The sequence below is a fragment of the Nocardioides secundeburneus genome, from assembly GCF_039939255.1.
Classification (GTDB): Bacteria; Actinomycetota; Actinomycetes; order Propionibacteriales; family Nocardioidaceae; genus Nocardioides.
In genome coordinates, this window is the sequence record NZ_JBDUUE010000001.1 from 168707 (window position 1) to 361964 (window position 193258).

At 73.0% G+C, this 193258-nt stretch carries 170 protein-coding genes, 3 tRNA genes, 1 other RNA gene and 1 riboswitch; of the genes, 83 read left to right on the top strand and 91 right to left on the bottom strand.

The genetic code is table 11. The features are described from left to right. The first annotated feature begins 49 nt into the window (after positions 1 to 49). Positions 50 to 2224 carry a transglycosylase domain-containing protein gene (locus ABFT23_RS00800; protein WP_347891859.1) on the top strand — a complete coding sequence of 725 codons (2175 nt, stop codon included), beginning with the start codon at positions 50 to 52 and terminating at the stop codon, positions 2222 to 2224. Here the strand turns inward: ABFT23_RS00800 and ABFT23_RS00805 are convergent. Further along, complete coding sequence (locus tag ABFT23_RS00805; RefSeq protein ID WP_347891860.1) at positions 2221 to 2691, bottom strand: GatB/YqeY domain-containing protein; 471 nt, start codon at positions 2689 to 2691, stop codon at positions 2221 to 2223. The two genes, ABFT23_RS00800 and ABFT23_RS00805, sit on opposite strands and share 4 nt — an antisense overlap. A gap of 17 nt (positions 2692 to 2708) precedes the next feature. Here ABFT23_RS00805 and ABFT23_RS00810 point away from each other — a divergent pair, with 17 nt between their 5' ends. The 3 genes from ABFT23_RS00810 (at position 2709) to ABFT23_RS00820 (ending at position 4558) form a co-directional block, all read left to right on the top strand. Beyond that, the gene (locus ABFT23_RS00810) at positions 2709 to 3641 is read left to right on the top strand and encodes a metallophosphoesterase (protein ID WP_347891862.1); all 933 of its coding nucleotides are present in this window, start codon (positions 2709 to 2711) and stop codon (positions 3639 to 3641) included. A 72-nt stretch (positions 3642 to 3713) separates the two neighbouring features. Continuing rightward, positions 3714 to 3787 (top strand) — tRNA-Pro (locus ABFT23_RS00815). A gap of 81 nt (positions 3788 to 3868) precedes the next feature. Then, positions 3869 to 4558, top strand: coding sequence for a hypothetical protein (locus ABFT23_RS00820; RefSeq protein WP_347891863.1), 690 nt, complete (start codon positions 3869 to 3871; stop codon positions 4556 to 4558). A gap of 6 nt (positions 4559 to 4564) precedes the next feature. Here ABFT23_RS00820 and ABFT23_RS00825 read toward each other — a convergent pair whose 3' ends face one another. The 7 genes from ABFT23_RS00825 to ffs form a co-directional block, all read right to left on the bottom strand. Next, entirely contained in the window at positions 4565 to 5602 is a 1038-nt protein-coding gene (locus ABFT23_RS00825) for an aspartate-semialdehyde dehydrogenase (RefSeq protein ID WP_347891865.1), read from the bottom strand. Positions 5603 to 5788: 186 nt separating this feature from the next. Further along, entirely contained in the window at positions 5789 to 7066 is a 1278-nt protein-coding gene (locus tag ABFT23_RS00830) for an aspartate kinase (RefSeq protein WP_347891866.1), read from the bottom strand. A gap of 59 nt (positions 7067 to 7125) precedes the next feature. Next, on the bottom strand, positions 7126 to 7752 hold the full coding sequence (locus ABFT23_RS00835) for a DUF5063 domain-containing protein (RefSeq protein ID WP_347891867.1): 627 nt from the start codon (positions 7750 to 7752) through the stop codon (positions 7126 to 7128). Then, positions 7749 to 8345, bottom strand: coding sequence for a recombination mediator RecR (recR, locus tag ABFT23_RS00840; protein ID WP_347891868.1), 597 nt, complete (start codon positions 8343 to 8345; stop codon positions 7749 to 7751). Before recR ends, ABFT23_RS00835 begins: the two co-directional genes overlap by 4 nt. Before the next feature lie 21 nt (positions 8346 to 8366). After that, on the bottom strand, positions 8367 to 8744 hold the full coding sequence (locus tag ABFT23_RS00845) for a YbaB/EbfC family nucleoid-associated protein (protein ID WP_347891870.1): 378 nt from the start codon (positions 8742 to 8744) through the stop codon (positions 8367 to 8369). 52 nt (positions 8745 to 8796) lie between these two features. Further along, entirely contained in the window at positions 8797 to 10953 is a 2157-nt protein-coding gene (locus ABFT23_RS00850) for a DNA polymerase III subunit gamma and tau (protein WP_347891872.1), read from the bottom strand. A 69-nt stretch (positions 10954 to 11022) separates the two neighbouring features. Beyond that, an RNA gene (gene ffs, locus ABFT23_RS00855) (signal recognition particle sRNA small type) lies at positions 11023 to 11113 on the bottom strand. 55 nt (positions 11114 to 11168) lie between these two features. Here ffs and ABFT23_RS00860 point away from each other — a divergent pair. Next, positions 11169 to 11257: transfer RNA gene (locus ABFT23_RS00860), tRNA-Ser, on the top strand. Positions 11258 to 11380: 123 nt separating this feature from the next. On the opposite strand, the gene ABFT23_RS00865 is transcribed toward ABFT23_RS00860, so the two are convergent. Next, a complete protein-coding gene (locus tag ABFT23_RS00865; RefSeq protein ID WP_347893033.1) occupies positions 11381 to 12244 on the bottom strand; it encodes a 3-hydroxybutyryl-CoA dehydrogenase in 864 nt (287 codons plus the stop codon). A gap of 252 nt (positions 12245 to 12496) precedes the next feature. Here ABFT23_RS00865 and ABFT23_RS00870 point away from each other — a divergent pair, with 252 nt between their 5' ends. After that, positions 12497 to 12775, top strand: a complete 279-nt coding sequence (locus ABFT23_RS00870) for a hypothetical protein (protein ID WP_347891874.1) — start codon at positions 12497 to 12499, stop codon at positions 12773 to 12775. Positions 12776 to 12782: 7 nt separating this feature from the next. Here ABFT23_RS00870 and ABFT23_RS00875 read toward each other — a convergent pair whose 3' ends face one another. The 6 genes from ABFT23_RS00875 to ABFT23_RS00900 form a co-directional block, all read right to left on the bottom strand. After that, positions 12783 to 14093, bottom strand: a complete 1311-nt coding sequence (locus ABFT23_RS00875; RefSeq protein WP_347891876.1) for a S8 family serine peptidase — start codon at positions 14091 to 14093, stop codon at positions 12783 to 12785. Then, positions 14081 to 15544 (bottom strand): type VII secretion protein EccB, encoded by a 1464-nt coding sequence (locus tag ABFT23_RS00880; protein ID WP_347891877.1) that lies wholly within the window; start codon positions 15542 to 15544, stop codon positions 14081 to 14083. The genes ABFT23_RS00875 and ABFT23_RS00880 overlap by 13 nt, the downstream gene beginning before the upstream one ends. Further along, the gene (gene eccD / locus ABFT23_RS00885) at positions 15544 to 16887 is read right to left on the bottom strand and encodes a type VII secretion integral membrane protein EccD (RefSeq protein ID WP_347891878.1); all 1344 of its coding nucleotides are present in this window, start codon (positions 16885 to 16887) and stop codon (positions 15544 to 15546) included. The genes ABFT23_RS00880 and eccD overlap by 1 nt, the downstream gene beginning before the upstream one ends. Before the next feature lie 127 nt (positions 16888 to 17014). Beyond that, the gene (locus tag ABFT23_RS00890; RefSeq protein ID WP_347891879.1) at positions 17015 to 17332 is read right to left on the bottom strand and encodes a WXG100 family type VII secretion target; all 318 of its coding nucleotides are present in this window, start codon (positions 17330 to 17332) and stop codon (positions 17015 to 17017) included. 44 nt (positions 17333 to 17376) lie between these two features. Further along, positions 17377 to 17727 (bottom strand): WXG100 family type VII secretion target, encoded by a 351-nt coding sequence (locus ABFT23_RS00895; protein ID WP_347891880.1) that lies wholly within the window; start codon positions 17725 to 17727, stop codon positions 17377 to 17379. A gap of 110 nt (positions 17728 to 17837) precedes the next feature. Next, positions 17838 to 19169, bottom strand: coding sequence for a hypothetical protein (locus ABFT23_RS00900; protein WP_347891881.1), 1332 nt, complete (start codon positions 19167 to 19169; stop codon positions 17838 to 17840). 280 nt (positions 19170 to 19449) lie between these two features. Between ABFT23_RS00900 and eccCa the strand changes: the two genes are divergently transcribed. Together eccCa and ABFT23_RS00910 are read left to right on the top strand one after the other, a co-directional pair. Then, entirely contained in the window at positions 19450 to 23490 is a 4041-nt protein-coding gene (gene eccCa, locus ABFT23_RS00905; protein WP_347891882.1) for a type VII secretion protein EccCa, read from the top strand. A gap of 238 nt (positions 23491 to 23728) precedes the next feature. Beyond that, entirely contained in the window at positions 23729 to 23905 is a 177-nt protein-coding gene (locus tag ABFT23_RS00910; protein ID WP_347891883.1) for a hypothetical protein, read from the top strand. A gap of 100 nt (positions 23906 to 24005) precedes the next feature. Here ABFT23_RS00910 and ABFT23_RS00915 read toward each other — a convergent pair whose 3' ends face one another. Beyond that, positions 24006 to 25718 carry a helicase HerA-like domain-containing protein gene (locus tag ABFT23_RS00915; RefSeq protein WP_347891884.1) on the bottom strand — a complete coding sequence of 571 codons (1713 nt, stop codon included), beginning with the start codon at positions 25716 to 25718 and terminating at the stop codon, positions 24006 to 24008. 48 nt (positions 25719 to 25766) lie between these two features. Between ABFT23_RS00915 and ABFT23_RS00920 the strand changes: the two genes are divergently transcribed. Both ABFT23_RS00920 and ABFT23_RS00925 read left to right on the top strand, forming a co-directional pair. Next, a complete protein-coding gene (locus ABFT23_RS00920; protein WP_347891885.1) occupies positions 25767 to 26069 on the top strand; it encodes a type II toxin-antitoxin system VapB family antitoxin in 303 nt (100 codons plus the stop codon). Next, entirely contained in the window at positions 26066 to 26596 is a 531-nt protein-coding gene (locus ABFT23_RS00925) for a LytR C-terminal domain-containing protein (RefSeq protein ID WP_347891886.1), read from the top strand. The genes ABFT23_RS00920 and ABFT23_RS00925 overlap by 4 nt, the downstream gene beginning before the upstream one ends. Positions 26597 to 26599: 3 nt before the next feature. Here ABFT23_RS00925 and ABFT23_RS00930 read toward each other — a convergent pair whose 3' ends face one another. Both ABFT23_RS00930 and ABFT23_RS00935 read right to left on the bottom strand, forming a co-directional pair. Further along, positions 26600 to 28102 (bottom strand): potassium/proton antiporter, encoded by a 1503-nt coding sequence (locus tag ABFT23_RS00930; RefSeq protein WP_347891888.1) that lies wholly within the window; start codon positions 28100 to 28102, stop codon positions 26600 to 26602. Between the two features lie 38 nt (positions 28103 to 28140). Then, the gene (locus tag ABFT23_RS00935; RefSeq protein ID WP_347891889.1) at positions 28141 to 28611 is read right to left on the bottom strand and encodes an NUDIX hydrolase; all 471 of its coding nucleotides are present in this window, start codon (positions 28609 to 28611) and stop codon (positions 28141 to 28143) included. A 90-nt stretch (positions 28612 to 28701) separates the two neighbouring features. Here ABFT23_RS00935 and ABFT23_RS00940 point away from each other — a divergent pair, with 90 nt between their 5' ends. The 4 genes from ABFT23_RS00940 to ABFT23_RS00955 all read left to right on the top strand — a co-directional run bounded on the left by ABFT23_RS00940 (position 28702) and on the right by ABFT23_RS00955 (position 32738). Further along, positions 28702 to 29874 (top strand): pyridoxal phosphate-dependent aminotransferase, encoded by a 1173-nt coding sequence (locus ABFT23_RS00940; protein ID WP_457622813.1) that lies wholly within the window; start codon positions 28702 to 28704, stop codon positions 29872 to 29874. 73 nt (positions 29875 to 29947) lie between these two features. Then, positions 29948 to 30406 (top strand): hypothetical protein, encoded by a 459-nt coding sequence (locus tag ABFT23_RS00945; RefSeq protein WP_347891892.1) that lies wholly within the window; start codon positions 29948 to 29950, stop codon positions 30404 to 30406. A gap of 8 nt (positions 30407 to 30414) precedes the next feature. Next, the gene (locus tag ABFT23_RS00950; protein ID WP_347891893.1) at positions 30415 to 31341 is read left to right on the top strand and encodes a hypothetical protein; all 927 of its coding nucleotides are present in this window, start codon (positions 30415 to 30417) and stop codon (positions 31339 to 31341) included. Then, complete coding sequence (locus ABFT23_RS00955) at positions 31338 to 32738, top strand: hypothetical protein (protein ID WP_347891894.1); 1401 nt, start codon at positions 31338 to 31340, stop codon at positions 32736 to 32738. The genes ABFT23_RS00950 and ABFT23_RS00955 overlap by 4 nt, the downstream gene beginning before the upstream one ends. Before the next feature lie 13 nt (positions 32739 to 32751). Here ABFT23_RS00955 and ABFT23_RS00960 read toward each other — a convergent pair whose 3' ends face one another. Together ABFT23_RS00960 and ABFT23_RS00965 are read right to left on the bottom strand one after the other, a co-directional pair. Next, on the bottom strand, positions 32752 to 34158 hold the full coding sequence (locus tag ABFT23_RS00960; RefSeq protein WP_347891895.1) for a vWA domain-containing protein: 1407 nt from the start codon (positions 34156 to 34158) through the stop codon (positions 32752 to 32754). After that, entirely contained in the window at positions 34158 to 35024 is an 867-nt protein-coding gene (locus ABFT23_RS00965; protein ID WP_347891896.1) for an AAA family ATPase, read from the bottom strand. Before ABFT23_RS00965 ends, ABFT23_RS00960 begins: the two co-directional genes overlap by 1 nt. Positions 35025 to 35235: 211 nt before the next feature. Between ABFT23_RS00965 and ABFT23_RS00970 the strand changes: the two genes are divergently transcribed. Next, positions 35236 to 35592, top strand: a complete 357-nt coding sequence (locus ABFT23_RS00970; RefSeq protein ID WP_347891897.1) for a hypothetical protein — start codon at positions 35236 to 35238, stop codon at positions 35590 to 35592. An 83-nt stretch (positions 35593 to 35675) separates the two neighbouring features. On the opposite strand, the gene ABFT23_RS00975 is transcribed toward ABFT23_RS00970, so the two are convergent. From ABFT23_RS00975 to ABFT23_RS01000, 6 genes are all read right to left on the bottom strand, one after another. Further along, on the bottom strand, positions 35676 to 37058 hold the full coding sequence (locus tag ABFT23_RS00975; RefSeq protein WP_347891898.1) for a YncE family protein: 1383 nt from the start codon (positions 37056 to 37058) through the stop codon (positions 35676 to 35678). A gap of 39 nt (positions 37059 to 37097) precedes the next feature. After that, positions 37098 to 37661 (bottom strand): hypothetical protein, encoded by a 564-nt coding sequence (locus ABFT23_RS00980; RefSeq protein ID WP_347891899.1) that lies wholly within the window; start codon positions 37659 to 37661, stop codon positions 37098 to 37100. 40 nt (positions 37662 to 37701) lie between these two features. Further along, positions 37702 to 38016, bottom strand: coding sequence for a DMT family transporter (locus ABFT23_RS00985; RefSeq protein ID WP_347891901.1), 315 nt, complete (start codon positions 38014 to 38016; stop codon positions 37702 to 37704). A 12-nt stretch (positions 38017 to 38028) separates the two neighbouring features. Next, a riboswitch (guanidine-III (ykkC-III) riboswitch) is annotated at positions 38029 to 38092 on the bottom strand. A gap of 17 nt (positions 38093 to 38109) precedes the next feature. Continuing rightward, positions 38110 to 39012 carry a LysR substrate-binding domain-containing protein gene (locus ABFT23_RS00990; RefSeq protein ID WP_347891902.1) on the bottom strand — a complete coding sequence of 301 codons (903 nt, stop codon included), beginning with the start codon at positions 39010 to 39012 and terminating at the stop codon, positions 38110 to 38112. A gap of 5 nt (positions 39013 to 39017) precedes the next feature. Next, complete coding sequence (gene crcB, locus ABFT23_RS00995) at positions 39018 to 39380, bottom strand: fluoride efflux transporter CrcB (protein WP_347891904.1); 363 nt, start codon at positions 39378 to 39380, stop codon at positions 39018 to 39020. Further along, the gene (locus ABFT23_RS01000; RefSeq protein WP_347891905.1) at positions 39377 to 39793 is read right to left on the bottom strand and encodes a fluoride efflux transporter FluC; all 417 of its coding nucleotides are present in this window, start codon (positions 39791 to 39793) and stop codon (positions 39377 to 39379) included. The genes crcB and ABFT23_RS01000 overlap by 4 nt, the downstream gene beginning before the upstream one ends. A gap of 177 nt (positions 39794 to 39970) precedes the next feature. On the opposite strand from ABFT23_RS01000, the gene ABFT23_RS01005 reads away from it, so the two are divergent. Genes ABFT23_RS01005 through ABFT23_RS01050 form a run of 10 tightly spaced genes read left to right on the top strand, consistent with a single transcriptional unit; the run spans position 39971 to position 54963 of the window. Next, entirely contained in the window at positions 39971 to 41359 is a 1389-nt protein-coding gene (locus ABFT23_RS01005; protein ID WP_347891906.1) for a serine hydrolase domain-containing protein, read from the top strand. Between the two features lie 56 nt (positions 41360 to 41415). Further along, entirely contained in the window at positions 41416 to 43005 is a 1590-nt protein-coding gene (locus tag ABFT23_RS01010) for an ABC transporter substrate-binding protein (protein WP_347891907.1), read from the top strand. 3 nt (positions 43006 to 43008) lie between these two features. Next, positions 43009 to 44022, top strand: coding sequence for an ABC transporter permease (locus ABFT23_RS01015; protein ID WP_347891909.1), 1014 nt, complete (start codon positions 43009 to 43011; stop codon positions 44020 to 44022). A 19-nt stretch (positions 44023 to 44041) separates the two neighbouring features. Continuing rightward, positions 44042 to 45973, top strand: a complete 1932-nt coding sequence (locus tag ABFT23_RS01020) for a dipeptide/oligopeptide/nickel ABC transporter permease/ATP-binding protein (RefSeq protein WP_347891911.1) — start codon at positions 44042 to 44044, stop codon at positions 45971 to 45973. Continuing rightward, positions 45970 to 46731 (top strand): ABC transporter ATP-binding protein, encoded by a 762-nt coding sequence (locus ABFT23_RS01025; RefSeq protein WP_347891912.1) that lies wholly within the window; start codon positions 45970 to 45972, stop codon positions 46729 to 46731. The genes ABFT23_RS01020 and ABFT23_RS01025 overlap by 4 nt, the downstream gene beginning before the upstream one ends. After that, on the top strand, positions 46728 to 50108 hold the full coding sequence (locus tag ABFT23_RS01030; RefSeq protein ID WP_347891914.1) for a serine hydrolase: 3381 nt from the start codon (positions 46728 to 46730) through the stop codon (positions 50106 to 50108). The genes ABFT23_RS01025 and ABFT23_RS01030 overlap by 4 nt, the downstream gene beginning before the upstream one ends. Next, the gene (locus ABFT23_RS01035) at positions 50108 to 51262 is read left to right on the top strand and encodes a M20 family metallopeptidase (RefSeq protein ID WP_347891916.1); all 1155 of its coding nucleotides are present in this window, start codon (positions 50108 to 50110) and stop codon (positions 51260 to 51262) included. Before ABFT23_RS01030 ends, ABFT23_RS01035 begins: the two co-directional genes overlap by 1 nt. After that, positions 51259 to 52167, top strand: a complete 909-nt coding sequence (locus ABFT23_RS01040; protein WP_347891918.1) for a GNAT family N-acetyltransferase — start codon at positions 51259 to 51261, stop codon at positions 52165 to 52167. Before ABFT23_RS01035 ends, ABFT23_RS01040 begins: the two co-directional genes overlap by 4 nt. Then, on the top strand, positions 52164 to 53270 hold the full coding sequence (gene menC, locus ABFT23_RS01045) for an o-succinylbenzoate synthase (protein ID WP_347891920.1): 1107 nt from the start codon (positions 52164 to 52166) through the stop codon (positions 53268 to 53270). Before ABFT23_RS01040 ends, menC begins: the two co-directional genes overlap by 4 nt. A gap of 46 nt (positions 53271 to 53316) precedes the next feature. Next, entirely contained in the window at positions 53317 to 54963 is a 1647-nt protein-coding gene (locus ABFT23_RS01050; protein ID WP_347891921.1) for a PucR family transcriptional regulator, read from the top strand. A gap of 80 nt (positions 54964 to 55043) precedes the next feature. Here the strand turns inward: ABFT23_RS01050 and ABFT23_RS01055 are convergent. After that, positions 55044 to 55133, bottom strand: a tRNA-Ser gene (locus ABFT23_RS01055). A 105-nt stretch (positions 55134 to 55238) separates the two neighbouring features. Here ABFT23_RS01055 and ABFT23_RS01060 point away from each other — a divergent pair. Next, a complete protein-coding gene (locus tag ABFT23_RS01060; RefSeq protein ID WP_347891922.1) occupies positions 55239 to 55484 on the top strand; it encodes a VOC family protein in 246 nt (81 codons plus the stop codon). Between the two features lie 14 nt (positions 55485 to 55498). Here the strand turns inward: ABFT23_RS01060 and ABFT23_RS01065 are convergent, their stop codons facing one another. From ABFT23_RS01065 to ABFT23_RS01075, 3 genes are read right to left on the bottom strand one after another with little or no spacing between them, the layout of a single operon-like run. Continuing rightward, positions 55499 to 56086: a TIGR03086 family metal-binding protein gene (locus ABFT23_RS01065; RefSeq protein ID WP_347891924.1), complete on the bottom strand. Its 588-nt coding sequence runs from the start codon at positions 56084 to 56086 to the stop codon at positions 55499 to 55501. Positions 56087 to 56117: 31 nt separating this feature from the next. After that, on the bottom strand, positions 56118 to 56579 hold the full coding sequence (locus tag ABFT23_RS01070) for a nucleoside deaminase (protein WP_347891926.1): 462 nt from the start codon (positions 56577 to 56579) through the stop codon (positions 56118 to 56120). Next, complete coding sequence (locus ABFT23_RS01075) at positions 56576 to 57061, bottom strand: tRNA adenosine deaminase-associated protein (RefSeq protein ID WP_347891927.1); 486 nt, start codon at positions 57059 to 57061, stop codon at positions 56576 to 56578. The genes ABFT23_RS01070 and ABFT23_RS01075 overlap by 4 nt, the downstream gene beginning before the upstream one ends. Before the next feature lie 74 nt (positions 57062 to 57135). On the opposite strand from ABFT23_RS01075, the gene upp reads away from it, so the two are divergent. The 3 genes from upp to ABFT23_RS01090 all read left to right on the top strand — a co-directional run bounded on the left by upp (position 57136) and on the right by ABFT23_RS01090 (position 59912). Then, positions 57136 to 57777, top strand: coding sequence for a uracil phosphoribosyltransferase (gene upp / locus ABFT23_RS01080; protein ID WP_347891929.1), 642 nt, complete (start codon positions 57136 to 57138; stop codon positions 57775 to 57777). Positions 57778 to 57858: 81 nt separating this feature from the next. After that, on the top strand, positions 57859 to 58737 hold the full coding sequence (locus tag ABFT23_RS01085; RefSeq protein WP_347891931.1) for an ABC transporter ATP-binding protein: 879 nt from the start codon (positions 57859 to 57861) through the stop codon (positions 58735 to 58737). After that, positions 58734 to 59912 carry an ABC transporter permease gene (locus ABFT23_RS01090; RefSeq protein ID WP_347891932.1) on the top strand — a complete coding sequence of 393 codons (1179 nt, stop codon included), beginning with the start codon at positions 58734 to 58736 and terminating at the stop codon, positions 59910 to 59912. The genes ABFT23_RS01085 and ABFT23_RS01090 overlap by 4 nt, the downstream gene beginning before the upstream one ends. On the opposite strand, the gene ABFT23_RS01095 is transcribed toward ABFT23_RS01090, so the two are convergent. The 5 genes from ABFT23_RS01095 to ABFT23_RS01115 all read right to left on the bottom strand — a co-directional run bounded on the left by ABFT23_RS01095 (position 59890) and on the right by ABFT23_RS01115 (position 63866). Then, entirely contained in the window at positions 59890 to 60381 is a 492-nt protein-coding gene (locus tag ABFT23_RS01095; RefSeq protein ID WP_347891934.1) for an NAD(P)(+) transhydrogenase (Re/Si-specific) subunit beta, read from the bottom strand. The two genes, ABFT23_RS01090 and ABFT23_RS01095, sit on opposite strands and share 23 nt — an antisense overlap. Then, positions 60378 to 61388, bottom strand: coding sequence for a Rossmann-fold NAD(P)-binding domain-containing protein (locus tag ABFT23_RS01100; protein WP_347891935.1), 1011 nt, complete (start codon positions 61386 to 61388; stop codon positions 60378 to 60380). Before ABFT23_RS01100 ends, ABFT23_RS01095 begins: the two co-directional genes overlap by 4 nt. Beyond that, the gene (gene thpR, locus ABFT23_RS01105; protein ID WP_347893035.1) at positions 61385 to 61960 is read right to left on the bottom strand and encodes an RNA 2',3'-cyclic phosphodiesterase; all 576 of its coding nucleotides are present in this window, start codon (positions 61958 to 61960) and stop codon (positions 61385 to 61387) included. The genes ABFT23_RS01100 and thpR overlap by 4 nt, the downstream gene beginning before the upstream one ends. Before the next feature lie 11 nt (positions 61961 to 61971). Then, a complete protein-coding gene (locus ABFT23_RS01110) occupies positions 61972 to 63357 on the bottom strand; it encodes a VWA domain-containing protein (protein WP_347891937.1) in 1386 nt (461 codons plus the stop codon). A gap of 62 nt (positions 63358 to 63419) precedes the next feature. Next, the gene (locus ABFT23_RS01115) at positions 63420 to 63866 is read right to left on the bottom strand and encodes a winged helix-turn-helix transcriptional regulator (protein WP_347891938.1); all 447 of its coding nucleotides are present in this window, start codon (positions 63864 to 63866) and stop codon (positions 63420 to 63422) included. 107 nt (positions 63867 to 63973) lie between these two features. Here ABFT23_RS01115 and ABFT23_RS01120 point away from each other — a divergent pair, with 107 nt between their 5' ends. Next, entirely contained in the window at positions 63974 to 64894 is a 921-nt protein-coding gene (locus ABFT23_RS01120; RefSeq protein WP_347891940.1) for a zinc-binding dehydrogenase, read from the top strand. Here ABFT23_RS01120 and ABFT23_RS01125 read toward each other — a convergent pair. The 6 genes from ABFT23_RS01125 to ABFT23_RS01150 form a co-directional block, all read right to left on the bottom strand. After that, the gene (locus ABFT23_RS01125) at positions 64883 to 65617 is read right to left on the bottom strand and encodes a VIT1/CCC1 transporter family protein (RefSeq protein ID WP_347891941.1); all 735 of its coding nucleotides are present in this window, start codon (positions 65615 to 65617) and stop codon (positions 64883 to 64885) included. The genes ABFT23_RS01120 and ABFT23_RS01125 overlap by 12 nt on opposite strands. A gap of 60 nt (positions 65618 to 65677) precedes the next feature. Further along, positions 65678 to 66823, bottom strand: a complete 1146-nt coding sequence (locus ABFT23_RS01130; RefSeq protein ID WP_347891942.1) for an acyl-CoA dehydrogenase family protein — start codon at positions 66821 to 66823, stop codon at positions 65678 to 65680. A 46-nt stretch (positions 66824 to 66869) separates the two neighbouring features. Next, entirely contained in the window at positions 66870 to 68741 is a 1872-nt protein-coding gene (locus ABFT23_RS01135; protein ID WP_347891944.1) for a serine/threonine protein kinase, read from the bottom strand. 80 nt (positions 68742 to 68821) lie between these two features. Next, positions 68822 to 69727 (bottom strand): hypothetical protein, encoded by a 906-nt coding sequence (locus tag ABFT23_RS01140; protein WP_347891946.1) that lies wholly within the window; start codon positions 69725 to 69727, stop codon positions 68822 to 68824. Next, complete coding sequence (locus ABFT23_RS01145; RefSeq protein WP_347891947.1) at positions 69717 to 71567, bottom strand: serine/threonine-protein kinase; 1851 nt, start codon at positions 71565 to 71567, stop codon at positions 69717 to 69719. Before ABFT23_RS01145 ends, ABFT23_RS01140 begins: the two co-directional genes overlap by 11 nt. A gap of 34 nt (positions 71568 to 71601) precedes the next feature. Then, complete coding sequence (locus tag ABFT23_RS01150; RefSeq protein ID WP_347891949.1) at positions 71602 to 73416, bottom strand: serine/threonine-protein kinase; 1815 nt, start codon at positions 73414 to 73416, stop codon at positions 71602 to 71604. 132 nt (positions 73417 to 73548) lie between these two features. Here ABFT23_RS01150 and glgX point away from each other — a divergent pair, with 132 nt between their 5' ends. From glgX to ABFT23_RS01170, 4 genes are all read left to right on the top strand, one after another. Then, entirely contained in the window at positions 73549 to 75732 is a 2184-nt protein-coding gene (gene glgX, locus ABFT23_RS01155) for a glycogen debranching protein GlgX (RefSeq protein WP_347893036.1), read from the top strand. Position 75733: 1 nt separating this feature from the next. Next, positions 75734 to 78040, top strand: coding sequence for a malto-oligosyltrehalose synthase (treY, locus tag ABFT23_RS01160; protein ID WP_347891950.1), 2307 nt, complete (start codon positions 75734 to 75736; stop codon positions 78038 to 78040). A gap of 1 nt (position 78041) precedes the next feature. Then, a complete protein-coding gene (treZ, locus tag ABFT23_RS01165) occupies positions 78042 to 79793 on the top strand; it encodes a malto-oligosyltrehalose trehalohydrolase (protein WP_347891952.1) in 1752 nt (583 codons plus the stop codon). 106 nt (positions 79794 to 79899) lie between these two features. Then, on the top strand, positions 79900 to 81408 hold the full coding sequence (locus tag ABFT23_RS01170; RefSeq protein ID WP_347891953.1) for a sulfatase-like hydrolase/transferase: 1509 nt from the start codon (positions 79900 to 79902) through the stop codon (positions 81406 to 81408). A 69-nt stretch (positions 81409 to 81477) separates the two neighbouring features. Here ABFT23_RS01170 and ABFT23_RS01175 read toward each other — a convergent pair whose 3' ends face one another. From ABFT23_RS01175 to ABFT23_RS01185, 3 genes are read right to left on the bottom strand one after another with little or no spacing between them, the layout of a single operon-like run. Further along, positions 81478 to 82185 (bottom strand): NAD-dependent deacylase, encoded by a 708-nt coding sequence (locus ABFT23_RS01175; protein ID WP_347891954.1) that lies wholly within the window; start codon positions 82183 to 82185, stop codon positions 81478 to 81480. Positions 82186 to 82189: 4 nt separating this feature from the next. Continuing rightward, entirely contained in the window at positions 82190 to 82804 is a 615-nt protein-coding gene (locus ABFT23_RS01180; protein WP_347891956.1) for a class I SAM-dependent methyltransferase, read from the bottom strand. After that, positions 82801 to 83340: a hypothetical protein gene (locus ABFT23_RS01185; protein WP_347891958.1), complete on the bottom strand. Its 540-nt coding sequence runs from the start codon at positions 83338 to 83340 to the stop codon at positions 82801 to 82803. The genes ABFT23_RS01180 and ABFT23_RS01185 overlap by 4 nt, the downstream gene beginning before the upstream one ends. Before the next feature lie 1482 nt (positions 83341 to 84822). On the opposite strand from ABFT23_RS01185, the gene ABFT23_RS01190 reads away from it, so the two are divergent. Next, complete coding sequence (locus ABFT23_RS01190) at positions 84823 to 85260, top strand: SRPBCC family protein (RefSeq protein WP_347891959.1); 438 nt, start codon at positions 84823 to 84825, stop codon at positions 85258 to 85260. On the opposite strand, the gene ABFT23_RS01195 is transcribed toward ABFT23_RS01190, so the two are convergent. Continuing rightward, complete coding sequence (locus ABFT23_RS01195) at positions 85250 to 85858, bottom strand: TetR family transcriptional regulator (protein WP_347891960.1); 609 nt, start codon at positions 85856 to 85858, stop codon at positions 85250 to 85252. The two genes, ABFT23_RS01190 and ABFT23_RS01195, sit on opposite strands and share 11 nt — an antisense overlap. A gap of 91 nt (positions 85859 to 85949) precedes the next feature. On the opposite strand from ABFT23_RS01195, the gene ABFT23_RS01200 reads away from it, so the two are divergent. From ABFT23_RS01200 to ABFT23_RS01225, 6 genes are all read left to right on the top strand, one after another. Further along, on the top strand, positions 85950 to 87419 hold the full coding sequence (locus ABFT23_RS01200) for a DHA2 family efflux MFS transporter permease subunit (RefSeq protein WP_347891961.1): 1470 nt from the start codon (positions 85950 to 85952) through the stop codon (positions 87417 to 87419). A gap of 26 nt (positions 87420 to 87445) precedes the next feature. Then, on the top strand, positions 87446 to 88459 hold the full coding sequence (locus tag ABFT23_RS01205; RefSeq protein WP_347891962.1) for an SLAC1 family transporter: 1014 nt from the start codon (positions 87446 to 87448) through the stop codon (positions 88457 to 88459). A gap of 15 nt (positions 88460 to 88474) precedes the next feature. Further along, positions 88475 to 88696, top strand: coding sequence for a hypothetical protein (locus ABFT23_RS01210; RefSeq protein WP_347891963.1), 222 nt, complete (start codon positions 88475 to 88477; stop codon positions 88694 to 88696). Between the two features lie 93 nt (positions 88697 to 88789). Next, entirely contained in the window at positions 88790 to 89665 is an 876-nt protein-coding gene (locus ABFT23_RS01215; RefSeq protein WP_347891965.1) for a DUF3152 domain-containing protein, read from the top strand. A 69-nt stretch (positions 89666 to 89734) separates the two neighbouring features. Continuing rightward, the gene (locus ABFT23_RS01220) at positions 89735 to 90154 is read left to right on the top strand and encodes a hypothetical protein (RefSeq protein WP_347891966.1); all 420 of its coding nucleotides are present in this window, start codon (positions 89735 to 89737) and stop codon (positions 90152 to 90154) included. Between the two features lie 20 nt (positions 90155 to 90174). Beyond that, a complete protein-coding gene (locus ABFT23_RS01225; protein ID WP_347891968.1) occupies positions 90175 to 90507 on the top strand; it encodes a hypothetical protein in 333 nt (110 codons plus the stop codon). Positions 90508 to 91040: 533 nt separating this feature from the next. On the opposite strand, the gene ABFT23_RS01230 is transcribed toward ABFT23_RS01225, so the two are convergent. The 3 genes from ABFT23_RS01230 to ABFT23_RS01240 form a co-directional block, all read right to left on the bottom strand. Further along, entirely contained in the window at positions 91041 to 91514 is a 474-nt protein-coding gene (locus ABFT23_RS01230) for a hypothetical protein (RefSeq protein ID WP_347891969.1), read from the bottom strand. Positions 91515 to 91820: 306 nt separating this feature from the next. Further along, on the bottom strand, positions 91821 to 92546 hold the full coding sequence (locus tag ABFT23_RS01235; RefSeq protein ID WP_347891970.1) for a helix-turn-helix domain-containing protein: 726 nt from the start codon (positions 92544 to 92546) through the stop codon (positions 91821 to 91823). A 65-nt stretch (positions 92547 to 92611) separates the two neighbouring features. Beyond that, positions 92612 to 93769, bottom strand: coding sequence for a PDDEXK family nuclease (locus ABFT23_RS01240; RefSeq protein ID WP_347891971.1), 1158 nt, complete (start codon positions 93767 to 93769; stop codon positions 92612 to 92614). 212 nt (positions 93770 to 93981) lie between these two features. Here ABFT23_RS01240 and ABFT23_RS22570 point away from each other — a divergent pair, with 212 nt between their 5' ends. After that, entirely contained in the window at positions 93982 to 94425 is a 444-nt protein-coding gene (locus tag ABFT23_RS22570) for an MGMT family protein (RefSeq protein WP_457622814.1), read from the top strand. 347 nt (positions 94426 to 94772) lie between these two features. Here ABFT23_RS22570 and ABFT23_RS01245 read toward each other — a convergent pair whose 3' ends face one another. The 3 genes from ABFT23_RS01245 to ABFT23_RS01255 form a co-directional block, all read right to left on the bottom strand. Further along, positions 94773 to 95663, bottom strand: a complete 891-nt coding sequence (locus tag ABFT23_RS01245; protein ID WP_347891972.1) for a hypothetical protein — start codon at positions 95661 to 95663, stop codon at positions 94773 to 94775. A 48-nt stretch (positions 95664 to 95711) separates the two neighbouring features. Then, entirely contained in the window at positions 95712 to 96119 is a 408-nt protein-coding gene (locus ABFT23_RS01250) for a hypothetical protein (RefSeq protein WP_347891974.1), read from the bottom strand. A 129-nt stretch (positions 96120 to 96248) separates the two neighbouring features. Next, positions 96249 to 97121: a nuclease-related domain-containing protein gene (locus ABFT23_RS01255; RefSeq protein ID WP_347891976.1), complete on the bottom strand. Its 873-nt coding sequence runs from the start codon at positions 97119 to 97121 to the stop codon at positions 96249 to 96251. 267 nt (positions 97122 to 97388) lie between these two features. On the opposite strand from ABFT23_RS01255, the gene mobF reads away from it, so the two are divergent. The 6 genes from mobF (at position 97389) to ABFT23_RS01285 (ending at position 106515) form a co-directional block, all read left to right on the top strand. Beyond that, positions 97389 to 100073 (top strand): MobF family relaxase, encoded by a 2685-nt coding sequence (mobF, locus tag ABFT23_RS01260; protein ID WP_347891977.1) that lies wholly within the window; start codon positions 97389 to 97391, stop codon positions 100071 to 100073. A gap of 295 nt (positions 100074 to 100368) precedes the next feature. Next, a complete protein-coding gene (locus tag ABFT23_RS01265; RefSeq protein ID WP_347891979.1) occupies positions 100369 to 100611 on the top strand; it encodes a hypothetical protein in 243 nt (80 codons plus the stop codon). Next, complete coding sequence (locus ABFT23_RS01270) at positions 100604 to 100804, top strand: helix-turn-helix transcriptional regulator (protein WP_347891981.1); 201 nt, start codon at positions 100604 to 100606, stop codon at positions 100802 to 100804. The genes ABFT23_RS01265 and ABFT23_RS01270 overlap by 8 nt, the downstream gene beginning before the upstream one ends. Positions 100805 to 100914: 110 nt before the next feature. Continuing rightward, a complete protein-coding gene (locus ABFT23_RS01275; protein WP_347891982.1) occupies positions 100915 to 102021 on the top strand; it encodes a tyrosine-type recombinase/integrase in 1107 nt (368 codons plus the stop codon). 1691 nt (positions 102022 to 103712) lie between these two features. Continuing rightward, a complete protein-coding gene (locus tag ABFT23_RS01280; RefSeq protein ID WP_347891983.1) occupies positions 103713 to 104987 on the top strand; it encodes a hypothetical protein in 1275 nt (424 codons plus the stop codon). A gap of 841 nt (positions 104988 to 105828) precedes the next feature. Then, positions 105829 to 106515 (top strand): hypothetical protein, encoded by a 687-nt coding sequence (locus ABFT23_RS01285; RefSeq protein ID WP_347891985.1) that lies wholly within the window; start codon positions 105829 to 105831, stop codon positions 106513 to 106515. A 653-nt stretch (positions 106516 to 107168) separates the two neighbouring features. On the opposite strand, the gene ABFT23_RS01290 is transcribed toward ABFT23_RS01285, so the two are convergent. Then, positions 107169 to 108104 (bottom strand): 1,4-dihydroxy-2-naphthoyl-CoA synthase, encoded by a 936-nt coding sequence (locus ABFT23_RS01290; protein ID WP_347891987.1) that lies wholly within the window; start codon positions 108102 to 108104, stop codon positions 107169 to 107171. A gap of 56 nt (positions 108105 to 108160) precedes the next feature. Here ABFT23_RS01290 and ABFT23_RS01295 point away from each other — a divergent pair, with 56 nt between their 5' ends. Beyond that, on the top strand, positions 108161 to 108604 hold the full coding sequence (locus ABFT23_RS01295) for a nitroreductase family deazaflavin-dependent oxidoreductase (RefSeq protein ID WP_347891988.1): 444 nt from the start codon (positions 108161 to 108163) through the stop codon (positions 108602 to 108604). 23 nt (positions 108605 to 108627) lie between these two features. Here the strand turns inward: ABFT23_RS01295 and ABFT23_RS01300 are convergent, their stop codons facing one another. The 4 genes from ABFT23_RS01300 to recC are packed head-to-tail and all read right to left on the bottom strand — an operon-like array spanning position 108628 to position 117745. Next, positions 108628 to 109242 (bottom strand): ACT domain-containing protein, encoded by a 615-nt coding sequence (locus ABFT23_RS01300; RefSeq protein WP_347891990.1) that lies wholly within the window; start codon positions 109240 to 109242, stop codon positions 108628 to 108630. 9 nt (positions 109243 to 109251) lie between these two features. Continuing rightward, positions 109252 to 111069 (bottom strand): exodeoxyribonuclease V subunit alpha, encoded by a 1818-nt coding sequence (recD, locus tag ABFT23_RS01305; protein WP_347891992.1) that lies wholly within the window; start codon positions 111067 to 111069, stop codon positions 109252 to 109254. Beyond that, positions 111066 to 114410 (bottom strand): UvrD-helicase domain-containing protein, encoded by a 3345-nt coding sequence (locus ABFT23_RS01310; RefSeq protein WP_347891993.1) that lies wholly within the window; start codon positions 114408 to 114410, stop codon positions 111066 to 111068. The genes recD and ABFT23_RS01310 overlap by 4 nt, the downstream gene beginning before the upstream one ends. A gap of 8 nt (positions 114411 to 114418) precedes the next feature. Continuing rightward, the gene (gene recC / locus ABFT23_RS01315; protein WP_347891995.1) at positions 114419 to 117745 is read right to left on the bottom strand and encodes an exodeoxyribonuclease V subunit gamma; all 3327 of its coding nucleotides are present in this window, start codon (positions 117743 to 117745) and stop codon (positions 114419 to 114421) included. Positions 117746 to 117873: 128 nt separating this feature from the next. Here recC and ABFT23_RS01320 point away from each other — a divergent pair, with 128 nt between their 5' ends. Then, complete coding sequence (locus ABFT23_RS01320) at positions 117874 to 118989, top strand: DNA glycosylase AlkZ-like family protein (RefSeq protein WP_347891996.1); 1116 nt, start codon at positions 117874 to 117876, stop codon at positions 118987 to 118989. 78 nt (positions 118990 to 119067) lie between these two features. Here ABFT23_RS01320 and ABFT23_RS01325 read toward each other — a convergent pair whose 3' ends face one another. The 5 genes from ABFT23_RS01325 to ABFT23_RS01345 all read right to left on the bottom strand — a co-directional run bounded on the left by ABFT23_RS01325 (position 119068) and on the right by ABFT23_RS01345 (position 124209). Continuing rightward, positions 119068 to 119553 (bottom strand): PGPGW domain-containing protein, encoded by a 486-nt coding sequence (locus ABFT23_RS01325; protein ID WP_347891998.1) that lies wholly within the window; start codon positions 119551 to 119553, stop codon positions 119068 to 119070. Positions 119554 to 119608: 55 nt separating this feature from the next. Then, positions 119609 to 120049, bottom strand: coding sequence for a PGPGW domain-containing protein (locus ABFT23_RS01330; RefSeq protein WP_347891999.1), 441 nt, complete (start codon positions 120047 to 120049; stop codon positions 119609 to 119611). Positions 120050 to 120142: 93 nt separating this feature from the next. Next, complete coding sequence (locus tag ABFT23_RS01335) at positions 120143 to 121084, bottom strand: SGNH hydrolase domain-containing protein (RefSeq protein ID WP_347892000.1); 942 nt, start codon at positions 121082 to 121084, stop codon at positions 120143 to 120145. A 70-nt stretch (positions 121085 to 121154) separates the two neighbouring features. Continuing rightward, a complete protein-coding gene (locus tag ABFT23_RS01340) occupies positions 121155 to 121919 on the bottom strand; it encodes a lytic murein transglycosylase (RefSeq protein ID WP_347892001.1) in 765 nt (254 codons plus the stop codon). Positions 121920 to 121944: 25 nt separating this feature from the next. Further along, on the bottom strand, positions 121945 to 124209 hold the full coding sequence (locus ABFT23_RS01345) for an acyltransferase family protein (RefSeq protein WP_347892003.1): 2265 nt from the start codon (positions 124207 to 124209) through the stop codon (positions 121945 to 121947). A 156-nt stretch (positions 124210 to 124365) separates the two neighbouring features. Here ABFT23_RS01345 and ABFT23_RS01350 point away from each other — a divergent pair, with 156 nt between their 5' ends. Next, entirely contained in the window at positions 124366 to 125928 is a 1563-nt protein-coding gene (locus ABFT23_RS01350) for an adenylate/guanylate cyclase domain-containing protein (protein ID WP_347892004.1), read from the top strand. Between the two features lie 37 nt (positions 125929 to 125965). Here the strand turns inward: ABFT23_RS01350 and tpx are convergent, their stop codons facing one another. From tpx to ABFT23_RS01370, 4 genes are all read right to left on the bottom strand, one after another. Beyond that, the gene (tpx, locus tag ABFT23_RS01355; RefSeq protein WP_347892006.1) at positions 125966 to 126457 is read right to left on the bottom strand and encodes a thiol peroxidase; all 492 of its coding nucleotides are present in this window, start codon (positions 126455 to 126457) and stop codon (positions 125966 to 125968) included. A gap of 42 nt (positions 126458 to 126499) precedes the next feature. After that, the gene (locus ABFT23_RS01360) at positions 126500 to 127873 is read right to left on the bottom strand and encodes a lytic murein transglycosylase (protein WP_347892007.1); all 1374 of its coding nucleotides are present in this window, start codon (positions 127871 to 127873) and stop codon (positions 126500 to 126502) included. Between the two features lie 254 nt (positions 127874 to 128127). Further along, complete coding sequence (locus ABFT23_RS01365) at positions 128128 to 129009, bottom strand: hypothetical protein (RefSeq protein ID WP_347892009.1); 882 nt, start codon at positions 129007 to 129009, stop codon at positions 128128 to 128130. 30 nt (positions 129010 to 129039) lie between these two features. After that, a complete protein-coding gene (locus ABFT23_RS01370; RefSeq protein WP_347892010.1) occupies positions 129040 to 130380 on the bottom strand; it encodes a D-arabinono-1,4-lactone oxidase in 1341 nt (446 codons plus the stop codon). On the opposite strand from ABFT23_RS01370, the gene ABFT23_RS01375 reads away from it, so the two are divergent. Genes ABFT23_RS01375 through egtD form a run of 3 tightly spaced genes read left to right on the top strand, consistent with a single transcriptional unit; the run spans position 130379 to position 133939 of the window. Continuing rightward, a complete protein-coding gene (locus ABFT23_RS01375) occupies positions 130379 to 131581 on the top strand; it encodes an amino acid deaminase/aldolase (protein WP_347892012.1) in 1203 nt (400 codons plus the stop codon). The genes ABFT23_RS01370 and ABFT23_RS01375 overlap by 2 nt on opposite strands. Positions 131582 to 131633: 52 nt before the next feature. Next, positions 131634 to 132962 (top strand): ergothioneine biosynthesis protein EgtB, encoded by a 1329-nt coding sequence (gene egtB / locus ABFT23_RS01380; RefSeq protein WP_347892013.1) that lies wholly within the window; start codon positions 131634 to 131636, stop codon positions 132960 to 132962. Next, positions 132959 to 133939 carry an L-histidine N(alpha)-methyltransferase gene (egtD, locus tag ABFT23_RS01385; protein WP_347892015.1) on the top strand — a complete coding sequence of 327 codons (981 nt, stop codon included), beginning with the start codon at positions 132959 to 132961 and terminating at the stop codon, positions 133937 to 133939. The genes egtB and egtD overlap by 4 nt, the downstream gene beginning before the upstream one ends. 110 nt (positions 133940 to 134049) lie before the next feature. Here egtD and ABFT23_RS01390 read toward each other — a convergent pair whose 3' ends face one another. Together ABFT23_RS01390 and ABFT23_RS01395 are read right to left on the bottom strand one after the other, a co-directional pair. Continuing rightward, positions 134050 to 135204 (bottom strand): cysteine desulfurase-like protein, encoded by a 1155-nt coding sequence (locus ABFT23_RS01390; protein WP_347892017.1) that lies wholly within the window; start codon positions 135202 to 135204, stop codon positions 134050 to 134052. Continuing rightward, positions 135201 to 136004 carry an HAD-IIA family hydrolase gene (locus tag ABFT23_RS01395; protein ID WP_347892018.1) on the bottom strand — a complete coding sequence of 268 codons (804 nt, stop codon included), beginning with the start codon at positions 136002 to 136004 and terminating at the stop codon, positions 135201 to 135203. Before ABFT23_RS01395 ends, ABFT23_RS01390 begins: the two co-directional genes overlap by 4 nt. A gap of 52 nt (positions 136005 to 136056) precedes the next feature. Here ABFT23_RS01395 and ABFT23_RS01400 point away from each other — a divergent pair, with 52 nt between their 5' ends. Continuing rightward, on the top strand, positions 136057 to 136404 hold the full coding sequence (locus ABFT23_RS01400) for an MmcQ/YjbR family DNA-binding protein (protein WP_347892019.1): 348 nt from the start codon (positions 136057 to 136059) through the stop codon (positions 136402 to 136404). 6 nt (positions 136405 to 136410) lie between these two features. On the opposite strand, the gene ABFT23_RS01405 is transcribed toward ABFT23_RS01400, so the two are convergent. After that, positions 136411 to 137280, bottom strand: coding sequence for an aldo/keto reductase (locus tag ABFT23_RS01405; protein WP_347892021.1), 870 nt, complete (start codon positions 137278 to 137280; stop codon positions 136411 to 136413). 43 nt (positions 137281 to 137323) lie between these two features. Further along, positions 137324 to 138577: a PucR family transcriptional regulator gene (locus ABFT23_RS01410; protein ID WP_347892022.1), complete on the bottom strand. Its 1254-nt coding sequence runs from the start codon at positions 138575 to 138577 to the stop codon at positions 137324 to 137326. Between the two features lie 172 nt (positions 138578 to 138749). On the opposite strand from ABFT23_RS01410, the gene ABFT23_RS01415 reads away from it, so the two are divergent. From ABFT23_RS01415 to ABFT23_RS01460, 10 genes are all read left to right on the top strand, one after another. After that, positions 138750 to 139541, top strand: coding sequence for an ABC transporter ATP-binding protein (locus tag ABFT23_RS01415; RefSeq protein ID WP_347892024.1), 792 nt, complete (start codon positions 138750 to 138752; stop codon positions 139539 to 139541). Beyond that, positions 139538 to 140338, top strand: a complete 801-nt coding sequence (locus ABFT23_RS01420) for an ABC transporter ATP-binding protein (RefSeq protein WP_347892025.1) — start codon at positions 139538 to 139540, stop codon at positions 140336 to 140338. Before ABFT23_RS01415 ends, ABFT23_RS01420 begins: the two co-directional genes overlap by 4 nt. Further along, positions 140335 to 142236, top strand: coding sequence for an AMP-dependent synthetase/ligase (locus ABFT23_RS01425; RefSeq protein ID WP_347892027.1), 1902 nt, complete (start codon positions 140335 to 140337; stop codon positions 142234 to 142236). The genes ABFT23_RS01420 and ABFT23_RS01425 overlap by 4 nt, the downstream gene beginning before the upstream one ends. Further along, the gene (locus tag ABFT23_RS01430; RefSeq protein WP_347892029.1) at positions 142233 to 143144 is read left to right on the top strand and encodes a branched-chain amino acid ABC transporter permease; all 912 of its coding nucleotides are present in this window, start codon (positions 142233 to 142235) and stop codon (positions 143142 to 143144) included. Before ABFT23_RS01425 ends, ABFT23_RS01430 begins: the two co-directional genes overlap by 4 nt. Positions 143145 to 143211: 67 nt before the next feature. Beyond that, a complete protein-coding gene (locus tag ABFT23_RS01435; protein WP_347892031.1) occupies positions 143212 to 144411 on the top strand; it encodes a branched-chain amino acid ABC transporter permease in 1200 nt (399 codons plus the stop codon). Between the two features lie 55 nt (positions 144412 to 144466). Then, positions 144467 to 145747: an ABC transporter substrate-binding protein gene (locus ABFT23_RS01440; RefSeq protein ID WP_347892033.1), complete on the top strand. Its 1281-nt coding sequence runs from the start codon at positions 144467 to 144469 to the stop codon at positions 145745 to 145747. Positions 145748 to 145878: 131 nt separating this feature from the next. Next, complete coding sequence (locus ABFT23_RS01445) at positions 145879 to 146907, top strand: glycosyltransferase family protein (protein WP_347892034.1); 1029 nt, start codon at positions 145879 to 145881, stop codon at positions 146905 to 146907. Continuing rightward, positions 146904 to 148166 carry a glycosyltransferase gene (locus ABFT23_RS01450; protein WP_347892036.1) on the top strand — a complete coding sequence of 421 codons (1263 nt, stop codon included), beginning with the start codon at positions 146904 to 146906 and terminating at the stop codon, positions 148164 to 148166. The genes ABFT23_RS01445 and ABFT23_RS01450 overlap by 4 nt, the downstream gene beginning before the upstream one ends. Continuing rightward, positions 148163 to 149029: a WcbI family polysaccharide biosynthesis putative acetyltransferase gene (locus ABFT23_RS01455; protein WP_347892038.1), complete on the top strand. Its 867-nt coding sequence runs from the start codon at positions 148163 to 148165 to the stop codon at positions 149027 to 149029. Before ABFT23_RS01450 ends, ABFT23_RS01455 begins: the two co-directional genes overlap by 4 nt. 49 nt (positions 149030 to 149078) lie before the next feature. After that, positions 149079 to 149756 carry a hypothetical protein gene (locus ABFT23_RS01460; RefSeq protein WP_347892040.1) on the top strand — a complete coding sequence of 226 codons (678 nt, stop codon included), beginning with the start codon at positions 149079 to 149081 and terminating at the stop codon, positions 149754 to 149756. 87 nt (positions 149757 to 149843) lie between these two features. On the opposite strand, the gene ABFT23_RS01465 is transcribed toward ABFT23_RS01460, so the two are convergent. Next, positions 149844 to 150623, bottom strand: coding sequence for an alpha/beta fold hydrolase (locus ABFT23_RS01465; RefSeq protein WP_347892041.1), 780 nt, complete (start codon positions 150621 to 150623; stop codon positions 149844 to 149846). An 80-nt stretch (positions 150624 to 150703) separates the two neighbouring features. Between ABFT23_RS01465 and ABFT23_RS01470 the strand changes: the two genes are divergently transcribed. Beyond that, complete coding sequence (locus ABFT23_RS01470) at positions 150704 to 151204, top strand: GNAT family N-acetyltransferase (RefSeq protein WP_347892042.1); 501 nt, start codon at positions 150704 to 150706, stop codon at positions 151202 to 151204. Between the two features lie 118 nt (positions 151205 to 151322). Here ABFT23_RS01470 and ABFT23_RS01475 read toward each other — a convergent pair whose 3' ends face one another. Then, positions 151323 to 152222, bottom strand: a complete 900-nt coding sequence (locus tag ABFT23_RS01475; protein ID WP_347892043.1) for a hypothetical protein — start codon at positions 152220 to 152222, stop codon at positions 151323 to 151325. Between the two features lie 23 nt (positions 152223 to 152245). Continuing rightward, a complete protein-coding gene (locus ABFT23_RS01480) occupies positions 152246 to 154075 on the bottom strand; it encodes a phosphoenolpyruvate carboxykinase (GTP) (protein ID WP_347892044.1) in 1830 nt (609 codons plus the stop codon). A 175-nt stretch (positions 154076 to 154250) separates the two neighbouring features. Between ABFT23_RS01480 and ABFT23_RS01485 the strand changes: the two genes are divergently transcribed. Further along, entirely contained in the window at positions 154251 to 154577 is a 327-nt protein-coding gene (locus ABFT23_RS01485; protein ID WP_347892046.1) for an antibiotic biosynthesis monooxygenase family protein, read from the top strand. Between the two features lie 72 nt (positions 154578 to 154649). Here ABFT23_RS01485 and ABFT23_RS01490 read toward each other — a convergent pair whose 3' ends face one another. The 5 genes from ABFT23_RS01490 to ABFT23_RS01510 form a co-directional block, all read right to left on the bottom strand. Further along, positions 154650 to 155681, bottom strand: a complete 1032-nt coding sequence (locus ABFT23_RS01490) for a hypothetical protein (protein WP_347892047.1) — start codon at positions 155679 to 155681, stop codon at positions 154650 to 154652. 11 nt (positions 155682 to 155692) lie between these two features. Then, positions 155693 to 156787 (bottom strand): pyridoxal-phosphate-dependent aminotransferase family protein, encoded by a 1095-nt coding sequence (locus tag ABFT23_RS01495; protein ID WP_347892048.1) that lies wholly within the window; start codon positions 156785 to 156787, stop codon positions 155693 to 155695. Positions 156788 to 156836: 49 nt separating this feature from the next. Then, the gene (locus ABFT23_RS01500) at positions 156837 to 157940 is read right to left on the bottom strand and encodes an alpha/beta hydrolase family protein (RefSeq protein WP_347892050.1); all 1104 of its coding nucleotides are present in this window, start codon (positions 157938 to 157940) and stop codon (positions 156837 to 156839) included. Positions 157941 to 157984: 44 nt separating this feature from the next. After that, positions 157985 to 159343 (bottom strand): FAD-binding oxidoreductase, encoded by a 1359-nt coding sequence (locus ABFT23_RS01505; RefSeq protein ID WP_347892051.1) that lies wholly within the window; start codon positions 159341 to 159343, stop codon positions 157985 to 157987. Between the two features lie 87 nt (positions 159344 to 159430). Then, positions 159431 to 160663, bottom strand: a complete 1233-nt coding sequence (locus ABFT23_RS01510) for a serine hydrolase domain-containing protein (RefSeq protein WP_347892052.1) — start codon at positions 160661 to 160663, stop codon at positions 159431 to 159433. Between the two features lie 133 nt (positions 160664 to 160796). Between ABFT23_RS01510 and ABFT23_RS01515 the strand changes: the two genes are divergently transcribed. Genes ABFT23_RS01515 through ABFT23_RS01525 form a run of 3 tightly spaced genes read left to right on the top strand, consistent with a single transcriptional unit; the run spans position 160797 to position 163338 of the window. Beyond that, positions 160797 to 161927 (top strand): sensor histidine kinase, encoded by a 1131-nt coding sequence (locus ABFT23_RS01515; RefSeq protein WP_347892054.1) that lies wholly within the window; start codon positions 160797 to 160799, stop codon positions 161925 to 161927. After that, on the top strand, positions 161924 to 162601 hold the full coding sequence (locus tag ABFT23_RS01520; protein ID WP_347892055.1) for a response regulator transcription factor: 678 nt from the start codon (positions 161924 to 161926) through the stop codon (positions 162599 to 162601). The genes ABFT23_RS01515 and ABFT23_RS01520 overlap by 4 nt, the downstream gene beginning before the upstream one ends. Continuing rightward, positions 162598 to 163338: a hypothetical protein gene (locus ABFT23_RS01525; protein WP_347892056.1), complete on the top strand. Its 741-nt coding sequence runs from the start codon at positions 162598 to 162600 to the stop codon at positions 163336 to 163338. The genes ABFT23_RS01520 and ABFT23_RS01525 overlap by 4 nt, the downstream gene beginning before the upstream one ends. Here ABFT23_RS01525 and ABFT23_RS01530 read toward each other — a convergent pair. Then, positions 163319 to 164548: an MFS transporter gene (locus ABFT23_RS01530; protein ID WP_347892057.1), complete on the bottom strand. Its 1230-nt coding sequence runs from the start codon at positions 164546 to 164548 to the stop codon at positions 163319 to 163321. The two genes, ABFT23_RS01525 and ABFT23_RS01530, sit on opposite strands and share 20 nt — an antisense overlap. Positions 164549 to 164656: 108 nt before the next feature. Here ABFT23_RS01530 and ABFT23_RS01535 point away from each other — a divergent pair, with 108 nt between their 5' ends. Both ABFT23_RS01535 and ABFT23_RS01540 read left to right on the top strand, forming a co-directional pair. Further along, complete coding sequence (locus ABFT23_RS01535) at positions 164657 to 165901, top strand: TerD family protein (RefSeq protein WP_347892058.1); 1245 nt, start codon at positions 164657 to 164659, stop codon at positions 165899 to 165901. Positions 165902 to 165906: 5 nt separating this feature from the next. Beyond that, complete coding sequence (locus ABFT23_RS01540) at positions 165907 to 166857, top strand: class II glutamine amidotransferase (protein ID WP_347892059.1); 951 nt, start codon at positions 165907 to 165909, stop codon at positions 166855 to 166857. Here the strand turns inward: ABFT23_RS01540 and mmuM are convergent. After that, positions 166854 to 167801, bottom strand: coding sequence for a homocysteine S-methyltransferase (gene mmuM / locus ABFT23_RS01545; RefSeq protein WP_347892061.1), 948 nt, complete (start codon positions 167799 to 167801; stop codon positions 166854 to 166856). The genes ABFT23_RS01540 and mmuM overlap by 4 nt on opposite strands. A 70-nt stretch (positions 167802 to 167871) precedes the next feature. Beyond that, entirely contained in the window at positions 167872 to 168225 is a 354-nt protein-coding gene (locus ABFT23_RS01550; protein WP_347892063.1) for a winged helix-turn-helix transcriptional regulator, read from the bottom strand. 97 nt (positions 168226 to 168322) lie between these two features. On the opposite strand from ABFT23_RS01550, the gene ABFT23_RS01555 reads away from it, so the two are divergent. From ABFT23_RS01555 to ABFT23_RS01575, 5 genes are all read left to right on the top strand, one after another. Then, positions 168323 to 168931, top strand: a complete 609-nt coding sequence (locus ABFT23_RS01555) for a malonic semialdehyde reductase (protein ID WP_347892065.1) — start codon at positions 168323 to 168325, stop codon at positions 168929 to 168931. 139 nt (positions 168932 to 169070) lie between these two features. Beyond that, positions 169071 to 169877 carry a GAF domain-containing protein gene (locus ABFT23_RS01560; protein ID WP_347892067.1) on the top strand — a complete coding sequence of 269 codons (807 nt, stop codon included), beginning with the start codon at positions 169071 to 169073 and terminating at the stop codon, positions 169875 to 169877. Between the two features lie 107 nt (positions 169878 to 169984). Continuing rightward, positions 169985 to 171130, top strand: a complete 1146-nt coding sequence (locus ABFT23_RS01565) for a glycerol dehydrogenase (RefSeq protein ID WP_347892069.1) — start codon at positions 169985 to 169987, stop codon at positions 171128 to 171130. An 80-nt stretch (positions 171131 to 171210) separates the two neighbouring features. Next, positions 171211 to 172407, top strand: coding sequence for an AI-2E family transporter (locus tag ABFT23_RS01570; RefSeq protein WP_347892071.1), 1197 nt, complete (start codon positions 171211 to 171213; stop codon positions 172405 to 172407). A gap of 10 nt (positions 172408 to 172417) precedes the next feature. Then, positions 172418 to 172912: a hypothetical protein gene (locus ABFT23_RS01575; protein WP_347892073.1), complete on the top strand. Its 495-nt coding sequence runs from the start codon at positions 172418 to 172420 to the stop codon at positions 172910 to 172912. Here the strand turns inward: ABFT23_RS01575 and ABFT23_RS01580 are convergent. Continuing rightward, complete coding sequence (locus ABFT23_RS01580) at positions 172899 to 174119, bottom strand: FAD-dependent monooxygenase (protein WP_347892075.1); 1221 nt, start codon at positions 174117 to 174119, stop codon at positions 172899 to 172901. The genes ABFT23_RS01575 and ABFT23_RS01580 overlap by 14 nt on opposite strands. Continuing rightward, positions 174116 to 176077: an MMPL family transporter gene (locus tag ABFT23_RS01585; protein WP_347892077.1), complete on the bottom strand. Its 1962-nt coding sequence runs from the start codon at positions 176075 to 176077 to the stop codon at positions 174116 to 174118. The genes ABFT23_RS01580 and ABFT23_RS01585 overlap by 4 nt, the downstream gene beginning before the upstream one ends. A gap of 118 nt (positions 176078 to 176195) precedes the next feature. On the opposite strand from ABFT23_RS01585, the gene ABFT23_RS01590 reads away from it, so the two are divergent. Further along, complete coding sequence (locus ABFT23_RS01590; RefSeq protein WP_347892079.1) at positions 176196 to 176645, top strand: MarR family winged helix-turn-helix transcriptional regulator; 450 nt, start codon at positions 176196 to 176198, stop codon at positions 176643 to 176645. A gap of 4 nt (positions 176646 to 176649) precedes the next feature. Here ABFT23_RS01590 and ABFT23_RS01595 read toward each other — a convergent pair whose 3' ends face one another. The 4 genes from ABFT23_RS01595 to ABFT23_RS01610 all read right to left on the bottom strand — a co-directional run bounded on the left by ABFT23_RS01595 (position 176650) and on the right by ABFT23_RS01610 (position 183485). Continuing rightward, entirely contained in the window at positions 176650 to 179286 is a 2637-nt protein-coding gene (locus ABFT23_RS01595; RefSeq protein WP_347892081.1) for a CARDB domain-containing protein, read from the bottom strand. A 52-nt stretch (positions 179287 to 179338) separates the two neighbouring features. Further along, positions 179339 to 179974, bottom strand: a complete 636-nt coding sequence (locus ABFT23_RS01600) for a hypothetical protein (protein WP_347892083.1) — start codon at positions 179972 to 179974, stop codon at positions 179339 to 179341. A gap of 243 nt (positions 179975 to 180217) precedes the next feature. After that, entirely contained in the window at positions 180218 to 181585 is a 1368-nt protein-coding gene (locus ABFT23_RS01605) for a lipase family protein (protein ID WP_347892085.1), read from the bottom strand. A gap of 55 nt (positions 181586 to 181640) precedes the next feature. Continuing rightward, positions 181641 to 183485 (bottom strand): flavin-containing monooxygenase, encoded by a 1845-nt coding sequence (locus tag ABFT23_RS01610; RefSeq protein WP_347892087.1) that lies wholly within the window; start codon positions 183483 to 183485, stop codon positions 181641 to 181643. Positions 183486 to 183595: 110 nt separating this feature from the next. Between ABFT23_RS01610 and ABFT23_RS01615 the strand changes: the two genes are divergently transcribed. After that, positions 183596 to 184468, top strand: coding sequence for an alpha/beta fold hydrolase (locus ABFT23_RS01615; protein WP_347892088.1), 873 nt, complete (start codon positions 183596 to 183598; stop codon positions 184466 to 184468). 113 nt (positions 184469 to 184581) lie between these two features. Further along, positions 184582 to 185754 carry a GAF domain-containing protein gene (locus tag ABFT23_RS01620; RefSeq protein WP_347892090.1) on the top strand — a complete coding sequence of 391 codons (1173 nt, stop codon included), beginning with the start codon at positions 184582 to 184584 and terminating at the stop codon, positions 185752 to 185754. Here the strand turns inward: ABFT23_RS01620 and ABFT23_RS01625 are convergent. From ABFT23_RS01625 to ABFT23_RS01640, 4 genes are read right to left on the bottom strand one after another with little or no spacing between them, the layout of a single operon-like run. Further along, positions 185741 to 186130 (bottom strand): universal stress protein, encoded by a 390-nt coding sequence (locus tag ABFT23_RS01625; RefSeq protein ID WP_347892092.1) that lies wholly within the window; start codon positions 186128 to 186130, stop codon positions 185741 to 185743. The two genes, ABFT23_RS01620 and ABFT23_RS01625, sit on opposite strands and share 14 nt — an antisense overlap. Continuing rightward, positions 186127 to 187641, bottom strand: a complete 1515-nt coding sequence (locus ABFT23_RS01630; protein WP_347892093.1) for a tripartite tricarboxylate transporter permease — start codon at positions 187639 to 187641, stop codon at positions 186127 to 186129. The genes ABFT23_RS01625 and ABFT23_RS01630 overlap by 4 nt, the downstream gene beginning before the upstream one ends. Then, entirely contained in the window at positions 187641 to 188192 is a 552-nt protein-coding gene (locus tag ABFT23_RS01635; RefSeq protein WP_347892095.1) for a tripartite tricarboxylate transporter TctB family protein, read from the bottom strand. The genes ABFT23_RS01630 and ABFT23_RS01635 overlap by 1 nt, the downstream gene beginning before the upstream one ends. Next, on the bottom strand, positions 188179 to 189198 hold the full coding sequence (locus ABFT23_RS01640; RefSeq protein WP_347892097.1) for a Bug family tripartite tricarboxylate transporter substrate binding protein: 1020 nt from the start codon (positions 189196 to 189198) through the stop codon (positions 188179 to 188181). Before ABFT23_RS01640 ends, ABFT23_RS01635 begins: the two co-directional genes overlap by 14 nt. Positions 189199 to 189278: 80 nt before the next feature. Here ABFT23_RS01640 and ABFT23_RS01645 point away from each other — a divergent pair, with 80 nt between their 5' ends. Further along, positions 189279 to 190892 carry a sensor histidine kinase gene (locus ABFT23_RS01645; RefSeq protein WP_347892099.1) on the top strand — a complete coding sequence of 538 codons (1614 nt, stop codon included), beginning with the start codon at positions 189279 to 189281 and terminating at the stop codon, positions 190890 to 190892. After that, on the top strand, positions 190889 to 191587 hold the full coding sequence (locus ABFT23_RS01650) for a response regulator (protein WP_347892100.1): 699 nt from the start codon (positions 190889 to 190891) through the stop codon (positions 191585 to 191587). Before ABFT23_RS01645 ends, ABFT23_RS01650 begins: the two co-directional genes overlap by 4 nt. On the opposite strand, the gene ABFT23_RS01655 is transcribed toward ABFT23_RS01650, so the two are convergent. Further along, positions 191575 to 192987 (bottom strand): sulfatase-like hydrolase/transferase, encoded by a 1413-nt coding sequence (locus ABFT23_RS01655; protein WP_347892102.1) that lies wholly within the window; start codon positions 192985 to 192987, stop codon positions 191575 to 191577. The genes ABFT23_RS01650 and ABFT23_RS01655 overlap by 13 nt on opposite strands. Before the next feature lie 68 nt (positions 192988 to 193055). On the opposite strand from ABFT23_RS01655, the gene ABFT23_RS01660 reads away from it, so the two are divergent. Continuing rightward, on the top strand, positions 193056 to 193258 hold a 203-nt coding region (locus tag ABFT23_RS01660; protein WP_347892103.1), incomplete at its 3' end, for a hypothetical protein.

Here is a 193258-nt window from a genome sequence, read left to right on the forward strand (position 1 = left end):
ACGGCTCGTGAATGCGTGAACGCTCACCACGCTCACGTACCCTGAATCGGTGTCTCGTCCCAGGTCCGAACGCCCTCGCCCGACGACGATCCTGTCCCACCTCGGGGTGATGGTGGTCGTCTCCGCCGTGCTCGGCGTCGTCGTGTCCGGTCTCGCGATCCCCTTCGCGGGCGTCATGGGCTTCGCCGCCCGCAACGTCGCCGACACCACCGACGACCTCCCGCAGGAGCTCGAGATCTCGGCCCTGCCGCAGCGCAGCACGGTCTTCGCCTCCGACGGCAGCGTGCTCGCCACGATCTACGACGAGGACCGCATCGAGGTGAAGCTGCCCAAGATCTCGCGCACGATGATCCAGGCGCTCGTCTCCATCGAGGACTACCGCTACTACCAGCACGGCGCCCTCGACGTGAAGGGCACCGTGCGTGCCCTCATGACCAACCTCGGCTCCGGGGGCGTCGTCCAAGGTGGCTCGTCGCTCACCCAGCAGCTGGTGAAGCAGACGCTGCTCAACTCCGCCCAGACCAAGGAGGAGCGGCTCGCGGTCACCGACGACACCTACGCCCGCAAGCTCAAGGAGCTGCGCTACGCGATCGCGCTGGAGAAGAAGCACTCGAAGGACTGGATCCTCGAGCGCTACCTCAACACCGTCTACTTCGGCGACGGCACCTACGGCATCCAGGCCGCCGCGCGGCACTACTTCGGCGTCAACGCCCGCAAGCTCAACCTCAACCAGTCGGCGCTGCTGGCCGGCCTCGTGCAGAACCCGAGCGCCTACGACCCGACCGACAACCGCGACCGGGCCATCGTGCGTCGCGACGTCGTCCTCGACCGGATGGCGCAGCTCAACGTGATCACGCAGGCCGAGGCCGACGCGACCAAGCAGAAGAAGCTGCAGCTCAACATCCAGCCCCGCAGCAACGGCTGCGTCAGCACCCAGGCCGAGTTCTTCTGCGACTACGTCATGGAGTACTTGCGCAACGACAAGTCGCTGGGCAGCAACAAGACCGAGCGCGACCGGCTGCTGCGCACCGGCGGCCTGAAGATCTACACCACCGTCGACCTCGCCGACCAGAGGGCCGCCGACGACTCGGTCACCAACAACGTCCGCGCGACCGACCAGGCGATCGGCGCGCTGGCGATGATCGAGCCCGGCACCGGCAACGTGAAGGCGCTCGCCCAGTCGCGCCCGATGGGCCGCAAGAAGAAGCAGGGCGAGACCTACCTCAACTACACCGTGCCCTCGCAGTACACCGAGTCCAACGGCTTCCAGGCCGGCTCGACGTTCAAGGCGTTCGTGCTGGCCGACGCCCTCGAGAAGGGCATCGCGCTCAGCGACACCTTCCCGGCCCCCAGCCAGGGCACGTTCAACTACGCCGACTACGAGAACTGTGCCGACGCCCCGACCTACGGCGGGGGCACGTTCGACTTCCCCAACTCGGTGTCGTCGTCCGGCGTCGAGAACCTCTACACCGGCACGCGCAAGTCGATCAACACCTTCTTCCTGAACCTCGAGAAGGAGACCGGCGTCTGCGACCCGTACAACCTGGCCCGCGACATGGGCGTCCGGCTGACCTGCCCCGAGACCGACAGCTGCCCCAACGTCTCCCCCGAGCGGGTCCCGAACTTCACGTTCGGCGTCGCCGACGTCAGCCCCCTCGAGATGGCCGAGGCCTACGCGACGTTCGCCGCCCGCGGCGAGCACTGCGCTGCCCGCCCGGTGCTCGAGATCAAGGACGCCTCCAACCGCTCGCTGAAGAAGTACCCCGAGCGGTGCAGCCAGGTCATGAAGGAGACGACGGCCGACGCCGTCAACGACGTCCTGCGCGGCGTCATCGAGGGCGGCTTCGCCAGCGCCCAGCAGCTCGGCGTCCCGGCGGCCGGCAAGACCGGCACCACCGGCAACTCCGGCGGCTACTCGCCGTCGGTGTGGTTCGTCGGCTACACCCCGGCCCTGGCCACCGCGTCGATGATCGCCGGCGCCAACGAGTTCGGCACCCCGATCACGCTCGACGGCCAGGTCATCAACGGCCGCTCGGTCTCGGCGTCCGGCTCGGGCCTCGCCGCGCCCATGTGGGGCGACGCCATGAAGGTCATCGACCTGCCCTACGAGGACTTCGTCGCCCCGACCACCGTGCCCGGCTACGGCGCGACCTCGGTCTACGTCCCCCGGGCCCCGAGCGGTGGCGGCGACGGGCGCGGCCGGGGCGGCCGCGGGCGCGGCTAGCCCTGACCCAGCTGCCGCCGCACCTCGGCGGCGACCGCGCCGCCGTCGGCGCGGCCCTTGACCTGCGGCTGGACGACGCCCATCACCTTGCCCATGGCACGCATGCCCTCGCCGGCCGCGCTGGTGGAGGCGATCGCCTCGGCGACGATGCGCTCGATGTCGTCGGCGCCGAGCTGCTCGGGCAGGTAGCGGGCGATCACGACGGCCTCGGCGCGCTCCTTCTCGGCACTGTCGGCCCGCCCGCCCTCGTCGAAGGCGACGGCCGCCTCGCGCCGGCGCTTGGCCTCGCTGCTGAGCACCCCGACGATCTCGTCGTCGGTCAGCTCACGGGCCTCCTTGCCGGCCACCTCGGCGTTGGTGATCGAGGTGAGCACCATGCGCAGGGTCGACGACGTCAGCTGGTCGCGGCTCTTCATCGCGGCGGTGAGGTCGGTACGCAGCTGCTCCTTGAGGGCCATGACGGTCATTGTGGCAGCCTGGGCGGATGCGGCCGACGGGATATCTGACGAGCGCGCTCGGCGCCTCGACGGCGGCCGGTGCGGCCGTGACGGCCTACGCCGCGTGGGAGGCCCGCCGGTACACCCTGCGCCGGGTCGAGGTCCCCCTCCTGCCCGCAGGCGCCCGGCCGCTGCGGGTGCTGCACCTGAGCGACATCCACCTCACGCCCGGACAGCGACGCAAGCAGGCCTGGCTGCGCGAGCTCGCCGCGCTCGAGCCCGACCTCGTCGTCGACACCGGCGACAACCTGGCCCACCGCCACGCCGTCGGCCCGCTCGTCGACGCGCTCGGGCCGCTGCTCGACGTGCCCGGCGTCTTCGTGCACGGCTCCAACGACTACTTCGAGCCCGGGCTGCGCAATCCCCTGCGCTACCTGCTCCCCGACGACGGGCGCCGGCACGTCTCCACGCCGCAGCTGCCGTGGCGCGAGCTGTCGCGCCGCTTCGTCGACGCCGGCTGGCTCGACCTGACCAACCGACGCGCCACCCTCGCCGTCGACGACCTGCGGTTCGCCTTCGCCGGCGTCGACGACCCTCACCTCGGCTACGACCGGCTCGACGACGTCGCCGGCGCGGCCGACGCCGCGGCCGACGTCCGGCTGGGCGTGGCCCACGCGCCCTACCTGCGGGTGCTCGACCAGTACGCCGCGGACGGCTACGACGCCGTCATCGCCGGGCACACCCACGGCGGCCAGGTGTGCCTGCCGTGGCCGGGGGGGGCACGCACCCTCACCACGAACTGCGACCTCGACCCCGCCCGGGCCAAGGGCCTGCACCGCCACCCGGCCGACTCGCGCCCGGGCGAGCCCGGCTCGACCTGGCTGCACGTCTCCGCCGGCCTCGGCACGAACCCCTACGTGCGGCTGCGGCTCGCGTGCCGGCCGGAGGCCACGCTGCTCACCCTCACGCCCCGCGCGTGATACCGATTGCGAGGACCCGCGACGGCTCGGGTATGGTCTTCATCGGTGAGTCGGCTTGCCGGCACACGAGTTCGGGCTGTGGCGCAGCTTGGTAGCGCGCTTCGTTCGGGACGAAGAGGCCGCAGGTTCAAATCCTGTCAGCCCGACAGAGTCCGGGCCCGGAAGCCCCTGGCTTCCGGGCCCGGAACCGACTTCGCACCCGCGCCCTCCGTGCCAGACTGGGCGCCATGCCGGACGACGAGACCGAGCGCCCCAGCCTCGAGGCGCCCCAGCTGTTCGGTCGTCGTCGTAGCGCGAGGAAGCCGGCCGCGCCGGCCCCCGCCCCGGCTCCCGCAGACGACGACACCGCCGTCTTCGACGACACCGGCCGCGACGTCCCGGTCCCGACGGTGCCCGTGCCCGACGACGCCCACGACGGCGCTGCCGTGCCGGTCGGTCACCGTCGCGGTCGCCGCACCGGCTCCCCTGCCGCGCCCGACGAGCCCGACCCGACACCGCCCGCGCGGGGCAGGCTCACGGTCCCGGCGCTCCCCACCCTGGCCCCGCCGGTCGCCGCCGCCGTCTGCGGGGCCCTGGCCGGCCTGTCGCTGGTCGTGTTCGTCTGGCTCGGCTTCCGGGGGTGCGAGGCGGTGCGCGGCACGTCGTCGTGCGGCACGGCGCCCGGCATGCTCGCGCTCACCGTCATCTTCGCCCTGGCCGTCGTCGTCGGCGCCGTGCTGCTGCGGGCCTTCCACCTGCCCGAGCCCGGCGCGTGCAGCTTCCTCGGCATCGGCGTCATGGCGGTGATCGCGCTCGTGGTGCTCATCGACGCGCTCGACCACTGGTCGATGGTGCTCGTCGTCCCGGCCATCTCGGCCGTGACGTTCGTCGGGTCGTGGTGGCTCACCACGACCTACGTCGACCCCTCGGCCGACTGACCCGGGTCAGCCGACGAGGAGCTCGGCGATCTGCACGGTGTTGAGGGCAGCACCCTTGCGCAGGTTGTCGCCGGAGACGAACAGCGCGAGGCCGCGGTCGCCGTCGACGCCCTCGTCCTGGCGCAGGCGCCCGACGTAGGACGGGTCGCGTCCGGCGGCCTGCAACGGCGTCGGGATGTCGCTCAGCTCGACGCCGGCAGCGGTCGCGAGCAGCTCGCGAGCGCGCTCGACGGGCAGGGCGCTCGAGAACTCGGCGTTGATGGCCAGCGAGTGCCCGGTGAAGACCGGCACGCGCACGCAGATGCCCGAGACCCGGAGGTCGGGGATGCCGAGGATCTTGCGCGACTCGTGGCGCAGCTTCTGCTCCTCGTCGGTCTCGTGCAGGCCGTCGTCGACGATCGAGCCGGCCATCGGCAGCACGTTGTAGGCGATGGTGCGCGCGTACTTCACCGGGTCGGGGAAGGCGACGGCCGAACCGTCGTAGGCGAGCTCGCGGGCCTTGGTGCCGGCCGCGTCGACCTGCGTGGCGAGCTCGTCGACGCCGGCCACGCCGGAGCCGGAGACGGCCTGGTAGGTCGAGACCACGAGCCGGACCAGGCCGGCCTCGTCGTGCAGCGGCTTGAGCACCGGCATCGCGGCCATGGTGGTGCAGTTGGGGTTAGCGATGATGCGGCGACCGCCGTCACGGGTGGCGAGCGCGATGTCGTCGGGGTTGACCTCCGAGACGACGAGCGGGATCGCGGGGTCGCGGCGGAAGGCCGAGGAGTTGTCGACCACGACGACGCCGGCCCCGGCGAACGTCGGCGCGAGCGCGCGCGACGTCGTCGCTCCGGCGCTGAACAGCGCGATGTCGAGGCCGCTCGGGTCGGCCGTGGCGGCATCCTCGACGACGACCTCGCGGCCGGCGAAGGGCAGCACCGTGCCCGCCGAGCGGGCCGAGGCGAAGAAACGGACCTCGTCGGCGGGGAACGCCCGCTGCTCGAGGATCTGGCGCATGGCGACGCCGACCTGACCGGTGGCACCCACGATGCCGATGCTCGTCATGACATCTCCTTGTAGGCGTGGGGTCCCCACGGCGTTGTTCGCGGGGGAGCGAAGCGGCGGAGCGAAGAACGTCGTGGGGTGCGATGTCCGGTGGCACCCACGATGCCGATGGACGTCATCGCGGGGTCCCCTCGGCGTTGTTCGCGGAGGAGCGGAGCGGGGGAGCGGAGAACGTCGTGGGGTGCATCATCGCCCGGTACCTCCGTAGACCACGGCCTCGACCTCGTCGGCGTCGAGGTCGAACGCGGTGTGCGCCGACTGCACGGCCGCGTCGACGTCGTCCTCGGCCACGACGACCGAGATGCGGATCTCGGAGGTGGAGATCATCTCGAGGTTGACGCCGGCGTCGGCGATGGAGGAGAAGAACTTCGCGGTGACGCCGGGGTGCGAGCGCATGCCGGCCCCGATGAGCGAGACCTTGCCGATCTTGTCGTTGTAGAGCAGCTGGTCGAAGCCGACCTCGGCCTGCAGGCCGGCGAGCGTCGCCATCGCCGTCTGGCCGTCGGTGCGCGGCAGCGTGAAGGAGATGTCGGTGAGGTTGGTGGCAGCGGCCGAGACGTTCTGCACGATCATGTCGAGGTTGATCTGCGCGTCGGCGAGCGCGGTGAAGATGCGTGCGGCCTCGCCGACCTTGTCGGGCACGCCGACGACGGTGACCTTCGCCTCGCTGCGGTCGTGGGCGATGCCCGCGATGATGGCTGCTTCCATGGTGTTCTCCTGGAGGTCCTCGATGCTGCCGGTGACCACCGTGCCCTCGAGGTTGCTGAACGACGAGCGGACGTGGATCGGGATGTCGTAGCGGCGGGCGTACTCGACGCACCGCAGGTGCAGGATCTTGCTGCCGCACGCGGCCAGCTCGAGCATCTCCTCGTAGGTGACGCGGTCGAGCTTGCGGGCCTTCGCGGCGACCCGCGGGTCGGCGGTGAAGACGCCGTCGACGTCGGTGTAGATCTCGCAGACGTCGGCCTTGAGCGCCGCGGCGAGCGCGACGGCCGTCGTGTCGGTGCCACCACGACCGAGCGTGGTGATCTCCTTGGTGTCCTGCGAGACACCCTGGAACCCGGCGACGATCACGATGTGACCGTCGGCGATGGCGGACTCGATGCGGCCCGGGGTGACGTCGATGATCTTGGCCTTGCCGTGCACCGAGTCGGTGATGACGCCGGCCTGCGAGCCGGTGAACGACTGGGCGCTGTAGCCGAGGTCGGAGATCGCCATGGCGACCAGGGCCATCGAGATCCGCTCCCCCGCCGTGAGCAGCATGTCGAGCTCGCGGGCCGGCGGCTGCGGGCTGACCGCGTTGGCCTTGTCGAGCAGCTCGTCGGTCGTGTCACCCATGGCCGAGACCGCGACGACGACGTCGTGACCGGCCTTCTTGGCCTCCACGATGCGACGCGCGACGCGCTTGATCGCGTCGGGGTCGGCGACGGACGAACCGCCGTACTTCTGCACGACAATGCCCACCGGGCTCACTCCTGCGTAGGGAACGTGTTTCCGGTGGTCGATCCTACTGCCGCGGGGCGTCAGCCCGTCGGGCTGTCCAGCACAGCCTCGGCGGCCTCGATCTGGTCGAGCTCGGCGTCGTTGTCGACGTCGAGGCGGTCGTGCGCCACGACCGAGAGCAGGGCGTTGAGGACGGCGCCGGCGAGGTTGCCCCACGACGAGACGTAGGAGAACTGCCACCACCACAGCGCCTCGGCGACGTTGCCCGAGCGGAAGTGCCGCAGGCCGTTCTCGAGGTCGGTGGCGATCGCGGTGATGTCGTCGGAGATCTGGCTCTCGGTCAGCTCGGGCACGTAGGGGTCGAAGACCAGGCCGTAGGTGTCGACGTCGCCGAGCATCTCGGCGAGCCGGATGCGGAGGTCGTCGACGTCGGCCTCGGGGCCCACGTCGGGCTGGTACTCGGCCCGCGGCTCGAAGTCGCGCTGGATGCCCAGCCGGGCGCCGGCCAGCGAGACCTGGCTGATCTCGAGCAGCAGCAGCGAGATCGCGCGCCCGCCGTCGGCCTCGCGGGCGATCTCGCGGAGCGCGAGCAGGAAGCTCGACACGCTGTCGGCGATGCTCTGGGCGAAGTCCTCGACGTCGCTCTCGATGTTGGCGGTGCTGCCGGTGCTGCCGGTGCTGCCGGTGCTGCCGTGGGCGTCGGTCATGGTGCGGCCTGCCTTCCTGCGAATGCTCGTCCGAGGGTCACTTCGTCGGCGTACTCGAGGTCCCCACCTACCGGCAGTCCACTCGCCAGGCGCGTCACGCGCAACCCCAGCGGGCGCAGCTGACGGGTGAGGTAGGTCGCCGTGGCCTCGCCCTCGAGGTTGGGGTCGGTGGCCAGGATGATCTCGCCGATGGCGTCGTCGGCCAGCCGGGCCATCAGCTCGCGGATGCGCAGCTGGTCGGGCCCGACGCCGTCGATCGGCGAGATCGCGCCGCCGAGCACGTGGTAGCGGCCCTTGAACTCGCGGGTGCGCTCGATCGCGACGACGTCCTTGTACTCCTCGACCACGCACAGCACCGAGCCGTCGCGACGGGGGTCGGCGCAGATGCGGCACTGCTCGGCCTCGGAGACGTTGAAGCACGTCGCGCAGAACCGCACCTTGATCTTGACCTCGACCAGGACGTCGGAGAGCCGCTTGACGTCGGCCGGGTCGGCCTGGAGGAGGTGGAACGCGATGCGCTGCGCGCTCTTGGGACCGACGCCGGGCAACCGACCGAGCTCGTCGATCAGGTCTTGGACGACGCCTTCGTACACAGCTGGAACCCTAGATCGGGATCAGAACCCGAGCGGACCCGGCGCGCCGCCGGGGGCACCGCCGAGGCCCGGGAGGCCACCACCGGCCAGCGGGCCGAGCGCCTCGGCCGTCGCGGCGTCGGCGCGCGCCTTGGCGTCGCGGTAAGCGGCGACCACGAGGTCGCCGAGGTCGGCGAGCGACTCGGCGTCGTCGCCGTCGACCGTGCCCGGCTCGATCTCGATCGCCAGCAGGTCGCCCACGCCGGACACCTTGACGGTGACGCCCGCGACGCTGCCCTCGACGACGGTGTCGGCGAGCCGCTCCTGGGCCTCCATGAGCTGGTTCTGCATGGCCTGGGCCTGCTCGAGCAGGGCGTTCATGTCGAAGCCACCGGCTCCGCCGAGCGGGTTGTCGGTCATCGGGTGGGCCTTCCGGTCGGGGTGGAGGGGCTGGTGGTGGTGCGGGTCGGGGTCATGAGTTCGGGATCTCCTCGATCAACCGCGCGCCGAGCTCGCGGGCGAGCAGCTCGTCGGCCCCGATGCTCTCGTGGTCGGCGTCGAGGTCGTCGGGGCTCGCGTCGGCGTCGCGCTCGGCGGACGACGGGCCGGACGGCGGCTGGTCGCCCGCCGGCCGGGTCTGGCGGATGGCGTCGCGGGCGGCCGCCTGGCCCACCGAGGACGGCGCGGGCGGCTCGGGCTCGTCGTCGACCCACGAGGGCGGCTCGTCGGGCGGGCGCTGGTCGGGCGCGGCGGTCGGTGCGGGCCGGGGCGGTTCGACGTCGCGGGCCACCGGCGGCGCCTGGCTCGCCGGCGGCGGCACGGAGGCGTCGGCCCCGGGGTCGATGATCGTCTCGATGCGGAAGTCGGCACCGATCGCGTCGATCACGGCCTGCCGGACGATCTCGGGGCTGCCGCCGGCGTCGAAGGAGTCGCGGGCGCCGGCGTTGGCGAAGCCGAGGGTGAGCGTCTTGTCGTCGACCGCGACGACCTGCGCGTTCTGCGACAGGTGGATCCAGGTGATCCGCCGGCGCTGCTTGGTGGCCTCGACGATGTCGGGCCACAGCCGTCGAACGTCGACCAGGGTCAGCCCACCCGACGGCGCGGACGGCGCGGACGGCGCGGTCGGCGTCGCCTCGGCCGGCGGGACCGCCGGCTCGGGGGACGGCGCCTGCGGGGCGGGCTGGGGGGCAGCCGCCACGGACGTGGGTCGCCCGGGCTCGGGCGTGGCCGGCTCGGGCGCCGGCGCGGCGGGCTCGCTCGAGAACGAGGGCGGCAGCGAGGAGATGCGGGCAGGCGGGGCGGACGACGCGGCCGGGGGCTCGGGCGCGGCGGCTGAGGCGGCCGGGGCGGCCGGAGCGGACGACACCGCAGGCTCGGGAGCCGGCACGGGCTCCGCGGCGGGCGCCGGGTCGACGGGGGCCGCCGCCGCGGACGGCACGGGGGCGGCGATCGTGCCGGGGGTGATCGAGACCCGCCGCTCGAGGCGGTCGAGGCGGGCCTGCACGCCGTGGGTGGAGTGGTCGGCGCCGGGCAGCAGCACCCGGGCGCAGATCAGCTCGAGCAGCAGCCGCGGCGCCGTGGCGCCCCGCATCTCGGTGAGCCCGACGGCGACGAGGTCGGCCGCGCGGCTGAGGTCGGCCCGTCCGAACCGGGAGGCCTGGGCGACGAGCCGCTCGCCCTGGTCGGCCGCGACATCGATGAGTCCGGTGGCGGGCGCCTCGGGGACGGCGGCGACGATGACGAGGTCGCGCAGGCGGCGCAGGAGGTCCTCGGTGAAGCGACGGGGGTCCTGCCCGGTCTCGATGACCTTGTCGACCACGCCGAACACGGCCGCGCCGTCGCCGGCGGCGAAGGCGTCGACGACCTCGTCGAGCAGGGTGTCGGGGGTGTAGCCGAGCAGGCCGCTGGCCAGCGCGTAGGTGACGCCCTCGGGGCCGGCCCCGCCGAGCAGCTGGTCGAGCACGGACAGGGTGTCGCGCGCCGAGCCGGCACCGGCGCGGACGACGAGCGGCAGCGCCGCCGGCTCGATGGCGACCCCCTCGCGCTCGCACAGCTCGGACAGGTAGGCCGACAGCGAGCGCGGCGGGATGAGCCGGAACGGGTAGTGGTGCGTGCGCGAGCGGATGGTCGGGATGACCTTCTCGGGCTCGGTGGTGGCGAAGATGAAGCGCAGGTGCGGCGGTGGCTCCTCGACGAGCTTGAGCAGGGCGTTGAAGCCCTGCGTGGTGACCATGTGGGCCTCGTCGATGATGTAGACCTTGTAGCGGTCGCGCACGGGCGCGAAGAACGCCTTCTCGCGCAGGTCGCGGGCGTCGTCGACACCACCGTGCGAGGCGGCGTCGATCTCGATGACGTCGATCGAGCCCGACCCTCCGCGTGCGAGGTCGCGACAGCTGTCGCACTCGCCGCACGGGTCGGCCACGGGCGCGAGCGCGCAGTTGAGCGCGCGCGCCAGGATGCGCGCCGACGTCGTCTTGCCGCACCCGCGCGGACCGGAGAACAGGTAGGCGTGGTTGACCCGGTTGTTGCTCAGCGCGGACCGCAGCGGCTCGGTGACGTGCTCCTGGCCGATGACCTCGGCGAAGGTCTCGGGCCGGTAGCGGCGGTAGAGAGCGAGCGGTGCGTCCACGTGCTCGACCCTAACCACGCCCACCGACAGCCGGTAGGCGGGCGAGCCCCGGAGACTCCCCGAAGACGAAGAGGCCCCCCGCGTACCCGACAGAGCTCACTTACCCTTGCTGCCTTCCGGCCCTGGGGGAGTTGGGCGAGATGCCGCCACGCGGGGGGTTGCCAGGAGCATAGGCGATTGGCTCGCCGAGGTCCCAGACGGGTAGTGTCCTCCGCGGAGCATTCGCCTAGTGGCCTATGGCGCTCGCTTGGAAAGCGGGTTGGGTTAATAGCCCTCGGGGGTTCGAATCCCCCATGCTCCGCCAGCTCGAACGGGCACCGAGAAGATCTCGGTGCCCGTTCGGCGTCCGGTGGTCATGTCCGCGCGATCGCTCGATCCCGACCACCGCCGGGCCCGACCCACGGCCGGGCCGGACGGCGGCGCGACCTCAGCGTGAGTAGGTGTAGAACCCCCGCCCGCTCTTGCGACCCAGCAGGCCGGCGTCGACCATGCGGGCGAGCAGCGGCGGCGGGGCGTACAGCGGCTCCTTGAACTCCTCGTAGAGCGACTCGGCGACGGCCTTGGTGGTGTCGAGGCCGATCAGGTCGGCGAGCGCGAGCGGGCCCTGCGGGTGCGCCGCGCCGAGCACGAGGCCGCGGTCGATGTCCTCGGCGGTGGCGAAGCCCGACTCGAACATCCGGATGGCGGAGAGGATGAACGGCACCAGCAGCGCGTTCACCACGAACCCCGCGCGGTCCTGGCAGTCGATCGCCTGCTTGCCCAGCGCCGTCTCGACCCAGGCGCGCGAGCGCGCCGTCGTGTCGTCGGAGGTGAGCAACGACGGCACCAGCTCGACCAGCTGCAGCACCGGCACCGGGTTGAAGAAGTGGATGCCGACGACCTGCTGCGGGCGGCTGGTGACGACGCCGAGCTTCATGATCGGGATCGAGGAGGTGTTGGAGGCCAGGATCGCGTCGGGCGAGGTGACGATCTCGTCGAGCCGGCGGAACAGGGCCGTCTTGGCCGCCTCGTCCTCGACGATGGCCTCGACGACGACGTCGCGGTCGGCCAGGGCCGTGAGGTCGGTGACGACCCGCACGTGCTCGAGGACGGCGGCCGCGGTCGTGCCGCCGGCGCCCTGCAGCTTGCCCTTCTCCTCGGCCCGCGCGAGCGAGCGCTCGAGACGCTCGAGGCACGCCTTCGCCGTCGCGTCGCTCGACTCCACCAGCACGACGTCGAGGCCGGCGCGCGCCGAGACCTCGGCGATGCCCGATCCCATGAGCCCGCCGCCGACCACCCCGACCTTGTCCATGTCCATGACCGTGTCCATGCCTCCACCTTGTCGGACGACGCCCGGCCGGTCACGGGCGCGTCGGGCCCACGTGCGTGAGACCCGTCACGCCGAGGCGTCGTCAAGTACCGGAAATGTCGTGTGACACGGCGACGGCGACCCGTCCGGTGTGGTCTGCTGCCTTCGGCACCCCCACTTCCTCGGAGCACCGTGAACACAGACGACGTCCGCTGCAGCCGGTCAGAGCTGCGACTGCTGCGACCACTCGAGGAGATGACGCCGTCCAGGCGGCTCGCCGTCACGCGCTGGCTCTGGCAGCACGACATCACCCCGAGCGCGGTGGCCGTCGGCCTCGGCATCGAGCGCGACGACGCCCAGAACCTGCTGGTCTGGCGCGAGCAGCAGCCCGACGGCGCGGTGGTCAAGCGGTGGCGCTACGCGCCGCACGACGGGCTCGACCTCTGGCCCACGCCGTTCCCGGCGGCGCTGCTCGACGCCGGGGCCCGGCACGAGTCCGCGGAGCACGTCGAGACGGCCCGCACCGGCCGCTGACGTCGTCTCAGCGGCCCCGTCGCCGCACCAGCACGGGCCGCAGCAGGAGTGCGACCACGAGCGCACCGCCGCCGAGCAGCCCCCACCAGACGGCGTTGCGGCGGGTGCTCGCGAGCACGTCGGGCGCGTCGGGGGGCAGGACGGCGGGCTGGGCCGGCGGGCGCGGCGGCGGGCCGCCGTTGACCACGCCCTCGCGGCCGACCTCCATGGGTCGGGTCAGCGCCTCGACCACCTGGACGGCGCCGTAGCCGACCGAGCGGTCGGGGCCGGCGGCCGTGGTCTTGTCGCCGCCGGTGGCGGTGGCCTCGAGCCGGGCGATGAGCTGGCGCGGGGTGTCGTCGGGGTAGGCGGTCATCATCAGCGCGAGGATGCCGGACACCTCGGCGGCGGCCACCGACGTCGAGGGGGGCGCGAAGACGCAGGCCGACTCGTTGATCGCGTAGGTGATCGCGCCGGCCGTCGGGACGACGAGGTCGATGCTGGAGTTGGGCAGCACCGGCCCCTCGGAGGGCAGGATGCCGGCCGAGACCACGAGCGGGTCGTCGTCGGAGTAGCCGGCCGGGAACCGGGCGTCGGCGTAGTCCTCGATGCTCTGCGGGGTCGGCGTCGCCGACGGGTTCTGCTGCTCGTCGTCGGACGACTCGCCCGGGTTGCCGGCCGACGCGACGACGATCGCGCCCGCGTCGGTGAGCGCGGTGACCGCGTTCTCGAGGTCGTCGTTGGACTCGCCGACCGAGATCGAGACGTTGACGATCTGCACCTGGCCACTGCGGACCAGGGGCAGCAGGTAGGTGAGCCCGGCGACGACGGTCTCGCGCGTGAGCTTGACGCCCTCGTCGTCGTCGCTGCCGTCCTCGCGGTCGTAGATACGGACGTCGAGGATGCCGGCTGCGGGGGCGATGCCCACCGGCCCGGCGTAGACGTCGTCGGCGCCGTCGGCCGGCGGGGGGACGTCGGCGCCGGCGATGATCCCGGCCATGGCCGTGCCGTGGTAGTGCAACGGCGGGCTGGGGCTCGGTTGCGGCGGCACGACCCGGATGGCGGCGTTGCGCACACCCGAGTCGACGACGGCCACGGTCACGCCCTCGCCGGCCGTGCGGCCGGTGCGACGCTCCACGATGGCCTGGGCCTCGGTGATGCGGAGCGCGTCGAACGACGAGTTGGGCCCCTCGGGCGGCTCACCACGCTCGGTCGGGTCGACGTCGTTGACGTCGACGCACTGCTGCCCCACACCGGGCGCGGCGACGGACGGCGGTGGCGCGACCACCAGCACCGAGCTCGCGGCGAGGGCCGCCGCCGCGACGCTCAGCTGGCGCATCCGCCCGCACCGGGCTGGGAGGACGGCGGGCACAGCGCGGCCGCGCGGCTCAGCTCGACGCCGCCGGTCAGGAGGTCGAGCCAGGAGTCGGGCACGACGACCCGCTCGACGTCGCCGTAGCCGAGCAGGCGCGCCTCGTCGGCCTGCTCGGCGACCGGGAAGCGGGTGCCCTGGTCGTCGACGAGCACGGGCGTCACCGGGCCGGGCTCCCAGTCGCCGGAGTAGACGAACGCCCCGGCGCCGGAGTCGACGACGACCGAGGTCTCGCCGCTCGGGGCCGGGTCCTCCGACGACGGCGCCGCGCGGGTGCCGAGGTTCACGCCCGGCTGACCCGGCTGCGGGTCGAGCACGGCACACAGACGCCCCTGCGGCCGGGGGCCGACCTCGTCGGACGACGGCCAGCTGAGCTGCTGCGGGAGGTTGTCGATCTCGTCGTAGTCGCCCGGGCCGCGCTCGATGTCGATCGGGTCGGGGTACTCCTTGCCCACCAGCCGCTGGTAGAGCTGGAGGGAGAACGCGTCGAGCCTGATCGCGCCCTTGCCGGTCTCGGTGAGCAGGTAGTTCTCCTCGGGGCCGACCCGGAGCAGTCCACCGACCTTGGCGCCGGCCGCCTTCGGGTTGTAGCCGGCGCCGGCCCACGACGCGCCCACCGTGCCGATGTCGAGCTCGTTGAGTGCGAGGGCCGCGCCCTGCGGGAACAGCGCCAGCCACTCGTCGGAGACCGGGACGGGTGTGCTCGTGCCGCCGAGCGCCGACAGGATGGCGTTGGTGGCCCCGGACTGCGGCACCCGGTAGCGGTAGGCACGCTGGCCGAGGGCGAAGTCGCGCGTGGCCGCCTCGGCGATGAGCCACGTGCCGCCGTCGGGGGCGCGGACGACGAACCGCCGGTCGGGGACGGGCACGACGTCGGTCTCGGCGGAGATGGTGAGGCTGGTGCCGGCGGGGTCGCCCTGGCTCACGGAGGCGTCGGTGGTGCACGCCGTCCACCCGGTCTGCACGAGGCGCGACGCCTCGGGCGGCGTGGCCGGGGCGCCCAGGATGCCGATGCCGGGTCCGCGCGGGCGCTCGGAGATGCGGTCGTGCGGCACGCGCTGTGCGTCGGCCTCGCCGTCGAAGATCAGGAGCGCCGAGGTGATGTTCTGCAGGGGTCGCAGCTGGAACCGGTCGTCGTCGCTGCCGGGCGGGGGCGGCATGTTGAGGTAGGCCGCGCCGGACTCCTTCTCGGTGATCAGCCCGGCGGTGTCCCAGTCGGGGGCCGACGGGTTGCGGAGGAAGCCGATGACGGCGCCGATCGCGACCATCAGGACGGCGAGCGCGACGCCGCCGACGATGCTGCGGCCGGGCCGGGCGGGCTCGACCTCGCGCCCGCCGGGCGCGCCGGACACGAACGCCGTGACGAGGCGCCGGCGGCTGAACGAGTAGGCCTCGACGAGGTCCTTCTTGGTCGCCATCAGAAGAGCGAGCCGACGTCGATCGCGAGCACGAGCATGGGCAGGAGGGCGACCAGGGCGATCGTCTCGACGACGTCGCCGAACCGGCCGCGCCGCAGCGAGGGTCCGCTGGGCAGCAGGGTCAGCGCCAGCAGCACGGCACCGGCCCCGGCCAGGACGACGGCGAGGGTCGGCTGCCACGACGGGTACTGCACGAGCACGGCGACCCCGAGCACGGCGAGGCCGAGGATGCCCGAGACGAGGCCGGTGAGCACCTCGGACCCGGTGCGGTACTGGCGCGTGCGGAACATGACGACGAGGCACGCGACCACGACCAGCAGCACGCCGTACAGGCCGAGGGTGGCGGCCAGCGGCGCGGTGATCACGAGGAGGATGCCGACGGTCGCGGTGATGGCGATGAGGATCTCGTGGGCGACCCGGGCGTCGGCGGCGACCCGGGCGGGGTCGATGTCGTCGGGGTCGGCGGTGATGTCGGCGGAGGTGTAGAGCTGGTCGACGGTGGTGCTGGTGACGCCGAGCGCGAGCCAGGGGAACACGCTGCCGAGCACGACCACGAAGGCGAGCACGCAGCTGAGCAGGATCGCGGGCTCGGCGTCGGTGTTCTCGACGAGGAGGCCGCTCGCGCCGAGCACGGCACCGACGACGCCGGCGGGGATGAGCAGGGTGCGCCCGGCACCGAGGCCGATGACGCACACGACGCCGACCGCGAGCAGCGCCCCGCCCACGGCGGCGAGCTGGAGCCCGAGCTGCTGCTCGCCGTCGGTGAACAAGATCGCGGCCGTGGCCGCGTAGCCCGCGGACATCCAGGAGACGGTGACGGCGGCCTCGGGCTCGCCCTGCGCCCGCGAGAGCACGATGGCGCCGGCGGCGAGGGCCACGGAGACCACGAGGGCGGCGTAGGTGGCGAGGTCGTCGCTCTGGGCGAGCAGCGAGATCGCCCCGAGGCCCATGAGTAGGCAGGCGGCCGCTAGCGCGGTGCGTCGTCCGGACTGGGCACCCCACGGCTTGAGCTCGTTCTCGACGACGTCGGTCATGGCCTCGACGACGTCGTCGTAGACCGGCGGCACGGGCTCGTCGACGCCGGCGGTGACGGTGAGGTGGGAGCCGTCCTCGACGCCTTGGAGGGTGAGGCCGGCGTCGGAGGCGAGCCGGCGGCCCTCGGCCGTGACGACCCGGTAGCCGCCGTAGACGGTGCCGGAGTCGAGCAGGCCGACGCTGCGGGCCAGCTCGGGCACCAGCTCGGCCACCGGGACGGCGCCCGGCAGCACCAGGTCGACGCGCCGGGTGCCCGAGGCGACCGTGACGCGCACCAGTCCGGACGCACTGGCCGGTGCTTGGCTCATCGTTGCTCCCTCTGCTGCTGGACCCCGCTCGGGGTGGGGTCATCCTGACATTGACGAAGGGGTCGACACCGTAGTGGTGTCGACCCCTAGGTCGTGTGCGACGTCATGTCGCGAGCCGCTCGGATGCCTACCCCTGGCCCGGGAAGTAACCGGCGTACTTCTTGTCGGCGCTCTGCATGTTGTCGCGGGCGTCGCGCAGGGCGACCTTGATGCGGTCGAGGGTGAGGCCCATGCCCTTGGCGGCCTCGTTCCAGTTGCGCTCGGCCACGTTGTAGGCCTCCTTGGGCGCGCCGACCCACTTCTCCTGCAGCGGCTTGAGGTCGCCCTCGAGCTTGTCGAGGATGTTGTTGATCTCCTTGTACGCCTTCTCCATGTCATCGATCGCGGACTCGACGCCCGCGTAGTTCATGAAGATGCCTTCGTTGCCGTATCCCGTGGTGCTCATGTTCGTGCTCCTGTGTCAGTGGTCTGTGGTGGAGGTGCTGGACGTCAGCTGTTGGGGCTGAGCCGGCCGAAGTCGACGTCGGACAGCGCCTCGTCGGTGATCTTGGTCATGCCCTGCGCCTCGATCTCGTTGGAGGCGTAGCTCTCGCGCTCGATCTGGGCGAGGGTGACGGCGAACTGGTCGAGGGCCTTGTTGAGCTGGCCCTGCTTCAGCTGCCACTGACCGTTGAGCTCCTGGAACTTCGCACCTGCCTGGCTGGCGTACGCGCGCTGGAGGTCGAGCATCGTCTGCTCGAGGAACTTGACCTGGGTCTCGAGCGAGCCGTGGGCCTCGTTGACGAAACCGGCCGCGGCGACCAGTGCGCCTTGCTCTTGTCCGGTGCTTCCTGCTGCCATGACAGTCCTTCTCTCGGTCTGAACGGCGGCGCCGCTCGGTGTGGGATTCCTCCGCCCCGGTTGGTGGGCGGGACGATGAGCCTGTTACCCGAGCGAAAACGGCATAAACCTCACGACGTCAAATCCCACAGCAGCGGGAACACCCCGGCCGCCAGCACGACACAGGCGAGGGCGAAGGCCCCGGCCAGCGCCTCGCCCACCTCGGCCCGCCGCGACCACCAGGCCGAGCGCCACCCGCGGCCGAGCGCCACCGCGGTGAGCACGAGCAGCGCCCCCAGGCCGATCGAGACCCACGCGGCCCACACCAGGCGCGCACCCGGACCGGCGGTGACCAGCACGACGACGAGGGTCGCCCAGCAGACCAGGCCGGACGCGCGCAGCAGGGCCCGCGCGGCCACGTGCCGGTAGCTGCGGGCGGCCAGGAGCAGGCCCGCGCCCGCGAAGAACACCTCGAGACGCGCCCCGAGGACGTCGATCCACACCGAGGTCGTCTGCAGCAGCAGCACGGCCGAGACCGTCGTGACGACGAGGATCGCGGTGCTGGCCGCCGTCATCGAGCGGGTGCCGCGACCGGCGACCTCGGCCACCGCGCGTCGCGGCACGATCGTGCGGTGGCGTCGTCCGGTGGGGCGCTCGCGGGCCGACCACGCCGTGACCGCGAGTCGCTCGACGTCGAGCAGGTAGTGGTCGGGCACGTCGATCGCGATCATCGGCACGAACCGCGCAGCCAGCATCGCCGCCACGAGCAGCACGGCCCACACCACCTGCGCCGGCGCGTCGACCAGGGCGGCCGACGTCGTGACGACGAAGACGGCCACGCCGGTCAGCATCCACACGCGCAGCCCCTCCTCGCCGGGGCGGTCGAGGGCCCGGGCTACGGCCGCGCAGATGGCCGCGGCGAGCGCCGCGACGCCGATGATGGTGGGTAGCCGCTCGGGTGCGGGGTCCCAGGCGATCGCGTAGCCGGCCGCGCCCGCGAAGGCCGGCACGGCCTGCACCCGGTGGGCGGCCAGCGGGCCCAGCGGGAGGACGCCGATCACGGCCGCTCCGACGAGCAGGCCGATCGTCACCTCGCGCAGGTCGGAGGAGCGCGGCAGCGTCGCCGCGACCCAGCCCGCCAAGAGGGCGACGACGACGGCCACGACGCACCACAGGGCCGAGAGGGCCCCGGGCTCGAGGACCCGCTCGCGTCGTCCGGGGTCGCGGAGGCGGCGGCGCTGCTGGGGTGCGGCGGTCCCGACGGTGGCCACGAGCACCGCGCCCGTGACGACGCCAGCGTCGGCCAGCGTGACGTCGGCGGCGAGCGGTGCGCCCCCGCGTGTGTAGAGCGCCGGGACGTGGGGGAGGTTGGCCTGACGTGAGTACTCCCGAGCGACGTCGGCCCCCGTGGCACCGGTCGGGACGTGCAGGTCGAGCACCCCGACCGGACCGTGGACGCTCACGGCCACGACGTCGGCCGGACGAGCCGATCGGGACACCGGGCCTCCCGCTGGATGGGGGTCGTCGGGGCTGCGGGACCGGGCGGTCCCTGGACGGGCACAGTAGTACGCGCCGCGTCGGCTTCGTATCATCGCCGCTAGCGCGGCCGACCGGCCAGCGTCCGCCGAGCACGACGGGACTCGCCCTGTGAGCACACCGACCCAGCGGCCGGCACGCCCGGCGATGCCACCGAGCCCGTCGGTGCCCCGTCCCGGCCGGCCCGGGCCGCCGGGACAGGAGCCGGTGCCCGCCCCGGCCCAGCCGACGCTGCGCGGCGGCCGCGTCGAGCAGCCGGAGATGCCGACCGGGCAGATCGTGCTGCAGCCGCCGCCGCAGATCCAGCAGGCCGAGGGTGCCGGCAGCGTCGCGATGAACGCCATCCCGATGCTCGGCAGCCTCGGCTCGATCGTCCTGGTCGCCACGATGAGCACCGGCGCCAACGCCAACCCCACCCGCAGCTTCCTCGCCGCCGGCATGTTCCTGTTCGCCACGCTCGGCTTCATCGTCGTCCAGATCGACCGGCAGCGGAAGCAGCGCACCCAGCAGGTCGTCGGCTCGCGCACCGAGTACCTGCGCTACCTGGCCAGCGTGCGCAAGACGGCGCGCAACGCCGCGGCCCAGCAGCGCCGGGCCCTGACCTGGCACCACCCCGACCCCGCCGCGCTCCCCTCGCTGGCCGAGGAGCGCACCCGGGTGTGGGAGCACGGCTCCACCGATCCCCGCTTCCTGCACATCCGCTACGGCCGCTGCGCCCAACCGCTCGCCCTCGAGCTCGTGCCGCCCGAGAGCGCGCCCATCGACGACGTCGACCCCGCCGCCGCCTCGGCCCTGCACCGCCTGCTCGTCGTGCACCGCACGCAACCCGACCTGCCGGCGTCCATCGACCTGCGCGCCTTCGACCGCATCGAGCTGTGCGGCGAGGAGGAGCAGGCGCGCTCGCTGGCGCGGGCGATCATCTGCTCCGCCACGGCCTTCCAGTCTCCCGACAACCTGGTGGTCGCGGTGCTGTCGTCCGACGAGCACCTGGCCCACTGGGACTGGGTGAAGTGGCTGCCGCACGCCCTCAGCCAGGAGCAGACCGACGCCGTCGGGCCGATGCGCATGGTCGCCACCACGCTCAGCGACCTCGCGGCCCTGCTGCCGCCCGACCTGAGCGAGCGCCCGCGCTTCGGCGCCGAGGAGCGCCCGCCGACGCCGCACATCCTGCTCGTGGTCGACGGGGTCGACCTCCCGCCGGGCAACCACGTGATCCCGCCCGACGGCCTGCACGGCGTGACCCTCCTCGACCTCCCGGCGCGCTGGCTCGAGCTCGAGGACGCCACGCGGCTGCGGCTGCAGCTGCGCGGCGACGTCGACGCCGACGGGTCGGTGGCCGTCGACGCCATCCGCCTGCGCGCCGAGCCGATCGGCGCCAAGGCCGACCAGTGCGACATCGCCACCGCCGAGGCGTTCGCCCGACGCCTCACGCCCCTGCACAACGTCACGGTCTCCGGCCCGTCCGACTCCTCCTCCTCGGGCGAGATCACCGGTCCGACCGACTTCATGGACCTCCTCGGCCTCGGCGACGTCCGCACCTTCGACACCACGGCCGCCTGGCGGCCCCGTCCGGCCCGCGACCGGCTGCGGGTGCCGATCGGCCTCGGCGAGAGCGGCTCGATGGTGCACCTCGACATCAAGGAGTCGGCCCAGCAGGGCATGGGCCCGCACGGGCTGGTCATCGGCGCCACCGGATCCGGCAAGTCGGAGTTCCTCCGCACGCTCGTGCTCGGGCTCGCGATGACCCACTCCCCCGAGCAGCTCAACATGGTGCTCGTCGACTTCAAGGGCGGCGCGACCTTCGCCGGCATGTCCGAGATGCCGCACGTCTCGGCCGTGATCACCAACCTGGCCAACGAGCTCACGCTCGTCGACCGTATGCAAGACGCGCTGTCCGGCGAAATGGTGCGTCGCCAGGAGCTGCTCCGCGAAGCGGGCAACTTCGCCTCGATCCGTGACTACGAGAAGGCCCGTGCCGCGGGCGAGGACCTCGCGCCGATGCCGTCGCTGTTCATCGTCGTCGACGAGTTCTCCGAGATGCTCACGGCCAAGCCCGAGTTCATCGACCTGTTCGTCGCCATCGGCCGCCTCGGCCGCTCGCTCGGCCTGCACCTGCTGCTCGCCTCGCAGCGACTCGAGGAGGGCCGGCTGCGCGGGCTGGAGTCGCACCTGTCCTACCGCGTCGGCCTGCGCACCTTCAGCGCGCAGGAGTCGCGCGCCGTGCTCGGCGTCCCCGACGCCTACGAGCTGCCGGCGGTGCCCGGCCTCGGCTACCTCAAGCCCGACCCGACCACGATGACCCGGTTCAAGGCCGCCTACGTGTCCGGCCCGCCGTCGGCCGCGCGTCGTCCGATGGTGCGCGACGCCGGCGGCCACGTGCGCGGCATCCTGCCCTTCACGATCTCCGAGGTGCTCTCGCTCGAGGCCGAGCCCGAGCCCGTCGCCGAGCCCGAGGTGCCCGCGCCCGCCCAGAACGAGTCGCTCGAGTCGCTGCTCGACATCGCCGTGGGGCACATGGAGGGTCGCGGCACGCCGGCCCACCAGGTCTGGCTGCCCCCGCTCGACGAGCCCGACACGCTCGACCAGCTGATGCCCGACCTCGCGGCCGACCCGCAGCTCGGCCTCGTCTCCCACGAGTGGCGGGCCCTCGGCGGCGGGCTCACGGTGCCGCTCGGCACCGTCGACCGCCCGCGCGAGCAGCGCCGCGACACCCTCACGCTCAACCTGGGCGGCGCGACCGGCCACGCTGCCGTCGTCGGCGGCCCCCGCAGCGGCAAGAGCACGCTGCTGCGCTCGCTGGTCACCAGCATCTCGCTGATGACCACCCCGATCGAGTCGCAGTTCTTCGTGCTCGACTTCGGCGGCGGCACGTTCACCCCGCTGTCGAAGCTGGCCCACGTCGCCGGCGTCGGCACGCGCAGCGAGCCCGACATCGTGCGCCGGGTCGTGGCCGAGGTGCAGGGCATCGTCGACCGTCGCGAGGCCTACTTCCGCACCAACGGCATCGACTCCATCGAGACCTACCGCCGCCGCCGCGCGGAGGGACGCGCCGACGACGGGTGGGGCGACGTCTACCTCGTGGTCGACGGCTGGGGCACGTTGCGCAGCGACTTCGACGACATCGAGATGCGCCTGCAGGTGCTGGCCGCACGGGCCCTGACCTTCGGCGTGCACCTCCTGGTCTCGGCGAGCCGCTGGAACGAGTTCCGGGCCGCGGTGCGCGACCTCATCGGCACGCGGCTCGAGCTCAAGCTCGGTGACCCCATGGACTCCGAGATCGACCGCAAGGTCGCCGTCCTGGTGCCGGGCAACCGGCCCGGACGCGGCCTGCTGCCCGGCAAGCTGCACTTCCTCGCCGCGCTGCCGCGCATCGACGGCGTCGCGAGCGCCGACTCGCTCGGCGACGGCGTCGACGACCTGATCGAGCGGGCGAACGCCGCCTGGACCGGCCCGGCCGGCCCCAAGCTGCGGCTGCTGCCGACCAAGATCGACCTCGACGACATCGTGGCGATGGCCGGCCTGGCCGAGATGGCCCCCGACGACCCGGCGCGACGCCGCATCTACCTCGGCATCACCGAGAAGGACCTCGCGCCGACGTCGCTCGACGTCGACGCCGAGCCGCACTTCCTCCTCCTCGGCGACGGCGGCTCGGGCAAGAGCGGCTTCCTGCGGGCGCAGATCCGCGAGATCATGCGGGCCCGCACCCCCAAGGAGGCGCAGTTCGTCGTCGTCGACTACCGCCGCTCGCTGCTCGGCGAGGTCCCCGACGAGTACCTGCTCAGCTACCTCACCTCGGCCACGCAGGCCCAGCCGACGTTCAAGGACATCGCCGCCTACCTCGAGAACCGGCTGCCGGGCAAGGACGTCACCCCCGACCAGCTGCGCAACCGCACCTGGTGGACCGGCGCCGAGGTGTACGTCATCGTCGACGACTACGACCTCGTGGCCACCCAGCAGAGCTCGCCGGTGGCCCAGCTGCAGCCGATGCTCGCCCAGTCGCGCGACGTCGGCCTGCACGTCACCGTGGCCCGGCGCACCGGTGGCGCCGGGCGCGCGATGTACGAGCCGGTGATGCAGTCGATCCGCGAGCTGGCGATGCCGCAGCTCCTGCTGTCCGGCTCCCCCGACGAGGGCGCCCTGCTCGGCAACCTCAAGGCGGTCCCGCTGCCGCCCGGTCGTGGCCGGCTGATCACCCGCAACCGTGGTGTCGAGGTCGTCCAGACGGCCTGGACCGAGCCAAGCCTGTAGCGACCCCGCGACGAAGGAGCGGGGTCGCGTCACAGGCGCAGGTCTCTCCCAGCGCAGCGACGGAGGAACGACGTCGCGAAGTGCGTCGAGACCACCGCAGCGACCGCTCGACGCCACCACGCACACCGATGATCACCGACGTGGTCGCCGCACGACGTAAGCCAGATCACGCCCACATGAGATGCGCTCGTAACGTCTGGTCAACCTCTCGGAGAACTCGGCACTTCACGCTTTTCCCATGACCGAGAAAGAGTTGAAGGAGGAGATGACGCTCGATCAGCGTCGCTCCGCCCGCGCTGCCCTCAAGACCCGCCACTCCCAGAGCGTGGTCCGACTCATGGACGAGCGGATCGACCTCCGCGGTGTCCATGCCCTCGCCGACTTCGTCGACGAGTCCGTTCGCTGGACGGCCTGATCGTCCAGCGCCCCCACTCAGGCAGCGGCTCGGTTCCGTCTTCCGCCTGAACCTCCAGGCCACGTCGTCACGCACGACGTGGCCTGAGTGTTTGTCGCCGTCAGCGGCGACGTCCGGTCTTGAACATGCCGCGCACGACCTCGCGGGTCGCGGTGCGCATGAAGTCCTTGAAGGCACTCGAGCCGACGACCTGCTCGACGACGCTCTCCTCCTTCTTCTTGCGCGGCTTGCTCGCGGGCGCCTTCTTCGCGGGGGCCTTCGCCGCGGCCTCGGCCTGCTGCTCGGCGCGCTCGGCCTCCTCGGCCTCCTTCGCGCCCTGCTCGAGGCGGGCGGCGAGCTTCTCGCGGGCCGACTCGCGGTCGACGGCTTCGGCGTACTTGGCGTGGCGGGGGCTCGCGGCGACCGTGGCCTGCATCGCGGCGGGGTCGCTGGGGCCCATGAGCGACTCGGGGGCGCGCAGCCGGGTCCAGGCGACCGGGGTCGGGGCACCGCGCTCGTTCATCACCGTGACGACGGCCTCACCGATGCCTAGGCCGGTGATGACGGCGCCGAGGTCGTCGTACTCGCCCTTGGGGTAGGTGTTGACGGTCGACTTGAGGGCCTTGGCGTCGTTGGGGGTGTGGGCCCGCAGCTGGTGCTGCACGCGCGAGCCGAGCTGGGCGAGGACGTCGTCGGGGACGTCGGTCGGGCTCTGGGTCACGAAGAACACCCCGACTCCCTTCGACCGGATCAGGCGCACGGTCTGGGCGACCTGGTCGAGGAACGCCTTGCTGGCGTCGTTGAAGAGCAGGTGGGCCTCGTCGAAGAAGAAGACCAGCTTGGGCTTGTCGATGTCGCCGACCTCGGGCAGGTCGTGGAACAGGTCGGCGAGCAGCCACATGAGGAACGTGGAGAAGATCGTCGGTCGGTCGGCGAGGTTGGGCAGCTCGACCAGTGAGATCAGGCCCTTGCCGTCGGCGGCGACCTGCAGCAGGTCGGCCGACTCGAACTCGGGCTCGCCGAAGAAGGCGTCGGCGCCCTGGTCCTGGAAGCCGATGAGCTCGCGCAGGATGACGCCCGCGGTGGCCGACGACAGGCCGCCGAGCGCCTTGAGCTCGGGCTTGCCCTCGTCGCTGGTCAGGTGGGCGACGACGGCGCGCAGGTCGGCGAGGTCGAGCAGCGGCAGGCCGGCCTTGTCGGCGTAGTGGAAGACGAGGCCGAGGCTGGACTCCTGGGTCTCGTTGAGGCCGAGCACCTTGCTCAGCAGCACCGGGCCGAACGCCGACATCGTGACCCGCAGCGGGATGCCGGTGCCCTCGCCCCCGAGCGCGTAGTACTCGACCGGGAACCCGGTCGCCGCCCAGGTCTGGCCGACCGACGCTGCCCGGGCGGTGATCTTCTCGCCGCCCTCGCCGGGGGTGGCCAGCCCGGACAGGTCGCCCTTGATGTCGGCGGCGAAGACCGGGACGCCGGCCGTGCTCAGCTGCTCGGCGAGCAGCTGCAGCGTCTTCGTCTTGCCGGTCCCGGTGGCGCCGGCGACGAGGCCGTGGCGGTTGACCATGCCGAGCGGGATGCGGACGTGGACCGTCGAGAGCGTGGCGGCGTCGAGCATGAGGCCGCCGAGCTCGAGCGCCGGGCCCTCGAAGGCGTAGCCGGCGGCCACCGTCTGCTCGAGCGGGGTCGGCGGGGCCGCCTCGACGGCGGGCGCCGCGTCCGGAGCCGCCACCTCGGCGGCCGGCACCTCGGCGGCCGGGACCTCGGCGGCCGGGACCTCAGCAGCCGGGGCCGGCTCGGTCGGGTCGGTCGGCACGGCGTCCCCGGGAGTGCTCGTCATGGGATGGAGGATAGGGGGCGCCGACGACCGCCGTTTACACTCGCCGACGTGATCTTCAAGCGCGTCGGCGACGGGCGCCCCTACCCGGCCCACGGACTCACGTCCGCGGCCTGGGCGACGGTGCCGCCCCGGCAGGTGCGCCTCGACGAGCTCGTCACCACCAAGGACACCCTGCAGCTCGCGGCCCTGCTCGACGAGGACTCCACGTTCTACGGCGACCTGTTCGCCCACGTCGTCGTCTGGCGCGGCGAGCTCTACCTCGAGGACGGCCTCCACCGCGCACTGCGGGCCGCCCTGCACCAGCGCAACGTGCTGCACGCGCGCGTCCACCAGCTGGTCGAGGCCCCGTGACCGCGATCCCCGGCTACGTCAGGACGGTCGCGACCCTCGGCGTCCTCGGTCTCCTGCTGCTCCTCGCCATCACGCAGGGGCTGGCGGCCGTCACCGAGCCCTTCCCCGAGAAGGCCGACCCGCCGATCTGCGTCGACACCGCGCTCGACGACGGTGACGTGCTGCGTCCGGCGTCGGTGACGGTGAGCGTCGTCAACGCCGGCACCCGCACCGGCCTGGCCGCGTCGACGCTCAACGACCTCGAGGACCAGGGCTTCGACCGCGGCACGCTGTCGAACCAGCGCGACGACCAGGTCGGCGGCGTGCAGCTGTGGGTCACGGGCGGGGCCCCGTCGCCGGTCGTGCAGATGCTGCGCAGCTACCTCAGCGGCGAGGTCGAGGTGCTCGACAAGGCCGGCTCGACGCCGGCCATCACCGTCGTCGTCGGCGACGACTTCGCCGGCGTCAAGAAGGGCCGCGAGCAGGTGGAGGTCTCCCGACCGGTCACGGTGTGCGGCCCGGTCGCCACGGCCGCCACGAACGGCTGAGACTCACCGCGGCTCGTCGCCCAGCCACTGGGCCAGCCGGCCCTTGTCGCTGACCTGGCGCAGGCGTTCCTCGGTGCGCTCGCGTTCCTTGCGGGGAGTGACGACGAGCAGGTCGTCGCCCTGTCGCAGCACCGTGCGCCGCTCGGGCACGAGGGTCTGCCCGGCCCGGATGACGAGCGACACCGAGGCGCCCCGGGGCAGCCGGAGCTCGCCGACCTCGACGCCGTGCAGACGCGAGACCGGGCTGATGGTGATCTGCAGCAGGTCGGCCTGCACCCGGTCGAGCGGCGCCGCCTCGAGGTCGAGGTCGCGCGGCTCGTTGCGCCGGGTGACGCGGAGCACCCGCGCCACGAGCGGCAACGACGGCGCGGTGATGATCGTGTAGACGACGACCAGCACGAACACGATGTCGAAGAGGCGTTCGGCGTCGTCGACGCCCTCGCTCAGCGGGATCGTGGCGAGCACGATCGGCACGGCACCGCGCAGCCCGGCCCACGACAGGAACGACAGCTCGCGCCAGGGCATCGGGCGGACGACGGTGCTGACGAGCACCGAGATCGGTCGCGCGACCACGGTGAGGAGCAGGCCCGCGGCGAGCGCGACGCCGACGACGCCGAGGTCGATGCGGTCGGGCGAGAGCAGCAGGCCGAGCATGATGAACAGCCCGATCTGGGCGAGCCAGGCGATGCCCTCGGCGAACGAGCGCGTCGTGCCGCGGTGCGGGAGGTCGGAGTTGCCGAGCACCAGCGCGGCGACGTAGATGGCCGCGAAGCCGCTGCCGTGCAACGCGGCGGAGGAGCCGTAGGCCAGGAAGGCCAGGCACACGACGGCGAGCGGGTACAGGCCCGACGACGGCAGGGCCACGCGGCGCATCACCCACGCGCCGCCGAAGCCGACACCCAGCCCCACGGCGACGCCGAGGACGAGCTCGAAGACGATGATGCCGGCCATGCCGAACGGGCCGTACTCGGCGACCGCGCCCGTGGAGACGAGCGAGACCAGGACGACGGTGGGGGCGTCGTTGAGGCCCGACTCGGCCTCGAGGGTGCCGATCAGGCGGTGCGGCAGCGGGACGACGCGCAGCACCGAGAACACCGCGGCGGCGTCGGTGGGCGAGCAGACGGCGCCGAGCAGCACCGCGAGCTCCCACGGCAGGCCGAGCAGGTAGTGGCTGCCGACGGCCATCACGGCGACCGACACCGCGATCCCGACCGTCGCGAGGGAGAGGCCCAGCCGCATCGACGGCCTGGCGTCGCGCCAGCTGGTGGTCAGCCCGCCCTCGGCCAGGATCACCGCGAGCGCGGCGAAGCCGAGGGCGTGCGCGACCTCGGCGTCCTCGAAGTGGATGCCGAGGCCGGACTCGCCGAGGGCGACGCCCATGAGCAGGTAGAGCAGCAGGCTCGGGAAGCCGGCCCGGCTCGAGATGCGCACGGCCAGGATGGCCGCCAGCGTGACCGCGGAGCCCACCAGCACGACGTCGTCGAGTTGGTGGACGTCGAACGACAAAGGGTCACCTCGGAGGCATGGGGTGGCGGGATCGGAGTCTAGCCGGACGAACCCCTGCGCCTGCGTCGATGTTCCAGCGCGACGTGCACGACCTGGGTGGTCTGGCCGGGCTCGTCGTCCAGGGTCGCGACCGGCACCCACGCCGCCCGGTCGGTGGAGCCGCCGACCTCGAGCGTGCCGAGCTCGCCGCCGACGATCCGGGCGTCGTAGAGCACCCGGACGGCCTTGAACGGCAGCGGGCGGTCGGGCCGCCCGTGCGGGTTGCTCCACGTGTGCACGGTGAAGGGGTCGCCGACCTCGACGTCGTAGCCGGTCTCCTCCTTGACCTCGCGCACGAGGCCCTCCGCGGGCTGCTCCTCGAACTCGACGCCGCCGCCCGGCAAGGTCCAGCCGGGCGTGCCGACGCCCTCGCCGTTCCACCACGCGAGCAGCACGTGGTCGCCGTCGGGGCGCTCGTCGACGATCAGGGCGTAGGCGGCCAGTCGCATCTGGTACTCGGAGAAGTGCACCGGGTGACCGTAGCGAGACCACCCGACGGCACGCCGCGGCCGGGACGGTGCGGACGTCGTCCTGCTACCCCTCCCAGCAGAATGGACGACGTGAACCGTCTCGAGGCCGCCCGCCGCGCGAACGTGCCCCCGTTCCACGTCATGGACCTGCTCGCCGCGACGGCGGAGCGCCGACGCACGCACGGCGACGTGCTCGACATGCTCGCCGGGCAGCCGATGACCGGTGCGCCGCGGGCGGTCGCCGACGAGGCGGTGCGGCTGCTGCAGAGCGGTGACCCGCTCGGCTACACCCCGGCGACCGGCATCCGCGAGCTGCGGGAGGCGATCGCGGGCCACCACCGCCGTACCCAGGGCATCGAGGTCGACGCCGACGACGTCGTCGTCACGACCGGCAGCAGCGGCGGGTTCCTGCTGGCGTTCCTCGCAGCGTTCGAGGCGGGCGACCGCGTGGCGATCGCCCGGCCCGGCTACCCGTGCTACCGCAACGTGCTCACGGCCCTGGGCTGCGAGGTCGTCGAGATCCCGACCGGGCCCGAGACGCGGTTCCAGCCGACGGTCGACCAGGTGGCCGCCGTCCCGGACCTGCGGGGCCTGGTGGTGGCCAGCCCGGCCAACCCCACCGGCACGATGCTGCTGCCGAGCGAGCTCGCCGCGCTCGCCGCCCACTGCGAGCAGGACGGCGTCCGGCTGATCAGCGACGAGATCTACCACGGCATCGAGTACGCCGGGCCCGGTGAGCACCTGGCGCGCAGTGCGTGGGAGACGAGCCGCGAGGCCGTGGTGTTCTGTTCGTTCTCGAAGTACTTCTCGATGACCGGGTGGCGCATCGGCTGGATGCTGGTGCCCGAGCGGCTGCGGCGCGCCGTCGACGTGCTCACCGGCAACTTCACGATCTGCCCGCCCGTGCTGGCCCAGCGCGCAGCTCTCGCGGCGTTCACCGACGACGCCTACGCCGAGCTCGACGGCCACGTGCGCCGCTACGCCGACAACCGCCGGCTGCTCCTCGACGGCCTCGCGCGACTCGGCGTCACCGGGCTCGCCCCGGCCGACGGCGCGTTCTACGCCTACGCCGACGTCGGCCACCTGACGACCGACTCGATGGCCTTCGCCCACGACGTGCTGGCCCGCACGGGCGTCGCGATCGCGACCGGCGTCGACTTCGACACCGTCGACGGCGGCCGGTTCGTCCGGTTCTCGTTCGCCGGACCGGGCCCCGACATCGAGGCGGCGCTGGTCCGCCTGGCCCCGGTGCTGGCAGGCTGAGCCGCACGGGTTTGCGCCACCCCGGTCGCGGGTAGGCGCCTGACGACGAGCGGCCGAGATCGGGAAGGACACCATGTACGGCGACACCGAGGTGCTGCGACGCCGCGTCGACCAGCTGCGCGAGCAGGCGGTCGACATCCGGGCGCTCGCCGACCAGCTGGTCGCGCAGACCGAGCTCACCGGCTGGACCGGCCGGGCGGCCGAGTCGATGTCGGTCCGGGTCGCCGAACGGGCCGCGCACCTACGCGTCGCGGCCACCCAGCACGACGTGGCCGCCGACAGCCTCGCCAAGCACCTGCACGACGTCGAGACCCTCCAGGAGGCGATCGCCGACACCGAGAAGCGGGTCGGCGTGCTGGTCGCCGAGGCGCGCACCCGGCTCGCCGACGTCGAGCGGCGCAACGAGACGGCCGAGGGCGGCGTCCGGGTCGAGCCCGACGCCGACGACGTCACGCTCGCCGCGTTCGACCCACCGCCGTCCGGTCACCGCGACTGGCTGACCATCGAGCTGCCCGGGCACAAGGCCGGCTAGGAGCCTCCGTGACTACCATCGACCTCAGCACCCCGACGCCGCCGCCGTCGTCGCTGCTCGACGCCCTGCCGCGGCGCGTCGCCCTCACGCTGCCCGAGCTGCAGCTCGTGGCCGAGCACGCCGGGGGCGCACCGCTGCCCTTCGACGTCGCCGAGGCCTCCGAGGCGCCCGCGTTCGAGGACCGGCTCGGCGCCAGCCGCGGCACCACCGCCGACGTCGCCTACCGCGACGCCGTGGCCGCGCTGCACGACCCCGCCGCGACCCTCGCCCGACGCGGCCTGCTCGTCGACGGCCGGCTCGACGACGGCCTGGCCGGCGCGGTCGGCCTGCTCGCCACCCCGACGTTCGCCGTCGAGATCGACGTCGTCGTCGACGACGTCCAGGTCAAGGCCTGGCACCGCACCAGCGACGACGCCGTCGCCGCGCTCGCCACCAGCGACGGCATCGTGTTCGAGCTCGGCTGGTTCCCCACGTCGGCCTGGCCGGGCGAGCTGGCCCGGGTGGGCGTGCTGCCGGAGGACCTCGCCAGCCGCACCTCGTCGGTGCCGCCGCTGGTCGACCTGCCCTACGAGCTGGCCGACGCCGCGATCGAGGCCGTCACCGACTCTCGCTCCGACCTCGTGCAGGTGCTCGCCGCCCAGCACGACGGTGCGGTGGTCGGCGCCGACGGCCGTCCGCTGTCGCTCGCCGAGGTGAGCACGCTCCTGCAGGCGCTGGCCTCCGAGGCGCAGGGCCGCCTGCGGGTGATGGTGGCCGACGTGTCGCAGGAGCAGACGACGGTGGTCGGCGTCCGGTCGTGGGTGCTGCTGGCCGACGGCTGGCGCTCGCTGCGCCCGCACTCCGACGACGGCACGAGCCGCGTCGAGCTGCGCGCGGTCGACGCCGCCGACCTCGCCGCCGACCTCGCGCCGGTGCTGACGGAGGTGGCCGGATGAGCGGGCAGCCGATCGAGCGCCTCGAGGCCGTCGACGACGCCGAGCCGACCGACCCGACCAGCCAGGCCTCCGTGGTCGCCGCCGCGGCCGCCGAGCAGCGCACGGCGCCGGTCAGCGAGGCCGAGGCGGCCGACCTGGCCGACAAGTACGACCGCATGATGCGCCTCGCGGCGCTCTTCGACGGCTCGGGCGAGGAGATGCGCCGGCGCGCCGCGCTCGGCACCGACATCGTCGCGTCGTCGGAGTTCACCGAGACCCAGCCGCTGTCGCCGTCCACCTTCACCGAGGCCGACGAGGAGGTCCGGGCCGCCACGACCGGCAAGAACGGCCTGCTGACCCGCTCGATCGAGCTCGACGCCGACGCGCTGGTGCTCCGCGCCACGGTGCTCACCTACCGCTGGATCGACGAGCTGCAGAGCGCGGCCTACAAGACGCTCGGCTCGATCGCCGGGCGCGCGATCGGCTACCTCGCCCCCGAGGTGGCGCTGGGCGGGGCGATCGTCTCGGCGGGCCTCATCGAGACCGACGCCCTCGACCGCGACGGCGTCGCGGCCTACCTCGACGAGCTCGCCGGTTCCAACCCCGAGCTCATGGAGCACGTCACCAGTGGTGGCGGCGGGCTGCTCGATGGGCTGCGCATGCGGTCGCTGCTCACCGCCGGCGTGCTGTCCGGCGACCAGGGCCGCCTCGCCGGCCAGGGCGGGCTGCGGGCCATCGGGGTCGAGCCCTTCAGCACGCACTTCGACGCCGCGCTGCGCGACGTCGCGGGCGGCATGGTCGAGGCGGTCGCCCCGGCCGAGGCGCCCGGCACGGCCGACTACGACAACGCGGTGCCGAGCTCGCTGGCCGGGCTGATGACGGCACTGTCGACCACCGAGTCGGCGGTCGAGGTGCGCCGCGTCGGCACGAGCCGCTACGTCGCCTACCTGACCGGCCCCCAGGGCGGCCCGCCCCGGCGCCTGCGCCTCGTGGGCGGCGACCAGGGCTCCTACACCGGCATCGTGCAACGGGCCATCGAGAAGGCCACCGAGGGCGACGACGAGGCCCGGGTCATGCTGGTCGGCACCGGCCAGGGCGGCGTCGCCGCGGCCGAGATCGCCGCGGCTCCCCCGCCGTCCTTCACCGTCGACCAGGTCGTCACGGCCAGTGCGCCGTCGGCCCACGTGCCGCGCATCCCCGAGCCCACCCGGGTGCTCGCCCTGGAGGACCGCTCCGACCCGGTCGCCCTGCTCGGCTCGCTCATCGGCTCCGGCGGCGCGAGCAACAAGATCACCGTCGTCTACGACGGCGGCTCCGAGGGCTACGTCGACGGCGGCCGCGCCGCCGACGGCTCCGACCACCCCGAGCTCGTGCAGGAGCTCACGCGGTTGCGCAAGCTCGGCTACCTCGCCGGTTGAGCGCGATCGGTCGTCACAGCGCCAGGTCGTGCACGAACTCCGCGAGCTGGGTGAGGTTGCGGCACTCGACCATGTCGACGATGTCGCCGTAGGTCGCGGCGGCGGAGTCGCCGGTGCCCCAGTGGCGGCGGTGCTCGGGGTTGAGCCACCAGGAGTGGCGGGCCGTGCCGGCGAGCTCCGCCAGCACCCCCTCGCTGAGGTCGGAGTAGTTCGAGCGCGCGTCACCCAGGATCAAGAGCGAGGTCTTGGGGCCGACGGCGTCGGGGTGCTGCTCGGCGAAGGTGGCGAGCGCGCGTCCGTAGCTGGTGCGCCCCCATCGTGAGGCGTGCGCGGTCGAGGCCGCCAGGTCGGACATCACGTCGACGACGTCGGCGCCCGGCCGGAAGTGGTGGGTCACCTCGTGCACGTGGTCGACGAAGGTGAACGCGCGGACCTTCTGGAACTGGTCGCGCAGGGCGAAGACGAGCAGCAGGGTGAACTGGGCGAAGCTGGCCACCGACCCGCTCACGTCGCACAGGACGACGAGCTCGGTGCGGTGCGGCCGCTTCGGCCGGTGGTAGGTGGTCAGCGGGACGCCGCCCGTCGACATCGACGCACGCACTGTCCGACGGAAGTCGAGCGGCCCACGCTGGCGCGAGTGCCGCTCCTTCGTGAGCCGGGTCGCCAGCCGACGGGCCAGCGGGTAGATCTCGCGGCGCATCTGCTCGAGGTCGGCGCGGCGGGCGGCGGTGAAGTCGAGCCGGTCGATGCTGGGGCGGAGCGCCACGTTGGCGACGTGATCGGCCCCCTTCTCCTCCGCGATCCGGCGGCGGGCGTCGGCCTCGACGGTGGCGGTGAACGCGCCCACGCGTCGTCCGGCACCACGCTCGGCCTCCTCGCGGGTCAGGCCACCGCCGAGCAGCGCCTCGACGATGCGGTCGACCAGCTCGGACGGCGCCACGCGCTGCAGCGCCGTGTAGGCCGACCACGACGACAGGCCGGGGCCGCGGCCGGGCATGGCACCGAAGCGTCCGACCATCTCGGCGGCGAGCGCCTGCAGCCGCTGCTCGTCGCCGGCCTCGAGCGCCTCGGCGAGCCGCTCGCGGAACTCGGCCAGCGCCTCGGCGTTGTCGCGCACCGGCGGGCCGTCGCCCGCGGCGTCGGCGTCGTCGTCCTGCAGCGCGGCGACCCCGCCGCCGACCAGGCGCGGCCAGTAGAGGTCGAACAGCGCCTCGAACGTCGGGCGCTGGGCCTGCTTCTTCACCAGGGTCGCCGCGTAGCCCTCGCGGACGACGTCACGGTCGGTCCAGTCGAGCGCGGTGAGGGCGGCGACGGCGTCGAGGTCCTCGGCGAGCGAGACCGAGAGGCCCGCGGCGCGGAGCGCCTCGAGGAAGGCGATGTGCCGGTCGACGAGCCCGCTGCGGTCGCGCTGGTCGGGCATCAGCGGGCCAGCTTCAGTTCCTTGACCGCCCGCTGGTGGTCGGAGTGGTGCTTGAGGACGACGCCCAGGGTGTCGGCGATCGCCTTCTCGTCGAGGTCGCCGATCTCGAGCGCCACGAGCGTGCGCGCCCAGTCCACCGACTCGGCGATCGAGGGCGCCTTCTTGAGCTCGAGCTCGCGCAGGCGGTGGATCGTCGCGACGAGCTGGCCGGTCACGCGGTCGTCGAGGTCGTCGACCTGGGAGGCGACGATCTCGCGCTCACGCTCGGCGTCGGGGTAGTCGAGGTGCAGGTAGAGGCAGCGCCGCTTCACCGCCTCGGACAGCTCGCGGCTGGCGTTGCTGGTGAGGACGACGAACGGTCGGCGCGTCGACTCGATCGTGCCGAGCTCGGGGATGGTGACCTGGAAGTCGGAGAGCACCTCGAGCAGCAGGCCCTCGACCTCGATGTCGGCCTTGTCGACCTCGTCGATGAGCAGCACCGTGGGCTCGTCGCGCCGGATCGCGGTCAGCAGCGGCCGGGTGAGCAGGAACTCGTCGGTGAAGATGTCGTCGTGGGTGGCGTCCCACGTGTCGTCGGAGCCTTGCGAGGCCTGGATGCGCAGCAGCTGCTTCTTGTAGTTCCACTCGTAGAGCGCCCGGGCCTCGTCGAGCCCCTCGTAGCACTGCAGACGCACCAGCTCGGCCCCCGTGGCCCGGGCGACCGCCTTGGCCAGCTCGGTCTTGCCGACGCCGGCGGGACCCTCGACCAGCAGCGGCTTCTCGAGCGCGCCGGCGAGGTAGGACGTCGTGGCGGTGGCCGGGTCGGCGAGGTAGCCGACGGAGCCGAGGCGCTGCGCGGCGTCCGCGGGCGAGGCGAACCAGGTCATACGTTTCATCCTCGCACCCGGCTCGCCGGAGCCGACAGGGAGTGACCAGCGCCACTCGGACTCTCACGCTCGCCTCCGTCTGCGGTGGTCCAGACCGCTGGCGCTCGTCACGGCCCGGCCGTGACCTCGGCCCCGGAGCGTCGTTGGAGGGGTATCTCGGTGCACGACCCCCCCACCTCCCACGAACACTCCCCCCTCCCGGAGCACCGTCATGCCTCGTCAGCCGAGCAGCACACAGCGCGCCGCCGTCCACGGCGTCAAGCTCGTGGTCGCCGCCGCCGTGGCCGTGCTCGCAGTGGCCCCGACGGTGGGCCCGACGGTGGGCCCGACGGCGACCGCCGACGTGCGGGTGCCGAGCGCCGCCGAGATCGCCGCGCAGGCCCGGCTCGACGACCTGATGCAGCGCCACGACTGCTCGGCCACCGGCTTCGGGCCCGACGTGATCCCGGGCTCGGCGCTGGTCGAGCGTGACGACCGCATCGAGCGGGTCAGCTTCGACGAGGGCTGGGCCATCTACACGGGCGATCGCAACGGATCACTCCTCGCGGTCTGCCGCAGCATCCTCTAGCGCGCAGACCCGCACCGACCCGACGGGGCCGGCCGACTCATGGGGTGTCGGCCGGCCCCGCCGAACGTCCGGCAGGAGACGCGCTACCCGGCGGGTCGCTCCCAGGCCGTCGTGGACGTCGTCCGGCGGGGCGCTGAGGACGACGCGACGCCGAGCCCGGCCACGAGCTCCCTGCGGATGAAGCCGTTGCGGATGCGTTGGGGGTGGTCGCCGACCTTGACCGTCGTGCGGATACGGGCGGTCTTGTAGGAGATGCGGGAGACGGTGTCGGAGCCGGACCAGGAGATGTAGCAGTCCTTGCCGTCGGCGCTCGGCGTCACCCAGTAGGGCTTGAGGCCGCCCTTGATCAGCCGGGTGTGCTTCCAGGTGCGGGTGCTGACCAGCGTCGCGTAGTCGCTCATGGTGCCGGCGACGCAGATGCGCTGCCCGTGGGGCCCGGCCGCGATGCCGTGGTGGGCGGAGTCGAGCAGGTAGAAGGGGCGCGGCAGGTCAGGCACGAGGTTCGGCAGGCGCTTGACCCGCGTGATCCGGCCGCTGCGCCGGTCGAGCTCGACGAAGCCGTGGAAGAACGAGAGCTGGAAGTAGAGCTTCTGCTCGTCGGGCGAGAGCGTCATCGGCCGCACCGAGATGCTGACGTCGTCCAGGCCGCGCGCGTCGAGCGCCTTGCGCAGGTCGTAGCGGCGCTCGACCTTCAGCGTCTTCGCGTTGACGACCTGCAGAACCCGCTCGCCCTCGAGCGGGTCGGGGATGCCGGGCTCGTCGAGCGGGCTGTAGACCGTGCCGATGCTGGCGTGCAGGATGCGCTTGCCGCCGTCGATGAACACCGACTCGTGGGGCGAGCCGCCCGAGGCGAACCGGCCGACCTCCGTGCCGTCGGCGACGCGCAGCACGTGCACGACGTTGCCGGTGGAGGCGCTGACGACGACGCGCCGGCCGTCGGGCGAGACCGCCATGTGGTCGGAGCGGACGCCGTCGACCTGGAAGCGCCAGACGATCTTCTTCGTCTTGAGGCTGATCGCGACGACGTCGGCGAACGACGGGCGGGAGATGACGACGAGGCGGCCGTCGTTGGAGGAGTACATGTCGTCGACGAACTGGTCGTTGCCCTCGCCGATCAGCGCGCGGATCGCGAGGAAGTAGGCCAACCGGTAGGGGTTGGTGGCGATCTCCTGCATGCGCTGTGCGTAGTCGGGGACGACGTCGAGCACGCCGATGCGCCGGAAGCTCCGCGGGTCGAGCAGCGTGGCGGTGCCCTCCCAGTTGTTGCCGACGAAGACTGCGGGCCGCTTGCCGCGGGGGGTCTTGCCGGGCTTGGCGGGCTCGCCGCGCTCGGCCGGATCGACGACGTCGGGTGCCGCGACCCGTGCGGGCGCGGCGCTGGCCGTCGTGGTCACCGGTGCGACCAGAGCACCGGTGAGGGCGAGCACTCCCGCGAGGGCGCCGACGATGTTCCTGGTGGACCCCATGTCCCTCACTCCTTCGTGATCTCGCCGATCGTAGACCGGCTAGTCGGGGGGCGACGCCGATCGGGCACAGTCGGCCTGCGCCCGGCCGAGGGCGGCCACGGCCTCGGTGTCGAACGCGCCGGTGAGGGTGTCGACGAGCGCGGCGTCGACCTCCGCGCCGGTGAGCGCCGCCCGGAGACAGTCGGCATAGGCTCCGGCGGCCACCCGGCCCTTGCTCTGCGCGCCGAGCGCACGGGTCGAGACCTCCACGAAGTCGATGCACTCGTGCTGGGCCTGGACCCACTGCGTGGCGGTGTCGGCGTCGAGGACCGGGAGCGCGGTGACGACGGCGCCGTCGACGACGATGCCGGCCGCCTCCAGGTCGGTCCCGCCCAGCCGGTCGAGCAATGCGTCGCCGAAGCAGTCGCTCTCGTCCGCCTCCTCCGGGCTCGGGGCGTTGCCGGCGTAGAGCGCGGCGATTCCGGGCGCGAGGTCGACGGACGAGGCGTCCGGCGAAGCGCTGGACGACACCGAGGCATCGTCCGGCCGGCCGCCGTCGCAGGCCACGAGGGTCAGGACGACGACCGCGAGAGCAGGAACCAGGCGTCGGTGCACGTCAGGCACGATCGCACGTCTGCGGCACTCGCGACGTCGACCGGGAAGATCAGTGCGCGAGCTTGAGCCCGACGATGCAGCCCACGAGGCCGACGAGCAGCAGCACCTTGACCAGGCTGACGGTCTCGTCGCCGGCCACCATGCCGTAGGTGACGGTCAGCGAGGCGCCGACGCCGACCCACACGGCGTAGGAGGTGCCGAGCGGCAGCGTGCGCATCGCGTAGGCGAGCCCGCCCATGCTCAGCACCAGGCCGACCGCGAAGACGAGCGAGGGCACCAGCCGGCTGAAGCCTTCGGACCGGCCGAGCGCGACCGCCCAGACCGACTCGAGGACGCCGGAGAGAACGAGGACCACCCATGCCATGACGAGCTCCTGGATGGCCGTCTTGTCGCGTTCCGGGTACGGCTCCCTCGTCCGGTGAGCCGTGCTGGCTCGCGACCACCCTAGCAAAGATTTTCAGCGGACAGCGCGTCCGGCAATACCCAAGAGGTCGCGCAGCGGCCCCGCGGGCGGCCGGCTGCTGCCGACCCACACGGCGGTGAACCGCCGGCGCAGGTCGAGGTCGGCGGTCGGCACCTCGACGAGACGCCCCGACCCGGTGTCGCCCACCACCACCCGCTCGCTGAGGAAGGCCGGCGGGCTGCCGGCGCGCACCGCGGCCAGCACGGCGGACGTCGTCGTCAGCTCGACCTCGGGCTCGGCCGGCTCGTGCCCCAGGGCACGGAAGGCGTCCTCGACGACGCGGCGGGTGCCGGACCCGGCCTCGCGGCTGGTCAACGGGCGCCGGGCGATCTCGTCGGCGCCGAGCGGCTTGCGGCGACGGGCCCACGGGTCGCCGGGCTCGGCGACGAGCACGAGCCGGTCGTCGCCGACGACGCGGGAGGCGAGCCCGGCGAGGTCGGCCGGCCCCTCGATGAAGCCGATGTCGGCCTGGCCGGCGCGGACGGCGTCGACGACGGCCTCGGAGTTGGTGGCGTGCAGGCTCGCCGCCGTCCCGCGGTCGCGTCGCAGGCGCACCAGCCAGCCGGGGAGGAGGTACTCGGCCGTCGTCATGCTCGCGTGCACGTGCAGCCCACGCGTCCGCTCCTCCTGGAGCGTGCGCAGCGCCGCCTCGACCTCGGCCGCCTGGTCGAGGAGCCCGCGGCTCCACTCGACCAGCAACCGCCCGGCCGACGTCAGCGACGAACCGGTCGTGGCCCGCTGCACCAGCACCAGCCCGGTCTGGGTCTCCATCGCCCGCAGCCGCTCCGAGGCCGACTGCTGCGAGATGCCCGCCGCCCGCCCGGCCGCGCCGATGCTGCCGAGCCGGGCGACGTCGGCCAGCAGGCGCAGCGCCGGCAGGTCGGGCAGGAGGTCCACGCCCCTCAGGCTAGGAGATACCCGACCACCGCCGCGCCGACACCGGCGACCAGGGAGAGGCCCACGTTCACGGCCGCCCCGCGCCACCGACCGGACTCGAGCAGACGCACCGTCTCGTAGGCGAACGTGCTGTACGTCGTCAGCGCCCCGCAGAACCCGGTGCCGACGGCGAGCACGACGGCGTCCGGCACGTCGTGCGTCGTGCCCCAGCCGACGAGGACGCCGAGCACGAACGAGCCCACCACGTTGACCGCGAGCGTGCCCCACGGCAGCGTCGTGCCCACGCGGGCCTGGACGGCGCGGTCGGTGAGGTAGCGCGCCGGCGCACCGACGGCGGCGCCGAGGGCGAGCCAGAGGTAGTCGGTCATCGCGCTGTGCCCCTCGTCGCGCGGCGCACGGCGGCCATGCCGACCCCGACCGCCGCCACCGCGACGACCGGGGTCAGCAGCAGGTAGCCGAGCCCGACGAGCGCATGGTCCGCGTCGACGAGCACCGTGGTCTGCACCGCGTAGGTCGAGAAGGTGGTGAACCCGCCCAGGACGCCCACGCCGAGGAATGGGCGCAGCAGGGGGTGCGCACCACCGCGCTCGACGACCACGACCATCAGTGCGCCGAGCAGCATCGCCCCGACGACGTTGGTCACGAAGGTGGCGGCCGGGAACCCGCCGGACGACGTCGGCCAGGCCACCTCGAGCGCGTGACGCGCCGCCGACCCGAGCACGCCACCGGCGGCGACGACCGCGAGCACGCGGCGGAGGGGCGGTTCGCCCTGCTGGGTCATGCGGCGCTCCTACCGGCGGTCGTCGGCGAGCCCACCCCGCGACCGGCCCGATGCTAGTGAACCACCGCCTCAGACCCACCGCGCGGGACGACGACTTCGTGCATGAGAACCAACAGGAGCCGCGAGGATCGTCGGATCGGACCAACGAGGATGCTCGCGAATTCCTAGTCTCGTGCCATGGCAGAGCTCGAGAGCACCCGGTCCTGGATCGACGAGCACCTGCCTGCGTTGCTCGAGAAGTACGACGTGCCCGCGGCGGCGTGGGCGGTGCTGCACGACGGCGAGACCGTCGACGGTGCCGCCGGGATCCTGCACCGCGGCACGGGTGTGACGGCGACCGCGGACTCGGTCTTCCAGATCGGCTCGATCACCAAGCTGTGGACCGCCTCGCTGGTGATGCAGCTGGTCGACGAAGGGCTGGTCGGGCTCGACGAACCGGTGCGGCGCCACCTGCCCGAGCTGCACGTCGCCGACGCGGAGGCCGCCGACCGCATGACCGTGCGGATGCTGCTCAACCACACGGCCGGCTTCGAGGGCGACATCTTCACCGACACCGGCACCGGCGACGACTGCGTCGAGAAGTACGTGGCGACGCTCGGCCACGTCCCGCAGCTGTTCCCGCCCGGCGAGCGGTTCTCCTACAACAACGCCGGCTACTGCGTGCTGGGCCGCCTCGTCGAGGTCCTGCGCGGCAAGCCCTACGACACGTGCCTGCGCGAGCACCTGGCCGCCCCGCTCGGCCTGACCCACACCGCCACCAGCCCCTACGAGGCGATCATGTTCCGCGCCGCGATGGGTCACGTCGAGGCCGAGGCCGGCCAGGGCCACGTGCCCGCGCCGATGTGGGCGATGGCCCGCTCGAACGGGCCGGCCGGCGCCATGCTCGCCATGACCGCCCGCGACCTGACCACCTTCGCGCGGATGCACCTCGACGACGGCCGCGCCGTCGACGGCACCCAGGTGCTCGCCCCCGGGACGCCGTCGCGCATGCAGTCCCGCGAGGTCGACCTGCCGCCCCTCGGGCTGATGGGCGACTCCTGGGGCCTGGGGTTCGAACGCTTCGACACCCCCGACGGCGACGTCGTGGGCCACGACGGCAACACCATCGGCCAGGCGGCGTTCCTGCGCATCGTCCCCGCCACCGGCACCGCCGTCGTCCTGCTGACCAACGGCGGCGACGCCGTGTCGCTCTACCGCGACGTCGTCGGCCGCGTCCTGGCCGAGGTCGCCGGCGTGCACCTCCCGCCGCTGCCGCACCCGCCCGCGTCGCCGCGCCCGGTCGACGTCTCGCGCTACCTCGGCACCTACTCGGCCGAGGTCTTCGACCTCGTCGTCAGCCAGGACGACGGCGGCCGGGTCTGGATCGAGCAGCAGCCCAAGGGCGCGCTGATCGAGATGGGCGGCAAGGTCGAGCGCACCGAGCTCGTGCACTACCGCGACGACATGCTCATCCCCCTCGAGGCCGACCGCGGCATGTTCATGCCCCACGCCTTCGTCGGCGACGACGGACAGGGCCGCGCGCTGTACCTGCACCTCGGCCGGGCCGTCCGGCGCGCCGGCGCCTGACGCCGCACCCACCCGCACGCCCCGCGACCACCCACCACACCACCGGAGGAACCCGCATGACGGACCGCACCCACGCCCGTCCGCCTCGCCGTCTCGGCGGTGCCGCCCTCGCGCTCGGCGCCACGGCCGTCCTCCTCGCCGCCTGCGGCGGCGGTGGTGGCGGCTCGAGCAGCGGCGGAGCCGGCGGCGGCGACTACGTCAGCGGCGGCACCTTCACGATGGCCTTCAACGCCGACCCCGGCCAGCTCGACCCGCAGTCCTCGGCCGGGACCGGGCTGTTCTCCATCAGCCAGCTCGCCTACGACCGGCTGCTGGCGATCGACGCCGACGGCGAGGTGGTCTCGGGCCTGGCGAGCGAGTGGTCGCTCGACGGCACCTCGGTCGAGCTCACCCTCGCCGAGGGCATCACCTGCAGCGACGACTCCGAGCTGACCGCGAGCGACGTCAAGGACAACCTCGACTACGTGGGCGACCCCGCCAACGAGAGCCCGTTCCTCGGCGTCTTCCTGCCCGCCGAGGCCACGGTGACCGCGGACGACGCCGCGCGCACCGTCAGCATCGAGCTGGCCGCACCGGCCCCGTTCGTGCTGCAGGGGCTGGCCAACCTGCCCATCGTCTGCGCGGCCGGCCTGGCCGATCGCGCATCACTGTCCGACGCCACCCTGGGCACCGGCGCCTACAAGCTGACCGACGCCCAGCCCGGCAACCAGTACACCTACGCCCGTCGCGACGGCTACACGTGGGGCCCGGACGGCGCCACGAGCGACGAGCCCGGCATGCCCGACACCATCGTCGTGCGGGTCGTCGAGAACGAGTCGACCGCCGCGAACCTGCTGACCTCGGGCGAGATCAACGCCGCCATCGTGGCCGGCGCCGACGCCGCGCGGCTCGAGGCCCAGGGCCTGTTCAGCACCGAGGCCCAGGCCATCGTGGGCGAGCAGTGGTACCACCACGGCGACGACCACGTGACCAGCGACCCCGCCGTCCGACTGGCCCTGACGCAGGCCCTTGACCTGGCCGAGCTGCAGCGCGTGCTGACCGCCGACCGCGGCGGGCCGCCCACGACCTTCGCCGCCATCGACCCGGTCGGCTGCCCCGGCGACTCGGTCTCGCCCGCCCTGCCCGAGCAGGACGTCGACGCCGCCCGCGCGGCGCTGGAGCAGGCCGGCGTCTCCCGGATCACCTTCGTCTACAACACCGCCGTGGCCGGGTCGGGCGGCGCCGCGGCCGCCGAGCTCGCCGTCCAGCAGTGGGAGGAGGCCGGCCTCGAGGTCGAGGCGCGTCCCGAGGGGGCCGGGCCCATCCAGGAGACCGTCTTCGGCACCGGCGACTGGGACGTCGCGTGGCTGCCCCTCAACGTGAACTACCCCGACCAGCTCGTCCCCTTCCTGTCCGGCACCCCGGCGCCCGAGGGCACCAACTTCGCGCGCATCGAGAACGCCGACTACGAGGACGCCGTCGCCCGGGCCTCCGCGCTGCCCGCCGAGGAGGGCTGTGCCACGTGGCTGGAGGCCGAGGCCCACCTGGTCGAGGACGCTGACGTGGTCCCCTTCGCCAACAGCCTGGTGAAGACCTTCGGCAACGGCGCCGAGTTCCAGTACCCGGGGCAGTTCGTGCCCACCAGCATCCGCATGCTGGCGAACTGACCGATGGCTCTCGGGGAGGCTCCGGCCGCCGTCGCGACGACGGCGCCCACGCAGGGGCGACCGGCGTGGTCCGGGCCGTGGCGGCGCTTCGCCGTCCGGCGCGCCGGACGACTGCTCGGCTCGCTCTGGGTGCTGGTCTCGGCCTCCTTCTTGATGATCCACCTCATCCCGGGCGACCCCGTGCGCACCTCGCTCGGCCCGACGGCCTCGGCCGACCTGGTCGCCGCGCGGCGGGCCGAGCTCGGCCTCGACGACCCGTTCCTGGTGCAGTATTGGCACTTCGTGCAGGGCCTGTTCACCGGTGACCTCGGCACCTCGTTGTCGCTGCGGCTGCCGGTGCAGGAGGTCATCGCCCAACGCCTGCCCGCCACGCTCTCGCTGGCCGTGCTGGGCTTCGTCGTCGCGGTCGCGATCGCCGTGCCGCTCGGCGTCGGCGTGGGCGCCCTGACCCGTCGCGGTCGCGGACGACGCACCGAGCTCGGCTTCACCACGACCAGCGTCGTGCTCGGTCTCGTCCCCGACTTCCTGCTGGGCGTGGCCCTGGTCTACGTCTTCGGCGTCGGGCTCGGCTGGCTGCCGGTCGCCGGCGACAACACCCCGAGCGCCTACGTGCTGCCCGCGCTCTCGCTCGCCGTGGGGCCCGCCGCCGTGCTGGCCCGCATCGTGCGCGTGGAGATGGTCGCCGTGCTCGAGGCCGACTTCGTGCGGACCGCGCGGGCCAAGCGGCTGCCGAGCCGCACCGTCTACCTGCGCCACGCGCTGCCCAACGCCCTCACGGCCTCGCTCACCCTCGGCGGCATGCTGCTCGGCTCGATGGTGGCCGGCACGGTGCTGGTCGAGAACGTCTTCGCCTGGCCGGGGCTCGGCAGCACGATCGTGTCCTCGATCCTGGCCAAGGACTACCCGCTCGTGCAGGCCATCGTCATCGTCTACGGCGTCGGCGTGCTGATCGTCAACACCGCCGTCGACGTCGCTCTGGCGCTCATCGACCCGCGCTCGATGATCCGGGAGGACTGACGTGCGGCGATGGACGGCGGTGCTGCGCACCCCCCTCGGCCTGACGGCGACGGTGCTCACGGTCGCCGTGCTGCTGCTGGCCCTGCTCGGCCCGGTGCTGCTCGCCGACGCGGCGGCGGCCGACGACACCGACAACCTGCTCGCCGGGCCGTCGGGCGAGCACTGGGCGGGCACGGACAACCTCGGGCGCGACATCTTCCTGCGCACGCTGGTCGCGGCCCGTCTCTCCATCGGGCTGGCCCTCGCCGCCACCGCGATCGCGGTCGCCGTCGGCCTGCTGCTGGGCACGGCGCCGTTCCTGCTCGGCCGCTTCGGCGGCCGGCTGGTCGTGGCCGCGGTCAACGTCGCGGTCGCCTTCCCCGGCCTGCTGCTCGCGCTGTTCTTCGCCGTGGTCTTCGGGGTGGGGGCGCTCGGTGCCGTGCTCGCGATCGGCTGCGCCGGGGCGCCGGCGTTCGCGCGCCTCGTGCAGACGCTCGTCGCCGGCGTCGCCGGGCGGGAGTACGTCGAGGCCGCCCTGGTCGCGGGCGTGAGCCGGCCGCGGATCCTGGTGCGGCACGTGCTGCCCAACGTCGCCGAGCCGCTCGTCGTCAACGCCACCATCGGCGCCGGCGGGGCCCTGCTGTCGTTCGCCGGGCTCTCGTTCCTGGGCCTCGGCGTCCAGCAGCCGGCCTACGACTGGGGCCGCCTGCTCTTCGACGGCGTCTCGCTGCTCTACCTCAACCCGGCCGCGGCCCTTGCCCCCGGCGCGGCCGTGCTGCTGGCCGGCCTGGCGTTCAACCTGTTCGGCGAGTGCGTGGCCAAGAGCCTCGGCGTCACCACCACCGCGTCGGCGCTCGCCCCACGCGGGTCGCGCCGCGCCCCGGGCGGCGGCCGCGCCGCCGCCACGACCGCACGCGACACCGCCACCGGCACCGACGGCGACGGCGACGTCGTCCTCGACGTGCGCGACCTCGAGGTCTCGTTCCCGGGTGAGCACGGCGTCGTCCGGCCGGTGCGCGGCGTCTCGTTCACCGTGCGGCGCGGCGAGGCGCTCGGCATCGTCGGCGAGTCCGGCTCCGGCAAGTCGCTCACCGCGCTCGCCGCGGCGCGGCTGGTCGGCGAGCCGGGACGCGTCGACGCCGAGCGCCTCGAGCTGCTCGGCACCGACCTGCAGGGCGCCGACTCCCGCGCCCAGCGGCGCCTGCTCGGCACCAGCCTGTCGCTGGTCTTCCAGGACCCCGCGACGTCGTTCAACCCCACGCAGCGCATCGGCGCGCAACTGGCGGAGGTCTCGCGACACCACCACGGCCTCGACCGGCGCGCGGCCCTGGCCCGGGCCGTCGACCGCTTGCGCTCGGTGCGCATCACCGACCCCGAGCGACGGGCCCGCCAGTACCCGCACGAGTTCTCCGGCGGCATGCGCCAACGGGCGATGATCGGCATGGGCCTCATGGGCTCCCCCGCGCTCATCGTGGCCGACGAGCCGACCACCGCCCTCGACGTCACCGTGCAGCAGCAGGTGCTCGACCTCCTCGCCGCCATCCGCGAGGCCGACGACGTCGCCCTGGTGCTCATCAGCCACGACGTGGCCGTCGTCCGCGAGGTGTGCGACCGGGTGCTCGTCATGTACGCCGGCCGCGTCGTCGAGGACCTGCCCGCCGCCGACCTGGCCACCAGTGCCCGGCACCCCTACACCCGGGCCCTGGTCGCCGCGGTGCCCGACATGACGACCGACCTCGACCAGCCGCTGGCCACCATCCCCGGCCGGCCCGTCGACCCGGCCGACGTGCCCGTCGGCTGCGCCTTCGCCGACCGGTGCCCCCTGGTCTCGCCCCGGTGCCGGGCCGAGGACCCGCCGCTCGCCACCGACCCGGGCGGACGCCGCGTCGCCTGCTGGCACGCCGACGAGACCGGTGCGGTGGCGCCGCAGACACGCGACGTCGCGGCCCGTCCGCCGCTGGAGGTGTCATGAGCGAGCTGCGCTTCGACGACGTGGTGGTGCGCTACGGCGGCGTCACGGCCGTCGACCACGTCAGCCTCACCGTGCCCGAGGGCGAGGTGGTCGGCCTGGTCGGCGAGTCGGGCTCGGGCAAGTCGACCCTGGCCCGGGCCGCCGTCGGCCTCGTGCCGTTCGAGGGCCGCATCACCCTCGGCGACGCACCCGTGCCCGTGCGCGGACGCCACCGTCCCGTGCGGATGGTCTTCCAGGACCCCCACTCCTCGCTCGACCCGCGCATGAGCGTCGGCGAGAGCATCGCCGAGGCCATCCCGCCCGGCTCGTCGCGCGCCGCACGACGAGCCGAGGTGGCCCGGTTGCTCGAGCTCGTCCACCTCGAGCCGGGTCGCGGCGGCGCGCGCCCCGCCGAGCTGTCCGGGGGCCAGCGCCAGCGGGTGGCCCTGGCCCGCGCGCTGGCCGGCCGTCCGGCCGTCGTCGTGGCCGACGAGATCACCTCGGCGCTCGACGTCTCGATCCAGGGCGCCGTGCTGAACCTGGTGCGCGACCTGCAGCGCGAGCTCGGGCTCTCGATGCTGTTCATCAGCCACAACCTCGCCGTCGTGCGGTACGTGGCCACCCGGGTCGCGGTCATGCGCCACGGCCGGATCGTCGAGCAGGGCCCCACCGCACAGGTGCTCGCCGACCCCGAGCACGACTACACCCGCGAGCTCCTCGCGGCCGTCCCGGGCGGCCACCGTGCCGCCGTCCCCGCACCGAGCAGGAGTGACCGATGACCCGACCCGCCCGCCTCGACGGCCTCGCCCTGCTCGCCGTGCCCTCGCAGCCGGCCCTGTCCCCCGACGGCGCCCGCGTCGTCTACGTGCTGCGCACCCTCGACCTCGAGGCCGACCGCAACGTCGACGAGCTGTGGCTGGTGCCCGTGGACGGCGCCGCCCCCCGCCGGCTCACGGCCGGCCCGGCCGACACCACGCCGACGTGGTCGCCCGACGGACGACGGATCGCCTTCCTGCGCGACGGCCGGCCGCACCTGCTCGACCCCGACGGCGGCGACGCCGAGCCGCTCGGGCACGCCCCCGCCGGAGCCGGTCGGCCGGCGTGGAGCCCCGACGGCTCGCGCCTCGCGTTCGCCGCGCCGGTCGACCCGGCCGGCGACGACGCCCCGGACGGCGCCCCGCTCGTCGCCCGGCGCGCCGACTACCAGGTCGACGGCGCCGGCATGCTGGGCGCCGTCCGGCGGCAGCTGTTCGTGCTCGACGTGTCCGCGGACGGCGGCTCCTGTCGCCAGGTCACCGACGGCCCCGAGCACGCCGGCGACCCGGCGTGGTCGCCCGACGGGCGCACGCTCGCCTTCACGCGCAAGGTCGGCGACGACAGCGACCTGACCTACCGCACCGCCGTCCACCTGCTCGACGTCGACGACCCCAAGGCCGAGGTGCGCACCGTGGCGCTCGCCGACGGCGTCGCGGGCGCGGTGTCGTTCGACGCCGGCACCGACGCCGGCGCCGACGGCGCGGACCTGCTCGTCATCGGCTACCCGGGCGACCCGGTCGGCCACCAGCACCTGCTGCGGGTCGACCCCGGTAGCCCTGGCGGCACCGGCGGCACCGACGAGGCGGTGGTCAGCCTCAGCGCCCACCTCGACCGCAACGTGATGGCCGGCGGACCGGCCTACCCCGGCGGCCGGCCGCAGCGCACGGCCGACGGCACGCTCCTGGTGTGCGTGCGCGACCACGGCTGCACCCACGTGTGGGCGCTGGGCGACGAGCCCGGGGCCGACGCACGACCGGTGGTGGCCGGCGCGGGTCGCGTCGTGTCGGGCCTGTCGGTCGTCGGCGGCACCGCCGTCGTCGCCCTCGGCACCCCGACCTCGCACGGCGAGATCGTGGCCGTCGACGTCGCGAGCGGCGCCGAGACCGTCCTCACCGACCACGGGGCCGCGCTGGCCGACGTCGCGCTGGTCGAGCCCGAGGAGCGCACCTTCACGATCTCCGACGGCACCAGCGTGCAGGGCTGGCTCCTGCGGCCCGACGCCGCCGAGCACCCCGGGCCGCGGCCGCTGCTGCTCGACGTGCACGGCGGCCCGCACAACGCCTGGAACGCCGCTGCCGACCAGATGCACCCCTACCACCAGGAGCTCGTGGCCCGGGGCTGGGCGGTCCTGCTGGTCAACCCGCGCGGCAGCGACGGCTACGGCGAGGCGTTCTTCGACGGCGTGCACGGCGCGTGGGGCGTGGCCGACCACCGCGACTTCCTCGAGCCCGTCGACACCCTCGTCGCCGAGGGCGTCGTCGACGCCGACCGCCTCGCCGTGACCGGCTACAGCTACGGCGGGTTCATGACCTGCTGGCTCACCGGGCACGACGACCGCTTCAAGGCCGGCGTGGCCGGCGGCGTCGTCAGCGACATGACCAGCATGTTCGGCACCTGCGACGACGGCCACTGCATGAGCGCGTACGAGCTCGGCGGGACGCCGTGGGACCAGCCGGAGGCCTACGCGGCGATGTCGCCGATCACGGCCGTGCACCGGGTCTCGACGCCGACCCTGGTGCTGCACGGCGCCGACGACCTCACGTGCCCGCTCGGCCAGGGCCAGCAGTGGCACACCTCGTTGCGGGGCCTCGGCGTGCCCACCGAGCTGGTCGTCTACCCCGGTGCGTCGCACGCCTTCGTGCTGCTCGGCCGGCCCTCGCACCGTCTCGACTACGCCCGTCGGCTGGTCGAGTGGGTCGAGCAGCACACGCTCCGCGGCGGCCGGCCCCGGCTCGACGCCGCCCACTGGCAGCGGCGCCTCGCCGTCCTCGCCGAGAAGCACCACGTGCCCGGCGCACAGCTCGGCATCCTCGACGGCGACGACCTGGTCGAGGTGGCGCACGGCGTCCTCAACCTGCGCACCGGGCAGCCCGCCACGCCCGCGTCGGTCTTCCAGATCGGCTCGATCACCAAGGTGTGGACGGCGACCGTGGTCATGCAGCTGGTCGACGAGGGCCGGCTGCGCCTCGACACCCCCGTGGCCGAGGTGGTGCCCGAGCTGCGGCTCGCCGACCCCGACGTGACCAAGCAGGTCACGATCCGCCACCTGCTCACTCACACCAGCGGCATCGACGGTGACGTGTTCACCGACACCGGCCGCGGCGACGACTGCCTGGAGAAGTACGTCGACCTGCTGGGCGACGTCGCGCAGAACCACCCGCTCGGTGCGACCTGGTCGTACTGCAACTCCGGCTGGTCGCTGCTGGGCCGGGTGATCGAGAAGGTCACCGGGCAGACCTGGGACGAGGCGATGCGCGAGCGGCTGTTCGTCCCGCTCGGCCTCACCCGCACCTCGACGCTGCCCGAGGAGGCGATCCTCGAGGCCGCGGCCGTCGGTCACGTCGACGACGACGGCGAGCAGGTGCCCACGCCGGTGTGGGACCTGCCGCGCAGCGTCGGCCCCGCCGGTCTCGTGAAGTCGACCGTGCGCGACGTGCTCGGCTTCGCGCGCCTGCACCTGTCCGGCGGCCTCGCGCCCGACGGCACCCGGCTGCTGGCCGAGGAGACCGTCGCGGCGATGACCGCCCACGAGGTCGACCTGCCCGACAAGCTCATCCTCGGCGACTCGTGGGGCCTGGGCTGGATCCGCTTCGACTGGTCCGGCCACCGCCTCGTCGGCCACGACGGCAACACCCTCGGCCAGGCCGGCTTCCTCCGGATGCTGCCCGCGGACGGCGACCGCCCGGCCGTCGCGGTCGCCCTGCTGTGCAACGGCGGGCACACCCGCGACCTCTACGAGGACCTCTACCGCGAGATCTTCGCCGAGGTCGCCGACGTCGAGATGGCGCGGCCGTTCGCGCCGCCGGCCGAGCCGGCCGACGTCGACGTGACGCCCTTCGTGGGCATCTACGCCCGCTCCTCGGTGCGCATGGAGGTGCTCGCCGACGGCACCACCGACGAGACCCGCGGCGGACCGGCCCTGCGCACCACGATCCTCGGCCCGCTGGCCGAGATGATGCCCGACCCCGTCGAGGAGCACACGCTCGTGCCCGCGGGCCCGGCCCTGTTCGCCGTCCGCCCGCCCGAGGCCGACACGTGGGCGCCGGTGACCTTCTACGAGCTGCCCACCGGCGAGCGCTACGTGCACTTCGGCGTGCGCGCCACCCCGCGGGTCGACTGATGCGGCCCGACCTGCCCGCGCTCCTCGACGACGTCCGCACGCTCGTCGAGTGCGAGTCGCCCTCCGACGACCGTGCCGCCGTCGCGCGGTCGGCCGCCGAGGTGGCGCGTCTGGGGGCGCGCCACCTCGGCACCGAGCCCGAGCGGATCGTCGTCGACGGCCGCACCCACCTGCGGTGGCGGCTCGGCGCCGGCCCGACCCGGGTGCTGCTGCTCGCCCACCACGACACCGTCTGGCCGCTCGGCTCGCTCGCCACCCACCCGTGCACGGTCGAGCAGGGCGTGCTGCGCGGGCCCGGTTGCTTCGACATGAAGGCCGGGCTGGTGATGGCGCTGCACGCCCTCGCCGCCCTGCACGACGCCGGCGACGTCGACGGCGTCACGCTGCTCGTCACCGGCGACGAGGAGATCGGCTCCCCCACCTCGCGCACCCTCATCGAGGACGACGCCCGCGGGGCCGAGGCCGCGCTGGTGCTCGAGGCCTCGGCCGGCGGCGGCGCGCTCAAGACCGAGCGCAAGGGCGTCTCGCTCTACGACGTCGGCGTCGTCGGGCGCGCGGCGCACGCCGGGCTCGAGCCGGAGCGCGGGGTCAACGCCACCCTCGAGCTGGCGCACCACGCACTCGCGGTCGCCGGACTCGGCGACGGGGCCCGAGGCACCACGGTGACGCCGACCGCCCTGCGCAGCGGCACCACCACCAACACCGTGCCGGCCGCCGGGTCGTTCTCGGTCGACGTGCGCGCCCGCACGAGTGCGGAGCAGGACCGCGTGCACCGGGCGATGCTCGCCCTGCGTCCGGTCCTCCCGGGGGCGAGCGTCACCGTCACGGGCGGCCCGAACCGGCCGCCGCTCGACGCCGCGGCGTCCGTCGACCTCTTCGCACGGGCCACCGAGGTCGCGATGCGCCTCGGCTTGCCCGCGCCGTCGTCGGCGTCGGTCGGCGGCGCCTCGGACGGCAACTTCTGCGCCGGCGTCGGCACCCCCACCCTCGACGGCCTGGGCGCCGTCGGCGGCGGCGCGCACGCCGACGACGAGCACGTCGTCGTCGACGAGCTGCCGGGGCGCACCGCCCTGCTGGCAGCACTGGTCGCCGACCTGCTCGCGCCGAGGCGGACGACGTCCGTCGCCGTGCTGGGCGGTGCGTCGCGACCATGAGCCACCGAGACCATGGCGACACCCTGACCGGAGTCGCCGAGCCGCCGTTCGGGCGTGACCTCGACCTCGACGCCGCCGTGCAGGCGGCCGACGCGGCCGCACTGGCCTCCGGGGTGACCGTGCGCGAGGTGCACGACCTGGCCGGCGTGGCCGAGGTGGGCGCCCTACTCGCCCGCGTCTGGGGGCGCGACGCCAACCCGCCCATCAACCCCGAGCTGCTGCGCGCGTTCGGCAAGGCCGGCAACTACGTCACCGGCGCCTTCGACGGCCCGGACGGCGACCGCCTGGTCGGGGCGTGCGTCGCGTTCTTCCACGCCCCGGCCGAGGGTGCGCTGCACAGCCACATCGCCGGCACCGCGCCGGAGGTCGCGGGCCGCCACGTCGGGCTCGCGCTGAAGCTGCACCAACGGGCGTGGTCGATGCTGCGCGGCGTCGACCGGATCGTGTGGACCTTCGACCCGCTGGTGAGCCGCAACGCCTACTTCAACATCACCAAGCTGGCCGCCCGCCCGGTGCAGTACCTCACCGACTTCTACGGGCCCATGCGCGACGCCATCAACGGCACCGACGACACCGACCGGCTGCTCCTGCGGTGGGACCTGCGCGACCCGCTCGTCGCGTCGGCGGCCACGACCGGCTCCGCGTCTCCCGCACCGACCGGTCCGGAACCGGTGGTCGGCCTGGCCGTCGGGCCCGACGGCGGACCGGTGCCGGGCTCGCTCGAGGGCGAGACGGTGAGCGTCGCCGTCCCGCTCGACGTGGCAGCGCTGCGTGCTGCGGACCCCTCCCTCGCCGCGCGGTGGCGCCACGCCGTCCGCGAGGCGCTGACCACCCTGCTCGACGACGGTGGCCGCGTCGTCGGCTTCGACCGGACCGGCCACTACCTGGTGAGGAGGTCGGCGTGAGGCTGATCGGAGTAGAGCTGCGACGGGTGGCGATGCCGCTGGTGTCGCCGTTCCGCACGTCGTTCGGGACCCAGACGACGCGTGAGCTCGTGCTCCTGCGCGCCGTCACCGACGAGGCCGAGGGCTGGGGCGAGTGCGTCGCGATGGCCGACCCCCGCTACTCCTCGGAGTACGTCGAGGGCGTCGTCGACGTGCTGCGCCGCTTCCTCGTGCCGGCGCTGACCGCCGTTCCGAGCGTCGCGGCCACCGACGTGGCCGCCCTGCTGGCGCCGTTCAGGGGGCACCGCATGGCCAAGGCGGCGCTCGAGACCGCCGTCCTCGACGCCGAGCTGCGCAGCCAGGGCCGCTCGTTCGCCCGCGAGCTCGGCGCCGTCCACGACCGGGTGCCGTGCGGGGTCTCGGTCGGGATCATGGACAGCGTGCCGGCCCTGGTCGACGCCGTCGGCGGCTACCTCGACGAGGGCTACGTGCGCATCAAGCTCAAGATCGAGCCCGGGTGGGACGTCGAGCCCGTCCGTGCCGTGCGCGAGACCTACGGCGACGGCGTGCTGCTCCAGGTCGACGCGAACACCGCCTACACCCTCGGCGACGCGCGTCACCTCGCGCGCCTCGACCCGTTCGACCTGCTCCTCATCGAGCAGCCGCTCGAGGAGGAGGACGTGCTCGGGCACGCCGACCTGGCGCGACAGATCGCGACGCCGGTGTGCCTCGACGAGTCGATCGTCTCGGCGCAGTCGGCCGCGGCCGCGATCCGCCTCGGAGCCGCCGCGATCGTCAACATCAAGCCCGGTCGGGTCGGCGGCTACCTCGAGGCCCGGCGCATCCACGACGTGTGCGTCGCCCACGGCGTCCCGGTGTGGTGCGGCGGCATGCTCGAGACCGGGCTCGGCCGCGCGGCCAACGTGGCGCTCGCCGCGCTGCCCGGCTTCACGCTGCCGGGCGACACCTCGGCCTCGGGTCGCTACTACGCGCGCGACATCACCGAGCCGTTCGTGCTGGACGACGGCCACCTGGCCGTGCCCGACGGGCCCGGGCTCGGCGTCCTCCCCGTCGAGGACGAGCTCGCCGCCGTCACCACCGGCACGGAGTGGATCCCGGCCTGAGCGTCGTCGACCCACCGCGCGGCGGGCAGGTCGTAGCCTCGTGCTCGTGAGCACGGCGCCGGCCCCGCGTCCCCGGGCGAGCCTGCGGCGGGTGATCGACCACCTCGGCGCCACGCTGCTCGACCTCGTCCACGGGGTCCCGGACGACGCCGACGCCATCGGTGGCGTCGTCATCCACGACCCGCTCGACGCCCCCGTCCTGCCCCCGCACGCGCTGGTCCTCGGCGTCGGCCTGGAGTCGCCGGAGCACGTGGCCGCCGTGCTCGCCGACCTCGGCGGGGCCGGTGCCGCCGGCCTGGTGCTGAGGTCGCCGTGCCCCGTCACCGACGAGGTGCGCGCCGCCTCCGACGACGCCGGCGTGGCCGTGCTGGGGCTCAGCCGCGGCGCACCCTGGGCACACCTGGCCGCCATGCTCCGCTCGCTGCTCGCGGAGGGCGACGTCGGCGGGGCCGAGCAGGAGTCGCTGGGGGGCCTGCCGTCCGGCGACCTGTTCGCCGTGGCGAACGCCGTGGCCGCGCTGCTCGACGCCCCGATCACCATCGAGGACCGCAGCTCGCGGGTGCTGGCGTTCTCCGAACGGCAGGGCGAGGCCGACCCGTCGCGCGTCGAGACGATCCTGGGTCGCCAGGTCCCGGAGCGCTACGCGCGCATCCTCAGCGAACGCGGCGTGTTCGGCGAGCTGCACCGCAGCGACCAGCCCGTCTACATCAGCCCGGCCGAGGACGACGCCTTCCTGCTGCCGCGCGTGGCCATCGCCGTCCGGGCCGGCGAGGAGGTCCTCGGCTCGATCTGGGCGGCGGTGCACGCGCCCCTCTCGCCCGAGCGGACGCAGGCGTTCCGCGAGGCGGCGACCCTCACCGCCCTCCACCTGCTGCGGGCCCGGGCCGGCTCCGACGTGCAGCGTCGCGTGCGCACCGACCTCGTCAGCTCGGTGCTCGAGGGCGGCATCGGCGCCCAGGACTCGCTTGCCCGGCTCGGGCTCGCCGACGTGCCGCTGGTCGTGCTGGCCCTCACCGTCGCCGGCGGTGGCGAGGCCGGCGACCCGAGCAGGTCGCAGGAGCGCGAGCGTCTCGCCGACGCCTTCGCCGTGCACCTCTCGGCCATGAACCCGCGCTCGGCCACGGCGCTGCTCGGCGGCACCGCGTACGGCATCGCCGCCACGTCGTCGGCCGACAGCGACGCCGACGAGCGGGTCGTCGCGACGGCCCGCGACTTCGTCGACCGGATCGGTGACCGGACCCGACCGCTGATCGCGGTCGGCCCGATCGCCTCGACGCCGGCCGGCGTCGCCCGGTCGCGCGCCACGGCCGACCGCGTGCTCCGCGTCCTGCGCGAGCGCCACGACTCGGGCGGACGACGCAGCGGGCCTGCGGTGGCGCGGCTGGCCGACGTCCACACCGACCTGCTGCTGCTCGACCTGCGCGACCTGGCCAGCGCCCAGGACGTGCCGCCCACCGGACCCCTGGCCCGCCTGGTCGACTACGACGCCCGTCACGCCTCCAGCCTGGTGCCCACCCTGCGCGCCTGGCTCGAGGCCTTCGGCGACGTGAACGAGGCCGCCGAGGCCCTCTTCGTGCACCCCAACACGTTCCGCTACCGCCTCCGACGGGTGCGGGAGGTCGGCCAGGTCGACCTGCGCGACCACCGCCAGCGCCTCGCCCTGATGCTGCAGCTGGCGCTCAGGGAGAGCTGAGGCGCCCCGCCTCGCCCCGGCATCGGACCCCTGGACGACGATCAGCCCCCGACACGTGCGTCGGGGGCTGATCGGCAGGCTGGCGGTGGCGGTGGGATTTGAACCCACGGTGGGTTTGACCCCACACAACATTTCGAGTGTTGCACCTTCGGCCGCTCGGACACGCCACCGCGGGAGAGATTACCGGAGGGCTTCCGGAGCGCTAAATCGGGTTGTCGTCGAGTCGTCATCGAGTCGTCCTGGGGTTGTCGGTGGTCGCGGCTGGCGTGCCGCGCATGGCGATGAGGCTCGAGACGGTCGCGTGCGACACGACCGACCCGACGACCCTGGCCGGCTGGTGGGCCGACCAGGTCGGCGGGCAGCACGTCGACGAGCCGACGGCGGGCAAGAGCCGTTGGCACCTCGACCTCGCTGCCGACGACCTCGAGGCCGAGGTCGAGCGGTCGGCAAGGAGTTCTGCGTCTCGGGGCCGCACGGCGAGGGAGGCGCGATGGGCTGACCTTCGAGCTCGTGCCAACTGAACAGCGGAGCAACGTCAGGCAGACCACCGGGGCTCGCGCCCGGCCAGCGCCACGAGGCGGTCGAGGTCGCTCGCGTCGGCGGACGGCTCGACGGGCGCACCGAACGGACCCTCGCCGTCCGGCACCTCGTCGGGAACCTCGAACGACGCGACGAACCCCGTGCAGACCGCGACCGACGCCGGGTCGGGCTCCCATGCCCGGCCGGTGGCGACCGCGAGGTCCCACCCGTGCACGACGACCTCGTTGAGCGCCACGAGGGCGGCGACCTCGGCGGGCAGCTCGACCGGTCCGGCCTGGGCCGTGCCCACCCGCGACGACGGGTCGGCCCACGCCTCGGCGAGGCCGGCCAGGTCGGCGGCGATGCGGTCGCGCCACCCGGCCTCGAGGCGGCCGGCGTCCCCGCTCGGCCCGGCGTGGGCACCGTCGAGCGGTTGCTTGGTGGCCGCGGCGGTGAAGGCGATCGTCAGGCCGCCGATGTGGTCGACCAGGTCGCCGACGGTGTACGCCGGGCAGGGCGTGGGGCGGGTGAGGTCGTCGTCCGAGACCGACCGCACGAGCGAGGCGAGGGCCTGCGTCGCAGGCGTCATGTCGTGGGCTTCCATGATCCGTGCCGACCCCGGTCGGCGGGCAGAGTCATCGGCGGGCGGCGAAGAACTCCTCGAGCAGCGCCGACGACTCGTCGGCCAGCACCCCGCCGACGACCTCGGGGCGGTGGTTGAGGCGGCGGTCGCGCACGACGTCCCACAACGAGCCGACCGCTCCTGCCTTGTCGTCCCAGGCACCGAGCACGACCCGGTCGACCCGGGCGAGCACGGCCGCACCGGCGCACATGGTGCACGGCTCGAGGGTGACGACGAGCGTGCAGCCGTCGAGGCGCCACTCGCCGCGGCGGCGGGCGGCCGCGCGCAGGGCGACCACCTCGGCGTGCCCGGTCGGGTCGTGCTCGGCCTCGCGCACGTTGCGCCCGACCCCGATCACGCCCCCGGCGGCATCGAGCACGACCGCGCCGATCGGCACGTCGCCGGTGGCGAGAGCCGCGCGCGCCTCCCCGAGCGCGAGCCGCATCGGGTCGCGCCAGTCGATCGGGGCACTCACGCGGGAGCGAGCCCGAGTGCGTCGTCGAAGAGCTGGCCGAATCCCATGGCGCGGGCCACGTCGCTGAGCAGCTCGTCGGGGTAGGCGTCGACGTCGTCGAGGAGGTCCTCGAGGTCGTCCTCGGCCAGGCCGAGGTCGGCGAGCAGGTCGAGGTCGCCGACGGCGTCCTGGTCGTCGTCGTCCTCGTCGGGCGCCGGGAGGTCGAGGAACTCGAGCACCGAGGCGGCGACGTCCCACTCGTCGGCGGCGGTCGGGTCGGAGAGCAGCACCCGGGTGCGCACCTGGTCGACCCGGACGATGACGAAGTAGTCGTCGTCGAGGCCGATGAGCGCGACGACGACGTCGTCGGAGAAGCGCCGCAGGGCGTCGGCGAGGAGGTCGAGGTCGGCCGGCAGGTCGTGTGCGAGCTCGCCCACGACCCACTCCCCCGAGCGGCGCCAGGCGGCCAGGGCGAAGTCGACGTCGTCGAGCTGCTCGACCATGGGTCCAGGGTGGCACGAGGCCCCGGCCCACGGTCAAGGGGTTTCCGGTCGCTCTGGCCCACTAGGCTCCCGCCATGCGTACCCACGTCGTCGACCACCCGCTCGTGGCCCACAAGCTCACCGTGCTGCGCGACGTGCGCACCGACTCGCCCACCTTCCGGCGGCTCGCCGACGAGCTGGTCACCCTGCTGGCCTACGAGGCGACCCGCGAGGTGCGGGTCGAGCCCGACCAGATCGTCACCCCCGTGGCCCCGATGACCGGCACCAAGCTGGCCACGCCCAAGCCGTTGGTGGTGCCGATCCTGCGGGCCGGCCTCGGCATGCTCGACGGCATGATGCGGCTGCTGCCCACGGCCGAGGTCGGCTTCCTGGGCATGGTGCGCAACGAGGAGACGCTCGAGGCCTCCACCTACGCCGAGCGGCTGCCCGACGACCTGAGCGGGCGGCAGTGCTACGTGCTCGACCCGATGCTGGCCACGGGCGGCACCCTGGCCGCCGCCATCCGCTTCCTCACCGACCGCGGCGCCGACCACATCACCTGCGTGTGCCTGCTCGCGGCGCCCGAGGGCTGCGCCAACCTCGAGCGAGGCCTCGAGGGACTCGACGTCCCGGTCACCGTCGTCACGGCCGCGCTCGACGAGCGGCTCAACGAGAAGGGCTACATCGTGCCCGGCCTCGGCGACGCCGGCGACCGGCTCTACGGCGTCGCGGGCTGATCCGCTGCCCGTCCGGGCGGCCGGCACGGGCCGAACGGGCCCCGTCCGGCCACCCTTGTCCGCGCCCATAGGGTCTCCACCATGCTCGAGGCTCGTGGCCTGACCAGGGTGTTCGGAGACACCACCGTGCTCGACGACGTGTCGCTCACCGTGACGCCGGGACGCATCACCGGCTTCGTGGGTGCCAACGGCGCGGGCAAGACGACGACGATGCGCATCCTCATGGGGGTGCTGGCGCCGACGTCCGGCCAGGTGCTGTGGGACGGCGCCCCGATCACCGCCGCCGTGCGCCGCACCTTTGGCTACATGCCCGAGGAGCGCGGCCTCTACCCGCGCATGAAGCTGCGCGACCAGCTGGTGTTCTTCGCCCGCCTGCACGGCTTCGACGCGACGGCGGCGCGCGAGCGCGCCGACCACCTGCTCGACCACTTCGGCCTGCTCGAGCGCGCCGACGACCTGCTCGACGACCTCTCCCTCGGCAACCAGCAGCGCGTGCAGATCGCGGCCGCACTCGTCCACCGCCCGAGCGCGCTGGTGCTCGACGAGCCCTTCAGCGGCCTCGACCCGGTCGCGGTCGACTCGATGACCGACCTGCTGCGCACCGAGGCCGACGGCCTGCCGCTGCTGTTCTCCAGCCACCAGCTCGACCTCGTCGAGCGCCTGTGCGACGACCTCGTCGTGCTGGCCGGCGGGCGCCTGGTCGCCTCGGGCAGCGTCGACGAGCTCCGCAGCCGCGGGCAGGAGCGCTACCGCGTCACCTTCCAGGACGGCGACGCCGGCCGGCTCCGCGAGGTCCGGGGTCTCGCCGTCGGCGACGTCGACGGCGCCAGCGCCGTCGTCACCCTCGACGACCTGCCGCCGGCCGAGCTGGTCGCCGCCGCGGTCGGCATCGGCCCGGTCGTCGAGGTGTCCCGGGTCCAGCAACCGCTGTCCGAGATCTTCCGGGAGGTGAGCGCGTGAACGGGCTCTGGCGGGTCGTGGCCGGTCGCGAGATCAGCACCCAGCTGCGCAGCAAGTCGTTCATCATCTCCGGCGCCGTCATGGTCGTCGGCCTCGTGGCGACCATCGTGATCGCCCACCTCATGTCGGGCCGTGAGCAGACCAAGGACGTCGGCTACGTCGACGACACCGCGGCCTCGGCCATCGAGGCCGGCAGCGAGGTGGCCTCCTCGATCGACGAGAACCTCAGCCTCGAGCCGAAGCGGTACGACGACGCGAGCGCCGCGGAGGACGCCGTCCGCGACGGCGACGTCGACGTCGCCCTCCTGCCGAGGAGTGACGGCTCGGGCTACGAGCTCGTCGGCGAGGACGCCGTCGACACCACGATCGGCGAGTCTCTGCGGGCCGCGGTGTCGAGCCAGGCCACGCAGGCCAACGCCGCGGAGCAGGGCGTCGACCTCGAGGCCCTCTCGGCCGGCACGGTCGTCACCGAGCGCCTGCTCGACCCCGACGCCGACAACGCCGACCTGCGCCAGGTCGCCTCGTTCGTGTTCGTGCTGCTCTTCTACCTGCTCGCGCTGGGCTTCGGCATGCAGATCGCGGCCTCGGTGACGCAGGAGAAGGAGAGCCGTGTCGTCGAGATCCTCGCGGCGGCCGTGCCCATCCGGGCGCTGCTGTGGGGCAAGGTCGCCGGCACCAGCGTGCTCGCGATCGGCCAGACCGTCGTGCTCGCGGCAGCCGGCGCGATCGCCCTGGCGGTGACCGGGTCCGGCCGGGGGCTCACCATCCTCGGCCCGGCGATCGCCTGGTACGTCGTGTTCTTCGTGCTCGGCTTCGTCGCGCTCGCCTGCCTGTGGTGCGTGGCCGGCTCGCTCGCCTCGCGCCAGCAGGACCTCAGCGCCACCACGGCGCCGTTGCAGATGATCCTGTTCGCGCCCTACATCCTCGCCGTCACCGCGGGCGAGGGCGTGAAGACCGTCGTGTCGATGCTGCCGATCATCTCGACGATGATGATGCCGTCGCGTCTCGCCGAGGGCGACGTGCCGTGGTGGCAGCTCGCCGTCGCGATCGGCACGACGCTCGCGGCCGCCGTCCTGCTGATCGGCCTCGCCACCCGCGTCTACGAGTCGACGCTGCTGCAGACCGGGCGGCGCATCGGGTTCGGCGAGGCGCTCAGGTCGCGATCAGTCGACTGAGCAACCCGCGCACCGAGGCCCCGAGCTCGCCCAGCACGAGCACCGTCGCGGGGTCGGCGAGCACGGGGTTGTCGAGGCCGAGGTAGCCGGGCGCCGTCGTGCGCTTGAGGACGACGACGCGTCGCGCCGCCGCGGTGTCGACGACGGCCAGGCCCGCGTCGGGGTTGACGACGTCGCTCGCGCCCACGACGAGCAGGACGTCGGTCGCACCGACCTCGGGGACGGTCAGGCGGAGGTCGTCGGGGACGCCGGCGGTGTCGAGCACCGCGTCGAGGTGGCCCGGCACCCGGCCGGCGACCGGGTGCACGCAGTAGCCGACGTCGACCCCACGCCCGCGGAGCATGGTCACGAGCTCGTGCAACGGGTGCTGCGCCCGGGTGACCGCGAGCCCGTAGCCCGGGACGACGACCACCCGGCCGGCGCCGCGCAGCAGCTCGGCGGCCGAGGACACGCCGGTCAGGTCGCTCATGCCGTCACCCGTGCGGCGGTGACGATCTCGTCGTCGGGGTCGGCGTGCCACAGCTCGACGAAGGCGGCGACGTTGGCGGCGTAGAGCTCCGACGCCGGGCCGGGCAGCTGGGCGGCGACGTCGCGGCCGCCCCAGACCCGCGCGCCGCCGATCCGCACCGTCGACCCGGCGACGACGCCCTCGACGTTGCCGCCGCTCTCGGCGGCGAGGTCGACGACGACCGAGCCGGCCCGCATCGCCTCGACCATCGGACGGGTCACGAGCACGGGTGCGCGTCGTCCGGGCACCGCGGCGGTGGTGAGCAGCACGTCGGCCGCGGCGACGTGGGGCGCGAGCCGCTCGCGCTGGGTCGCCGAGCGGTCGGCCGAGAGCTCGCGGGCGTAGCCGGCGTCGCCGTCGAGGGGCGGCAGGTCGAGGTCGAGCCAGGTGGCGCCGACCGAGCGCACCTCGTCGGGCGAGCTCGCGCGCACGTCGTAGGCGAGCACGTGCGCACCGAGCCGGGCCAGGATCGCGATCGCCTCGAGCCCGGCGACGCCGGCACCGAGGACGACGACCTCGGCGCGCGGGATCGTGCCGGCGGCGGTGGTGTGCCGCGGCACGATGCGGCGCAGCAGCTCGGCCGCGACGATCGCCCCGCGGTAGCCGGCGACCAGGCTCTGCGAGGTGAGCGCGTCCATGCCCTGCGCGCGCGAGGTGCGCGGCACCCGCTCGAGGGCGTACGCGGCGAGGCCCGCGATGTCGGGCGTACCCGCCGTCAACGAGATCGTCGTCGCGCGGCTACGGGCCTGCGGTCGCACCGAGACGACGACCTCGGACGACGCCGCGGCGTCGCGGTCGACGGTGGCACCGGCGGCTGCGTAGTCGTCGTCCGACCACCCGGCCGCGAGTCCGGCCCCGGGCTCGACGGCGACGTCGAGCCCGCACGCTCGCAGCCGGCCCACGACCGACGGGACCACGGCGACGCGGGTCTCCCCCGGCGCGGTCTCCCGGACGGCGGCGAGCCTCACGAGCCGGCCGCCCGGCGTCCGAGCGGCACCTCCTCGACGACGACGTGACGCGGTCGGTTGCGGGGCCCCTCGCCGAGGTGCGACTCGACGAGCACGACGTGGTCGACGGTCCAGGCCGGTCCCTGGTAGCCGTCGAGCAGGCGCACCCACTTCGACGTCTCCTGCGGGCGGCCGAGCCGCGCGACGGTGACGTGCGGGCGGAACCGTTGCCCGTCGACGGCGATGCCGGCGCGGCCGGCCGCGGCGCGGGCGCCGGTGGCGAGCCGGTCGAGCTCGGTGCGGTCGGCGACGGTGAGCTCGAGGCCGCCGTAGAGCACCTTGGCGTGGGTCGGGTCGGGGAAGGCGCCACCGCCGGCGATGCGGGCCTCGAAGGGCGTGCGGCGGGCGGCGCCGCGGTGCAGGCCCTCGACGAGGGCGTCGTAGGAGCGGTCGGGCACGTCGTCCATGAAGGCCAGGGTGAGGTGCAGCTGGTCGGCCGGGGTCCAGCGGAACGCGCCGTGCTCGCGTCGGGGGTCGAGGAACTCGTCGAGGTGCGCCACGGCGTCGGTCGACGGCACGACGGCCACGAACATCCGCACGGCCGCTACCGGAGGATGCCGAGCCCGCGCGCGGCGTTCATCCACGACGGGAACTCGGAGAGCAGCCGGTCGTAGAGCACGTCGTCGGGGACGGTGTCGATGTCGGAGACGGCGAAGAAGCCGACGTTGTCGACCTCGCGCCCGGGCAGCTCGTCGAAGGTCTCGAGCACGCCGAACTTCGCGTCACCCAGGCCGACGAACTGCCAGAAGATCGGCTCGCGGACGGCGGCCCGCAGCTCGGCCTCGATCTCGTCGTCGCGGTAGACGCCGCCGTCGGAGAAGAACAGCACGAGCGTCGGCTCGGCGATCGGCTCGGCGCGCACGAAGTCGCGCACCTCGGCGATGACCTTCTGCTCCTCGTTCTGGATGCCGACCTGCCGCATGTCGACCTGGCCGGGCTGCAGGGCCTTGGCCTTGCGGGTCGACTTCTTCTTGCGGATCCCGAACTCGCCGATGCGCACGTGGAGGCCGAGCCACTGCGGCAGGTCGCCGAGCTGCAGGTCGGGCAGCCGGGCCGGGTGGCTGGCGAACGTCCAGGCCTGCATCGTGCCGTCGTCGTCGAGCTGCGCGGCGACGGCCGCCATCCGCTCGACGACGCGGTGCACGACCTCCTGGGCGTAGAGCTGCGCCATCGAGCCGGACGCGTCGAGCACCAGGACGACCCGGGCCTGCGCGTCCTCGGCGCCGCGCTTGGCCAGGCTGATCCGCACCTGCTCCTTGCGCAGGCTGACCCGCTTGCGCAGGTCCGGCGGCAGGCGCTCCTCGCCCTTGGTCAGGCGGACGCCGCTCGGCCCGGCCGACGGCGGGGGCGGCGGTGTGCTGCTCGGAGGTGGAGGCGGGGGCGGAGGAGGCGGCGCGACGTCCGCCGCGGGCTCCTCCTCGCCGACGGTGATGCCGTAGTCGCCGGCGACGCCGGCCAGCCCGCTGTCGTAGCCCTGGCCGACCGCGCGCAGCTTCCAGGCGCCGTCGCGGCGGTAGAGCTCGCCGGAGACGAACGCGGTCTCCGGTCCGGCGCTCATCTCGAACGAGTGCACCTCGGCGCGCGTGGCGGCGTCGAGCAGCACGAGGCGCAGGCCCTGCACCTGGCCGAACGTGCCGCCGTCGGCCGAGGCCGACAGCACGACGCGCTGGACGGCGGGCTCGACCCGGTCGAGGTCGACCTCGACGGCCTGCACCCCGGCGGGCCCGCCGACGTGCCGGACCGCGCCGGCCGGGTGGACCGGCTGGTTGTAGAACACGAAGTCGGCGTCGTCGCGCACGCGGCCGCTGGCGTCGAGCAGCAGCGCGCTGGCGTCGATCTCGGGCGTACCCGGGGCCGGCGTCCAGCGGGTCTCGACGATCAGGGCTGTGGCGGGCACCGGTGCGTTGGTGCCCTTGGCGAGGGCCGTCACGGCACTCATTGTGCCGGTCCGGGGCGCCGTCGGTCAGGCGGGATTCGCCGACCGGCCCGGGCTCACACCGCGACGGCGGCGTCGTGCTCGACGCGGTGCGCGGCGACCTCGTCCATGTGCGCCTCGGCCCAGGTCTTGAGGTGTCGCATGACGCCGTGCAGCGACAACCCGAGGTCGGTGAGCTCGTAGGTGACGGTGACCGGCACCGTGGGCTCGACGGTGCGGGTGAGCAACCCGTCGCGCTCGAGGTGGCGCAGCGTCTGGGTGAGCATCTTCTGGCTCACGCCCGACAGCCGCCGGGCCAGCTCGGAGTAGCGCATCGGCGTCGGCTCGCCGACGACGTCGGGATCGGCGTGCGGCCCGCCGCTGCCGAGCGCCGCGAGCACGAGTGCCACCCACTTGTCGGAGATGCGGTCGAGCAGCTGCCGACTCGGGCACTGCGCGAGGAACGCGTCGTACTCGCGTCGTTGCCGCGCCCGCTCGGCGAGCTTGTCCTCCGTCGTGCCCATCGCCGTCCTCCTGAGGCTACGCACTCCAAGGTGCCTACTTCCCGATGGAGAGTAGCCCCTTCAGAGTGGAGACATCAACCACCGCACCACCTCCTGAGGAGAGAGCCATGACCACCACGTTCCGCGCCGCCGTCGTCCGCACGCCGTCCGGCCCCGAGTCCATCGAGCTGATCGACCTCCCGGTCGTCGAGCCCGGCGCCGGCCAGGTGCGCGTCGCCGTCGCCGCCGCCGGAGTCAACCCGGTCGATCTCGGGGTCGCCGAGGGCTGGTTCCACCAGGCCGGCCTCGTGACCCAGACCGAGCGCACCGGCCTCGGTTGGGACTTCGCCGGCACCGTCGTCGCTCTCGGCCCCGACGTCGACCCGACGCTCGGCCTGGCCGTCGGCACCCGCGTCGCCGGCCTGGTCGGCGGGCTCGACCGCGACCACGGCGCCTACGCCGAGCAGCTCGTCATCGACGCCACTGCCGTTGCCGTCGTCCCCGACGACCTCGACCTGGTCACCGCCGCGACCGTGCCGCTCAACAGCCTCACCGCGGCCCAGGCCGCCGACCTGCTCGGCGACGGCGACGGCCGCGACCTGCTCGTCGTCGGCGCCGCGGGCGCCGTCGGCGGCTACCTGCTCACCCTGGCTGGGCAGCGCGGCTGGCGCGTCACCGGGCTCGCCCGCGCGCAGGACGAGGACTACGTGCGCAGCCTCGGCGCCGGGTTCACCACCGAGCTCACCGCCGGGTGGGACGCCGTCGCCGACCCCGCCGTGCTGCAGGAGCAGGCCGTCGCGCTGGTGAGCGAGGGCGGCCGCTACGTCGGTTTCCGGCCGGGCTGGGCGCCGGCCGACCGTGCCGACGTCCGGGTCACGTCGGCCGACGTCGTCCCGGACGGCGCACGCCTGCGGACCCTGCTCGAGGCCACGGCGCGCGGCGAGCTGCCGGCCCGGGTCGAAGCCGTGCTCCCCCTGGAGCGGGCCGCCGAGGCGCACCGCGCGGTCGCCAAGGGTGGCGTGCGTGGCCGGTTCGTCCTACAGCCCTGAGCCGGTGCCGACGGCCGAGCCGACGGCGTAGGTCACCGCCATCGCGAGCAGCCCACCCGCCACGTTGCGGACGACGGCCCGCCCGGGCGGCGCGTGCCCCAGCCGGGCACTGCTGAAGCCGGTGAGCGCGAGGGCGACGGCCACGGCGGCGACCGTGACCCACAGCCGGGCCCCGGCCGGCACGAGGGTGATGGTCAGCAACGGCAGCAGCGCCCCGAGCGTGAACGCGACCATCGAGGCGCCGGCCGCGTGCCACGGGCTGGTGAGCTCGTCGGGGTCGATGCCGAGCTCGACCTCGGCGTGGGCGGCGAGCGCGTCCTTCGCGGTCAGCTGCCGCGCGACCTCCAGGGCGAGCTCATCGTCGAGGCCGCGCTCGACGTAGAGGCCGGCGAGCTCGGCCAGCTCGTCCTCGGGGTCGTCGCGCAGCTCGCGCGCCTCCTGGCGCAGCAGGGCCTGCTCGGAGTCGCGCTGGGTCGAGACCGAGACGTACTCCCCCGCGGCCATGCTCATCGCCCCGGCCACCAGCCCGGCCACGCCGGCGACGACGATCGCCGCGCGGTCGGTCGTGGCACCCGCGACACCGACGACGATGCCCGCCGTCGACACGATGCCGTCGTTGGCGCCGAGCACGCCGGCGCGCAGCCAGTTCAGTCGCTGCGCGAGCCCCTGCTCGTGCTGCTTCGGCTCGCCCGCGTGGGGCCCGGGCTCGACGTCGGTCGTCATGCCCCGATGGTGACCGACTTCGGCCTCGCTCGCACCGAAGGGCAGGCGAACCTTCCAGCGTCAGAGGCCGAGGTCGCGGCCGATGAGCTCCTTCATGATCTCGTTCGACCCCGCCCAGATCTTCGACACGCGCGCGTCGCGCCAGGCGCGGGCGACGCGGTACTCGTTCATGAACCCGTAGCCGCCGTGCAGCTGCACGCAGTGGTCGAGCACGTCGTTCTGGATCTGCGAGGTCCACCACTTGGCCTTCGCGGCGTCGACGGCGGTCAGCTCGCCCTTGTCGTGCGCGACGACGCACCGGTCGACGAAGCTCTCGCTGACCTCGACCTGCGTGACGAGCTCGGCGAGCAGGAACTTGTTGTGCTGCAGCGAGCCGACGGAGGTGCCGAACGCCTGGCGGTCCTTGGTGTACTGCAGCGTCTCGGCGAGGATCTGCTTGACGTGCGCGATGTTGGAGATCGCGCAGCCGAGCCGCTCCTGGGGCAGCTTCTGCATCATGTGGATGAAGCCGCCGTCGAGCTCGCCCACCACGTGCTCGTCGGAGAGCCGGACGTTGTCGAAGAAGAGCTCGGCGGTGTCGGACTCGTCCTGGCCGACCTTGTCGAGCTTGCGGCCGCGGCTGAACCCCTCGGCGTCGGAGGGGATGGCGAACAGCGTGATGCCGCGGGCCTTCTTCTCCGGGCTGGTGCGCACCGCGGTGATGACCAGGTCGGCCGAGTAGCCGTTGGTGATGAAGGTCTTGGACCCGTTGATCACCCAGGTGTCGCCGTCCTTGACGGCGGTGGTCTTGAGCGCGGCGAGGTCGGAGCCGCCCGACGGCTCGGTCATGCCGATGGCCAGCAGGATCTCGCCGGAGGCCACGCCCGGCAGCCAGCGCTGCTTCTGCTCCTCGGTGCCGAGCTCGACGAGGTAGGGCGCGGTGATGTCGGCGTGGATGCCCCAGCAGGAGGCGAGCGCGGCGTTGACCTTGCTCAGCTCCTCCGACATGACGGCGTTGAACCGGTAGTCGCCGGCCTCGGCGCCGCCGTACTGCTCGGGGATCTCGAGGCCGAGGAAACCCTGCTTGCCGGCCTCGAGCCAGAACTCCCGCGGGATCGCCTTGTCGGTGGCGTGCTGCTCCACGTGGGGGATGACCGAGCGCTCCAGGAACTCCCGCACCGAGCTGCGGAACGCCTCGTGGTCGTCGTCGTAGATCTCGCGCTTCATGCGGCAGATGCTACCGACGGGTAGCCGGTGGCGGGTGCGATCCCGGTCACCCCGTGAAGACGTCGGACGGCGCCTCGACCGAGAACGGCTCGTCGAACTCCGAGAACACGTACGACCCGTCGTCGAGCGTCTGCTCGAGCTTGATCAGGTAGTGCGGGGCGCTCACCGCGATCCACGCCGTGATCGCGTCGGCCTCGCCGCTGGTCTGGTCGATCCGGATCGCCCGGGTGCCCTCGACGTCGGCGACCTCGCCCTTCTCGTAGGTGACGTCGGCGTCGCCGTCGGACTCGATCAGCTCGTCGATGTCGCAGACCGCCTCGAAGTCGTCCTGCTCGGAGGTGTTCTGGATCCACCGGCCGCTGAACTGGCTGAACAGCTCGTCGAGCTGGGCCTCGGTGAGGGTGTCGTCGGACGCCGCGAAGAACTCGCGGTCGGGCTTGAGGTAGGAGGTGCCGTCGACGCGCCTCAGGTCGGAGCGACCGTCGCCGAGCCGGACCTCGCCCTCGCAGTCGCCGCGACCGGTGATGACGAGGTCGACCGAGCCGGGGGTGCCGTTGTTCGCGTCGACCGTGCCGACGATGCGCACCGAGGTCAGGACGCCCATCTCCTTCTCGGCCTCGCGCACGATCGTGGCGGCGTCGGAGTCGACGAAGGCCTGCTCGGCGTCGGACAGCCCGGCACCGCCGCCCCCGCCGTCGCCGCCGACCAGGACGGCGGTGAGCGTGCCGACCAGGACGGCGACCAGCACCGCCGCGCCGCCGACCCACCACCAGGTGCGGCTGCCCGCCCCGGCCCCCGACGGCTGCACCGGCGTCGGTCGCGCGTCGCTCGGCCGGTACGGCGGGGGCGCGGCGACCCGGGCCGGCATCGCCAGGTGCGCGGCGGGCACCTCGGTGGGCACCTCGGGGCGCGACGGCGTGCGCGGCAGACCGGGCCGCTGCGCGGTCGAGCCGGGGTCGGACGGCGTCGAGGGCACCGACGGGACCGAGGGCGGCACCGGCGGACCCGGCGCACCCGGGAGCGCCGTGGCGGCCGAGGTCGCCGTCCCGGCGAGCCGGTGGAAGGCGGGGTCGTCGGACAGGCGCGCGAGGTCGCGCAGGTCGTCGCGCAGCTCGACCGCGGTGCGGTAGCGGTGCCCCGGCTCCTTGGCCATGCTGACCCGCAGGATCCGGTTGAGCTCCTGCACCAGCGGCGTACCGCCGAGCAGCTGCGGCACCGGCCGGGAGATGTGGCCGGTGACGATCTCCATCTCGGTGGTGCCCTCGTAGGGCGGACGGCCGGTGAGCACGACCCACAGCAGGCAGCCGAGGGCGTAGACGTCGGTGCTGGCGACCGCGGGGGCGCCGCTGTGCAGCTCGGGCGCCATGTAGGACGGCGTGCCGACCGCCCCGCCGCCGATGCGGGTGACCTCGGCGTCGATGCGGCGCGCGATGCCGAAGTCGCCGAGGTAGGCGTGCACCGTGCCCGCACCGCGGCGGCGGACCAGCACGTTGGCCGGCTTGATGTCGCGGTGCACGAGCCCGGCGGCGTGGGCGTCGGCGAGGCCCCGCGCCACCTGCTCGATGAGGTCGACCGCCTTGCCCTGCGGCGGCGGTCCCCACGTGACGATCATCTGGCCGAGGTCACCGTCGGGGATCAGCTGCGTGGCGATGTAGAGGTAGCCGTCCTCCTCGCCGTGTGCGTACACCTGGACGACGTGGGGCGAGTCGAGCGAGCCCAGCGCCCGGGCCTCGCTCGCGAAGCGCGACCGGAAGTCGGCGTCGTCGGCGTACATCGGCGAGATGACCTTGAGCGCCACCTTGCGCTCGAGCGTCGTCTCGAGCGCCTCGTAGACCACGCCCATGCCACCGGCCCCGAGCTGCGAGAGCACCCGGAACCGGCCGATGGAGTCACCGGGGGACGGGAAGGGCGCGGGCACGTGCATGTTCTACCTGACGTCGCGGCGCGGCACGAGGCTCCGTCCGCCCGCCGTCCGCCCGCCGTCCGCCCGGCCGTCGGTCAGCCGTCGGTGCCGCTCACGGCCGGCGAGACGATGTCGATGAGGTCGAGCACGTCGTCCTCCGGCGGCGGCTCGACCCGCAGCGTGACGTCGAAGTCGGAGTAGGTGGAGGTGCGGTCGGTCTCGCTCTCGACGATCGAGAGCACATAGTGCGGCTCGTCGACCGAGACCGTGACCGTCGCGGCGATCGGGTCGGGCTCGGTGTCGGCGTCCGCGCCGGGGTCGATCTCGTCGGGACGCGTGCCGCTGTTGGCGATGCTGATGCTCGTGCCGTCGTCGAGGCCGGCGACGTCGGTGAACGGCGCCGTGTCGCCCTTGTCGTTGACGGCGTCGTCGCCCTGGGCGACGAGCTGGTCGAGGTAGGTGTCGACGTCGCAGTAGCCGGTGATGAGGTCGGTCGTGTAGCCGAGCGGGTGGTGCCACCGGTCGACGGCCTGCTCGAGCACGCCCGGCCCGAAGTCGCCGTAGCCGAACCCGGTGAGGAACGCCCGGTCGCCGCGGACGTAGACCTGCCGCTGGTGGACCTTGATGTCGGCCCGTCCGTCGTCGAGGCCGAGCTGGCCCTCGCAGTCGCCGTTCGGGGTGGTGACCAGGTCGATGACCGTGGTCGTGCCCTCGCTGGAGGTGTAGGTGCGCTGGAGCCGGACCGAGGCGACGGCGGCCATGTAGGTCAGGGCGGTGTCCATGATCTCGTCGCCGCTGAGGTCGACGAAGTCCTCGGTGCCGGGGTCGCGGGCGTCGTCGGACCCGTCGTCGGCGGAGTCGCGCGTGACGGCGAAGACGACGACGGCGCCGACGACGACCAGCACCAGCGCGACGATGACCAGCACCAGGCCACGCCCGCGGCGGGGCGCGCGGCGGCTCGTGGGGCTCGGGGGGCGTTCGGCGGTCGGTTCAGCGGGCATCGGAGCGTCCCCTCACGAGCTCGTCGAACCCGACGGGGTCGAGGATGAAGGTGTCGGGGCTGATCGGCACGTCGAACTCGGAGTAGCTGAACACCTCGTCGCCGAAGCCGAGCGTGAGCAGGTGGTGCGGCTCGGCGACGGCCACGGCGGCGGTGACGTCGGTGTCGGGCCCCGTGCTGGGCTGGAACGCGGCGTTGACGACGACCGCCAGCCGGCCGTCGACGTCGACGACGTCGCCCTTGCTCGCGCCGTCGGGGTTGATGCCGGCGTCGGGGCTCACGGTCAGCGGCAGCTGGCGCTCGAGCTCGCACAGCGACCGCCCGAGGCCGGCCAGGCGCTCGCCGACGATCATCCAGCGCCCTCGCGCCCGGGCCAGGATCTGCTCGAGGTCGGCCTGCTCGCGCTTGCCGTAGATGCGCAGGTCGAGCAGGAAGTCGCGATCGGGAGTGATGAAGGTCGTCCGGTCGTTCGGCAGGCCGAGCGGGGCCTGGCGGCGGAAGCCGGCCCGCCCCGAGTTCGACGACACGATGCCCTCGCACTCGCCGTTCTCGGTGACCACGAGGTCGGAGCCGATGTAGGAGACGCTCTCGGGGTCGGTGCTGACCCGGCGCAGGCGCACGGAGGTGAGCACGGCCATGTCGCGCTCCATCGACTCGAGGATCTCGGCGGCGTCCTGGTCGACGAAGGCCTGCTCGGCCGCGGTCAGGCGCGGGTCGCCGCCCTCGCTCTCGGTCGCCGGCGCCTCGTCGTCGTCGTCGTGGACGACGGCGAACGTCGCCGCGACACCCACGACCAGGCCGACGACGGCGGCCGCGACCGCCGTCCAGGGGAAGCGGCGGGCGGCCGGGGCGGCCCGCTCGGCGTCGTCGTCGACGGACGGCGAGGGTGGTGGCGCCGGGGCCGCCGGGCGCGCTCCCGGCACCCGCTCGCTGGTGGGCTGGTCGGGCACGAACGTGGCCGTCCCGGCCGACGTGCCGGCGCGACTCGCGAAGGCGGGGTCGTCGGAGAACCGTGCGGCGGCGGCCAGGTCGTCGCGCACCGAGACGACGTCGGCCCGCTCGGCAGGGTCGTCGGCGAGCGCGAGGGACAGGATGCGGTTGACCTCGAGCGCCAGCGGCGTCGTGCCGTGCACCTCGGGCGCCGGGCGGACGTCGTCGCCGTCGATCACCTCGGCCGGCGGAACGCCGTCGTGAGGCGGCCGGCCCACGAGCGTCGTCCAGAGCAGGCAGCCGAGCGCGTAGACGTCGGTGGACGGCGAGGCCGGCACCCCGCGGTAGAGCTCGGGGGCCAGGTAGGACGGCGTGCCCACGACGCCGCTGCCGAGCTGGGTCTGATCGGCGTCGACCCGGCGGGCGATGCCGAAGTCGGCCAGGTAGGCCTGGATGTGGCCGCTCGGGTGGCGGCGCAGGAGCACGTTGCCCGGCTTGATGTCGCGGTGGACCAGGCCCTTGGCGTGCGCGTCGGCGAGGCCGCCGGCCACCTGGGCGACGAGGTCGAGCGCGTCGCCGAGCGACGGGGGCCCGGTGGTGGCGAGCAGCTCGCCGAGGTCGCCGTCGGGTATCAGCTGCGTGGCGATGTAGAGGTAGCCGTCCTCCTCACCGTGCGCGTAGACCTTCACCACGTGCTGGGAGTCGAGCGCCGCCATCGCCCTCGCCTCGCGCGCGAACCGCTCGCGGAACGCCGGGTCGTCGGCGAACGCCGGGGCGATGACCTTGAGCGCGACGGTGCGGTCGAGGGTGACCTCGAGGGCCTCGAAGACGACGCCCATGCCGCCCTCGCCGAGCCGGGAGACCACCCGGAAGCGTCCGATGGACTCCCCGGGGGACGGATAGGCGGACATGCGGATGTTCTACACGAACCAGGGTCCGGGGGGCTCAGCCGAGGGAGTCGAAGTACGCCGACTGCTGCTCGAACGTCATCAGCTCGGTGGCGGGCGGCGTGTCGACCTCGAGCTCGGCGTCGAACTCCGAGAAGGCGTAGTCGGCGGCGCTCGACTCGATGCGCAGCACGTGGTGCGGGTCGTCGGCGGCGACGGTCAGGGTCGCGTCGCGGCCGGCGCCACGGTTGCGCAGGGTGATCGACGGGCGCCCGTCGGTCTCGCCCACCGCGCCCTTCTCGTTGGTCGCCGCGGTGCTGGCGAGCCGGCGGTCGAGCTGGCCGGCGAGGTCGCAGGCCTCGACGAGGTCGTCGCCGTCGACGCCCTGCTGGATCCAGCGGCCCTCGGCGGCCTCGATCAGGCCCGCCGCCGAGGCGTCGGTGTAGCTGCCGGCGCCGACGAGCCACTCCTGGTTGGGGCGCACGTAGACCGAGGCGATCTCGGTCTCGGTCTCGGGGAGCACCAGCAGGTCGGCCTGCGCACCCGTGTCGATGCTCAGCTCGCCGAGGCAGCCGCCGGCGACGTTCGTGCGCACGTCGTAGCGCACCTCGTGGTCGGTGGTCGAGGTGAAGGTCTGCACGATGCGCACGGTCTCGAGATCGCTCATCGCCTGCAGCCCGGCGGCGGTGATCGCGTCGCCGTCGAGGTCGACGAACGCCTGCTCCTCGGCCGTGAGCCCGCCCGGGTCGGGGTTGTCGCCGCCTCCGTCGCCGCCGAGGACCGCGAACGCCGTCCCGGCGCCGATGCCGACGACGACGAGGGCCGCGAGCGCGATCGCCGCGCGGCGTCGTCCGGGACCGCGGGTGGGGGGCGACGCACCGGGCGCGGGGGCCGGGTCGGTCGGCGCCTGGGCCCGCCGGACGCCGGTGCCGCCCACCGGCGGTGCGTGGGTGGGTTTGCGCACGGTCGACTCGGCCGCGAGCGGCGTCGCCGGGCTCGGCAGGCCTGCCGTCTCGCCGTAGGCGGGGTCGTCGGTCATGCGCAGCGCGGCCTGCAGCGCGTCGCGCACCTCGTCGGCCGAGCGGTAGCGGCGCTGGGGGTCCTTCGACATCGCCGTGCGGACGACGTGGTTGACCTCGGCGACCAGCGGCGAGTCGCCGGGCAGCTGCGGCACCGGTCGCGAGGCGTGCCCGGCCATCACCTGGATCTCGGTGACACCGGTGTAGGGCGGGGCGCCGGTGAGCGTCATCCAGAGCAGGCAGCCGAGGGCGTAGACGTCGGTCGCGACCGACGCCGGCTGCCCCAGGTTGAGCTCGGGCGCCATGTAGGACGGCGTGCCGACCGCGCCGGCGACCCGGCTCAGCTCGGCGTCGACGCGACGCGCGATGCCGAAGTCGCACAGGTAGGCCTGGAAGCGCCCGCCAGGGGCCTGGCGCAGGAGCACGTTGCCGGGCTTGATGTCGCGGTGCACGAGACCGGCCGCGTGGGCGTCGGAGAGGCCGCGGGCGACCTGGTCGATGAGGTCGAGGGCCTCGCCGAACGGGCGCGGCCCCTGCTCGGCGACGAGGTGGCCGAGGTCGCCGTCGGGGATGACCTGGCTCGCGATGTAGAGGAACCCGTCGTCCTCGCCGTGCGCGTAGACCTGCACGACGTGGTCGGAGTCGAGCGAGGCCTGCAGCCGGGCCTCGCTGGTGAACCGGGCCCGGAACGCGGGGTCGTCGGCGTAGGCCGGCGCGATCACCTTCAGCGCGACCGGCCGGTCGAGGTTGACCTCGAGCGCCTCGTAGACCACGCCCATGCCGCCCGCGCCGAGCTGGGACAGCACCCGGAAGCGACCGATGTGGTCGCCGGGCTGGGGGTAGGCCGTGGGCACGCGTCCGTTGTACCTCACACCGCTCTCACCCGGGCAGGGCTGCCGCCGTCCCCGGGCGCTGTGCTTGACTCCTTTGGATCGATCAAACGACTCGATCAGACGACCGGAGGACCCGTGAGCGACCCCACCCCCCTGGCCGTGTGGCCCGGCCAGGCCTACCCGCTCGGCGCCACGTTCGACGGCACCGGCACGAACTTCGCGCTGTTCAGCGAGGTCGCCGAGCGCGTCGAGCTGTGCCTGTTCGACGCCGACGGCGCCGAGACGCGTATCGACGTCCAGGAGGTCGACGCCTACATCTGGCACTGCTACCTGCCGCAGGTGCAGCCCGGCCAGCGCTACGGCTACCGCGTGCACGGCCCCTGGGACCCCGCCCAGGGACTGCGGTGCAACCCGAACAAGGTGCTGCTCGACCCCTACGCCAAGGCCACCGCCGGCGAGATCGACTGGGACCAGAGCCTGTTCGGCTACACCTTCGGCGACGAGGACTCCCGCAACGACGACGACTCCGCCGCCCACGTGGCGCACGGCGTCGTCATCAACCCCTTCTTCGACTGGGAGGGCGACCGACGGCTGAACTACCCGTACAACGAGTCGGTCATCTACGAGGCCCACGTCAAGGGCATGACCCAGCTGCACCCCGAGGTGCCCGAGGAGCTGCGCGGCACCTACGCCGGCCTCGCCCACCCCGCCGTCACCGACCACCTCGCTCGCCTCGGCGTCACCGCCATCGAGCTCATGCCGGTGCACCAGTTCGTGCAGGACTCCACGCTGCTCGACAAGGGCCTGCGCAACTACTGGGGCTACAACACGCTCGGCTTCTTCGCCCCGCACCACGAGTACGCCTCGGCCGGCCGGCTCGGCGGCCCGGGCCCGCTCGGGCAGCAGGTGCAGGAGTTCAAGGCGATGGTCAAGGCGATGCACGCCGCCGGCATCGAGGTCATCCTCGACGTCGTCTACAACCACACCGCCGAGGGCAACCACATGGGCCCGATGCTCAGCATGCGCGGCATCGACAACCAGGCCTACTACCGGCTCGTCGACGACGACAAGAAGTTCTACATGGACTACACCGGCACCGGGAACTCGCTCAACGTCGGTAACCCGCACGCCCTGCAGCTGATCATGGACTCGTTGCGCTACTGGGTGACCGAGATGCACGTCGACGGCTTCCGCTTCGACCTCGCCTCGACGCTCGCCCGCGAGTTCTACGAGGTCGACCGACTCGCGGCGTTCTTCGAGCTCGTGCAGCAGGACCCGGTGGTCTCGCAGGTCAAGCTCATCGCCGAGCCGTGGGACATCGGCCCGGGCGGCTACCAGGTCGGCGGCTTCCCGCCGCAGTGGACCGAGTGGAACGGTGCCTACCGCGACACCGTGCGCGACTTCTGGCGCGGCGAGCCGGCGCTCGGCGAGTTCGCCTCGCGCGTGGCGGGCTCCTCCGACCTCTACGAGCAGTCCGGACGCCGTCCGTTCGCCTCGATCAACTTCATCACCGCCCACGACGGCTTCACCATGCGCGACCTCGTCTCCTACAACGAGAAGCACAACGACGCCAACGGCGAGGACTCCCGCGACGGCGAGGACCACAACCGGTCCTGGAACCGCGGCGTCGAGGGCCCGACCGACGACCCCGAGATCCTCGCCCTGCGCTCGCGGGCGCAGCGCAACCTGCTCGCCACGCTCCTGCTCAGCCAGGGCGTGCCGATGATCCTGCACGGCGACGAGTGGGGCCGCACGCAGCACGGCAACAACAACACCTACGCCCAGGACTCCGAGATCGCCTGGATGGACTGGGTCGACGTCGACCAGCCGCTCATGGAGTTCACCGCCGCGCTCGTGCGTCTGCGCCGCGACCACCCGACCTTCCGCCGCAAGCGCTTCTTCACCGGCAGCGAGGTGCGCATCGGCGAGCCCGGCGAAGACCGGCTCAACGACATCGTCTGGCTCCACCTCGACGGTCGGCCGATGGACGACGGCGACTGGGACGGCGGCTCGCAGGCCATCGGCATGTACCTCAACGGCAACGGCATCGCCGGCAAGGACGCCCGCGGCGCCACGATCACCGACGACCACTTCCTGCTCTACTTCAACGCCGACGGTCCGGCCGACCTCACCCTCCCGCCGGAGGAGTACGCGGCCTCGTGGGACGTCATCGTCAACACCGGTGGCTCGGCCGACGCCTCCTCGGTCTGCGCCGCCGGGTCGACCTTCCACCTCGAGTCGACGAGCGTGCTGGTGCTGCGCGAGCACCGCGAGCCCGAGGCCGAGCCCGACCACTCCGTCGCGGCGTCGGTGGCCGCCCAGACCCGGGCGGTCTGACGTGGCGGCTCCTGTCAGTGGTCCGGCGAAGACGCCCACCAACACCTATCGGCTGCAGATCAGGGAGTCGTTCGACCTGTTCGAGGCCGCGCGCCACCTGCCCTACCTGCGCGACCTCGGCGTCGACTGGGTCTACCTGTCGCCGCTGCTCGAGGCCGAGCCCGGCTCCGACCACGGCTACGACGTCGTGCGGCACGACCGGGTCGACCCCGCCCGCGGCGGTGCCGAGGGCCTGGCCGCGTTCTCCGCCGAGGCGCGTCGGCTCGGGCTCGGCGTCCTCGTCGACATCGTGCCCAACCACGTCGGCATCGCGACCCCGCGCCACAGCGTGTGGTGGTGGGACCTGCTGACCCACGGCCAGGACTCGCGCTACGCCGAGGCCTTCGACGTCGACTGGGACGTCGCGGGCGGCAGGATCCGCATCCCGGTGCTCGGCGACGACGGCCTCGACTCGGTCGTCGTCGACGCGCCGACCGACGGGTCCGCGGGCGTCGTCCGCTACCACGAGCACGAGTGGCCGCTCGCGCCCGGCACGACCACGCTAGAGGAGCAGCACTACGAGCTCGTGCACTGGACCGTCGCCGACCACGGCCTCAACTGGCGCCGCTTCTTCGCCGTCAACACCCTCGCCGGCGTGCGTGTCGAGGTGCCGTGGGTCTTCGACGAGACGCACGTCGAGATCAAGCGCTGGTTCGACGAGGGCCTCGTCGACGGCCTGCGCGTCGACCACCCCGACGGCCTGCGCGACCCCGAGGGCTACCTGCGCGACCTGGCGACGCTCACCGGCGGCGCCTACGTGCTCGTCGAGAAGATCCTCGAGCCCGGCGAGGCACTGCCGTCGTCGTGGGCGACCGCGGGCACCACCGGCTACGACGCCCTCGGTCTCGTCGACCGGGTGCTCACCGACCCCGACGCCGAGCACGTGTTGCCCGGCGCCGACCTCGACTACGGCCGCATGGTGCACGACGCGAAGCGCTGGATCGCCGACGGCATGCTCGGCTCCGAGGTGCGCCGCACCGTGCGCGAGCTGCCGGCCTCGCTCGTGGCCGACGACGATACGCCGGGCGAGCTGCTCCTCGACGCCGACGCCTTGGAGGACGCCGTCGCCGAGCTCGCCGCCTGCTTCGGCGTCTACCGCTCCTACGTGCCCGAGGGCGTCGAGCACCTCGAGGCGGCCGCCGCCGCGGCACGCTCGTACCGGCCCGACCTCGCCGCGACGATCGACGCGCTCGTGCCCGTGCTGGGCGACCCCGGGCTCCCGGTGGCCCGCCGCTTCGAGCAGCTCACGGGCGCCACCATGGCCAAGGGCGTGGAGGACACGACGTTCTACCGCTACAACCGGCTCACGTCGTTGAACGAGGTGGGTGGAGACCCCTCGCACTTCTCGCTGAGCGTCGACGCGTTCCACGATGCCATGGCCCACCGACAGTCCACGTCGCCGCTGGCGATGACCACCCTGTCGACCCACGACACCAAGCGCGGTGAAGACGTCCGGGCCCGCATCGCCGTCCTCGCCGAGGTGCCCGGGCGCTGGCGTGCCTCCCTCGACCGGCTCCAGACGCTGACGCCGATCGCCTCGCCCGCCTTCGCCTCCTTGCTGTGGCAGGCCGTCGTCGGCGCCTGGGACCCCGACGACGCCGACCTGCGCCCCCGTCTGCACGCCTACGCCGAGAAGGCGATGCGCGAGGCCGCCGACCACACCACCTGGACGGCGCCCGAGCCCGACTTCGAGGCCACCGTGCACGCCGCCGTCGACGCGGCCTTCGACGACGCCGACGTCGCCGCGGTGGTCGCCGACCTCTACGGCGCCGTGGCCGCGCCGGCCGCCACGAACACCCTGTCGGCCAAGCTGCTCGCGCTGACGATGCCGGGCGTGCCCGACGTCTACCAGGGCTCCGAGCTGTGGGAGCAGTCGCTCGTCGACCCCGACAACCGGCGCCGGGTCGACCTCGCGCTGCGCGCCGACCTCCTGGCCGGGCGCGCCACCCACCTGCAGCTGCCCAAGCTGCGGGTCACCGCCGAGGCCCTGCGCCTGCGCCGCGACCGGCCCGAGCTGTTCACGGCCTACGCCGCCGTGGCGGTCGGTGGCGCGGCGGCCGCGCACGCGATCGCGTTCGACCGCGGTGGCGCCGTCACGGTGGCCACCCGCCTGCCCGTCGGCCTCGCCGAGCGGGGCGGGTGGGGCGACACCAGGCTGGCGCTGCCGGCCGGCACCTGGCGCGACCTGATCACCGACACCACGACCGACGGCGAGGTCGCCCCCCTGCTGTCGACCTACGGCGTGGCGCTGCTCGTGAAGGAGGACTGAGATGTCCGAGACGACCCGCGGACCCTTCGATGTGTGGGCGCCCCGCGCCACCCGGCTCAGGTTGTCGGTGGCGGATGAGACGGTGCCCATGCACCAGACGGACGGCGGGTGGTGGACCCCGTCCGAGCCCACCCCCGACCCGACGAAGGGAGACGTCGACTACGGCTACCTCATCGACGACTCGGACGCGCCCCGACCCGACCCGCGGTCGCGGCGCCAGCCGGCGGGCGTCCACCAGCGCTCGCGAACCCACCGCCCCGAGACCTTCTCGTGGAGCGACGACACGTGGACGGGCCGGCAGCTGGCGGGCGCGGTCATCTACGAGCTGCACCTCGGCACCTTCACGCCCGAGGGCACGCTCGATGCCGCGCTCGGCCGGCTCGACCACCTCCGCTCCATCGGTGTCGACCTCGTCGAGCTGATGCCGGTCAACTCCTTCAACGGCACCCACAACTGGGGCTACGACGGGGTCTGCTGGTTCGCGGTCGACGAGACCTACGGCGGGCCCGAGGCCTACCAGCGCTTCGTCGACGGCTGTCACGCCGCCGGGCTGGGCGTCGTCCAGGACGTCGTCTACAACCACCTCGGGCCGTCCGGCAACTACCTGCCGGAGTTCGGGCCGTACCTGAAGACGGGGCGCAACACCTGGGGCGACCTGGTCAACCTCGACGGCGACGACAGCGCCGAGGTGCGGCGCTACATCATCGACAACGTCCTCATGTGGTTCCGCGACTTCCACGTCGACGCGCTGCGGCTCGACGCCGTGCACGCGCTGCACGACGAGTCGCCGACGCACCTGCTCGAGCAGATGGCGATCGAGGTGGCGGCCCTGTCGGCCCACCTCGGCCGGCCGCTGACGCTGATCGCCGAGTCCGACCTCAACGACCCGCGCCTGGTCACGCCGCGCGAGGCCGGCGGCTACGGGCTCGACGCGCAGTGGAGCGACGACTTCCACCACGCGGTGCACGTCGCGCTCACCCGCGAGACCACCGGCTACTACGCCGACTTCGAGCCGCTGGGCGCGCTGGCCAAGGTGATCGAGAAGGGCTTCTTCCACGACGGCACCTTCAGCTCGTTCCGCGACCGCGACCACGGCGTGCCGATCGACACCGCGGCCATGCCGACGTGGCGGCTCGTGGTGTGCAGCCAGAACCACGACCAGATCGGCAACCGCGCGGTCGGCGACCGGATCACCGACGTCCTCGACGACGACCAGCTGGCATGCGCAGCCCTGCTGACCCTGTGCGGTCCGTTCACGCCGATGCTGTTCATGGGCGAGGAGTGGGCGGCGTCCACGCCGTTCCAGTTCTTCACCTCGCACCCCGAGCCCGAGCTCGGCCTGGCCACGGCCGAGGGCCGCATCGAGGAGTTCGAGCGCATGGGCTGGGACCCCGCCGTCGTCCCCGACCCGCAGGACCCCCAGACGTTCCAGCGCTCGAAGCTCGACTGGACCGAGACGTCGTCGCCCCGGGGCGCCCGCATGCTCGAGGTCTATCGCTCCCTGGCCCGGCTGCGGCGGGCGCACCCCGAGCTGACCGACCCGTCCTTCGGGCGCACGACGTGCGAGGTCGACGAGGCCGCGCGCCTGTTCCGCATGCGCCGCGGCGCTCTCGAGGTCGTGGTCAACTTCGCCGACGAGGCGACGTCGGCCCCGGCCGCGGGCACCCGGTTGCTGTTCGAGACCGAGTCCGGGGTCGAGCTGTCCGAGGGCACGCTCACGCTCCCGGCCCACGCCGGTGCGCTGCTGGGCTGACGCCTCCGGCGTCGATGAGGCGCCGTCCCACGCGTCACGTAGCCTGGCTGCTCCCCCGGCCGGACGCCGTCCGAGCCTCCCCGAGCGAGCAGGAGTGGGCCCGAACGTGCGAGTCAAGCTGGTGGTCCCGATCGTGGCGACGTCGCTCGTGGCCGTCTCCGGGCTCGCCGCCTGCTCGTCCGAGAACGACGGGACGGCGAGCAGCATCCAGTCGCCCGCGCTCGTCCGGCCAGCGGCGCCCACCGACCGGAACGCGATCGTCGTCGTGGTCGACGACGCCACCGACATGACGTGCTCGAGCCTGCAACGGTTCATGCCGAAGACCGCACGCGTGCTGCGCAACCAGGGCACCTGCTACGAGAACGCGACCGTCACGAGCCCCGCGTGTGCGCCGTCGCGGGCCACGCTGATGACCTCGCAGCTGCCCCACAACAATCGGGTCGTGACCCAGGTCGACGCCGCTCGGCTGCAGCCGAGCGAGACGGTGCAGGCCGACCTCACCCGCGCCGGCTACGACACCTACGGCACCGGCAAGTTCTTCAACGGCGTCAGCCCGTGGCTGGTCGAGTCGGGCGAGCGGAGCAGCGGCTTCGGGTCGTCCGACTTCTGGGCCGGCTCGGAGTACTACACCTACAAGCTCTGGAACGACGAGACGCAGCGCCCCCAGCGGCCCCGCGACCGCGTGCACGCCACCACGCGCACAGGCCTGTTCCTGCGCTCGTTCGTCGAGCAGCAGGCCGACTCGGGTCGCCCGTTCTACGCCTACGCCGCGTTCAAGGCCCCGCACACCGACAACTCGGCCACCAACGCCAAGGACCGGCTGCCTCTGTCCACGCCGGCCAACGCCCGGCGCGCCGTCCCGCCGTTCCGGTTCGACCCCGAGCTCGACCGACGCGACAAGCTCGCGACGTTCCAGGGCAAGATCGGGTCACGGCGCTACTTCCAGCGGCTCTACACCGCCCGCACCCGCGCGCTCTACGACGTCGACGACGAGATGGGCAAGACGTTCGATGTGCTGCGCCGCGAGGGCATCCTCGACAAGACCGCGATCATCTTCACCAGCGACAACGGCTACCACCTCGGCGAGAACGGCTGGGAGACCAAGGGCGACCCCTACCCGGCGTCGATCGACACCCCGCTGCTGGCCTACCTGCCCGGCACCTTCGCGGCGGGTCGCACCGAGCAGAAACCGGTCGGCGTCATCGACATCGCGCCGACCCTCTACCAGCTGCTCGGGGTGAAGCCCGGTCACCGCCTCGACGGGCGGTCGCTGTTGAGCAAGCAGCGACGTGGCTCGACCTTCCACCAGATGGTCAACGAGAAGAAGCGCACCCCGAGCATCCGACCCCGCGGCGGGTTCTTCCCGGCGCGGGTGCCGTCGTGGGCGATGTGGCGCAACGGCGACCGCTCCTACGTCGAGTACTACCGCCACAACGGCACGCTGCTGCGCGCGGAGTTCTACCGCGACGCCGCGATGAAGCGCAACCTGCTCTGGCCGGGCTACCGCTCCGAGCGGCCGTCACGCAAGGTGATCGGCCAGTTCCGCTACAAGCTGCGCCAGGCCAAGAGGTGCAGCGGCACCCGCGAGCAGGGGTCGGGCAACCCCTGCCCCTGACCCGACGCTGACCCGACGCTGATCGAGGTGCCGGGACCGCCCGCGGCCGAGCCTCGAGACCGTCGGTGGTCACACCGGCGCGTCGAGCCCCGACCCGAGCACCTCGTCGACCCAGGCCGGCACGAGCACGCCGGCAGGACCGTGGCGGGCCTCGGTGAAGAACGGGGTGCCCTCGCTCGGCACCAGGTTGAGCTCGAGCGTGCGCGCGCCGTGGCGCGCGGCGAACTGCACGAAACCGGCGGCCGGGTAGACCGCACCGGACGTGCCGATCGAGACGAACAGGTCGGCGCGTTGCAGCTCGACCATGATCTCGTCCATGCCGTAGGGGATCTCGCCGAACCAGACGACGTCGGGCCGCAGCTCGGTGATGCCGCAGCGGGGGCAGGGCGGGTAGTCGACGAGCGTGCCGGTCCACTCGACGCGGGCGTGGCAGGCGCGGCACAGCGCCGAGCGCAGCTCGCCGTGCATGTGGTGCACCCGGGTCGACCCGCCGCGCTCGTGGAGGTCGTCGATGTTCTGCGTGACGAGGAACAGGTCGTCGCCGAGCTCCTGCTCGAGGCGGCCGAGGGCCTGGTGGGCCGGGTTGGGCTCGACCGTGGCGAGTGCGGCGCGACGGGCGTCGTAGAACTCCTGCACCATGGTGGGCTGCGCCTCGTAGGCCTCGGGCGTGGCGACGTCCTCGACGTGGTGGCCCTCCCACAGCCCGTCGGCGTCGCGGAAGGTCGGCACCCCGCTCTCGGCGGAGATGCCGGCGCCGGTCAGGACGACGATGTGCACCCCGTCACCCTGCCAGACGGAACGACAGGACGACGTAGCCGTCCGCCTCCTCGGCCGCGGCGCCGTCCCAGCCGGCCCACCGGGCATCCTCCGTCAGGCCGGCCGCTGCGGCCGCCCCGACGACGTCGGCGACCGGCGTCGGCGGGCAGCCAGCGGGTAGGTGCTCGGCGTCGGTGCCGAACCCGCAGACCACGCGACCACCGGGCGCGGCGTGCGCCGCGAGCCGCCGCCAGGCCATGGCGAGGGTGCCGGGCTCGAGCAACGGGACGACGTTGCCGGCGAGCAACACGACGTCGAACTGCTCCCCCAGGTCGACCGACGCGAGGTCGGCGACCCGCCAGTCAAGTGTCGGCGCCTCGCGGCGGGCGACCTCGACCATCGAGGCATCGACGTCGAAGCCGACGACCCCGTGCCCGAGCTCGGCCAGCCGGACGGCGATGCGCCCGGTCCCGCAGCCGGCGTCCAGCACCCGTGCCGGGGGCGGCCACAGACTCGTGACGAACGTGGCCTCACCGTGCACGTCGACGCCGTCGTCCGCGAGGCGGCGGAACCGCTCGGCGTACGCCGTCGCGTAGTCGTCGCCGGCGTCGGACCGGGCGATGTCCTCCCAGCGGGTCACGAGCGGGGGGCCGGCGGGGGCGAGGTGACGTCGGTGTAGCCGTCACGCGAGAACAGGGTGGTCGGGCTCGTGGCGTCGCGACCCCCGACGCCGGTGATGCACGACCGGCCGTCGCGGCTCTCGACGAAGACCCGGTAGGCCCGGTCGGCGCCGGGCAGCGTGTCGCCGGAGTCGAGGTCGATCACGAACGAGCCGGTGGCCCCGTCGGCCACGTCGCTCACCGTGGCCTCGATCGTGGCGTCGGCATCGGTCGTCTCCCACCGGTCGACGGTTGCCGAAACCGCCATCTTGTAGAGCAGCAGCGGCCGGCCACAGAGCAGCGCGATGCCGGCGTCGACGTCGGCCGTCTCGGCGATCTCCTGCGACAGCTCGGCGACGTCCTCCACCGACGTGGCCTGGTCGGGGTCGTCGGGCGGGGCGTCGACGAACAACCGGACGACGGTGACGCCGGCCAGGGAGACCATCACGACCCCGACGACGGCCCACGGCAGTACCTTGAGCAACGTTCGTCGGCGCCCGTCAGAGCGCTCGGTCATGTCTTCCAGTGAACCAGGTGACGCCAGGACCACCGGAGGACGGTGCCTCAGACCAGGACGCCGGTTTGCGTCGCTCTACCCACTTGCGACGAGCGTGGGTCGCGCCTCGACGGCTCGGAGTGGAACTGGCACTCCTTCAATGGTGACGCTCCCTGGGACGGCCAGCCATTCTCCGCCTCCAACGCGCCATGTCGCGGTGTAGGTGGTGTCGACGCTTGGCGCGTAATCACCTCTGGCTCGGTAATTGTGGGTCACCTGGAGGTCCGGGTACGGAGCACCAGGTGACCTCGTTCGGTGATGGGCAGACTTCTCGAAATGCCATGCATACGAAGACGGCCTGATCTCGAGCTCAACCGTCTGTCCCAAGAGGTTGAGTGACCTGCGATGAATCGCGGGCACTGTGTAGAAGTTGGTTTCGAAGTTGACCAGCGTCCTTCCATTCGGCGGCTGTACTGTCAGTTCTGACGGCGGGAGCTCGACTCGCGCAAGTGCACCGGCAACCATGCCTGCCGTGACGATAGGCGGCTGGTTTGAAGCCATAGCCTGCTGCGCGTCGTGACAGAACACGTCAGCAACCACCTCAAGGCTGGCGGCCTGCCCCGGGCAACTGTCCGCCGGCGGCGCGGAGGACGACGCCTCGTAACCAGCACTCGACCCATCGGTCTCATCACAAACTCTGATCGACCGGGTGTCAGTCACAGTGCCGGTCAGGGTGAATCGGGTCTCCGTCGTCGTGATCCAGCGACAGTCGGCGTGGGCCGGAGCAACGCACACCAAGAGTGAAACGATGAAGACTGATGCGCTTACAAGCCACCTCATGAGAGAAAGTCCAAGTCGCCGACCGCCCATGAGCCATTCGATTCAGTGAGGCGTAGTTGGATTATGAAATTGTCCGGTGGCGTGATTCGCTCCTCGCCTCCAGACTCGAAGGTCGCGACACTGCGGGCTGCAGAGATGCCGGCGGACACCCTCCCGGTTTGTCCAAAGTCGTCGGTCTTGCGGACCGCCACCACTGACCACCCGTCCGTCACGGTCGCGCCACCAGCGGCTCGCTGCCTCTTCGTGTTGCTCACGAGCTGGCTGCATTCGCTACATGACGCCGTGCTGAGTGCTTCGAACTCCTCGTACCTGCCTTCATTGACCATTACGTTCAGCGCCGAGACCCATGCGCGGGCGGTCTCTTCCGGCGACCGTGGCTGCGGTTCGGGCGAATTCGAAGTGGCGGCTGGATCGGTCGGCTCTGACGTCTGGGTCGGCTCGGACGTGGGCGGGGACGAAGAGACCGGAGGTGACGTCGGATCAGCGACGTCGGCGTCCGAGTCGCCGGTGCACGCCGAGACGGCGAGCGGGAGCACGAGAGCGAGGAGTGTGAGTCGACGCATGGGTGGGACCTTTCCGAGAATGCGCCGACCGTACCTACGCCCGACCGCAGAGAACAGGCCCCGGGACGTATCTGTGGATAACTCCGACTAGCGTGGAGCCATGGCCAAGGTGACCGCCCAGACAGAGACCACCCTGCCGGTCGGGCCGGAGGAGGCGCTGACCTCGCTCGCCGACTACGCCGTCACGCGGCCGGCGATCCTCACCGACCGCTACACCGACTACGCGGTGGAGTCCGGCGGCACGGGCAACGGCACCGTCGTCACCTGGCGGCTCCATGCGACCGAGAAGCGGGTGCGGCACGTGGTCGCCGACGTGACGGTCGGCGGGAGCACGGTCACCGAGACCGACCGCAACTCCTCGATGGTCACCACCTACGCCGTCACGCCGTCCGGCAGCGGCAGCAAGGTCGTCGTCACCACGACGTGGGACGGCGCGGGCGGCATCGGGGGGTTCTTCGAGAAGACCTTCGCCCCGAAGAAGCTCCAGCGCATCCACGACGACGTGCTGGCCAACCTCCAGCAGCGCCTCACTCCGTAGTCACCGCGCGCAGCAACCGGCACGTCTCGACGTAGGTCTCGACCAGGTCGACCGGCGTGCCGAGGTCGCGTGCGACCACCCACCGGTCGAGCGCGACCCGGACGGCGACGCCGGCCGTCTCGACGATCACCCGGGCCTCGAGGTCGTCGTCCGAGCCGAGCAGCTCGCGCAGCCGGACGACGAGCGCTCCGCCGCGCTCCTCGTCGACGGAGATCGAGGCCAGGCGCAGGGTCGGCTCGAGCTGCATGAGCCGGCGCACGCGCAGGAGCAGTCGCCCCGACTCGCTGCGACCGTTGTCGAAGTCGGCGAGGACGTCGCGCCAGAGCGCCTCGAGCTGCGGCAGCAGCGGGCGGGCGCCGTCGAGGGCGTCGAGCATCGCCTCCGCGCGCTCGTCGAGCTCGACGTGGGGCACGAGCGCGGCCCGCTCCTTGGTGGGGAAGTAGCGGAAGAACGTGCGGGCCGAGATGCCGGCGGCCCTCGCGATGTCGTCGACGGTGGTGCCGTCGATGCCGTGACGCTCGAAGAGGTCGAGTGCGGCGTCGCCGATCTCGCGCTCGGTCTGGCGGCGTCGTCGCTCGCGCAGCGCGTTCTCGGCCATCCGGGCAGGCTACGGGAATGCTGCGGCCCGACGCCATGTTGGCAGTGACTGCCACACTGTCACCCGCCGCCACCAACTCAGGAGATCGAGCATGACCGACCTCGCCGCCCCGCCCGACCGGAAGGCCCCCGGGCCCGACACCCGCCGCCTGATCGGGCTCCTCGTCGGCTCGGCCTTCGTCGTCATCCTCAACGAGACGATCATGGGCGTCGCGCTGCCCGAGCTGATGCGCGAGTTCGACGTCCAGGCGACGACGGCGCAGTGGCTCACCACCGCGTTCCTGCTCACGATGGCGATCGTCATCCCGGTCACCGGCTACCTGCTCACGCGCTTCCCGCTGCGCAGCGTGTTCGTGGCCGCCATGGGCTCCTTCAGCGTCGGGACGGCGATCGCCGCGCTCGCGCCGGTCTTCGCGGTGCTCGTCGCCGGCCGCGTCGTGCAGGCGGTCGGCACCGCGCTGATGATGCCGCTGCTGATCACCACCATCCTCAACCTCGTCGAGCCCGAGCGCCGCGGCCGGATGATGGGCACGATCTCGATCGTCATCTCGGTCGCCCCCGCGATCGGCCCGACCGTCTCCGGCGTCATCCTCGACCAGCTGTCGTGGCGGTGGATGTTCTGGATCGTGCTGCCGATCGCGCTGGTCTCGCTGACGATCGGCTCGCGGTGGGTCCGCAACGTCACCGAGCCCCGACGTGTGCCGGTCGACGTCGTCTCGGTCGCCTTGTCGGCGCTCGCGTTCGGCGGCCTCATCTACGGGCTGAGCAGCATCGGCGAGAGCGCCGCCGGCCACACCCCGGTCGATCCGTGGATCCCGATCGTCGTCGGCGCCGTGGCCCTCGCCACCTTCGTCGCCCGGCAGCTCGGGCTGCGCGACCGTGCGCTGCTCGACCTGCGCGCCTTCAGGGTCCCGGCGTTCTCGATCGCGGTGGCGCTCGTGGCGGTGAGCATGATGGCGCTGTTCGGCACGCTGATCCTGCTGCCGCTGTTCCTCCAGGACGTGCTCGGACTGTCCACGCTGCAGACCGGCCTCGTGCTGCTGCCGGGCGGTCTCGCGATGGGCCTGCTCGCGCCGGTGGTCGGCCGTCTCTTCGACCGCGTCGGCCCGCGCCCGCTCGTCGCCCCCGGCGCCGCCGTCGCGAGCCTCGGCCTGTGGGGCATGACGACGCTGGACGCCGGCTCCGGCCGACCGACCGTGATCGCGCTGCACGTCGTCCTCAGCATCGGCCTGGCGTTCATGTTCACCCCGCTGCTCACCTCCGCGCTCGGCTCGCTGCCCGCGCACCTCTACTCACACGGCAGCGCGATCGTCTCGACGCTCCAGCAGGTGGCCGGCGCCGCCGGCACGGCGCTGTTCATCACGGTGATGACCCGCGGCGTCGTGGCCGGCACCGAGGACGGCGTCCCGCTCGTCGAGGCGACGGCCGACGGCATCCACGCAGCACTCATGTACGGCGGTGTCATCTCGGCGATCGCCGTCCTGGTGGCGCTGCTGGTGCGGCGTCCGGCGATGCCACAGGAGGAGCCTGTGGAGGCACAGGAGCCTGCCGCCTACCACTGACGGCGCCGCGGGCGCACCGTGGAGGCATGACCACGACGGAGGCCCCACCCACCGCACGGACGGCTCCGTACGTGCACGCCGGGCCGCACTGGTTCACCACCGTCATGGGCACCGGGATCGTCGCCAACGCGGCGACCACGCTGCCGCTCGACCTCCTCGGTCTGGCGCTCCTCGCCAGGGCGGTCTGGGTGCTCGCCGCCGTGCTGCTCGTCGCCGTCGTCGCGGCGACGGCCCTGCAGTGGCACCACCACCCCGACGTCGCGCGCGGGCACCTCGACGACCCGGTGCTGTCGCAGTCCTACGGCGCCCCCGCGATGGCCCTGATGACGGTCGGCGCTGGCGCGGTGCTGCTCGGCGGACCGGTCGCCCTCGCCGCGCCGCTGTGGGTGGCCGGCACCGCCCTCGGCCTCTGGACGGCGGCCGCCGTCCCGCGGCGCACGCTCGCCCACCCCGGCGTCGGGCCTGACGACGCGTTCGGCGGGTGGCTGATGCCCGTCGTCCCGCCGATGGTGAGCGCCGCGACGGGCCCGCTGCTCGTGCCCCACCTGCCGGACGCCTGGCGGGCACCCCTGCTCGCGCTGTGCACCGTGCTCTTCGTGCTGGCGCTCGTGGCGAGCTCGGTGGTGATCGCGCTCGTCGTCCGCTGCGGACCCGGCTCGACCGTGCGGACCCCGACGCTGTGGATCGTCCTCGGTCCGCTCGGCCAGTCGGTCACCGCGGCCCACACGATCAGCGCCGCGGCCGGCGTCGACGCGGTCGGGACGGCGTACGGCCGGCCCGTCTGGGCCCTGGCGATGGCCTGGCTCGCGGTGGTCGTCGTGCTGACGGCGCGCGCGGTGCGCGACGGACTGCCGTTCGCGATGACCTGGTGGGCGTTCACGTTCCCCCTCGGCACCGTCGTCACGGGGACGTCGGCGCTGGCCGCCACGACCGGCGCGCACCTGTTCGTCGTCGTCGCCGTCGCGCTCTACGGCGCCCTCGTCGTCGCCTGGACCGTCGTGGCGAGCCGCACCGCGCTTCACGCGGCAACCTGGGCCTGACTATCCTTCACCCCCATGGGCGGTGGCATGCGCGAGCGCAGCAACCGGTCGACGTCGTCGATCGGTCGCGTGCTGGCGCTCCTGCAGCGGATGGTCGCAAGTCTCGCGACTGCTCGTCGGCGGCCCTGGTTCGCCGCTGTCCGCCCCGTGCAGCCCGGTCGCGACACCGTCGTCCCGATCCGTGTCCACCGGCCCGCCCGACCCGAGCTCCGCACCTACTCCGTCGTGCGCTGCTGAGGGGACCCGGCCTCCGCCGTCCCCCCACAGCGATCGACAGGAGACCCCCGTGCACCCCCAGAGCCCGCGTCGCACCAGCGCGCACTCGTCGCGATGACCGACGAGGCCCATCCCGGCAGGCACCGCCAGACCGACGTCGGCCGCCACCGCTCGGCGCCCGGACGGCGCCGCGCCGAGCCCGAGCGCCGGCGCGGCCTGACGGGCGCCGTCGTCGCCGCGGCCGTCGCCACCACCGCGGTCGCCGCGGTCACCGTCGCCTGGCCGTCGTCGACCGACGGGCCGACCACCGAGGCCACCGACCCCGCGACCGCCGACGCAGCCGCCGAGGCGCCCGGCGCCGGCACGTCCACGCTGTCGGCCCTCCGGGCGCCCTCGCCTGCCGAGCCCCGGCGTCCGCGACCGTCGCAGCCCACGAGGCCGGAGGAGCCCGAGGTGCCAGAGTCGGCGTCCGGCGACTTCGACACGGCGGCGCAGCTCAACGAGACCGACCCGTCGGGCGCCACCACCTACGTCGTCGAGGTCGAGGTCGGGCTGCCGATCTCCACCGAGACCTTCGCCGAGCGGGTCAACGCCACCCTGGGCGACGACCGCAGCTGGCCCTCGGGCGGCTATGACCTCGCCCAGGTGGGCGCCGACGACGACGCCGACCTCCGCATCGTGCTCGCCTCCCCCGAGACCGCCGACTCGCTGTGCCTGCCGCTCGACACCGGCGGGCGCCTGTCGTGCCGCAACGGCCGCGACGTCGTCATCAACGCCTGGCGCTGGTTCAACGGCGCCGACGCCTTCGACGGCGACCTGCGCGCCTACCGGCAGTACGTGGTCAACCACGAGGTCGGCCACGCCCTCGGCTTCGGCCACGAGGAGTGCACGGGTACCGGCGACCTGGCGCCGGTGATGATGCAGCAGACCAAGGGCGTCGACGAGTGTCGCCCGAACCCGTGGCCGGCCGAGGTCGACCTGGTCCGGTGACCTCGGGTCGTTCGGCCCTCGCGCACCACACCTGACCGGCCGCGAGGAGCCATCGGCCAGAATGGACCCGTGGCCCAGGACCGAGACCCCAGCACTCCCGCCCCGACGACCGCTCCGCGTGCCCTGACCGCGCGTCAGACCGCCCCGACCGGCCCCGGCCCCGCCCCGGGCTGGTTCGTGCTGGTCGGCGCCGTCCTGCTCATGTCGAGCCAGGGCGCGTTCGGCGACAGCGCCACGGGCGACATCGCCGCGCAGCACGCGGCCGCCCTCGCCTTCGTCGGCGGCTTCGCTGGTCTCACCCTGGCCCTCTCGCCGCAGGTCAAGGTCGCCGCCATCCCGGCCTTCATCGCCGGCGTGCTCAGTGTCCTGCTCGCCGTCCTCTCCGACGTGCCCATCGCCGCCGAGGTGTTCTCCGCAACTGCCGGCGGCGCCATGATCGTCGGCGCGGCTCTCGCCCTCGGCGGCGCGGGCCGGTCCCGCTCGGCCTAGCAGCGCTCACCGGGGTTCAGATGGACGTCGTCGATCACGCCCGGGCCGCCTGGTACCTGTTGGCGGACGGCGACGCCCTGCTCCTCGACGTGAACTGCAACCACGGCGCCGTCGGCTACTCGGTGCTGATCGAGCTGGACCCCACCGAGCGTGCTCGGTGGGAGGAGGAAGGGCGTGCCTACCTCGACGCCCTCAGCCACGAGATCCACTTCAGCGCCCCGATCGTCAGCACCCCGCCGTTCGGCGAGCCGTCGCCCTACCGGGCTCGCGATCTCAAGAGCACGCGCAGGCACGAGGTCACCAATGCGGTGCGCCGATGGCGTGAGGCGAACTCGATCCCGCCCCCGCACTGAAAGTCAGTAGTACCAGGGGGACGAGTCCGCGCCTGACGAGCCGTGACGACGAAACACGAAAAGTGCCGCTGACCTGCGGAAACGTCGATTCGGACCGTTGGTCGTCGTGGGCGAGAACGACTGGTTTTTGAGGCTCTTGCGGACTGTTTGCGGACCGCTGCGGACCGCGGCCTCGATTCAACTTGTGTCAACAGTCTTCATTGGACAGAATGTCCTGCCAAGTTGTCGCCGGTGTCAGAGGCACGACGCTCGACCGCCGCACTGCACCCTCAGGACCCAGCCTCGGCGCCGTTCAGCGTGACATGCAGTCCATTGAGCAAACACATCGTCGCTCGAAATTGCCCGGCCCCGCAGCCGAGGATCTCGCCGAGCTGGGACGCGACATCCTCGGTCCACTCGGCGTCCGATAGCTCATTCGGCTGCATGCGATGCGGACTGCGCCGCTACCGCTGGCGGTACATCGGATGGCCACACACCCGTCCGTTTGTCTCTTAATAAGAGACAAAAGGACACACCGTGTTCGCGGGCTCGGGCTATCTCTGGCACAACACTCGAAGAGCCGCACGCCCGTCGCGCCGCGCTCGATCCGGGAGAGCGAGCCAGACGACGTGGTCGTCGGTCAACGCACGCTGCAAGGCCATGAGCCGACCACGGTCGGAGCCCGCGAACCCTTCACGCTCGGCGAACGGGTCGTCGATGCAGGCGAGAAGCGCCGCAGCATCGGCGAGGTGGCGCTCGCGATCGCGGTTGTCGGTCCGGTACGCCGCGGCCTTGAGGATGAGCGCACCGATCGGCCGAGGCACGGAGATGCTGACGGCCCGCGACTCGATCTCGAGCCGCGCCTCGACGGTACGGCGGAGCGCTTGAGTGCCGCCTTCGATGCGGATCATGTCCCGACCGAGCAGCGGTTCTACGACGCTCGATGGCGCATGGTCGGCGACGAGCACGTCGACGACGTCGTCCCGCGCGTCGCTTGTCACGACGTCGATGACGTCAGCGCCACGCACGAACCGGTGAGCCGTGTTCTCCCGCGGGTCGACGTTGCCCGCAGTTCGTAGCCGATCGAGACGAGCGCTGCTGCAGCCTCCGCCAGAACTCCCCGACTGGTCTCGACGTGCAGCACGATGTCGACGTCGTTCGTGGGTCGGACGACGCCCAGGCCACGGTGGATCGTGTGCAGTGAGCCATCAGCTCGCCGACCAACGTCCATCGATCCGTCGGTAGGACGTCGGCCACCTCCGCTACCGCCGGCCATGGCCGCGGCCAACCACCGGAGGCCGCCTGTACGTCGATGATCGGTCGTTCGCTCGCCATCAGTCACTCGTCCGGCTCGAGCGCTCGCGGAACGACGTGAGGGCTCGATCGAGGGCCCGTTCACCAACTCCTCGCGTGCGGACGTCGACCGATCCGGCCGCATCGAGTGCGACCAGGACGTCGCCGTCCGTCGCGAGGGCTCGCACGACATCCAGGTCGAAACCGGTCGCTCGCAGCGTGACGTTCCCGCGCGCCGACGGGACCAGCGCATAGCTCTCGCCGAGCGCGGCCAGCTCAGAGCCGGCCACATAGCCATCGACACCGTCGGTGATCTCATCGACGAGTCCGAGTGCTGACCAGTCACGAGCAATGACGCGCGTACGAAGGCCTCGCGCCGCCGATGCGTGGCCATCGAAGATGTTGACCGTCGCGCGACCTCGCGCCTTGCTCACCAGTCCCTCGACGTCGATGGCCCGCAGAGTTGCGGCCAACCGATAGGCACTGCGCTCAGGAAGCCACGAGGCTCGAGACGCTCCGTCGGACAGCATCGCCACGGCGGCCCAAGCAGTGTTCGCACTCCAGGCACGGTCGTTCGCGGTGCGACGGGTGGCGGCGTACCGCTCGATTGACATCCGGTCGTACAGCCCGCGCGCAGCCTTGGTGATCTCACCGGCGTCGGCGAGCTGGTTGACCCGGCGCGCCGAGACGCCGAGGAGCCTTGCGGCCGCCTCGGAGTCGACCAGCCCGTCGACAGTCAGGTCAGAAACCTTCCTAATTCGGAACACATCCGACAGTACTCTGCCAGAGCCGGGGCGGCGTCACTCCTCTTGCGAGGTGGCACGAGTCAGCATCAGGCGCCAGACTCCCACGACGGAAAGCGCTGCTTGAGCCGATCGATCGTGTGAAGCCACTTCGGGTCCTGCGGCTGCACCACGATGTTCTGGTTGCCGAACAGGCCCGTTTCATTGAAGGCATCAGCTTCCACCGCGACGTTGTCGATCCACCTCACAGCCACGAAGTACTCAGTCGCGTCGGGGTTGTCGTGGTGCCATCGCTCGTGATGTTGCGTCGCATCAGCGAATAGGCGGCTGACTCCGTCGGCGTTCACCTTGAACTCGGCATATGCAACAGGTGGCCCGGCGACTTCCGCGACCCCGAGGTAGCCGGTGCCGGGTGCGTGGACCCAGATCCGCGCACCTATCGGGAGCCTGAACAGCCCACGGCTGTAGATCCGTCCGGTCGGGCTCTGACCTCCGGCACTCACGAAGCCGTACCGGCGCGCCTCATCCCACGGTCGTCCGCCGTACGCGACGTACCATTCGCCGTTCCAAGCCACTTTGTTGCGGCGGATCTCCTGCTCTGACTGCTCCTTGTTTCGGACTCGAACTTGGTAGTCCTCGGCGCCCTTGAAGGGGATCACTTGAAGGAAGTCCAAGAGGATCCGGTCCTCGAGCTTGTGTACCGCAAGACGAATCGCCGTGATGTCGACACCCTTCGCGCTCAGCCACATGATCGCGGACGTCACCTCGAGCGAGAAGTCCTCCGAGACGAGGACGATGCGGACGTCACGACCAAACTCCTCCTCCGCCTGGTCGTCGTCGATGTGCTCAACAATCTGCTCTCGTGCCGCCTCCACCGCGATGGGATCGCCGATCGTGGACCGGAACCGCGCGTACGCCTGCGCGGCCTGGTCGAGCGTGAGCGTCGACACCATGGCTGCGTAGCGAACTGCCTGCAGCTCCATGTGCTCGCCGGTACTGCCTCGCTTCAGCTCGATTACCACCAAGTTGCCCTTGCGATCAACAGCCAAGAGGTCGATGCGGCGCTTGGAGTCGGCCCAGTCCGCAAACTCCTCGGCGATCACGAGCAGGTCCTTCGTACCGTCAATCTCATGCAAGTGCAGGCGGAGGTAGGCCTGCAGATCGCGCCGCTCCCACAGTTGCTCAGCCCCCAGCGTCGTCTGGTCGAGCTTGGCGAGCCCACCGGCTTTCTCTTCGAAGATCGGCACGTCGTCGTCCTCACTGTTTGTCGGCTCGCCTCATCGGACGATGAGGAGACCAGCATGTAACGCTTGAACCACTACGTCAGCAGAGGTGTGGAAGGTACCCCGCTGGACGGCCGTAAGGTCCATCGAGATGAGTCCGCCTTGTCGTCCACTGCGCCGTAGCCGAAACTGATCCAGCGTCCACAAAGACAGCCGATGCCTACCGGAGTACCGATATGACCGAGTTCCAAGACCGCGTCTACGAAGCCGTCCGGGCCATCCCTCGTGGCGAGGTGCGCAGCTACGGCGAGATCGCCGACTCCGTCGGATCGCCCGGGGGCGGTATCGCCGTTGGCCAGGCGCTGCTTCCGCTGGAGTTCGGCGGCGACCATGGAGTTCCGTTCTGGCGGGTGGTTCTCGCAGACGGATCCGTCAACACTGCTGCCGCGGAGGTCGACTGGCCTGACGCAGTAGCGCGCCATCGCCGGATGCTGATCGATGAGGGCGTCGCGTTCACCAACGACGGCCGCGTCGCTCAACTCGCGCAACGCGCGGTTTCTGATCCGCGTCCCAATAGAGGGGCGCGGTCAACTGCGCGAACTGTCTCGGCGCCTGAACCGTGCTGGCGGCACGAGAAGGTTCAGTACTCCTGCCGAGACTGCGCTCCTGGCACGAGATAGCGACCAGCGGCCCACGGACCGACGTGGCAGCGAGCCCGGCTCAAGGCTTGGCGCGCCTCGCCGCCCGTTGAGCCCGGATCTGGTCCGCTGGAGTTGCACGAGACGGGTCTGCCCTGAGCGCATCTGATGCCGAACCCGCCTCGTTTCGCAGCCACCATTCTGCGGCGAGTTCGAACCCACGAGCTGAGTCCACCGACGCTAGGAGCCGCAGCGCGGCCCGCTTACGAACGTCGGGAGGCAGGGACATCCCCAGGCGGTAGACCTCGTCCTCACTCGGTGGCATAAGCGAAACCTACGCCGGTAGGCGACCCCCACGCCCGGCGTGAGTCGCGAGTAGGCCGCTGGCCTCAGCACGGCACGAAGTAGGTTCCACCCGGCCCGTAGCACCGCGGCCCGGTGTAGCCGTGATCGTTGTCCGTCGAGTAGTTCGGCATCTCGTTGCTCGACGGCGGCTCAGGCAGCACAGGCGGATCGATCGGCTCAGGAAGGTCGGGCACCACCGGCTCAGGCGCCGGCCTCGGCGGGCGGTGCAATCGAGTTCCGCGGCCAGGTTCAACGGAGACGCCGACCCACCGCCCCATGCGCTTGACGCGCTTGTAGACCTGGTGGCGGTCGGAGTCCCACGCGACTCCCACGAACGCGTTGCCGCGGCACACCACGCGAAGGGACCCGAGCGCGTGAGTCGTCTGCCCGCTGCTTCCCTCGTTGCAGGCCACCACGCTGCCGGACTCGCATCGCATCTGTACCGACGTGTGACTCTCGAGTCCCTGGGCGATGCAATCGCTGTCGATCCCGTCAGGCGCCACTGATTGCGCGGGCGTCAGCGGCACCGCATCATTCTCGCGCTGGCTCACATTGTCTTCCGGCTCACGACCGTTCAACGCAACGCATCCGGCCAGAAGCACCAGCAGGATGGCGATGGTCCAGCCCCACTTCGTGAGGTGATTGTTCGGTGCTGAAGACCTTGGCCTTGGCGGGTCGATCACGGGTGCTCGACGACCGGTCGACGGCGACAGATGACGCGGGCCTTGCACGTACTCCAGCCGACTGGCCCACGTGGACGAGCCAATCGCAGGAACGGGCACTCGGTGATCGGTCGCCAGCGCGTGGGTGCCCCTGTTACACCTGGAGCACTTCAGCCCGCCGATGCTGTCGGCAACGAGCCGGTGCGAGCGCCCGCGTCCACAGGGCAGACGCTCGAGGAGCTCGAAGTGTTGGAACCAGTGCTCGGTGTTCATCTCTGTCGTCTCGCCGGCGTGTAGCGGAGGTCGGGCAGCTTAGGTCGATCAGAGACCGACGGGAACGACCGCCCCGTTGATCGCGCGTGCTCCAGCCGAGGCAGCTGCTCGGTTGCCGTTGTAGGCGACGACGACCACGCCCCGACCGACACCGACGTAGCCGCCGTCAGGGAAGGCCAGGTCAACGACGTCCAGCCAGTCGGTCTGCTGACGCTCGTTACGGAAGGTGATCACGTTGACCCGCTTGCCTCGAAGGTTGCAAACCAAGCTCGACTTGGTCGCGCCACCTCGGTCGTGCAGTCGTGGGTTCTTGCATCGGATCTTGCTCGCGACAGCCGCAGCCTCACGGTTGTATCCGCCCTGGTAAGCGGCCTGTGCCGGTACCTGAACAGTGCCACCGATGACCACCGCGAGACTAACGATCAACAAGCCGACGAGCCGAACCGAACGAGCCACGCTTCACTCCTAGAAGGTTGGAAATTGCCTCGCTCCGAGCCGATGACCGTCTCGGAGCCGAGCAGAAACTACCTGGGTCCGAGCGGCACTGACGGCGAACTTGAAAACTTGGTACCGCGATGCGACGGACTACGCGGGCGGAAGCGCCGCGGCAAGGGACCGATGCAGATCTGCGACGCGCTCGATCGAGATCGCGCCCTCCGCTCGGAGCCGCGGATAGAGCTTCTTGGGCCAGCAGACGTCGACACCTCGGGTGCTGAACGACCCACCGATCAGCGGCCAGTCGGCCTCAACGAAGCAGAGCACTCCACGCACCTCGACGTCCTTGCCCGCATCACCGAGCACGCCTCGGACGACGTCGACCTGCTTGAGGACTCCGTCGACGAGTTTGGTGCAGTCGCGTCGTCCGACCATGAGCTTCTCGACGCGGGGGCGGATCAGTCCGCCCTCGACGGCCAGCGTCGGGCGGCCCTGGTACTTCTTCGCATCGATCACGTAGATGCCGTTGCGAGTCACCGCGATGTGGTCGATGTTGGCGCGGGTTCCGGGGATGCGGCGGTCGTGCAGCACTCGCAGGTGATCGTCGGCGAGCGTGTTGAGTCGGGCTCCGAGGCGCTCCTCGCCGAGTGCTCCGGTGTCCCAGGCCCTGGTCGATTGAGGGTCGTCGGTCACCGCGAGGATGAGTCCGCCGAGCCGCTTGTGATCGCTGCGGATCTTGGCCTCTCGACGTGCTTTCCGGCGCTCGAACTCGCGTCGCGCTGAGGCGCCGGCGACGCCGGAGTCGACCTCGGGAAGGGGCTCTGCTGGCGTCGGTTCGGCGCTGATTGCGACCGTTGAAGCTGGCTCGGTCGACGGCGCGGAACAGTCCAAACAGCGCACGGTTTTCGTCGCTCGTTCGTAGATCGCGGACGTCCCTTGCGCGAGCTCGGCGGCGCACTCACGGCACGCGCCGGCGTAGCGCAGACGCATCCGCTTCTCGGGGGGAACAGTGCTCTCACTCACCTCGACAACGGTAAGCGCGACGACGTCCACCTGTCCTTCGAACGACAGACCTCACCGGCGACCAGAGTCATCGAGTGTCGATCAGTGACGGAGTCGAGAACCCCAAGCCCCGTATGCGTTCCCTCTCTCTAGGAACGCTGCGGCACGCATGCTACGAAGTTCGTAGTTCGGCCCGTCCCTCTGGGACGGGCCAGCGTCATTTCAAGGCTAGTTGACGTCGAGTGACGATCATTCAGCAGACGGGGTGGACGACGAATGCATGGTGGCGTGAAGTTCTACCGCGGTGCCGCGCACGCGGCGCGAAACTACGTCGAGGCAGACCGCACGCGTGCGGATGAGTACTACCTCGCCGAGGGCACCGGGATCGCTTCGCGCTACGTCGCCGATGTGCACACCAACGAGCTCAGCGACACGTCCGAGGTCGCCGTCACCGCGGCTCAGCCGATGGACGGCGACACCTACGAGCAGTGGGTTGCCGGCTTCGATGTCACGACCGGTCTCGCGAAGGGCCGACTTCGCACGGACGAGCGCGCGTTGCGGTTCGTCGAGGTCGTCGTGAACGGACCCAAGACGTGGTCGCTCGCGGCCGCGTTGCACCCGGAGGTCGGCGCCGCGTACGACGCCGCACAGGAACGTGCAGCGGTCGAGATCATCACCTGGCTCGCCGAGCACTCGACCACTCGGGTCGGACCGCGGGGCCGACAGGTGCAAGTACCCGTGTCCCAGCTCGACGCAGCGCTCGTGCGGCACTACACGTCCCGGGCCGGTGACCCGCACCGTCACATCCATCTCCAGATCAACGCTCGCGTCCTGGCGGACGGCGCGTGGCGTGGTCTGCACTCGGTCGGGACCGTCCGGTCGATCGAGGCGATCAACGGCATCGGTCACGCCGCGGTCATGTGCGACCCCGAGTTCCGCGCCGTGCTCGCCGCGCACGGCTACTCGCTGGACGCGAGCAGCGAGGTTCGCGAGCTCGCCCCGTACGCCGGCAAGTTCTCCGCACGGGCCGAGCAGATCGCGCGCAACGTCGACCGGTACGAGGCCGACTGGCGACGCGACCACCCCGGCCACGAGCCCGGCCCGAATCTCCGCCGCTCGTGGGACCGCCGGGCGTGGGCCGAAGCGCGCCCCCACAAGGCGACCCCGACAGACGGACACGACATCGCCGCCGCGTGGATCGACGAGCTCCACGACCTCGGGTTCCGCGAGCCGCCCCGACAGCCGGCGGAAGCCTCCCGGCCGGCGTCGGCCTCGATCGGTCGGATCAACCGCGACGCCGTCACCCGGCTCGCCCTCTCGCGGCTCGGCGCGCAGGGATCGGCGTGGAACGCCGCCGACGTCCGCGGCCAGGTCGAGAACATCCTCGCGACCGTCGGCGTCATCACCGACCCCGCGGTGCGCCGCGAGCTCGCCGAAGACCTGACCGCGCGCACCGTTGCTGCATGCACCCGACTCGTCGCGGGCGACGACGTCCCCGAACACGTCCGACACCTGACGTCGGAGAAGGTGCTTGAGGTCGAGGCCGACCTCGTCGGCCGCCTCGTCACGCGAGCTGCCACACCCGGTGCTCCGGACGAGATCGCAGCCGACGTCGCCGGGGAGTACCCCGTAGGCGCCGCCTCGATCCGACTGGACGACGCCCAGCAACACGTCGTCGCGGCCCTCGCCGGTACCAGCCCGTTGGTCGTCATCGAGGGCGCAGCCGGCGCCGGGAAGACGACCACGCTCACCGTCGCGCAACAAGCCCTCCACCTACGCGGCCACGAGCTCGTCGTCGTCACGCCAACCAAGAAGGCAGCCCAGGTCGCAGCCGCCGAGCTCGGCGCACCTGCGTTCTCGGCGGCATGGCTCGTGCACCAGCACGGCTTCCGATGGGACGCCGACGGCCGCTGGGCTCGCCACGATGTCGACCCGTCACGGATCCACCTCGACGCGCGCCTGATTGCCGGGGATGTGCTCCTGGTCGACGAGGCCGGGATGCTCGACCAAGACACCGCCCGGGCCCTGTTCACCGTCGCCGACGAGGCCAGCGCCCGAATCGCGCTCGTCGGCGACCGCCACCAGCTCCCCGCCGTCGGCCGCGGCGGCGTCCTCGACCACGCCGCCAGGTGGGTCCACCCCGACAACCACCTCACCCTCGAAGCCGTTCACCGCTTCACCGACCCCGACTACGCCGACCTGTCGCTGCAGATGCGCACCGGGGCCAGACCCGGGACCGTGTTCGACACCCTCGTCCAGCGCGGGGACGTCGTCGCTCACGCCACCGACGTCGAACGCCAAGCCGCCCTCGCCCAGATCGCCGCCGCCTCCCCCGGCGACCTCGTCATTGCCGACACCCGCGAGCACGTCGCCAGCCTGAACGCCACTATCCGCGACCAGCAACCCGCGACCAGGCCCACCGACCGAGCGGTCGTGACCACCGCAGCTGGCGCGCAGATCGCCGTCGGCGACCGCGTCGCGACCCGTCGCAACGACCGCGACCTCGACGTCGCTAACCGCGACCAATGGCACGTCACCGCGATCGCCCAAAGCGGAGGAGTCACCGTGTCCGGACGAAGAGGCACCAGAACACTCCCGCGCGAGTACGCCACCGCGCACGTCGAGCTCGCCTACGCCACTACCGTGCACGGCGCCCAGGGCGAGACCGTCGATCGCGCGCACTTCGCCCTCGGCGAGACCACCACCGCGAGCTCGGCCTATGTCGCAATGACCCGCGGCCGACATGGCAACACCGCCCACCTCGTGGCCGAGACCCTGGACGACGCCCGCGCGCAGTGGATCGAGACCTTCACCCGCGACCGTGCCGACCTCGGGCCGGCCCACGCCCGCGAGGCCGCGCTCGAGGAGATCGAGCAGTACGGGCCCATCGACCCGCCGCGCCGACGTCCTCGCCCCGAGGACCTCCAGCGCACCCGACCTGCCCTCGGGCGAGGCAGCGGCATCGGCCGATGACGACCGCTCCTGAAAGTTCTCGGCCGTTCGTTGATCGCCAGGGTCTTCGTTTCGCCCTATCTGAGGTAGGAGCGGCGTCCGTCCGCTCGAGGAGGACCGCCGATGACCCGCAACGACTACCCATCCTCCGACCTGACCTCACGTGGTGTCGGTCCGAAGACGTCGGACGCCGTCCAGCGTCGCGACTTTGCAATTGGTGACGCTGCCGTGCGCATGAGGAGGGTCGAAATTCACGTGTTCAGAGGGAGGACCCATTTGAACGAGGCCAACGCTGGCCCAGCACAGGAGGCATGACATGCACGGCATCCACATCCCCGAGGAACTGCACGAGAACACGCTCCTCACCTTCGAGGAGTTCTGCGAGCTCATCCACACGCCCCAGCGCACCGTGCGCGACTGGCGTCAACGCGGGCTCGGCCCACGCTGGGCCCGCTTCAACGGCGCCGGCCGGCTGTACATCACCGTCGGCGAGGCACGCAGGTTCATCGCCGCCGCGATCGCCGACTCCCCGATGCGAAACGAGCACGACAATGCCTGACCAGGACGACGTGCTCCTGACCATCGACGAGGTCGCCGACATCGTCCGCGTCCCGGTCGCCACGCTGCGCTACTGGCGCCACCTCGGCGAAGGACCACACAGCTTCCGCGTCGGCCGCGCCGTCCGCTACTGGCGCGCGGAGGTCTTCGCCTGGCTGCACGACCAGAGCGGCCCCGGCCCGAACGCCGCGTGACGAGTTCTCCACAGCGGGCCACGCGCCGCCGTCATCCACAGGGACGGCGGCGCCGGGCCCGCGCCGGACGCCGGCGCCACACGCTGGGTTGACCTACGGAGGGAGGAACCGTGCCGGGCAGCATCGCCAAGCGAGACAACGGGAAGTGGCGCGCCCGCTATCGCGACGACAACGGCCGCGAGCACTCGCGGCACTTCGACCGCAAGGTCGACGCTCAGCGCTGGCTCGACGAGATTACCACATCGGTCGTCCGCGGCAGCTACGTCGACCCGCGGGCCGACGGCGTCACGTTCGACGAGTTCTATGCCGAGTGGTCCGCGCGGCAGATCTGGGTGCACCGCACCCGGGTCAGCGCCGACAATGCTGTCAGCACGGTGCAGTTCGGCCACCTACCGATGAGCTCGATCCGCCGCTCGCACGTCGAGACCTGGGTGAAGGCGATGACGACGACCCTCGCGCCCACCACCATCAAGACCCGCTACGTCATCATCCGCTCCGTCTTCCGCGCTGCCGTGCTCGAGCGCGTCATCTCCGACGACCCGTCCGTCGGCGTCACGCTCCCCCGCCGACGCCGAGCCGAGGCCGCCATGAGCATCCCAACCCCCGCACAGGTCGGCCTCCTCCTCGAGCATGCGGAGAGCAGGGACATCTCGATCCGCGTCGGGTTCCGCACCTACGTCGCCCTCTGCGCCTTCGCCGGCCTCCGACTCGGCGAGGCCGCAGCCGTCCAGGTCGGCGACCTCGATGCAGACCAACGTCAGCTCTCGATCAGCCGCCAAGTACAAATCGAGGGCACCGAGTCCGTCGTCCGCGGTCCCAAGTTCGGTTCCGAGCGCGTCGTCTTCATCCCCGACGAGCTCGTCGACATCCTCCGCGAACACATCGCCGCGCAGATCGGCGCCGGCCCGCGGACCGACCAATGGCTGTTCAGCATCAACGGCCAGGTCATCGCCAACAACACCGTCGGCTACTGCTGGCGCACCACCCGAGCCGCCGCCGGCCTCGACCAGGTCCGCCTCCACGACCTCCGCCACTTCTACGCCTCCGGCCTCATCGCCGAAGGCTGCGACGTCGTCACAGTCCAACGCTCGCTCGGGCACGCCGCCGCGACGACGACCCTTAATACCTACGGCCACCTCTGGCCGACCGCGGGGGACCGGACTCGCGCCGCGGCATCGCAACTGGCCAAGGCTGCGCTCAAGCCGAAATCGGATTGACGCAGTCCTTGAGGCGGAATGACGCGCTCGATCGAGCGCGCGGCCGACGGCTTGGGGCCATCAATCACCGTAAACTCGCGTCCGCCGCGCCTTGAATCTCGTAGCGGTGGCGGAGTTAAAGGCAGTACAGGGACGACCGACAACATCGGCTATCACGCGGGCTAGGGCGAGCGGTTGCGGGCCTAGCCCGGCCTCAATCTGGCCGTCTCGATTGACAATCAGGTAGCCCCTCTCGAAGAGAGCGTCGCAACCCAAGACGCATGCGAGCATGGCGGCCGATTTGAAGTCAAGCCTCTCCGCGTCGTCCAGCGTGCTCCGCGGGGCGATGTGCGCCGCTACGAGCAGGTCTGCTGGGAGTAGCCGACCGCAGATGGAGCAGACGCCGTCGCCTCGACCTTGCAGCAGGTGCCGCCGAAGATAGGGCTGTTCCCGTCGTACCTTCTGCACAGTTTGGTAGTCGGTCGAGCCTACCCGGACATCGTCGTTCACCCCGCTCCACTCATCTGGCTCGATGAGCCGGGTTCCATGCTCGTCATGGTTCGCCCGCCTTGCTCTTGCGATGCATGTGGCACATGGCGGTACGGCTGCCATCTCCGCGTCGGTCGCGACGCTGGCCGGACCACCGATCAACTCCCCATCGTCACCTCGGTGCCAGTGGAGGCAATCGGATAGATGACGCATCCTGACGGAGGCGCCGGTTGACAGTCCAGTCGCAAGATTGACCGGTTGCTTGACCCACTCAATCGTCGGCCAATCGAGGTCGATGAGTAACGGGTCGCGCAGGAGACGGAACTGTCTCTCGCTGATCTCGAGAGCCCAACCGTCCTTCACCATTATCGTTCGCGCTTGATGTCGAAGGCTGTTGTTCTCCCTCGACGCTTGCTTCGGCGGGGCGGGCGCACCTGAGAGTTCGCTAACGAGCGACTTTAGTGAGTGCGCACCTGATGAGTTGTAAAGACGGGAGCCATCACCGTGCTCCTGCGCTAGCTCCCAAAGACGCGAGTACAGCTCGTCGAGATCTAGTGTGTAGCGACCCGAATTCAGGAGAGGCGGCACAACACGATCTTAGACAAGAGATCCTGTCGCGAGTGCCGCCTCGATAGTGAAGATGAGTCAGGCCCGAACTGAGCAAGCCGGCGGAGTGACGAGCGTCCTCGAGATGCTCGGGTATGAGCAGGCGTTGCGGTTCTCAAGTGAGTCGATCTTAAGCAGTCACGCTCACCCGCCGGTCCGGCAAGTCACCGCCCCCGACGCCCGTCGGCATGGCGAAACTTCCGGGCGAGTAGAAGGCCATAGTGGCCAGCGATGTGAAGGCCCACGAAGGCCACTACGTGCTGTCGTGTCCGCGACCGAGAAGTCGTTTCCCTGCTGGTCCGGCACGTCGACGAGTGCGGCCGGGGGCGTCGCGATCGTGGGGAGGCCGACTGCGACGCCTACCCGAACAGCGTCGCCGTCGTCGACCTCGCCGATGTCGACGCGGTGCTGCCGCACCCCGACGGCGACGAGGGCGACGGCGAGCTGATCCGATGGATGGCCGACGGGCTCGCGCCGTCGCGGAGCGTGCGCCACCTGGTTCGCCGCTCGAAGATGGCCTCCCGGCTCGCCCACCATCTCGAGCGAGCCGGGAAAGTCCTTCGTCTGAGCTTTGTCGGCGTCAACTGCGATGATCAGCCCTCAATGAAGGGGGCGCCATGTCAACAGTGTTTGGGCAGCAGCCCAAGCCACGGCTGCTAGTCGTTGCGGACCAGTGGGAGGAGCCTGAGTTCGTCCAGCTACTTCAGAGCCTCGCGCCAACGGTGCGCTTCGTAACGCAGTATGAATTGGAGCACGAGGTCAATCAGCGCGAGTGGGACGCGGTTACCCTCTGGGGATGCGACAGCGATCTTGCTCCGCACCTGCACGTAGTGCAGTTCGGCGGTACGAAGACTAGCCGGATCGAAGTCTCAGACGGCAACTGGATCGGCTGCAGCGTCGACTCGCGCGAACCGTCTGGGAGCTTTTCCGCGCCAGGAGGCCACCCGCCCGGTGTCGCTCCACTTCTCGAGCAGCTCGCCGCCGAACTGCGAAAAGCGCCAACGAGCGCGGTGGCCAAATTGACCTACCAGTTCACTCAGCCCCCGGAAACTCCCTTCCTGGTCAACGCGAACGGGAACATGGTGGCCGGGTTGATCTCTCGCGGCGGCCAGGGGTCGAGCGAATGGTGGTGGCTCCCGCTCGAAGCGCCGAACCCCGAGCGGTGGGTCGCGGCAGCGCTCAGTTGGTGGCGGCACACCGACCCCAAACAATTCGAGCCAGAGGTGACCGACTGGCTGGCTGACCCGCAGTGGCAGACGGGTGCCGAGCGAGACGCATCCTCGGCCAGGATCACTCTCGAGGCTGCGTACGGCGAGGCGACACGAAAATTCGAGGCCGACCTGTCTCGCGTCGCGGCGGACTTGGTGGCCGCGTCCGATTCCGCCAAGGACGGGGGCCGGCGACTACTCACCGGCCAGGGCAACGAACTGAAGGACGAGGTCCGCGCAGCCCTGGCCGACCTAGGGTTCGGCGTCACGGACGCCGACGAGGAGCACGCGAAGAAGGGCGACCTCCTCGAGGACCTCCGCGTCGCTGACCCCGACGACCCCGGGTGGCTGGCCCTCGCCGAGGTCCGCGGGTACGGGGGCGGCGCGAAGGTCAGCGACCTGATGCGGATCGACCGCTTCGTTCTGAGATACGCGCTCGCCGAGGGCAAGCCTCCGTCGGCTCGCTGGTACGTCGTCAACCAGCTACTCAACTCCGACCCCGGCACCCGGCAGGCGCCTCTCACGTCGAACCCGGAGGAGGTCGCGGCGTTCGCGGAGTCGGGCGGGATGGTGCTCGACACCAGGGACCTGTTCCGCCTGAGGGAGGCCGTCCTGCGCGGCGACGTTGACCCGGGGGACGCGCGCGCCCGGCTCAAGCAGCCCGGGGTGTTCGCCCTCGACTAGCGCGGGAACTCAGCGTGTCCTTCGTGACCTCTACGCGCCTCCGGACGCGGCCGATCAGCCAGCCGAACTCGCCCGACGTCATCTCGGGCGCCTGGTCCAGGCGGTCTGGCGCGGCGAGCCCGCACCTGGTCGGAGGCTCGCCGCGATCTGCTGGCCGTCGCCGGCGAGGCCTACCCCGAGCTCGACGACCAGGACCCGATGGCGGCCTTCACCAGCCAGTACCTCAACACCTGGCAGCTGAGGCCCGTGCCCAGGTCGGTGCCCGGCAGCCGGTGTCCACCCAGGACGCGCGGGCGGCGCTCGCTGCCGCGGTCCCGGCCAGGGCCCCCGACGCGACCGCCGTCGAGGCTGGTTCTCGGACGGCGTCTCGGTGGCGCGCGCCTGGAACGAGGGCGGGCGCGTCGTGGTCGCCGGTCTCCGATCGGTCCCGCAGGCCGGCGCGGACGTCGTCACGGGCGAGCTGCCAGACGCCGTGCCGCGTCGGCAAGAGCCTAGTCTCCGACCCCGCGGTCATGCATGCAGGTCGGGCACGAGTCCGCGCAGGGCTCGACTAAGCAGACGGTCTCCGGCCGGACGCGCGCGCTCGGCGAGGGGTGGCTGTCGCACGACGGCGGCGACCTGCTGACCGAGCAGGTGCTGGCGGTCAGGACCCGGCTGGCGCCTGAGGGCCTCCGGCTGGTGTCGAGGGGCGCGCCGACTCGCTGAAGGCGGCCGTCTGGGCGGCCGAGGCCGCCTGCGCGATGGTCTCGACGCCGTCCTACTGATTCCCGAGACCGGCGCGGCCGGCACGGAGGACAATGGACCCCCCCGCCGGCGGGCGCCGCGGGCGCGAGAGGAAACGATGAGGAACAAGACGGCCGCCGTGCTCGCGGCCTTGGCGGTGCTGGTGGCGACGCTGTCCGCCGCGCCGGCGCCGGCCGAGACGACGCGCGCGAAGAAGTACGGGTCGTGCGCCAAGCTCCGCGCCGACTTCCCCAGAGGAATCGCGAAGACCGGCGCGGCCGCCGCCGCCCAGACCCGGTCCGGCTTCCACCGCCCAGCCGTCAGATCCGGCGTCTACAAGAAGAACCGCCGCCTCGACCCCGACCGGGACCGGACGGCGTGCGAGGTCAGGAGGCCGCGGCCGCCGGCACCGGTCGACCCGTGGCTCCACCTCGACGCGCGGTCGATGCCACCCCTCGACGTCATGGACTTCGAGACCGGGACGTCGCTGGATGTCGACGGGTTCGAGTTCTTCGAGCACGATGACTCCTACGTCGAGGAGCGGCCCAGGCTCTCGGGGTCGCAGCAGGCCTCCGGGTTCGGCGGTGAGTACTTCACCGACGCCCCGCTGGTCGCCGGCCAGGCGTACGACTTCGCTCTCACGGTCGACACGCCTGCGCACTGGCACTGCTCGATCTACGACCCCGACGGGTGCAGTTGGAACGAGGCGACCCGCGACGAACTCAAGTGGCGGTTCACTTACTCGGCCGAGAGCGGCGTGATCAAGCAGGCCTCCAGGGTCGGCTGGAGGCGCATGTACCGCTGATCTCAGCGGCGGGGTACGCCCGCGTAGTTCCAGCGGCATCTTCGTGACTGGCCAGGGTCGGCTGCCTACTTCGCCGCACCAGGGAGCGCCAGTCCAGAACGCCCCGGACCACGTCCAGCGGGTATTCGGCCTCGTCATCCAGGCGGCCGAGGAGCGCTCGCTGTGAGCGCACACCGACGGGAGCTAAGTTCGTCGTCGCACCATGATTCGACGTTTGCCTTCCGCGGCCGCGCAAATCACACCTCGACCTCGTGCCCGAGTCGGCACGTGCCCCGCATTGGGGTCCGATCCTCACTGCCGCCCAGAAGCCGAACGACGTCGTACTCGACCTCCACGGTCTCAACACGGCCGCACTTCGGACAGTGCCTCTCCTCGAGCTTCGCCACGCGCATCTCCCGATCCTATTGGTCCGAGGTAAACCAATCGCCGACGCCGACGCCGACTGCACGTGCGGGCATCCTGCAAGCGTCGCCTTCCCGTCGGTGTGCAGTTCTCCACACACTGCGCCAGAGCGATCGCGCAAGGGCAACGACAGTCAAGCCCGTCGGTCGGGCTCACCGAAAGCTCGACGACGCCGGGAGGCCGCTCAAGTTGCGGACCGTCTGCGGACCGGTAGGGCTGCTTAAGGCTCTGACCTGCGGAAACAGGCCGATTCAGTAATACCAGGGGTACTCACTCCAGTCCGGGTCGCGCTTCTCGAGGAACTGGTCGCGCCCCTCGGCGGCCTCGTCGGTCATGTAGGCGAGGCGGGTGGTCTCGCCGGCGAAGATCTGCTGGCCGACGAGGCCGTCGTCGATGGCGTTGAAGGCGTACTTGAGCATCCGCTGCGCGGTCGGCGACTTGCCGTTGATCAGCCGGCCCCACTCCAGGGCGGTGGCCTCGAGCTCGGCGTGCGGGACGGCGCGGTTGACGGTGCCCATGCGGACGCCGTCGTCGGCGGAGTACTCCTGGCCGAGGAAGAAGATCTCGCGGGCGAACTTCTGGCCGACCTGACGGGCGAGGTAGGCGGAGCCGAAGCCGCCGTCGAAGGAGCCGACGTCGGCGTCGGTCTGCTTGAAGCGGGCCTCCTCGGCCGAGGCGAGGGTGAGGTCGCAGACGACGTGGAGCGAGTGTCCGCCGCCGGCGGCCCAGCCGGGGACGACGCAGATGACGACCTTGGGCATGAACCGGATGAGGCGCTGGCACTCCAGGATGTGGAGGCGGCCGAGCTTGGCCCGGTCGATCGGGTTGGGCGGGGCGCCGTCGTCGTCGTGGCCGGGGGTCTCGTACTCGTAGCCGGCGCGGCCGCGGATGCGCTGGTCGCCGCCGGTGCAGAAGGCCCACTTGCCGTTCTTCGCACTCGGGCCGTTGCCGGTGAGGATGACGCAGCCGACGTCGGCCGAGGTGCGGGCGTGCTCGAGGGTGCGGAGCAGCTCGTCGACCGTGTGCGGACGGAACGCGTTGAGCACGTCGGGCCGATCGAAGGCGATGCGTACCGTGCCGTGCGCCTTCGCGCGGTGGTAGGTGATGTCGGTCAGGTCGTCGAAGCCGGGGACGACGTCCCAGGCGTCGGCGTCGAACGTCTCGGACACACCCTCGATGGCGCTCATGACAGGCACCGTAGCGGGTGAGGAACACGCGCCCGCGAGGTGCTGTTGTGGGCGACATGACTCTCGAAGGCGAGTACGAGCCCAGCCCCAGCCAGTGGGTCCGCGAGCAGGTGGAGACCTACGAGGCCACCGGTGGCCGCGAGGCCAACACCCTCCAGGGCCACCCCGAGTGGCCCATCGTCGTGATCACCTCGCGCGGCGCGAAATCCGGCAAGCTGCGCAAGAACCCGGTGATGCGGGTCGAGAAGGACGGCGTGTACGCCGCCGTCGCCAGCAAGGGCGGCGACCCCGAGCACCCCGTCTGGTACCACAACTTCCTGGCCCACCCGGAGGTCGACCTGCAGGACGGGCCGGAGCCGCACACCTACCGCGCCCGCGTCGCCGAGGGCGAGGAGCGTGCCGAGTGGTGGGAGCGCTGCGTGGCGCAGTACGCGCCCTACGCGGAGTACCAGGAGAAGACCGACCGCGAGATCCCGGTCTTCCTGCTCGAGCGGATCTGAGCGGGTCTGATCGGATCTGAGCGCTACCCGCGGCTGATCGACTGGGCGAGGCTGGCGAGGTGGCCCAGCCGGGCCACCTCCGACTCGAGGAACTCGGGCCCGCCCCGACGGGCGACCAGCAGCACCTCGTTGCCGTCGATGCGAGCACCGGCGTAGAGCGTCTCGCCGTCGCCGTCCTCGCCGTCGAGCTCAAGGCGCTCGGCGCGCTCGAGCTCGACGAACTCGAGCTCGGACGGCGCCGCGCCGGTCGCGTGGGTGATGCCCTTGCCGCGGTGCACGCGGGCGGCCCAGTCGACGCGGAACGTGCGCGGCACGAGGTCGACCAGCCGGTCGAGCGCCTCGGCCGGCTCGGCGGTCAGCTCCTCGACGGCCTCGAGGTCGAGCACCAGACCGCCGGATGCGTAGCGGCTGATCCAGACGACGCGGACGCCGTCGAGGCCGTTGCACGCCGAGACGATCGAGTCAGGCATGATGCCCGGCTCGGTGTCGAGCAGGACGTCGTCGAGAGCCGTGCCGTCGAGCCGCTTCTCGACGATCTCGATGGCCTCGATGTCACCTCCCGCATGACCGATCGCGGTCGCGAGTCGACCGAGGGAGCCGGGGACGTCCGGCAGCTCGACGCGCAGCAGGTAGGGCACTGCTCGACCCTAACCGGACCGCGTTTCGGCGCCGTGACGCTCGTCCGTCGTGCGGGCACCGGCGAGTCGGCCCGCGAGCCCCGAGGCCCGCTGCGCCTGCTGCCGGACGGCGGCCCGGACGGACGCCTCGGACCCCACCACGCGCACGTGCTGCTGGGCCCGGGTGACCGCGGTGTAGAACAGCTCGCGGGTGAGCAGCCGTGACGTCTCGTCGGGCAGCAGCACCGTGACCCGCTCGGCCTGGCTGCCCTGGCTCTTGTGGATGGTCATCGCGTGCATGGTGTCGACGGCGTCGAGCCGGCCCGGCGCGTAGTCGCGCAGCCGGTCGGCGTCGGCGGCGCCCGAGGCGCCAGCGATCCAGACCCGCAGCCGGCCGTCGCCGCCGGCCACCGCGACGCCGGTCTCGCCGTTGTAGACGTCGAGGGCGTAGTCGTTGGTGGTGACCAGCACCGGCCGGCCGACGTACCACTCGCCGTAGATCGGCTGCTCGGTGCGCTCGACCAGCCACCGCTCGACCTGCCGGTTCCAGTGCCGGACGCCGTAGGGCCCCTCGCGGTGGGCGCACAGCAGCCGGTGGCCGTCGAGCGCGTCGAGCGCCGCGGCGGCGTCGCCCCGCTCGGCCGCCACCCGGACGGCGAGCGCGGCCGTGACCGCGTCGTGGTGCAGCGCGGCGGCGGCGTCGTCGACGCCGGCCGTCTCGACGAACTCGACCTCGCGACCGCCGCGGCGCAGCACGGAGACGACGTCGGCGGCGTCGCCGGCGCGCAGCGCCTCGGCGAGCGCCTTGATGTCCTCGGTGGAACGGTGGTTGGTGGTCAGCGACACCACCGGCGACGACGAGGAGCCCTCGAACCCGGCGACGATGTCGGCGAGCACGGCGCCGGCGCCGACCGGGGTGAGCTGGTGGCGGTCGCCGACGAGCACGAGGCGTGCCTCAGGCCGCACCGCCTCGAGCAGCCGACCCATCATCGTCAGCTCGACCATGGAGCACTCGTCGACGACGACGAGGTCGTACTTGAGGCGGTTGGTGCGGTGGTGCACGAACCTGGTCGCGTTGTCGCGCCGCCACCCGAGCAGCCGGTGCAGGGTGAGCGACTCGGGCCGGCCGACGAGCTCGCGGTCGGCGGCGTCCAGGCCGTCGAGCTCGCCGAGGACGGCCTCCTGCAGCCGGGTGGCCGCCTTGCCGGTGGGCGCGGCGAGCACGTAGGTGAACCGCTCGCCGCGGGCGCGGGCCTGGTCGGCCAGCAGCACCAGCAGCCGCGCGACCGTGGTCGTCTTGCCGGTGCCGGGGCCGCCGGTGAGCACCGTGGTGGACTGGCGACACGCGCGCTCGGTGGCCGTGCGCTGCTCGGCACTGAAGTGGCCGCGTTGCACGCGCTCGAGCGCCGCGGCGAGCGCGCGCTCGTCGACCTCGCGGGCGCCGACCCGGGCGAGGAGGTCGTCGCAGACCTGCGACTCGAGCCGGTGGTAGCGGTCGAGGTAGACGAGCGTGCCCTCGACCCGGACCGCCCCGGCGGTCACCAACGGCGACGCCGCGAGGGCCGCGGCCCACGCCACGGCGTCGGGCCACGGCAGGTCGCCGGCGAGCTCGGGCACGGTCGTGATGTCGATGCACACCGACCCGTGCCGCACCCCTCGGACGGCGAGCGCCACCGCGAGCAGCACGCTCTCGTCGGTCTCGCCGCCGAGGTCGCCGACCCGGGCCGCGACGTGCACGTCGCCCGCCTCGAGCACGCCGGCCTCGTTGAAGGTCTCGAGCAGTCCGGCGGCCCCGGCCGCGAGACGGCGGTCGTGGCCGGGCCACGGCTCGATGATCGGCTGGGTCATGCGACCACCCCGTCGAGCAGGTCGGAGACGGCCTCGAGCAGCGCGGACGGCGGGCGCCACAAGAACACCCCGCACGGGACGCCGTCGACGACCGGGGTGTCGGGGCCGCACATGCCGCGCAGGTAGAGGTAGAGCACGCCGCCGAGGTGCTGCTCGGGGTCGTAGCCGGGTTGGCGCCAGCGCAGGAACCGGTGGAGCACGACGGCGTAGAGCAGGGCCTGGAGCGGGTAGTCGGAATGGCCCATCGCCGCGTCGAGCGCCTCGGGCCGGTAGGCGTGCGAGGTGAGCGGCTCGTGCTCGTCGAACGGCCCGAGCCAGTTGGTCTTGTAGTCGACGATCAGGTAGCGAGAGCTCGACGCCGGGCCCGTGCGCAGCACGAGGTCGACCGAGCCGGTGAGGTAGCCGCGCAGGCTCTGCTCGCCGAGGGCGGGGACGGCGAGCGCGTCGGCGTAGGAGAGCACGGGGTCGCCGGCGGGCAGGTGGGCGCGCAGCAACGGTGCGAGGTCGCCCAGCACGACCCCGCCCTCGCCGGAGCGCGGCGCGTGGTCGCCCCCGGAGAGCGGCAGCTCGAAGTCGAGCTCGCGCAGCCGGTCGCGCAGCGGGATCCGGCGCAGCGTGAGGTCGTCGACGGCCGGGCCGAGCGGCGAGTCGCACACGGCCACCAGGGCGTCGACGAGCTCGTCGCGGTCGAGGTCGACCGGCCACCGCTCGAGCTGCTCGTCGACGTGGGTCAGCAGCTCGGCCCGCAGGTCGGGCGCCTCGGGGTCGGCGTGCTCGAGGACGGCGTGCACGAGCGAGCCGAACGTGGCGCCAACGGGCAGGTGGGCCATCGGCGAGACGACGGCACCGGACGCCGCACCGGCCGACTCGGCTAGCGCGGTGACCTCCTCGTCGTCCTTCGGCGTCTGCTCGGGCTCGCTGCCGACGGCGGGCGTGGGCCCGGACTCGACGTTGCTCAGCGCGGAGTAGGAGGTGCGGCGCCAGGTGGTGTCGACCTCGCGGTCGAAGGCGCGCACCGAGAGGGGTCCGACCGAGGGCAACGCCGGGTCGGGCCCCGGGTCGGCGTGCAGCGCGGCCTCGGGGGCCGGGCCGCCCCGCGCGGCCCAGGCACCGAAGAGCGCGACGACGTCGTCGTCGGAGGGGACGGCGGGCAGGTCGGGCACGTCGGTCTCGCCCTGGGGGCGCAGGAGCAGCCGGTGCAGCGGCGAGGCGACGGCGTTCTTGGTGGGCGCCCACCAGCACACCACCTGCGACTGCGCACGGGTGATGGCCACGTAGAGCAGCCGGAGCCACTCGCCGGCCTCCTCGTCGCTCCAGCGGCTCACGTGGTCGCTCCAGTGCGGGCCGGCGCCGCCGACGTCGAGGCAGCGGTGGCCCTCGGCGTCGTGGAAGAGCGGGCGGGTGGGCCGGGGCACGAACCGGTCGCCGAGCGAGGGCAGGTAGACGACGGGGTACTGCAGGCCCTTGCTGGCGTGGATGGTGACGAGCTGGACGGCGGCGGCGTCGGAGTCGAGCCGGCGCGTGCGCTCGGTGCCGCGACCGGCTCGGCCCTCGAGCACCTGCTCGCGCAGCCAGGCGAGCAGCGAGACGAGACCGAGCCGCTCGGACTGCGCGACCTCGTGCAGCGCCTCGCCGATGTGACGGACGTCGGTGAGCCGGCGCTCGCCGCCGACCTCGGCCAGCACGCGCGCGGGCAGCCCGGACGCCGACGCCGCCTCGAGCACGGCCGCGACCCCGCGGCGCTCGACCAGCTCGACCCAGCGCCGCAGCGTCTCGGCGACCCGGTCGGTGAGCCGGTCGCCGCCGTCGACGAGGTCGGCCGCGGTGTGCCCGACGAAGCAGGTGAGCGCGGCGGCCCGCACCCGGGCGCTGCGGTGCGGCTGCTCGAGCGCCTCGAGCAGCGTGAGCCACTCGACGGCGGCCGCGGTGGCGAAGACCGAGCCGCCCCCGGCGATGACGGCCGGCACGCCGACGTCGAGCAGCGCCTGCTGCGAGGCCGCGAGGTCGGCGTGGCGGTAGCAGATGACGGCGACGTCGCGCGGCTCGAGCGGGGCGGCGTCGAAGGTGGGCCGCGCCGCCAGCAGCCGCCGGACGTCGAGCGCCAGGTCGCGGGCGACGTGGGTGCGCACGTCGGCCACCGGCAGCGACGAGCGCCGCCCCTTGCCGAAGGTGTCGCGGCGGACGACGCGCAGCCGCAACGGCGCGGGCGACGGCGCCCCGACGAGGCGGGACTCGTCGTGGTGGGCGGTGACCGGCCGGACGACGATGCGGTCGTGGCCCAGGCGCGCCCCGGCGAGCAGCTCCTGGAAGCCGGCGAGCAGGCCGGCGTCGCTGCGCCAGTTGACCCCGAGGGTCTGTCGGGTCGTGGCGGTCTCGGCGGCCGCGAGGTAGGTGGCGACGTCGCCGCCGCGGAAGGCGTAGATGGCCTGCTTGGGGTCGCCGATGAGCACCATCGTCGCGACCCCGCTGAACGCCCGGTCGAGCACCTGCCACTGCACGGGGTCGGTGTCTTGGAACTCGTCGACGAGCACGATCGACCACCGCGCGCGCATGCGCACCCGGGCCGGCGAGTCGTCACCGTCGAGGGCGTGGGCGAGCTGGCTGAGGAGGTCGTCGTAGGACAGGATGCCGAGCTGTCGCTTGCGGGCCTCGACCTCGGCGCGCACCGTGAGCGCGAACGCCACCTTGCGGCCGGCGATCGTGCCGCGGTCGGCGTCGGCGGGCTCGAGGCGGGCCTGCGGGTCGTAGACGGCGGCGCGGGCGATGGCCATCGCCTCGGCGTGGGTGAACGCCGGGCCGCCCTCGGCGAAGGCGAAGGCGCGCAGGTAGAGGTCGTCGACGACCTCGCGCACGAGGTCGTCGAGGTCTTCGACCAGCCGGGCCCGGGAGTCGGTGTCGCCGGCGACGCCGAGCGAGGCCAGCACCAGCGAGCAGAACTGGTGGGTGGTGGCGATGGTGGCGGCGTCGAAGCCGGCGAGAGCCTCGACCACGCGCCGATGACGACGGGCGCGCTCGGCGTCGTCGACGTGCAGCAGCAGCATGAGCAGCTCGGACCGGCCGACCGCCTCGGCGAGCGCGGGGTCGGGGTCGCCGGCCAGCACCCGCTCGGCCTCGACCAGCTGGGCGCGCACCCGCTCGCGCAGCTCCTGGCTGGCCGCCCGGCCGAAGGTGACGACGAGCATCTCGTCGAGCGTGGCGACGCCCTCGGCGACGTAGCGGGTGACGAGCGCGCCGATGGTCCACGTCTTGCCGGTGCCGGCGCTCGCCTCGAGCAGGGTGGTACCGACCGTCGGCAACGGGCCGGCGATGTCGAAGGGCTGCATCTCGTCGACGGTGCTCACAGCGTTCGTCACAGGGGCCCGACCTTCTCGCCACCGGTCAGGAGCGGCTCCCACACCTGCCAGGCGACGTCGGCCAGGCCGGCGTCGAGCAGCACCGCGATCGGGGCGGCGTCGCCGTAGGCGCGGCGGTGGTAGGCGTCGGCGTCTTCGCCCTCGATGCCGAAGGCGTTGTAGGGGTCGGTCTCCCAGGCTCGGCGCGCGAGCGCGACGGCGGAGACGTCTTCGCCCAGCTGCTCGCGCACGTGGCCCTCGGCCCAGGCGGCGGCCGTGGCGACGGGCAGCGGCAGCGGCGCGCGCAGGCCCCGGTCGCGCAGCTCGACGAGCGTGCGCAGCCACTCGTCGGCCCGGTGGTCGAGGGGGCCGGCGAGCGCGCGCCGCGGCCCGGCCTTCTCGCGGCCGACCGCGTGCGCGGTGAACGACTCGTCGGTGCGCGCCACGCTCAGGGCGAGCAGGTCGATCCACGAGTGCAGGCGCTGACGGGCCTTGAGCCGTGAGTAGCCGACGCCGACGAGCTTCGAGCCGAAGACCCCGGGCACGGTGCCGGTGAGACGGCGTCCGCCGCCGAGGTCGAGGTCGACGTCGATCGTGCGCGGGCGGCCCGAGCGCAGGTCGGCCGTGGCGTCGAGCAGCTTCTGCGCCTCACCGGCGACGTCGCCGAGCGAGCCGAGGCCGAGGCCGCCGGGCGGGAGCGTGCCGGAGAGCTGCTCGGCGAGCAGGACGCCGTCGGCGTCGTGGCCGGCCAGCAGGCTCGAGAGGATGCGATCGCCGATGCCCCACTTCTCGAGCGCGTCGAGCTCGACCGGGATCGCGTCGCTGACCTCGTCGGGCGCGAGCGGGGTCGATACGTCGAGCCGCTGGCGCAGGAACGAGCGGACCGGGTGGGCGAAGAACGCCTTGAGGTCGGCGAGCGAGACGTCGGCGGCGGGGGCCGGCGGGAGCGGCGCGGTGACCAGGCGCGGTGGCACGACCCGCTCGACGACGGCCGCGCGGGCCCCGCCGAGCGCGGCCTCGTCGAAGCTGAACGGTCGCGGGTCGCTAGGCACGAGCGCACCCGGCGTGAGGTTGACGGGGTCGTGGGGCTGCAGCCGGTGCTGCACGAGCACGTGCTCGCGCACCGGCGCGGACGCCGTGCGGTCGGCGGCGTCGAGGATCTCGCCGAGCGGCACCGCCGGCGGCCGCGACGCCCCGGAGTGCTCGCTCGCGCCGGTGTAGGTGACGACGACGCGCTCGGTGGCAGCCAGGAGCGCGTCGAGCAGCAGCTGGCGGTCTTCGCTGCGGACGTCGCGCTCGCCGGTGAACGGCCGGCGCTTGAGCACGTCGTCGCCGTCGACCGTGGTGAGCCGGGGGAAGACGCCGTCGTCGAGGCCGACGAGGCACACGACCCGGTGCGGCACCGACCGCATCGGCGTCATGGTGCACACCGTGAGCGTGCCCACGCGGAAGTTGGCGCGCGTGGGCCGCCCACCCAGCCGGGAGTCGAGCATGGCGCGGACGTCGGCCAGCCGCAGCGGCACGCCGGGCGTGCCGTCGCCGGCGGCCCGGGCCAGCTCGCGCTCGAGCTGGGGCACCTGCCAGGCGTCGTCGGGCTCGACGTCGGTGAGGCCGCGCACTCCCTCGGTGAGCACCGTCATCCACTCGGCGACGTCGACCGCCGACTCGAGACCGGTCAGGCACCGGGCGAGCCGGTCGACGAGCTCGGCCAGGCGACCGGCGAGGTCGATGTCGGAGCTGCCGACGTCGTCGAGCGGCAGGCCGCGGCCGAGGTGACGGTGGTCGTCGCCGCTCATGGCGACACCCAGCAGCACGCGGTCGAGACCGGCCCGCCACGTGTTGTGCGCGAAGCGCTGCATGGAGAACCGCGCCCGGTGGTCGGCGTCGAGGCCCCAGCGGATGCCGGCCTGGCCCACCCAGCGCGTGATGCGGTCGAGGTCGTCGTCGCTGAAGCCGAACCGCAACCGCACCGAGGCCGTGGCGGCGAGGTCGAGCACGTCGGACGCCGTCACGCGGCCACCGGCGAGGCCGACGAGCGTGGTGGCGACGGCGAGCAGCGGGTTGGTGGAGGTGAGCGCGCGGTCGGCGAGGCGCACGCGCAGCCGGTGCGCCGGGTGCCCGGCCGCACCCTCGACGACGTCGGCCAGGCCGAACCCCGCCGAGATGAGCGGCGCGTAGGCCTCGATGTCGGGGCACATCACGAGGATGTCGCGGGGCTCGAGGGTGGGGTCGTCGTCGAGGAGGCCGACGAGCACCTCGCGGAGGACGTCGATCTGCCGGGCCGAGCCGTGGCAGGCGTGCACCTGCAGGCTGCGGTCGGCGGGGTCGAAGGACCGCGACGCGCGCTCGGAGGTCGAGGGCAGGTGATTGGCCCGCAGGTCGTGCTGCAGCCAGCCGAGCAGGGTGGTCGGCTCGGCCTGCGTGGCCGGCACCGCGACGTCGGTGAGTGCAACGTCGAGCGCGCGGCGCAGCTCACGGGTGTCGCGCCCCAGGGAGGCCAGGAGCGGGTGGTGGACCCGTTCGGCCGACGGGTCGGCGTCGCGGGGCACCGGGCCGCCGAGGTCGGCGAGGTCGCTCCACAGCGCGGTCGAGGCCTGCGGCAGCCACAGGTGGACGTCGCGGTGCCGCGCGAGCGCGTCGAGGAGCGCCACCTCGGTGACCGGCAGCCGGGTGTGACCGAACAGCGAGAGGCGTCCGGGCAGGTCGAGGGCGTCGCCGCCGGCCGCGAGGGACTCGAGCGCGCGTGCGTGGCGCTGGTCGGGCGCCTCGACCCCGACCCGGACGACGAGCCGCCGCCACAGCTCGGCCTGCCAGGCGAGGTCGGCCGGCAGCGCCGCGCCGGCACCGTCGGTGTCGCGGCCCTCGCGCCAGTCGGTGACCAGCTGCGGGCGCTGGACGGCGTAGGAGGCGAACAGCCCGGCGAGCCGCCGGGCGACGGAGTAGCGGCGGTCGCGCCGCAGGTCGCCGTCGGGACCGGTCTGGCCGTGACCGAGGTGCCGCGCGAGGTCGGCGCACCACGGCTCGCCGAGCGAGGCGTCGATGGTCTCGAGGAGCGGCCACACCAGCCGGTCGGGCGCCCAGACGTCGTCGCGCTCGCGGTCGACCAGCATCGAGACCAGCGAGCCCGGCCGCAGGAACGAGACGCCCGCGCACACCCCGTCTCCCCCGCGCGCGCCGACGCCGAGTCGGTGCGACAGTCGCTGGGCGAGCCACCGCTCGACCCCCTTCTCGGGCACCACCACGACCTCCTGCGCGAAGGGGTCGGCCAGCGGCGTCGACAGCAGCTCGCCGAGGGCGTCGGCGAGCTGATCGGTGCGCGGGGCGCGGTGGAGGTGGAGGGTCATGGTGCGTCCGACCCTAGAGGCCACCACCGACGGTGAAGGTCGCGGCGTTGTCGACCTCCTCCGGGTCGGACGTGCCGGATCGGTGCCAGGATCGGAGTCATGGAGACCGACGCCGGAGGAGCGGTCCGATGACGCCGCACCGACTCACCCGCGACGACGCCGCGCGCGTCGCCGTCCGCGCCCAGCTGCTCACGGCCGACCGGCCCACCGACGTGCTCGACGTCGTCCGCCACCTCACGTTCGTGCAGCTCGACCCCACCCGGCACGTCGCGCCCAGCGCCGACCTCGTGCTCTGGAGCCGCATCGGATCGTCGTACGACCCCGCCGAGCTGCGCGACCTGCTCGACAGCCTCGCCCTCGTCGACCACCACATGCTCGCCCGACCGGCCGACGACCTGGCGCTCTACCGCGCCGACATGGCCGAGTGGCCCGGGCCGAAGCCGCTCAAGCCCTGGCAGGTCGAGCTGCGCGCGTGGGTCGAGGCCAACGACGCCTGCCGCCGCGAGGTGCTGGAGGTGCTGCGTGGCGACGGTCCCCTGCCGCTCTCGGAGCTGCCGGACACCTGCGAGGTGCCGTGGCGCTCGAGCGGCTGGAACCACAGCAAGAACCGCAAGATGCTGCTCGCGAACATGGTCGAGCGCGGCGAGGTCGCGCGGGCCGGGCGCGGCGGGACCGGCGGTCGCGAGGTGCTCTTCGACCTCGCCGAGCGGATCTACCCCGACGACCCGGTGCCGTCGTCCGACGACGCCCGGCGCGAGCGCGACCGCCGTCGGCTCCGCTCGCTCGGCATCGCGCGGGCGAAGGCGGCCCAGCAGCCGATCGAGCCGCTCCACGTGGGCGAGGCCGGTAAGCCCGCCGTCGTCGAGGGCGTGAAGGGCACCTGGCGCGTCGACCCCGTGTGGCTGGACGCCGACAGCGCCGGCGGCCCGCGCACGGCGATCCTCTCGCCGCTGGACCGGCTGGTCTCCGACCGCAGGCGCATGGACGAGCTGTTCGGCTTCGAGTACCACCTCGAGATGTACAAGCCGGTCGAGCAGCGCCGGTGGGGCTACTGGGCGATGCCGCTCCTGCACGGCCACCGGCTCGTCGGCAAGCTCGACGCCGTCGCCGACCACGACGGCGGCGAGCTGCGCGTCGACGCGATCCACCGCGACGGCGACTGGACCACGACATGCGAGGACGGCGTCCGCGCCGAGGTCGACGCGCTCGCCGGCTGGCTCGGACTCACGCCGGTGCTGCCGTGAGCGGTGCGCGAGCCACCGCACCGTCGTCCGGATGGACCCGAAACGGTGGCTCACCTACCGCCCGAGCGGCCCGACCGCTCAGAGCGCCTTGTACTCCGCGTCGGCCTCTTCGATCTCGCCCTCGAGCTCGGCGACGGCCTCGGGCTTGCCGTGGAAGCGTCGGTAGGAGTAGATCAGCAACGCGACGGCGATGACGGCCGAGACGAGCAGGGTGATGCCGGTGCCGGCCCCACCGGCGAGCCACAGCCAGTCGGGCAGCGGCCACCAGCCGGGCTGGTCGGGCTTGACGATCCACAGCACGCCGCAGGCCACGAGGAACAGCACCCCGACGATCGAGACGGCGATGCGCAACGGCGTCTCGACGCTCTCGGCCGCGCCCTTGAGGGCGCGGTACTTGATCGGGTTGAGGCGCCGCTCGGCCCACTCGTACTGCTGGGACAAGATGGCGAGCGCCCCGAACACCATCAGCAGGCCGGGCCCCGGGAGCACGAGGGCGGCGATGCCGGCCACGAGCAGGGTCCAGCCCACGACCTCGAGCGCCACCCGGCGCGCTGCCGACTTCATCTGCTCACCCGCATGGCAGACATGATCGCAGGGCGCGCAAGGGCCCGGGTCCTGGTCACGGAGCCAGCAGCCCCGACGACGTCAGTCGGCACCAGTAGGCGTAGACGACGAGCCCGAGGGTGGCGGCGCCGGACAGCACCTGGCTGACCCCGGCCCAGAGCCCGCCGGGCAGCCAGGTCCAGTGCGGGAGCGACCACCAGTCCGGCTGGACGGGGTCCCACACCCATAGCAGCCCGGACGCCGCCAGCAGCGCGCAGACGATGATCGACGTCCAGGCCCGCAGGTGCGAGTCGACGCCGCGCTTGGCGGTCTCGACGGCCTTGTCCCGCAACCAGTCGAGGCGTCGCTCGGCCCAGTCGTACCGGTCGGCCAGGACCACCATGCCGGCGAGCATCACCAGCAGTCCGGGCCCGGGCAGGGGCCACAGGACGACGCCCACGGCGAGCACGAGCCACCCCACGGCGGCCTGCGACCAGCCGCGCAGCCTCCCCGCCACCTCGCGATCGTGCCGGCGGTCTGCGACGTCGCGGTGAACGCCGGCGGTCGACCTGGTGGCGCTCGGGCACCGGGCCTCCCCCCGGGTCGGCGATCAGCGGGTGAGGCCCCGGGGGATCGCGCGACGCGGCGCCAGGGCGTCGACCGTCGCGGCGAAGTGGGGCGCCATCAGGCGCGAGCGCGTGCGGCTGAGGTGGAAGTCGTCGAACCAGGTGCGGACGCCGTCGACCTTGCCCAGGCAGACCTTGGCCGTGCAGATGTCGGGGTTGACGTTGATCGGCTCACGGCCCTGCAGGAGAGGCTTGAAGGTGGTGCGGACCCAGGTGCGGGTGCGGGACTGGGCGGGGATGGCGCGGTACTTCGGCAGCTGGCACGCGTAGGGCTGGTTGCCCTGCGCGCACGTGCCGCGGCGCCGCGGCACGGTGGCGACCTGACCGATGACGTCGACGTCGGCGCCGATGCTCCTGAGCGTGCGCACCAGCCTCGGGGTGCCCTTGCGCATCGCGTGGCCCATCTGGCCGACGTACGACGTCCGGTCGCCGGCGCGCACCGCGCGCCGGTAGCGCTGCCAGCTGCCGGAGAGCACGACCCGGAAGTCCTGACCGGTCTTGGCGAGCTGCTTGACCGTGGCGACCGCGAGCGCGTTGTTCTTGAAGCACGTCGGCACCTTGTCGTTCGCGCGCGCATGGTTGTCCATCGGCGGGCACGACCCCATCACGAGCGCGACCAGGTTCACGTTGCGGCCCTGCACGGCCCTCTTGAGCGCCGGGATGAACATCCAGGCGTGCGAGTCACCCCACAGCACGATCGTCGGCCTAGCGCTCGAGTAGTCGTTGATCGGGCAGATCACCGGCTTCGACGGGATCTTCTCCTGCGGCGTCGCGCACTGGCGCGGCAGCCGGGGGAAGTCGTCCTTCGGCCCGGCGGCCTGCGACGGGGCCGCGGTGACGCCGACCAGCAGCGACGCGAGGAGGGCGGAGACCAGCGCCGAGACGAGGGCCGGGACGAGGACGTGGGGGGAGAGGCGCGTCTTCATGGTGCGCCCATGATCACACCGGACGCCGAGATGTGCAGCAGGTCGTTCGATTCGATCCGGCGCGGCGCGCTCAGGCCGTGCGGTCGGCGTAGGCCGTCGCGGCCGCGTGGACGTCGTCGACGTAGACCCGGGCCGGGTTGTAGGACAGGACGGCGGACGTCCAGCCCTCGCCGGTGGTCAGGTCGCGCCCGCCGGCACACAGGTAGCCGGCGGCGGCGAGCGCGGCGTCGTCGAGGTCGTGGGGGTCGCGGACGCCGTCGCCGTCGCCGTCGGCGGCCCAGGTCTCCCACGTGGCGGGCAGGAACTGCATCGGGCCCACGGCGTGCTCCCACTGCTCGTCGCCGTGGTAGGCGGTCGACTCCGGGGTGGCGCGGATCGCCGCGACCGGTCCCTCGCCGTCGAGCGCGACGCCGATGATCGGACGTGAGGGCCGGCCGTCGGCGCCGAGGGTGCGGTCGCCGAGGGTGCCGTGGTGCGACTCGACCCAGCCGATGCCGGCGAGCGTCGTCCACCCGATGCCGCAGTCGGCGGGGGCCGACAGCTCGGCGCGGGCGTAGGCGCCGAGCGCCGTCTCGCTCAGGCCGGCCGCGTCGGCGGTGCGGCTGAGCCAGCCGGGGTCGACGACGGGCACGCCGGGAGCAGCAGCGGCGGCCGCGGCCGCCGGGGCGGGGGGTCGGGCCACGGGAGCCGCGGCGTAGGGCACGCCGCCGGTCGGCGTCAGGTCGCGAGGCGTTGGTCGCACGTAGAGGGACTGCTGGACGACGTAGGCCACGCCGGCGATCGCGACGAGGCCGACGACGACCTGCGCGGCGGCGCGCAGGGGCCGGCTCGTCACCGGCACCCCGCGGAGCGAGGGAGGGTCACGAGGCCGGCTGTCCGGTTTCCTTCTCGGTCCAGGCGTCGACGACGTCGCGGATGCTGGGCAGGAAGTACTTCTTCAGCGTCAGCGACTTGGCGGCGCTGAGGTGGTTGTCGTCGAAGTAGTAGGTGAGGCCGTCGGACTCGGCGAAGCAGGTCTCGGCGTCGCAGAGGGAGTCGGCGACGTCGATGTAGATCGGCGGCGTCGGGTTGGGGTTGCGACCGCCGCCGGCACCGATGACCTCACCGGTCTCGGGGTCGGTAGAGCCGGCGAGCCCGGACATCAGGTCGAACAGCCAGGCCTTGTTGTCGGCCTCGTCCTTGATGGCGTCGGCCCGATCGATGTCGCACGGGAACGGGCGGGTCTTGGCCTCGCACAGCGGGGCGTTGCGCGGGATGATCGGGGTCGGTCCGACGACGTCGACGTCGGCCTTGATCTCGGCGAGACGGTCGAAGAGCGCCGGCGTGCCCGTCTGCACGTAGCCGGCCATCTTCTCGACGTACTCCTCGTTGGCGTTGGCCGGGTCGCGCTCCTGGGCGAGTCCGACGGTGGGCGTGCCGCGGTAGGTCTCGTAGCTGAAGCTGGCGATGATCTTGAGCGGCGCCTTGCCGACGACGAAGCGCTCGGCGAAGTTGAGCGCGGCCTGGTTGGACTTCACGCAGGCGCCGGTCATCTCGGCCGTCGGCAGGAACATCGGGCAGGCGCCCATCACGAACGCCACGAGGTTGACGTCCTTGTTCTTCACCGCCGCCTCGAGCGCGGGGATGTACATCCAGGCGTGCGAGTCGCCCCAGAGCATGACCGTCGGACGCCCGAACTCGAACGGCACCAGGTCGCACTGGCCGGGCTTGTCGGGGATGTAGCTCTGCTCGCCGAGGCACTCCGACGGCAGCTGCGGGACGTCGGCGAGCTGCTCGGTGACCGACTCCCAGTGCGGCGAGGTGGCCTCGTCGTTGGCCATCGCGAGGGCGCCGCCGCTGAGACCGGCGACGCAGCTCATCGCCAGGACGCCGCTGACGATGACCCGGCGCGAGCCCCAGGTGCGGCTCTTGGTGGCCGTGCCGGAGCGCTTGTAGAACAGGCCCTCGATGAAGCGGTAGCTGAGGTAGGCGGTGAGCAGTGCGCCCAGGATGAGCAGGATGCGGCCGTAGAGCGGCGGCGGCGCGAGGTTGAACGACTCACCGAACACGAGGAACGGCCAGTGCCACAGGTACCAGCCGTAGGAGACCAGGCCGAGCCCGACGAGGAACCGGATGGAGAGGAACCGGGTGGCGACGGTGGGGGCGCCGACCCCGGCCCAGGTGAGCAGGACGGCGGCTGCGCACGGCAGCAGCGCCCAGTAGCTGGGGTAGCCCTCGGTGGGCATCGGCTTCCAGAGCAGGAACGCGATGATGGCCAGGCCGGCCAGGCCCATGACCTCGCGGAGGTCCTCGGCGGTGCGCACCTTGCGCACCACGAGCGCCAGGGCCACGCCGATGAGGAACTCGAAGGCCCTCGTGATCGGCAGGTAGTAGGCGGCGTCGGGGTTGGTCGTCGCCCACGCGATCGCCAGCCAGCACGAGGCGACCGCGAGCGCGACCGTGACGACGAAGATGCTCCCCACGAGCGGCAGGCGGACGAGCTTGGCGATGAGCCAGGCGAGCAGGATCAGCAACGGCAGGGCGAGGTAGAACTGCTCCTCGACCGAGAGCGACCAGGTGTGCAGCAGGACGCCGGTGCCGGGCTGGTGGGTGAAGTAGTCGACGTCGCCGTTGTTGGTGGCGTTGAGGAAGAAGAAGTTCGACACGAACCCGGCGGCGGCTGCCGCCGATCGGGCGGTCTCCTGCTGGGGGCCGGCCCCGGAGCCGTCGGTGCCGGTGGGGTTGAGCACGAAGAAGCCGATGATCAGGACGCCGATGATCATCGTCGCCTTGGCCGGGATCAGTCGACGGGCGCGGCGGGCGTAGAAGGCTCCCCACTTGATCGAGCCGGTCTTGGTGTACTCGTGCATCAGCAGGCCCGTGATGACGTAGCCGGAGACGACGAAGAACAGGTCGAGGCCGATGTAGCCGCCCTCGAAGCCGGGCACCTTGGCGTGGAAGCCCATCACCATGATCGCGGCCATGCCGCGGATGCCGTCGATGTCGGGGCGGTACTCGGCGCGAGACTGGTTGCTCTTGGCGGAGGTGGCGGTCTTCTTGAGCGTGCGCCGCGAGACCTTGCGAGGCTGCGGCTCGGGCTCGGGGACGTCACCGGGGCGCGTCGGGGCGAGGGTCGAGCCACTCAACTGAAGCACCCTCCGATCGCGTCGGTGCTCCGGTCCCCCCCCCCCAAGGCGGAGCACACCTCTGAGGGCACCCAGTATGGGGTGTCCTCTTCCGCCGATGTGAACCAACGCCCAGATTGCCCGCGTGGCGATCACCGCGCCCCCTACGGTGAACCTGTGAGCACCGCCGGGAGCAGCCCCTTCGGCTCACGGCTGCTCGGGCGCGCCGACCAGTCCGCCCGCTCGCTGCGGGTACGGGTCCAGCTGCTGCTGACCGCGCTGCTGGTCTCGACGAACCTCATCGGCGCCGGCGTGGTCGTGGTCGTCTCCACGGTGGTCATCCCGGCGCCCGAGGCGTCGTCCGGCACCCTGCTGTCGCTGGCCATCGCGATCCCGGTCTACGTCGCGCTGGCCGTCGTGGTGGGTGCGGTGGTGGGCACGACGGCGACGCTGCGCGCGACCCGGTGGGCGATCCGGGGCGACGAGCCCGACGACCGTGACCGTGAGCGGGCGCTGCGGGTGCCGCTCCGGCTCACCCAGCTGCAGGGTGTGCTCTGGGGCGGCGGCGTCGCCCTGTTCGCGGGCCTCGCCCTGGTGCTGCAGCCCGAGCGAGCGCTGACGACGTTCGTCACCGTCGCGATCGCCGGCGCCGTGGTGTGCGCGGTGGCCTACCTGCTCACCCAGTTCGCCGTCCGCCCGCTCTCGGCGCGTGCCCTGGCCGGATCGGCCCTGACGGACCGGCCGCGGGGCGTCGGCGTGGGCGACCGGATGGTGATCTTCTGGTGCGTCGGCACCGGCGTCCCGATGCTCGGGCTGATGCTGGCCGCGATCCTGGCGATCGCCGACCCGGGCGACACCTCCCTCACCCGCCTCGCGGTCACCTCGCTGGTGATCGGCGGGGCGGTGCTGGTCTTCGGCCTCTTCGTGACCGTGCTGGCCGCGCGGTCGGTGGTCGCCCCGGTGCTCTCGGTGCGCGACGCGCTGCTCGAGGTCGAGCGCGGCGACCTCGAGCGCGAGGTGCCGATCTACGACGGCACCGAGCTCGGCCTGCTGCAGTCGGGGTTCAACCAGATGGTGAGCGGCCTGCGCGAGCGCGAGCACCTGCGCGACCTGTTCGGCCGGCACGTCGGCCAGGAGGTCGCCGCGGCGGCCACGGCGGGCGGCGTCGAGCTGGGCGGCGAGACCCGGGTCGCCTCGGTGCTGTTCGTCGACCTGGTCGGCTCGACGTCCTATGCGACCCGGCACTCCCCGGCCGAGGTGGTCGAGATGCTCAACCGGTTCTTCGGCGTGGTCGTCGACGAGGTCGACCGGCACCACGGACTGGTCAACAAGTTCATCGGCGACGCCGTGCTCGCCGTCTTCGGCGCCCCCGTGCCCGACGACGACCACGCGGCCCACGCCCTCGCCGCGGCGCGGGCGATGGCCCGTCGGCTCGAGGCCGAGGTCGACGAGGTCGGTGCGGGCATCGGCGTGGCCACCGGCGAGGTCGTGGCCGGCAACGTCGGCCACCGCAGCCGGTTCGAGTACACCGTGATCGGCGACGCCGTGAACTCGGCGGCGCGCCTGACCGACCTCGCCAAGGAGATGCCCGGGTGCGTGCTCGTGGCCCGCGCGAGCGTCGACGCCGCCGGACCCGACGAGGCGACGGCCTGGACGGCGTCCGACGCCGTCACCCTGCGCGGCCGGTCGGAGCCGACGCAGGTGTGCGTGCCGGCTCCGACCGACGCCGGGCTCGGCTAGGCCGGGCCGAACGACACGAGCGGTCTCGGACGAGCGATCAGGACAGGCTGGCGACCGCGGCGTCGTAGTCGGGCTCGGTGCCGATCTCGGGGACGAGCTGGCTGTGCAGGACGGTGCCGTCGGACCCGACGACCACGACGGCGCGGGCGAGCAGGCCCTCGAACTTGCCGTCGATGAGCGCGACGCCGTAGTCGGTGCCGAAGCTCGACTTGAAGGCCGACGCGGCGGTGACCTTGTCGATGCCCTCGGCGCCGCAGAAGCGGGCCTGGGCGAACGGGAGGTCGGCCGAGACGCAGACGACCTGGGTGTCGTCGAGGCTCGCGGCGAGCTCGTTGAACTTCTTCACGCTCGCCGCGCACACGCCGGTGTCGACGCTGGGGAAGATGTTGAGCACCGTGCGCGTGCCGGGGGCGAGGGTGACCTCGCTGAAGTCGGAGCCGGTCAGGGTGAACGCCGGCGCGGTCGCGCCGACCGCGGGGAGCTCACCGACGGTGTGGACGGGGGTGCCGCCGAGGGCAGTAGTGGCCATGCCGCTTTTCTAGCAGGCCCGGCGACGGCCGGGTCGCGCGGCTCAGGGCTGGGTGGCGAGAGCCTCGTCGCGCGCCGGCGTGGAGACCGCCGCCGACTCGTCGCCGACCGGGACGGGCTGGCCGGTCTCGGTGGCCACGCAGACGTCGAACGCGTCGTCGGTCAGGGCGGGGTCGTCGACCAGGCCCTGCGCCGCGCAGAGCTCGGCGGCCTGCTCGGGCGTCGGCGTCGGCTCGACCGGGGGCACCGGCTCGGGCTCCGGCGTCGGCTCCGGCTCGGGCGTCGGCTCGGGCTCGGGGGTCGGCTCGGGCTCGGGGGTCGGCTCCGGCTCGGGGGTCGGCGTCGGCGTGGGCTCGACCGGCTCGGCCGGGGCGGGCGCGGTGGGCGGCTTCACGGGCTGCGAGGACGCCGGTGCCGGCGTGCTGGGTGGGGTGCTCGGCGCCGGCGTGCCGCCGGGGGTGGCGACGCCGTCGACGCCCTTGACCGGGGCGGCCGCCTCGGTCGCGACGTCGGCGGCCTGGGCCGAGGCCTTGGCCGTGTCGTCGCCGTCGAGCACCGACGGGTCGGCGGGGCCGACCGGCGACTCGCTGACGCGGGCCGAGACCAGCGGCGACGGCCCGGCGGTGTAGACGCCCTGGAAGTAGCTGCTCGTGATCGAGAGCACCTGGTCGACGTAGGCGTTGCTGTGGTTGTAGCGGAACACCGCGGCGCGCTGGCCGGCGTCGGTGGACAGGTCGTCGTCGCCCGAGCAGAGGTAGACCGCGGCGGCGAGGGCGGCGTCGTCGATGTCGTGGGGGTTGCGCTCGCCGTCGTTGTCGGAGTCGACGCCGACGACGGCCCAGGTGGAGGGGATGAACTGCATGGGGCCGACGGCGCGGTCGAAGACCTGGTCGCCGTCGTACTGCCCGGCGTCGGTGTCGCGGATGATCGCGGTGCCGTTGCGGCCGTTGAGCTCGGGGCCGATGATCAGCGGGGTCGCGACGCCGTCGGCGTCGAGCGTGGCCCCGCCGAACCGGCCGTGGTCGGACTCGACCTTGCCGATGGCCGCGAGCAGCTGCCAGTTGAGGCGGCAGCGCGGGTCGGCGGCGTTGATCACGGTCTCGGCGCGCTGGTAGGCCGCGAGCGCCGGCGAGGGGATGTCGCCCGAGGACGGCGCGGACGCGACCTGGCGGAACCCGGCGTCGGTGGCGGTGACCTCGTCGGGCTGGGAGAGGCTGGCCGGGTAGTCGATGGCCGCCTGCGGCAGGCGGGTGCCGTCGGGCAGCGTGCGGGGCTGGCGCTCGGTCGTCGGGGCGACCGCGGTGCCGCCGGCCAGGACCGGGCCGGTACCGGCGAGGTGGGTGGTCCAGGCCACGGAGACCAGGGCGAGCGGCACTACCGTCGCGACCCGCTTGACGCGTGCCGTGCTGCGTGTCATCTCGAAGTGCTCCCGCTCAAGTAGTGATGGATTTCATGATGCCCCTGGCGGCCGCTTGATACAGCCGTTCGGGGCACTAGGACGTTCCGTGCCCCGTGAAGGGTTCCATTACACCACTCGACTCGGAACGATCGCGCCAAAGTCCAGCGACGCGGTGAACATTCAGCGAGTGTTCGCCTGATCGTGGGCGTCCTGGTGCGGCTGGGTCGCGCCGGTGTCGGGGCAACTGGTCAGGTCGGACCGGTCGGGAGCTTTTACAAGGAGGACCGGAACGGCACGGTGCCGCGGGTCAGCTGGAGGCCCTTGATCCCGGAGTACCTCTGGGCGAAGGCGAGCTCGCGGGAGAGGTCGCCGATGTTGTTGGAGGCGACGGCCGGGGCGAGGGCGATCGTCGACAGGGTGCCGATCGCGCGGCCGCCGTGGGTCATGAACCCCGAGCCGGAGTCGCCCGGGACGCCGGGGGTGACGGTGTACAGCGGGTGCGACCAGCCGCGGTCGGCCGCGCTGTCGCCCAGGCCGACGCCGTACTTCGGCGACAGCAGCGAGACGCCGGCGCGCAGGCTCGAGCTGCCGTAGCTGTAGACGCGCTCGCCGAGCCCCAGGCCGGTCGTGTCGAGGCCGGTCGGCCCGCCCCAGAACGGCACCGACGGGTTCACCTTCTTCACGTCACCGGGGTTGACCTTCACCAGCGCGAAGTCGTTGTAGGCACACACGACGCCGTCGCGCACGCCGCGCTTCGTCATGGTGAGCCACGACGAGTAGGCGAGGGTGCCGCCACCGAGCCGGGTGCCGTCGGAGACGAGGCTGCCGCCGCGCACGAAGGCGACCTTGGTGCCGATGGGCTGCGACGCCGTCGAGCAGCCGTCGGTGTCAGTGGCCTCGCCCTTGCCTGCGCAGTGCGCCGCGTAGCCGACGTAGACGCCACCGCGGGCGTCGGTGAACACGAAGTTGGCGGTGCACTGGGCGCCGGCGGTGTACATCTGCACGCCGGGCGTGATCGTGGCCCGGGCGGCCGCCGTCCAGGTGGTCTTGCGCTTCGGCGTGGGCTTCGCGGCCTCGCCGTACCCCGGCGCGAGCACCGTGGCCAGCGTCAGGGCGAGCACGAGCGCGGTCAGGACGGCGAGCAGGCGGCGCATGCCAGGTGCAACGAGCGACCCCGGGCCGGGTCACGGGCCGAGCACGTGGTCGAGGTGGTCGTTGGCGAGCACCCGGCCGGGATCGAGCCGGTCGCGCAGGGCCGTGAACTCCGCGAACCGCGGGTATCGCCCACGGAGGGCGTCGGCGTCGAGGCCGTGCAGCTTGCCCCAGTGGGGCCGGCCGCCGACGTCGCCGGCGATGGCCTCGAGCGCGCCGAAGTACGCGTCGCGGTCGCGACTGCCCGGCGCGGTGTGGACGGCGACGTAGAGCGTGTCGCGGCCCGACGCCGTCGAGAGGGCGATGTCGTCGGCCGCGGCGACCCGCACCTCGACCGGCACGGCGATGCGCCAGTCGCTGCGCTCGACGACGCGCACCAACTCGCGCAGCACGTCGAGGCCGTGCTCACGTGGCACGGCGTACTCCATCTCCTCGAAGCGCACCCGGCGCGGCGAGGCGAAGACCCGGTGCGAGACGTCGCTGAACTCGCGGTCGCCGAGCGCGGACGCCGACACGCGGGCCAGCGGACGCACCAGGGCGGGCGCGCGGCGTCCGGCGGCGAGGAGGCCGCCGAACACGGTGTTGGACAGGAACTCGTCGTCCCACCAGGCCCGGCGCCGGCTGAGCGGCCGCAACGCGTCGGGGTCGGGGGCGATGCGGGTGTTGTGCTTGGTGAGCACCCGGCGCGTGTGGGGGAACCAGTAGAGCTCGACGTGGTCGGTGCTCGCACAGTCGTCGTCGAAGCGCTCGAGGAACGCCTCGAGGGTGTCGCCGCGCTCGACGGCGTGCAGGCCGAAGGCGGGCACTGTCTGCAGCGTCACCTCGATGACGACGCCGAGCGCGCCCAGCCCGACGCGGGCGGCGGCGAAGACCTCGGGGTGCTCGGTCTCGCTGCAGGTGAGCTCGGTGCCGTCGGGCAGGGCGAGGCGCAGCGCGCGCACCTGGGTGGCGATGCCCCCGTACGTCGCCCCGGTGCCGTGGGTGCCGGTCGAGATCGCCCCGGCGACGGTCTGCGCGTCGATGTCGCCGAGATTGGCCAGGGCGAGGCCGAGCGCGTCGAGGGCGCGGTTGAGCTGGTGCAGCCGGATGCCGGCCTCGACCGTGACGAGGCCGGTGGCGGTGTCGGCGTGCCGCACGCGGTCGAGTCGGTCGAGGCGCAGCTGGACGTCGCGCGGCGCCCCGATCGCGGTGAACGAGTGGCTGCTGCCGATCGGTCGCACGTGGCGGCCGTCGGCGGCCGCGCGGGCCAGCAGCGGCGCGATCTCGGACGTCGTCCGCGGCGTCACGACGTCGACGTCGTCGACGACCTGGTTGCCTGCCCAGTTCCTCCAGGTGTTGCGGGCCTGGGCGGCGCTGGCTTGACTCGCAGTCATGGTCAGCCAGCATGCCCGCCTCGAGCGCGCGACGCAGCACCTCGACGCTCCGGTGGCGGTGGTCGACCTCGGCGCCTTCGACGCCAACGCCGCCGACCTCGTGCGGCGCGCGGCCGGCACGCCGATCCGGGTGGCCAGCAAGTCGGTGCGCTGCCGGGCGCTGCTCGACCGCGTGCTCGACGTGGAGGGGTTCGCCGGCGTGCTGGCGTTCACGCTGGCCGAGGCGCTGTGGCTGGCCGAGGAGCACGAGGACGTCGTCGTGGGCTACCCGACGGCCGAGCGGGCGGCGCTGCGCGAGCTGGCCGCCGACCCGGTGCTGCTCGAGCGGGTGACGCTCATGGTCGACTCGGTCGAGTCGCTCGACCTCGTGCGCGCGAGCGTGCCGGAGGTCGAGGTGCCGGTCCGGGTCTGCCTCGACCTCGACGCCTCGCTGCGCCTGCTCGACGGCCGCGTGCACCTCGGCCCGCGCCGCTCGCCCGTGCACGACGTCGCGGACGCCGTCGCGCTGGCGCGGGTGATCGCCACCGACCCGGTGTTCACCCTCGTCGGCGTCATGGCCTACGAGGGTCAGGTCGCGGGGCTGCAGGACCGGCCGCGCGGCTCGCTGGCCGCCCGGGCGCGGGGGGCCGCCGTCCGGCGCCTCAAGCGGGCCTCGGTCGCCGAGCTCACCGAGCGGCGCGGCGCCGTCGTCGCGGCGGTGCGGCAGGAGGCGCCGCTGGAGTTCGTCAACGGCGGCGGCACCGGATCGATCGAGACGACGGTCGCCGACGCCTCGGTCACCGAGGTCGCGGCCGGCTCGGGGCTGCTCGCGCCGGCGCTCTTCGACGGCTACGACTCCTTCACCCCCACGCCGGCCGCGCTGTTCGCGCTCGCGGTCACACGTCGTCCGGGGCCCGGCCTGGTCACCGTGGCCGGGGGCGGGTGGGTGGCCTCGGGCGCGGCCGGACCCGACCGGCTGCCCCTGCCGACCTACCCCAGGGGCCTCGACCTGCTCGGCACCGAGGGCGCCGGCGAGGTGCAGACGCCGCTGCGGGGCACCGCTGCCGACGGCCTCGCCGTCGGCGACAAGGTGTGGTTCCGCCACGCCAAGGCCGGCGAGCTCGGCGAGCGGGTCGACGCCCTGCACCTCGTCGGGGGCGCGGACGGCGAGGTGGTCGACGTCGTCGCGACCTATCGGGGGGAAGGCATGACGTTCCTATGACGTCATCCCCGCAGGTGTTCAGGTTGTCGGTGGCGTCGTGTCTAGTGGAGGCATGACCACCCTCGTGCAGACCCCGGCCGACTGGCCGACCGACTGGGACCCGTCCACGCTCGTCGAGCGCTACGACGCCGTCCGCGCCCACACCGAGACCCTTGCTGCCCCGCTCTCCCCGGAGGACCAGACGGTGCAGTCCATGCCCGACGTGTCCCCCACCAAGTGGCACCGCGCCCACGTGACCTGGTTCTTCGAGACGTTCCTGCTCGCCGATCACGAGGCCGGCTTCGCCCCGTTCCAGGACCAGTACTGGTTCCTGTTCAACAGCTACTACGAGACCCTCGGCCCGCGCTACTCGCGCGCCGACCGCGGCTTCATCACCCGCCCCGGCGTCCACGAGGTCGGCGACTACCGCGCCAACGTCGACGACCGCGTGCGCGACCTCGTCTCCCGGCTCGACCACGGCGCGCTCGACGAGCTCGGGCCCACCATCGAGCTCGGCTTCCACCACGAGCAGCAGCACCAGGAGCTGCTGCTCATGGACATCAAGCACGTGCTCTCGCGCAACCCGCTGCAGCCGGTCTACGCGGGCGCCCCGCCGCCGCCGTCCGCGCCCGACGAGCTCGGCTGGGTCGAGGTCGAGGGCGGCCTGGTCGAGATCGGCCACGACCCCGTCGCCGAGGGCCCGCGCGCGTTCTGCTTCGACAACGAGCTGCCCCGCCACCGGCAGTGGCTCGAGCCCTACCGGCTCGCCGACCGCCTGGTCACCAACGGCGAGTGGCTCGAGTTCGTCGCCGACGGCGGCTACCGACGTCACGAGCTGTGGCTCTCCGACGGCTGGGCCCGCGTCAACAACGAGGGCTGGACCTCGCCGCTCTACTGGACCGAGCACGACGGCGTCTGGCTCGAGCACACCCTGCACGGCACCTGGCCGGTCGACCCCGGCGCGCCCGTGTGCCACGTGAGCTTCTACGAGGCCGACGCGTTCGCCACCTGGGCCGGCAAGCGGTTGCCCACCGAGGGCGAGTGGGAGCACGCGGTGGTCTCGACGGCACCCGACGTCGAGACCGTCGGAGCCGCTGCGTCGTCGAGCTACCACCCGCGCGCGGCCGGCCCGAAGACCGGCGGGCTGCGCCAGGTGCGCGGCGAGTGCTGGGAGTGGACCCAGTCGGCCTACCACCCCTACCCCGGCTTCCACCCGCCCGCCGGCGCGATCGGCGAGTACAACGGCAAGTTCATGTCCAACCAGATGGTGCTGCGCGGCGGGTGCGCCCTCACCCCGTCCGGTCACGCCCGCACCACCTACCGCAACTTCTACCCGCACCACTCGCGCTGGGCGGTCTCCGGCGTCCGGCTGGCCGACGGCGGCGCCCCGGTGGCCGCATGAGCACGGTCAAGGTCGAGGTGCTGCTCGACAGCGACTGGGCGGCCGGGTCGCTGGTCGACGACGTCCGCCGCGGCCTGGGCTCGCACCCGCTGCGGTTGCCGCCCAAGTGGCTCTACGACGACGAGGGCTCGCGGCTGTTCGACGAGATCACCCGGTTGCCGGAGTACTACCCCACCGAGGCCGAGCGCACGATCCTGCACCAGCACGCCGCCGCCGTCGTCGAGGCGAGCGGTGCGACCACCGTGGTCGAGCTCGGTTCGGGCACCAGCGACAAGACGCGCACGCTGCTCGACGCCTTCGCCGCGGCCGGTCGGCTGCGGCGGTTCGTGCCGGTCGACGTGTCCGAGCAGACCCTGCGCGAGGCAGCCACGATGCTGGGCGAGCGCTACCCGGGCCTGACGGTCGAGGCGATCGTCGGCGACTTCACGCTCCACCTGTCGCACCTGCCGCCCAACGAGCCCGGCCACCACCGGGTCGTCGCCTTCCTCGGCGGCACCATCGGCAACCTCTACGTCGAGGAGCGCGCCGCGTTCCTCGGCGCGCTCGCCGACTCGCTCGAGCCCGGCGACTGCCTGCTGCTCGGCACCGACCTCGTCAAGCCGGTCGACCGTCTCGTCGCGGCCTACCACGACCCCGGCGGCGTCACCGACCGGTTCGTGCGCAACAGCCTCGTCGTGCTCAACCGCGAGCTCGGGGCCGACTTCGACCCCGGCGCGTTCTCCTACGTGCCGTTCTGGGACGCCCACATGGAGCGCATGGACCTCCGGCTGCGCTCCGAGTCGCCGCAGCACGTGCGGGTGCCCGGGGCGGGTCTCGAGGTCGACCTCGCCGTCGGCGACGAGATCCACGTCGAGATCTCCACCAAGTTCCGCCCGGCCGGGGTGCGGTCCGAGCTGGCCGCGGCCGGCTTCGAGACGCTCGAGCTGTTCACCGACCCGGCGGGCGACTTCGGGGTCACGTTGGCCCGCTTGGCGTAGCCCGACGGCGACCGAGGTGCGAGCGCAGCGAGCCTCGAGATCCCGTCGTCAGACGGTCGGGAGGTCTCGAGGCTCGTCGCCCGGGCTCCTCGCACCTCGGCCAGCGTGCTCTACCCGAGCGCGGCGAGGCCGGCAAGCAGCCGGTCGACGTCGTCCTCGCTCGTGTACGGCGACAGCCCGACCCGCACCCCGCCGGTGTCGCCGAGGCCGGCGTGGCGCGAGGCCTCGAGGGCGTAGAAGCTGCCGGTCTGGGCGAGCACGCCGTGCTCGGCGAGCCCCGCCCGCACCCCGGCGCCGTCGAGGCCGTCGACCGCCATGAGCACCAGCGGCGTGCGGCGTGCCGGGGCGCCGCACGGGTGCACGTGGTCAAGGCCGGCCAGGCCGTCGAGCAGCCGGGCCAGCAGCGCACCCTCGTGCTGCTCGACGGCGGCCATGCCGCCGATCCCCTCGAGGAAGGCGATGGCGGCGGTGGTGCCGGCGAGCAGCTCGTAGGGCAGCGTGCCGAGCTCGAACCGCTCGGGCACGGCGTCGGTCGACGGCAGCAGCTTCGCCGGGCGCAGGCTCTCGAGCAGCGCGGGGTCGGCGGCGAGGACGCCGAGGTGGGGCCCGCAGAACTTGTAGGGCGAGCAGCTCAGGAAGTCGGCGCCGAGGTCGTCCTTGACGACCGGCACGTGCGCGGCGAGGTGCACGGCGTCGACGTGCACCAGCGCGCCGACCTCGTGGGCGGCGTCGGCGACGGCACGCACGTCGGGGCGGGTGCCGAACAGGTTCGACGAACCGGTCACGGCCACGAGCCGGGTGCGCTCGGACAGCAGCGGGCGGACGTCGTCGAGCTCGGCCGTCGCGGGGTCGAACCCGAGCCAGCGCACCGTCGCGCCGACCGCCTCGGCGGCCAGCACCCACGGCCGGATGTTCGAGTCGTGGTCGAGCCGGCTGACGACGACCTCGTCACCCGGCCCCCAGCCGGCGGCGAGGGTGCGCGCGAGGTCGAAGGTGTTGGCCGTCATCGACCGGCCGAAGGCGATGCCGCGCGGGTCGGCACTGAGGAAGCGGCCCATGGCCGCGCGGGCGTCGGCGACGACCTGCTCGCTGCGCCGCTCGGGCTCGGTGAGGGTGCCGCGCGGGCCGAGCCCGGCCGTCATCGTCTCCGAGACCGCGGCCGCGACCTCGATCGGGATGAGCGAGCCGCCGGGTCCGTCGAAGCGGGCCAGGCCCGCGCCGAGCGCCGGGAACGACGTCCGGACCGTGCTGACGTCGTAGGTCATGCCTGGTCGCCCGTCTGCCCGACGAGCGCGACGAGGTCGGCGATGGAGTCGACCACCTCGGTCGGTCGGTAGGGGAAGGTCTCGACCTGGCTGGGGTGGGTGGAGCCGGTGGTGACCAGCACCGTGCGGAGCCCGGCCTCGAGACCGCTGATGATGTCGGTGTCCATGCGGTCGCCGACCATCACCGTCGACTCGGAGTGAGCGTCGAGGCGGTTGAGGGCGCTGCGCATCATCAGCGGGTTCGGCTTGCCGATGAAGTAGGGCGTCCGCCCGGTCGCCGTCGAGATGAGGGCGGCGACCGAGCCGGTGGCCGGCAGCAGCCCCTGCTGGCTCGGCCCGCTCGGGTCGGGGTTGGTGGCGATGAACCGCGCTCCGCCGTCGACGAGCCGGATCGCCTTGGTGATCGCCTCGAAGGAGTAGGTGCGCGTCTCGCCGAGCACGACGTAGTCGGGGTCGCGGTCGGTCATCACGTAGCCGATGTCGTGCAGCGCCGTGGTCAGCCCGGCCTCGCCCACGACGTAGGCCGTGCCGTGGGGGCGCTGGTCGGCGAGGAACTGCGCGGTCGCGAGGGCCGAGGTCCAGATCGCGTGCTCCGGCACGTCGATGCCGCTGCCGAGCAGCCGGGCCCGCAGGTCGCGCGGGGTGAAGATCGAGTTGTTCGTCAGCACCAGGAACCGCAGCCCGGAGGCCTGCAGGGCGGCGATGAAGTCGGTGGCACCCGGGATCGGGTCCTCCTCGTGCACGAGGACGCCGTCCATGTCGGTCAGCCAGGTCTCGACCGGCCGGTCGCGGAGGTTCATACCGCCAGTGTGGCCCACAGCCGGTGTCGGTGGCTCGCGGCATCATGGCCCCGTGGCCGACATCGCCGACTTCCTCGACCTCGTCGGCCAGCTGCCCCACGTCGTCCGCACCGACCACGCGCGCTTCACCAAGCTCACGGTGGGCGGGCACCCGTTCGGCTACCTGTGGGAGCCGACCCGCACCGTGGGGCTCAAGCAGCCGCTGCACGAGCAGCTCGCGCTCGTCGCCGAGCGGCCCGAGGTGTTCGAGGTGCAGTTCACGATCGGCGCCCACGGCTGGGTCGTCGTCCACCTCGACGGCGTCGAGCGCGACGAGCTCGCCGAGCTCTCCTTCGAGGCGTGGCGGCTCACCGCGCCCGCGGCCGCCGTCGAGGCGCGGGCCGACCGGCTGCCCGAGTGATGCAGGTCAGGACGCGTCGAGGGCCGCGAGCTCGTCGGCGGTGAGCTCGAGGTCGGCGGCGGCGGCCGAGTCGGTGATCGACGACGGCCGCTTGGCGCCGGGGATCGGGATGACGACGGGCGCCTGGGCGAGCTCCCACGCCAGCGCGACCTGCTGCGGGCTGACACCGCGCGCCTCGGCGACCCGGGCGAAGGCGGGGTGGTCGTCGGCGAGACCCTTCGCGCTGCCGAGGCCGCCGAGGGGGCTCCAGGGCAGGAACGCGATGCCGAGCTCGGCGCACACCTCGATCTCGGGGGCGCTGGAGCGGAAGGCCGGGCTGAACTGGTTCTGCACGCTCACGAGCGCATCGCCCAGCACCGAGTGCGCGAGCCGGATCTGCTCGGGGTCGGCGTTCGACAGCCCGACCGCGGCCACCTTGCCGGAGTCGGCGATCTCCTTGATCGTGCCGACGACCTCGTCGTAGGGCACCTGCGGGTCGGGCCGGTGGTGCTGCCACAGCGCGAGCTGCTCGACACCGAGCCGGTCGAGGCTGGCGTCGACGGCCGAGCGCAGGTGGGCCGCCGAGGAGTCGGTGCCCCAGCCGCCGCCGTCGGTGCGCACGTGGCCGCCCTTCGTGGCCAGCAGCACCTGGTCGCGGACGCCGAGCTCGTCGAGGATCGAGGCGATGAGGCGCTCGTTCTCGCCCTGCGCGTCCTGCCCCTTCTCGTCGCCCGGCCCGTAGGCGTCGGCGGTGTCGAAGAGCGTGACGCCGGCGTCGAGCGCCGCGCGGACGGTGTCGACCAGCTGCTGGCGCGGCTGGGTGCCGGTCTGGTCGAAGGTCATGAGGCCGAGGCCGATGGCGCCGACCTCGCGGCCGCCGAGGAGTCGAGTCTGCATGCTTCCGGTGTAGCACGCGGTCCGAGACCCGCCGGGGTGGTCGCTACTCGCTGCCCGAGACGATCGAGACCGCGAGCAGCAGGTCGATCAGGTGCTCGACCCTGCGGACGTCGCAGCCGGTGCGCTCGGCGATGCGCTCGAGGCGGTAGTGCACCGTGTTGGCGTGCACGTGCAGCTCCATGGCGGTGAGCTTGGCGTTAAGGTCGCAGGCCACGTAGCGCCGCAGGGTCTCGGTGAACGTGCCGCCGGCGGCGAGGTCCTCCTGCACGAAGGCGCGGATCTCGGGGCGCACGAGCCGACGGGCGGTGCGGTCGTGGGTCTGCACGAGGTAGTCGAGGGTGGACATGTGCCCCAGCGACTGGACGCCGGCGCGCCCGCGCAGCGACCGGCGGGCCATCCGCGCCTCCTCGTAAGCCTCGGGGATGTCGGCGAACCCCGGGTGCACCGAGCTGACTCCGACACTCGGGAAGACGCCGTGTCCGGCCAACGACGCGACGCCGCCACGCACGCGGGTGAGCATGCGCTCCTCGCCGCCGTCCTCGACCGGGACGACGGCCACCACCTCGTCGTGACGGACGACGACCAGCCCGCGCCCGGGGTTGTTGAGCGCCGAGCGCAGCAGGGCGTGCGCGGCGCCGTCGGCGCTGCCGCCGACCGGCACGGTGAGCGAACCGACGACGACGACCAGGGGTGAGCCCTCGCCGATGCCGACGTCGGCGAGCATCTCGAGGCGGGCCCGCACGGTCGGCGGCCGCCCCTCGAGGAGGTCCTCGAGCAGGTCGCGCGCCAGTCGGGCGGAGTCGGCGACCTTGAACTGCTGCGCCTCGAGGTAGGCCTCGGCCGCGGCGGTGCTGCCCACCTCGATGGTGCGCATGAGCTGGCCGACGATGTGGAGCGCGGAGTCCTTGGTCTCGGGCGCGTGGTCGACGCCGTCGAGGACGCCGTCCCACAGCGAGATCTGGCCGATACGGAACGCCTTCATGAAGTCGGCGAGCGCGATCCCGAGGTCGACGCGTCGCATCGCGTGACGACCGGTCCAGGGGAAGTCGGCGCGGGTGGGGTCGCGGCGCTCGGCGATGGTGTCGGTGAAGGCACCGAAGACCTGGGCGCAGTGCTGCTCGACCTCGGCGCGGAAGCCGCGGTCGTCGTGAGCGGCGTAGGCGTCGATCTCGGCCCACATCACCGTCGCGGCCCGGTGCGCGAGCTCGTCGGAGCGCGCCCGCACCCAGCGGGCGAGCAGGTCGACGTCGTCGGCGTCGATGTCCGCCGACGACGCAGGTCTCGCCCCATGACTCATGCCAGTGCAGTGTGCCCTGAGTGACCCCCGTCACACCAGGCCTGACGCACACCGTTGTGAACCGGACACCAACCGCAGCCAGCGAAGTCTGTGATCGAGCCACAGAGACAGGGGCGACCCCCGCGGACAGGGTGAGACGCACGCCACAGCCGCACCACCGTCCGGAGGTCCCGTGCTCGCCGTCCGCAACCTCGAGGTCGTCTACGACGACACCGTGCTCGCCCTGCGCGGCGTGAGCCTCGAGATCCCCGACAAGCGCATCGTCGCGCTGCTCGGCTCCAACGGCGCCGGCAAGACGACGCTGCTGCGCGCCCTGACGGGGCTGCTCGACGTCCACGACGGCGAGGTCACCAAGGGCGAGGTCACGCTCGATGGCGACGACCTGCACCGCACCAGGCCCGAGAAGATCGTCAAGCGCGGCGTGCGGCAGGTGATGGAGGGACGCCGCGTCTTCGTCGAGCTGAGCGTCGAGGAGAACCTGCGGGTCGGCGCCCACACGGCCCGGGGCCGGCTCGCCACCAACCTCGAGCGCGTCTACGGGCTCTTCCCGGTGCTCGCCGACCGCCGCGCCAAGACGGCCGGCTACCTCTCCGGTGGTGAGCAGCAGATGCTCGCGATGGGGCGGGCGATGATGTCCGACCCGCGCTACCTGCTGCTCGACGAGCCCAGCCTCGGTCTCGCGCCGCTCATGGTCGAGGCGATCCGCGAGGTGATCGGCGAGATCAACGCTGCCGGCACCGGCATCCTGCTCGTCGAGCAGAACGCGACGATGGCGCTCTCGGTCGCCCACCACGGCTACGTGCTCGAGACCGGCCGCGTGGTGCTCGACAAGCCGGCCGCGGCCCTGCTGAAGGACGACGACGTGCGCGAGTTCTATCTCGGCCTGCACCCGGGCGAGGACGGCGAGCGGCGCTCGTTCCGCGACACCAAGCACTACCGGCGCAAGAAGAGGTGGTCGGCATGAGCGCGGTCAAGAACGGCGCGAGCTCCAGCCCGGTCCTCGAGCTCGACGACATCCACCTCTCGTTCGCCGGCGTGAAGGCCGTCAACGGCGTCAGCCTGCACGTCGAGCCGGGCGAGCTGTTCGCGATCATCGGCCCCAACGGCGCCGGCAAGACGTCGCTGTTCAACGTGATCAGCGGCGTCTACCGCCCGCAGCAGGGCGCCGTCCGGTTCATGGGCGAGAGCACGCTCGGCAAGAAGCCCAGCGTGATCGCCGGACGAGGTGTCGCGCGGACCTTCCAGAACATCGCCCTGTTCGAGCACCTCAGCGTGATCGACAACCTGATGCTCGGCCGGCACCAGCACATCGGCTACGGCCCGGCAGCGTCGATCGCGTGGTGGGGCCGAGCCCGCCGCATCGAGGTCGAGCATCGCGAGAGGTGCGAGGAGATCGTCGACTTCCTCGAGATGCAGGCCTGGCGCCAGCTGCCCGTCGGCCTGCTCCCCTACGGCGTGCAGAAGCGCGTCGAGCTCGGCCGGGCCCTGGCGATGGAGCCGAGGCTGCTGCTGCTCGACGAGCCGGTGGCCGGCATGAACCTGGAGGAGACCGAGGACATGGCCCGCTTCGTGCTCGACATCCGCGACGAGCTCGACGTGCCGATCGTGATGGTCGAGCACGACATGGGGCTCGTCATGGACCTCGCCGACCGGATCCTCGTCGTCGACTTCGGCACCCCGGTCACCACCGGCACGCCGGCCGAGGTGCAGACGCACCCCGAGGTCGTCCGGGCCTACCTCGGAGAGCAGGCCGCCCGATGACCACCCCCGCGACGAGCACCCTCGACAAGGCCCCCGCCACGACCGCGACCCCGGCCACCCGCATCCGCGAGCACGCCCGGCAGCGCCCGACGGCGGTCGCCCTGCGCGACAAGCACCTCGGCGTCTGGCGGCCGTGGTCGTGGGCCCACTACTGGGACCAGGTGCAGCTGTTCGGCCACGCGTTGCTCGCCCGCGGCGTCGAGCCCGGCGACCGGGTCGCCGTCCACTCCGAGAACCGGCCCGAGTGGCTGGTCGCCGACATGGGCGCGCTCGCCGTCCGGGCGGCGTCGGTCGGGCTCTACCCGACCAACCCGGCCGCCGAGGTCGGCTACCTGCTCGCCGACTCCGGCGCCGTCGTCCTGGTGGCCGAGGACCAGGAGCAGCTCGACAAGGCGCTCGAGGTCGTCGACGTCTGCCCCGCGCTCACCACGATCGTCTACGTCGAGCCGCGCGGCATCCGCGGCCGATACCCCGACGCCCACGGCGCGGGCGGCCGGGTGGCGCTCGTCGCGTGGGAGGACTTCCTCGCCCAGGGTGCGGCGCACCGCGCCGAGCACCCGACCGCCGTCGACGACACCGCCGACGCCGCCCGGCCCGACGACCTGGCCACCCTCATCTACACCTCCGGCACGACCGGTCCGCCCAAGGGCGCGATGCTCACGGTCGCCAACGTCGAGTTCGCGATCCGGATCCTGTGCGACGAGGGCGCCTTCACCGACCCGCCGCCCGGCCCGAAGGACCTGCTGCTGTCCTACCTGCCGCTGAGCCACGTCGCCGAGCGCGTCTTCACGACCTGGTTCAACGCCGCGGCAGCCACGCAGGTCTGCTTCGCCGAGTCGATCGACACGGTGCCGCAGAACCTCCGCGAGGTGCAGCCGACCATCCTGTTCGGCGTCCCGCGCATCTGGGAGAAGCTGCTCGCCGGCGTGCAGACGCGACTGTCCGGCGCCTCCTGGTTCAAGCGGACGACGACGCGGTTCTGGCTGCGCCGGGCCGAGTCGATCGCCGACCGGCTCGCGGCCAACGGCGGCCGGCACACGGCGTCCACCCGGCTGCAGCACGCCGTCGGCTGGGTGTTCTGCTACCGCGCGCTCACCGACCGGCTCGGCATGCGCCGGGTACGGCACGCGACGTCGGGCGCCGCGCCGATCGCGCCGGAGGTGCTCAAGTTCTTCATGGGCATCGGCGTGCCGATGCACGAGGCCTACGGGATGACCGAGAACACCGCGGTCGCCACCGCGGCCAAGCCCGGCCGCATCCGGCTCGGCACGGTCGGCGAGGCGCACGCGGGCGTCGAGGTGCGCGTCGACGAGCAGACCGGCGAGATCCTCACCCGGCACCCGGCCGTGTTCGCCGGCTACTGGGGGCGGCCCGAGGCGACCGCGGAGGTGCTCGAGCCCGACGGCTGGCTGCACACCGGCGACGTCGGCGAGTGGGTCGACGGCACGCACCTCAAGATCACCGACCGGATGAAGGACATCATCATCACCGCCGGTGGCAAGAACGTCTCGCCGTCGCAGGTCGAGAACGAGCTCAAGGCCTCGCCCTACGTCAAGGAGGCGCTCGTCGTCGGCGACGGCCGCAACTACCTCACCGCGCTGATCGGCATCGAGCTCGACACCGTCGGCGAGTGGGCCCAGCGGCAACGCCTCGGCTACAGCACGCTGCGCGACCTCACCGAGAAGCCCGAGGTCGTCGAGCTGCTCAAGGGCGTCGTCGACGACGTCAACAGCCGGTTCGCCTCGGTCGAGCAGGTCAAGGCGTTCCGGCTGCTGCCCAAGGAGCTCGACCACGAGGACGGCGAGCTCACCGCCACCCAGAAGCTCAAGCGGGCCGCGGTCGTGGCCGCGTTCGACGACCTCGTCGAGTCGATGTACGACGGCAGGAGCGCGAGATGACCCAGTTCCTCGAGGCGCTGGTGCGCGGGTTGGGCATCGGCTCGGTCTACGCGCTGCTCGCCCTCGGCTTCGTGATCATCTACAAGGCCACCCGCGTGATCAGCTTCGCGCAGCCGGCCTTCATGCTCACCGGCGCGGTCGTGACGTCGTACCTGACGCCGGCGCTGGGCGTGGTGCTGTTCACCGGCTTCTCCTTCTTCCTCTCGGTCGCCGGCGCGGCGCTCGTGACGGCGGTGCTGGCCCTGGTCATCGAGCGGGTGGCCGTGCGGCCGATGGTCGGCAAGGCGGTCTTCGTCGTCGCGATCATCACGCTCGGCATCGACATCGCCGTCCGCGTCGTCGTCACCGGCTACATCGGCATCGGCTCGCGACCGATCGGCTTCCCGTGGGGCATCGACACCGTCGAGCTGCTCGGGCTGTCGGTGCAGATCCGGCACCTGGTGATGATGGGCACGGTCGTGGTCGTCGGCCTGGCGCTGCTGGTGTTCTTCCAGCGGACGCCGTTCGGTCTCGCCATGCGCGCCGCCGCCTTCGACCAGGAGGCGGCGATGACCCAGGGCATCAGCGTCGGCGCGGTGTTCGCGACGTCGTGGGCCCTGGCCGGGGCGCTCGCCGCCATCGCCGGGTCGCTGCTGGCCACCGGCGCCGGCGTCGACCGGCAGCTGTGGATCATCGCCCTCATCGCGCTGCCGGCGATCATCCTCGGCGGCCTCGACTCGCTGCAGGGCGCGGTGGTCGGCGGTCTCGCCGTCGGCGTCGTCGAGCAGCTCGTCGGCACCTACCAGCGCGACTACCTGCCGTGGCTCGGCGACAACGTCGCCTCGGTGGCGCCGTACGCGCTGATGCTGCTGGTCCTCCTCGTCCGCCCCTACGGCCTGTTCGGCACCCCGGAGGTCCGTCGAGTATGAGCACCCCAGTCCGTTCTTCGCCTCCCCCGCTCCGCTCCTCCGTCGAACAACGAACCGGGGACCCCGCATGAGCACCCCGACCATCGAGAAGTCCGAGCCGTCACCGAAGGACGACGCCAAGACCTCGCGCCTGTGGGGACGCCCGGCGTTCTTCCAGAGCTACGAGCAGGAGCTCGCGCTCTTCAACACCTGGCCCAAGCGGGCGGGCGTCGCGCTCGTCGTCCTGGTGGCGTTCTTCATGCCGTTCAGCCTCCCGGACGCGACCCTGCGCAGCCTGGCGCTCGCCTTCGTGCTCGCCATCGCCGCGCTCGGGCTCAACCTGGTCACCGGTCTGTGCGGCCAGGTCTCGCTCGGCCACGCCTTCTTCATGGGCATCGGCGCCTACACCGCCGCGGCGCTCTCGGGCGACTCCGACCCCGAGGCGCGCACCATCGGCTTCGGCCTGCAGGAGATCTGGATCTGGCTGCCGGCCGCCGGTCTGGTCGCCGCCCTGTTCGGCGTCATCGTCGCGCCGATCGCGACGCGGCTGCGCGGGCTCTACCTCGCGATCGTCACCCTCGGCCTGGTGTTCCTCGGCGAGCACGTCTTCCGCGAGTGGCAGCGCCTGACCGGCGGCGCGGGCGTGGGACGCAGCGCTGCCGACCCCGTGCTGTTCGGCTACGACCTCCGGTCGCCGGCCCCGGACGGCGCGTTCACCTCCGACCAGCAGATGTACTTCCTGATGCTGGTGCTGCTGCTCGTCTTCGCCCTGGCTGCACGCAACATCGCGCGCTCGAAGGTCGGCCGCTCGTTCGCCGCCGTCCGCGACCGCGACATGGCCGCCGAGATGATGGGCATCGACCTGCCGCGCACCAAGACGCTGGCGTTCGCGCTGTCGTCGTTCTACGCCGGGTGCGCCGGTGCCCTGCTCTTCACCATCACCGACTACGTCGAGCCGGGCTCGTTCAACCTGCTGCTCTCGGTGCAGATCATCGCGATGGTGCTCATCGGCGGCGCGGGCACCGTCGGCGGCACGATCGCCGGCGCGATCTTCATCGGCATGCTGCCCACCCTGGTGCGCGACATCGCGCCCAGCATCCGGTTCGAGGTGTGGGGCCGCGTCCTGGAGTTCAGCGAGCTGCCGAGCGAGGTCCCCAACATCTTCCAGGTCGAGCAGATCCTCTACGGCCTGCTGATCGTGCTGTTCCTGCTGTTCGAGCCTCGGGGCCTGTTCGGCATCTGGGTGCGCACCCGCACCTACTGGAAGAGCTGGCCGTTCAGCTACTGAGCCGACGGCCCGCAACCCGCATCGCCAGCCTGGCGGACAACCCAAGGAGAACACAGTGAAGGTGCACAAGACCGGCATCGCCCTGGCGGTGCTCGCCCTGGTGGCGAGCGGTTGCCGGGGTGGCGACGACGAGGGTGGCAGCTCGGCCATCGATGCTCCCGGCGTGACCGACGAGCCCTGCGAGAACGCCGTCAACGAGGACAACGGCTGCATCTACCTCGGCACGATCTCCGACCTCTCGGCCGGCCCGTTCGCCGCCCTGGGCGGACCGATCACCGAGGCCCAGGCGGCGTTCTGGCAACGCGTCAACGAGGACGGCGGCATCGGCGGCTACGACGTCGACGTCACCTCCTACGTCAAGGACAACCTCTACAACCCCGAGACCCACGCGACCCTGTACGCCGAGATCGAGCCCGACGTGCTCGCCCTCGCCCAGACGCTCGGCTCGCCCACCACGCTGGCGATCCTGGAGAAGATGAAGTCGCAGAACGTGATCGGCGCGCCGGCGTCGTGGACGTCGCTGTGGGGCTTCGAGGACAACATCCTCGAGTCCGGCTCGTCGTACTGCGTCGAGGCGATGAATGCGATCGACTACCTCCAGGAGCAGGGCGGCGTCGAGACGGTGATGGCGATCGGCTTCCCCGGCGACTACGGCGGCGACGGTGCCGCGGGCGCCGAGATCGCCGCCGAGGCTATCGGCGCCGAGTTCGTCGACTTCGTCGAGACCGCGCCGGGCCAGGAGGCCCAGTCGGCGGCGATCAGCGCCGTCGTGTCGCAGGCACCCGACGTCGTCGTCCTCGGCGTCGGCCCGACCGAGACCGCCGTCATCGTCGGCCAGGCCGCGGCCCGCGGCTACACCGGCAGGTTCGTCGGCCTCTCCCCCACCTGGAACCCCGCGCTGCTGCAGAGCGAGGCGGCGCCCGCGCTCGAGGCGCTGTTCACCCACGCCGGGCCGTGGGGCAGCTTCGGCACCGAGACCGACGGCCACGCCGCGATGCGCGAGGCCCTGCCCGACGTCGACCCCAACGACGGCTACACCTCCGGCTGGGCCTGGAGCTACCCGCTCAAGGCCGCGCTCGAGGCCTGGCTCGACGGCGACTACGCCAAGACCCGCGAGGGCCTGGTCGAGGCCGTCAACGAGCTCGAGTCCGTCGACTTCGAGGGCATGCTGCCCGAGGAGGCCGGCGACCGCACGGGTGACAACGACATCTTCACCCAGAGCGTGATCAGCGAGGTCGACCCCGCGGCCCCGGCCGGCCTGACCACCGTGCAGGACTTCACCGCCGGGCCGACGGCGTCGGCCCACGAGTTCACCGGCGCCTGCTTCGAGGGCTGACCCCGGACGACGCGCACGCGGGCCCCGCCACCACACCGGTGGCGGGGCCCGCTCTCGCCCGCACGGGTGATCGTGCGGCAGCCTGCCGTTGGGGGGAGCCCGGCGGCCGACACCGACGCCACGATCGCGTGGTGTCCAGCCTCACCGCCGCCGTGACCGGCATCGACCGCGCCCCCCGCGTGGTGGGTCGCGCCCTGGCGCCGGCACCCGTCCAGCTCGTGCTCGGCGACCCGCGGCACGGGGTGACCCGCTACGCGCGGGAGATCGCCGAGGCCTGCGGGGCCGTCGTCGTGCACGACGCCGCACGGCTCGACCGGCGTCCGGCGCACCTGCACGCGACCGACCGGCTGCTCGGGGCGAGCCCCGAGCACGCGGCGGGCGCGTTCGAGGCGCTGACACGACGCACGCCGCTGTCGGTCACCCTGCACGACGTGCCGCAGCCCACCGACGGCCCGGGCTTCCGCGACCGGGTCGCGGCCTACGCCCGCATCGTCCGCGCCGCCCGCGGCTGGGTGGTGAGCTCCGAGCACGAGCGGTCGTTGGTGCACCAGTGGGTCCGGCCCGACGTCGACGGCGCCGTCGTCCCGCTGCCCGTCCCGGTCCCGGTCGCGGCGGCCGCGCACCACGACCCCGCACCGGTGGTCGGCCTGTTCGGCTACGTCTACCCGGGCAAGGGCCACCGCCACGTCGTCCGGGCCCTGGCCGGTCTGGTGCGCGCCGCGACCCCGGTCACGGTGCGACTGATCGGCGGGCCGGCGCCGGGGCACGACGACGAGGTCGACGACCTGCGGCTGCTGGCCGAGGCCCGCGGGGTGCCGCTCGAGGTCACCGGTCACGTCGCGGAGGCCGACGTCGTGGCGCAGCTGCAGCGGGTCGCCGTCCCGGTGGTCGCGCACCGCAACGTCTCGGCGTCCGGGAGCCTCAACTCCTGGCTGGCCGCCGGACGACGCCCCCTGGTCCGCGACGGCGTCTACGCGCGCGAGATGGCGCGCCGCCGCGAGGGCACGGTGACGCTGTTCCGCGACGACACGCTGGCCGACCGCGTCGACGCGGCGCTGCGCCGTCCGGCGTCGACGTGGCTCGAGGCCGGCACCGACCTGCGGCCGCTGCTGCCCGACGCGGCCGCCGCCTACCTCGCCTGGTGGAGGACGCTGGCGTGAGCCCGCCGTACGGCACGACCGTGCCCGGCAACCGGTGGGACCTCGCCGGCTCGGCGGCGTCCGGCTTGCGCGTCTCAGTCGTCGTCAGCCACTACGAGCAGCCCGGCGAGCTCGCCCGGACGCTCGCCGCCCTCGAGCGTCAGACCCGCCGGCCCGACGAGGTCGTGGTCGCCGACGACGGCTCGCGCGTCGCACCCGACGTGCCGGACGACGTCCGGCTGGTGCGGCAGGACGACCGGGGCTTCCGCCTCGCTGCCGCGCGGAACCTGGGCGTCGCGGCCTCGACCGGCGACGTCGTGGTGCTGCTCGACGCCGACACCGTGCCCGAGCCCGGCTACGTGGCGGCGATGGCCGACCTGCCCTCGCGCCTGCCCGAGTGCCTCGTGGTCGGACGACGCCGGCACGCCGACCTGGCCGACGTGCCGCTCGACGCACCGATCGAGGTCGCCGGCCCCGCGCACGAGCTGCCCGAGCCCGGCTGGCTGCGGCAGGCCTACGCCACGACCCGCGACCTGCTCGACGCCGACCACACCGGGCACCGGTTCGCCGTGGGCGCCGTCCTGGCCTGCTCGCGGTGGTGGTGGGACGAGCTCGGCGGGTGCGACGAGTCGTTCACCTCCTACGGCGGTGAGGACTGGGACCTGGCCCAGCGCTCGTGGCGCGCCGGCGGCCTCCTGGCCCACCGCGCGGACGCCGTGGCGTGGCACGACGGGCCCGACGCGGGCGCGCGCGGGCGATCGGCGGCCTCCGAGCTCGGCGAGACCGTCGCCGTGGCCGACCACGGCGGCGCCCCGGGAACGACGTGGCGCGGGCTCCTGCGCGGCCCGGCCGACCTCGTCGTGACCGTCGACGGCGGCCTCGAGCCGGCGGCCGTGCTCGCCTCGCTCGACGGCCTGCTGGCCGCCGTGCCCCGCGCGCGCGTCGAGCTCGACGACGAGCACCGACGGCTGGTCGGCGACGACCCGCGCGTCCACCCTCAGGGTCGTGCGCCGTCCACGGCCCGGCTGCACCTGCACCTGCGTGAGGGCCTGCTCGGCGACCCGGCGGCGTGGCTCGCGGTGCTCGACGGCCTCGACGGTCACGCCTGCCGGGCCGTCGGAACCGACGGCTCGACGGTCGAGGACCTCCGGCTGACCCGGCGGGCGGCGCGGTGGGAGCGGCCGGAGATCGCCACGACCCACCCCGCCGTCGACCGGCGGCTGACGCCGTGGCGCGCCGGTCACACGCTCGAGGCCTGGCTGGGCGGGTGGGCCACGTGAGCGTCCCGCCCGTCCCGCCCGACGACGGGCGTCCGCTGCTGACGGTCGTCGGCAACTGCCAGGCCGAGTCGCTGCGGCTGCTGATCGACGCCGGTGACGTGCGCTCCGTGCGGCTGCCCGCTGTCCACGAGCTGGTGGCCGACGACGTCGCGGGCCTGCAGGCGCTCGTGGCCGCGACCGACATCTTCGTCGGACAGCCTGTCGGCAACGACTACCACGGCCTGCCCGTCGGCACCGAGCAGCTCGTCGGGCACCTGCCGCCCGGCAGCCGCACCGCGCTCGTGCCGAGCGTGCGCTACGCGGGCCTGCACCCCTACCACCTGCTGGTGCACCCGCCCGGCATCCGCGACCCCGACCCGCCGCTCGTGCCCTACCACGACGTCCGCACCGTCCTCGCCGCTGCCGCACGCCCCGCCCCGCCGCCCCTGACGCCGGACGCCGTCCTGGCCGTGGCCGCGGCGTCGGTGGCCGAGCTCGACCGGCGCGAGCGGGTCGGCGGCCTCGTGACCGTGAGCGACCTGCTCACGCGGCCCGTCGCCGACAGCATGCGCACGATCAACCACCCCGGCAACGCCGTGCTCGAGCCACTGGCCGCGCGGGTGCGCGCCGCGGTGGGCCTGCCGCCGGCGCCGCCCGGGGTCGACCGGCCCCTGCTCGCCGGCACCCACGCCCCGCTCATGGCCGAGGTGGTCGCGGCGCACCACCTCGACGTCGCCCCGACGACGCGGTGGCAGGTCGCCGGACGCCCGCTCGAGGTCGCGGCCGTGACCACCCTCCACGTCGACTGGCTGCGGCGGCGTCCGGAGGTGCTCGCCGTCGCCCTCGAGCGCGTCGAGCCGCTGCTCGAGCTGCTCGGCGCGTAGGTCGTCACCGCCGGGTTTGGCGCGCGTCGGGCCCGGGGAGGCTGACCCCGTGACCGACGTCCGCCGCACCTACGAGGGCTACACGCCGTCGAGCCGGGTCGTGCCCGAGCCGGCGACGGCCGCCTGCGGAACCTGTGCGGCGTGCGGTGCCTGCGACGACTGCGAGGCCGGCCGCCCGTGCACCGCCTGCGCTTGCCGCACCTCGTCGCCGACCTACGAGACCTACCCCGACCGCGACCCGGCGCCAGCGACCCCGTCGTCCTCGTCGTCCTCGTCGTCCGGCTCCCGGCGGTCGACGTCCTCGTCGCGCTCGTCCTCGTCGCGCCACCGCCGGTCGTCGTCCTCGCGACGCCCGGGCAAGGCCCGCTCCGGTGTGGCGGCCGGGTGCGCCGCCGTCGGCACCGGCGCCGGAGGCGTCGCCACCGCGGTCAACTCCTCCGACGACGTCAGCCGCCAGGACCGCTACGACCAGTGCGTGAGCGAGTTCCTGGCCGAGCACCCGCGCGACTACCTGAGCGGGCTCGACGACTTCGACTCCTCGTACGGCTCCTCGTTCGGTGGGCCGAGCTCCTACGGCTCCGGGGGCTACGACTACGACTTCGGGTCCGACTACGACTACGACTTCGACACCGACCTCGACGGCACCCTCGGGTCGTCGTCCGACGAGGCGGGCGACTACGAGGGCACGCTCCAGACGCCGAGCAGCTCGTGCAGCTACCTGTTGTGACCTCTCTCTGACTCGGACGCCGGTGGCCGGCCCGTGGGGATCCCGGGGCTCGACGGGCCGCCACCGGTGGTTTCGCCGCCCGTCGGGCTACCGCTCGGCGTCGGCGACGAGGGTCAGCAGCTCCGCCGCCACCTGCAGCGGCCGCTCGAGCGCGGTGAGGTGCCCGGTCGCGGGCAGCACGACCGTGCGCGTCGTCCCCGTGCGCAGCGCAGCCATCTCCTCGGCGCGGACGGGCGGCGTCTCGGTGTCCTCCGCGCCGAAGAGCAGCAGCACCGGGACGGCGAGGTCGCGCAGCACGTCGCCGGTGTCGCGGCGGCCGGCGATCGCGCGGGCGACCCAGGCGACGCCGCGCGGGTCGGCGTCCTGCACGATCGACCGGAGCAGCGGCAGCAGGTCGGGCTGCTCGCGCTGCGCGGTGCCGCCGAGACCGGCGTCGGCGCCGTCGACCAGCGGCTGGAGGTCGCCGGTCGCGTCTAGCCGGTCGGCCAGCGCCCGGCGCTCGGCGGGCTCGTCGGGGGCGATGACGCGGGTCGTGGTGCTGCCGAGCGCCAGCGCGGCGACCCGGTCGGGGTGCCGCGCCGCGAGCTCGAGCGCCACGTAGCCGCCCGTCGAGACGCCGAGCACCACCCCGGCCCCGACCCCGGCGTCGTCGAGCACCGCGGCGACGGCGTCGGCCATGACCGCGACCGACGGCGGCTCGTCGGGGACGGCGCTGCGGGCCAGGCCGGGCAGGTCGACCCGCAGCACGCGGGAGCCGTCGAGGTCGGGGAGCAGGCGGTCGAAGATCGCCGACGAGAGCGGGAACGCGTGGAGCAGCACGATCGGGGTGCCGCGACCGGGGGTCGCGTCGTACCAGGGCAGGGACATGGGCCCAGCCGACCCGACGAGCGGCCGACTCCGGCTCATCCTCCCGGACGTCGGGTGGGTGCGCCCGACATACTCGCGCCATGACCACGCTGCGTCGCGCCGACGTCGACGACTGGCGCCTCGTGCGCGACGTCCGGCTGCGCGCGCTGGCCGACGCACCGACCGCGTTCGGCGCGGTGCTCGACCAGGCGCGCGAGCTGCCGGACGACGAGTGGCGGCGCCGCCTGACCTACGGCGTGACCGTGGTGGGACTCGACGACGGCGGCCGCGGCGTCGCCATGGGCGGCGCCTTCGCCCCGCAGGACGGCGCGTCGCTGTACCTGTGGGGCATGTGGACCGACCCCGCCGTCCGTGGCCGGGGCGTCGGCGGCCGGCTGCTCGACGACCTGCTCGCCTGGTGCCGCGAGACCGGCGCGGCCGACCCGGGGGCGGTTCGCGACGGCGTCCGGCTGCACGTGAGCGAGGACAACCCCGGTGCGCGCGGTCTGTACGTCTCGCGCGGCTTCGCGCCGACCGGGGTGTGGGAGCGGTTGCGTGCAGGCTCCGACCTGCGGTGCGAGGAGCTGCGGCTCGGGCTGTAGCCGCCGCGGGACGAGCTCCTCAGGGACTTCGACGCGTTCTCAGGGACTGCAACGGCTGGGAACGCCGGGAATCCCCGGTGCACCGGGTGTTCCTGCGACGGGTGGGGCGGGTGAGGACTCAGCCGGCGTCGGGCAGCGGGAGCGTGGCGGACATCAGCAGCCGCAGCGGCGCGGTGACGTCGTCGACCTGGTGGCCGCGGACGACGACCAGGTCGCCGTCGGTGCGGACGTCGTCGAGCTCGACCCGGTCGGCCACCGCCGACCAGCCGGCCTCGACGTCGTCGCGGACGTCGTCGGCGTCGCCCGGGAAGCCGGCGTAGACGAACACGCAGGCGGGGTCGCCGTCGTCGTCGATCCAGCCGATGCCGAGGATGCCGCGCGGCCCGAGGTCGACGATGCGGCCCGAGAGCGCGTCGGCGTCGTCGATCGCCTCGGCGACCTGCTTCACGTCGGCCAGGCCGTCGAGGGTCGAGGCGTCGTCGTCGGCCCAGGCCTGGGCCTGCTCGGCGTCGGAGGCGATCACCGCGCGGTTGCCGTCGACGGCACCGTACGGGCCGTCGTCGTCGAGCCGGTAGAGGTCGCCGTCGGGCTCGGCGCCGTCGACCTCGACGTCGCCGTCGTCGGCGTAGAAGTTGAACGAGCCCGCGCCCGTGACGGAGGCGATCGAGTCGGCGGAGGTCCAGCCGACCCCGAGCTCGTTGTCGACGCCGGCCGGAGCCGTGACGGCGTCGTAGCCGTCGAGCGGGGCGAGCACGACGGAGGAGTCGGCGAGGCCGTTCATCGCCACGACGAGGTCGGCCGCGGCGTCGACGGCGGGGTCGGGCACCGCGTCGAAGCCGTTGGCCTCGCGGGCCGCGGCGACGTCGGTCCAGGAGATGACGGTGAAGTCGTCGGCCCCGAGGCGCGGCAGCTGCTCGAGCGCCGCCGCGAAGGACGGGGCGTCGTCGTCGTCCGCGCCGCCGCAGGCAGCGAGGAACGGGACGACGGCGATCGCGGTCGCGGCGCGCAAGCGGAGCACGGGCCGACCGTACCGAGCGACGCCTAGGCGTCGTCGAGCGCCTGGGCGACGCGGCGGTGCGCCGTCCAGATCTCGTCGGGCAGGCCGTCGAACTGGCGCAGGTGCTCCTCACGGAACGCCATCTCCTGGCGCCAGCGCTCGACGTCGACGGCGAGGATGCGGTCGAGGTCGGCGTCCGGCACGTCGAGGCCGGTCAGGTCGAGCTCGTCGCGCGTGGGGACGACGCCCACGGGCGTGCGCTCGCCGCTGACCTCGCCGAGCCTGTACTGCACGAGCCACAGCAGGGCCCGCAGGTTCTCGCGGTAGCCGGGCCAGAGGAAGTGGCCGTCGTCTGCGTCCTTCGCGAACCAGTTGACGTGCGCGAAGACCGGCTGCTCGGTGGCCGAGCCGATGATCCTCAGCCAGTGCGCGGCGTAGTCGGCCTCGGCGTAGGCCAGGAACGGCCGCATCGACATGGGGTCGTAGCGCAGCTGGCCGTCGAGGCCGTCGGCGGCGAAGGTGGCCTCGGCGCCCAGGGTCAGCCCGTCGTAGACGCCCTCGGCGAGGTCGTCGATCGCGCGCACGAGCGGCTCGCGGTCGCGGGTGCGGCCGCCGAAGATGATCGCGTCGATCGGCACGCCGGCGGGGTTCTCGAAGTCCTTCGCCACGTTGGGCACGTTGGCGAGGGTGGTGGTGAAGCGGCTGTTGGGGTGGGCCCACGGGCTGTCGTCGCCGTCGGCGCGGTCGGCGATGGCCTCGCCCTTCCAGTCCTCCCAGCCGGGGCCGGTCGGGTGCTCCGGCGTCCGGCCCTCCCACCAGACCTCCTGGGTGATGGGGTTGTAGGCGACGTTGGTGAAGATGGCGCCGCTGCCCGGACCGATGGAGTCGAGGGCCGTGGGGTTGGTCAGCTCGTTGGTGTCCTTCGCGACGCCGAAGACGCCGTTCTCGGGGTTCATGCCGTGGACGCGCCCGTCGTCGCCGACCCAGAGCCAGGCGATGTCGTCGCCGTAGAACTCCACGCGGTAGCGCTCGCCGAGGGCGTCGGGCGCCAGCGTCATGGCCAGGTTGGTCTTGCCCGACGCGCTCGGGAAGCCGCCGCACACGTGGTAGGTCGCGCCGGTGACGTTGTCGCTGACGCCGAGGAGCATGAACTGCTCGGCCAGGAACCGCCCCGACGCGCGGCCGTCGTAGCAGGCCTGCCGCAGGCCGTGGGCGATCTTGCCGAGCAGCGCGTTGCCGCCGTACGACGAGCCGAAGTGCAGGATCGTGCGCTGGTCGGCGACCGTGACGAAGTAGCGCTGGTCGTCGGGCGTGCCCTGGCCGAGGTTCGGCAGGTCGCCGGTGACGTGGACGGCGCGCACGAACGTGGCCGGGTCGGCGAGGTTCTCGAGGTGGGCGACGCCGACGCGCGCCATGCGGATCATGTGCAGCACGACGGGCCGGTTGTCGGTGAGCTCGACGCCGGCGGCGTAGGCCTCGAGCGGCGAGCCGGGCGGCGCCATCAGGTACGGGACGACGTACATCGTCCGCCCGCGCGACTGACCGCGCATGCGCTCGACCTGGGCCTCGGTCATCTCGACGCCGTCGCGCCAGTTGTTGTAGACGCCGCGGTCGGCCGGGTCGCTCGTCGCGACGATCGTGCGCTCCTCCGAGCGCGCGGTGTCCTTGACGTAGGAGCGGGAGTAGTAGCGGCCCTCGCCGGCCGGCAGCAGCTCGCGCGCGTCGAGCGCCTCCTCGACGAGGCGGTGGTCGTCGGCGGCGTCGACGACCTCGACGCGGTCGGGCTCGGTGATGGCTGCCCAGTGGGCGACGTAGGCGCGCACGTGCGGGTTGTGCACGCCTGCCTCGTCGAGGACCCGATCGACATCGACCATGGTGTTCCGCCTTCGTCCGTGGAGTGGTTGAGCGGTGGCGTGGTGCCCGTGGACGGTCAGGTTACCCATGCGTAGCAAGGGTTGCCGAGAGGCGGATCGTTGGATCGATCCAGCGTCCGGACGCCGTCGTGGACCGTTCCGGTCGGGCCCTGCGGGCGCCTGGCAGGCTCGGAGCATGACGACGATCAAGATCAACGCCATCACCGTCCCGAAGGACGCCGGCGACGAGCTCGCCCACCGCTTCGCCGCCCGGGCCGGTGCGGTCGACGGCGCCGACGGCTTCGAGGGCTTCGAGCTGCTCCGCCCCACCGACGAGCGCGAGCAGTGGCTCGTGATCACCCGGTGGCGCGACGAGGAGTCGTTCCAGGCCTGGGTGAGCTCGCCCGGCTTCGCCGAGGGGCACCGCTCCGCGGTCGAGCGGGCCGGCGGCGAGGCGCCCAAGCCGGTCTCGACCCACAGCGAGGTGTGGAACTACGAGGTCGCCGGCGGGTCGCAGGGCTAGGGCTCGGGTCGCCCACCGCGCGGCCTTTTCCGCGCGATCGAACGGAACGGACCACGTCCCACCCAGCGGCGGCTAGCCGCGAGCCGCCTCGGCGAAAGCGGCCGAGCGGTAGAACGGCTCGAGCCGGTCGCGCACGAGCCGTTCGAGGTCGCCCGACTCGAGCAGCGGCGCGAGGAACGCCGGCGCGAGGCGCACGACGTCGTCGACGACGTCGGCGCGGTCGAGGTCGAGCTCGTCGAGCAGCTCGACCGGGGTGTAGCCGCCGAACCGCTCGACGAACGCCTCGAGGATGGCCCGCCCGAAGGCGACGGTGCGCTCGTCGCCCAGCACGGTGACGACGACGTCGTGGCCGGCGTGCACCACCGCGCCCCACTGCTCGGCAGCCTCCTCGGCGGCCGCGTCGTCGCCGGCGCCGCGGACGGGCTCGGCGGCGGCGAGGTCCCACGCCTGCAGGACGGCGTCGCGCGTGGTCGGGTCGCGCAGCGTCTCGAGCAGGATGTGGTTCATCCGGCCGACGGCGAAGGTGCTGCCCTTGCCGACGGCGTCGCCGACCAGCGCCTCGAACGGGCTGCCGGCGGCACCGGCGACCTGCTTGGCGGCGGCCGTGCCGAACGAGAGCAGCGATCCGAGGCCGGGCACCTTGTCGGCGATGGCCTGGTTGGTCTGCATCACCTCGCCGACGATGCGGGCCATGAACCGCGACGCCATCGCCCCGACCATCGGGCTGTCCTGCAGCCGGGTGAGCACGCGCTCGAGCACCGGTGTCAGGCCGAGCAGCGCGTCGACGAGCGCCTCCACCTGGCCGCGCTCGACGACGTCGCCGAGGGCGAACCGCTCGTCGGGTCCCTCGCGGACGACGTCGCGCACCATCTCGACCAGCCCGGCGACGGCCGCGCTGCCGGGCACCGAGACGAGCAGCCGCTCGACGACCTCGTGCACCACCCGCGTGTCGACGAGGTCGGCGACCTGCTGGTCGCCCACGGTGTCGAAGAGCGAGTGGACGAGGTCGGAGACGTCCTCGGCGAGCAGCTCGCCGGTCAGGCGCTCGACCTCGTGCCGCACGTGCGCGTCGAGGAGGCGCTGGGCGAGGTCGTCGGTGCTCATCTCGCGCGTCCTCAGCGACCGAGGACGTCGCGCAGGGCGGCGAGCACGAGGAGGGCGGCGTCCGGCCGGGCGTTGTGGCCCATCAGGCCGATGCGCCACACCGTGGCGGCGTAGGGTCCGGCGCCGGCACCGATCTCGATGCCGAACCGCTCGAGCAGCTCGCGCCGGACGGCGGCCGAGTCGACGCCGTCGGGGACCTTGACCGTGGTCAGCTCGGGCAGGCGGCAGCCGGCGTCGGCGAAGAGCTCGAGGCCCATCTCGACCAGCCCGGCCTGCAGGAGGTGGCCGGCCTGCTGGTGCCGGGCGTGGACGGCGGGCAGGCCCTCCTCGAGGATGCGGGTCAGGCCCGCGTGCAGGCTGGCGACCATCGCGACCGGCGCCGTGTGGTGGTAGGTGCGAGCCCCGCCCTTGGTGCCGGCCTCGCCGACGTAGCCGCCGAGCAGGCCGAGGTCGAGGTACCACGAGCGCGGCTTCTCGACGCGGCGCTCCCACGCGCGCTCGCCGATGGTGAACGGCGCCAGGCCGGGCGCGACACCGAGGCACTTCTGGGTGCCGGCGTAGCCGACGTCGATGCCCCACGCGTCGGCCTGCAGGTCGATGCCGGCGATGCTGGTGACGGCGTCGACGAGCAGCAGCGCGTCGCCCTTGGCGGCACCGAGGGCGGCGATGTCGGAGCGGACGCCGGTGGAGGTCTCGGCGTGCACGGCCGCGATCACCTTCGGGTGCGGGTGCGCCGAGACGACGCGGTCGACGTCGACCGGGGTGCCCCACGCGTGCTCGACCTCGACGACCTCGCCCCCGCACCGACGGGCGACCTCCGCCATCCGCTGGCCGAACAGGCCGTTGACCGCGACCACCACCACGTCGCCGTCGGAGACCGTATTGACGAACGCGGCCTCCATGCCGGCGCTGCCCGTGGCCGAGATCGGCAGCGTGCGCGCGTTCGTCGTGCCCCAGACGGTGCGCAACATGTCGCACGTCTCGTCCATCATCGCCACGAACGCGGGGTCGAGGTGACCCAGCAGCGGCAGGCCGAGAGCGGCGGTGGCCTCGGGATAGGGGTTCGACGGGCCGGGTCCGAAGAGCCGGCGATCGAGGATCGTCATGCTCTGCAGGCTAGTGGGCGCACCCGCACGGAAGGAGGGGCCGGACGCCTCAGACGCCGTTGGCCCGGAAGAACTCGATCGTGCGGTCCATGGCGGCGAAGAACGCCGGGCCGAAGGCGTGGCCGTCGTCGTACCACTGCAGCGTCGAGTCGACGCCGGCCGCACGGAGGGCGCGGTGGGTGGCGGTGGCCCACGGCGGCGGGCAGGTGTCGTCGAAACGGCCGTGCACCATCAGCACCGGCTCGGTGATCCGGTCGAAGTAGGGCCGCGATGAGTTCTGGCGCCAGAAGGCGGGCGCCTCGTCGGGCAGGCCGTGGCGGCGGGCGAGCTCGTCGGTGTCGCGGCTGTCGCTGGGGTCGTCGGCCTGGAACTGCTCGAAGTTCTGGGCCTCGAGCGACGACACCGAGGCCCACGGGGCCGCGGCCCGCACGAGCCCGGGCTCGGCCACGAGCGCCTTGAGCACGACGCCACCGCCCATCGAGCGGCCGAACATCGCGATCCGCCGCTTGGCCACCGGGACGTCGGGGGCGTTGCGCAGCGCCTTCACGGCGTTGATGACGTCGGCGCTGTAGCCCATGCGCATGCGCACCTGGAAGTCCGGGTCGTCGTCGGACTCGGCGTGGTTGCGGTAGTCGACGTGCAGCGCGATGTAGCCGCGGTCGGCGAGGTAGCCGCGCTCGCGCGTCATGCCCTGGCCGCGCACGTAGACCGCGGGATCGATGTAGCCGTGCGCGAGCACCACGGCCGGGAAGGGCCCACGGCCCTTCGGCACGTTGAGCACGCCGGAGATCGTGTACGACTCCTCGCCGCGGCGGGTCGTGCTGGTGCTGCGGTAGGTCACGTCGTACGAGGTGAAGCTCGCGGTCTCCTCGCGCACGGCGCCCAGCCGCAGCCGGTCGCCTCGGTGCTCCTGCTCGGCGAGGCCGGGCACCGACACGGCGGGGACGGCGGGCCCGGGCGGCTCAGCCGGCTGCGCGGGCTCGACGGGCTCGACGGGCTCGGCGGGCTCGGTCTCCTGCGTACCGGGCGGCGTCGAGGACGACGTCGCCGCGGCCTCCGGGGACGGTGCGGCGTCGTCGTCGGACCCCGTCTCGCCGGAGCACGCGGTCAGCAGCAGTGTCGTCGCAGCGATCGCGACCAGCCCTCGGCGCATGCCACCACCGTAGGAGGCGGTACCGAAAGCCGACGGAAACCGCCCTACAGCCCTAGGGCCCCCGGGTTGAGCAGCCCGCGCGGGTCGAGGGCGGCCTTGACCCGCCGGTTGAGCTCCATGACGTCGGGGCCGAGCTGGTCGGGCAGGGCGTGGGCCTTGGCACGACCGACGCCGTGCTCGCCGGTGATGGTGCCCCCGATGGCGATGGCGGCCCGCATGACCTCGTCGAAGGCGAGCCGGGCGCGCTGCTCCGACTCGGGCGTGTAGACGATGATCGGGTGGGTGTTGCCGTCACCTGCGTGCGCGACGACGGGGATCTCGACGTCGTGCTCGGTCGCGATGGCGGCGATGGCGACGAGGAGGTCGGGCAGCAGCGGGATCGGGGCGCCGACGTCCTCGAGCAGCAACGAGCCGCGGGCCTCGATGGCGTTGAACGCCATGCGTCGCGCGGCCACGAACATCTCGCCCTCGTCGGGGTCGTCGGTCACGAACACCTCGGCGCCGTGGGCCTCGCACGCCAGGCGCATCACCTCGATCTCCTCGGCGCGCGCTGCGCCCGGCGCGTCGGACTGCGCGACCAGCAGCGCCTCGGTGGTGCGGTCGAGGCCCATGGGCTTGAAGTCCTCGACGGCGTTGATCGAGGTGCGGTCCATCAGCTCCATCATCGACGGACGCAGCGTCCGACCGATCTCGACGACGGCGTCGGCTGCGGCGCGGACCGATCCGAACGACGCGACGAGGGTCGAGCGCAGGGCCTGCGCCGGCACGAGGCGCAGGATGGCGCGCGTGACGATGCCGAGCGTGCCCTCGCTGCCGACGAAGAGCTTGAGCAGCGACAGCCCGGCGACGTCCTTGATGCGCTTGCCGCCGAGCGTGACCAGGGTGCCGTCGGCCAGCACGACGTCGAGGCCGAGCACGTAGTCGGTGGTGACGCCGTACTTCACGCAGCACAGGCCGCCGGCGTTGGTGGCCACGTTGCCGCCGATGGAGCAGATCTCGTAGGACGACGGGTCGGGCGGGTACCACAGGCCGTGCTCGCCGGCCGCGTGCTTGACCTCGATGTTGAGCGCGCCGGGCTCGACGACGGCCACGCGGCACTCGGTGTCGATCTCGATCGCGCGCATGCGCTCCATGCTGATCACGATGCCGCCGTCGACGGCCGACGAGCCGCCCGACAGGCCGCTGCCGGCGCCACGCGGGACGACGGGCACCCCGTGGCGGGCCGCCCAGCGCACCGCGGTCTGCACGTGCTCGGCGTGCTCGGCCCGGACGACGGCGAGCGGCGTCCCGGCGCTCACGTCGTGCGACCAGTCCCAGCGGTAGGGCTCGACGACGTCGGGGTCGACGGCGACCACCCCGGGCGGGAGGGCGGCTACGAGGACGTCGACGTCGTTGTCGGTCACGAGGCCAGCAAAGCACGCGCGGCGAGGTCCCGACAGGGCCCGACCGCCGGAGGTTCCGGGGGTCGGGCCCGGTCGGGACCGCGATCGTCAGCGGGGGCAGAGGGCGTGGTCGATCAGCGTGTTCGTCTTGTCCTCGGTGAGCACCGGGGCGCCGGGCTCGGGCACGAACGAGTCGGTGTTCATCGTGATCATCACGCTGCGCCGGCCGTTCTCGAGCACGCCGTTGCGGGTCTGGAAGCCCATGATGTCGCCGCCGTGGGCCCACGCGACACCGCAGGAGACGGGGATGCGTAGCAGCCCGAGGCCGTACTGCGCGCCGGGCCAGTTCTGGTCGAACGCCTCGTTGACCGGGACCGTGCGCATGAGCTGTCGCTGCTGGGCCGGCTTGAGGAGGCGGCCGGTCACCAGCGCCCGCAGGAAGCGGTTGGTGTCACGGGTGGTGCTGATGATGTCGCCGGCGGCTCCGCCCCACGACGGGTTCTGCCGGGTGGCGTCGATCGGGTCGCCGTAGCCGGGGTCCTCCGGAGTGGCGTCGGGTCCGGCGAACCGCTCGTAGCCGACGGCGTGCGGCTTCGGCAGCCCCGACCAGGTGCCGGGCAGGACGGTCTGGTCGAGCCCGAGCGGGCGCAGGATCCCACGGCGCACGGCGCGCTGCCACGGGCGGCCGGTGACCGCCTCGATGACCATGCCGGCGAGCTGGTAGTTGGTGTTGGAGTAGCTCCACGACGTGCCCGGCTTGAACTCGGGGCGGTACCGCATCGCCGTCCGCACGGCCTGGCGCGGGGTGACGGTGTCGAACCGGTGGGCCTCGAAGCCCTCCTGGCTGAACAGCCACGGCATCCCCTGCAGGTACTCCGGCAGCCCGCTGGTGTGCTGCAGGAGCTGGCGCACGGTGACCTTGCGGCCGTCGTTGCCGTGGCCGCGCACGAGCCCGGGCAACCAGTCGTCGACCGTGTCGGAGAGCGAGAGCCGGCCCCGCCCGACGAGCTGCAGGAGGGCGGTGCTCACGAACGGCTTGGTGAGGCTGCCGACGCGGAAGCGGGTGTTCCACGGCACCGGCCGCCCGGTGCGGGTGTCGGCGACGCCGGCGCGCACCTTCAGCACGCCGCGCGGGGTGCGGACGTCGGCCAGCACGCCCGGGGCGCCTTGGGCGAGGAGGTCCGTGGCGTCCTGCTGCAACGTGGCGCGGAGGCTCGGGCGAGCGCGCTCGGCGTCCTGCGCCGACGACGGCGCGGCCGGGGCGACGGGGGCGATCAGGGCCGCGACGGCGAGCGTCGCGATCGTGGCGGTCAGTCGTGTGGTGCACCGAGAAGATCTCATGGGTCCACGCTGTCGGCTGCGGCGCGTCGCGTCGTCCCTCCGAGGCGGTCACCTGGCCTACCCCGTGCGGGGTACACCGGATGCCCCCGACGGGCGACGACACCGGCGTCCGACCCTCCCTAGGGTGAGGCCCATGCGGCTGTTGCGGACCCCGGTGCTGGTCGACGTGCTGCTGGCGCTGATGCTCACCGCGCTGTCGCTCGTGGTCGTCGTCGACGGCGACGTCGGGCCCGCGGGCGTCGTCCTGGCGGTGCTGTCCGTGGCCCCGCTCGCCGTCCGGCAGCTCGCACCGGCCGCGACCCTCGCGGCCACGTCGCTCGCCCTCGCCGGCTACGCCCTGCTCGGCTACGGCGACTCCCCGAGCTCGGCGGTCGGCATGGTCATCGCGCTGTTCACCGTCGCCACGCTGCGCCCGCGCGCGACCGTGGCGATGCTGTTCCCCCTGCCGTTGGCCACCCTGCTGGCCTCCTACCTCAGCGTCGACGGCGTCTCCGCGGCATTGACCGGACAGGCTGTCGTCGTGCTGCTGTGCGCGTGGGCTCTCGGTGACAGCACGCGTCGGTGGGCCCACCGCGCGCAAGAGGCCGCACTGCTGGCCGAGCGGTCGGTGGCCGACGAGCGCACCCGCATCGCGCGCGAGCTGCACGACGTCGTCGCGCACCACATGTCGGTGGTCGCGCTGCAGAACGGCGTGGCGCGCTTCGTCGTCGACACCGACACCGTCGCCGCCCGCACGGCGATCGACCACGCGAGCGAGGCGAGCCGGGAGGCACTGGCCGACATGCGCCGGATGCTGCAGGCGCTGCGCACCGAGGAGCCCGGCGACCGGGCTCCTCAGCCCGGGGTCGCCGACCTCGACGAGCTCGTCGACCGGCTCGCGGCGGCCGGCCTGCGCGTCGCCGTGACCCGCACCGGCACCGCACGACCGATCGGCGCCGGGCGCGAGCTGTGCGTGTTCCGGGTCGCGCAGGAGTCGCTCACCAACGTGCTCAAGCACGCCGGCGTAGACCGGGCACGGCTCCACCTCGACCACGGAGACCGCGTGCTGACCCTCGAGGTGGTCGACGACGGCGGCGGCTCCGGCCCTGTAGACGGCGTGCCGACACCCGGGTTCGGCATCACCGGCATGCGCGAGCGCGCCGAGCTCTACGGCGGCGTGCTCGAGGCCGGCCCCGAGCCCGGCGGCGGGTTCGTCGTCCGGCTGCGGCTGCCGGTGGCGTCGACGGCGGCGCTCGTCGGGCCGCTCAGCGGGGCGTTGACATGACCATCCGGGTGCTCGTGGTCGACGACCAGGCGCTCATCCGGGGCGGCCTGGTCGCGCTGCTGTCGGCGGCGCCGGGGTTCGAGCCCGTGGGCGAGGCCGGCGACGGCGAGACGGCCGTGCGGCTCGCCGCCGAGCTGCGCCCCGACGTCGTGCTCATGGACATCCGGATGCCCGGCACCGACGGCATCGAGGCCACCCGCCGCATCCTCGGCGACCCCGCGCTGGCCGAGCAGACCAGGGTCGTCGTGCTGACCACGTTCGACCTCGACGAGTACGTCGTCGCCGCCCTCGGCGCCGGCGCGGCCGGGTTCCTGCTCAAGGACACGCCTCCCGACCGGATCCTCAGCGCTCTCGAGCTCGCGGTCGCCGACCACGTGCTCATCGCCCCCACGGTGACCCGGCGGCTCGTCGAGACCTACGCCGACCGGCACGCCACGCGGCGTCCCGACCACGCGGCGCTCGGCGGGCTCACGCCGCGCGAGACCGAGGTGCTCCAGCTGGTCGGCAACGGCCTCAGCAACGAGGAGATCGCCGACCGTCTCGTGCTGAGCGAGTCGACCGTGAAGACCCACGTGAAGCGCGTGATGGCCAAGCTGGGCCTGGCGAGTCGCGCCCAGGGCGTCGTCGTGGCCTACGAGAGCGGGCTCGTCGTCCCGGGCCGGGAGCGCGGGTGACCGGGCCGTTCCGCGTGCGCGCGGCCAACCTCTACGTGCGCAACCCGCGGGCCGCCGACGACGCGCCGGTGCTGGTCGAGGACGAGCCGCACCTGGTCGCGGTGAGCGAGGCCCGCGGCGGCTGGGAGTCGGTGCTGCCCGCGATCGACGGCTACCAGTACCTCGGACGACGCCCGGGCGACCGGGGCAGCCACGGCAGCCGCGAGGTGGGGCTGCTGGTCCGCGACGACGTGCAGGTCGTCGACGCCGACGTCGTCCAGCTCTCCGAGGCCGTGCCCCGCTCGCTCGTCGCCCACGACCGCTGGGGCGTGTGGGCGCGGCTGGTGCTGCCCGGTGGCGTGCGGGCACTCGGCTGGTCGACCCACCGCAACGCCTTCGTGCAACGGCCCGACGGCGGCGTCCGGCGCTCGGCGCGGGGCACGGCCGAGTACCGAGCCCACGTGCGGGCCGAGACCGAGCTGCAGCAACGCCAGGCCGACGACGGGTGGCCGCTGCTCGGCGGCGGTGACTACAACTACCGCGTGCCCTGCGGGCTGTTGAGCGAGGTCGACCGGGCCTGGGGCTACGCCCCGCACCGCGTCTTCCCGGCCGCCGGCTTCTCCTACGTGCCGCACGGCCTCGACGGCATCTGCCTCGACCCGCGCGCGTTCGCGCCGGTCGACGGGCTGGAGGTCATCCCCCGGCGCCGGACCGGGTCGGACCACGACTGGATCACGCTCACGGTGCGGGCGTCGTGACCTCGGCGGCCGACGTCTGACGCACCAGCACCGCGATGCCGGCCGGCACGACGACGGCGACCACGAGCGAGAAGCCCACCATCACCGGCACGACGTCGGCGACCAGCAGCAGCGCGCCGATCGCGACGACGGGCACGGTGATGCCGACGTAGGCGGCCAGGAACAGCGCGGCCAGGGTGGCGCTGCGACGCTCGGGCGCCGCCAGCGCCGAGACGGTGGCGACCGAGGTCGCGAACACGAGCCCGTTGCCGCCGGCCGCCAGGGCGCCACCGACCACGAACACGGCGAGCGAGGCCGTGAGGCCGCCGAGCGCGACCACGAGCACGCCGACGGCCACGAGCGCCGCCCCCGCGACGAGCTGGGTGTGGCGCGAGGTGCGCGCCAGCGCGACCTGGCTGAGGATGCCGCCGGTGAGCACGCCGGTGACGACGGCGCCGACCGCGACCCGGTCGTGCACCCCGACCTCCGTGGCGAGGAACGAGCCGGTGAGGGCGGTGATGAAGCCCAGCACGGCGAAGCCTGCCAGGGCGGCCGAGGCGGCCCCGACGAACGCGCTGCGCACGCCGGGGTCGACCGAGACCCGCTGCGGCCGGTAGCGCCACGGCGTCGCGCGGACGTCCTCCGGCACTGTCTCGGGCACCCGGGCGAGCGCGACGGCGACGGTGACCAGCACGGCGACGTAGACGGCGTACGGCGTACGCAGCGGCTCGCCGAGCTCGGAGAGCAGACCGGCGACGAGCGGCCCGACGGCCAGGCCGCCGAGGTTGGCGACGTTGGCGACCGTGCGGCCGAGCACCGGGTCGGCGTCGGGGCGCCAGCGGGCGTGGAGCTCGACGAGGTAGGCCGTCGCGGTGGCCGAGAAGCCGCCCACGCCGAGGCCGGTGAGCAACCGCAGCACGATCAGCGAGCCGGTGTCGGCCAGCAGCGCGAAGCCGATCGCGCCGGCGACCTCGAGCGCGACCGCCCAGACCAGCACGCGGCGGCGTCCGACGTGGTCGGCGACGTGGCCGGCGAGCAGCAGACCGAGGAGCACGCCCACGCCGTAGGCGGCGAACACGACGGTCACGGTGAACGGCCCGAACCCGTTGCGCTCCTCGTAGAGCCCGTAGAGCGGCGTGGGCAGCGTCATGAACGACATCGTCAGCAGGAAGGCCGCGGCGACGATCCAGAAGCCGACGCCGGCCGGAGCGTCTCGAGCAGTGCGGGTCACGTCCCGATCCAACCGCCGCGACCGGACGGGTGTTCCCACCCGGGCGGGCGTGCCGGCGCATCTTCTCCGGGTCGGGGCGCCGGCCCGCCGGCCCGTAGGCTTCGGCGCATGTCGACGACGTTGGGCAAGGGCCAGAACCTGTCGCTACCACCGGGCGAGGTCGCCGTCGACGTGCAGTCGGCGTCGCCGGTCGACGTGTCGGCGCTGCTGCTGACCGCGTCCGGCAAGGTGCGCGGCGACGACGACTTCGTGTTCTACAACCAGCCGGCCGCGGGCGGCGTCCGCTACCGCGCCGACGGCGTCGACGTCGACCCCGGCCAGGTGCCGACCGAGATCGAGCGCGTCGTCGTCGCCGTGAGCCTCGACGGCAGCGGACCCGCGACCTTCGGCGCGCTCGGGTCGCTGTCGCTGACCGTCTCGGCGGGCGGCGCGCCGGTCGCGACGTTCACCCCCGACGGGCTGACCAGCGAGACCGCGCTGCTGTGCGTCGAGGTCTACCGGCGCCAGGGCGCGTGGAAGGTCCGCGCGGTCGGCCAGGGCTACTCCGACGGCCTCGCCGGCATCGCCACCAACTTCGGCATCTCGGTCGGCGACGCACCGGCGGCGCCGCCCCCGGCTCCGACTCCCCCGGCGGCGGCCGCACCGCCGCCGCCGCCCCCGCCGGCGCCCCGGTCCTCGACCCCGCCCCCGCCTCCGCCTCCGCCCGCACCCTCGGCACCTGCGGCGTCGTCCCCGCCGAACCTCACCAAGGTCACGCTCACCAAGCGCGGCGAGTCGGTGAACCTCGCGAAGGGCGGCGGCGGCGCGTTCGTCGTCAACCTCAACTGGAACCAGGGCGCCCCGCAGGCCAACCCGGGCCAGAAGCGCGGCCTGTTCCAGCAGAAGCCGAAGGGCATCGACCTCGACCTCGCCTGCCTGTTCGTGCTCTCAACCGGTCAGGTCAGCGGCATCCAGGCGCTCGGCGGCGCCTTCGGCAACTACGACGAGGTCCCGTTCATCCTGCTCGACGCCGACGACCGCAGCGGCGCCGCCGCCGGTGGCGAGACGATGCGCATCAACGAGCGGCACTCGGACAAGTTCCAGCGCATCCTCATCTACGCGATGATCTACGAGGGCGTCGCCAACTGGGCCCAGGCCGACGGCGTCGTCCGCGTCACCCAGCAGGGCGGTCCGACCATCGAGGTCCGCCTCGACGAGAGCCAGCCCCTCCCGATCTGCGCGATCGCGATGCTGACCAATACCGGCGGCGGCCAGATGAAGGCCGAGCGGCTCGTCACCTACCACCGCTCCCAGAAGGAGATGGACGAGGCCTACGGGATCGGGGCGCCCTGGGGTGGCCCGGGCCGGAAGTAGGACACATGTGCCGAGTACTGGCCTACGTCGGTCCCGAGATCCCGCTCGAGGAGCTGCTGCTCACGCCGTCGAACAGCCTGGTCAACCAGGCTCTCGACCCCGAGCACTACCCGGACCTGCACCTGGCGGGCTGGGGGTTCGGTGTCTGGAGCGAGCACCTGCTGACGCCGGAGAGGCCGTTGGTCTACCGCCGGCCCACGGCGGCCTTCTACGACGACAACGCCGGCCGCATCATCCCGAGCCTGCAGGCGAGCACGATGCTCGGACACGTGCGCGCCGCCGCCTACGACGCGGCGGCCGTCATCGTCGACGAGAACTGCCACCCGTTCTCGTTCGACGAGACGCCGTGGATCCTCGCCCAGAACGGCGACCTGCCGGGCTGGATGCTCCTGCAGAGGAAGCTGCTGGAGCACTGCGAGGACCGGTACCTGAAGCAGATGCGGGGCACGACCGACACCGAGTTCCTCTACGTGCTGCTGCTCTCCCTGCTCGACGGCGACAGCGACGACGACGTCCAGCGTGCGGTCGAGACGATGGTCGGGCTCATCGCCCGGGCGATGGCAGACCTCGACCTGCCGGCCCTGACCAAGCTGAAGATGGCCCTGGTGTCGCCGAACCGGGTCATCGGGATCAACGTCGGTCTCGGGCACCAGGGCGAGACCGACCCGGCCGGTGACTGGCGGGAGCTGCGCGAGTCCGGCGCGGGGACCGACGACTACGCCCTCTCGATGCTCCTGGAGCCGATGTACCTGCTCCTGGGTCGCCGCGCTCTGGACGACGAGGCGTCGTCCGGCTTCGAGGCGTGCGACGAGGACGACGCCACGCTCGCCATGTTCGCCTCCGAGCCCCTGACGGACGACGAAGCGGGCTGGTCGCACCTCGAGTTCGGCGAGATCGTGTTCATCGAGAACCGGGGTGGGCGCACCACCCGGAGGATCAGGAGGTTGTCGGTCTAGGCGCTCGGCCCCGGGTGCCCCACCGGCTCCCGACGGCGTCGCCCTCGCAGCGTCGTCGCCAGTGCCGCGATGTCCGCGGGTCCGACCCGGCAGCACCCGCCGACCAGGCGGGCTCCCGCCTGCACCCAGGTGGCCGCGAGCGCGAGGTCGAACGATCCCTGCCCCGCCCACGAGCTCGACCCGGCGTCCCACGTCTCGCCGCGGTTGGGATAGGCGACCCCCGGCTTGCCCGTGGTCGCGACCGCCGTCGCGACGGCGGCGAGGACGTCGGCGGGCGCGGAGCAGTTGACCCCGACGGCGACGACCGCCGAGCTCCCGGCGAGGACCTCGTAGGCCGCGCGCAGCGGCTGGCCGGCCCGCGTCTCGCCGCCGCTCACGGAGTAGCAGAACCACGCCGGCAGGCCGAGGGCGTCGAGCAGCGGGACCAGGACCTCGGCCTCCTCGAGGTCGGGAATGGTCTCGACCGCCAGCACGTCCGGCGCCGCTGAGGCGAGGAGCTCCAGCCGGGGCGCGTGGAAGTCGTGGAGGGCGGCGGTCGAGACGCCGTAGCGTCCGCGGTACTCGGAGCCGTCGGCCAGCACGGCACCGTAGGGCCCGACGGAGGCTGCCACGCAGAGCTCACGGCCGGTCGAGGCGGCGACCTCGTCCGCGGCGTCACGGGCCCGGTCGACGCTGCCCCGGATCAGGCCCGCTGCGGCCTCGGCGGACAGACCGGCGCGGACCAGCCCGGGGACGCTGGCCTGGTAGCTCGCCGTCGTCGCGACATCGGCGCCCGCCTCGAAGAAGGCGCGGTGCACCGCGACGAGCTCGTCGGGCTGGTCCCGCAGCAGGCGGGCGGTCCACAGGTCGTCGGAGAGGTCATGACCTCGGTCCTCGAGGGCGTTGGACATGCCGCCGTCGAGGACGACGACGGGGCGCTGGAGGACCTGTTCGAACCGCGGCACGGTTCGAGTGTGCAGCACGCGGTCGGCGGAGCGGCCGGGCCCGCCTCCGGGCGAGAAGGAGATGGGCGGCTCAGTGCCCGGTGCACCGCTCGGCGGGGAGGTTGTCGCGCGCCCAGTCGCCCAGGGCCTGGAGGGCCGGGCCGATCGCGCCGCCGTTGTCGGTGAGGCGGTAGCTCACCGCGACCGGCGGCCCCTCGTCGACGACGCGCTCGACGAGGCCGGCGCGGGTGAGCTCGCCGAGGCGGTCGGAGAGCATCGAGTCGCTGATGCCGAGCCCGCGCTTGAGCTCGGCGAAGCCGGCCGGGCCGTGGGAGAGCGTGCCGAGGAGCACACCGTTCCAGCGCTTGCCCAGGAACGAGAACGCCCGCACGAGGGCGCCGTCGCACGCCCGCGGGTCGTGCGTGGTCTCGGCGCGGGCAGGCATGTCGCCCATGTTACATCGCTCCAGGTCTGGATGTGGCTTCGGTTTTAGTAGTAACATCTCGAAAGCAAGCAACTCCTTCTTCCGATCGAGGAACGACATGACCATCACCTCCACCACGCTCGACGACACCGCCCGCGGGCTGCTGTTCACCGAGGCCCGCACGGCCAACTCCTTCAGCGACCAGCCGGTCAGCGACGACGAGTTGCGCGGCATCTGGGACCTCGCCCGCTGGTCGCCGTCCGCCGCCAACGGTCAGCCGCTGCGGGTGCTCTACGTCCGGACGCCGGAGGGCCGCGAGCGCCTCGTCGGGCACATGTCCGACGGCAACAAGGCCAAGACCGCCTCGGCGCCGGCCGTGGCCGTGCTCGCCTACGACAGCGAGTTCCACGAGCACTTCCCCACCACGTTCCCCGAGCGTGGCGAGACCCTGCGCGAGGTCTTCGGCGGCATGCCCGCCGAGGCACGCGGCGACGCCGCGAAGTACAGCGCCGCCATCCAGACCGGCGTCTTCCTACTCGCCGTGCGCGCCCACGGGCTGGCCGCCGGCCCCATGGCCGGCTTCGACGGCCCGGCGATCGACGCCGACTTCTTCGCCGGCACGCCGTGGCGCACGCACCTGGTGGTCAACATCGGCCACCCGGGCGTCGACCCGTGGTTCGACCGCCTGCCGCGCATCGACCACGACGTCGCCGTCAGCTGGGCCTGAGCCCGCCGACCCCGGCCGTCGGCTCGTTGTCGCCCGACGAGAACGGCCGTCGAGGCGCTGCCCGCTTCGTCGTAGCGTGACGCCCGTCACTCCCGCCCCGGCCCGGGGCGTGCTCGGAGAGGCGCTGCGAGGGGGTCCCATGACGAGTCGAGGCGCGACAGCACACGTCCGGCTCGCACCACCGGTGCGCGCACCCGCCACCGCCACGCGCATCAGGTCGTCGTGGGAGCGGTGCACGGCCCGCGGACTGCCGCACGACGTGCTGCTCGCGCCGCCGCTCCGCGCCGTCGACGGCGAGAGCCGGCTCCTGCGCGCGGCCGGACCGGTGCTCGACGTGCTCGACACGACGCTCGTGCGCGAGCCGGTGGGTGTGCTCCTCACCGATCCGGACGGCGTCGTCCTGGCCCGGCGCGGGCACGACCGGGGCGTGCTCGACGCGCTCGACGCGGTGTGCCTGGTGCGGGGCGCGACGGCGTCGGAGGACGCCGTCGGCACGAGCGGCGTCGGGCTCGCGCTGGCCGACGGGCGGCCCGCCGTCGTGGTCGGCGACGACCACTACCTGCGCCACTTCGCGGCCTTCACCTGCGCCGGCGCCCCCGTGGTGGACGACGTCACCGGGCGCGTGCTCGGGGCCGTCGGGCTCGCGACGCCGTCCGGCCAGGGCCACGAGCTGCTGCTCGCGCTCGCCGGCCAGACCGCGCTCGCGATCGCCGGCCGTCAGGCCGCCCGGCCCACGGTCGTCGCGCCGCGCCGTCCGGCACCGCCGCCACCCGGCCTCACCCGGTTCGAGCAGCTCGAGCGCGACGCGATCGCCGAGGCCCTGTGCCGCCAGGGCGACGACGTCGGCGCCGCTGCCGCCGACCTCGGGCTCTCCCGCGCGACCCTCTACCGCCGCATCAGGCGCTACGGGCTGCGCGCCGCCCCGGGCACCGGCGTCTCATCCTGAGACGACCGGTCTCAGCCTGAGAGGACCGTGGCCCCGACCCGCCGCCGTCCCTAGCGTCGACTCAGGCCGGCGACCGCCCGCGTCGTCGCACGAACCCAGGAGGACCCGTGTCGAAGACCGTCCGCACCGTCATCAGCCCCGGCCGTTACGTGCAGGGCAAGGGCGCCATCCACACGACCGGCGAGTACCTCGCGCAGCTCGGCTCGAACCCCCTCTTCGTCGCCGACGACCTGGTCTGGGGCCTGGTCGGCCACGACGTCGAGACCTCGCTCAAGAACGCCGAGCTGCCCGTGCAGCGCGAGACCTTCCGGGGCGTGCCGAGCTCGAAGGAGGTCGACCGGCTGGTCGAGGTGATCAGGACGACGGGCGCCGACATCGCGGTCGCCGTGGGCGGCGGGAGCGCGATCGATGCGGTCAAGGCCGCTGGGCACCTCTCCGGCATCCGCTGGGCGAACGTGCCGACCGTCGCCTCGACCGACGCGCCGTGCAGCGCCCTGTCGGTCATCTACACCGAGGACGGCGAGTTCGAGGAGTACCGCTTCTTCCCCCGCAACCCCGACCTCGTGCTCGTCGACTCGCAGGTCGTCGCCAACGCGCCCGTCTCGCTGCTCGTCGCCGGCGTCGGCGACGCCCTCGCCACCTGGCTGGAGGCCCGCGCGACCGCACGGTCGAGCTCGCGGACGATGGCCGGCGGCCTGCCCACCCTGACCGGGACGGCGCTCGCCGAGCTGAGCTGGCAGGTGCTGTGGGACAACGCTCTGCCGGCGATCGACGCCGTCCGCGACCACCAGGTCACGCCCGCGGTGGAGAAGGTCATCGAGGCCAACACCCTGCTCTCCGGCCTCGGCTTCGAGTCCGGCGGCCTCGCCGCGGCGCACGCGATCCACAACGGCCTCACCGCCGTCGGCGCCACGCACGGCCTCGCGCACGGGCAGAAGGTCAACATCGGCTCGGTCGCCCAGCTCGTGATGGAGGGCGCGCCGACGAGCGACATCCGCGAGTTCATCGAGTTCACCACCCGCGTCGGGCTGCCGAACACCCTGACCGAGGTCGGGCTGCGTGCCGACGACCTGGACTCCCTGCGCATCGTCGCGGACGCCGCGACCGTGCCGGGCGAGACCATCCACTCGATGCCGTTCGAGGTCGCCAGCGACGACGTCGTCAGCGCGCTCGCCTCGATCGAGCGGTTCGCCGTGCAGGTGCGGGCCGACGCGGGGTTGCCGGCACCGGTGCCCTACGTCGCCGGTCACTGAGGCAGGTCCGTCGGCGGGCCGCGCCGGCGGTCGCCGACCCGGGTGAAGATCGGCGCGGGACACAACGGAAGAGTGCGGGTATGGCCCCCACGCCCCCGGCGACCCGACTCGACGAGCTCAACGCGCGGCCCGGCCGCGCCCAGGTGATCGGCGACGGCATCGCCTGGTCGGCACGGTGGAGCGCCCGGTGGCTGCTGATCGCGCTCGGTGCCGTCGCGCTCGGCCTGGTCGTCGGGCGGCTGTGGAGCATCGTGCTGCCGATCGCGCTGGCGCTGCTGCTCGCCTCGGTGCTCGAGCCCGCCGTCCGGTTCCTCGAGCGACGGCTGCGGTTCCCTCCCGCGCTCTCGGCGGCCAGCGTGCTGCTCGGCAGCGTCGGCGCGCTGGTCGGCCTGGGGTTCGCGATCGCGCCGGCGGTGAGCGGTCAGTCCGACGACATCGTCTCCGACGCCGGCGCCGGCCTGCAGAAGCTGCAGGACTGGGTGCAGGAGAAGGAGTTCGTCACCCAGGACCAGGTCGACGCCGGCATCCAGGCGCTGCAGGACCGGCTCAGCAGCAGCGGCGACGCGATCGCCTCCGGCGTGCTCACCGGGGTCGGCGCGGCCACCTCGGCCGTGGTCACCGTCGTCATCACGTTGATCCTGACCTTCCTCATCCTCAAGGACGGCCGGCGGTTCATCCCGCTCGTCGAGCGCTCCGCCGGCGACGCCGCCGGCGCCCACCTCGGCGAGGTGCTGCGGCGCTGCTGGAAGACGCTCGGCGGCTACATCCGCACCCAGGCCATCGTGAGCGCCGTCGACGCCGTTCTCATCGGCACCGCGCTCGTGATCGTGGGCGTGCCGCTGGCGATCCCGCTGGCGATCCTGACGTTCCTCGGCGGGTTCGTCCCGATCGTCGGCGCGTTCGTCGTCGGAGCGCTCGCCGTGCTGGTCGCGCTCGTCTCCAACGGCGTCACCGGGGCGATCGTCATCCTCGTCGTGATCGTGCTCGTGCAACAGCTCGAGGGCAACGTGCTCTCACCGTGGCTGCAGTCGAAGTCGATGCAGCTGCACGCCGGCGTCGTCCTGCTCTCGGTGACCCTCGGCTCGACGCTGTTCGGCATCACCGGTGCGTTCCTGGCCGTGCCGGCGGTCGCGATGGTCGCCGTCGTGGTCCGCTACCTCGACGAGGTCGTCGCCGAGCGCACCGGCACCGAGCCCGCGGCCGAGCCTGTCGAGCCGGAGGCGCCCGACGAGTCGGGCGACGACGGCCGTGGCGAGGACGTCGCCTCGCCCGGATAGCGTCCTGCCCGTGGCCAAGCGCTGGTACTCCGTGGTCGTGCCGCCCGCCGAGGCCGCCCGCCTGCGGGCGCTCGACAACCGCGACCAGGGCAAGGCCAGCTGGCCCCTCGGGCCCAACCGGAGCTTCCGACGTCGGAGCCGGACGAGGTTCGAGGTCAAGGACTACGCCTCGATGGGGCCGGGCAAGGCCATGGTGACGACGCTCGGCCGAGCCGTCCTGCACGACGACGACCAGGTGGACGTCGTCATCAGGACCACGGGCGCCTGGGCCGGGTGGCTGCTCGTCGCGGGCGGCGTCCTCATGCTCGCCGTCGTGCCTCGCGACGGCCTCGTCGCCCTCGCCTTCGCTGCCGTCTTCGTGGCGGCCGGCTGGGGGTTGTTCCTGCACCGTCCCCACGCCGACGCCGATCTCGATGCCGTCGAGCAGGTCATGCGGGCCGAGATCGGCGGCGAGTGGCGATCCGGGCCGGCCGAGCGCCGACCGCCGGGCGTCAGCGGTCGGTGACCAGGTCGGGCAGCTCCCGGTCGGACGACGAGCCCGACCCCAGCCGCGAGGCCAGCGCCCGGACCGGACCGGTCGCGGCCAGTCGGGTGCCGGCGTTGAAGAGGGCGACGCCGAGGCGCGAGCGAGGGTTGGCGAGCCGGGGCGTGCCCGGCGGCAGGTCCTGGACGTCGTCGACGAGCGGCCGCAGCCACTCCTCGTAGGCCGCGAACGCCGCCTCCGGAGACGACGCCCGCGACAGCTCGGCGGCCAGCACGTAGGCGCCGATCAGCGCGAGCGAGGTGCCGAACCCGCCGATCGGGGTCACGCACCACGCGGCGTCGCCCAGCAGGACGACGCGGCCGCGGCTCCAGGTCGGGCAGCGCACCTGGGTGAGGTCGTCGAGGTAGAGGTCGTCGGCCTCGTCGAGCGCGTCGAGGATGCGCGGCGCCTCCCACCCGACGTCGGCGAAGCGCTCCCGCAGCTCGGCGCGCTGCTCGTCGACGGACAGCTCGCGCAGGCCCGTCTCGTCGGTCATGAAGTTGAGCATCGCCCGCGTGGTGCCGGTGTTGTCGGGACGCAGGTTGACCGACCGGGAGCCGGGCACGCTCATCCACCGCCACCAGCGGTCGTCGTCGTCGGTGCGCGGGATGGTGGCCCACGCGCAGTACATGCCCAGCCGCTCGAGGTCCGGCTCGTCGTCGCCGGTCATCACCAGGCCGCGGGTGTGCGACCACGGGCCCTCCGCCACCACCAGCAGGTCATACGACTCCGAACCACCTCTTTCGAGCGACACCGTGACCGACGCGTCGTCCTGGTCGACGTCGACCACGTGGTCGCCGTGGCGCCAGGTGACCCGGTCGGGGCACGCCTCACGCAGCAGCCGCGCGAGCTCGCCGCGCAGGATCTCGAGCTCGGCCGTCGGCCCGTCGCCCGTGCTGTCGTCGGTCGGGAACTCCGAGACCGTGCCGCCGTCGGCGTCGACGAACCGGGTGCCGACCTCGCCCGTGCCGACGTCGCGGACGGCGTCGAGGAGGTCCATCCGCTCGAGGACGTCGCGCGCGAGCCCGCGGACGTCGATGTTCTGCCCGCCCCGACGAGGCTCGGGCGCGCGCTCGAGCACGGTGACGTCGTAGCCGGCGCGGTCGAGCCAGTAGGCGGCCGCCGGGCCGGCGACGCTCGCGCCGGTGACGAGGACGCGGGGGCGCGGTGTGCTCGCGGGGGTGCTCATGACGCCATCGTCCGGGGCCACCAGAAACGGTCGCCCAGGATGAGCGCGATCGCCGGCACCAGCACGGTGCGCACCAGGAGCGTGTCGAGCAGGACGCCGATGCAGATCACCACGCCGATCTGGGCGAGCGCGACGGCGGGCAGCACGCCGAGCACCGTGAACACCGCGGCCAGCAGGATGCCGGCGCTGGTGATCACGCCGCCGGTGGCCGACAGGGCGCGGAGCATGCCCTCGCGGGTGCCCGGCGCGGCCGCCTCCTCACGGGCCCGGGTGACCAGGAAGATGTTGTAGTCGACGCCGAGCGCGACCAGGAAGACGAACGCGAACAGCGGCACCGAGGTGTCGAACGCGGCGAAGTCGAGCAGCCCGGTGAAGACCCACCAGGCGGCGCCGAGGCTGGCGGCGTAGGTCGCGATGACGGTCGCGACCAGGACCAGCGGTGCCACCACGGCCCGGAGCAGCGCGCCCAGCACGAGCAGGACCAGCAGCGCGACCAGCGGCACGATCACCAGGAGGTCGCGGCGTCCGCCGTCGGCCTCGTCGATGGCCGAGGCCTCGGTGCCGGCGACGAAGGTGTCCGGCTCGCCGGCGAGGGCCTCGCGCAGGTCGAGCACGGCGGTCCGGGCGTCGTCCGAGCCGGTCGGCGCCGCGAGCACCGCCTCGATCTCGCTGACGCCGTCGCCGGTGGCGGCGACCTCGGCCGACAGGACGCCGTCGACGCCCTCGACGGCGGTCAGCACGGTCGCGGGGTCGGCCCGCGTGACGACGCGGACCGGGTCGGCCGCGCCGCCCGGGAACGACTCGCCGAGCCGCTGCGCCGCGACGATCGCCTCGGGCGTGTCGATGAACTGCTCGGACTCGTCGAGCCCGGTCTGGACGGCGAGCAGCCCGACGGCGAGCCCGCCGAGCACCACGACGCTGGCGACGACGACGCGCCGGGGCGAGCGCGACACGGCCCGGCCGACCCGCGACCACAGCGGCGACACCGGCGCGGTGCTGCCCGGGACGGCGTGCGGCACCCGCGGCCAGAACACCCACCGCCCGCAGCAGACCAGGGCGGCCGGCAGGACGACGAGCACGAACGCGGCGGCCACCGTGATGCCGATGGCCGAGGCGAGGCCGAGGCCGCGGGTGGTCGGCGTGAGCGAGAGCAGGAGGGTGAGCACGCCGAGCACGACCGTGACGGCGCTGGTGACCACCGCCTCCGCGGTGCGGCGCAGGGCGACGGCCATGGCCGCCTGGCGCGACTCGGTGGTGGTGAGCTCGGCGCGGTAGCGCGAGATGAGCAGCAGGGCGTAGTTGGTGCCGGCGCCGAAGACGAGGATGGACAAGATGCCGGTCGTGCTCTCGTCGAAGGCGACGTCGAGCGCGGCGAGGACCTGGGTGGCCAGGACGGCGGCGAGCCGGTCGGCCACACCCACGACCGCCAACGGCACGACCCAGAGCACCGGGCTGCGGTAGGTGACCACCAGCAGGAACGCCACGATGAGCGCGGTGGCGCCGAGGAGCCGCAGGTCGGCGCCCTCGAAGACCGCCTCGAGGTCGGCCTGCACGGCCGCCGGGCCGGTGACGAGCGCCTCGATCCCGTCGGGGGTGTCGGCGGCGAGCCGGTCGCGCAGGCGCTCGACCGCGTCGGCGCTCTCGGTCGGCGACGCCGTGTCGAGCGGCACGAACGCGAGCGCCACGGCGCCGTCGTCCGACACCGCCGGCGCCGGGGCGCCGAGGTCGGCGGCGAGGGCGGTCACCTCGTCGAGCTGGGCCGGCGACAACGCCCCCTCCCCCGACGACAGGACGACGGCCGCGACGTCGGGCTCGGCCGGCAGGTCGGCCTGGGCCAGGAGGGCCTCGGCCGAGTCGGACCCGGCGGGCACGGTGTCGGTGGGGCGCGGGGTGCGCTCACCGTCGCCGAGCAGCGCGATCGCGACCAGGGCCAGCAGCAGGGGCACCAGGGCGATCACGGGGGCGACCCGGCGGTCCAGGAGTCGCTCGACCCGCGTCCGGGTCGTGACAGACTCGGGGTCGACAAGCGCGAGATTCTCATCTCGTTGATTGCTAAGCATGTGAGAGACTTTGATGGTGAACGAGTTCCGTGTCAACCCGGCGACGATGGAGGCCGTGCAACAGCTGGTCGTCGCCGCGGTGGAGGTACGCCGCGTGATCGGGCGTCGCACCGGGCTCAGCGAGCTCGAGATGGCCGCCCTGGAGCAGGTCGTCGCCGCACCGACCTCGCCCGGGGCCATCGCCCGTCAGCTCAAGGTCAGCACCGCGGCCTCGACCGGCGTCGTCGACCGCCTCGAGCAGCGCGGGCACGTCGAGCGTCGTCCGCACGAGACCGACCGGCGCCGCACCGAGGTGCACGTGACGGCGTCCGGGCGCACCGAGGTCGTCGGCCACCTGCGGCCGATGCTCGAGGCCCTCACCGAGCTCGACGCCTCGCTCGACGACGACGAGCGCGCCGTCGTCGAGCGCTACCTCCGGGGCGTCATCGAGGCCTTCGCGACGATCAAGGACCTCGACGACGACTAGACGCTCACGGGAGCGTGATCGTGCCGTTCACGGTCGACCGCTTGCGGTGCACCTGGTTGTCGGGGCCGTACGTCGTCCAGGCGTAGGAGCAGCTGATCGTGTAGGACTTCGACCCCCTCGTCACCGGCTTCAACCGGTAGAACGGCGTGAGCCCCTCGGTGGTGCAGGGCGGGATGCTCGCCAGCAGGTCGTACTCCCGGTCGACGGTCTGCACGCACCTGGCCTCGACGTGTGCGCGGGCCCGGCCGGGATGGCTCGACCCGGCGCCCAGCAGGAGGTCCCCGGTCGCGGGGTCGATCCAGGCGAACGCCCGCTCGGGCAGCATCTCGCCGGACGCCGTCAGCGTGCGGTCGGTGGTGGTGTCGCCGCAGCCGTCGGGCCCGTTGTGACGCCACCAGGTCTCGTGGAGCGTGCCCGATGCGGAGAACGTGGAGCCCGGTCCGTTGGTGTAGCCGCCGGCGCCGTCGGCGACCAGCACCAGGTTCAGGGTCCCGGACTCGTCCTCACGGCCCAGCCACGCCGGGCGGCCCTGGCCGTCGTCGCCGTCGTAGTCGTCGCGGAACGTGTAGGCCAGGTTGCCCTCGAGCACGCAGACGCCGCCACCCGTGGTCGCCGGCGTCGACACGGTGGGGCCGAGCCGCAGCGGCAGCTGGCACCCGCAGGCAGTGCTGCCCACCATCGTGGTCGTCACCTTGGTCTGCTCGGCGAGGTCGGCGTTGGAGTAGATCAGCACGACCGACACCGCGCGTCTCGTCCCGTCGTCGATGCACAGGGTCGAGGTGGCCTTGCCCGACAGGTCGACGACCGACGTGGTGCCGTCGTCGTAGGTGAGCACCGCGCGCAGCTTCGCCCGCGGGTCACCGGCCTTGTCGTGGGTGACCTCGAGCTCCTTGATCGTCGGTCCGACCTTCACGTCGAGGAACTGCGCGGCGAGGTGCGGCACCGGCACGAACTGCTGGACCGGTGCGCCCGCGGCCGGCACCGATGCCTCGGCGGTGATCGCGGCCCAGGCCTGCAGCCCGTCCCAGTCGCGGAAGTGCGGCACCGCACCGCGGTTCCAGGTCGACAGCACGAAGTCGTCCCAGTCGCCGGCGAACCCGTTCGGCAGCGCGGCGTCGACGGCCTCGACCGGCATCTTCTGGGCCATCTCGTCCCACACGCGTCGCACGAAGGAGATCGCACCGCGCCGCGCCATCCACTGCGGGAGCAGGTAGGCACCGTAGTCGTGCTTGGCCGGCGGGGCCTCGACGTCGAGGGGCACGGCGGGGTGGTCGAGGAAGGCCGGAGCGGCCTGGTGCTCGGTGTCGTCGGGGCCGAGGCCGATGCCGTAGAGCGGGTCGGTGACGTAGTCCTGCACCCACTGGGCGGTCATCTCGCGCACCCAGCTCGTGTCGTGACAGCTGCCCTTGGTCGGGCGCGCGAGCTGGAGGGCGTGCATCACCTCGTGAGCGAGGTACGGGTCGGCTCCCCGCCACCCGGCGGCGGCCGCCGTCCGCGGGAAGACCATCGAGGACGACACCTTGCTGCACGACAGGTAGGAGTTGCCGAAGGTCGTGGCGGTGGTGGCGTCGACGAGCGCGATGTCGAGCGCGTCGCTGCCGCCGCTGCACGGACCGTTGCCGTCGGGCAGCAGACCGCTGCCCATCAGGTCGCCGAGCTCGGGCAGGATCTCGGCGTCGAGGATCTCGACGAAGTGCGCTGCGGTGGCCGCGTCGCCGGGGTTGGCGGCGAGCCACCACACGCGCACGTCGCCGCCCTGCGTGTCGAGGTGGTCCCAGGTCTCGAGGGTCGGCACCAGGTCGTCGATCTTCGCGCACCACGGCGCGTCGAACGCCCGGCGCCCGGAGGTCTCGCGGGACCGCGGCGCGGTCACCGGGTCGGGCGACCAGTGGCTGCCGGCGTAGAACGGCGGGATCAGGAAGGGGGTCAGCACCTCCTGGTGCGCCGGCGACAGCTCGGCCCACCGCTGGGCGGCCTCGGCGAGCCCGCCCTCGTCGAGGCCGCTCGGACGGCCGGCGTAGCGCGACGGCAGACGGGTGTCGCCGAAGTCGGCGAAAACGCGGTAGACCAGCCCCTGGTCGGCGGAGATCCGGCCCGCGGCGACGTCGGCCTCGATCAGGTCGTGGCTGGACGGCGGCACGACGGGCGGCTGCGGGGGCTGGGGCGTCGGCGGCGGCACCGGCCTCGGTCGCGCGGTGACGACGACCGGCCGGGTCGCGACCCGGCAGTTGTTGCGCTCGTCGCGCTCCGGCACGGCGCGGCCCGCGTCGGCGCAGGCGACCAGCCAGTAGCGACCCGGTCGGACGGCGTTCGGCACGACCACCGTGGCGGCGACCTTCGCGGTGCGTCGCGGCTTCAGACCCGACACCTTCTTCGTCGGACCCAGTGTCCGGTCGTTACCGACGCGGCGGTCGGGCGACAGCGCGAGGCGGACCGCCGACGTCGCCGCTGCTCGTCGTCCGAGGTTGCGGACGGCGGCCGTCACCCGCAGCGGCTTGCCCTGTTGTACGCGGGGCGCGGACGACACGGTGGTGACCGCGAGGTCGGCCCGGGGCTTCGGCCTGCCCGCCGTCGCGACCGATGGGAGGGCACCGGCCGCGACGGCGAGGACCAGGAGGACGAGGAGCAGGCGCTTGATCACGACCCCAGGGTGCGACGACGGGCTTGCGACGTCCTTGCAACCGGATGGCAGGTCAGCCGGCCTGCGGCACCCACGACGTCCAGCGGTGCCGGCCGCCGAGGTGGTCGACGAACGGCTCGTCGTAGGGGCGGTAGGGGTCCTTCTCGCCCTCGTTGACCGAGGTGACCGCGACGCGGACGGCGTCGGCGGTGAAGCAGCCCTCGCGCTTGGCGACGGTGTACTCGAAGTAGCGCAGCTTGCGGCCGGGGTCGCTGTCGAAGGTCAGGTCACCGACGCACGCGCCGTCGGGCGAGTGACCCCACTGCGGGGTCGGGTGCTCGCGCCAGCCGCGGGTCTCGGCGAAGCGGTAGTCGCTCCAGAACTGCATGAAGTGGCCGTACTCCGGGCCGCGGCGGGTGCGGTCGGTGTCGAGCCAGACCGACAGGTAGCCGAGCGGGTAGCCGTAGGTCTGGCGCACGCCCGGGAACGTGACCCGAACGGTGAGGGCGTCGGCGGTGTTGCGCACCGTGACCTTGCGGATGTCGAGCTTGCGCCGGCCCGCGTCGCCCTTCGCGTCCTTGAACGTGGTGGCGCCGGACGTGGTCGCAGGGGACGACGGGGCGGGATCGGCGGGGGCGGGCGGGGTGGCGGACAGGGCGAGCAGGGGTGCCGTCACGGCGGCGGCGGCCAGCAGGCTCCAGGACTTCATCGGGGCTCCTCGGTCGGGTGGCCGCACCCTGCGGCCGGAGCCAGCCTGGGCGCGGCACCTTGCCGAACGCTTGCCGTCGACGTGCAAGCCGTCCGCCAGCGCCGCCTCCTAGCGTCGCCACCATGACCCGACACCCCTACCCGGCGCCGCCCGCCCGGCCGCTCCCGACCACGTACGCCGTCCGCCAACGCCGACGGGCGCTGGTGCGCGCCCGCCGCCTGGCGGCCGCCGACCTGCGCTGAGCTACCGCCGACGCCTCGGCACCGGCAGCGGCGCGAGCGACGTGCCCGGCGCGATCGAGCCGCAGCTCGACGGCGCCTGGACGCCGGCGAAGCGCGCCTCGACCCAGGCGATCGCCTCGGGCAGCCACAACGGCACCGAGGTGAAGTGGCTCAACGGGTACTGCCGGTACTGCACCCGCGTGCCGTGCGCGCAGTAGCGGCGGGCGAGGGTGCGCACGTCGCCGGCGATCATGACCCCGTCACCGGCGCCGATCCCGGGCTTGTCGCCCGGGGTTCCCTCGACCTCGCCGCCGGTGCCCTGGCCGATGAACATCGGGGTCGTGGGTCGCGGCGCCTGGCCGAGGTTGAGCCGGTTGACCGCGCGCACGTAGGGCCGGACCTTCGTCGGGTCGCGGAACCGCTTCTTGGCCAGCTTCGCCCAGGTGAGCCCGGGATAGGCGCCGAGCACCTCGGTGATCGAGGCCTTCTGCAGCGTCGCGAACACCCGCCGGCCGTAGGGGTTGAGGTAGGGGCGCAGGTCGATCTCGAAGGCGCGGGCCGCACCGACGAGGGCCATGGCGAGCACACCGGCCCAGATGCGCGAGCCGGAGACGTAGTCGAGGTTGTTGTCGGGCGCCACGAGCACGCCGCCCTCGGCAGCGCCGACGAGCAGCCGGTTCACCTCCGGCGCGTAGGACGGCGCCAGCGCAGCCGCCCACCCGGTCGCGATCGCGCCGCCGGAGTAGCCCAGCAGGGCGATGTCGGGCCGGGGCGCGATGCCGGCGGCGGGCGAGCTCATCGCCGCGCGGAGCGAGTCGAGCGTCGTGCGGCCGTACTCGGGGCCGGCGGCGAAGTCGGCCGTGGCGCCCTGGGTGTCGGCGACGACGACGCTGTTGCCGGCCAGCAGCAGCGGCGTGACGAGCGCCAGCTCGGCGTGCACGGCGTTGCCCCCCGGGCTCGTTCCGCCGGACATCGCGTACGACGGACCGTCCTTGGGGTTGAGCGAGTCGTAGAACGATCCGTAGGCGACGACGCGGTCGGGGTGCAGCGCCACGGGCGGCTTGATGATCGAGGTGACGTTGGCGGTGGCCCGGCCGCGCTGGTCGGTGGTGCGGTAGAGCAGCTGCACCACCTTCAGCGGCACCGGGATGCCCTGCAACGAGTAGGTGACCACCCGGGTCTTGAGCACGGTGCCGCGCTTGATCTTCGCCAGCGGCCTCGCGCCCGTGTAGGTGTGGAAGGGCGACGGCGCCGCGGCGCGCAGGGCGCCCGTACCCACCGGGGCGGGCTCGGCGCCGACCGGCGACGGGACGACGAGCGCCGTCGTCGCGAGGACGGCGGCGACGGCCGCGGCGAGGGTGCGGGTGCGGGTGAGACGGCGGTGGCCCATGGGCCGAGGTTACCCGCGAGTCACTTGGCTGGCGAGACCCTGCGCGGGCCCTGGCTCAGCCCAGGTGGTGCACCTCCTGCAGGCCGTAGACCGGCGTCGGGATGCCCTCGGCCCGGGCCTTGAGCTGCAAAGCGAGGTAGAGCGAGTAGTGGCGCGACTGGTGCAGGTTGCCGCCGTGGAACCACAGCGCCTCCTGCTGGGTCGGCTTCCACATGTTGCGCTGCTCGCCCTCCCACGGACCGGGATCCTTGGTGGTGTCGCTGCCCAGCCCCCAGCACTTGCCGACCCGGTCGGCGACCTCCTGGCTGATCAGGTCGGCCGCCCAGCCGTTCATCGAGCCGTACCCCGTGGCGTAGACGACGACGTCGGCCGGCAGCTCGGTGCCGTCGTCCAGCACCACGCCGTTCTCGGTGAGGTGGGTGACCTGGCCGTGCGCGAGCTTCACCTGGCCGTCGGCCACCAGCTCGGCGGCGCCGACGTCGATGTAGTAGCCGGAGCCGCGGCGCAGGTACTTCATGAACAGCCCGCTGCCGTCGTCGCCCCAGTCGTGGCGGAACCCGCTGGCCTCGAGGCGGTCGTAGAAGTCCTTGTCCTTCTCGGCCATGGCCTCGTAGGCGGGGATCTGGAAGGTGTGCAGGATCCGGTAGGGCAGCGAGGCGAAGATCAGGTCGGCCTTCTCCGTCGTGACGCCGGCCGCGAGCGCACGCTCGGAGTAGAGGTCGCCGAGGCCGTACTCCATGAGGCTGTCGCTCTTGACGATGTGGGTCGACGAGCGCTGCACCATCGTGACGTCGGCGTCGTGCTCCCACAGCGCGCCGCAGATGTCGAAGGCGGAGTTGTTGCTGCCGATGACCACGGCCTTCTTGCCGGCGTAGGCGTCGGGCCCGGGGTGGGCCGAGGAGTGGTGCTGGTCGCCGCGGAAGACGTCCTGTCCGTCGAGCACCGGGATGTTCGGCTTGCCCGACATGCCGGTGGCGAGCACGAGCTGCTGCGGACGCAGGGTGAGCGGCCGACCCTCGCGCTCGACCTCGACGGTCCACTCCCCCGTCTCCTCCGAGTACGACGCCGAGGTGGCCACGGTCGACGACCAGTACGGCACCTCCATGACCTTCACGTACGACTCGAGCCAGTCGCCGATCTTGTCCTTCGGCGCGAAGACCGGCCAGTTGTCCGGGAACTTCAGGTAGGGCAGGTGGTCGTACCAGACGGGGTCGTGCAGGCACAGGCTCTTGTAGCGGTTGCGCCACTGGTCGCCCGGACGCGGGTGCTTGTCGATCACGAGCGCCGTGACGCCGAGCTGCCGCAGCCGGGCGCCGAGCGCGATGCCGCCCTGGCCGCCGCCGATCACGAGCACGTACGGCTGCTCGGTCGAGCCGAGCGACTCGGCCTCGGCCTGGCGGGCCTCCTTCCACGTCGTCCGGTTCTTGTCCGCGCCGTGCGCGGCCCCCATCGGACGACGCGTGCCGCGCGGCTCCTCGTGGCCCTTGAGCTCGCGCAGGGTGGTCAGGAACGTCCAGGCCCGCGTCTCGCCGTCCTCCTCGACCAGCCGGACCAGGCCGTGGCCGCGACCGACGGAGGTCTCGAAGTCGAACCAGGCGGTCGTGACACCGTCGGCCTCCTCGGGCGGCTCCGACGTCGCGAACCCGCTCGGCGCGACCCGCTCGAGCGTGGCGCCGAGCAGGTCGGCGACCCCGCCGGGGTCCTCGACGGTGGTGAGGTTCCAGGAGAACGCGACGAGGTCGCGCCAGAAGCTGGTGGCGGCGAAGTGGCCGGCTGCCGCCGGCACGTCGCCGGCAGCGAGCGCGGCCTCGAACGAGGCGAACCAGGCGTCGGCCCGCTCCTGCGGGGACGGCGCTGCCGTGGTCGGGTCGTCGGTGGCCGGGTGGTCGATCAGGGTCATGTGACCGAGGACACATCGTCGGCCAGCGCCGGCGGAAGGGTTGCACGCGGTTGCGACGAGCCAGCGACGAGTCCGCGATGAGTCCGTCGGCGCCGTCCGGTCGGAGCAGCATGACCACGACCCTCCAGCAGTCCCTCGGCCGCACCGTCGGCGAGGGCGACGACCTCATCACCTACGACGTGCACGGCGACCTCGCGTCGTCCACCCGGCCGCTGTTCGTCTTCGGATCCCCCATGGACGCCGTCGGCTTCGGCTCGATCGTGCCGCTGCTGGCCGTCGACCGGCCCGTGGTCACCTACGACCCGCGCGGCACCGCCCGCAACCCCACCGGCACCACCCCCACGCCGCCCGAGCTGCACGCCGCCGACCTGCACCGCGTGATCGAGGCGCTCGGCGTGGGCCCGGTCGACTGCTTCGGCACCAGCGGCGGCGCCGTCAACCTGTTCGCGCTGCTGGCGGCCCACCCCGACGACGTCGCGACGGCGATCGCGCACGAGCCGCCGTCGTCGACCTTCCTGCCCGACCGCGACGTGCTGGCCGCGGTCACCGAGCACATGGTCGAGACCTACCACCGCGACGGCTTCGGACCGGGCATGGCCGAGTTCATCGCGATCGTGAAGCACGACGGCAAGGTGCCGCCGAGCTACCTGGACGCGCCCGCCCCGGACCCCGCGATGTTCGGCCTGCCCGTCGACGACGACGGCGACCGCACCAACGCGATCTTCCGCAACAGCCCGACCTGCCAGCTCTACGACGCCGACCTCGACGTCCTGCGCGCCCTCGGTGACCGGCTCGTGCTCGGCGTCGGCGCCGGGTCGAACCAGGAGTGGCCGGCGCGCGGCACCCGTGCGCTCGCGGCCGAGCTCGGCGTCGAGCCCGTCGTCTTCCCCGGCTCGCACAACGGCTTCTCCGGCGGCGAGTACGGCCAGCCCGCCGGCGACCCGGCCGGCTTCGTCGCCGTCCTGCGGCGGCTGCTGGGCTGACCGGTCCGCGCGGGCCTTGCGCCGGGCGGCGCGGCTTGCTCTCCTGGACCAACTCGGTCGCAACCCCCGCGGGTGTGCGATGGACGCGTACGACGACGTACGAGGAGACCGCCGTGAGCTTTGCCGCCGTCCGGCCCGGGAGCGACCTCGCCCTGCAGGCCCGTGAGCTGACCCGGGTGCACGACGCCTTCCTCGGCGGCTCGCGCGGCCAACCCCCGCGCAGCGTGGTGGCGAGGTCGTGGCGGCGCGTGCTCGCGGCCGGCGTCGACCCCGGCGGCGGCACGCTGCGCGACCCCGCCCCGGTCGAGGACGTCGAGCGGCGGCGTCGCGGCTCACCGCTCGCGGCCGTCGTCGACGAGCTGCGCGGCGTGCTGACGAGCGTGGCCGACGCGTCGTCGTTCCTCATGGTCGTCTGCGACGCCGACGGGGTCATCCTGTGGCGCGAGGGGTCGGCCCGGGTGCGACAGCAGGCCGACCGGCTCGGCTTCGCCGAGGGCGCCACCTGGACCGAGGACGCCGTCGGCACCAACGCCATCGGCACCGCGCTCGTCGAGGCCGCCCCCGTCCAGCTGTTCTCGGCCGAGCACTTCGCGACCCGGCAGCACCCCTGGTACTGCACCGCCCACCCCGTGCACGACCCGCGCACCGGCGCCCTGCTCGGCGTCGTCGACATCAGCGGCCCGGCACTGACGCTCCACCCGGCGTTCTGCGCGCTGGTCTCCTCGGCCGTCCGGCTCGCCGAGGCCGGCCTGTGGCGCCACCACCAGGAGTCGCTCGACCGGCTGCGCCGCGTCGCCGAGCCGGTGCTCGGGGCGGCGTCCGGGCCGGCTCTGGTCGTCGACGACCACGGCTGGGTGGCCGCCCGCTCGGGCATCGCGGCCCGCGAGCGCATCGCCGTGCCGCAGGCCGACCGGGCGCTCGCCGTCCCCGGGCTCGGGCTGTGCCTGCCCGAGCGGCTCGCCGGCGGCTGGCTGGTGCGCGCCGCGTCGTCGTCCGAGGTCATCCGGGCCTCGCTGTCGCCGGACGGCGTGCTCGAGGTGAGCGGTGCGCAGTCGTGGCGGGTGACGCTGTCGCCGCGGCACGCCCAGGTGCTGCGGGTGCTCGCGACGGCCGGTCGCCCCGGCCTGACCGCCGCCGCGCTGAGCACCGCCGTCTTCGGCGACGCCGACCACGTCGTCACCGCGCGGGCCGAGGTGTCGCGGCTGCGGCGCGTGGTCGGCGCGCTGGTGAGCACCCAGCCCTACCGGCTCAGCGACGGCGTCGAGCTGGTGCTCAGTCCGGCTTGACGGCCAGCACCGGGCAGGGCGCCTCGAGGATGACGCGCTGCGCGACGCTGCCCATGATGAGCTTGCCGACCGGCGTCCGACGGCGGATGCCGACGACCACGAGCCGCGCCTTCTCCTCGGCAGCGATCGAGACGAGCGCGTCGGCGACGTCGGGGACGACGTCGTGGCGCACCTCGACCTCGAGCCCGGAGTCGGCCAGCGACGCCGTCAGCGCGGCGATCTCGTCGTCGTGCGCGAACCGCTTGTCGACCAGGCTCTGACCGGTCGAGGCGTTGACGACGAGCAGCCGCTCGTTCTTCTCCCGCGCCGCCTCGACGCCGTGCGCGAGCGCGGCCCGGCCGTAGTCGTCGGCGCTGTAGCCCACCACGATGCTCATGCCTTGGCCTCTTCCTTCTCGGCCGGAACGGTCGAGTCGGAGGCGACCACCGGCTTGCGCAGGCTGCCGATCACGGCCGCCACGACGAGGATGGCCATGAGGGCGTAGACGACGATCGCGACCGGCTCGCCCCACAGCGTGCTGACGTCGCCGTCGGAGATGACCAGGGCGCGGGTCAGGCGCTCCTCGAGCAGCGGGCCGAGGATGACGCCGACCAGCAGCGGCAGCACCGGGATGCCGAAGCGCCGCATGCCCAGGCCCATGAGGCCGAAGACCAGCAGCAGCGCGAGGTCGAAGGCCTCGAAGCTCACGCTGTAGGCGCCGAGGGAGGCGAAGAACAGGATGCCGGCGTAGAGGTAGGGCCGCGGGATCTGCAGGAGCTTGGCCCACAGCGGCGCCATCGGCAGGTTGATGACCAGCAGCAGCGTGTTGGCGATGAACAGGCTGGCGACGAGCGTCCACACCAGGGCCGGCTCGGCGTCGAGCAGCTGCGGGCCGGGCTGGATGCCGTAGCTCTTGAGCGCCAGCAGGATCATCACCGCGGTCGCCGTCGTCGGCAGGCCGATCGCGAGCAGCGACATCATCGTGCCGGCGGCCGAGGCGTTGTTGGCCGCCTCCGGGCCGGCGACGCCCTCGATGGCGCCCTCGCCGAACTCCTCGGGGTGCTTGCTGAGCTTCTGCTCGGCGGCGTAGGACAGGAAGGTCGGCGTCTCGGCGCCACCGGCCGGCAGCGCCCCGAAGGGGAACCCGAGCGCGGTGCCGCGCAGCCACGGCTTCCACGACCGCGACCAGTCGGCCCTGCTCATCCACGGCTGGCCGACGGGGATCACCTCGAGCGGCTTGCGGCGCAGGTGCGCCGCGACCCACAGGGCCTCGCCGATCGCGAACACCGCGACCGCGACCACGACGACGTCGATGCCGTCGGAGAGCAGCGGCTGGTCGAAGGTGAGCCGGGCCTGGCCGGTCGAGGTGCCGATCATCGCGATCGCCAGGCCGAGGAACAGCGCGATGAAGCCACGCAGCTTCGAGGCGCCCATCACGAAGGTGACCATGAACAGCGCGAGCAGCATGATCGCGAGGTACGACGGGTCGCCGAGCTGTACGACGACGTCGGCCACGTGCGGCATCAGGACGACGAGCAGGACCGTGCCGATCGTGCCGGCGACGAACGAGCCGACGGCGGCGGTGGCCAGTGCCTGGGCGGCGCGGCCCTTCTTTGCCATCTTGTTGCCCTCGAGCGCGGTGACGACCGACGACGCCTCACCGGGGGTGTTGAGCAGGATCGAGGTGGTCGAGCCGCCGTACATGCCGCCGTAGTAGATGCCGGCGAACATGATGATCGCGCTCTCGGGACCGACCGCGTAGGTGACCGGGAACAACAGGGCGATGGCCATCGCCGGGCCGATGCCGGGCAGCACGCCCACGGCGGTGCCGAGCAGCACGCCGAGCGCGGCGAAGAGCAGGTTCTCGGGGGTGAGGGCGGTCGCGAAGCCGTCGAGGAGGAGGTCCATCACAGCACCCCGTCCAGGACGCCGGCCGGGATCGGGATGCCGAGGCCGACGTAGAAGCCGTACCAGGTGCCGACCGACAGAGCCGCGCCGATCGCGACGTTGCGCACGTGGGTGCGGCTGCCGAGGGCACCGGCGGCGCCGGCGAACAGGACCGCGCCGGTGATGGCCCAGCCGAGCAGGTCGATGAAGACGATGTTGAACAGGAAGACCGCGAGCAGCAGCCCCACGGTGCGCCAGTCGGTGCCGCCGCCGAGGTCGACGTCCTCGCCGTCCTCGGCCTCGGCGCGGTCGCCCCGAGCGGTGGCGACGGCGAGCAGGACGCCGAGCAGGACCAGGGCCCCGCCGACGGCGAACGGCACGGCCCACGGCTGCACCGGCTGGTCGGCGAAGGCGTCGTCGAGCGTGCTGGCGTCGTAGAGCACGTAGCCGCCGACCAGCACCAGGAAGGCGGCAAGGCCGTACTGCGCCTTGTCGACGACGCGGGCCGGCGTCGGTGCCCGGTGCGCGGTCCGCCCGGGGCGCCCGGTCAGCTCTGCCTCAGAGGTCGTCATTGATGCCCAGCTCCTTCAGGGTGTCGGCGACGCGACGGTCCTGCTCCTCGAGGAACGTCGCGAACTCCTCGCCGGTGGCGAAGTTGTCGATCCAGCCGTTGTCGGCCAACGCCTGCTGCCACTCCTCGGTGGCGTGCATCTCGGTGAGCAGGTCGGTGAGGTAGTCACGCTGCTCCTGCGAGATGCCGGGCGGAGCGAGCACGCCGCGCCAGTTGGTGAACACGAGGTCGATGCCGGCCTCGGTGAGGGTGGGCGCGTCGACGCCGTCGATCCGCTCCTCGCCGCTCACGGCGAGCACGCGCAGCGAGCCGTCGGCGATCTGGCCCTCGAACTCGCCGAGACCCGAGGTGCCGACGTCGATCTTCGAGCCGAGCAGTGCCGTGGTGAGCGGGCCGCCGCCGTCGTAGGAGACGTACTTGACCTGCGCGAGGTCCTCGATGCCGAGGGTCTGGGCCAGCTGGTACGGGAACAGGTGGTCGGGCCCGCCCGGTGACGAGCCGCCGCCCACGGTGATTGAGTGCGGGTCGGCCTTCCACGCCGCGACCAGGTCGTCGATCGTCTCGAACGGCGAGTCGGCGGGCACGAGCAGGCCCTCCTGCTCCTCGACGACGCGCGCGATCGGCGTCATGTCGGAGACGCGGGCGTCGGACTTGTTGGTGTAGACCGCGCCGACGACGCCGAGACCCATGATCATCATCAGGTCGTCGGCGCCCTCGGAGTTGGCGAGCCGCTGCATGGCGACGGTGCCGCTGGCGCCGAGGACGTTGGTGATCTCGAAGCGACCGGTGAGGTCGTTGTCCTCCATCGCCCGCGCCGCGGCGCGACCGGTGAGGTCGTAGCCGCCGCCCGGGCTGTTGGGGATCATCATCTGGAGGCGGCGGTTGCTGGGGTCGTCGGAGCCGCGCGTGACGCCGCAGCCGGCGGTCGCGAGGGTGAGCCCCAGCGCGAGCGTCAGTGCGACGGCCAGCCGGCGCCGACCTCGGGAGTGGTGTGATGTGCGTGACACGTCGACGAGCATGCGGCCGCGATGTGGTGGACGTCACGATTGCGGTGGCAAAGGAGGTTGTGGTCGTTGTGGTCACGCGCATGCGCGAACGCCGCCGACTGACGCTCGCCGGTCAGTTCCTGCTGCTGCAGCTGGTCGTCGTCGCGCTCCTGCTGCTCGTGGTGGGCGTCATCGGCGTCCGGCAGTCCGACGCCTCGTTCCAGAACGAGCGCGGCCCGGCGATGCGCTCGGCGGCCGAGGACACCGCCAGCCTGCCGCTGGTGCAGGAGACGCTGAGCGACCTCGCCGACCTGCCGCCGCGGGTGGTCTCCGAGCGGCTGGCGCCGCTGCTGGTCCGCGCGCTCGGGACCGGCGCCGACGACGTCTACGTGGTCGACACCGCCGGCGTGGTCGTGGCCGCCTCCGACCCCACGCTGGTCGGCACCCGTGCCGAGCTCGGGTCCAGCGACGCGCTCGAGGGTCGCGGCTGGGTGGGCGACGTCGTGCACGACGGACGACGCACCGCGGCCGGGCACGCCCCGGTCTACCCCGCCGACGGCTCCGGGCCGGCCGGCATCGTCGTCGCCGAGCAGGACTACCCGACGCTGCGCGACCGGCTCACCGGGTCGGCGTCCGACCTCGCGCTCTACCTCGGCGTGGGCGCCGTGCTCGGCCTGGTCGGCTCCTTCGCGGTCTCGCGCGTGGTCAAGCGCGGCACCCGCGGGCTCGACTCCGACCAGATCGCCAACCTGGCCGACCAGCGCGAGGCGCTGCTGCACAGCATCCGCGAGGGCGTCGTCGCCGTCGGCACCGACGGGCGGGTGACGATGGTGAACGACGCCGCGCGTCGCACGCTCGGCCTGCCCGACGACGCCGACCCCGTCGGCCGCCGGGTCGACGACCTCGGCCTCGACCCGCACGTCGTCACCCTGCTCACCGAGGGCGAGACGCAGGACGCCGTCGCGCTGGTCGGCACCCGCGTCGTGGTCTTCAACCGGCGCTCGGCGTCGTCGCACGGGCGCGGCATCGGCTCGGTGACGACGCTGCGCGACCGCACCGAGCTGGTCTCGCTGCAGAGCCAGCTGAGCTCGAACCTGTCGATCACCGACACCTTGCGCGCGCAGACGCACGAGTTCGACAACCGGCTGCACACCATCTCCGGGCTCGTGCAGCTCGGCGAGTACGACGAGGTCCGCACGCTCGTCGGCGACCTCGCCCGCCACCGCTCGGAGGTCGGCGCGTTCGTCTCGGCGCGCATCGCCGACCCGGCCGTCGCGGCCCTCGTCGTCGCGAAGGACTCCGTCGCCGCCGAGCGCGGCGTCGAGCTCGTGCTCGACGCCGGGTCGCGGCTGTCGGCGCTGCCGGCCGACGTGTCGGCCGACCTGACCACCGTGCTCGGCAACCTGGTCGACAACGCCGTCGACGCCGCGGCGTCGCTGGTCGAGGTGTGGCTCACCGAGGTCGACGGCGACGTGCACCTGCGCGTGCGCGACGACGGCCCCGGCGTGCCCGTCGACCTGCGCGAGGCGATCTTCGTACGCGGCTTCTCCACCAAGCCGGAGGTGCTCGGCGGTCGCGGCATCGGCCTGCCGCTGGTGCAGCTCATCTGCACCCAGCGCGGGGGCTCGGTCGAGGTCGGCCGGGCGGCCGAGGAGGGCGGCGCCGAGTTCGTCGTGGTGCTCCCGCGCTCGATGCGAGAGGGTGTGCCCTCGTGACCTCCCCGATCCGTGTGCTGGTCGTCGACGACGACTTCATGGTCGCGCGCATCCACACGCGCTTCGTCGAGGCCACCGACGGGTTCGAGGTCGTCGGCACCGCGCACACCGGCGCCGACGCGCTGCGCCTGGTCGACGAGCTCGGCCCCGACCTGGTGCTGCTCGACGTCCACCTGCCCGACCTCGACGGGCTCACCGTGCTCGGCCGGCTCCGCGGCGCCGGCACGCAGGTCGCCGTCGTCATGGTCACCGCCGAACGCGGGGCCGACGCCGTCCGCACGGCGCTGCACGGCGGCGCGATGCAGTACCTCGTCAAGCCGTTCGAGCAGGCCGACCTCGCCGACCGGCTCCGGCAGGTCGCCACCGCGCTCGGCGTCCTGGCCGAGGGCGAGACCGACCAGGCCGCGATCGACCAGGCGTTCGGCGCCGGGGCGACCGCCGCCCGCACGCCGTCCGCCCCGACCCGGCTGCCCAAGGGCCTCAGCCCCGAGACCGCCGACCTGATCGTCGCCGCCGTCCGCGAGCGCGAGGAGATCTCGGCGTCCGAGGCCGGCGAGCTCGTCGGGCTCTCGCGCGTCACCGCCCGCCGCTACCTCGAGCACCTCGTCGAGCGCGGCGACGCCGAGGTGCGGCTGCAGTACGGCTCCGCCGGACGGCCCGAGCGGCGCTACCGGTCGCGGGGTCAGGCCGGGTAGGGCAGCAGCGTCGCGTCGACCGCCTCCCAGGCGGCCTTCAGGGCGGCGAGGTCGGCCGGCCGCTTCTTGGCCAGGTCGGCCTGCTCGCGGACGTCGGCGCGCAGGTCGTAGAGGTGGTCGACGCCGTCGAGGCGGGCGTACTTGAGGTCACCGCGTCGCAGCGCGCGCCCACCGCGGGTGCGCCAGAACAGGTCGCGCTCGGGCACGCGGCGTCCCTGGAACAGGTGCGGCACGAGGCTGGTGCCGTCGAGCGGGTAGGCCGCGTCGGGGGTGGCGCGGCCGAGCTCGAGGAAGGTCGCCGTCCAGTCGGTGGTGTAGACGGGAGTGTCGTCGACCTGGCGCCCGCGCAGCCGGCCGGGCCACGAGACGATCATCGGCACCCGGATGCCGCCCTCGTTGACGCTGGCCTTCTCGCCGCTGAGCGGCCAGTTGTAGGAGAACCGCTCGCCGCCGTTGTCGCTCTGGAACAGCACGATGGTGTCGCGGTCCTGGCCGGTGCGGCGCAGCTCGTCGAGCACGCGGCCGACGGCGCGGTCGAGGTCCTCGACCATCTCCTCGTACTTCGCGAGCGAGCCGCCGTCCTCGTGGAAGAGGGCGCGGGAGTCGCCGGCCTTGAGGCGCGCGGTGAGCTCGTCACTGACGGCCTTGTCGCCGCGGCCCTCCCAGGGCCAGTGCGGGGTGGTGAAGTTCAGGTTGAGCAGCCACGGCTGGTTCAGCCGGGCGTTGCGGCGGACGACGCCGACGGCCTTCTCGGTGACGATGTCGGTGTAGTAGCGCGGGTCGTCGACCTGCTGCTCGCCGTCCCAGAGGTCGTAGCCGTTGCCGGCCCACTTGGAGAAGTAGTCGAGGCCGCCGGAGTAGTTGCCGAAGAAGGAGTCCCAGCCCGACTTGAGCGGACTGAACCACGGCAGGAAGCCGCCGTGCCACTTGCCGACCATCGCGGTCGCGTAGCCGGCGTCCTTGAGCAGGGAGCCGAGCGTCGGGTGCTCGGGCGGGATGCCGTTGTCGGGGCCGGGCGCCGAGATCGGCTCGGCCAGCCCGCCCTTGATCCGGCCCGGGTGGCGGCCGGTGTAGAGCGCGACGCGCGTCGGCGAGCAGACCGCACCGGCGGAGTAGCCCTGGGTGAACCGGACGCCGTCGCGCGCGAGGCGGTCGAGGTGCGGGGTCCTGATGCGCGGGGCGCCGTAGACCGACAGGTCGCCCCAGCCGAGGTCGTCGGCCAGGATCACCAGGATGTTGGGCCGGGGCGTGCGACCGCCGCGGGCCACGGCGCGGAACGGCTGCTCGGCGTACGCCGGTCCGCTCGCGCTCGCGGCGGCGGCACCGGCACCGAGCGCGCCGACCGCGGCACCGGCCAGCGTGCGTCGGGTCAGACGGGAGGACTGGGGACCATCGGACATGCCGGACTCCTGAGAAAGTCGAGTGGATTACTCGACAGACTAGGGGTCGGCCCGCGGTAGTTCGACACGTGGTCGACCTCCGAGACGCCCAGGAGGTCGACCAGGTGTCGAACTATCCGGACGCGGCACACGACACGGTCATCGACATGACGGCCTCTTCAGGCGGCGCGCCACGCGTGAGGCGAAGCCAGCGCCGTCAACCAGCGTCCAGGTCGGAGGCGACCATCTCGGCGATCTTGGCGACGGCGGCGTCGTCGTCGCCGGCGACCTC

What these genes read in the sequence shown, in the direction of transcription:
- ABFT23_RS01390 (WP_347892017.1), bottom strand. Translation starts at nt 135,204, where the DNA reads ATGACCTACGACGTCAGCACGGTCCGGACGTCGTTCCCGGCGCTCGGC.
- treZ (WP_347891952.1), top strand. Translation starts at nt 78,042, where the DNA reads ATGTCCGAGACGACCCGCGGACCCTTCGATGTGTGGGCGCCCCGCGCC.
- ABFT23_RS01405 (WP_347892021.1), bottom strand. Translation starts at nt 137,280, where the DNA reads ATGCAGACTCGACTCCTCGGCGGCCGCGAGGTCGGCGCCATCGGCCTC.
- ABFT23_RS00960 (WP_347891895.1), bottom strand. Translation starts at nt 34,158, where the DNA reads ATGCCCGACCAGCGCGACCGCAGCGGGCTCGTCGACCGGCACATCGCC.
- ABFT23_RS01435 (WP_347892031.1), top strand. Translation starts at nt 143,212, where the DNA reads ATGAGCACCCCGACCATCGAGAAGTCCGAGCCGTCACCGAAGGACGAC.
- ABFT23_RS01615 (WP_347892088.1), top strand. Translation starts at nt 183,596, where the DNA reads ATGACCACGACCCTCCAGCAGTCCCTCGGCCGCACCGTCGGCGAGGGC.
- ABFT23_RS22570 (WP_457622814.1), top strand. Translation starts at nt 93,982, where the DNA reads ATGACCGAGTTCCAAGACCGCGTCTACGAAGCCGTCCGGGCCATCCCT.
- ABFT23_RS01000 (WP_347891905.1), bottom strand. Translation starts at nt 39,793, where the DNA reads ATGACCCAGCAGGGCGAACCGCCCCTCCGCCGCGTGCTCGCGGTCGTC.
- ABFT23_RS01485 (WP_347892046.1), top strand. Translation starts at nt 154,251, where the DNA reads ATGACGACGATCAAGATCAACGCCATCACCGTCCCGAAGGACGCCGGC.
- ABFT23_RS01195 (WP_347891960.1), bottom strand. Translation starts at nt 85,858, where the DNA reads ATGGCCGAGAACGCGCTGCGCGAGCGACGACGCCGCCAGACCGAGCGC.
- ABFT23_RS00805 (WP_347891860.1), bottom strand. Translation starts at nt 2,691, where the DNA reads ATGACCGTCATGGCCCTCAAGGAGCAGCTGCGTACCGACCTCACCGCC.
- ABFT23_RS00965 (WP_347891896.1), bottom strand. Translation starts at nt 35,024, where the DNA reads ATGACCTGGTTCGCCTCGCCCGCGGACGCCGCGCAGCGCCTCGGCTCC.
- upp (WP_347891929.1), top strand. Translation starts at nt 57,136, where the DNA reads ATGCGTACCCACGTCGTCGACCACCCGCTCGTGGCCCACAAGCTCACC.
- ABFT23_RS01555 (WP_347892065.1), top strand. Translation starts at nt 168,323, where the DNA reads ATGACCATCACCTCCACCACGCTCGACGACACCGCCCGCGGGCTGCTG.
- ABFT23_RS01130 (WP_347891942.1), bottom strand. Translation starts at nt 66,823, where the DNA reads ATGAAGCGCGAGATCTACGACGACGACCACGAGGCGTTCCGCAGCTCG.
- thpR (WP_347893035.1), bottom strand. Translation starts at nt 61,960, where the DNA reads ATGTTCGTGGCCGTCGTGCCGTCGACCGACGCCGTGGCGCACCTCGAC.
- ABFT23_RS01490 (WP_347892047.1), bottom strand. Translation starts at nt 155,681, where the DNA reads ATGAGCACCGACGACCTCGCCCAGCGCCTCCTCGACGCGCACGTGCGG.
- ABFT23_RS01280 (WP_347891983.1), top strand. Translation starts at nt 103,713, where the DNA reads ATGTCAACAGTGTTTGGGCAGCAGCCCAAGCCACGGCTGCTAGTCGTT.
- tpx (WP_347892006.1), bottom strand. Translation starts at nt 126,457, where the DNA reads ATGGCCACTACTGCCCTCGGCGGCACCCCCGTCCACACCGTCGGTGAG.
- ABFT23_RS01360 (WP_347892007.1), bottom strand. Translation starts at nt 127,873, where the DNA reads ATGACACGCAGCACGGCACGCGTCAAGCGGGTCGCGACGGTAGTGCCG.
- egtD (WP_347892015.1), top strand. Translation starts at nt 132,959, where the DNA reads ATGAGCACGGTCAAGGTCGAGGTGCTGCTCGACAGCGACTGGGCGGCC.
- ABFT23_RS00845 (WP_347891870.1), bottom strand. Translation starts at nt 8,744, where the DNA reads ATGACCGACAACCCGCTCGGCGGAGCCGGTGGCTTCGACATGAACGCC.
- ABFT23_RS01480 (WP_347892044.1), bottom strand. Translation starts at nt 154,075, where the DNA reads ATGGTCGATGTCGATCGGGTCCTCGACGAGGCAGGCGTGCACAACCCG.
- recC (WP_347891995.1), bottom strand. Translation starts at nt 117,745, where the DNA reads ATGACCCTCCACCTCCACCGCGCCCCGCGCACCGATCAGCTCGCCGAC.
- ABFT23_RS01010 (WP_347891907.1), top strand. Translation starts at nt 41,416, where the DNA reads ATGACGGACCGCACCCACGCCCGTCCGCCTCGCCGTCTCGGCGGTGCC.
- ABFT23_RS01410 (WP_347892022.1), bottom strand. Translation starts at nt 138,577, where the DNA reads ATGAGTCATGGGGCGAGACCTGCGTCGTCGGCGGACATCGACGCCGAC.
- ABFT23_RS01470 (WP_347892042.1), top strand. Translation starts at nt 150,704, where the DNA reads ATGACCACGCTGCGTCGCGCCGACGTCGACGACTGGCGCCTCGTGCGC.
- ABFT23_RS00875 (WP_347891876.1), bottom strand. Translation starts at nt 14,093, where the DNA reads ATGCGCCAGCTGAGCGTCGCGGCGGCGGCCCTCGCCGCGAGCTCGGTG.
- ABFT23_RS00985 (WP_347891901.1), bottom strand. Translation starts at nt 38,016, where the DNA reads ATGGCATGGGTGGTCCTCGTTCTCTCCGGCGTCCTCGAGTCGGTCTGG.
- ABFT23_RS01225 (WP_347891968.1), top strand. Translation starts at nt 90,175, where the DNA reads ATGGACGTCGTCGATCACGCCCGGGCCGCCTGGTACCTGTTGGCGGAC.
- ABFT23_RS00915 (WP_347891884.1), bottom strand. Translation starts at nt 25,718, where the DNA reads ATGACGAGCACTCCCGGGGACGCCGTGCCGACCGACCCGACCGAGCCG.
- ABFT23_RS00970 (WP_347891897.1), top strand. Translation starts at nt 35,236, where the DNA reads ATGCCTCGTCAGCCGAGCAGCACACAGCGCGCCGCCGTCCACGGCGTC.
- ABFT23_RS01270 (WP_347891981.1), top strand. Translation starts at nt 100,604, where the DNA reads ATGCCTGACCAGGACGACGTGCTCCTGACCATCGACGAGGTCGCCGAC.
- ABFT23_RS01635 (WP_347892095.1), bottom strand. Translation starts at nt 188,192, where the DNA reads ATGACGACCTCTGAGGCAGAGCTGACCGGGCGCCCCGGGCGGACCGCG.
- ABFT23_RS01185 (WP_347891958.1), bottom strand. Translation starts at nt 83,340, where the DNA reads ATGACCGAGCGCTCTGACGGGCGCCGACGAACGTTGCTCAAGGTACTG.
- ABFT23_RS01510 (WP_347892052.1), bottom strand. Translation starts at nt 160,663, where the DNA reads ATGAGATCTTCTCGGTGCACCACACGACTGACCGCCACGATCGCGACG.
- ABFT23_RS01520 (WP_347892055.1), top strand. Translation starts at nt 161,924, where the DNA reads ATGACCATCCGGGTGCTCGTGGTCGACGACCAGGCGCTCATCCGGGGC.
- ABFT23_RS01500 (WP_347892050.1), bottom strand. Translation starts at nt 157,940, where the DNA reads ATGCGCCGAGGGCTGGTCGCGATCGCTGCGACGACACTGCTGCTGACC.
- ABFT23_RS01245 (WP_347891972.1), bottom strand. Translation starts at nt 95,663, where the DNA reads ATGAACACCGAGCACTGGTTCCAACACTTCGAGCTCCTCGAGCGTCTG.
- ABFT23_RS01645 (WP_347892099.1), top strand. Translation starts at nt 189,279, where the DNA reads ATGCGCGAACGCCGCCGACTGACGCTCGCCGGTCAGTTCCTGCTGCTG.
- ABFT23_RS01535 (WP_347892058.1), top strand. Translation starts at nt 164,657, where the DNA reads ATGTCGACGACGTTGGGCAAGGGCCAGAACCTGTCGCTACCACCGGGC.
- ABFT23_RS01550 (WP_347892063.1), bottom strand. Translation starts at nt 168,225, where the DNA reads ATGCCTGCCCGCGCCGAGACCACGCACGACCCGCGGGCGTGCGACGGC.
- ABFT23_RS01430 (WP_347892029.1), top strand. Translation starts at nt 142,233, where the DNA reads ATGACCCAGTTCCTCGAGGCGCTGGTGCGCGGGTTGGGCATCGGCTCG.
- ABFT23_RS00955 (WP_347891894.1), top strand. Translation starts at nt 31,338, where the DNA reads ATGAGCGGGCAGCCGATCGAGCGCCTCGAGGCCGTCGACGACGCCGAG.
- ABFT23_RS01205 (WP_347891962.1), top strand. Translation starts at nt 87,446, where the DNA reads ATGACCACGACGGAGGCCCCACCCACCGCACGGACGGCTCCGTACGTG.
- ABFT23_RS00870 (WP_347891874.1), top strand. Translation starts at nt 12,497, where the DNA reads ATGACGCCGTCCAGGCGGCTCGCCGTCACGCGCTGGCTCTGGCAGCAC.
- ABFT23_RS01215 (WP_347891965.1), top strand. Translation starts at nt 88,790, where the DNA reads ATGACCGACGAGGCCCATCCCGGCAGGCACCGCCAGACCGACGTCGGC.
- ABFT23_RS01630 (WP_347892093.1), bottom strand. Translation starts at nt 187,641, where the DNA reads ATGGACCTCCTCCTCGACGGCTTCGCGACCGCCCTCACCCCCGAGAAC.
- ABFT23_RS01125 (WP_347891941.1), bottom strand. Translation starts at nt 65,617, where the DNA reads ATGACGACCGACGTCGAGCCCGGGCCCCACGCGGGCGAGCCGAAGCAG.
- ABFT23_RS01140 (WP_347891946.1), bottom strand. Translation starts at nt 69,727, where the DNA reads ATGCCCGCTGAACCGACCGCCGAACGCCCCCCGAGCCCCACGAGCCGC.
- ABFT23_RS00810 (WP_347891862.1), top strand. Translation starts at nt 2,709, where the DNA reads ATGCGGCCGACGGGATATCTGACGAGCGCGCTCGGCGCCTCGACGGCG.
- ABFT23_RS01035 (WP_347891916.1), top strand. Translation starts at nt 50,108, where the DNA reads ATGCGGCCCGACCTGCCCGCGCTCCTCGACGACGTCCGCACGCTCGTC.
- ABFT23_RS00835 (WP_347891867.1), bottom strand. Translation starts at nt 7,752, where the DNA reads ATGACCGACGCCCACGGCAGCACCGGCAGCACCGGCAGCACCGGCAGC.
- ABFT23_RS01515 (WP_347892054.1), top strand. Translation starts at nt 160,797, where the DNA reads ATGCGGCTGTTGCGGACCCCGGTGCTGGTCGACGTGCTGCTGGCGCTG.
- recD (WP_347891992.1), bottom strand. Translation starts at nt 111,069, where the DNA reads ATGACCCAGCCGATCATCGAGCCGTGGCCCGGCCACGACCGCCGTCTC.
- ABFT23_RS01285 (WP_347891985.1), top strand. Translation starts at nt 105,829, where the DNA reads ATGAGGAACAAGACGGCCGCCGTGCTCGCGGCCTTGGCGGTGCTGGTG.
- ABFT23_RS01395 (WP_347892018.1), bottom strand. Translation starts at nt 136,004, where the DNA reads ATGAACCTCCGCGACCGGCCGGTCGAGACCTGGCTGACCGACATGGAC.
- ABFT23_RS01610 (WP_347892087.1), bottom strand. Translation starts at nt 183,485, where the DNA reads ATGACCCTGATCGACCACCCGGCCACCGACGACCCGACCACGGCAGCG.
- ABFT23_RS00945 (WP_347891892.1), top strand. Translation starts at nt 29,948, where the DNA reads ATGTACGGCGACACCGAGGTGCTGCGACGCCGCGTCGACCAGCTGCGC.
- ABFT23_RS01120 (WP_347891940.1), top strand. Translation starts at nt 63,974, where the DNA reads ATGACCACCACGTTCCGCGCCGCCGTCGTCCGCACGCCGTCCGGCCCC.
- ABFT23_RS01325 (WP_347891998.1), bottom strand. Translation starts at nt 119,553, where the DNA reads ATGAAGTCGGCAGCGCGCCGGGTGGCGCTCGAGGTCGTGGGCTGGACC.
- ABFT23_RS00895 (WP_347891880.1), bottom strand. Translation starts at nt 17,727, where the DNA reads ATGGCAGCAGGAAGCACCGGACAAGAGCAAGGCGCACTGGTCGCCGCG.
- ABFT23_RS01425 (WP_347892027.1), top strand. Translation starts at nt 140,335, where the DNA reads ATGACCACCCCCGCGACGAGCACCCTCGACAAGGCCCCCGCCACGACC.
- eccD (WP_347891878.1), bottom strand. Translation starts at nt 16,887, where the DNA reads ATGAGCCAAGCACCGGCCAGTGCGTCCGGACTGGTGCGCGTCACGGTC.
- ABFT23_RS01265 (WP_347891979.1), top strand. Translation starts at nt 100,369, where the DNA reads ATGCACGGCATCCACATCCCCGAGGAACTGCACGAGAACACGCTCCTC.
- ABFT23_RS01115 (WP_347891938.1), bottom strand. Translation starts at nt 63,866, where the DNA reads ATGGGCACGACGGAGGACAAGCTCGCCGAGCGGGCGCGGCAACGACGC.
- crcB (WP_347891904.1), bottom strand. Translation starts at nt 39,380, where the DNA reads ATGACCGACTACCTCTGGCTCGCCCTCGGCGCCGCCGTCGGTGCGCCG.
- ABFT23_RS01560 (WP_347892067.1), top strand. Translation starts at nt 169,071, where the DNA reads ATGACGAGTCGAGGCGCGACAGCACACGTCCGGCTCGCACCACCGGTG.
- ABFT23_RS01320 (WP_347891996.1), top strand. Translation starts at nt 117,874, where the DNA reads ATGACGCCGCACCGACTCACCCGCGACGACGCCGCGCGCGTCGCCGTC.
- ABFT23_RS01060 (WP_347891922.1), top strand. Translation starts at nt 55,239, where the DNA reads ATGGCGATGAGGCTCGAGACGGTCGCGTGCGACACGACCGACCCGACG.
- ABFT23_RS01145 (WP_347891947.1), bottom strand. Translation starts at nt 71,567, where the DNA reads ATGTCCGCCTATCCGTCCCCCGGGGAGTCCATCGGACGCTTCCGGGTG.
- ABFT23_RS01210 (WP_347891963.1), top strand. Translation starts at nt 88,475, where the DNA reads ATGGGCGGTGGCATGCGCGAGCGCAGCAACCGGTCGACGTCGTCGATC.
- ABFT23_RS01365 (WP_347892009.1), bottom strand. Translation starts at nt 129,009, where the DNA reads ATGCGCCGCCTGCTCGCCGTCCTGACCGCGCTCGTGCTCGCCCTGACG.
- ABFT23_RS00820 (WP_347891863.1), top strand. Translation starts at nt 3,869, where the DNA reads ATGCCGGACGACGAGACCGAGCGCCCCAGCCTCGAGGCGCCCCAGCTG.
- ABFT23_RS01600 (WP_347892083.1), bottom strand. Translation starts at nt 179,974, where the DNA reads ATGAAGTCCTGGAGCCTGCTGGCCGCCGCCGCCGTGACGGCACCCCTG.
- ABFT23_RS00825 (WP_347891865.1), bottom strand. Translation starts at nt 5,602, where the DNA reads ATGACGAGCATCGGCATCGTGGGTGCCACCGGTCAGGTCGGCGTCGCC.
- ABFT23_RS00975 (WP_347891898.1), bottom strand. Translation starts at nt 37,058, where the DNA reads ATGGGGTCCACCAGGAACATCGTCGGCGCCCTCGCGGGAGTGCTCGCC.
- ABFT23_RS01295 (WP_347891988.1), top strand. Translation starts at nt 108,161, where the DNA reads ATGACTCTCGAAGGCGAGTACGAGCCCAGCCCCAGCCAGTGGGTCCGC.
- ABFT23_RS01095 (WP_347891934.1), bottom strand. Translation starts at nt 60,381, where the DNA reads ATGAGCGACCTGACCGGCGTGTCCTCGGCCGCCGAGCTGCTGCGCGGC.
- ABFT23_RS00880 (WP_347891877.1), bottom strand. Translation starts at nt 15,544, where the DNA reads ATGGCGACCAAGAAGGACCTCGTCGAGGCCTACTCGTTCAGCCGCCGG.
- ABFT23_RS01335 (WP_347892000.1), bottom strand. Translation starts at nt 121,084, where the DNA reads ATGAAGACGCGCCTCTCCCCCCACGTCCTCGTCCCGGCCCTCGTCTCG.
- ABFT23_RS01075 (WP_347891927.1), bottom strand. Translation starts at nt 57,061, where the DNA reads ATGGTCGAGCAGCTCGACGACGTCGACTTCGCCCTGGCCGCCTGGCGC.
- ABFT23_RS01190 (WP_347891959.1), top strand. Translation starts at nt 84,823, where the DNA reads ATGGCCAAGGTGACCGCCCAGACAGAGACCACCCTGCCGGTCGGGCCG.
- ABFT23_RS01570 (WP_347892071.1), top strand. Translation starts at nt 171,211, where the DNA reads ATGGCCCCCACGCCCCCGGCGACCCGACTCGACGAGCTCAACGCGCGG.
- ABFT23_RS01495 (WP_347892048.1), bottom strand. Translation starts at nt 156,787, where the DNA reads ATGACGATCCTCGATCGCCGGCTCTTCGGACCCGGCCCGTCGAACCCC.
- ABFT23_RS01040 (WP_347891918.1), top strand. Translation starts at nt 51,259, where the DNA reads ATGAGCCACCGAGACCATGGCGACACCCTGACCGGAGTCGCCGAGCCG.
- ABFT23_RS01605 (WP_347892085.1), bottom strand. Translation starts at nt 181,585, where the DNA reads ATGGGCCACCGCCGTCTCACCCGCACCCGCACCCTCGCCGCGGCCGTC.
- ABFT23_RS01655 (WP_347892102.1), bottom strand. Translation starts at nt 192,987, where the DNA reads ATGTCCGATGGTCCCCAGTCCTCCCGTCTGACCCGACGCACGCTGGCC.
- egtB (WP_347892013.1), top strand. Translation starts at nt 131,634, where the DNA reads ATGACCACCCTCGTGCAGACCCCGGCCGACTGGCCGACCGACTGGGAC.
- ABFT23_RS01200 (WP_347891961.1), top strand. Translation starts at nt 85,950, where the DNA reads ATGACCGACCTCGCCGCCCCGCCCGACCGGAAGGCCCCCGGGCCCGAC.
- ABFT23_RS01030 (WP_347891914.1), top strand. Translation starts at nt 46,728, where the DNA reads ATGACCCGACCCGCCCGCCTCGACGGCCTCGCCCTGCTCGCCGTGCCC.
- ABFT23_RS01375 (WP_347892012.1), top strand. Translation starts at nt 130,379, where the DNA reads ATGGTCAGCCAGCATGCCCGCCTCGAGCGCGCGACGCAGCACCTCGAC.
- ABFT23_RS01290 (WP_347891987.1), bottom strand. Translation starts at nt 108,104, where the DNA reads ATGAGCGCCATCGAGGGTGTGTCCGAGACGTTCGACGCCGACGCCTGG.
- ABFT23_RS00865 (WP_347893033.1), bottom strand. Translation starts at nt 12,244, where the DNA reads ATGGACAAGGTCGGGGTGGTCGGCGGCGGGCTCATGGGATCGGGCATC.
- ABFT23_RS01015 (WP_347891909.1), top strand. Translation starts at nt 43,009, where the DNA reads ATGGCTCTCGGGGAGGCTCCGGCCGCCGTCGCGACGACGGCGCCCACG.
- ABFT23_RS01465 (WP_347892041.1), bottom strand. Translation starts at nt 150,623, where the DNA reads ATGTCCCTGCCCTGGTACGACGCGACCCCCGGTCGCGGCACCCCGATC.
- ABFT23_RS00910 (WP_347891883.1), top strand. Translation starts at nt 23,729, where the DNA reads ATGACCGAGAAAGAGTTGAAGGAGGAGATGACGCTCGATCAGCGTCGC.
- ABFT23_RS01370 (WP_347892010.1), bottom strand. Translation starts at nt 130,380, where the DNA reads ATGACTGCGAGTCAAGCCAGCGCCGCCCAGGCCCGCAACACCTGGAGG.
- ABFT23_RS01085 (WP_347891931.1), top strand. Translation starts at nt 57,859, where the DNA reads ATGCTCGAGGCTCGTGGCCTGACCAGGGTGTTCGGAGACACCACCGTG.
- ABFT23_RS01065 (WP_347891924.1), bottom strand. Translation starts at nt 56,086, where the DNA reads ATGGAAGCCCACGACATGACGCCTGCGACGCAGGCCCTCGCCTCGCTC.
- ABFT23_RS01580 (WP_347892075.1), bottom strand. Translation starts at nt 174,119, where the DNA reads ATGAGCACCCCCGCGAGCACACCGCGCCCCCGCGTCCTCGTCACCGGC.
- ABFT23_RS01420 (WP_347892025.1), top strand. Translation starts at nt 139,538, where the DNA reads ATGAGCGCGGTCAAGAACGGCGCGAGCTCCAGCCCGGTCCTCGAGCTC.
- ABFT23_RS01005 (WP_347891906.1), top strand. Translation starts at nt 39,971, where the DNA reads ATGGCAGAGCTCGAGAGCACCCGGTCCTGGATCGACGAGCACCTGCCT.
- ABFT23_RS01025 (WP_347891912.1), top strand. Translation starts at nt 45,970, where the DNA reads ATGAGCGAGCTGCGCTTCGACGACGTGGTGGTGCGCTACGGCGGCGTC.
- ABFT23_RS00890 (WP_347891879.1), bottom strand. Translation starts at nt 17,332, where the DNA reads ATGAGCACCACGGGATACGGCAACGAAGGCATCTTCATGAACTACGCG.
- ABFT23_RS01625 (WP_347892092.1), bottom strand. Translation starts at nt 186,130, where the DNA reads ATGAGCATCGTGGTGGGCTACAGCGCCGACGACTACGGCCGGGCCGCG.
- ABFT23_RS01540 (WP_347892059.1), top strand. Translation starts at nt 165,907, where the DNA reads ATGTGCCGAGTACTGGCCTACGTCGGTCCCGAGATCCCGCTCGAGGAG.